This is a genomic window from Paracoccus sp. PARArs4 (assembly GCF_947311865.1).
GTDB lineage: Bacteria > Pseudomonadota > Alphaproteobacteria > Rhodobacterales > Rhodobacteraceae > Paracoccus > Paracoccus zeaxanthinifaciens.
The window spans coordinates 1-220,871 of record NZ_CAMZMW010000001.1 but is presented as its reverse complement, the minus strand read 5'-3'; the positions used below and the strand labels follow the sequence as shown (position 1 = coordinate 220,871).

The window sequence follows — 220,871 nt, the reverse complement described above, 5'->3', positions numbered from 1 at the left end:
TCAACGCCACCGTCGTCGCGCTGAACCGCAGCAAGTCCCGGTTGATCTTCGAGCTGGAGATCCGCCCGCGCAACATGAAGGCGCGGCTGATGCTGCAGACCGCCAAGCTGGGCAAGTCCGAGCTGGACAAGCGCTTCGAGCGGCGCATCCGCGAATACGTGGAACTGATGCGCGCCTGAGGGCGCGGGCGATCACTCGCCCGTCAGCTGCGCCTCTCGCAGGGGGTCGGCCGGATAGACGCCCAGGATGTCCAGCGTCGAGGTGAAGTAGCGCAGCTCGTCCAGGGCCAGCGCGACATTCGCATCCTCGGGGTGGCCCTCGATATCGGCATAGAACTGCGTCGCGGTGAAGACGCCGTCCACCATGTAGCTTTCCAGCTTGGTCATGTTCACGCCGTTCGTCGCGAATCCGCCCATCGCCTTGTAGAGCGCGGCCGGAATGTTGCGGACGCGGAAGACGAAGCTGGTCAGCATCCGGTCGGCACGCCGCGTCATGTCGGGATCGCGCGACATGATCAGGAAGCGCGTCGTGTTGTTGGACCGGTCCTCGATCTGGTCGGCCAGGCGTTCCAGCCCGTAGATGTCGCCCGCAAGGGGTGCTGCCAACGCGGCCAGCGGCGGATGCGCGCGCGAGGCGACCTCCTTGGCCGATCCGGCGGTGTCGGCGCCGGTGATCGCGCGGATGCCGTGTTCGCGCAGGAAGCCGCGGCACTGGCCCAGCAGGACCGGGTGGCTCATGGCCTCGCGGATCTCGGACAGGGGGGTGCCGGGCACGGCCAGCAGGCTGATATGGACGCGCACGAAGGCCTCGTCGACGATGTGCAGGCCCGATTCCGGCAGCAGGTGATGGATGTCGGCGACGCGGCCATAGGTCGAATTCTCGACCGGCAGCATGGCCAGGTCGGCATCGTGGTTGCGCACGGCATCGATGACATCCTCGAAGGTGCGGCAGGGCAGGGCCTCCATGTCGGGCCGGGCGGCCTTGCAGGCCTCGTGGCTGTATGCGCCCAGTTCCCCCTGGAACGCGATGCGGTTCGTGGTCATGGCTTCTGCCCCGCTGATGTCGAATATCCCCAGGCGCTGGTAACTATACCTTGATCAGCCAAAGCGAAAGCGGATAGATGTCCAACGACTTGCAGAGCTTACCAAGGCGGGGACCGCACGCGATGTTCAACACCATGACCCTGACCAAGGCAGCCGGCGCATTCATCGGCGCCCTGCTTTTCCTGATGCTGGCGAACTGGGCCGCGACAGCGATCTTCCATGTCGGACCGGCCGGCCACGCAGGCGGTCACGGCGAAGACCATGGCGAGGGCGAGATCACGCAGGCCTATTCGATCCCCGTTCCCGAAAGCGCCGCAGGGGGCGCCGAGGAAGAGGAAGAGATCGACTTTGCCTCGCTGATGGAATCGGCCGATGCCGCCGCGGGCGAGCGTGAATGGGCCAAGTGCCGTTCGTGCCACGCGCTGGACGGCACCGACGGCGTCGGTCCGCACCTGAACGGCGTCGTGGGTCGCGCGGTCGCCTCGGTCGACGGCTTCGGCTACAGCGGCGCGATGCAGGACCACGCCGCCGAGGTTCCGGCATGGGAGCCCGAGCCGCTCCAGGCGTTCCTGGAAAACCCGCGCGGTGTCGTGTCGGGCACGGCCATGAGCTTTGCCGGCCTGAAGGATCCGCAGGCACGCGCGAACCTGATCGCCTTCCTCGAACAGAATTCCTGATCTCACAGAATTCCTGATCCCGTCTGGATCGCGACGATCGAACGCCGCCCCGCCTTGGGGCGGCGTTTCGCATTCGGGGCGCGCGTCCTCACGAAATCGCGGCTTGAAGCGGTCGCCGCCGCTGGCCTAGCCTTGCGCGACCACGCACCCGGAGGATCGCCCATGCGCCGCACCGCCCTTTTCGGCCTCATCCTGATGGCAACGGCCATGCCCGGCCACGCGCAGGACTCCGAAGGGACGATACGCTCGCACGGGATCGGGACCTTCGGGGAACCGGCGCTGCCCGCCGATTTCGACCATCTGCCCTATGTGAAGCCCGATGCGCCCAAGGGCGGAGAGATCGCCGAATCGATCCCGAACTCGACGGGCTTCGACAACTACAATCCGTTCACCTTCCGGGGGCGGGCGGCGGTGCTGTCCACGGTGATGCTGGAATCCATCCTGACCGGCACCGCCGACGAGGTGGGCGCGGCCTATTGCCTGCTGTGCGAAAGCATCGAATATCCCGAAAGCCGCGACTGGGTGATCTTCCACCTGCGCCCCGAGGCGAGGTTCAGCGACGGCACGCCCCTGACCGCGAACGACGTGCTGTTCAGCTATGAGACGCTGCGCACCAAGGGGCTGTCGTCCTTCCGCGTGGTGATCGCCCAGCAGGTGGCCAGCGCCACGGTGATCGACGATCACACGATCCGCTTCGACTTCACCCCCGATTATCCGCGCCGCGACGTGATCCAGTCGGTCGGCGGGCTGCCGATCTTCAGCGCCAAGGATTTCGAGGAGAACGACCGCGACCTGGAACAGCCCATGCGGACGCCGATGATCGGGTCCGGCCCCTATGTCTTCGGCAAGGCCGATATCAACCGCAACGTGACCTGGGAACGCGACCCCGATTACTGGGGCGCCGATCTGCCGATCAATCGCGGGCGGCACAATTTCGACCGCATCCGGTTCGAGTATTTCGCCGATTACGATGCCGCCTTCGAGGCGTTCAAGGCGGGCGAATACACCTTCCGTCGCGAGGTCAGCAGCATCATCTGGGCGACCCGCTACGATTTTCCGTCCCTGCAGAAGGGCTGGGTCGTCAAGGAGGAACTGCCAGACGGCAACATCGCCTCGGGGCAGGCCTGGGTACTGAACCTGCGCCGCCCCGACTGGCAGGACATCAGCGTCAGAGAGGCGATCGGGTTGATGTTCAACTTCGAATGGTCGAACGCCTCGCTGTTCTACGGCCTCTATGACCGGGTCGAGAGCTTCTGGGACAACAGCGAGCTGGAGGCCGAGGGCCCCCCGACCGAGGCAGAGCTGGCCCTGCTCGAGCCGCTGGCCGCCGACCTGCCCGAAGGCGTGCTGACCGAGGATGCGGTCAGTCCCCCCGTCAGCGGCGAAAGGCAGGCCGATCGCGGCAACCTGCGCAAGGCGGCGGCCCTTCTGGACGAGGCGGGCTGGACCGTGGGGTCGGACGGGATGCGCCGCAATGCCGATGGCCGCGTCCTGTCGCTCGAGATCCTGAACGACAGCCAGACCTTCGACCGCGTGATCAACCCCTTCGTCCAGAACCTGCGCCGCCTTGGGATCGACGCGCGCAACACCCGCGTGGACAATGCCGAATACGAGAACCGCAAGCGCGGGCACGATTTCGACATGATCTCGGACCACCTGGGGCAGGACGCCATCCCGGGCGCGAACCTGCAGCAGTATTTCGGCTCGGCCAATGTGGACGACGTCTTCAACTCGATGGGGCTTGCGAACCCTGCGGTGGACAGCCTGATCGCGACGATCGAGGCCGCCGACACGCAAGAGGATCTGACCACCGCCGCGCATGCGCTGGACCGGACGCTGCGTGCGCTGCGCTTCTGGGTGCCGCAATGGTATAACGGCCAGCACCTGATCGCGCATTACGACATCTTCGGCCGCCCCGACACGCTGCCGCCCTTCGACCTGGGGGAACTGGACTTCTGGTGGTATGACCAGGCCAAGGCGGATGCGCTGCGCGATGCGGGCGGGCTGAGGTGACACGGCTTGCGGCTTGATTTCCGTGATGGAATTGCCGACAAGCAAGGCAAGTGAACACGGGCCGCCAAGGCCCGGAACGACCCCGAGGGCGGGCAGAAGGACAGGCTGATGGGCGCCTATATCCTGCGGCGTTTGCTGCTGATCATCCCCACCTTGATCGGCATCATGCTGGTCAATTTCACGCTGACGCAATTCGTGCCGGGCGGCCCGATCGAACAGATCGCGGCGCAGATCCAGGGCGAAGGCGACGCGCTGCGCAACATTTCCGGCGGCGGGGCCGAGGCCGGGATGGGCGCATCCCAGGAACGGTACGAGGGCGCGCGCGGCCTGCCGCCCGAATTCATCGCCCAGCTTGAACAGGAATTCGGCTTCGACAAGCCGCCGGTCGAACGCTTCTTCACCATGCTGTGGAACTATGTCCGCTTCGATTTCGGGACCAGCTGGTTCCGCTCGATCAGCGTGGTGGACCTGGTGGTGGAAAAGATGCCCGTGTCGATCACGCTGGGGCTGTGGTCCACGATCATCGCCTATCTGATCTCGATCCCGCTTGGCATCCGCAAGGCGGTCAGGGACGGGTCGCGCTTCGACACCTGGACCTCGGGCGTGATCATCATGGCCTATGCGATCCCGGCCTTCCTGTTCGCGGTCATCCTGATGGTGCTGTTCGCGGGCGGCAGCTATTGGCAGGTCTTCCCGCTGCGGGGGCTGACCTCGGACAATTTCGCGGACCTGTCTGCCTGGGGCAAGATCAAGGACTATGCCTGGCACGCGACGCTGCCGGTGATCGCGGCGACGATCAGCAGCTTCGCCACGCTGACCTTGCTGACCAAGAACAGCTTCCTGGACGAGATCAACAAGCAATACGTGATGACCGCCCGCGCCAAGGGCCTGACCGAGAGGCGGGTGCTGTACGGCCACGTCTTCCGCAACGCGATGCTGATCGTGATCGCGGGCTTTCCGGCGATGTTCCTGGGCGTGTTCTTCGGATCATCCATCCTGATCGAGACGATCTTCTCGCTGGACGGCCTTGGGCGCCTGGGCTTCGAGGCGGCGGTGCAGCGCGATTACCCGGTGATATTCGGCACGCTCTATGTCTTCGGGCTGCTGAGCCTTGTCGTCGGGATCCTGTCCGACCTGATGTATGTCTTCGTCGATCCGCGCATCGACTTTGAAAAAAGGGCCGGCTGATGGCCATGTCCGAACTGAACCGCCGCCGCTGGCGCAACTTCCGCAGCAACGGCCGCGCCTTCTGGTCGCTGGTGATCTTCTCGGTCCTGTTCGTCGTCTCGATGTTCGCCGAGATCGTGGCCAACGACAAACCGATCCTCGTCAGCTATCGCGGCGACCTGTTCGTGCCGGCCTATCGCTTCTATCCGGAAACGGCCTTCGGGGGCGATTTCGGGACCGAGGCCATCTATCGCGACGAGGCGGTGCAGTGCCTCATCGTGTCGGGCGGGCGCGAGGAATGCTGGGACGACCCCGAGGGGTATATCGAGGCCGTCCATGACGGCAGCGCGGGCGTGCCCAAGGCCGAGCAGGGCTGGATGATCTGGCCGCCCGTCCCCTATCATTTCCGCACGATCAACAACGTGGGCACGGCCCCCAGTGCGCCCGATGGCGATCACTGGCTGGGCACCGACGACACGGCGCGCGACGTGCTGGCGCGGGTGATCTACGGCTTCCGCACCTCGATCCTGTTCACGCTGATCGTGACGGTGGTGGCATCGACCATCGGCATCGCGGCGGGGGCGGTGCAGGGCTATTTCGGCGGGCGGACGGACCTGATCTTCCAGCGGGTGCTGGAGATCTGGGCCTCGACCCCCAGCCTGTACGTCATCATCATCCTGTTCGCGATCCTGGGGCGCAGCTTCTGGCTGCTGGTCTTCGTCACCATCCTGTTCGGCTGGCCCGCGCTTGTGGGCGTCGTCCGGGCCGAGTTCCTGAGGGCGCGCAACTTCGAATATGTCCGCGCCGCGCGCGCGCTTGGCGTCAGCGACCGCAAGATCATGTTCCGCCACATCCTGCCCAACGCCATGGTCGCCACGCTGACCATGCTGCCCTTCGTCGTCACCGGCACGATCAGCGGCCTGGCCGCGCTGGACTACCTCGGCTACGGCCTGCCCGCGGGGGCGGCGTCGCTTGGGGAAATGGCGCTGCAGGCGAAACAGAACCTGCAGGCGCCCTGGCTGGCCTTCACCGCCTTCTTCACCTTCGCCATCATGCTGTCGCTGCTGGTCTTCGTCTTCGAAGGCATCCGCGACGCCTTCGACCCGCGAAAGACCTTCAGATGAGCCGTCCCGATCAGAACCCGGTCGCCGAACCCGTGCTGCAGGTCAGCGACCTGACCATCGGCTTCCGGTCCGAGGGCCGCGTCGTGCCCGCCGTCAAGGGCGTCAGCTTCCATATCGGGCGGGGCGAGACGGTCGCGCTGGTGGGCGAATCCGGGTCCGGCAAATCGGTGACGGCGCTGTCCACGGTGCAGCTTCTGGCGGGGCAGGCGCAGGTCGGCGGCTCGGTCCGCTATGGCGGGCGCGAACTGGTCGGCGCCCCCGAGAAGACGCTGCGCGACATTCGCGGCAACGACATCAGCTTCATCTTCCAAGAGCCGATGACCTCGCTCAACCCGCTGCACACGCTGGAAAAGCAGCTGAGCGAGAGCATCGCCCTGCACCAGGGCCTGCAGGGCGACGCGGCGCGCGCGCGCATCGTGGAACTGCTGACCCGCGTGGGCATCCGCGAACCGGAATCGCGGCTGGGCGATTACCCGCACCAGCTGTCGGGCGGGCAGCGCCAGCGCGTCATGATCGCGATGGCGCTGGCGAACCGCCCCGAATTGCTGATCGCGGACGAGCCGACGACCGCGCTGGACGTCACCATCCAGGCGCAGATCCTGGAGCTGCTGGCCGAACTGAAGGCGGCCGAGGGGCTGTCCATGCTGTTCATCAGCCACGATCTGAACATCGTGCGCCGCATCGCCGACCGCGTTTGCGTCATGAAGGACGGAGAGATCGTCGAGGAAGGCCCGGTCGAGGCGATCTTTGCCGATCCGCAGCACCCCTATACCCGCAAGCTGCTGGGCGCGGCACCCACGGGCCTTGCCGAACCCGTCGCCCCCGACGCCCCCGAACTGGTCCGGACCGAGGATCTGAAGGTCTGGTTCCCCATCCAGCGCGGGCTGCTGCGCCGCACGGTCGGGCATGTGAAGGCCGTGAACGGCGCCTCGGTCAGCGTCCGGGCGGGCGAGACGCTTGGCATCGTGGGCGAATCCGGCAGCGGCAAGACCACGCTGGCCCTGGCCATCATGCGGCTGATCGACAGCGACGGGCCGGTCCTGTTCATGGGGCAGGACATCCGCGGCTGGAAGGGCACGCAGCTGCGCGCGCTGCGCCGCGACATGCAGATCGTGTTCCAGGACCCCTATGGCAGCCTGTCGCCCCGCATGACGGTGGAACAGATCATCGCCGAGGGGCTGGGCGTGCACGGCGTCGACAAGGGCACCGACCGCCGCCGCCTCGTGGCTGACATCATGGCCGAGGTGGGGCTGCCGCCCGAGGCGATGCACCGCTATCCCCACGAATTCAGCGGCGGGCAGCGCCAGCGCATCGCCATCGCCCGCGCGATGATCCTGCGCCCCAAGGTCGTGGTCCTGGACGAGCCGACCAGCGCGCTGGACATGACCGTCCAGGTCCAGATCGTCGAGCTGCTGCGCAACCTGCAGCGCAAGCACGGGCTGGCCTTCCTGTTCATCAGCCACGACCTGCGCGTCGTCCGCGCCATGTCGCACCATATCATGGTGATGCGCGCCGGCGAGGTGATCGAACAGGGCCCGACCGAAGCCATCTATGACCGCCCGTCGCACGAATACACGAGGACGCTGCTGCAGGCGGCGTTTGCGGGCGGCCACGGATGAAGATCCTCTTCGTGCACCAGAACTTTCCGGGGCAGTTTCCGCATCTTGCCCCGGCCCTCGCGGCACGCGGTCACGAGGTCGTGGCCCTGACCGACGAACGCAACCAGCGGCCCAGCCCCGTCCGCGTCCTGCGCTACAAGTCGCCCGAGAAGGTGCAGACCGACAGCGCGCTCGGGCGGACCTACAGCGACCATGCCGAACGCGGGCTGCTGGCGGCGCGGGGCGCGCGCGCCATGCGCGACCGGCACGGCTTCCATCCCGACGTGATCATCGGCCATCCGGGCTGGGGCGAGACGCTGTTCCTGCGCGAGATCTGGCCCGAGGCGAAGCTGCTGGTCTATGCCGAGCTGATGTACCGCACGCGCGGCCACGACGTGGGCTTCGACCCCGAGATCAGCCCCGCCCGCGACGAGACGCGCTTCCTGACCGTCGCGCGGTCGGCGCATCTGCTGCAGGGCGTTCTGCAGGCCGACGCGGCAATCGCGCCCACGCGTTACCAGGCCGACAGCTTTCCGCCGGAACTGCGCGGCAAGATCGGCGTCATGCATGACGGGATCGACACGGACCGCGTGGCCCCGAACCCCGATGCCGCCCTGACGCTGCCCGACGGGCGCGTGCTGCGCGCGGGCGACGAGGTGCTGGGCTTCGTGTCGCGGTCGCTGGAACCTTACCGCGGGTTCCACGTCTTCATGTGGGCGCTGCCGCGGGTGCTGCGCGAAAGGCCCGATGCGCAGGTCGTGCTGATCGGGTCCGAGGGCGTCAGCTATGGCGGCAAGCCCCATGACGCGGGCAGCTGGAAGGAGAAGCTGCTGGCCGAGGTCGGCGGCGATCTGGACCTCGGGCGCGTGCATTTCCTGGGGCGGGTGCCCTATGACGATTACCTGTCGCTGCTGCAGGTGGCGCGGGTGCATTGCTATCTGACCTATCCCTTCGTGCTGTCCTGGTCGCTGACCGAGGCCATGTCGGCGGGCGCCTATGTGGTGGGGTCGGATACCGAACCGGTGCGCGAACTGATCCGCGACGGAGAGAACGGGCGTCTTGTGCCGTTCTTCGACCGCGATGCGCTGGCCACGGCGCTGGTGCGCGGGCTGGCGGGCGATCCCGACGCGCCCCGCCTGCGAGAGGCCGCGCGGACCACCATCCGCAAGGGCTATGACCTGCGCAGCCTGTGCCTTCCGCGCCAGATCGACTGGGTGGAAAGCTTCGGGCCGATGCGGTAAACCCCCACGACTTCACGAAAGAGGGCCAAGATGGTTCGGATCCGCCTGACGAATACCCGCACACGCCGGAAAGAGGAGATGACGCCCATCGACGCGTCGAACGTGCGGCTGTATCTGTGTGGGCCGACCGTCTATGACCGCGCGCATCTGGGCAATGCCCGCCCCGTGCTGGTCTTCGATGTCCTGGTAAGGCTGCTGCGCCATGTTTATGGCGCTGATGCAGTGACTTACGTGCGGAACTTCACAGATGTCGATGACAAGATCAACGCCGAGGCGCAGCGCCGCAAGGCCGCCGGAAGCCCGCTGTCGCTGGAACAGCTGATCGCCGAGCGGACCGAGGAGACGGTCGGCTGGTATCACGACGACATGGACGCGATCGGGGCGGGGCGTCCCGACCACGAGCCGCGCGCGACCGCCTATGTCGGCCAGATGATCGAGATGATCTCCGACCTGATCGCCAAGGGGCACGCCTATGCCGCCGAGGGGCATGTGCTGTTCGACGTGCGGTCCTTCCCGGATTACGGCAAGCTGTCGGGGCGTTCGGTCGACGACATGATCGCGGGCGCGCGGGTCGAGGTCGCACCCTTCAAGCGCGATCCGATGGATTTCGTGCTGTGGAAGCCCTCGACCGACGATCTGCCGGGCTGGGACAGCCCCTGGGGGCGCGGGCGTCCGGGCTGGCACATCGAATGCTCGGCCATGTCGGCGGCGCTGCTGGGGCCCAGTTTCGACATCCATGGCGGCGGGATCGACCTGCAATTCCCGCACCACGAGAACGAGATCGCCCAGAGCTGCTGCGCCCATCCGCAGGCATCCTTCGCCAATATCTGGCTGCATAACGAAATGCTGCAGGTCGAGGGCAAGAAGATGTCGAAATCGCTCGGCAATTTCTTCACCGTGCGGGACCTGCTGGACAAGGGCGTGCCGGGCGAGGTGATCCGCTTCGTCATGCTGTCCACCCATTACCGCAAGCCGATGGACTGGACCGAGGCGAAGGCGCGGGAAGCTGACGCGACCTTGCGGCGGTGGCGTGGTCTCGTCGCGGGCATCGAACCCGCGACGAGCCCTGCGCCTGCCGTTCTGGAGGCGCTTGCCGACGACCTGAACACCGCAGGCGCGATTGCGGCGTTGCACGATCTGGCGGGGCAGGGCGATGCGCCCGCGCTTCTGGCCTCGGCGCGGATGCTGGGGCTGCTGCTGCCGGAGATGGGCGCCTGGACCGAGGCCGGCGACGATGCGGCGGCGCTGATCGACAGCCTGCTGACCGCCCGCGCCGAGGCCCGCAAGTCGCGCGATTTCGCCCGCGCAGACGCGATCCGTGACGGCTTTGCCGCCGTGGGCGTCGAGGTCAAGGATACGCCGCAGGGGCCGGAATGGTCGCTGTCGACGGGCTTCGACGCCGATGCGCTGGCGAAGCTGGCGGCGGATCTGGGCGCGTGACGCTGGAGGCCTGCACCGAGGCACTGCGCGAGCACGACCCCGACCGGTTCGGGGCCGTCCTTGCCGCGCAGCCGCAGGACCGTGCGGGTCTTCTGACGCTTTTCGCGCTGAACCTCGAGGTGGCGCGCGCGCCCTTCCAGTCGAACGAGCCGGGCCTGGCCGAGATCCGCCTGCAATGGTGGATCGACCGGCTGGAGGAGATGGGCTGCGGCACGCCCCCGCCGCTGCACGACGTTCTGACGCCGCTCTGGGATGCCTGGGGGCAGGGGGCGGGGGCGCTGTCCGGTCTGCCCGAAGCGCGGCGGCGCGATTGCGAGCGGCAGCCGCTGCGCGATGCGGATGCCGTCATCGCCTATGTCGACGCGACGGCAGGGCCGCTGATGGCCGCCGCCGCACGCCATTGCGGCACGCCCGAAGGCGCGATGGACATCGTGGCGCTTCAGGCGCGGGGGGCGGGACTTGCCGCATGGTTGCGCGCATTGCCCAAGCTGCAGGCAATGGGGCTGGGCCTGCCGCAGCCCGATCCCGATGCGGCGCGCGCGCTGGCGGGGACCGCGCGCGATGCGCTGCGGCTGGCCGCGCGCAGGCACCGCCGGATCAAGGGCCGCGCGGCGCCCGCGCTCTATCCCGGGCCGCGCGTGCCGCGCCTGCTGTCCGAGATCGCGTCGGGGCGCGTCGATCCCTTCGTCGAGACGCCCGGCATCTCGCCCTTCCAGCGGCGGGCCTCGCTTGCGCGGCTGGGGCTGACCGGGCGCTGGTGGCGCTGAGGCGCGCGAAAGAATCGCTTCACCTTGCACGATCCCTGTGGAAGGAATGAGAGGCGGAACAAGGACACCCCGGAAAGGATCGCGATGGCCAGAGCCAGATTCGACGCAGAGGCTCGGGCGGGCCTGACGCTGATTTCTCCGCCGTTCTTCTATGCGCTGGTGATCCTGGCCGCGCCGGTTCTGACGATCCTGACCTACAGCTTCCTGACCGACGGATACCTGGAGGTCCTGCGCGAGTTCACGCTGGACAACTACCGCGAGGTGCTGTCCGACCCGATCGTGCGGGTGGTGATGACGCGGTCGCTGGTCGTGGCGGGGATCGTGACCTTCGCGACCGTCGCGCTGGCCTTTCCCATCGCATATTATGTCAGCTTCATGGTCCGGCCCGAGCGCAAGGCGATGTGGCTGTTCCTGATCACGATCCCCTTCTGGACCAGCTACCTGATCCGGGTTTTCCTGTGGAAGGTGATCCTGGGCTATAACGGCGTGATCAACAGCAGCCTGACAGGGCTGGGCATCATCGACGAGCCGCTGACCTTCATCCTCTACAACGTCAATTCGATCGTGCTGACGCTGGCCCATGCCTATGCGCCCTTCGCGATCCTGCCGATCTTCGTCGCGCTGGAGAAGATCGACCGGTCCCTGCTGGAGGCCGGCCGCGACCTGGGCGAGAGCCGCGCGATGACCTTCTGGCGGGTGACGCTGCCCCTGACGATGCCGGGCGTGGTCGCGGCGTCGCTGATCGTCTTCATCCCGACCATCGGCGATTATGTCACCCCCGAGGTGATCGGCGGCGGCAAGATCCCGATGATCGCGAACATGATCCAGGTGCAGATGCTGGCGCTGGACAACCGACCCCTGGGGTCCGCGCTGGCGGTGACCGCGATGCTGGCGGTGGCGGTGATCAGCGTGATCTTCCTGTTCCTCAACCGCCGTTTCCTGAGGACGCGCCAATGAGCATCCATTCCAATGGCCGGGGGCTGCAGATCTATGCCGTGGCCTATCTGCTGTTCCTCTATGCGCCCATCGTGCTGCTGCCGCTGTTCGCGTTCAATTCGGGCACGATCATCGCCTTTCCGCTGCAGGGCTTCTCGTTGCAGTGGTTCGACGAGATGTGGGGCAATGCCACGCTGCGCCGCGCGCTGACGAATTCGCTGACCATCGCGGTCGCGTCATCCGTGCTGGCGACTTGCCTCGGGATCTTCGCGGCCCGCGCCTCGACCCGGTTCGAGTTTCCGATGAAGGGCGGCATCATGGGGTTGATCATGCTGCCCATGGTCCTGCCCGAGATCATCGTCGCCATGTCGCTTCTGGTCGTGCTGCTGGGCATGGGGGTGCAGTTGTCGCTGCTGACCGTGATCCTGGGCCACACGCTGATCGCCATGCCCTACGGCATCGCGATCCTGTCCACGGCCTTCTCCTCGCTGGATCGGTCACTGGAGGAGGCGGCCTATGACCTGGGCGAGACGAAGTGGAGCGCGTTCCGCCTGGTGACGCTGCCGCTGGTCATGCCGGGGATCATCAGCAGCCTGCTGATCTCCTTCACGATCAGCCTCGATGAATTCATCATCGCCTTCTTCCTTGCGGGCAACGAACCCACGCTGCCCACCTATATCTTCAGCCAGCTGCGGTTCCCGCGCGCGATTCCCGTGATCATGGCGCTTGGGACCGTGCTGGTGGTGCTGTCGATCGTCCTGCTGGCGATCGGCGAATATTTCCGCCGCCGGGGCAATGCCCGCATCGGCGGTTCCGCGACCGGAGGCCTGATGTGAACGACGCAGCCAAGACCATGATCGAATGCGATGGCGTCCAGAAATACTATGGCGACTATCACGCGCTGCGGGGCATTGACCTAAAGATCCGGGCGGGCGAGTTCTTCTCGCTGCTGGGGCCGTCGGGCTGCGGCAAGACCACGCTTCTGCGCACCATCGCGGGCTTCGAGGATATCGGCGAAGGGGCCGTGCTGATCGACGGCAAGCGGATGGAGGACGTGCCCGCGAACAAGCGGCCGACCAACATGGTCTTCCAGTCCTATGCGATCTTCCCGCATCTGACCGTGGCCGAGAACGTGGCCTTCGGTCTGCGCCGCGATCCGCGTTCCAAGGCCGAGAAGGCCGCCGCCGTTGACGAGGCGCTGGCGATGGTCGGCCTCAAGGGCTATGGCGCGCGGGCGGCCCATGCGCTGTCGGGCGGTCAGCGCCAGCGGATCGCGCTGGCCCGTGCGCTGATCCTGAAGCCCAAGGTACTGCTGCTGGACGAGCCGCTGTCGGCCCTGGACCGCAAGATGCGCGAACAGATGCAGGTGGAACTGATCAAGCTGCAGCGCCAGGTCGGCATCACCTTCGTCCTTGTGACCCACGACCAGGAAGAGGCGTTGGTCATGTCCGACCGCATCGCCGTCATGTTCGAGGGCGAGATCGCGCAGCTGGACGGTCCCGAGGCGCTCTATGCCCGGCCCGCCACGCGCCGGGTCGCGGATTTCATCGGGGTGATGAACTTCCTGCCCGCCAAGGTCCTGTCCGACATCGCGGGCAAGGTCGTGGTCGAGATCCCGGGCCTCGGGCAGGTCGAGCTGCCCGAAGCCCAGTGCAGCATGTCCAACCCCGACGATGACGGCCCGATGATTGGCTTCCGCCCCGAGACCATGACCATCGTCGCCGCGGGCCAGAGCCATACCCAACCCCGAGAGACCGAGGCCGTGATCGACGAGGTCGTCTATTACGGCGACATGACCTATTACGACCTGCGGCTGGACGGGCGGCAGCGTCCCGTGCGGATTTCGATGCGCAACGTCTTCGGTCGCGAGGTCCCCGAGGTCGGCACCCGCGTCCGCGTGGCATGGTCGCCGGGATCGCTGGTCCTGTTCCGCTAGGATCGGGGGGCCAGGTCCAGCCAGATGCCGTCGTGCGCGCGGATCGTCAGTCGCGCGACGGGTTCGGGGCGGCGTTCGGTCGTGCGCAGCCGGTGCGCCCCCGTGATCGCCGCCAGCATCACGACCCCTTCGACCATCGCCAGCGACGCGCCGGGACAGGCGCGCGGCCCGGCCGAGAATGGCAGATAGGCCTGCCTTGCGCTGGTCTTGCCCTCGGGCGTGTCCCACCGCGCGGGGTCGAATTCGTCGGGACGGTCCCACAGGCGCTGATGGCGGTGCAGATGCCAGGGCGACACGACCAGCTGCGCGCCCCTTGGCACGGCGCGGTCGCGGAAGATCTGGGGTGTCACCGCCTCTCGGGCGAACATCGCGACCGCGGGGTAAAGACGCAGCGCCTCGCGGAAGACCGCGCGCGTGGCCTTGAGGCGCGAGACGCTGGCGAAATCATCCGACAGAAGCGAGGCCTCGGCTGCGACACGGTCCTGCCATTCGGGATGCTCGGCCAGAAGCCACAGCGCCCAGGCCAGCACGGATGCGCTGGTCTCGTGCCCCGCAAGGAACAGGACGGCGACCTGGTCGACCATCTCGGGGGCGGTAAAGCGTTGGCCGGTCTGCGGGTCGGGGGTCGTCATGATCTTGGTCGCCAGATCGTCGGGCGCGGTGCCCGCGTCGAGCTCGCGCTGGCGTTCGGCCACCATTTCCGCGATCAGGCCCCGGATATGCCCCGCCGTGGCGCGCGTCCGACGCGAATGGGGGCGCGGCATCCAGCGCGGCAGGGGCAGCAGCGCGGCCAGGTTCACCAGCGGCTGGGCTTCCTGGTGGCGGCGGAACGCGTCGAAGACCTGCGCGGCGATGCCCTGTTCGACGGGCATCGAGAACAGGCTGCGAAAGATCACGTCGGCGGCTGCATGGGCGGCGTGCGGCTCGATGTCGACGCGGCCCGCGGGCAGCCGATCCGACGCCGCCCGCGCGGCCTGCAAGATGGCGGCAAAGCTTTCGCGGACGCGGCCGCCCTCGAATGCGGGGTCGATGATGCGGCGCTGGCGGGCCCAATCCTCGCCGTTGCTGATGAAGACGCCGTTGCCCAGCAGGGGGGCCAGACCTTCGCGCATGCGGTTCGATTTCGGGAAGTCTGCGGGACGGTCCTGCAGGATGATGCGCAGCAGCGCGGGATCGTTGCAGAAGAAGCTGTGGATCAGCGGGCTGCGGAACTCGGCCATCCACGCGTGATAGAGCCGTTCCGGCAATGCGCCCAGCAGGTCGCTGCGAAACCCGCGCATCAGGCGCAGCAGCGTCCCGCGACCCTCGGCCCCCCTGGGGCGGGGCGCGGTCACGGGCGCGCGCCCACGGGGCGGGTGATCAGCCCGGGCGAGGGTTTGCGCCCGGCGAAACGTTCCCCCAAGGGCAGCGGCCCCGCCGTGATCGCGAAGTAATCGTAATCCCCCGGCCTGTCGAAAGCGCAGAGATACTGGAAATGCAGCTTGAACCAGCGGTTCCGCAACCGCGCCAGCCGTTCGGGCGACAGCGTCTGCGTATAGGCCGCCGACACGACCAGCGGCCATTTCTGCCGGTCGTCGCCCATCCCGCAGACCGCCACCGGATCGCACAGCGCAAAGCAGCAGGCATCGCCCGGCGCTGTCACGTCCAGCCAGAAGATGCCGCTGGCCCGCGACAGGTATCCCAGATCGTCGCGCAGCCGGTCCGCATCGGGCAGGAAGGCCGCCATCGGGACGACATGCCCAAGCGTCATCAGCGACAGCGCCGGACGCGCGCGGGCGGGACGTTCTCGCAGCAGATCCGCCAGCAGCGATACCGCAAGATAGGCCCCCGAGCTGTGGCCGATGACCAGCACCTCGTCCAGGTCGTCGTCCAGCAGGTCCGACAGGCGCCTGCGGAACGCGGCCAGCCGATCCTCCAGCGCGGGGGGGTATGCGCCCTTCTGGACGGCGGTGAAGGCATAGTCGTGCATCAGGTAATAGGCGAACAGCCTGCCATCCAGCCGCCGCCCCAGCACCAGCACCCCCCAGAACGCGGCCAGCGCCGGGGGCAGGGCAAACCATCCGAGGGGCAGCGCCCAGGCGACCAGCCATGCCGCCAGCACCGCCACCAGCAATTGCGCCAGCAGCACCGCGAAGGGATAGAACGCCGCCAGCACCGGCCCCCGCCGCAGCCGCATCAGGCGCGGAACCGCGCCGCTGGCCATGTAGATCCAGAAGGTCCGCACCATCAGCCCGTAGGTGCCGAGGATCCCGCGCCCCATCGAGGCCTGGACGATGTCGGTCCATTGCAGCACCTCGAACGTGGCGGCGACCGGGCGGCCCTCGATTTCCGCATCGACGCTCCAGCCGAAATTCGGCCCCTGCCTTGCGCCCGACAGGTCGATCCGGTGCCCCGAGATGCGCGCCTGTTCGGCCCCCTCGCGGCGATAAAGCTCGCGGTAGCGGCGGGGCGGGATCGGGTCGAAGCCCGGCAGGTACAGGACGTGGCGGCGGAAGGGTCGGGTCATGCGGGCCTCTGATTCCATTGCCACAATAGGGGGGTGCCCGCTCAGGTTGAAGTCCAGCGGGCCTCTTGCGCCTGGATGGCCTCGATCCGCTTGGCGGCGGGCGGGTGGGACATGGCCCAGGCGGGCGGCGCGGCACGGGCACCGGTCAGGGTCTCCAGCTTGCGGAACAGCGATATCTGCGGGTCGGTCCCGATGCCCGACTTGATCAGCAGCGCCGCGGCAAAGCGGTCGGCCTCGAACTCGTCCTGCCGCGACAGGCGGGCGGCGATGGCGGTGGCCACGATATTGGCGACCCAGGCGCCAACCCCCGGCAGGACGCGCCCCAGGATCCCCGCCAGCAGCATCCGCACCGCGTTCTGCCCCGCGAAGTCGATCATCCGCCTGCGCGAATGGCCAAGGCTGACATGGCCCAGTTCATGGGCGATGACGCTGGCCAGTTCCTCGGGGGTGACCTCGCCCTGGTCCAGCTTGTCCATGAAACCGCGCGTCAGGAAGATGCGCCCGTCGGGTGCCGCAAGCCCGTTCACGGGCGCGACCTCGTGGATCAGCGCGCGGATCGGGGGCACACCCATCGCGCGGCTCATCCGGTCCATCAGCGGGGTCAGCCGCCCGTCCGACAGCGGGGTCGAGTAGCGGTTGAGCTCCTTGTGCAGACGCCACGCGGAAAAGAACCACATGGCAAGCACATAGAGCAGCATCAGGATGAGGGGCGTCAGCTTCAGCATGGCGTCAGGATGGCCCAAGCCCCGCGCGGATGGAAGCGTCTCAGCCCAAGGTGCGCATGGCCCGCGTCAATCCGTCCAGCGTCATGGGCAGCATCCGCCCTTCGAACAGCTGGCCGATCATGCCGATGGATTGGGTGTATCCCCAATGCGCCTCGGGGACGGGGTTCAGCCAGACATGGTCGGGGAAGGTCTCGGCCAGGCGGCGCAGCCAGACCTCGCCCGCCTCGGGGTTCCAATGCTCGTTCGCGCCACCCGGCACCGCGATCTCGTAGGGGGACATGGACGCGTCGCCCACCACGATGCACTTGTAGTCGCGCCCGAAGCGGTGAAGCACGTCCCAGGTCGGCATCTGTTCGTTCCAACGGCGGCGGTTGTCCGTCCACACGCCTTCATAGAGGCAGTTGTGGAAGTAGAAATGCTGCATGTGCTTGAACTCGGCCCGCGCGGCGCTGAACAGCTCGTCCACGACGCGGATATGGTCGTCCATGCTGCCGCCCACGTCCAGGAACAGCAGCACCTTGACCGCGTTGCGGCGTTCGGGCCGCGTCTGCACGTCGATATAGCCGTGATCGGCCGTGGCGCGGATCGTGGCGGGCAGGTCCAGCTCGTCCGAGGCGCCGTGGCGGGCCCATTGGCGCAACCGCTTCAGCGCGACCTTGATGTTGCGGGTGCCCAGTTCGACATTGTCGTCGAAGTCGCGGAATTCGCGCTTGTCCCAGACCTTGACGGCGCGGCGGTGGCCGCTTTCGTCCTGGCCGATCCGCACGCCCTCGGGGTTGTAGCCATAGGCCCCGAAGGGTGACGTCCCCGCCGTGCCAACCCACTTGTTGCCGCCCTGGTGGCGGCCCTGCTGTTCGGCCAGCCTCTCGCGCAGCTTGCGCATCAGCTCCTCGAAGCTGCCCGACCCCTCGATCGCGGCCTTCTCCTCGTCGCTCAGCAGCTTCTCGGCCAGCTTCTCCAGCCAGTCGCGGGGCAGGGCGCGTTCATCGACCAGCGCCTCGACGGGGATGTCCTGAAGGCCCGCGAAGGTTTCCGCGAAGGCCCGGTCGAAGCGGTCCAGATGGCGTTCGTCCTTGACCAGCGCCATCCGCGCGAAGTGATAGAAGCCGTCGACGGTCCAGCCCGCCACGCCCTTCGACATCCCCTCCAGCAGGTCCAGCCATTCCCGCAGCGATACCGGCACGCCCTGGCGGCGGAGGCTGTCGAGGAAGGGCAGGAACATCAGACCGACCTGTCGATGACGACCGTGGCAAGGACCCCCACCGCCGCCAGCGCGATGGCGTGGACGGCGGCATACTGGATCCGGTCGCGGGTGTCCCCGCCCAGCTTGCCCGCGCGGTGCCAGCCCAATGCGGCCCCGATGACGATGGCTGCGATGACGATCATGGCCTGTGCCCCCCTGCGGTCATGGATCCGTTGCAGATACCGCGCGGGCGGCATCGTCGCAACATGGCGCGCATCAGCCTGCCAGCATCGCGCGCATGGCGTGCCAGCTGGATTTCGGCGTCCGCTTCTGGGTCGCGTAATCGACATGGACCAGCCCGAAGCGCGGCCCGTATCCCCAGCCCCATTCGTAATTGTCCAGAAGCGACCAGTAGAAGAACCCGCGCAGGTTCACGCCCTGATCCATCGCAGCCTTCGCCGCGCGAAGGTGATCGCCGATGAAGGCCACGCGCGTCGGGTCCTGCGTCACGTCCGGGCCCGCGGCCTCGGCCATGCCGTTCTCGGTCACGAAGATGGGCAGATCGCCCACGTGATCGCGCTTCAGGCGGGTCAGGAACTCGGTCAGGCCCTCGGGGCGGATCTCCCAGTCCATCTGGGTCTTGGGCAGGGGGCCGGTCACGTCGCGGGCGGCGGGCCACAGCCCCGCGCCGGGGGCATGCAGCTTGCGGGTGTAATAATTCACCCCCAGCCAGTCGATCGGCTGGGCAATGGCGGACATGTCCTCTTCCCAGCCCGCAGGCATGTGGGGGCGCAGCCCCTCCAGCGCGGCCTCGGGATAGCCCTGTCCCATGACGGCGCGGATGAACCACTGGTTGTAGATGGCGTCCTGCACCTCGGCGGTGCGGGCGGCGGCGGGGGTGTCGTCGGCGGGGTGCGCGGTCTCGAAGTTCAGGACGATCCCGAGGTTCTTCGCCCCTTCCGCGCGCAGGGCGGACATGGCCTGCCCGTGGGCCAGCAGCACGTGGTGCATGGCATGACCCGCCGCGCGGATGTCGCGCAGGCCCGGCGCGTGATGGCCCAGGAAATGCGACAGCCAGGCGATGCACCACGGCTCGTTCAGGGTGGCCGCACCGGCGATCCTGTCGCCCAGCCGCGCATTCACCGCCACGCAGTAATCGGCAAAGAGGGCCGCGATGTCGCGGTTCTGCCAGCCGCCCTTGACCGCAAGAGCCGCGGGCAGTTCCCAGTGGTAATAGGTCAGATGCGGCTGCAGCCCGCGTTCCAGCATCCCGTCGACCAGCCGGTCGTAGAAATCCATCCCCTCGGGGTTCGGCGTCGCGCCGTCGGGCATCACCCGCGCCCAGCTGGTCGAGAAGCGATAGGCGCCCATTCCCGCATCGCGGATCAGGTCCAGATCCTCGGGCCAGCGGTTGTAATGGTCGCAGGCAATGCTGCCGTTGCTGTCATCCATGATGTTGCCCGGCGTGGCGGCAAAGCTGTCCCAGTGGGACGCGCCCGCATTGCCGTACGAGGACCCCTCGATCTGATAGGCCGAGGTGGCGGCGCCGAAGACGAAATCGGCGGGAAAGTCCGAGCGGGGTGGCAGCATGACGCCCTCCTTGATTGCGCCGGAATGCTGGCATGCTGCCACGCCATTTGAAAGGGGCCTCAGACGCGGATCTGACGCCAGGCGAAGGCCAGCACGAAACAGCCCGTCAGGATCACGATGATCGTGGGGGCGGGCGCGCTGTCCAGCCAGAAGCTGGCCCAGACCCCTGCCAGCGATGCGCCGACCGCGATGGCCGTGGCGACCGCCATCATCGCCTGCAGCCTGCGCGTCAGCAGGAAGGCGATGGCCCCCGGCGCGATCAGCAGCCCGATCGACAGGATGATGCCGACCGAGGACAGCATCGCCACCACCGATGCCGCGATCATCGCCAGCAGCCCGTAATGCAGCCAGCCCGTGCGCAGCCCCGACACGCGCGCCTGCACCGGATCGAAGGCCAGCAGCGCGAAGTCGCGCCATTTCAGTAGCAGGATCGCCGTCACCGCCACCGCGATGGGCACCGCCTGCGCGAAGTCCTGCGGCCCGATGCCAAGGATGTTGCCGAACAGGATGTGGTCCAGATGCACGTTGCTGGGGAACATCACGAACAGGATCAGGCCAAGCGCGAACATTCCGGCCATGACGACGCCCAGGGCCGTGTCGGACTTGATGCGGCTGTTGGCGTCCAGCCAGCCCGCGCCCGTCGCGCAGATCATCCCGGCGACGAAGGCGCCCGCCAGCAGCGGAAGCCCCAGGATATAGGCCAGCACGATGCCGGGGAACACGGCGTGGCTGATCCCGTCGCCCATCAGCGCCCAGCCCTTGAGGACGAGGAAGCAGCTGAGGATCGCCGCCGGGATCGCCACGATCACCGCGATCATGGCCGCATCGGCCATCACCGGGAAGCTGAAGGGAAGGGTCAGCCAGCTCATGTCCTGGCCCCCTCGACGGCGGCGCGGGCGCGCCTGCGCGATGCCAGCACGCCATGGGTCGGTGCGAAGGCGAAGGCCAGCAGGAACAGGATCGTCTGCAGCGCCACGATGATCCCGCCCGTCGCCCCGTCGATGAAGAAGCTGGCATAGGCCCCCACCGCCGAGGTCGTGCTGCCGATCGCGACCGAAATCGCGATCAGCCGCGGAAAGCGGTCCGTCAGCAGATAGGCCGTGGCCCCCGGCGTCACGACCAGCGCGATCACGAGGAACGCGCCCACGGTCTGCATCGCGGCCACGGTGGATGCAGCCAGCAGGGTGAAGAACAGCGCCTTCAGGCGGGTGGGGTGCAGGCCCACGGTGCGGGCGTGGCTCTCATCGAAGAAGACCACCATCAGGTCGCGCCATTTCAGCAGCAGGATCGCCAGCGAGACGCCCGAGATCAGCAGCAGCTGCACCACGTCGCCCGGCGCGATGGCCAGGATGTTGCCCATGGTGATCAGCTGCAGGTCCACCGCGACGGGGTTCAGCGACACGATGAACAGTCCGACCCCGAAGAAGCCGGTGAAGATCAGCCCGATGATGGCGTCCTGCTTCAGGCCCGTGCGGTTGTTCAGGAACAGCATGCTCAGCGCGGCCAGTCCGCCCGCAAGGAAGGCGCCGATCGCAAAGGGAAGCCCCAGCATGTAGGCGCCCGCGACGCCCGGGACGATGGAGTGGGACAGCGCGTCGCCGATCAGGCTCCAGCCCTTGAGCATCAAATAGGCCGACAGGAAGGCGCAGACCCCACCCACCAGCGCCGAGACCCAGATCGCCGTCGCCATGTAGCCGTATTCGAAGGGCGTCAGCAGCAGCTCCAGCATCACGCGCCGCCCCCGGTGCGGTGCTGGTCGTCATAGAAGATCAGCGGGCGTTCGTCATCGGTGAAGACATCCACCGCCCGGTGGTCGGGATCGTCGTGCAGGTCGCTTCCGCCCAGCATGAAGTGGCGCAGCACGCCGCCGAAGGCCTCGCGCAGGTTCTCGGGGGTGAAGGTCGTGGCGGTCGGGCCGGATGCCAGCACCGTGCCCTTCACCAGCACCACGCGGTCGCAATATTCGGGGACCGACCCCAGGTCGTGGGTCGATACCAGCATCACGCGCCCCTCGTCGCGCATCTGGCGCAGAAGGGCAATGATCGCCTGTTCGGTTTCCACGTCCACGCCGGTGAAGGGTTCGTCCAGCAGGATGACCTGCGCCTCTTGCGCCAGGGCGCGGGCCAGGAAGACGCGCTTCTTCTGGCCGCCCGACAGCTCGCCGATCTGGCGCTGGGCGAAATCGGTCATGCCGACGCGGGCCAGTGCCGATGCGACGGCCTGCCGGTCGGCCGCCCGCGCGCGGCGCAGAAAGCCCATATGCCCGTAGCGACCCATCATCACCACGTCCTGCACCAGCACCGGAAAGCTCCAGTCCACCTCCTCGGACTGCGGCACATAGGCCACGAGGTTGCGGGCCAGCGCCTGCCGCACCTCCAGCCCCATGATCGACACCCGCCCGGATGCATGGTGCAGCAGCCCCATCAGCGCCTTGAACAGGGTCGATTTCCCCGCGCCGTTCACCCCCACCAGCGCCGTCACCGATGCGCGCGGTACGGTGAAGGTCGCGTCGTGCAGCGCGCGGTGGCCGTTGCGATAGGCGACGGTAAGGCCCGCCGCCTCTATTCCGTGATCGCTCACTCGGAGATCCCTTCGATGATCGTCTCGGACGTGACGCGCAGCAGGTCCAGATATGTCGGGACCGGCCCGGACGCATCCGACAGGCTGTCGACATACAGAACGCCGCCATAGGCCGCCCCGGTTTCACGCGCGATGCGTTTTGCCGGGCGGTCGCTGACCGTGCTTTCCGAGAAGATCACCGGCGCGCCGTTCTCGCGCATGCTGTCGATCAGCGCGCGGACCTGCTGAGGCGTGCCCTGGCCATCGGAATTGATCGGCCACAGATACAGTTCGGACAGCCCGAAATCCCGCGCCAGATAGGAGAACGCCCCCTCGGACGAGACCAGCCAGCGGCGGTCCTCGGGCAGGGCGCGGGCCGCGTCGCGCAGCGGGCCGATCACCTCGGCGATCTGCGCCTTGTAGGTTTCGGCATTGGCGGCATAGGTCGCGGCGTTGTCCGGGTCCACCTCGGACAGGGCGGTCGCGATGTTGTCCACGTAGATCAGCGCGGAATCCAGCGCCATCCAGGCGTGGGGGTTCGGACGCCCGTCGTAATCGCCGCCGGTGATCGAGATGGGCTGGACCCCGTCCGACAGAACCGCGACCGGAACGTCGCCCGCGCGCGACAGGAACTGCTGCGTCCAGTCGTCCAGGTTCATGCCGTTCACGATGATCAGGTCGCTGTCGCTGATGGCGATCACGTCGCGGGGCGTGGGTTCGTATCCGTGGATCTCGGCGCCGGGGGGCGTGATCGAGTTCACCTCGGCCAGGTCGCCCGCGACGTTGCGGGCCATGTCGGCAAGGATGGTGAAGCTGGTCGCGACCTTCAGGTCGTCGGCATGGGCCGTCAGGGGCGACAGAAGAAGCAGGGCAGTCAGGGTGCGAAGCATGTCGTTGGACCTCCTGCGCCGAACCTTCTGCGAATCGTTCGCAACTGTCAACAGTTGAGAACCAGTTGCAACTGGCGCCGGTCCGGTGCATGCTGAAACCATGAGCAAGCCATTTCAGAACGATGCGCGGGCGGCCGCGCTGGAGGATGCGCTGCGGGCGGCGGGCGTGCGGGTCACGCGCCAGCGCGCGGCGCTGCTGGGGGTCATCGCCTCGGCCGAGGATCATCCCGACGCGGCCGAGCTGCATGCCCGTGCGGTCGCCGCGGGGGCGGGGGTGTCGCTGGCCACCGTCTATCGCACGCTGACGACGCTGCAGACCCAGGGCGTGATCGAGAAGCTGGAATTCCAGGGCGAACCCGCCCGGTGGGAAGCCGCCGACCAGTCCCATCACGACCACATGATCGACGTGGACAGCGGAGAGGTGATGGAGTTCCACAACGAACGCATCGAGCGTCTTCAGGCCGAGATCGCGGCCGAGATGGGATACGAGATCGTGCATCACAGGCTGGAACTCTATGTCCGGCGGCGTTGAGATGCAGGTCTTCGACAAGATCATCTCGGATCGCGGGTCGAAATACGCGGTCGCGGGCGGGCCGGTGACCGACAAGGCGGGCGTCGAGGCGCTGCTGGCCGAACTGAAGCGGACCAAGCGGTTCCAGAAGGCCACCCATCACAGCTGGGCCGCGATCCTGTCGGGCGAACCGGCCAAGGACGACGACGGCGAGGGCGGGGCGGGGATGCTGATCCTGCAGATGCTGGAACGCGCGGGCCTGACCGATCACGTCGTGATCGTCACGCGCTGGTATGGCGGCAAGCATCTGGGCGGCGACAGGTTCCGGCATGTCGCGGATGCCGTGCGCCACTACCTGGCGCAGACGGGGTTGGGCGAGGGCTGAGCGCCCCCGCCCGAAGCCTGCTTACGGCTTGAACATGATCTTGCCGTTGCGGCCCGCCGTCAGGCTGGCCTTCGCGGCCTCGCGCGGGTTCTCCAGCGCGAAATCGCCGCCCGAGGTCAGGACCAGCTTGCCGTTCAGGACCAGCCGGATCAGTTCGCCGAACATGCGCTGGCGATCCTCGGCGGGGGTCTGGGTCATGACGATGGCACCCCAGAAGCCCTTGACCGTGATGTGCTTGAAGATCAGCTGACCCGAGGACAGCGGCAGGGTCGGTTCGGCCATCGCGCCGAAGGTGACCAGCAGACCTTCGTGGCCCAGCAGTTCAACCAGATCGCCCGCGACCTGACCGCCCACGCTGTCGATCGCCGCGCGCGCGCCGTCATCGCCGACGATCGCCTTCGCCTTGGCGATCCAGTCCGGGTCGTCGGTCGAGACGACGTTCTGCAGGCCCGCCTCGGTCAGTTCCTTCACCGCGGCCTCGCGGCGGACAAGGTTCAGCAGCTTGACCCCGCGTTCGCGCGCCAGCACGTCCATGATGCGCCCGACCGCGCCGTTTGCGGCGGTCTGGACGACCCAGTCGCCTTCCTTGACGTTCAGGAATTCCAGCAGGGTGATGGTGCTGAAGGGCATGGCGATCAGCTGGGCGGCGGCCTCGTCCGACATCTCGTCGGGGACGGGGATCACGGCATCGGCGCGGCCGATCACGTATTCGGCCCATGCGCCCGGAATGCCCGCAGCGGCCACGCGGCGGCCCTTCAGGGCGGGATCGACCTCGGGGCCGACCTCCTCGACGATGCCGACGGCCTCGCTGCCGGCGGTGGCGGGCAGCTGGGGCTTCGTGCCGTAGGTGCCCCGGATCGTCCACAGGTCGTGGTTGTGGATCGGGGCCATGATGACCTTGATCAGCACTTCGCCGGCCTTGGGGGTGGGGCGGTCGATTTCGACCTGCTGCAGGACGTCCTGGGGTTCGCCGAACGTCTCGTGGCCTACGCTGCGCATGATTTGTCCTTTCGCTTCAATTGGTCCCGCCCGATGGCCGCTGCCGCCGGGCGGTGAATGAGGGAACATATGAAGGGCCGCGCCCACCCGCCAGTTCCATTCCGGTGAACACTGAATCCGCCATGCGCGGTCGATTGCCGGCGCGGCGGTCATTGACGGTCGGGCCGGGATCGGTCATGCCCGCGCCATGCTGCGCATCGATGACATCTCCTATTCCATCCAGGGCCGCCCGCTGTTCGAGCAGGCATCGGCCACCATTCCCGAAGGTCACAAGATCGGCCTCGTCGGTCCCAACGGGGCCGGCAAGACCACGCTGTTCAAGCTGATCAAGGGCGAACTGTCGCTGGACGGGGGCGAGATATCGCTGCCCTCGCGGGCCCGGATCGGGGGCGTGGCGCAGGAAAGCGCCGCGACCGGGATCTCGGTGCTGGACACGGTCCTGGCCGCCGACAAGGAACGCGCCGCCCTGATGGCCGAGGCCGAGCAGGCGACCGATCCGACCCGCATCGCCGAGGTGCAGACCCGCCTTGCCGATATCGACGCATGGTCCGCCGAGGCGCGGGCCGCGACGATCCTCGACGGGCTGGGCTTCTCGACCGCGGACCAGGCGCGGCCGACCAGCGATTTCAGCGGCGGCTGGCGGATGCGCGTCGCGCTGGCGGGGGTGCTGTTCGCCCAGCCCGACCTGCTGCTGCTGGACGAACCGACCAACTACCTGGATCTGGAAGGGGCGCTGTGGCTGGAAAGCTATCTGGCGCGGTACCCGCACACGGTCATCATCATCAGCCACGACCGCGGCCTTCTGAACCGCGCCGTCGGGCATATCCTGCATCTCGAGGCGAAGAAGCTGACGCTCTATACCGGCGGCTATGACAGCTTCACCAGGATGCGCGCCGAGAAGCGGGCCCTGCTGGCCGCCGAGGCCAAGAAGCAGGCCGACCGCCGCGCGCATCTGCAAAGCTTCGTGGACCGCTTCGGCGCGACCGCCAGCAAGGCGCGCCAGGCGCAGGCCCGCGTCAAGATGCTGGCCAAGATGGAGCCGATCACCGCCCCCGAAGAGGCCAAGTTCCACCGCTTCACCTTCCCCCAGCCCGAGGGGCTGTCCCCGCCCATCGTCGCGATGGAGGGCGTGTCCGTCGGCTATGGCGACCGCGCGGTCCTGCGCAAGCTGAACCTGCGCATCGACCAGGACGACCGCATCGCGCTGCTGGGCCGCAACGGTCAGGGCAAGTCCACGCTGTCGAAGCTGCTGGCCGAACGGCTGGGCACGATGGCGGGGCACATCACGCGTTCCACCAAGCTGCGCGTCGGCTATTTCGCCCAGCACCAGGTGGACGAGCTGCACCTGGACGAGACCCCGCTGGACCATATCCGCAGCCTGCGCCCGGACGAGGGGCAGGCCAAGCAGCGCGCGCGCCTTGCGGGCTTCGGCCTGATGGAGGCGCAGGCCGAGACCAAGGTCGGCCAGTTGTCGGGCGGCCAGAAGGCCCGCCTGTCGCTGCTGATCGCGACGATCGACGCGCCGCATCTGCTGATCCTGGACGAACCGACCAACCACCTGGACATCGAAAGCCGCGAGGCCCTGTCCGAGGCGCTGAACGACTATACCGGCGCGGTGGTGCTGGTCAGCCACGACATGCACCTGCTGGGGCTGGTGGCGGACCGGCTGTGGCTGGTCAAGGATGGCGACGTGGCCCCCTACGAGGGCGATCTGGACGATTACCGCCGCTTCCTGCTGACCGGCAGCAGCGCGCCCCCCGCCAAGGAACAGCCGAAAGCCGCGCCCAAGCGTGCCCCCCGCGACGAGCTGCTGAACCTGCGCGCCGAGGTTCGCCGCGCCGAGGAACGGGTCGGCAAGCTGACCGACATGCTGTCGAAGCTGGACGTGAAGCTGGCAGATCCGGCGCTCTACAACGACCCCTACGAGGCCGAGAAATGGGGCAAGAAGCACGCCGAGGCGCGGCAGGCCATGACCCGCGCCGAAGCCCTGTGGCTGGAGGCGCTGGAGAAGCTGGAGAAGGCCGAGGCCTGACCTGTTGCGAAAATGCGCCATGGCGCCCCTGCGGCGCCGTGGCTGTTGCCAGCGGGGCGGGGTGAAAGTTAGATGGTGCAAACCTCCTCGCACCTTCGGATTCGCCCCATGAAATACGTCCTCGCATTCGCCGTTCTTGCCGCCACGCCCGCATTCGCGCAGGATTTCGGCACGGGCGAGCGCGTCTTCTCGTTCGACCTGGGGCTGGGTGCGACCGTGGGGCCGGAATATCCCGGTTCGGACGAGGGCGAGGTGTCGCCCTGGGTCATCTGGCGCAATGCGGGCTTCGGCACTGGCACGGGCGGCACGAAGCAGGGCTTCTCGATCTCGCCGTCCTTCGGCACGGTGGGTGAACGCGACACCGCCGATTATCCCGAGCTGTCGGGCCTGAACGACATCGACCGCGCCTACGAGCTGGGCCTGCGCGTCAGCTATGGTGCGGGTCCGGTGACGGCCTATGGCAGCCTGCGTCGCGGCTTCGACGGCCACGAGGGGCTGACGGGCGAGGTCGGCGCGAAGTACCGCACCGAGCTGAGCGACCGCCTGACGCTGTGGTCGGGCGCCGAGCTGGTCTATGGCGACGACGAGTTCAACAACACCTATTTCGGCGTGACCGCAGCCGAAAGCGCCGCCAGCGGCCTGGCCGAGACCCAGCCGGGCGGTGGCCTGAACGAGGCCGCGATCAGCTTCGAGGCGAAATACGCCATGACGGAAAACACCGCCCTGCTGGGCGAGATCCGTTACGGCAAGCTGATCGGCGACGCCGCCGACAGCCCCGTCGTGCAAGAGGAATACCAGCCCTCGCTGCGCCTGGGCGTCACGCGCCGCTTCTCGTTCGGGTTCTGAGGCCGCGCCCGACCTTGCGTCGGGACTGAAGGGCGCCTCGATTTCTACGGAATGGTCGCAGCGATGCTGCGGCCATTCTTGTTTCGGATGGGGCATGTCGGTGCCCTGCCGAATTTCAGGACCGTCAGTTGTCCGAACCGCCCATCGCAGGGGCGGTCCGGCTCGATCTCAGACCTCGACCGGCGGGTTCGTGCCCTGCGGGATTGGGCAGGAATAGGGGAAGTCCGCCAGCAATTCCTGGTGCGCGGCCTTGGCACGCGCGATCAGGTCGGGGTCGGTCAGCGCCGCGCGGGCGGTCGATGCCATCACCTTGGCCGCGTGCAGCATGCCCTTGTGCGCGGCGGGCGCCTTCCCCTGCGCGGTCTGCTGCCAGCTGTGCAGCGCGGTTCCGATCGCGCAGGTCGCGACGCGTGCCTGAACCGTGGGGACGGCCCAGCTGACATCGCCCACATCGGTCGATCCCATGCCCCCCATGAAGGGGCGATCCAGCGGGGCGATGAAGTCGCACATCGTCTTGTCGTAATCGGGTTTCATCGCCAGCCGCTGGAAGGTGTCCGCGATATCGTCGCGGGTCAGCGTGCTGCGGATCCGCGAGCCGAACTCGTGGTCGGCCTCGTCGAAGGGAACGGGCCCCAAGGCCTCGAACTCGGCCTGCATGGCCTCGGATAGGGGGCGGTTTTCGGTCAGGTTCGACACGGCCGAGAAGACCTTCGAGGTGACCTTGGTGCCCGACATCAGCGCCGCACCGTCCGCGATGTTGCGGACGCGTTCGACAAGCGACTGAAGCCCGGCAAGGTCCGGGCTGCGGATCAGCTGACGCACGGTCGCCTTGGATTGAACCACGTTCGGGGCGATCCCGCCCGCATCCAGATAGGCGTAGTGAACACGCGCGGCGTCCGGCATGTGTTCGCGCATGTAATTGATGCCGATATTCATCAGCTCGACCGAATCCAACGCGGAACGACCCAGTTCGGGGGCGCCGGCGGCATGGGCCGCCTTGCCGTGGAAGGTGAAGTCGATGCGAGTATTGGCCAGCGAACGCATGTCGTCCACCGCGTTGAAGCTGGCAGGGTGCCAGGTGATCGCGATGTCCACGTCATCGAACTGACCGTCGCGCACCATGTAGGTCTTGGCGGCGCCGCCTTCCTCGGCGGGGCAGCCATAATAGCGGACGCGACCGGGCAGGCCCTCGGCCGCAAGCCAGTCCTTGACCGCCGTCGCCGCCGAGAGCGCGGCCGAGCCCAGCAGGTTATGCCCGCAGCCGTGTCCGAAACCGTGATCCGCGATCTGTTTCGGTTCAGCCAGCCCCGGTTCCTGCGACAGGCCGGGCAGCGCATCGTATTCGCCCAGGATGGCGATGACCGGGCCGCCTTCGCCCGCCTCGCCCATGACGGCGGTCGGGATGCCGGCGACATTGCGTGTCACGCGGAAACCCTGCGCCTCGAGCATCTCGGTATGGGCCGCGCAGGATTTCTTCTCGGTATAGGCCAGCTCGGGGGTGTCGAAGACCCTGTCGGCCAGCCCGGTGAACTCGGGGGCCTTTGCATCGACATGGGACCAGACGGGGTTGTCGTTACGCATTCTCTTCTCCGTTGTTTCCGGCACTTACGTCCGGTCGTTCAGGTGGCATGCCGACATGCGGCCGGGGGCGACCTGCCGCAGGGCAGGGACCTCGGACCGGCAGCGGTCATGCGCATGCGGACAGCGGGGGTGGAAATGGCACCCCTTGGGCGGGTTCAGTGGCGACGGGATCTCGCCCTTGATGGCGTGATAGGTCTTCTTGCCGGTCTCGAATGTGGGGATCTCGGAGACCAGCGCCTGGGTATAGGGGTGGTTCGGGCGGGCGATCAGATCCTCGGCCTCGCCCAGTTCGACAAGGCGGCCCAGATACATGACTGCGATCCGGTCCGAGATATGTTCGACCACGCCCAGATCGTGGCTGACAAACAGGTAGGTCAGGTCGAAATCCTGCCGCAGCTTGATGAACAGGTTCAGAACCTGCGCCTGGATCGACACGTCCAGAGCCGCCACGGATTCGTCGCAGACAAGGAACTCGGGGCGGACCGCCAGGGCGCGTGCAATCCCGATCCGCGCGCGCTGCCCGCCCGAGAACTGGTGCGGATACCGTTTGGCGGTGCTTGGATCGAGACCCACCTGACGCAGCGTGTCCTCGATGTAGCCGGCCAGTTCGCCACGCGGGACGATACCGTGAAACCGCGGCGCCTCGGACACGATGTCGCCCACGCGCATGCGCGGGTTCAGCGACGACATTGGGTCCTGGAACACCATCTGCATCCGCAGCGCGGCGTTCCGTGCATCGGCGCCTCGCAGGCCCGCGACATCCTGCCCGTGGAAGCGGATCTGGCCCGCACTGGGGTTCGTCAGGCCCGCGACCATCCGGCCGAGCGTCGACTTGCCGCAACCGGATTCGCCCACAAGGCCCAGCACCTCGCCCTTGCGGATGTCGAGGCTGACATCGTCGACGGCATGGACCGTGACCGGCGCGAGGTTGGCGCCCAGCTTGCGGGCCATCTTCTCGGCGATGTCGAGATCCTTGGTGAAGCGCTTCGACACGCCCTGAATCTGGATGATGGGTTCCTGTGTCACGGGGCATGCACCCTTTCGGCATCTTCATGGGGGTGGTGGCAGCGGATGCTGCGATCGTCGCCGGTCGGCGTCAGCGCCGGTTCTGATCGGCAGGCGGCATCGGCGCGCGGGCAGCGCGGGGCGAACTTGCAGCCCTCGGGAAGGTTCAGAAGCGACGGGGTCATGCCCTTGATCTGGCTCAGCATGCGGCCGTGCTGCTTGCCCTTCGGCACGCTGTCGATCAGTCCGCGCGTATAGGGGTGGCGCGGGCTGGCGATGACGCTGGCCGTCGGGCCTTCCTCGATGATGCGGCCCGCGTACATGACCGCCAGGCGGTCGGCCAGACCGGAGACCACGGCCAGGTCGTGCGTGATCCAGATCAGCGCCGTCCCCGACTGCGCACAGAGGCTCTGCACCTCGGACAGGATCTGCGCCTGGATGGTGACGTCCAGCGCGGTGGTTGGTTCGTCGGCGATGATCAGGTCGGGCTTGTGCAGAAGCGCGATCGCGATGGCCACGCGCTGCCGCATTCCCCCCGAGAAGTGGTGCGGATAGCTGCGCAGCCGCTCGTCGGGCGCCGAGATGCCCACTTGGACCAGCGCGGCGCGTGCACGGGCCAAGGCCACGGACCGGGGGACGCGTTCATGGGCCAGCACCGTCTCGACCATTTGGGTGTCGATGCGCAGGACCGGGTTCAGCGTCATCATCGGATCCTGAAAGATCATGGCGATCCGCTTGCCGCGCAGGCCGCGCAGCATCGGCTCGCCCCCGGCGACAAGGTCGTCGCCGTCGAAGACGATCCGGCCCCCGGCAATGCGGCCCGGCGGATCGACCAGTCCCAGGATCGAGAAGCCGGTGACCGACTTCCCCGATCCGCTTTCGCCGACGAGGCCCAGAATCTCGCCCCGGTCGAGCGAGAAGGTGACACCGTCCACGGCCTTGGCCACCCCGTCACGGGTGTGGAAATGGGTCTGAAGGTCGTTGATTTCCAGAAGCTTGCTCATTTCTGCAACCTCGGGTTCAGGACGTCGCGCAGGCGGTCGCCGACAAGGTTGATCGCGACGATGGTCACGACCAGCGCGATGCCGGGGAACAGGCTGATCCAGTAGCTGCCCGACAGGAGATAGTCGTAGCCGTTGGCGATCAGCAGCCCGAGCGACGGTTCGGTGATGGGAACGCCCACGCCGAGGAAGGACAGCGTCGCCTCCAGCGCGATGGCCTGCGCGATCTGGACGGTGGCGACCACGATCAGCGGCGGCACGCAGTTGGGCAGCAGGTGGCGGAACATGATGCGGCGGTCGGACAGCGCAAGGCAGCGCGCTGCATCGATGTAATCCTTGCGCCGCTCGACGATGGCCGAGCTGCGCACCGTCCGCGCGTAATAGGCCCATTGCACGATGACCAGCGCCAGGATCACCTTGTCCACGCCGCGCCCCAGCAGCGCCAGCAGGATCAGCGCGATCAGGATGGCGGGGAAGGACAGCTGCAGGTCGACGATCCGCATGATGAAGCTGTCGAGCCTGCCCCCGAAATAGGCGGCCGTGACGCCGACGATGGTTCCGATGGTGATTGCCAGCCCAAGCGAGACCGACGCCACCAGAAGGCTGATCCGGAGCCCGTAGAGGATGCCCGACAGCATGTCGCGGCCTTGGCGGTCCGTGCCAAGCCAATAGGTCTGACCGCTGCCGAAGCTGACCTCGCCCGGGGGAAGTGCGCTGTCCATGATGTCCAGCTGCGTCAGATCGTAGGGGTTCTGCGGCGCGATCCATGGGGCCGCGATGGCCAGTGCCGCGATCGCGACAAACAGGATCAGCCCGATGACGGCGACCGGGTCCTCCATGAACTGCTGCAGGATGCGGCGGGCGGGGCTGTCCACGCGGACCGGTGCGTTTGCAGTGGTCTGGCTCATCCCTTCATCTCCGACAGGCGGATGCGCGGATCCAGCAGCGAATAGATCACGTCGACCAGCAGGTTGATGGACACGATGATCAGCACCGTCAGCATGAGGTAGGCGACGATCACGGGCCGATCGAGCAGGTTGATGCTGTCGATCAGCAGCTTGCCCATACCGGGCCATGCGAAGACGGTCTCGGTCACGATCGCGAAGGCGACCATCGAGCCCAGCTCCAGCCCGATGATGGTGACGACGGGGATCATGATGTTCTTCAGGATATGGACCATCACCACGCGACGCCCCGAAAGGCCCTTGGCGCGGGCGAACTTGACATAGTCCTGCAGGCTGACCTCTCGCGTGTTGGCGCGGGCCAGTCGGATGATGAGCGACATCTTGAACAGCGCGAGATTGATCGCGGGCAAGATCAGATGGGTCAGCCCGTCCCAGGTCAGGAAGCTGACCTGAAGGCCCAGGAACTCGGTCGTTTCGCCGCGTCCGCCTGCGGGCAGCCAGCCCAGAAGGACCGCGAAGACCAGGATCAGCAGCATCCCCTGCCAGAAGTTCGGCAACGAGAAGCCAAGGATCGATCCGCCCATGATGGTGCGTCCGGCGACGCTGTCGGGGCGAAGCCCGGCCCAGACGCCAAGCGGGATGCCGATGGCGACCGACAGGAACAGCGCGACCAGCGCCAGCTCCATCGTCGCGGGCAGTCGTTCCATGATGATGTCCAGCGCCGGGCGGCCATAGACGAACGAGGTTCCCAGATCGCCCTGCAGGGCGTTCATAACGAAGATCCCGAACTGCTCATAGAGCGGGCGGTCGAGGCCCAGCCGCTGCATGGTCGCCGCGATCTCGGCCTGGGTGGCTTCGGGGTTGATGAGGACATCGACGGGGTTGCCGATGGCATATACGCCGGCAAAGACCAGAACTGCCATCGCCACGATGGCAAGCAGGCTCTGTCCCAGGCGGCGGACAAGATAGACGAGCATGTCGGGGGTCCTTCGGGGTCCGGTGACGGGATCCGACGCCCCGTAGCGGGGCGCCGGAAGGGTCGATCACTCGGCCTTCTTCACTTCGCGGGCCATGGTGTACTGGTCGACCCGGGGTTCGTAGGACAGGTCGGATTTCATCGCCCAGACCGTCTGCTCGTAATGCAGCGGGATGATCCCGTAATCGTCCAGAACCATCGTCTCGGCCTGTTGCAGCATCTCGTCGCGCTTGGCGTCGTCGATGGTGGACATGGCCTCGGCCAGCAGGGCGTCCATTTCGGGGTTGCTGTAGCGACCCGCATTGGTGGTGCCGGTGCCCGTCGTCTCGTCATAGGTTGCGACCAGCGATTTCAGGGGCGAGGACATGTCGCCCGAGGATGCGCCCCAGCCCGCCATGTAGATCGGGAATTCCAGCGCGTTGCGGCGGCTGAAGAACTGGCTGGCGGTCGTCGCGTCCACCGTCGTCTGGATGCCGATGCGCGCCATCATCTGCGCGACTGCCTGGGCGATCTGTTCGTCGTTGATATAGCGGTCGTTGGGTGTGCCCAGGTTCAGGGTGAACCCGTCCGGATAACCTGCCTCTGCCAGCAGTTCCTTGGCGCGTTCGGGGTCATAGGGATCGACCTCGCGGCCCGAGGTACCGAACATCGGCGGCGGCAGCAGCTCGCCCGCGGGCTGAGCATAACCGCCCATGATGCGTTCGGCGATGGCCTCGCGGTTGATCGACAGTGAAATCGCCTCGCGGACGCGGGCGTCCTGCAGTGGGTTCTTGCCATCGGTTCCACCGATGCCAGGCGCGTCGTCTGGCTGCTGCATGTGCAGGTAGATGATGCGGTTCGACAGGGCGTCTACCACGCTGAAGCCGGCCTCCTCGATGCGCGGAAGATCTTGGATCGGGGGGCTTTCGATCAGATCGACATCGCCTGCCAGCAGCGCCGCGACCCGCGGGCCGTCGCTGGTGATCGGGCGCATTACGACGCGCTCCCATTCGGGTGTGCCGCCCCAGTAGTCGTCGAAACGGGTGACGGTCAGTTCCGATCCGCGGGTATAGCTTTCAAGCTTGTAGGGGCCGGTGCCCACCGCGATGTCGGGCGAGTTGAAGGCCGGGGCCTGGGGCACTTCGCCCATGCCGGTGCATTCGCCGTCGGGTGCGAAGACGACCTCGTCCTCGGCGCCAAGCGCATTGGCCGAGATGATGGCAAGGCTCCACAGCTCGGTCGGCCAAAGGGGGTTGGTATCCTTGGTCTTGATGATCAGCGTGTGATCGTCTTCGGCCGTCATCTCGGCGATGCCGCCGGTGAAGATCGTGTAGGCCGAGGGCGAGTTCTGGACCAGCGGAACGCGGCAGAAGCTGTAGATCACGTCTCGCGCGGTAAAGTCGCTGCCGTCGTGGAACTTGACGCCCTTGCGCAGCTTGAAGCGCCAGGTGGTGTCATCCACTGCTTCCCAGCTTTCGGCCAGCCCGGGCGTCACCTTCTGCACGGCATCCTGGGTGGTCAGTGCCTCGAAGATGTTCTTGCCGACCTGGATGTTGGTCGACAGCTGGTGGAAGTGCGGGTCCATGGAGGTCGCTTCGGATTTCAGGCCGATGGACAGTTCCTGTGCGTGAGCTTGGACAAGGGATGCGACAAGGCAACCGGCCGCAAGCGGCAGGGTCAGTGTTTTCACCGTCATTTCCTTCCTGTTGTATGGGCTTGTTCTTCGTCGCCGGGGTTGGCCCCCGGTGGTGCGATGCAGCTTGGGGATCACGCTATTATGCGTTATTCAGAAGTCAACAAAGAATCTGTATGCAAATTTGGAATACTTGATGACCGAAGACGACAAGGCCGCCGAGGCAAGGGATCGCCGTTCCGGCATCACGTTGCGCGAACTGGAGGTGCTGCAGGCGCTGGTTTCCGAAGGAACGGCCATCAGTGCCGCGCGTGTTCTCGGCATCTCTCAGTCGGCGGCCAGCAGGCGTCTGTCCCAGCTCGAGGATCGTCTTGGCATGCAGCTGTTCATGCGCTCGGGCGGGCGACTGGTCCCCACCGTCGAGGCCCTGTCCATAAACGAGCAGCTGGCGCCTGTATTCGACACGCTTGCACGCATCGCGAACCACCAGGCGCAGCCGCCGCGCAGCCATTCCGGCACGCTGTCCATCGCTGCGCCTCCGACGATCGCGCATCGCTTTCTTGCGGCACGGATCGCCAGCTTCAAGAAGCGTAATCCCGACCTGCAGATCGCCTTCGAGGTGCTGGCCAGCGACGCGCTTCTGACCGGCATTGCCGAATGCCGTTTCGACATTGGGCTGACCGATACGATGGTGACGCATGAAGGCATCAGGACCGAGCCGCTGCTGGATACCCAGGCAGTCTGCATCCTTCCCGCGCAGCATTCGCTCGCCTCGCAAAGCGTGATTCGTCCGCAAGATCTGGACGGCGCCGACTTTATCGCGCTGGCCCGGCGCCACAGCAGCCGGGTCGTCCTTGATCGCGCCTTCGACAAGGAGGGCGCTAAGCCGAAGAACGTGATCGAGGCTTCGACGAATGTCTCGGCGATGGAGTTCGTGCGCGCAGGTCTGGGTGCGGCGATCCTGAACCCGTTTCCGCTGATCCACCAGATGGGCGAGGGGATCGTCATGCGCCCCTTCGAGCCCGCAGTCCGCTACACGACGAACTTTCTGCTTCCCGCCAGTAGGGCGCCATCCTCGGCGACGCTGGACTTCATCACAGCGACGACGGAGAGCGTCGATCGCGTGGCATATCCCGTACCGGGTGCAGAAATGTCATAGGAGATGGCGCACCCGAGAGGATTCGAACCTCTGGCCTCTGCCTTCGGAGGGCAGCGCTCTATCCAGCTGAGCTACGGGTGCGTGCTGGGGTCTGATTACCTGTCGTGACAGGGGCGCGCAACAGGGAAATTGCGCGCCGCCGAAGGTTCAGGACGCCGCCAGCGCCGAGACGATGGGCAGGAAATCGGCAGCCTTGAGGCTGGCGCCGCCCACCAGCGCGCCGTCCACGTTGTCGATGGCGAAGATCTCGGTCGCGTTGGCGGCCTTGACGCTGCCGCCATAGAGCAGGCTGACATCGGGCAGGGTCGCCGACAGGGCATCGCGCATCATGGCGTGAACCTCGGCGATCTGGGCGTTGTCGGGGGTGCGGCCGGTGCCGATCGCCCAGACGGGCTCGTAGGCGATGACGGTGTTCGCGGATGTCGCGCAATCGGGGATCGAGCCCTTCAGCTGCGCCGCGATCACGTCCAGCGTGGTGCCGGCGTCGCGCTCGGCCTCGGTCTCTCCGACGCAGATGATGGCGATGAGGCCCGCATCATGGGCGGCGCGGGCCTTGGCGGCGACATCGGCGTCGGTCTCGCCATGATCGGCGCGGCGTTCGGAATGGCCGAGGATGACGTGGCTTGCACCGGCATCGGCCAGCTGTGCCGCCGCGATGTCGCCGGTATGGGCGCCCGAGCCTGCGTGGTGGCAGTCCTGACCGCCCACCAGAACATCGCCTCCGCCGATGCGCGCGACCATCGGATGCAGCAGCACCGCGGGCGGGCAGATCAGCACGTCGCAGCCGGTTTCGCGGCCCGCGACGATGGCGTCGATCTGCGACAGCGCGGCCAGATCGCCGTTCATCTTCCAGTTTCCGGCGGCAAGTTTGCGTGGTGCCATGATATCCCCCAATGTTGCGCCCAAGGGATAGGCCAAAGGCCCGCCCCTGCGCAACAGCCCAAGGGGTCAGCCCTCGGCGCGGGTTCCGGGGATCGAGAAGCTGACGGATTCGCCGCAGCCGCAGGCATCGGCCACGTTCGGATTGCGGAACTTGAAGCCGCTTTCCAGCAGGCCGGTCTCGTAGTCGATCTCGGTTCCGAACAGGTACATCTGCGCCATGGGCGCGATCAGCACGCGCGCGCCGTCCTTCTCGACGACCTCCTCGGAGGGGGCGGCCTCGTCGGCCATCTCCATGGTGTATTCCATGCCCGCGCAGCCGCCCTTCTTCAGACCGATGCGCAGCCCGAACGAGTCCTTTTTGGACATCAGCGACTTGATATGGACCGCGGCAGCCTCGGTGATGCTGACGGGGGCTTGGCCGGGAATGGCGAACATGGCGGAAACCTCATCTTTCAAACCGAAAGATAGTCATTCGGGGGGCGGGCCTTCAAGGTCGACCCCGGGCGATCACATGAAGCCCAGTTCCAGCCGGGCCTCGTCGGACATCATGTCCATGCCCCATTGCGGCTGGAAGGTCATCTCGACATCGACCTGCTTGACGCCGGGGACGGCCTCGACCGCATCGGCGACCCAGCCGGGCATCTCTCCGGCGACGGGGCAGCCGGGGGCGGTCAGGGTCATGATCACGCGCACCTCGGATGCGTCGTTCACCTCGATGGTGTAGATCAGGCCCAGATCGTAGATGTTGACCGGGATCTCGGGGTCGTAGACGGTCTTGCACGCCTCGACGATGGGCTCGTAGAGGTCGTGATCGGTCGACGAGGGGGCGATCAGCGGCTCGCCTTCCATCATGGGTTCGGTCATCGGATCATCCTTCAATTCCGCCGCATCATATAGGTCAGCATGCATCCCCGGTCCAGAGCGGGCGGCAGAACGATTGCATGGTCCCGACCGAAACGCTAAGTGTCCCCGGTTCCAGCGACAGGTATTTCTCGGCCATGAGCAAGCGCTTCTCATTTTCCCTCAACGCGACCGACGGTCGGGCACGCACGGGCGTGATCGACACGCCGCGCGGCCAGATCCGCACGCCGGCCTTCATGCCGGTGGGCACCGCGGCGACCGTCAAGGCGATGCTGCCCGAAAGCGTGCGCCAGACGGGGGCCGACATCCTGCTGGGCAACACCTATCACCTGATGCTGCGCCCGGGCGCCGAACGGGTCGAGCGGCTGGGCGGGCTGCACCGGTTCATGAACTGGGACCGCCCCATCCTGACCGACAGCGGCGGCTTCCAGGTCATGAGCCTTGCGGGCCTGCGCAAGCTGACCGAGGAGGGGGTGACCTTTGCCAGCCATGTCGACGGCAGCAAGCACCACCTGACCCCCGAACGCAGCATGGAGATCCAGCGGATGCTGGGCAGCGACATCGTCATGGCCTTCGACGAATGCCCCGCGCTGCCCGCGACCGAGGAAGAGGTCGCGAAATCCATGCGCCTGTCGATGCGGTGGGCGCAGCGGTCGCGCGATGCCTTCGGCGACCGTCCGGGCCATGCGCTGTTCGGCATCATGCAGGGCGGCGTCACCCGCGACCTGCGCGAGGAATCGGCCCAGGCGCTGCAGCAGATCGGCTTCGACGGATACGCGGTCGGCGGTCTTGCCGTGGGCGAGGGGCAGGAGGCGATGTTCGGCGTGCTGGATTACGCCCCCGGTTTCCTGCCCGAGGACAAGCCGCGCTATCTGATGGGGGTGGGCAAGCCCGACGACATCGTGGGGGCCGTCCAGCGCGGGATCGACATGATGGATTGCGTGCTGCCGTCGCGGTCGGGGCGCACCGGCCAGGCCTGGACCCATCGCGGGCAGGTCAACATCAAGAACGCGCGCCATGCCGACGATCCGCGCCCCCTGGACGAGAATTGCAGCTGCCCGGCCTGCACTGGCTACAGCCGCGCCTATCTGCACCATGTCTTCCGCTCGCAGGAAATGATCTCGGGGATGCTGCTGACCTGGCACAACCTGCATTATTACCAGGAACTGATGGCGGGCCTGCGCGGGGCCATCGCCGAGGGCCAGCTGGACGCCTTCGTGGCCGATTTCCACGCCAAGCGCGCCGAGGGCGATATCGAGCGCCTTTAACGGGCTTGCGCGCGGGGAACATCCGGCTATCTTCCGGGTGTTCTCAGGGCGGGGCGGAATTCCCCACCGGCGGTCACAGCCCGCGAGCGCCCTTCGCATCGAAGGGGTCAGCAGATCCGGTGAAACTCCGGGGCCGACGGTCACAGTCCGGATGAAAGAGAATCGCGTGCCATGCCCCCCCCGGCGTGGTGCGTGGTGATTGCTCTGGGACCTGAAGCAAATTTGCGCAAAGGTTCCGCAAGATGACGAAATCCAATCCCCGTATCGCCTTCATCAGGGCCCGCTGGCACGCCGATGTCGTGGACCAGGCCCATGACGGCTTCCTGTCCGAGGCCGCATCGCTGATGCCCGGCGCAACCGTCGATGCCTTCGACGCCCCCGGCGCGTTCGAGATGCCGCTGCTGGCGCAGAAGCTGGCGCGGACCGGCCGCTATGACGCGGTGGTCGCCGCCGCGCTGGTCGTCGATGGCGGCATCTATCGCCACGATTTCGTGGCGCAGGCCGTGGTGTCGGGCCTGATGCAGGCCGGGATGGAGACGGGCGTGCCCTGTTTCTCGGTCTCGCTGACGCCGCATAATTATCAGGAGACCGAGCTGCTGACCGGCTTCTATCGCGATCATTTCGTCAAGAAGGGCCGCGAGGCCGCGCATGCGGTTCACGGCACCCTGACGACGATCGCCGCCATCGCGGCCCCGGACCGGGTGCAGGCGGCATGATCGGCGGCTTCGCATTCGCCACCGCGACCGAGATCGCATTTGGACGCGGTCAGGCCGCCAGCGCCGCCGCGCGCGCTGCCGCATACGGTCGCCGGATCGTCCTGTGTCACGGGGCGAATGCGGGGCGCGCCGATTTTCTGGCCGACGAGCTGACGGGGCAGGGCTGCGAGGTGACGCGCCTCACCGTCGCCCGCGAACCCGACCTGCCGATGCTGGAGGACGCGCTTGCCCGCATGGGCGGCGCGGATGCGGTCGTCGCCATCGGCGGTGGCGCGGTGATCGATGCGGGCAAGGCGCTGGCGGCGCTGCTGCCCGCGACGCGCCCCGTGATGGACCACCTGGAGGTCGTGGGCCAGGGGCTGCCGCTGGACGTGGCGCCGTTGCCCTTCATCGCCATTCCGACCACCGCGGGCACCGGGGCCGAGGTGACGCGCAACGCCGTCATCGGCGTGCCCGAACGCCGCCGCAAGGTCAGCCTGCGCGATCCGCGCATGCTGCCGCGCCTTGCCATCGTGGACCCCGCGCTGACGGATGGCTGCCCGCGCGGGATCACGCTGGCCTCGGGGCTGGACGCGATCACGCAGGTGATCGAGCCCTATGTCTCGACCCGCGCGAACCCGATGACGGATGCGATCTGCGCCGATGCGATCCCGCGCGGGCTGGCCGCGCTGATCCGCCTGATGCGGGCCGAGGACCCCGCTGCCCGCGACGAGATGGCCTGGACCAGCCTTGCGGGCGGCCTTGCGCTGGCGAATTCGGGGCTGGGGGCGGTGCACGGGCTGGCCGGTCCGCTTGGCGGGCTGTCGGGGGCCGCGCATGGCGCGATCTGCGGCGTGCTGCTGCCGCATGTGCTGCGCGTGAACCGGGCTGCGGTCACGGGTCGTGCGGCCGAACGGCTGGACCGGGTCGGGGCCTGGATCGGCGCGGCCTTCGGGCAGCCGGATGCGGGGCTGGACCGCGCGGCGGGGATGCTGGCCGAGTGGTCGGCGGAATGCGGGTTGCCGTCCCTGTCGGCGCTTGGCGTGGACGCGGATATGCGAAACGCCGCAGCGGTCGCTGCGGCGTCGTCGTCGTCCATGAAGGCCAATCCCGCCGACCTGTCCGCCGATCGGCTGATCGAGGCGATGCAGGCGGCGGGCTAGGGGATCAGAAGTCCCAGTCCTCGTCCTCGGTCGCGACGGCCTTGCCGATGACATAGGACGACCCCGAACCCGAGAAGAAGTCGTGGTTCTCGCTGTCGGTCGAAAGGGCCGACAGGATGGCCGGGTTGACCTCGCAGGCCGCGGGCGGGAACAGGGCCTCGAAGCCCAGGTTCTGCAGCGCCTTGTTGGCGTTGTAGTGCAGGAAGGCCTTGACCTCTTCGGTCAGGCCGATCCCGTCATACAGCTCCTCGGCGTAATGGGCCTCGATCTCGTACAGGTCGAACATCAGCGCGAAGGCGAAATCCTTCATCTCGTTGCGCTTGGCCTCGTCCAGCTTCTCCATCGCGCGCTGGAACTTGTAGCCGATGTAATATCCGTGCACGGCCTCGTCGCGGATGATCAGGCGGATCAGGTCGGCGGTGTTCGTCAGCTTGGCCCGGCTGGACCAGTGCATCGGCAGGTAGAAGCCCGAATAGAACAGGAAGCTTTCCAGGAACACGCTGGCGATCTTGCGCTTGAGCGGGTCCGAGCCGACCTCGTATTCGTCCAGGATCAGCCGCGCCTTCTGCTGAAGGTGCTGGTTCTCCTCGGACCAGCGGAAGGCCTCGTCGACCTCGCGGGTGGAACACAGCGTCGAGAAGATCGAGCTGTAGCTGCGCGCGTGCACGGCCTCCATGAAGGCGATGTTGGACAGCACGGCCTCTTCGTGCGGGGTCACGGCGTCCTTCATCAGCACGGGCGCGCCGACGGTGTTCTGGATCGTGTCCAGCAGCGTCAGGCCGGTGAAGACCCGGATCGTCAGCTCGCGTTCCTCGGGGCGCAGGGTGGCCCAGGACTGGACGTCGTTCGACAGCGGCACCTTCTCGGGCAGCCAGAAATTGACCGTCAGGCGGTTCCAGACCTCGAGGTCCTTTTCATCCTGCAGTCGGTTCCAGTTGATCGCGCGCGCGGGGGCGCCCATCACGTGATCCTTCATGCGGACCCATCCTTCTGAATTTGCGGGAACCGGGGGACGTGCCCCCGGCCGGTATCGTGTCGGTGACTTACAGCGTGCAGGACACGCAGCCCTGCACCTCGGTGCCTTCCAGCGCGGTCTGGCGCAGGCGGACGTAGTAGATGGTCTTGATGCCCTTCTTCCACGCGTAGATCTGCGAGCGGTTGATGTCGCGGGTCGTCGCCTCGGCCGGGAAGAACAGCGTCAGGGACAGGCCCTGGTCCACGTGCTCGGTCGCGGCGGCATAGGTGTCGATGATCGCGTCGGGGCCGATCTCGTAGGCGTCGCGGTAATATTCCAGGTTCTCGTTCGACATGAACGGGGCCGGATAATAGACGCGGCCGATCTTGCCTTCCTTGCGGATCTCGATCTTCGAGACGATCGGGTGGATCGAGCTGGTCGAGTTGTTGATGTAGCTGATCGAACCGGTCGGCGGGACCGCCTGCAGGTTCCGGTTATAGAGACCATGCGCCATCACGTCGGCCTTCAGCTGTTCCCAATCCGCCCGCGTCGGCAGGGTGACATCGGCGAACAGGCGTTCGACCTCGGGCAGGGTGGGCAGCCAGTCCTTCGTGACATAGCGGTCGAAGAAGCTGCCATTCGCGTAATCCGACGTGTCGAAATCCTTGAAGGTCGTGCCTTTCTCGCGCGCCAGCAGGTTCGACGCGCGGATCGCGTGGAAGGCCACCGCGGCGAAATAGACCGAGGTGAACTCGATCCCCTCGGGGCTGCCGTAATGGATGTGCTCGCGCGCCAGGTATCCGTGCAGGTTCATCTGGCCCAGGCCCACGGCATGGGCCTCGTCATTGCCCTTGCGGATCGAGGGGACCGAGTTGATCGACGACATCTCGCTGACGGCGGTCAGCGCGCGGATCGCGGTTTCCACGGTCGCGCCGAAATCCGGGCCGTCCATCGTCTTGGCGATGTTGAGCGAGCCGAGATTGCACGAGATGTCCGTGCCCATCTGCTTGTAGCCCAGATCCTCGTCGAATTCCGACGCCTGGTTCACCTGCAGGATTTCCGAGCACAGGTTCGACATGGCGATGCGGCCCGCGATCGGGTTCGCGCGGTTCACCGTGTCCTCGAACATGATGTAGGGATAGCCGCTTTCGAACTGGATCTCGGCCAGGGTCTGGAAGAAGGCGCGCGCGTTGATCTTCCTCTTGCGGATGCGCTTGTCGGCGACCATCTCGGCGTATTTCTCGGTGACCGAGATTTCCGAGAACGCCTTGCCGTAGACCTTTTCGACGTCATGGGGCGAGAAGAGGTACATGTCCTCGTTCCGCTTGGCCAGCTCGAAGGTCACGTCCGGGATCACGACGCCGAGCGACAGCGTCTTGATGCGGATCTTCTCGTCCGCGTTCTCGCGCTTGGTATCCAGGAAACGCAGGATGTCGGGGTGGTGCGCGTTCAAATAGACCGCGCCCGCGCCCTGGCGTGCGCCCAGCTGGTTGGCATAGCTGAAGCTGTCTTCCAGCAGCTTCATGATCGGAATGACGCCCGAGGACTGGTTCTCGATCCCCTTGATGGGGGCGCCGGATTCGCGGATGTTCGTCAGCATCAGGGCCACGCCGCCGCCGCGCTTGGACAGCTGCAGCGAGGAATTGATGGCCCGGCCGATCGATTCCATGTTGTCCTCGACCCGCAGCAGGAAGCAGCTGATCAGTTCGCCGCGCGACTGCTTGCCGGCGTTCAGGAAGGTGGGCGTCGCGGGCTGGAAGCGGCCCGACAGGATCTCGTGCATGAAATGCATGGCCTGCGCCTGGTCGCCGCGCGCCAGCGTCAGCGCGACCATGACCACGCGATCCTCGTAGCGTTCGAGATAGCGTTTCCCGTCGCGCGTCTTCAGCGTGTAGCTGGTGTAGTACTTGAACGCGCCCAGGAAGGTCGGGAAGCGGAACTTGGCCTTGTAGGCCGCACCCCAGATCTCGTGCAGGAACTCGCGCGGATAGGCGTCCAGCACCTGCTTCTCGTAATACCCCTCGTCCACGAGGTAATCGAGCTTCTCGTCCAGCGAATGGAAGAAGACGGTGTTCTGGTTCACGTGCTGCAGGAAATACTGCCGCGCGGCCATGCGGTCCGCGTCGAAGCGGATCTTGCCCTGATCGTCGTACAGGTTCAGCATCGCGTTCAGCGCGTGGTAATCGAGATCGGGCCTCACGGCGTCAAGCATGGCATTCCCCAGAATTGTTCGAGCCCGTCGCGGATGCGGGCGGTGTCTGTTTCGGTTCCCGCAAGCTCGAACCGGTCGAGCACGGGGATCTTGCATTTTTCGGCGATGATCCGGGCCGCCAGCCCGAAGGTGGGCCCGAAATTGCGGTTGCCCGCCCCGATGACGCCCCGGATGAGCGCCCGCCGGGCGGGGTCGTTCAGAAAGCGGATCACCTGCTTGGGGACCGCGCCCGCGCCCGTGCCGTCGGCATAGGTCGGACAGATCAGCACATAGGGCGCGTCGGGGCTGGGCATCGGATCGTCCTGCCGGATCGGGATGCGCTGGCCGGGCAGCCCGAGGCTGGCCACGAACCGCGCCGTGTTTCCCGATCCCGAGGAGAAGAAGACCAGCCCGGACATCGTCCTCAGGCCAGCTGACCGATCATGTCGGGACGGAAGCCTGCCCAGTGCAGGTCGTCATTCGCGATGACCACCGGCGCCTGGCGATAGCCGAGCGCGGTTACGCGTTCCATCGCGGCGTCGTCCTGGGTCAGGTCGATGACGTCGTAATTGATGCCGCGCGCGTCCAGCGCACGGGTGGTCGCGGTGCACTGCACGCAGGCAGGTTTCGAATAGACCGTGATCGTCATGGCCGTCGCGTTCCTTTTGTCTGGTCGGGGTCGCAAGCCGGACCGTTCCCCACGGAAACAGCCAACAGGTCGCCGGACCCGCGCCCGGTGTCGTTCATGTCGTGTCATGGCCGGCTGCCGGGCCTGCCGCGTCGCGGAAACGATCCGCGCGGGGCCGCCGATGGCAGGAAAAATGCCGGGTTTCAGGCCCGGTCTTCCGTTTCGCCCTTAGCGTGAATCACGGGCGCCATGACCACATCATCTAGGCGTTTATCCGGTCTCAGGTCAATATATCTAGTAGCTGATTTTGGGGCTTGACCGACAAGATGTCGCAGAATCCACGCCCCTTCGGAACGCGGAAGGGCGTCCGGCTAAACCCGGACGCCCCCATGTGCAAGACAGAAAATCCGCGCCGTCTCGATCAGCGGTAAAGCAGTACCGGAATGCGCACGGCACGGACCATCGCGGTGGTCGTGGACCCGATGATCAGGCTGCGGATTCGGCTGTGGCCATAGGCGCCCATGACCAGCAGATCGAAGCCGTCTTCGGTCACGACCCTGTCGATCACCTCGTCGGGTTCGCCCGCATTGATGCGGATGTCGGGGCGCAGCCCGGCACCGGCAAGGGTCATCGCGGCCTCGTCCAGCTTGTCGCGCATGGCGGGCTTATCCTCGCCCACATGCAGCAGCGTGACGGCCAGCCCCGCGAAGACCGGGCTGTCGGCCATGCGGCGAATCGCCGTCCGCGCGCTGGCGCTGCCGTCGAAGGCCACGAGCACGCGCTCGATCGGGTTGAAGGCGCGCGAGGCGACGAAGACGGGGATGCGCGTGGCGCGCACGACGCGCTCCAGGTTCGATCCCAGGTGACCGGTCGCGAAATCCGCGCCTTCGCCGCGCTTGCCGATCACGATGGCGCGCAGGTCGGGTTCCAGCTCGGTCACGGCCTCGACCAGGTCGCCCTTGCGAAGCTGGGTCGCGACGGGGCCGACATTGTCCGCGCGCAGGATACCTTCGGCGTCCTCCAGGATCGCGCGACCGCGGGCCTGGGCGATGCGGGCGCGGGTGGCATCGGCCTCGGCCAGTTCGGCCAGAAGGGCCGAGCGCGCGCCCAGCCGCAGCGATCCGGACAGGTCGCTTGCCTCGGCGCCCTCGCGGCGCCCGAGGACATGCATCAGGTCGACGCCCGTCGCCAGGCGCCCCGCGATCCATGCGCTGTGATGGCAGACGCTCTCGGAATAGGCCGAGCCGTCGACAAGGGCCAGAATGCGGTTCATCGGTTCTCCTCCCCTCAATGCGCGGTCAGCTTGTCCAGCGCGCCGGGCTTGTCATGCACGGCCAGCTTGTCGACCAGCGTTTCCGACGCCTCGTTCATGCCGGTGATCTGGACCTCGGCCCCTTCGCGGCGGAACTTCAGCACCACCATGTCCAGCGCCTGGACCGAACTGATGTCCCAGATATGCGCCCGGCTGACGTCGATCGTCACATGTTCCGGCGCTTCACGGAAGTCGAAAGCCGCGGCGAAATCCTCGGCCGAGCCGTAGAACATCTGCCCTTCGACCACGTAGGTGCGGTGACGCCCGTCCGCCGACAGGGTCGAGGACACGCGGAACAGCTGCGCGATCTTGCCGGCGAAGAAGATCCCCGACAGCAGCACGCCCGCCAGCACGCCGATGGCCAGGTTGTGCGTCCAGACGACTGTCGCGACCGTCGCCAGCATCACGATCGAGGACGACCGCGGATGCGTGCGCAGCTGCGCGATCGAGGACCAGCTGAACGTGCCGATGGACACCATGATCATGATCGCGACCAGCGCGGGCATCGGGATGCGGCCCACCAGGTCGCCCAGGCCCACGCACAGGATCAGCAGGACGGTGCCCGCCGTGAAGGCCGACAGGCGGCCCCGCCCGCCGGATTTCACGTTGATGACCGACTGGCCGATCATGGCGCAGCCCGCCATCCCGCCGATGAAGCCGGTCGCGGTGTTGGCGATGCCCTGGCCGATGCACTCCTGGTTGCGGTCCGACCGCGTGTCGGTCAGCTCGTCCACGATGTTCTGGGTCATCAGGCTTTCCAGAAGCCCCACCACGGCGATTGCCGCCGAGTAGGGCAGGACGATCAGCAGCGTCTCCAGCGTCAGCGGGATCTGCGGGATCAGGAAGACGGGCAGGCTGTCGGGCAGCTCGCCCAGGTCGCCCACCGTGCGCACGTCCCAGCCCATCAGCGTTGCCAGTACCGTCAGCACGATGATGGTGACCAAGGGCGAGGGTACGGATTTCGTGATGCGCGGGAACAGGTAGATGATCGCAAGCCCCGCCGCGACCAGCGCATAGGCCAGCACGCCCACGCCATCGCGCGAGAAGTCCAGTTCCGGCAGCTGCGCCATGAAGATCAGGATCGCCAGCGCGTTCACGAAGCCGGTCATCACCGATTTCGAGACGTAGCGCATGAAGCGGCCCAGCCTCAGCAGGCCCATGGCGATCTGGATCAGGCCCGCCAGCACGGTCGCGGCCAGCAGGTACTGCAGCCCGTGATCGCGCACCAGCGTCACCATCAGCACCGCCGTCGCCGCCGTCGCGGCCGAGATCATGCCGGGACGCCCGCCGGTGAAGGCGATGATCACCGCGATCGAGAAGCTGGCATAGAGCCCCACCTTGGGGTCAACGCCCGCGATGATCGAGAATGCGATGGCCTCGGGGATCAGGGCCAGCGCGACGACCAGCCCCGAAAGCAGGTCGCCCTTGATGTTTCCGAACCACTGGTTGCGGTATTCGGTCAGGGTCATGTTGAACGGTCCTCTGCCCTGTGTCGGATGGTCCTTCGCAAGACGTTCCGGCATCGGATCAGGGCTTTTCTCAGGATTATCCGGCGGATCAGCGGCCGGAAGAGCCACCCGGAATCTCACCGGGTCCATGCATTCGGAACCGCTGATAGCGGCGCGACCCTGCAAGATCAACCTTCGAGGGGCGAAGCAGATGCCCCCGCTGCGGCATTGCGGCAACGGGGGCACGGTTGCTTAGGGATCGGGCTCGAACTCGCTCAGCTCGGGGCGGCGGCCGATGGTGATGTGGTCGATATCCTCGGCGCCGAAGCCGCGGATCAGGGCGGGGATCATCATGAAGACCAGGATGAAGATCGGCAGCCCGACCACCGTGATGACCTGTTGCAGCGCGGTCAGCCCGGCCTCGCCCGCAAGGACGATCAGCATGGCGGCGATCAGCCCCTCGGCCAGGCCCCAGAAGACGCGCTGATGCACCGGGCCGGCCTTCTGGCTGCCCGAACACAGCATGTCCACGACCAGCGATGCCGAATCCGACGAGGTGGCGAAGAAGATCGCGACGACGATCACCGCCAGCCCCTGCATGAGGTGCGCGAAGGGCAGCTGCTCGAAGAAGGCGAACATCGCCAGCGGGATCGATTCCGACACCGCCGCGCTGATGGTCCCGGCCTGCGCGCCCATCGCCTCGCGCGCCTGAAGGCCCAGCCCGTCCATCGCCAGCGCCTGCCAGCCGAAGATCGCGAACCAGATCACGGTGAACAGCGACGGCGCCAGCAGCACGCCCGCCACGAACTCGCGCACCGTCCGCCCGCGAGAGATGCGCGCTACGAACAGCCCGATGAAGGGCGACCAGGTGACCGTCCAGGCCCAGTAGAACACCGTCCAGTCGCCCTGCCAGCCCCAGTCGCCGTTCTGCATGCTGTTTCCGTGCAGCATGTCGTTCCAGAAGGCCAGCCGCGGCAGGTTCGACAGGTACAGGCCCACCGTTTCCACCATCCCCCGCAGCAGGAACAGCGTCGCGCCGGTCAGCAGCACGAAGATCATCAGCCCGACCGCCATGCCGATATTCAGGTTCGACAGCATGCGGACCCCGCTGTCGAGGCCCGCGACGATGGATGCGGTCGCGACCAGCGTCAGCACCGTCAGGATGGCCACGCGCAGGAAAGTGCCGTTCTCCCAGCCGAACAGCTCGGACAGGCCCGCCGCCACCTGCGACGACCCGAGGCCAAGCGACACTGCCACCCCGAACAGCGTGCCGAGGATCGCGGCGACATCGATGACCTTGCCGATGGGGCCGTGGATGCGTTCGCGCAGCAGCGGATAGAAGACCGAGCTGACGCGGACGGGCAGATCATAGCGGTTGATGAAATAGGCGAAGGCCAGCCCCGGCAGCGCGAAGATCGTCCAGGTATGCAGCGCAAGGTGATAGAGCGCGATCGAGATCGCGTCCTGCGCGGCCTCGACGGTATAGGGCTCGACGCCCGGAAGGGGCGGGGACTGGAAGTGGCTGATCGGCTCGGCCACGCCCCAGAACATCAGGACCGTCCCGATGCCGCCCGCGAACAGCATCGTGAACCACGACACGTTGCTGTACTCGGGCCGGGAATTCCTGGGCCCCAGCCGGATATGCCCGTGCCGCGAGACCGCCGCCCAGACCAGGAAGCCCAGCCAGACATTGACCCCGAGGATGAAGAACCAGCCCAGGTTGGTGACGATCCACGCGCGTCCCGCCGCGAAGGCGTCCCCGATGGTCTGCGGCGCCAGAACCAGCGCCAGAACGAAGACGACGCTGAGCCCCGCCGCCGAGAAGAAGATCGTCGGATCGGCCTTGAGGCGCAGCCGGTTCGCCCATTGGTTCAGCATCTTTCCCCCGTGGTTCCTTCAGCTTCCCAAGGGGTCAAGCGATCAGCGCCGCCTTTCGTTCCGTCCTGTCCTGCACATCGTGCAGCGGGATCGCCGCCTGCGCGGCAAGGGCGCCAAGCCCGCAATCGAAGACGATGTCGCCGCCCATCGCGAAGACCCGCGTTTCCGGGCGGATCGCGTCGGACAGGCGCTGGACCGGAATGCGCGTCGTCAGCCCCTGTGGGCCGTCCCCGATGATCAGCGGCGAGACCGAGACCTGCAGCCGGTCCAGAAGCCCCGCCTCGAGGAAGCCGGTGATGGTCGTGCCGCCCCCCTCGATCAGCAGCGATCCCAGGTCCATCCGGCGCAGCCCGCGCAGGATCGAGGCCGGGTCCAGCCTGCCGCCGATGCGGGGCAGTTGCAGCACCTCGACGCCCTTCGCGCGGGGGCGGTCGATGGACTGGACGACGACCCGCCGCGCCCCGGTGTCGCGCAGCACGGGGGCATCGTCGGGCAGCCTGCCGTTCGGGTCGATGACGATGCGCGCGGGGTCGTGGCCGCTGCACAGGCGCACCGTCAGGCGGGGGGTGTCATGCAGCGCGGTGCCGACGCCGATCACCACGCCATCCACCAGCGCGCGCAGGCGGTGCAAATGCGCCAGCCCCTCGGGGCCGGACACGTCGCGCGCATCGCCCGAAGCGGTCGCCACGCGCCCGTCCAGCGACTGCCCGATCTGTGCGATGGTCATGTGGCCCAGATCGCGCCGCGCGATCGGACCATAGAGCATCAGCGCCGCACGCTCGGCTTCGGTGAAATCGCCGCAACAGGCGCAGGCGTGGCCCGCCCGGACCGCAAGGATGCGGTCCCAGACCCGTGGTGTGACTTCGACATTCTGCATGGCGTCCCCTCCCTCTGGATCGGTTCAGCCCGTGCCGGGCGGCAGGGCGAGTATATCCATATGACCCACATGGCACCTGCTTCGTTCCGCGATGCCGATGCGGTTTCGTCCCCATTCGGCCGCGTCGGCATTGCCGGTCTCCGACGCGGCATCGGCGATGCCCTCCAGCAGGGCGCGGTGCAACGGCGCCTCGGCCCCGTTCAGCGACCAGGGGCTGTCGGCGTGATGAACGCGGAAGCCCGCCTTGCGCATGATCTCGACCGCGCGGGGGCCGCTGTCGGGCCCAAGCGCCGCACCAAGGCCCTTGTCGCCGCGCTGGTGGTCGTTGAAGGCCCGCGTGATCGCCTCGTCCCCCAGCAGCTGCGGCTGCCAGCGCATCACCCCGTCATAGGACAGCGCGGCATAGAAGGGCAGTTGCGCCTCGGCCAGCCTTGCGGCCAGACCGGCGATCCATTCCGCGGGCATGAGGTCCAGAAGCGCCGATGCGGTCACCAGCGTCGCCCCGTCAAGCGGCAGCGCATCCAGATCGCCCAGGTCGATGCGATGCGTCTCGGCGCGGCCCTGCGCCTCGGCTCGGGCGCGGTCAAGCAGCGCGGGATCGTTGTCCACCAGCCGCCAGCGCGCATTCCCGGGCAGGTGAGGGGACATGACGCGCAGGGTCGAACCCGTGCCGCAGCCCAGGTCCAGGACCACGGGGTCCGGCCCCGCCGCAAGCGCTGCCCGCGCGATCAGCCCCGGATCGCGTGCGGCGCGATCGGCGGGTTCCCTCAGCGCAAGCCATTCGGCCGAGAATGCCATCAGATCTCCCCCTCGTACCAGGCGCGGGCGACGTGGCTTTCGTGCAGCGTGATGCGCAGCCGCTTCAGCCGCGCCGGATCGCCCAGCCCGCCCGTTCGCGCGACATCGGCCAGCGTGGCGAAGATGTGCTGGCACAGGAACTCGGTCGTGGTGAACTTGCCCTTGAATTCGGGCACCTCGTCCAGGTTCTTGTATTTCAGCGGCAGAAGCGTGTTCGACAGCGCTTCGGTCGCAAGGCCCATGTCCACGACCAGCCCCTCGTCGTCCAGTGCCTCGGTGAAGAAGGCCGCATCGACGGTGAAGGTCGCACCATGCATGCCCTGTGCGGGCCCGAAGGTGGGCGAGGGCAGCGAATGGGCGATCATGATATGGTCACGGACTTCGACGGCGAACATGGGTGCTCCTTATCGTTCGGTTCAGTAGCGGATGCGGTGGCACAGCGTGCCTGCATCGTTGAGGATATCGTTCCAGCGGTCGGGAAGATCCGCGAAGGCGGTCTCTCCCGAGACGAGTTCGTCCAGCCGGTCGTCGGATGCCAGAAGATCCATCGCCTTGCGCATGCGGCGGGCATAGTTCCATCGCGCGGTGCGTGTGTCGGGAATGCGCCCCACCTGGCTGCTGACGATGCGCAGCCTGCGGCTGTGGAACGCGCCGCCAAGCGGGATCTGCACCGGCGCGGGGTGCCAGCTTGCCTCGGTGATCCGGGCCTCGGTTCCGGCGATGGCGATGGCCTGCGTCAACCCGGCAGAGGTCGCGCTGGTATGGATCACGACGTCCTGTTCGTCCGGCGCGTCCTCCGGCGTCGCGAAGCGGCAGCCCAGCAGCGTCGCAAGGTCCGCGCGGGTGGCCAGAGGGTCGATTACCGTCACCTCGGCCCCCGGCAGTCGCGCGGCAAGGCTGGCGATCAGCAGGCCCACGACCCCCGCCCCGATGACGGCGATCCGGTCGCCCGCACCGGCATTGCTGTCCCACAGGACGTTCAGCGCGGTTTCCATGTTCGCCGTCAGCACGGCACGCTGGGCTGGAAGGCCCTCTGGCAGGGGCGTCAACGCGTGGTCGGGCAGGCGGAATTGCCGCTGGTGCGGGAACAGCGCGAAGACTTCGCGGCCTTCGTGTGCGCCTTCGGTCGCGCGACCCACGGCGCAATATCCGTATTTGACGGGAAACGGGAATTCCCCTTCCTGATAGGGTGCGCGCATGCGGGCATACTCAGCCTTCGGGACGTTGCCCGAGGAAACCAGCCGTTCGGTGCCTCGGCTGATGCCGGTGAACAGGGTGGTGACAAGCGACCCTTCTCCGATCGTGCCGGGTGCGATGACGGGCCGGTTCCGGTCCGTCAGCCAAAGCGCGTCAGCCTTCATGCAAGAAGATGCCCCGACTTGGCCGCCTTGGTGTCCAGATAGCGGGTGTTTTCGGGGCCGCGACCGACCATCAGGGGAACGCGATCCGCCACGGTGATGCCCTCGGTTTCAAGGCGGCGGATCTTGGCGGGGTTGTTCGTCAGCAGCTTCACCTGCGAGATTCCCATCTGGCGAAGCAGCGCCGCGCCGATGCGGAAATCTCGCTCGTCATCCTCGAAGCCCAGGCGGTGATTGGCCTCGACGGTGTCCAAGCCCTGATCCTGCATCCCATAGGCGCGCATCTTGTTCGCCAGACCGATGCCGCGTCCCTCCTGGTTCAGGTACAGAAGGACGCCGCTGCCCGCCTCGTTCATGGCGGCGATGGCGGCCTGCAGCTGGGGCCCGCAATCGCATTTCAGGCTGCCGAGAACGTCGCCGGTGAAGCAGGCGGAATGCAGCCGCACGAGGACGGGCCGATCGGGATCGGGCTCGCCCACCTGGATGGCATAGTGTTCGGGACCATGCGCGTCGGGGCGGAAGACATGCAGCCGGCCCGCCGCAGCCGCCGCCATCGGCACGCGCGCGTCAGAAACGGGCTGCGGGTTCGGCGCCTGTTCGGAATGCAGCAGCGCCTCTTCGGCGGAGAGGATCGACAGGTTGTGGCGAAGGGCGGTGGCCATCACGTCAGGGCCGGGAACGACCAGCGCGGCGGGAACCAGTTCAGCGGATTTGGCCAGCCGGATCGCCGCACGGTGCAGCGCGCCTGCCGCCGCGCGGGGGGCACGCGGCAGCGCCGCCGGACCGGCCATACTGCGCGACGGGTCGGCCATGGCCTGCAGCCATTCAAGGCCGACATCGCGGGCGACGGGGATGCGGGCGACATCGGTTGCGACGGGGTGGTGCAGCGCCTCGGCGCGGCGGGCGGTCAGGATCAGCTCCATCCCCTCGTCGCGCATGGCCTCCAGCCGTTCGGGGCGCAGCGTTTCCACGGGCACGACCATCGCGGCGCCTTCCTCGCCCGCAAGGACCACCGGCAACCCAAGTCGCAGGTCGCCCACGATCCGCGCCACGCGTTCGGCGCTGCGCATGGCCAGCGGATCCGTCGCCGCGGGAACGGGTTGCGATTGCGGGTAGGGGGTCGGGAAGATGCGCATGATACCACTGTCCGTCTGAGAAACCGTCGCAAGGATGTGAACGTGCGGGTTTCACGGGCGGTTCCGCAGGAACGTCCCGGCGCGGCCGAATGTCGCTGCGCGCTGGACGGCGGATGCGAAACCGTCCAGCCTGCGCCTGTATCATGAAAAGGGAGCGGCCATGAATTTCCGCGCGGCGCTGGGACTGATGCGGTCGATCGCGATCTACTACAACCCGGTCAGGGTCCGGCAGTTGCGCAGGCATTACGCCGGGATCATCCGCAGGGGCGATCTGGTGATCGATGTCGGCGCGCATGTGGGCAGCCGCAGCCGTGCCATGCGGGCCGCAGGCGCGCGCGTCGTCGCGGTCGAACCGCAAGAGCCCTTCGCGGGCTTCCTGGCCCGCAGCCTGCCGCGCGATGTCACGCTGATCCGCAAGGCGCTGGGCCCGGCCGAGGCCGTCGCCAGCATGGCGGTTTCCAGCCTGCATCCGACGGTGTCGTCGCTGTCGCAGGGCTTCACGCGGGACGCGGCCGATGCGCCCGGTTTCGACCATGTGCGCTGGGACCGCCGCCAACAGGTGCAGGTGACGACGCTGGACCAGGTGATCGCGCAGCACGGGCTGCCGCAATTCGTCAAGATCGACGTCGAGGGCTTCGAGGAGGACGTGCTTGCGGGCCTGAGCCAGCCGGTCCCCATGCTGTCGGTCGAATACCTTCCCGCCTTCCGCGACAGGACGCTGCGGGTCATGGCGCGGCTGGCGCAGCTGGGCGATTACCGCTTCAACGTCGTCAGGGGCGAGACGGGCGTCTTCCTGTGGGACGACTGGCGCGATGCGGGGCAGGTCGGCGATTGGCTGGCGACGCTGCCGCGCGACGGGGGATCGGGCGATCTCTATGCGCGGATGGTTCCGGCGAAATCCTGAAACAGCTCGGGGCGGGCGGCGATGACGTTGCCGCTTTCCTCGGGGCGGTCTTCGGGCGTCCAACCCTCGGTCCGGATGCCGGCTTCGGCGCAGATGACCAGCCCCGCGGCGATGTCCCAGGGGCGAAGGCTGCGTTCCCAGAACCCGTCCAGACGGCCCGCCGCGACATAGCACAGGTCCAGCGCCGCAGCGCCCAGGCGCCTGATGCCCGCGCTGCGTGGCAGGATGCGGCGCAGATCGTCGGCATGGTCGTCGATATGCGCCATCCCCCCGAAGGGCAGGCCCGTCCCCCACAGCGCGCCGCCCGCAGGCGGGCAGGGCGGCAGGCGCAGGGGCTGGCCGTTCAGGGTGGCCCCCATCCCGCGCGCGGCGGCGAAGGTTTCGGACCGCAGGGGGTCGTGGACGACGCCCAGCACGCGGCGGCCATTCTGTTCCAGCGCGACCGACACGGCCCATTGCCCGATCCCGCGCAGGAAGTTCGTCGTGCCGTCCAAGGGATCGACGATCCAGCGGCGGGGGGCGTCGATGGCCTCGGTCTCTTCGCCCAGCCAGCCGTCGCCGTACCGGATCAGCGCCTCGCGCAGCAGCATCTCGGCCCCGCGATCCGCGGCCGAGACGAAATCGCCTGGTCGCTTCTGGTCGATCACCAGCGTCTCGCGCTGCTGCCAGTGGTCCAGCAGAAGATCGCCCGCCGCCTTGGCTGCGCGGATCGCGCGGTCCAGATCGGGGGTCATGGCTGCGTCCGTTCGCTCATCAGCTTCTCGATCACGCCAAGCGATGTCGCCATATGCGCCCGCATCGCGGCGCTGGCGCGGTCGGCGTCATGGGCGATCACGGCATCGAGGATCTGCCGGTGTTCCATGCGGGAACTGTCGATGCGGTCCTGTCCCTTGTCGAACTGCGCGTCCCGCCACGGCAGGGACCGGCGGTTCAGATCGGCGGCAAGCTCGGCCATGACGGCGTTCTTGGCGCCAAGGCGCAGGGCTTCGTGGAAGCGGCGGTTGGTTTCGGCGTAATCGGCATTGGGGCGGTCGCCCTGATCCACGATCATGCCCAGTGCGGCCTGCTCCATCGGTGTCATGCGCCGGGCGGCCAGGCCCGCGCACAGGGCCTCGATCTCTCCCAGACTCTCGAACAGGTCGCGCAGGGCGTCGTGGTTCATGCGTCGCACAAGGTATGCGCGGCGCGGGCCGCGTTCGACCATGCCTTCCGCGTCCAGCCTGTGCAGCGCCTGCCGGATGGGCGTGCGCGACACGCCGAAGCGTCCGGCCAGCTGCACCTCGGCCAGGGGTGCCCCCGGAAGCAGCTTGCCGCCCACGATGTCGCGGATCAATTGGGCATGGATCTGATCGGCAGAGAATGAGGGGCTGGCCATGCCTGTTCCATTTGTATTCCGTGTCGTTTGACCTGTATACCTTTCACCAAGATCACGCAAATTCGATTCAGGCAGGCGGGGAAGGTTCATGACAGGGTTCGATTTCTTCAACGGGCGCCGGGCGGCGGGCTTCGCTTCCGGTGCGATGATAGCCACGTCCCACCCGCTTGCAACTTCGGCGGGTCTTCGGATCCTGTCGAGGGGCGGAAATGCCTATGATGCCGCAATTGCAGCCAGTGCGGTGCAGGCGGTGGTCGATCCGCTGATGACGGGCATCGGCGGCGACTGCTTCGCGCTGGTCGCGGGGGCCGACGGGCAGGTGCGCGCGCTGAACGGATCGGGGCAGGCGCCCGCCGCCGCCACGGTCGAGGCGCTGCGCGAGGCGGGCGTCGGCGATCACATCCCGCTGGACAGCGCCCATGGGGTGACGGTTCCCGGCGCGGTCTCGGCCTGGTGCCGGCTGCATGCCGACATGGGCAGCCTGCCGCTGTCGGATTTGTTCGCACCCGCCATCGAATGTGCGCGCGCGGGTTATCCGGTGACGCCGCGCGTGGCCTTTGACTGGGCGGCCGAGGCCGGGCGTATCGGCGCCGATCCGCATGCGGCCAGGGTCTTCCTGCCGGACGGCAAGGCCCCCGTCGCGGGCGACCGCCATGCCCAGCCCCTGCTGGCCGACCGGCTGGAGGAGATCGCGCAGAAGGGCCCCGAAGCCTTCTATGGCGGCGAGACGGCGCGCAGCATGGTGGCGCATCTGAACGCGCTTGGCGGCCTGCACACGGAGCAGGACTTCGCCAATGGCGCGGATGCCGCCTTCTGGACCGATCCGATCAGCGCCACCTATCGCGGGCACGAGGTGTTCGAATGCCCGCCGAACGGGCAGGGGCTTGCGGCGCTGGTGATCCTGAAGATCATCGAGGGCTTCGACATGGCCTCGCTGTCGCCTGCCGACCGCATCCATGTCCAGGCCGAGGCCACCAAGATCGCCTATCACCACCGCGACGCGCTGATCGCGGATGCGGGTGCCTGCGAGGGGCTTGTCGAAACGCTTCTGTCGGACCGCGCCATCGCTGCCATGCGCGACCGCATCGACATGACCCGCGCGGGCGAACCCGCCCTGTGGGACGAGGTCGAGCATCGCGACACCATCTATCTGTGCGTCGTGGACGGGCAGGGGAACGCGGTGTCCTTCATCAACTCCATCTTCCATCCGTTCGGCTCGACCCGGCTGGATCCGGCGACGGGCGTGCTGTTCCAGAACCGCGGCGCGTCCTTCCGCATGGACCCCGCGCATCCCAACGCCATCGCGCCGGGCAAGCGTCCCATGCACACGATCATCCCCGGCATGCTGCGCACGGATCGCGGCATGATGCCCTTCGGCGTCATGGGCGGGCATTACCAGGCGGCGGGCCACGCGGCCTTCCTGTCGGGCGTCATCGACGAGGAGATGTCCCTGCAGGACGCCATCGACCGTCCGCGCAGCTTCGCCACCGAAGGGCGGCTGGATGTCGAGCCCACGATCCCCGATGACGTGCTGGCCGATCTGGCCGCGCGGGGGCACCGGGTGAACCGCGTCAAGGGCCCCATCGGCGGCGCGCAGGCGATCCGCCCCGTGGCGGGGGGCCTCGAAGGTGGGTCCGACAGCCGCAAGGACGGCATGGCGGCGGGTATCTGAGAAGGAGGCGGGCATGTTCGCACGACTGAAACGGATCGGCATCGACACCTATATGCTGATGCTTCTGGGGGCGGTCCTGCTGGGGCTGGTCCTGCCCGCACGCGGCATCGCGGCCGAGGGGCTGGGGCGCTTCACCTATTTCGCGGTGGCGCTGCTGTTCTTCCTGTACGGCGCGAAGCTGGACCCGGCCTCGGTTCGGGCCGGGATGCTGAACTGGCGGCTGCAGGGGCTGACCTTCGCATCGACCTATGTGCTGATCCCGGTGCTGGCGATGGCCGTGGCCGCGATCTTCGGCCCGCTGCTGGGCCCCGAGGTCGCGACCGGCGTGGTGTTCCTGGGGCTGCTGCCGTCCACGGTCCAAAGCTCGATCGCGTTCGTGTCGATCGCGCAGGGCAACGTGCCCGCCGCGATCTGCGCGGCGTCGCTGTCGAACCTGGTGGGGGTCGTGCTGACGCCGCTGCTGGTCGCGCTGTTCCTGCAGGTGGGCGACGGGGGGATCGACCCCTCGGCCATCCTGCGCATCGGCACGCAGATCCTGCTGCCCTTCGTGTTGGGGCAGGTGCTGCGCCCCTGGGTGGGCGCGACGGTGCAGCGCCACCGCAACGCCACGCTGGTCGTGGACCGCGGCGCGATCCTGCTGATCGTCTACTCGGCCTTCGGGGCGGGCACGGTGTCGGGGCTGTGGGCGCAGATCCCGCCGACCGCGCTGATCGTGCTGATCCTGGTCATGCTGATCCTGCTGGCGCTGGTCTTCGCGCTGGTCGCGGGCCTGGGCCGGCTGTGCGGGCTGCCGGATGCCGACCGCTCGGTCCTGTTCTTCTGCGGCTCGACGAAAAGCCTGGCCTCGGGTCTGCCCATTGCGACGGCACTTTTCCCCGCCGCGATCGTGGGTGCGACGGTTCTGCCTGTACTTGTCTATCACATGGCGCAATTGCTGGCCTGCGCGGTGATCGCCCAGTCGGGCGCCCGCCGCGCCGCGCGGCACGGGATGCCCGCCGCCTGAGGAACCCGCTTTGCGCGGACACGTTCGACGATTACGCTGTCCGTGCCACCGACATACGAGGAAGCCATGACCGACCGCGAACGTCCCACGCCCCATTCATATGACGGTCCGGTCGGCGGCTGGGGGTCGCCCCGCGGCATCGCGCAGGTGACGCGCGCCGCCCGTCCCGTGCCCGGCATGGCCGAAACCCTGTTGCGCCAGAACAAGCAGGGCGGCACGATGTGCACCTCCTGCGCCTGGGGCAAGCCGCGCCACCCCCACAAGGTCGAGTTCTGCGAGAACGGCGCCAAGGCGACCGCATGGGACCTGACCAGCATCCGCTGCACCCCCGATTTCTTCCGCGACCATACCGTGACCGAGCTTTACGGATGGTCCGAATACGACCTGGAGATGGCGGGCCGTCTGACCCGTCCCCTGCGCTATGACGCCGAGACCGACCGCTATCTGGAAGTGGACTGGGACGAGGCCATCGCCGCCATCGCCGCCGAGATGCGCGAGCTGGACCCCAGGCGCACCTGCTTCTACGCCTCGGGCAAGGCTGCGCTGGAGCCGTCCTTCCTCTGGGCGCTGTTCGCGCGGGCCTGGGGGCATTGCAACCTGCCCGACAGTTCGAACATGTGCCACGAGACGACCTCGGTCGCGCTGAAGAAGGTGATCGGGTCGCCCGTGGGCACCTGCACGCTGGACGATTTCCAGCATTGCGACGCGATCTTCTATGTCGGGCAGAACCCCGGCACGAACAGTCCGCGCATCCTGCACCCGTTGCAGCAGGCGGCCGAACGCGGCTGCCACATCGTCGCGATCAACCCGCTGAAGGAAAAGGGCCTGATCGAATTCGCGAACCCGCAGCGGCCCTGGCAGATGACCATGGGCAGCGCGACCGAGATCGCCGACCGCTATCTTCAGGTGCGCGCGGGCGGTGACATCGCCGTGCTGACCGGCATCGCCAAGCATGTGCTGGAACTGGAGGACAGCCGGGGCGGCGTTCTGGACCACGACTTCCTGGCCGAGCATACGCATGATCTTCAGCCCTGGATGGACTGGGTGCGGGCGCAGGAATGGGACGATCTTGAACGTGTCGCCGGCATCCCGCGCGCCCAGATGGAGGATGCGGGCCGCATCTATGCCGAGGCGAAGGCCGTCATGGGCATCTATGGCATGGGGCTGACGCAGCATGTCCACGGCTCGGACGCGATCGGGACGCTGGTGAACCTGCTGCTGCTGCGCGGCAATATCGGCCGCCCCGGCGCGGGATGCAGCCCCGTCCGCGGCCATTCCAACGTGCAGGGCCAGCGCACCGTGGGCATCGCGGAAAAGCCCGAACAGGTCCCGAACGACCGCCTGCGCGAGGAATTCGGCATCGAACCCCCGATGGAGGAGGGGTGGAACACGACCGCCTTCCTCAACGCGCTTCTGGACGGAGAGGCGCAGGCTTATATCGGGCTGGGCGGCAATCTTGTCCGCGCCGTGCCCGACCAGGACCGCGTGGCCGAGGCATGGGGCCGGATGCAGCTGACCGTCCACATCGCCACGCGCCTGAACCGCACGCATCTGCTGCCGGGGCGGTCCTCGTGGATCCTGCCCTGCCTCGTCCGTCAGGAAGAGGACATCCGCGACGGCGTTAACCAGCATGTCAGCATGGAAGACAGCTTCAGCCACATCCACGCCTCGATCGGCAGGCGCAAGCCCGCCGACCCCACCCTGCGATCCGAGACCGCGATCATCACCGCCCTTGCCGATGCCGTGCTGGAGCCGAACCCGAACCTGCCCTGGCAGGATTGGGGGCGCGATTATTCGCTGATCCGCAAGGCGATCAGCCGCATCTACTCGGCGCAGTTCTACGACTACGAGGAGCGGATGCACTGGGAGGGCGGCTTCTATCGCGGCAACGATGCGGGGCAGCGCATCTGGCACACCGCCAGCGGCAAGGCCGAGTTCACCGTCCCCGTCGCGCTGGACCAGACGGGCCTGGGCGAACGCGAGGGCGTCTATCGCCTGATGACGCTGCGGTCGAACGACCAGTTCAACACCACCGTCTATGGCTACAGCGACCGCCTGCGCGGGATCGAGGGCGACCGGATGCTGATCATGATGTCGCCCGACGACATGATGGCCGAAGGGCTGGAACCCGAACAGAGGATCGCGCTGGACGGTGCGGCGGACGACAACATCCGCCGCCGGGTCGAGGGGCTGCGCGTTCTTCCCTATGATCTGCCGCGGGGCTGCATCGCGGGATATTTCCCCGAACTGAACCCGCTGTCGCCGCTGTCGCGTCACGATCTGGCCTCGGGCACGCCCGCGGCCAAGGGCATTCCGGTGCGGCTGGATATCGGCGCCTGAACGCGGCCTCTGGCGCAGGGCGGTCCGGGGCGTTATCCGGGCTGCCGCGCCGCATCTGGCGCAGACAGGAAAGGACGCATCATGACCATTGGCGTGATCGCACGCATCACCCCCCTTGCGGGCCGGGAACAGGCCGTCGAGGATCGGTTGGCGCAACTGGCGCAGGATGTCCGCGCCGAAGAGGGGAACCTCTTGTTCTACATCTATCTGGGTGACGGCCCCGACGGGCGCGGCATTACCATCGTCGAGGAATATCGCGACGAGGCGGCGTTCCGCACCCATATCGACGCGCCCCATACCGTCGCCTTCAATGCCGAACTGACCGGCATGGCCGAGGGTGGCGCATCCGACGTGAAGATGGTGCGCCCCTTCGCGAAGTGATCAGCGTTCGAGGATGAGCCTCTCGCCCTCGAAGCTGACGCGGGCAAAGCGGCGGAGATAGCTCATCCCCAGCAGCGACGCGCCCAGATCCCCGCCGACGACCGTGGCGGGGACGGCGCGATCCTCGATCCCGCCCAGGGTGAAGCGGTCCAGCCGCACCCGCGCGGTCGGCACGTCGCCATTCGCGGTCATGGCCTGCCCGTCGAAGCGAAGACTGTCGGGGTCCAGCCCCAGCCGGGCGGCATCCTCGCGCGTGAGGGCGATCCCCGTCGCGCCGGTATCGACGATGAAGCGGACGGGCTGCCCGTTCACGTCGGCGGTCAGGTGAAAATGCCCGTTCGGGCCGGCGCGGGCCTCGATCCGGCGACCGTCCTGCGTGACGGTCTGTTCCGACCCCATCCACCAGTGTGCGGCCAGCGTGCCCGCCGCGAAGATCACGGCCCAGACGGCCGCCATGCGGATGGCGCGACCGCCGCGACCGCTGAACTCGACGATGACGGCGCCGCCGATGAAGACCAGAAGCAGGCCGTAGAAGACGAGGCTGGGCCAGTCCCCCGCGCCCATCAGAACAGCCCCGAGCCCTTCAGCCCGTCGATCACGAACTGAACGGACAGCGCCGCCAGCAGCATGCCCAGAAGGCGCGTGACGACCATGACGCCGGTCCGGCCCAGGGCGCGCGCCAGGGGCGTCGCCAGCACGAACAGGACCATGCAGATGCCAAGCACGACCAGCATCACCAGGTTGACCATCAGCACATGCGCCACGCTCGGACCCTCGCCCACCAGCAGGATCATCGTGGCCAGCGCACCGGGACCGGCCAGAAGCGGCATGGCCAGCGGAAAGACCGAAGGATCCTGGCCGGGATCGTCGCTGTCGGCCTTGTCCTCGCGGCGCTCGGTCCGGCGTTCGAACAGCATGTCCAGCGCGGTCAGGAACAGCAGCAGCCCGCCCGCGATCCGGAACGCCGAGATCGAGATGCCGATGCCCGACAGGATCGCCTCTCCTGCAAGGCCGAAGACCATCAGCAGGATCGCGGCGATGAACAGCGCGCGGATGCCGATGCGGCGGCGCTGCTCGGCCGATTGGCCGGGGGTCAGCGCGATGAAGACCGGCGTCAGGCCGATCGGGTCGATGACCACGAACAGCGTGACGAAGGCGGTGATGTATGCGGCCATGTCCATGTCGCCTTATCGCGCGACCGGCTGGCCGTGCCAAGGTGGCGCGTTCACGTCAAAGGGCTTTGCAAATGCCGCCGCGACCTTTTAGACATGGCCACGCGGGCGGTCGGACCGCCCGGCGATGGAGTGTCAAATGCTGAACAATATCGGCCTTCCCGGCCTTCTTCTGATCGCGGTCGTCGTGCTTGTCCTGTTCGGACGGGGCAAGATCTCGTCGCTGATGGGCGAAGTGGGCAAGGGAATCACCGCCTTCAAGAAAGGCGTCAAGGACGGCGCGGACGAGATCGAGAACGCCTCGAAGACCGACGAGGAAGTCCCCGGCAAGACCGCGCGCGACGTGACGCCGCACACGACCGACCGCAGCTGATCCCGGAAAGGCGCGTCCCATGCTGGATATCGGCTGGAGCGAGCTGCTGCTTATCGGCATCGTCGCCCTGATCGTGGTGGGTCCCAAGGACCTGCCGCATCTGTTCCATTCGCTTGGCCGCATCATGGCGCGCGTGCGCGCGATGGGCCGCGAATTCACCTCGGCGATGGAAGACGCCGCCCGCAGCTCCGGCCTGGACGAGGCTGCGGGGTCGCTGCGCGACATGAAGTCCCTGACCAGCAAGAAGGGGCTTGGCCTCGACGCGCTGGACCGCGCCGCCGACCGGTTCGAGAAGTGGGAGCCGAAGATGCCCGCCGCCAAGGGCGGTGTGCAGGCCGACCCCGCCGCACCCGAACCCGCTGCCCCCGAAACGCCCGGGGCTGCCGATGCGGCGGTGCCGGAAACCCCCGACGCGACCCCTGACGCGACCGGCCGCAGCCTGCATCCGGTTCGCCGTTCCGATATGAAAGACGACTGACGTGGCCGACAACACGACGCGTCCCGAGGACGAGATCGACGACAGCTCGGCCCCGCTGATCGAGCATCTGGCCGAGCTTCGCACCCGCATCATCTGGTCGCTGGTGGCCTTCGTCATCGCGATGGTGCTGTGCTATACGGTCTGGAAGCCGATCTACAACATCCTGACCCAGCCGATCTGCCAGGCGCTGGCCGAACGCGACCAGAGCTGCCAGCTGCAGATCATCAAGCTGCAGGAAGGCTTCTTCACCGCGGTCAATATCAGCTTCTTCGGCGGCTTCGTCCTGGCCTTCCCGGTCATCGGCAACCAGCTGTGGCGCTTCATCGCGCCGGGTCTCTACCGGTCCGAGAAGGCGGCATTCCTGCCGTTCCTGATAGCCTCGCCGGTGATGTTCGCCATTGGTGCGACATTCGCCTATTACGTCATCCTGCCAATGGCTTACGACTTCTTCCTCGGATTCCAGCAGGCGCCTGTGGTGGCGACCGCGGACGAGGTGACGACCACGCGCGACGTGGCCGGCATCGCCTTCCAGGGCTCGATGCAGGAATATCTTGCGCTGACGATGAAGTTCCTGCTGGCCTTCGGGCTCAGCTTCCAGCTGCCGGTCGCGCTGACGCTGCTGGGCAAGGCTGGCCTCGTGTCCGCCGAGGGGCTGGGCGCCGTTCGCCGCTATGCGGTGCTGGCGATCCTGGTGCTTGCCGCGGTCGCGACCCCGCCCGACGTCATCTCGCAGGTGGTGCTGTTCACCGTGGTCTACGGCCTCTACGAGATCTCGATCCAGCTTGTCGCCCGCATCGAGAAACGCCGCGAGGCCGAGCTGCGCGCGCAGGGTCTGTGGGTCGAGGAGGACGAGTGACCGAGGATCTGACCCGCATCGCCGAAGCGCTGGAGCGGATGTCGCCGCCCCCGCGTCCGGCCCCCGATTTCGACGCCTCGACCGCCTTCGTCTGGCGCACCGACCCCGAGGGGCTGGTTCCCGTGCCCGATGTGGACCGGCAGGATCTGGACCTGCTTTTGGGCATCGACGGTGCCAAGCGCACGCTGCTGGCCAACACGCTGCAATTCGCGCGCGGCCACGCGGCGAACAACGCCCTGCTGTGGGGTGCGCGGGGGATGGGAAAATCCTCGCTGGTCAAGGCCGTCCATGCCCGCGCCGTGGCCGAAAACCTTCCCCTGGTCCTGGTCGAGATCGCACGAGAGGATCTTGCATCGGTGGGTCGGCTGCTGTCGCTGTTGGCCGCGGCCCCCGACAAGCGCTTCGTGCTGTTTTCGGACGACCTGTCCTTCAGCCATGACGACACGCAGTACAAGTCGCTCAAGGCCGTGCTGGATGGCGGGATCAGCGGGCGTCCGTCGAACGTCATCCTCTATGCGACGTCGAACCGCCGCCACCTGATGCCCCGCGACATGATCGAGAACGAGCGTTCATCCGCCATCCACCCCGCCGAGGCCGTCGAGGAGAAGGTGTCGCTGTCGGATCGCTTCGGCCTGTGGCTGGGCTTCCACCCCTGCGACCAGGACCAGTTCCTGTCGATGATCGACGGCTATTGCGCGGCATATGGCCTGCGCATCGCTGCGGACGACCTGCGCGCGCAGGCGATCGAGTGGCAGGCCACGCGCGGGTCGCGCTCGGGTCGGGTCGCGTGGCAGTTCTTCACCGATCTGGCGGGGCGGCACGGGATCGCACTGTGACGCCCGCTCGTGACAGCGGCACGGGGCCGAACGTCCTGCTGGGCACGCGCATCCGCGAACGCCGCATGGCGCAGGACCGCCGTCAAAGCGACGTGGCGCGTGCGGTCGGCATCTCGCCCGCCTATCTGAACCTGATCGAGCACAACCGCCGCCCCGTCAGCGCCGAGCTGCTGGAGAAGCTGGCGGCCGAGCTGCAGATCACCCCCGAGGAACTGTCCGAGGGCCGCGAGGAGGTCCGCATCGCCGCCCTGCGCGAAGCCGCGGCCCATCCCGTCGTCGGCGACAGCCCCCCCGAGCTGGAACAACTGGCAGAGTTCCTGGCCCGGTATCCCGGCTGGTCCGAGCTGCTGATCGCCCAGTCGCGGCGCGCGGCATCGCTGGAACGGCAGCTTGTCGACATGTCGGACCGCATGACGCAGGACCCCTATCTGCTGACGACGATGCATGAGGTGCTGTCGGCGGTCACCTCGGTCCGGTCGACCGCCGCGATCCTGGTCGAGGATGGCGAGGTCGCCCCCGAATGGCGCGACCGGTTCCACGCGAACCTGCACCAGGACAGCCAGCGCCTGTCGGTGACCGCGCAGTCGCTCGTGGCCTATCTTGACAGCTTCGAGGCCGAGGGCACCGCCGCCTCGCCGCAGGAAGAGGTCGAGGCATGGCTGGCCGACGGGGCCGATCCGGCGATCCAGCTGTCCTCGGACGCGGCGCGGCAGATGGCGGCGGGCATAGGCCAGCGTCTTGCGCGCGACCGGCAGATGCTGCCGGACCAGGCGCTGCTGGACGGGCTGCGCGCCGATCGCGACGTGGTGGCGCTTGCCGCGCGTCTGGACCTGCCCGTCGATCTGGTGATGCGCCGCATCGTCGATCTGCAACCCGAGGGGTTCGCGGGCACGGGGCTGCTGGTCTGCGATGCGTCGGGGATGCTGACGCTGCGCCGCGCCGCCAAGGGTTTTGCCCTGCCGCGCCCGGGCGACAGCTGCGCGCTGTGGCCGCTGTTCCAGGCGCTGGCCGCGCCGCAGGTCGCGCTGGCCCATCACGTCGTCACGACCGAGGGTCGCGCCTTCGCCACGATCAGCCATTCCAGCCGCCGCCAACCCCTGGGGCTGCACGGCCCCTGGCTGACCGAGGTGACGATGCTGATGATCCCGCTGGACGGGCCCGCGCCCGACGATGCGCTGCCCGTGGGGCCCGCCTGCCGCATCTGCCCGCGCAGCGATTGCGTGGCGCGGCGCGAACCCTCGATCCTGGTGCCGCAGGGGCCGCGCACGGGCCTTTGACAAGCGGGCCGCCTGCGGGACAATATCACGGGCGCGTCGTCGGAGGGGAGCCGGATGCAGCCTGACATCCTGATGATCGAGGATGAGCCCAACATCGCGGAGGCGGTCCGCTTCATCCTGTCGCGCGACGGCTGGCAGGTGGATCTGCATGTCGACGGGGCAGGCGGGGTCGAGGCGATCAGCACGCGCCGTCCCCGGCTGGTCATCCTGGACCTGATGCTGCCCAACCGCTCGGGGGCGGAAATCCTGCTGGACCTGCGGCAGGCGCCCGACGCCTCGCTTGCGGCGACGCCGGTGCTGATGCTGACCGCGCGCGGCGATACCGAGGCCGCCGAGCAGGCCGACGCGGTCCTGGCCAAGCCCTTCGACAATGACGAATTGCGCAGGCTGGTCCGAAGGCTGATCCGTGCCTGAGCGGCCCCTGTTCCTGGAACGCGCCTCGTTTCGCAGGCGCAGGCTGGGCGATGCGGCGCGCGTGCTGCCGGTCCTTGCGATGGTCCTGATGCTGGTGCCGGTCTGGTGGATGCCCGCCGCGATCAGCTTTGCCACGGGGGCCGTCTGGTTCTTCGGCCTGTGGGCCGCGCTGATCCTTGCGGTCTTCGCGCTGCACCGCGCTCTGCTGCGGGCCGAGGCCACCGCCAACCGCGCAGCCGAGGATCACCCGGATGCCGTTTGAGGCGTTGCTGGCGACCTGCCTGTGCTATGTCGCGCTGATGTTCGGCGTGGCCTATGCCGCGGATCGCGCGGCGGCTGCGGGCCATGTGCGCTGGCTGGACCACCCGCTGGTCTATACCCTGTCGCTGTCGGTCTATTGCAGCGCCTGGACCTTCTATGGCGCGGTCGGATACGCGTCGCGGTCGGGGCTGGAATTCGCGACCATCTATCTTGGCCCGACCATCGTCTTCACCGGTGCGTGGTGGGGATTGCGTCGGTTGGTGCGGGTCGCGCGGATGCATCACGTCACCTCGGTCGCGGACCTGGTCTCGGCGCGGTTCGGCAAGTCTAACCGGCTGGCGGCCATCGTGACGCTGATCGCGGTCATCGCCTCGACCCCCTATATCGCGCTGCAACTGCAATCCGTGCGCCTCTCGTTCGAGCTGTTCGCGACCAGCCGCCCGTCCGAGGGCGGGGCGCTTGGCAATACCGCGATGTGGGTGGCGGGGGGGCTGGCGCTGTTCACCATCCTGTTCGGCACGAGGAACCTTGCCGCCGACGAGCGCCACCACGGGGTCGTGACCGCCATCGCGCTCGAGGCGGTGGTGAAGCTGGCGGCGTTCATGGCGCTTGGGGTCTTCGTCGTCTGGGGGCTGGCCGACGGACCGGTGGACATGCTGCGCCGCATCGGGGACGCGGCGCAGGATCCGCGCTTTGCGGGCGGGTGGGTGCTGAAGCCCGACCGCTGGACGGCGCTGATCCTCGTCTCGGGTGCCGCGATCCTGACGCTGCCGCGCATGTTCCAGGTCATGGTGGTCGAGGCCGCCGACGAGGAGCGCCTGCATGTCGCGGGCTGGGCCTTTCCGGCATATCTGTTCGCCATGTCGCTGTTCGTGCTGCCCATCGCCGTGATGGGGGCCGAGATCCTGCCCGCGGGGGCCAATCCCGATCTTTACGTGCTGACGCTGCCTGCTGCTGCGGGGCAGGACCTTCTGGCGCTGCTGGTCTTTCTGGGCGGGTTCTCGGCGGCGACCTCGATGGTGGTGGTCTGCGCGATCGCGGTGGCGACGATGGTGTCGAACCACTGGCTGGTGCCGGGCTGGCTGGCGCTGCGGCGCATTCCCGCGGGCGAGGGGACGGACGACCTGCGCGGCTTCGTGCTGAACGCGCGGCGGCTGGCGATCCTTGCGATCATGGCGGCGGGCTGGACCTATCACCAGGCCTCGGGCGGGGCGGCGGCGCTGGCGGCGATGGGGCTGGTGGCCTTTACCGGCATGGCGCAGGTGCTGCCCGCGATGCTGGGCGGGCTGCTGTGGCGGGGCGCGAACCGCAAGGGTGCCTATGCGGGGATCTGCACAGGATTCGCGCTGTGGATGGCGCTGATCTTCCTGCCCTCGGTCGGGATGGGGGGCGATCTGCCGGTCCCTGCGGGGGTCGATCCCTGGACCGCGGCCGTCGCGCTGTCGCTGGCGCTGAACACGGCGGCCTTCATCGGCGTGTCGATCTTCGGCTTTCCCGACCCGGTCGAGCGTCTGCAGGGGCTGTCCTTCGTGTCCGCGGTCGAGCCGATCCGCCACAGCCGCATGGCGCGCGGCGACGACAGGGCTGAGCCGCTTCTGGCGATGGCCCGCCGCGTCTGGGGCGCCGATGCCGCGCTGCGCTATTTCCAGGCCGAGGCGCAGGCCCAGGGCAAGTCCGGGTTCCTGCCCGACCTGACGCCGCGCTTCCTGACCGCGCTGGAACGGCGGCTGGCAGGCTCCATCGGATCGGCGACCGCGCATGCCATGATCGACCGCGTGGCGGGGGGCGTCGCGCTGACGGTGTCGGATCTGCTGCAGGTTGCCGACGAGGCCCACCGCGCCAAGGAGGAGACGCAGCGTCTCGAGGCCGCGCGATCCGAGCTGGCCCGCACCGCCCGCCAGCTGCGGGAGGTGAACGACAAGCTGACCGCGCTGTCGGTGCAGAAGGACGCCTTTCTGGGGCAGATCAGCCACGAGCTGCGCACGCCCATGACCTCGGTCCGGGCATTCTCGGAAATACTTAAGGATTCGTCCCTAAGTGACGAGGAACGAAAGAAATTCGCGGGAATCATCCATGACGAGGCCGGTCGCCTGACACGCATCCTGGACGACCTGCTGGACCTGTCCGTCCTTGAAAGCGGGCGCGCGCAACTGTCGGTGACGGCGGCGAACCTGCACGACCTGATCGCCCGCGCGCTGGCCGCCGCATCGGCCACGCGGCCCGAACGCAGCTTCGTCATCGACCGCGATCTGCCGTCCGAGCATCTGGGCGTGATCACCGATGCGGACCGGCTGCTGCAGGTGCTGATCAACGTCATCGGCAATGCGCGGAAATATTGTGATGCCCCCTATCCGGCGCTGCGCATCCGGGTGCGCAGGCCCGATACCGGGGGTGCGGTCATCAACATCGTGGACAATGGCAGCGGCATCGACGCGGGCCGCCAGTCGCTGATCTTCGAGAAGTTCTCGAGGTTGAACGACCCGGCGAAGGCCGGCGGGGCGGGTCTGGGCCTGGCGATCTGCAAGGAGATCATGGAGACGCTTGGCGGTTCGATCAGCTATCTGCCGGGGCAGGGCGGGGCCGCGTTCCGCATCGTGCTGCCGGCGCGCCCGCCCGTTCAGCAGGCTTAACGGTTTGGAAACCGGATTAGGGTCAGGCTGAGTGCGAACGGGGCTGCGATTCGGGCGTGACATGACTGCAGGCGATACGGAACGGACGGAAACGCGCGGCACGGTGCTGCGCGGATTGCTGAAGCGGCGCGACGATCCCGTTGCGGCCGAGACGCCCGATCTGCCGCCCGCGCCCAAGGTGACGCCCGCCCGCGCTGCCGCCGCAGCCATCGGTCGCGCGGCCGAGGCGCTTTACTCGCTGCCGCTGCGTTCGCTTGCGGTGACGCCGGGTGCGCTGACCCTTGCCGAGCTGCCCGAACTGCTGCCCGACATGCCGCTGCTGGCGCTGCTTCAGGGCCCGGGCGAGCAGCTTGGCGCAATCGCCCTGTCCCCCGAGGTCGCGGCCGCGCTGATCGAGGTGCAGGCCCTCGGGCGCGTCACGGCGCGCCCCCTCGATCGCCGCAGGCCCACCCGAAGCGATGCGGCCCTGTGCGCGGATTTCATCGACCGCTTCCTGGCCGAGCTGACATCCGAGATGCGCGCGATTCCCGGCTATGCGCCCATCGCGGGCTTCCGTTTCCTGACCCATGTCGAGGATGCCCGCCCCCTTGCGCTGATGCTGGAGGATGTGGCCCATCGCAGCATCGACATGCAGGTCCGGCTGGGCGCGGGTGATGTCCGCGAGGGTCGCGTCATGCTGATCCTGCCGCAGGGGCAGGAGGTTGCGGCACCCGTGACGGCACCGGCGCGACCCGCGCCCCGACCGGCGGCCCCGCGCCCCAGCCTTGCGCCCCCGATGCAGGAGGCGGTGGTCGAATTGCAGGGCGTGTTGTGCCGCAAGACCGTATCGCTCGGGGAATTGCGCGCGATGCTGGGCGGCAGGCTTCTCTATCTTCCCAAGGCCGCACTTCAGGATGCCACGCTGGAGACGGGCGACGGCCAGGTCCTGTCGCGCGGACGCCTGGGCGAGGCCGAGGGCTGCCACGCGCTGCGCCTTTCGGACCCCGCGTCCCGTGCCGCGACCGATACCGCACAGCCCCTGCGCCCCGCCGCCCCGCCCGTCGATCTGAGCCGCCCGGACCCGTTCCGCAGCCCCCCTTCCGCCGAGGAAGGCGCCGCGAAGGGCCGCGAAACGGCGTGAGCCCGCTCTTTTTCCTTGAAATCCTCTCCGGTCGGACGCATTTACTCTGCGTTCCGAATCCTGCGGAACGATCATTATGGAGTGACCATGGCCAAGGAAGAAATGCTCGAATTTCCCGGCGTCGTGAAGGAACTCCTGCCCAATGCGACATTCCGGGTCGAGCTTGAAAACGGCCATGAGATCATTGCGCATATGGCAGGAAAGATGCGGAAGAACCGCATCCGCGTCCTTGCTGGCGACCGCGTTCAGGTCGAGATGAACACCTACGATCTGACCAAGGGCCGGATCAATTACCGCTTCAAGTAAGACCCCCGCCAACGGAGGTCCGCAGATGGCCGGCATCGCCACGAAACGGTTGATCCTCGGCTCGGCCAGCCCTCGCAGGCTGGAGCTTCTGTCCCAGATTGGTATCAGGCCGGCCGCGTTGCGACCGGCCGATATCGACGAGACCCCCCACCAGCAAGAGAACGCCCGCGACTATGTCCGCCGCATGGCCCGTCAGAAGGCCGAGGCGCTGGACGTCGCCCCGGACGAGGTCGTGCTGACCGCCGATACCACCGTCAGCGTCGGGCGCCGCATCCTGGGCAAGCCCGAGAACCGCGCCGAGGCCGCAGGCTTCATGCGGCTGATGTCGGGGCGCAGGCACCTGGTCCTGACCGCGCTTGCCGTGCGCGACGCGACCGGCATCCGCGAAAGGCTGGTGACCACCCGCGTCCGGATGCGTCCCATCGACGAGGCATCGCTGGAGCGTTACCTCGATATCGGCGACTGGGAGGGCAAGGCCGGGGGCTATGCCATCCAGGGCGCCGCCGCCGCCTTCATCCCCTGGATCGAGGGGTCGCACTCGGCCGTGGTCGGCCTGCCCCTGTCCGAAACCGCCAGCCTGCTTGCATCGGCAGGCATCTTTCCCGCCCCTGAAGGAGCAAACGCATGAAGGGACGTGAAATCGTTCTGGGCCGCATCTTCGGCCAGGAAGCCGCCGCGCTGATGCAGGACGGCCAGCTTGTCGATCTGCTGGTCGCGCCCGATGCGATCACCGATCTTGCCCCCGGCGCGATCTGCCGCGCCACGGTCGGCCGCTTCATGAAGGGGCAGGGCGGTGTGTTCCTGCGCCTGCCGAACGGGGCCAGCGGCTATCTTCGCGAACGGCGCGGCCTGACCGAGGGTGGCAGCATTCTGGTGCAGATCAGCGGCGTCGCCGAGGAGGGGAAGGCGATTCCCGTCTCGAACAAGCTGATCTTCCGCGGCGCGCTTGCGCTGGTGACGCCGGGGGCCGCGGGGATCAACGTCTCGCGCCGCATCCGCGAGACCGCCCGCCGAGAGGAGCTGGAGCAGCTGGGCCGCGACGCGATGGGCGAGCGCGCCTATGGCGCGATCCTGCGCAGCGCGGCCGAGGGTGCCGATGACGACGACATCGCCGCCGAGATCGCCGAGCTGGCAGGCCTTGCGGACCAGATCCTGGCCGATGCGGATGGCGGGCCCGAGCTGCTGCTGGACGCACCGTCCCCGCACGAACTGGCGGCGCTGGACTGGAACGACCCCCAGCCCGATTCGGTCGAGGAGGGCGATGACAGCTTCGAGCGCTGCAACGTGCTGGACGCCGTGGACGAACTGCTGTCGCCGCGCATCGCGCTGCCCGGCGGCGGTCATGCCTGGATCGAGACGACGCGGGCGCTGACCGCGATCGACGTGAATACCGGGGCCGACAGCTCGCCCGCTGCGGGGCTGAAGGCGAATATCGCGCTGGCCCGCGACCTGCCGCGCCAGCTGGCGCTGCGCGGCATCGGCGGCCAGATCGCGGTCGATTTCGCCCCCATGCCCAAGCGCGACCGCGCGACGCTGGACCAGGTGATGCAGTCGGTCTTCCGCCAGTCGGGCGCCGAGGCGACGTTGCTTGGCTGGACCGCGATGGGCCTGTTCGAGATGACGCGCAAGCGCGACCGCGTGGCGCTGTCGCTGCTGGCTTCGGGGCAGGGCTGATGGCCTGCCCCGTCTGCAGCAAGGACAGCGTGGAGCGGTACCGTCCGTTCTGCTCTAAGCGCTGCGCGGATGTCGATCTGGCCAAGTGGTTGCGGGGCCAATACGTCATCCCCGGCACCCCCCTGGAAGAGATTTCATCGGACAACGAAGAAGGGCGATAAAAAGTTGAGATTGGGTCTGGACAGTCCCGCCAACCCCTTCTAAACACCGCTCCACACCCGGCGACGAAGCAGTCGCCACAGGGGCCCGGATAGCTCAGTTGGTAGAGCAGCGGATTGAAAATCCGCGTGTCGGTGGTTCGAATCCGCCTCCGGGCACCATCCTTTCCCAAAGCGATGGAAGCCTTGCCGAAACGGTCGATCCGTTCGGTCCTCGATGCTTCGTTTCCCTTTCGATACAGCCGCCTAGTGCGGCAGCTGCATCGTGAATTCGGTCAGCCCGTCGGTCGAGGTCACCTCGATCCCGCCGCCATGCGCGGCGACGATGGATGCGGCCACGTGCAGTCCCAGACCAAGACCCTGACCGCCCGCCGAAGGCCCGCGATGGAAGGGACGGAACAGGTTGCGGCGCGTTTCCTCGGGGATGTCGCGGCCACGGTTGCGAACGGTGATGGTGATACCCGTTTCGCCGATCCGGCCCGAGACCTCGACGGGGGCGTCGGGCAGGCCGTGGGTCAGCGCATTCGACAGCAGGTTGGAAATGGCCTGACCGATCCGCTGCGCATCGCAGGCGACGGGGCGGTCCAGCGCGAGGTCCAGAAGGATCTGGCGGTCGGGGCTGGCGATCCGCAGCTCCTCGACGATCTGGGATATGGTCTGGGCCAGCGGCGCGTCATCGGTCTTGGCCACGCGGATCCCGCCGCCAAGCCGGTCGGTCGCGTGCAGCATCATATTGTTGATCAGCTCGTTCATGCGCTGGACCGACGACTGCATCAGCGGCAGCAGGATCTGCGCGGTCTCGCCCATCGGTTCGCGCCCAAGCTGGCGCAGGCCCGCCTGGAAGGCCGCGACGGGGTTGCGCAGGTCGTGGCCCAGGATCGCCACGAACTCCTCTTGCAGGCGCGCAAGGTCGCGTTCGTATTGCAGCGCAAGGTCCTGCGCCTCCAGCCGTTCCTCGGTCTCGAGGCTCTGGCCGATCAGGTCGGCGAACATCTCCATCATGGCGATGGCGCGGGGGTTCGTGACGTCGCGCGGCTGGCTGTCCAGCGCGCAGAGCGTGCCGAAGAACGACCCGTCGCTGCGATGGATCGGGATCGAGGCATAGGCGACGATCCCGAACCGTTCCGCGATGGCGTGCCCGCGATAGACCGGATCGTTCGCGGCGTCGTCGAACACGACCTTGCAGGACGACTGGCGGACCTGCTGGCAGAAGGTGGACTGCACCTCGATCTCGTCGCCCTCGGCCAGGCCCAGGCTCATCTCGTCCACGGTGCGGCAGGCGACCCACCGATCCTCGGTGACGCGGGCGACGGCGGCAAAGCGCATCTCGGTCGCCAGCATCACGGTCTCGAGGATGGTGCGGATCGTCTCGTTGGTGGCAAGACGTTCGATATCGGCCTGGAAATCATGCGCGCCCGAGCGGAAGGCGGCGTGGTCCTGCAACCGGTGGGGCGTATCGCCGGTCATCTTCATACTCTCTCGGGGCTGTCCTACGGGTCACAGATAGGCCGAGTTTTTCATAGATCAAAGTAAAATAACGGATTTTGCACGTCCTGCATCGCTCGGGTCGGGCCGGAACGCGATGGACCGGAGGGATCGGATGGCTTAATTGTCGGTGCCGAACCGGAACGCAGCGAAGGGGGATACGATGCGTCAATGGAAACAGGCCATGCTGGCCGGTGCCGTGCTGGTCGCGGCGGGTGCGGCACATGCGGAAACGCGGCTGACCTACAAGTCGGCCAAGACGGGCACGTCCTATTACCAGATGGCCGTCGAACTGGCCGAGGGCGTGCGCAGTGCCACCGACGGGCAGATCGGCATGACGGTCGAGGAAAGCCAGGGCTCGGTCCAGAACGTGATGGAGGTCCGCGCGCGCGGCGGCGATTACGTCTTCACCGCGCCGCCGTCGCTGGTGGCTGCGGCGCAGGGCGCGACCGGCCCGTTCGAGGGCAAGGGCAACCCGAATTTCGACGAGATCCGCGCCCTGTTCCCGATCCCCTCGCTGACCATGCATTTCGTCATGGGCGGGTCCGAGGGGCCGACCGACCTGTCCGCGCTGGAAGGGCAGCGCATCCTTCTGGGCAAGGGCAGCTTCGGCGCCAGCGAGGGTCAGAAATACCTGGACCTGTTCGGGCTGACCGACAAGGTGACCATCGCGGATGCCGAACTGTCGAACGCGGGCGACGCGCTGACGAACGGCCAGATCGACGGCTTCGTCACGGCGGGCAGCTTCCCTGCGCCGAACGTGATCGAGGCCGCCGCCGGTGAGGGTGTGCGCATCCTGTCCCTGACCGACGAGCAGGTCGCCCAGACGGGCCAGGCCCGCGTCGTCATCCCCGCCGATGTCTATCCGGGGCAGGCGGGCGACATCGTGACCACGGGCCTGCCGGTGGTGGCCTTCGCCTCGACCGCGATGGATGACGAGACCGCCTATCAGCTGACCCGCGCCTTCTGGACGCAGCGCGATGCCATGGCCGCGAATGCGCCCTGGTGGGATGGCGTCAGCACGGACCAAGTGTCCGAACTGGGCGCGCTGCATCCGGGCGCCGCGCGCTACTACGAAGAAGCAGGGGTGGCAGTCGGGGAATGACCGAACGGGCCGTGTCGACCATGCGGCGGGCAGCGATGCTGTCCGCCGCGTTCATTCTGACAGCCTTCCATCTGGGGCTGATCTTTTCCGGGCTGGTGCCGAACCTTGTCGCGCGGCCGCTGCATCTTGCGCTGATCCTGCACTGGATCTTCATCTTCACCGAGGATCGCCCGCGCGGCCTCGTGGGCTGCGCGGGCGTCGTACTGGCGGTGCTGGGCATCGGCGGGTCGGTCTGGATCGCGCTGAACGCGGGACGGCTTGCCGACCAGTACGGTTTCGTCGAGACAGGCTTCCAATATGCCGTCGGCGGCGTCCTGCTGCTGTCCGTGCTGGAGGCCGCGCGCCGTGCGATCGGCTGGCCACTGCCGCTGATCGCGGCGCTGGCGCTGGCCTATGCCGCGTTCGGTCAGCACATCCCGGGCGAGTTCGGCCACGCGCCGCTGCCCGCCGCCAGCCTGATGGGCACGCTGACCCTGGCCGAGGGCGGGATCTTCGGATCGCTGACCGGCGTGTCGGTGGGCGTCGTGGCGATCTTCGTCATCTTCGGTGCGGTGCTCAACGCGGGCGAGGCCGGGCAGGGCTTCATGAACCTTGCGGCCGCCGTCGCGGGTCGCCTGCGCGGCGGGGCGGGCAAGGTCTCGGTCATCGCATCGGCGCTGTTCGGGTCGATCTCGGGGTCGGCTTCGGCCAATGTCGCATCGACCGGCGCGATCACGATCCCCGCGATGATCCGGCTTGGATATCCCCGCCGCATCGCGGGCGCGGTCGAGGCCGTCGCATCCTCGGGCGGGCAGATCATGCCGCCGCTGATGGGCGCGGGCGCCTTCGTCATGGTCGAGCTGACGGGCACCCCCTATACCCAGATCATCGGCGCGGCGATCCTGCCGGCGATCCTGTATTTCGTGGTCGTCTGGGTGGGCATCGACGCCTATGCCCGCCGCTTCGGGCTGGGCGCGCTGCCTGCCGACCAGCGCCCCGGCGGGGCCGAGGTCGCGGTCACCTCGGCCTTCTTCGCGGTGCCCTTCGCGGTCCTGCTGGGCGGCATGTTCGGGCTGGGCTTCACGCCGCAATATTCGGCGGCGCTGGCGATCGTCGCGGGTGCGGTCCTGCTGATCGCGGGGTCGGACATGCGCATCGACATCCGCCGCGCCGCATCAAGGTTCGAGACTGCGCTGATCACCTCGGCGCGGCAGGTGGCGCTGATCGCGGCGATCATCCTCTGCGCCTCGATCATCGTGGGGGTGCTGGCGATCACCGGTCTCGGGGTCAAGGTGACATCGCTGATCCTGTCCACGTCGAACGGGACGATCTGGCCGTCGCTGCTGCTGACCGCGCTGGCCTGCCTGGTGCTGGGGATGGAGGTGCCGACCACGGCGGCCTATGTCATCTGCATCTCGGTCGCGGGACCGGCACTGACGCAGCTGGGGCTGGAGCCGCTGCAGGCGCATCTGTTCGTCTTCTGGTTCGCGCTTCTGTCCACCATCACGCCGCCCGTCTGCGGCGCGGTCTTCATCGCCGCCGGCATGGCGCGCGAGAACTGGCTGCGCGTCGCGATCACGGCGATGGCGCTTGGGGTCGGGCTGTACCTGATCCCGCTTGGCATGGTGGCGCATCCCGCGCTGATCCGGCTGACATCCGATCCGCTTGGCGCATTGCTGGCGCTGCTGACGGTCGGCGGGGGATGCGTCGTCATCTCCTATGCGCTGATCGGGGCGCGCAGGGTGGTGCCGACGGTCGCGGGGATCGCGGTGGGGCTGGCGATGATCTTCGCCTTCGCCACCAGCTATTGAACGGGAAAGGGGCGCGGTGACGCGCCCCTTTCGGTCAGTTCGGAAGGGCCGCGCAATGCGCCCCGCCCGATGCCTGTCCCGATCCGAACGCCAGGATCGGCGGTGCGCGGAACGGGTTCGGCGGCTCTGCGGTGGCCAGGTCGAAGGCGACCAGCCCCAGAACCAGGATCGCGGTCAGCGACACGGTCAGCCTGCGCGTCCTCATGCCTTGGCCTCCAATCCCAGCAGCGGCCGCAGGCGGATGCCGACGAAGGCCCCTGCGAAGGCGGCGGCGAACCACACCCAGCCATGCAGGCTGCCTGTCGAGATCCCCGAGAAGAACGCCCCCACATTGCACCCGAATGCCAAGCGCGAGCTGTAGCCCAGAAGGAAGCCCGCGACGATCGTCGCGATCCATGCCCGCGCCGGATAGGAGGGCAGCTTCTGCGACAGTCCGTTGCGCCACGCGGCCACGAGGAACGCGCCCCCGATGATGCCGAGGTTGGTCAGCGAGGTCACATCGGTCAGCAGCGACTGACCGACGCGCGCGATATTCGCCTCGGTCCCCCAGAAGGCCGATTGCGTCAGATCGACGCCCGTCGCCGCCGCGCCCTTGGCGACCCACAGGCCCAGCCCGTAGACGACGCCCCAAGGCTGGCCCGCGACCAGCAGGTTCAGGATGGCAAGGCCCGCCAGCACGGGGGCCGCGATCCACAGCCTGCGCGGGACGCGGCGCAGCTCGGGCGGGGCGCGCCACAGCAGGACCGCCGCGACGGCGGCCAGCGCGACCAGCGTGCCGATCAGCCCCGAGGTCCCGGAAAACGCCACCGTCGGCATCGATCCGAGCGAGGTCCACCACAGCAGGTGGAACGCCCCCGCGAAGCTGCCGATCGCGAAGAAGGGCAGCGCCATCAGGCTGATCGGGTTGCCGCTGCCCGAATTGACCAGCGTGCCGGACCCGCAGCCCATCACGACCTGCATCGCGGCCCCAAAGACGAAGGCGCCGCCGATCATCGCAAGGCCCACGGGCGCATGTGCGCCGACCATCTCGGACCCGTGGCTGGACAGCAGCGGAAACGCGGCCAGCGCCACGATGGCGATGGCGATCAGCTGGGCGATGGTGCCGCCCGGATCGCGCCTGGTGATCGTCGCGCGCCACGGGCCGGCAAAGCCGAAGCGGAACCCCTCCAGCGTGATGCCGAAGCCCAGGCCGATCATCAGCAGCAGCCCGAAGCGCGCGCCGACCATCACGGCCACAAGCCCGCAGAGGGCCAGTGCGCCCAGGATCAGCGCGCCGCGCCGGGTGATGTTGCCCGCGCGCGTAGGCGCGGGCATCGTCGTGTCGGTCATCGCCATCTCAGAAGACGTTCTTGATCTGGGTCCACAGGTGCTGGATGCGGCCCGGCGCATTCGCCATGTCGCGCCCCGCATTGGACCAGCCCACCATCGATTCGGGATAGAGCTTCACGTTCTCGATCCCGGCCAGCTCGGACATGGCGAACCAGTTCGTCGCGGCCCAGTGGCCCGTGTTGCAGAACGAGATCAGGTTCTCGGACCCGATCAGGTCGTTCTCCTGCGCCAGCTTGCGCGCGGCCTCGGCATCCACGATGGCCGGCCCGTCCGAGAACCAGCTGCTGTGCACGAAGAAGCGCGACTGGGGCAGGGTGCCCGGACGCGCGGCGGCGGGATGGGCCTGCTCCCCCTTCCAGAAGCTCTCGGGGCGGGCATCGACCAGCTGGGTGTCGGTCTCGCCGTCGATGGCGGCCTGCACGTCATCCACGCTGGCTGTCCAGGTGTCGTCCCAGGTGACGGTGATGTCCGAGGGCTGCGGCGTCACCGCGGCATCGTCCAGTTCCAGCCCCGCCTCGGTCCAGGCGTTCAACCCGCCGTTCAGGATCGCCAGGTCGTCGATCCCGGCGGATTTCATCGTCCAGTAGACACGCGCGGCCGCGCCGAAATCGGTCTCGTCGCTGCCCTGATAGGTGATGACCAGCGGGCGATCCTCGGTCAGGCCAAGATTGCGCAGGGTCTCGGTCAGCTGTTCCTCCGAGGGCAGCTGCCCGGGATTGTCCTCGGGGCCGCGGAACAGGGCATAGGGGGCGTTGACCGCGCCCTCCACATGCCCCTCGGCATAGCTGTCGCTGCCCTCGGGGGCGCGGATGTCCAGAACGGCGACATCCTCGGATTCCAGCAGGGTTGCCAGTTCCTGCGCGGAGACCAGCGGTTTGTCCAGCGTCTGCGCCTGAAGCGCGGTGGCGGAAAGAAGCGCTGCGGCCAGCGCGGCAGAGGCGATGGGGGTGTTCATGATACGCTCGCGTTGTCGTTGGGTCAGGGTCGATCCGAGAGATAGCAGCGATGCCCGCCCCGTTCGAGTTTCCGCGCATCCGGTGATGCCCGTGCGGGCGGACCATGCCTGCGGATCAAGCGCTTAGGGCGGAATATCGTTCCCGAACGGTCCGACATGCCGAAACGGCGGTGCCTTGCGGGCGCGCAGCGTGGGATCAGCGTTCTTTTTCGCCGGACGCGCGCAGGGATCGCCCCGATCATTCGGGATTCGCGTATTCTGAAGTCCCCGTTTGCCGGATTTTATCGGCTGCGCGGGTGAATATCTTCGGATCAGCACATCAAGACAGCCGGAGCATCCGATGCAGACCATGATCCTGAACGAATACGGCCCCGAGGCCAGCTTTGTCCCCGCCGAACGCGCCAAGCCGCAGGCCGTCGCCGGCCACGTCGTCGTCCGCGTCAAGGCGACCAGCGTGAACACCGTCGACACGATGATCCGCGAGATGGGCAAGGACCTGCCCCTGTCGCCCGATCTGCCGGCCAGAAGGTTCTGGTCCATGGCGGCGCGGGCGGCGTCGGCCACCTGGCCGTTCAGCTGGCCCTTCATAAGGGCGCCGAGGTATTCTCGACAGGCACGGGCGCGGCAAAGCTCGCCCGCATCGAGGGGTATGGCGCGCGCCCGATCGACTATCGCGCCCAGTCCGTCGCGGATTACGTGAACGCCCATACGGACGGCGCGGGCTTCGACATGGTCTTTGACACGGTCGGCGGGCAGAACATGGCGAACTCCTTTGCCGCCGCCGCGCTGAACGGCGATGTCGTGACGACCGTGGCGCTGCTCGAGATGGACCTCAGCACGGCGCATTTCCGCGGCCTGAGCCTGCACGTGGTCTTCATGCTGATCCCGATGCTGAACGATTTCCGCCGCGAGACGCATGGCGCGATCCTGGCCGAACTGGCCCGCCTGATCGACGCGGGCGCCGTCACCCCGCTGCTGGACGATCGCCGTTTCGGCCTGGGCGATGTCGATGCCGCCTATGCCCATCTGAAAAGCGGCAAGGCCATCGGCAAGGTCGTGATCGAGCTCTGACCGGGCGATCCGAACGCGAAGGGGCCGGGCATCCGACAGGGTGTCCGGCCTTTTTCACATGCGGATGCGTAGGCCGCGGGCCGCGAGTGCAGGATCAGGAAATCTTTGGGAAAACCTGGTGCTGTGAGAGAGGATTGAACTCTCGACCTCTCCCTTACCAAGGGAGTGCTCTACCACTGAGCTACCACAGCGCCGGTGAAGGGGCGTTTAGCCAAAGCCCTCGGGGGGTGCAAGAGGCATTTCCGCATTTTTTCGCACAGCGCTTCAGAAAATCGCCGATGACGCACCGCTGCTTTCGCGATTGCTGGACGAAGGCGCGGGCGGGCGCTAACAGGAAACACCATGAACGATCGACGCGACAGCAAACCCAAGCCCGGCAGCCGGGAAGAACGCCTTGCGCAGGCGCTCCGGGCGAACCTTGCCCGACGCAAGGCGCAGGCAAGGGCGCGCAACGCGGCCGGTCGTGATCAGGACAACGAGGATGCGCCCGAAACGGGCCAGGCGACAGGCAAGGACAACTGATGGATCAGATCATCGTCGAAGGGAACGGCCCTCTGAAGGGCGAGATTCCGATTGCGGGGGCGAAGAACGCCTGCCTGACCCTGATGCCCGCGACGCTGCTGACGGACGAGCCGCTGACGCTGACGAATGCGCCGCGCCTGTCGGACATCCACACCATGACGACCCTGCTGCAAAGCCTGGGCGCCGAAGTTGCGCCGCTGCAGGACGGGCAGGTGCTGGCCATGTCCAGCCACGACCTGACCAGCCATCGCGCCGAATACGACATCGTGCGCAAGATGCGCGCCTCGATCCTGGTGCTGGGACCGATGCTGGCGCGCGACGGCGTGGCCGAGGTCTCGCTGCCCGGCGGTTGCGGCATCGGCGCGCGTCCGGTGGACCTGCACCTGCGCGCGCTGGAGGCGATGGGCGCGCAGCTGGACCTGCGCGACGGCTATGTCTTTGCCAAGGCGCCGCAGGGTGGCCTGAAGGGCGCGACCTATGAATTCCCGCTGGTTTCCGTCGGCGCGACCGAGAACGCGCTGCTGGCCGCCGTGCTGGCTCGTGGGACCACGGTCCTGAAGAACGTCGCCCGCGAACCCGAGATCGTGGACCTTGCGCGCTGCCTGCGGGCCATGGGCGCGCAGTTGGAGGGTGAAGGCACCAGCACCATCACCATCCAGGGCGTCGAATCGCTGCACGGGGCGACCTATCCCGTCGTGACGGACCGGATCGAGCTGGGCACCTATATGCTGGCCCCCGCGATCTGCGGCGGCGAGGTCGAATGCATCGGCGGCAGGATCGAGCTTCTCTCGGCCTTCTGCGAGAAGCTGGAAGAGGCGGGCGTCACCGTCGAAGAAACCGCCCGCGGCATCAAGGTGTCCCACCACAACGGCCGCGTGAAGGCCGTGGACGTGACCACCGCGCCGTTCCCCGGCTTCCCGACCGACCTGCAGGCGCAGTTCATGGCGCTGATGTGCACCGCCGAGGGCACCAGCGTTCTGGAAGAAACCATCTTCGAGAATCGCTTCATGCACGCGCCCGAACTGACCCGCATGGGCGCCAATATCGAGGTGCATGGCGGCCATGCGACCGTGCGCGGCGTGGACAAGCTGCGCGGTGCCCCGGTCATGGCGACGGATCTGCGCGCCTCGGTCAGCCTGATCCTTGCGGGGATGGCGGCGGAGGGTCAGACCACGGTCAGCCGCGTCTATCACCTCGATCGCGGCTACGAGCATGTCGTGCGCAAGCTGCGCGGCGTGGGTGCCCATATCGAACGCGTGAAGGAGGAGTGATCCATGGCCGAAGACGCCCGTTTCACTGATGCCGATCCTCGGCCCCTTGCCATTCGGGCCGAGGATGCGACCGATCTGAACATCCTGTCCTCGCTGGTGCAGGATGCGGTGCTGACCGCGTCCGACATCAGTCATGACGCCCGCGCGCGCCGCCTTGCACTGCTGGTGACGCGCTTCCGGTGGGAGGATGCCGACGCGGCCCGTTCCGAGGGCCGCGAGTTCGAGCGTGTCCGCGCGGTCCTGGCGATCGGCGACGTGATGCGTGTCGTCTCGGACGGGATTTCTCGGGATCCCGAGACGGTGCTGGAACTGCTGGCGATCCGCTGGATCCCGGGCGAAGACGGCACCGGCCGCCTTGCGCTGGATTTCGCGGGCGACGGCACGATCATGGCCGAGGTCGAGTGCATCAATCTCGACCTGCGCGACGTGACGCGCCCGCACAAGGCGGTGTCGGGCAAGGCCCCGCACCACCCCGATTGATCGGGACATCGACCAACTGAAACCTGCGGCATCCCGTCCCCCTGCGGCGGCTTGATCCCGCAGGGCGTCCGGGGCAGTCCCGGATGCGTGAATTGCGAAACGGGGTATGCCATGCCGGTCTTTCTGAACAGCAGCGACGCGGATTTTGAAGCGGGCTTCCAGCATATGCTGTCGGCCAAGCGCGAGGACAGCGCGGACGTGAACGACACGGTCGCGGCCATCATCGCGGATGTGCGCGCGCGTGGCGACATCGCCCTGTGCGAACTGACGGCCCGGTTCGACCGGCTGGACCTGCCGCCCGAGGGGCTGCGCGTCACCGCCGCCGAGATGGACGCCGAGATCGCGAAGGTCTCGCCCGAGGATCGCGCCGCGCTGGAGCTGGCCGCCGAACGCATCCGCGCCTATCACGAACGCCAGATGCCGCAGGATCACAGCTGGACCGACGACACCGGCGCGACGCTTGGATGGCGGTGGAGCGCGGTCTCGGCGGCGGGGCTCTATGTTCCGGGCGGGCAGGCGGCCTATCCCTCGTCGGTGCTGATGAACGCGATCCCCGCACGTGTCGCGGGGGTCGAGCGGCTGGTGATCTGCGTGCCCATGCCGGGCGGCGTGGTGAACCCGCTGGTCCTGCTGGCCGCGCGCCTGTCGGGCGTGGACGAGATCTATCGCATCGGCGGCGCGCAGGCGATCGCGGCGATGGCCTATGGCACCGACACGATCGCGCCGGTGGACAAGATCACGGGACCGGGCAACGCCTATGTCGCGGCGGCCAAGCGGCAGGTCTTCGGGCGCGTCGGCATCGACATGATCGCGGGCCCGTCCGAGGTGCTGGTGATCGCGGATGGCGACCAGAACCCGGACTGGCTGGCATGGGATCTGCTGGCGCAGGCCGAACATGACGCGGACGCGCAGTCGATCCTGATCACCACCGATCCCGCCATGGCCCGCGCCACGGCCGATGCCGTCGAGCGCATCATCCCCACGCTGGACCGTGCGGCCATCGCAGGTGCAAGCTGGCGCGATTACGGCACCGTCATCACGGTCCGCGACCTGGACGAGGCTGCGGCCTTTTCGGATCGCATCGCCCCCGAGCATCTGGAACTGGTCGTGGCCGACCCCGAGGCGCTGGCCGCGAAATGCCGCCACGCGGGCGCGATCTTCCTGGGCGCGCATACCCCCGAGGCGGTCGGCGACTATGTCAGCGGGCCGAATCACGTGCTGCCGACCGCGCGTTCGGCGCGCTTCTCGTCGGGGCTGTCGGTCATGGATTTCGTCAAGCGTACGACCATGGCGCGGCTGACGCCCGGTTCCCTTGCGTCCATCGGCCCCGCCGCGGTGCGCCTTGCCGCATCCGAGGGCTTGCAGGCGCATGGCGCTTCGGTTCAGGCTAGGCTGGGGACCTTGAACGAGAGAATGCCCGAATGAGCCGCATCATCAGGATCGAGATCGACGACAGCGCCATCCCGCCTGCCACCCCCGAGATGGAGCAGGAGCGCCGCGTCGCCATCTTCGACCTGATCGAGGATAACAGCTTTGCCGTGCCTGCCCGCGAGGGGGGCGCGGAACCCGAAGGGCCGTTCGTGCTGGAGCTGTGCATCCGCGACGGGCGGCTGGTCTTCGATCTGCAAGACGAGGCCGCCGCGAAGGTGGCCGAGTTCCACCTGTCGCTCGGGCCGTTCCGGCAGGTGGTCAAGGACTACTTCCAGATCTGCCAGAGCTATTTCGATGCGGTGAAGCGGCTGCCCCCCGCCCAGATCGAGGCGATCGACATGGCGCGGCGCGGCATCCACAACGAAGGCGCCCGCACCCTGCAGGAACGGCTGGAGGGCAAGGCGCGGCTGGACATCGACACGGCCCGCCGCCTGTTCACCCTGATCTGCGCCCTGATACCGCAGGGCTGAAGGGATGGCGCAGGGCAAGATCCCATCATCGGTCCTGTTCTGCTGCGATCACAATGCCATCCGCTCGCCCATGGCCGAGGGGATGATGAAGCAGTTCTACGGCAGGCTGGCCTACGTTCAGTCGGCCGGCGTGAAAAGCGACATGGAGGTGGACGGCTTCGCCATCGCCGTCTGCGACGAGATCGGCGTGCCCCTGGCCAACCACCGCGCCCGCAGCTTCGACGAGATGCGCGACTGGGGGGACGACCTGTCGCAGTTCGACCTGATCGTCGCCCTGTCGCCCGCCAGTCAGCGCATGGCGCTGGAGATGACGCGCCACGCGCATCTGGATGTCGAATACTGGCCCGTCATGGACCCCGCCGGACTGGCCGAGGGTCGAGAGGCCAAGCTGGACGCCTATCGCCAGACGCGCGACCAGATCCGGTCGCGCATGCTGGAACGTTTCGGCGAACCCGACCGTTAGCGGCGCCAGTTCGCGGGCACGTCCCATGCGGGGCGGGCGATCTCCTGCTCGACATCCATGCGGGTCAGGCCGATATCGGCCAGCTGCTTGTCGGTCAGCCGGTCCAGCACGATGCGGCTGCGGCGGACGTCGAACATGGTCATGATACGCTCCAGCCAGTTGGGCCGCGGCAGGATGCCGTGACCGGTGACGACGCGGAGCATTGCGGCGGACTTGGCGGACATGGTTCAACCTCGATGATGAAATGTATCAATTCGCATGATGAAATGGCGTGACTTCATCTTTCAGGTTGATATGTAGGTCAGCAGAGGTCATATTTGAAACGAATGGTTTTGATGCAATCCATCAATCGACGTGAAGGATGTGAACGATGCGCAACATGGATATCGCGACGCTGCGGTCGCTGCAGGCAGTGGCCGAATATGGCGCCGTCACCCGCGCGGCCGAGGCGCTGAACATGACCCAGAGCGCGCTCTCGATGCAGATGAAGCGGCTGGAGGAGGTGTTCGGGCGGCCCATGCTGCAGAAGGCAGGCAGGGGGGTGGTGCTGACCGATTTCGCGCAGGATCTGCTGGGCGAAAGCCGCAAGATGGTCGCGCTGAACGACGCGATCCTGTCGCGCTTTACCGGTGCGCGTCCCAAGGCCAGGCTGCGCGTGGGGCTGACCAGCGACTGGCTGTTCACCAAGGTCGCGCAGACCGTGCGCGCCTTTCGCGCCGATTACCCGCAGGTCGAGCTGAACATCGAGGGCGCCCGCAGCAAGGATCTTCGCGCCCAGATGCGGCGGGGCGAACACGACATCATCCTGACGACCGAATTCGACGCGCCGCCCGGTGCGCATCACCTGGCCAAGGTGGATCTGGCGTGGTTCGGGGCGGCAGGCGGGCAGGCGTGGCGCGAAAGGCCGCTGCCGCTGTCCAACTCGCCGCATTGCGCCTATCACCCCGTTGCGCTGGACGCGCTGGAACGGGCGGGCATCGAATGGCAGCAGGTGGTGGCCGATGGCGGCAGCGAGACCTGGCTGGTCCTTGCCGCCGCCGATCTGGGCCTGACGATCCTGCCGCGCGGTCTGCACCAGCCGGGGCTGGAGCCGGTCGAGCATGGCGGCGCGTTGCCGCCGCTGCCCCCGACATGGCTGAACGTCTATGTCGCCGATGGCCCCGCACGCGACGTGGCCACCGATTTCGCGGGCTACCTTCGCCGCGTCGTCTGCGAGGTCGCCGCAGCCGCGTAAGCGGTCAGACCACGACCCCCGCACCGTCGCTCGCATCGCCTGCGACCGCGCGGAATGCCGCGAACATCTCGCGGCCCAGCCCCTGCTGGCTGTTCGACAGGTCCGCCTGAACCGGGGTGCGGCTGTCGAAATCGGGGGCGAGACACTCGATCTGGCCGGTCTCGGCATCCAGCCGGATCACGTCGCCATCCTGGACGCGGGCAAGCGGCCCGCCCGTCGCGGCCTCGGGCGAGACGTGGATCGCGGCGGGCACCTTGCCCGATGCGCCCGACATGCGCCCGTCGGTCAGCAACGCGACCTTCAGCCCGCGATCCTGCAGCACCGCCAGCACCGGCGTCAGCGAATGCAGTTCCGGCATCCCGTTGGCGCGCGGACCCTGGAAGCGGACGACGACGATCGTGTCCTCGGTGAATTCGCCCGCGCGGAAGGCGGTCTTGACCTCTTCCTGGTCGGCAAAGACGCGGGCCTTGGCCTCGATCACGCGACGTTCCGGTGCGACGGCGCTGACCTTGATCACGCCGCGGCCCAGATTGCCCGACAGCTGCTTCAGCCCGCCCGTCTTGGCGAAGGGATCGGACGCGGGGCGCAGGATCTTGTCGTTCAGGCTGTCCTTGGCGCCGGCCTCCCACCGGACGCGGCCATCCGCGACCTTGGGTTCGGCGGTGTATCCGTCCAGCCCCGTGCCGTTGATCGTCTTGACGTCGGGATGCAGCAGGCCGTTCTCCAGCAATTGCCCGATCATGTAGCCGAGGCCCCCCGCGGCGTGGAAATGGTTCACGTCCGCCAGACCGTTCGGGTAGACCCGCGCCATCAGCGGCACGTTTTCCGAGATGTCGTGGAAATCCTCGATGTCGAGGATCACGCCCGCCGCGCGCGCCATCGCGGGCAGGTGCAGCACCAGGTTGGTCGACCCGCCCGTCGCCATCAGGCCGACCATGCCGTTCACGAAGGCGCGTTCGTCCAAGACCTGGCCCGCAGGCATGTATTCGTTGCCCAGGTTGGTGATCGCCGCCGCGCGTTCGACCGCCGCCGTGGTCAGCGCCTCGCGCAGGGGGGTGTTCGGGTTGACGAAGCTGGATCCCGGCAGGTGCAGGCCCATGAACTCCATCAGCATCTGGTTGGTGTTCGCGGTGCCGTAGAAGGTGCAGGTCCCCGCCGAATGATAGGACGCCATCTCGGCCGCCATCAGCGCGTCGCGCCCGACCTCTCCGGCCGCGAATTGCTGGCGGACCTTGGATTTCTCGTCGTTGGGCAGCCCCGAGGGCATGGGACCCGCAGGCACGAAGACCGCCGGGATGTGCCCGAAGGTCGCCGCCGCGATGATCAGCCCCGGCACGATCTTGTCGCAGACGCCCAGATACATCGCCGAATCGAAGCAGTCATGCGACAGCCCGACCCCCGCCGCCAGCGCGATCACGTCGCGCGAGAACAGCGACAGCTCCATCCCTGGTCGGCCCTGGGTCACGCCATCGCACATGGCAGGCACGCCGCCCGCGACCTGCACCGTGGCGCCTGCCGCATGACCCGCGCGGCGGATGATGTCGGGGAAACGCTCGTAGGGCTGATGCGCCGACAGCATGTCGTTATAGGCGGTGACGATCCCGATATTGGGCTTGCGCGTCGTCGCCATGTCGTCCTTGTCGGCCATCGCGGCATAGGCGTGGGCCTGGTTGCCGCAGGACAGGTGCGCCCGCGCGGGTCCGTCCTGGGCCGCCTTCTCGATTTTCTGCAGATAGGCCGCGCGCGAGGCGAGAGAGCGTTCGCGGATCCGGTCGGTGACGCGTTCGATGCTGGCGTGAAGTGTCATGTGGCTTCCCTCTGGCTTCGGGCGGAGCATACGTAGTTAGCGTTAACAATTCAACCGCCCGACAACAGCGAAACGCAGTCCGCCCGCGCTGCGGTTGCGAAAATTTGCGCAGGGATCGCAGGCATCGCCGCTTGTGCGGGGGCGGGCGTCATGCCAGATCGGTCCGCGAAAGGAACCCCTGCCATGTCCGACCTGCCCGTCATCCGCCTGCGTCCGAAATCCAAGCCCCAGGCGATCCGCCACGGATTCCCCTGGGTCTTCGCGGATGAGACCGTCCTCGACCGCCGCACCAAGTCCATCGAACCCGGCGGCTTCGCCATCCTCGAGGATGCCGAGCGCAAGCCGCTGGCGCTTGTCACGGTGAACACCAATTCCAAGATCGTCGCGCGGGTCATGGATGCCGACCCCGAGGCGCGCGTCAACGCGGCATGGCTGGAACGCCGCATCGCACGCGCGCTGGCCATGCGGCAGCGGTTCTACGACCAGCCCTTCTATCGCCTGGTCCATGCCGAGGCCGACGGCCTGCCGGGGCTGGTGATCGACCGCTTCGGCGACGCGGCGGTGATGCAGCCGAACGCGGCCTGGGCCGATGCGATGGCCGACCGCATCGCCGATGCGCTGGTCGAGATCGCGGGCGTCAGCACGGTCGTCCTGAACGGGCAGGGCCGCGCACGCGGGCTGGAGGGGCTGCCCGAGCGGATGGAGGTCATCCGCGGCACCGCGCCGACCGCTCCGATCCCGGTCGCGATGAACGGCGCGACCTATCTTGCGGACCTGATGGGCGGGCAGAAGACCGGCCTGTTCTTCGACCAGCGCCCCAACCACGCCTTTGCCCAGTCGCTTGTCGACAAGGGCGAGGTGCTGGACATGTTCAGCCATGTCGGCGGCTTCGGCCTTGCCATGCTGGCCGCAGGGGCCGAACGCGCGACCTGCGTCGATGCAAGCGCCCCCGCGCTGGAGCTTGCGGTGGGCGGTGCGCGCGCCATGGGCGCCGAGGACCGGCTGGAGACCCTGCGCGGCGACGCCTTCGCCATGCTGGAGCAGCTGGCCGCCGACAATCGTCGCTTCGACGTGGTGATCTGCGATCCGCCCGCCTTCGCGCCCGCCAAGCCCGCGCTCGAGGCCGGGCTGCGCGCCTATGAACGCGTCGCGCGGCTGGCGGCGCAGCTGGTCAAGCCCGGCGGCTATCTGGGGCTGTGCAGCTGCAGCCATGCGGCCGACATGACCAGCTTCCGCAATGTCAGCGCGCGCGGCATCGGGCGCGGCGGTCGCCGGGGGCAGCTGCTGCACAGCGGCCAGGCCGGTCCCGACCATCCGACGCTGCCGCAGCTGGCCGAGACCGGATACCTCAAGTCGCTGTTCTTCCGGTTGGACTGATGCGCGCATTGCTGGATGCGAACGTCCTGTTCCCCACCATCCTGCGAGAGATCCTGACCGATCTTGCCGCAGAGGGGCTCTATGTCCCCATGTGGTCGGACCGCATCCTTGGCGAATGGTCCCGCGCGGCGCTTCGCGTGGGGCCGGTCGCCGCCCAGATCGCCGGGGCCGAGATCGCGCTGCTGCGCGAACGCTTCCCCGATGTCGTCCAGCCCGATGACGGCGACCGGGCGATCGACCTGGACTTTCCCGACCCCGCCGACCGCCACGTGGTCGAGGCCGCGCTGGCGGGGCAGGCTGACCTGATCGTCACCGCGAACCTGCGCGATTTCCCGCGCCCGCTGATGTCGCGGCTGGGGCTGCGGGCGATCCATCCCGACGCCTTCCTGCTGGACATCCACGCGCTGGACGCGGATGCCCTGCACCGCGCGGTCGCCAACGCCCGCGCCCGTGCCGAGGCTGCCGGCGGCGCGATGAGTTCTGCGGAATTGTTGAAACGCTGCCGCCTGCCGCGGCTCGCCAAGCTGATGAAGGTGTAATTCGCGTTGCTGTTACCGCTCACACACGATATTGCGGATGTCAAACACAAGGAGGACAGCATGGTCTCGCGCGTCATTCCGGTCGATGATTTCGACCTCGTGATCTTCGGCGCCACGGGCGATCTTTCGCATCGAAAGATCCTGCCGGGGCTTTTCCGCCGCTTTGTCGCGGGCCAGATCCCGCCCAAGGCGCAGATCATCGGCGCCGCCCGCACCGATCAGAGCGACGACGATTTCCGGGCCGAAGCCAAGGCCGCCATCTGCGAATTCGCAGGCGTCAAGGCGGATGACGCCACGCTGGCCGAATTCCTGGGCATGCTGGGCTATGTGCCCATCGACGCCAAGGGCGAGGGCGGCTGGAAAGAGCTGAAGTCGCGCATGCGCGATGGTGCGGTCCACGCCTTCTACTTCTCGGTCGCGCCGTCGCTGTTCGGCGACATCGCGGAACGGCTGGCGGGCCACGGCATCGCCGATGACGACAGCCGCATCGTGGTGGAAAAGCCCTTCGGCCGCGATCTGGAAACCGCCCGCGCGCTGAACGCGACGCTGGCGCAGCACTTCACCGAACAGCAGATCTACCGGATCGACCATTACCTGGGCAAGGAAACCGTCCAGAACCTGATGGCCGTCCGCTTCGCCAACGTCCTGTTCGAACCGCTGTGGAACGCGCAGTTCATCGACCACGTGCAGATCACCGTGGCCGAGACAGTGGGCGTGACCGGGCGCGGCGCCTATTACGACAAGTCCGGCGCGATCCGCGACATGGTCCAGAACCACATGATGCAGCTTCTGTGCCTGATCGCGATGGAGCCGCCCTATCACTTCGATCCCGACGCCGTGCGCGACGAGAAGCTGAAGGTCATCCGCGCGCTGGAACCGGTCGAACCGCACGAGATCGTGCGCGGCCAGTACCAGGCCGATGGCGATGCCCCCAGCTATCTCGAGGATGCCGAGGATCCCGCCAGCCGCACCGAGAGCTATGTCGCGATGAAGGTCCGCATCTCGAACTGGCGCTGGCAGGGGACGCCCTTCTACCTGCGCACGGGCAAGAAGCTGCGCGCCCGCACCTCCGAGATCGCGATCACCTTCAAGGAGCCGCCGCACTCGATCTTCGACGACAGCGGCCACCCCAAGGCCAACGAGCTGGTCATCCGCCTGCAGCCCAACGAGGGCATGAACATGCGCGTGATGATCAAGGAACCCGGACCGGGTGGCATGCGTCTGGTGCAGGTGCCGCTGGACATGTCCTTCGCGGATGCGCTTGGCCCCGAAGGGCGGGACATGCCCGATGCCTATGAACGGCTGATCATGGATGTGATCCGCGGCAACCAGACATTGTTCATGCGCGGCGACGAGGTCGAGGCGGCATGGGCGTGGACCGACCCGATCATCCAGGCCTGGGAGGACAGCAAGCGCGCCCCCGAGCCTTACGATCCCGGTTCCTCGGGCCCGGACGAGGCCCTGCGCCTGATGCACCGCGACAACCGCCGCTGGAGGGAGATCCGCTGATGGCGATGGAGTTCAAGGAATACCCCGACCGCGAGATGCTGGCCCTGTCGCTGGCCGACAGGATCGCCTCGCAGCTGGCGCAGCACCTGCGCGGCAATGACGGCGCGACGCTCTGCGTGCCGGGCGGCACCTCGCCCGCGCCGGTCTTCGAGACGCTGTCGGGGACCGAACTGGACTGGCCCCGCGTCACCGTCCTGCTGGGCGACGAGCGTTGGGTGGACGGCACGCACAAGCGGTCGAACACGCGCCTGCTGCACCGTCACCTGCTGAAGGACAAGGCCGAGGGCGCGCGCTATATCGACCTGTTCACCGGCGACGAGACGCCCGACCAGGCGACCGATGCGCTGGCCGAACGCATCGCGCCCGCGCTGCCGCTGACCGTGCTGCTGCTGGGGATGGGCAACGACATGCACACCGCCAGCCTGTTCCCCGGCGCCGATCACCTGAAGGCCGCGATGGCCGCCGACGCGCCCATGCTGATGCCGATCCGTGCCGATGGCGCCGAGGAACCTCGCATCACGCTGACGCGTCCGGTGCTGGCCGATGCGTTGAACACCCACGTGCTGATCATGGGCCCCGAAAAGCGCGAGGCGCTGGAGCGCGCGATGAAGCTCGACCCGATCGAGGCCCCGATCCGCGCCTTCCTCGACACCGCCACCGTCCACTGGGCCGAATAAGGAACGCCGCGATGACCGATCACTGGAGCCGCCTTCAGCAGTACCGCGCAGCGCAGGGCGATGCGCGGATCGACGCGTTGTTCGACGCGGACCGCGTGCAAGGCTTCACCGCCAAGGCCGACGGGATGGTCTTCGACTATTCCAAGACGATGATCGATGCGCAGGCGCGCGACATGCTTCTGGACCTTGCCCGTGACGCGCAGGTCGAGACCCGCCGCGACGCCATGTTCGCGGGTGCGAAGATCAACGAGACCGAGGGTCGCGCGGTCCTGCACACCGCGCTGCGCAACCTGGATGCCAGCGTCACGGTCGATGGCCGCGACGTCATGCCCGAGGTCCGCGAGACCCATGCCCGCATGACCGCCTTCGCGCGCGACGTGCGCTCGGGTGCGTTCACGGGGCAGGGCGGCAAGATCACGGATGTGGTCAATATCGGCATCGGCGGCTCGGACCTTGGGCCGTTCATGGCGGTGCTGGCGCTTGCGCCCTATCACGACGGGCCGCGCACGCATTTCGTCAGCAACGTGGACGGCGCGGACATCGCGGATACGCTGAAGGGCCTGAATCCCGAAACGACGCTGGTGATCGTCGCCTCCAAGACCTTCACCACGATCGAGACGATGACCAACGCCCGCACTGCGCGCGACTGGATGGCGGCATCGGTCGCCCAGCCCGCGGAGCAGTTCGCGGCGCTGTCCTCGGCCGTGGACAAGACCGCCGATTTCGGCATCGACGAATCCCGCGTCTTCGGCTTCGAGGACTGGGTCGGCGGGCGATACTCGGTCTGGGGTCCGATCGGGCTGTCGGTCATGCTGGCCGTCGGCCCCGAGGATTTCGATGCCTTCCTGGCGGGTGGCGCGGCGATGGATGCGCATTTCCGCAAGGCGCCTTTGGACGCCAACCTGCCCGTGCTGCTGGCCCTGACGGGGATCTGGCATCACCAGGTCTGCGGCTATCCCACCCGCGCCGTGCTGCCCTATGACAACCGCCTGATCCGGCTGCCCGCCTATCTGCAGCAGCTGGAAATGGAATCGAACGGCAAGCGCGTCGCGATGGACGGCAGCGACCTGCCGGTCGTGTCCGGCCCCGTCGTCTGGGGCGAACCCGGCACGAACGGCCAGCACGCCTTCTATCAGCTGATCCACCAGGGCACGATGCCCGTCCCGGCCGAGTTCATCCTGGCCGCGAACGGCCACGAGCCCGATCTGGCCCATCACCACATCCTGCTGGCCGCGAATTGCCTCGCGCAGTCCGAGGCCCTGATGCGGGGCCGCAGCCTGGACGAGGCGCGCGCCCTGATGGAGGCCAAGGGCCTGACCGGAGACGAGCTGGAACGCCAGGCGCGCCACCGCGTCTTCCCGGGCAACCGCCCCTCGACCACACTGCTGATCGACAAGCTGACGCCCTTCGCGCTTGGCCAGATCGTCGCGCTCTACGAACACCGTGTGTTCGTCGAGGGAGTGATCCTGGGCATCAATAGCTTCGACCAATGGGGGGTCGAGCTGGGCAAGGAGCTGGCCCTGAAGGTCGAGCCTCTGCTGAAGGGCGAGGACGCTCCCGGCCACGACCCCTCGACCGAGGCGCTGGCCAAGCTGATCCGGCAAATGCGCGACTGAGACGGACAAAGGGGGGCGAAAGGCCCCCCTTTTCCTTTGCGGGGCAAATCGCTAGGTCTGGCTTCGATACAAGCGGGGTTTTCACATGGCGTTCTTCTCGAAACTGCGCGAGCGGCTGACGCGCTCTTCCACGAAGATCGGAGATGGGCTGGACGGGATCGTGTCCGAGGACGCGACGCCCCCCGAAGCTGCGCCCCCTGCACCCGAAACCCCGGCACCCGCTGAACCCGCCCCCGAGGCACCCAAGCCCGCCGGCCTCGTCGGTCGTCTGTTCGGGGGCGCCAAGGCCGATGAACCGCGCCGCGCGCTGGATGACGACATGCTCGAGGATCTCGAGGACATGCTGGTCCAGGCCGATCTGGGCGTCGAGACCGCGCTGCGCGTCACCGCCAACATCGCCGAAGGCCGCATGGGTCGCCGCGTATCCGCGACCGAGCTGAAGCAGCTGCTGGCGACCGAGGTTGCGCGCATCATGGCTCCCGTCGCCCGTCCGCTGCCGCTCTATGCCAAGAAGCCGCAGGTCGTGCTGGTGGTCGGCGTGAACGGCGCGGGCAAGACCACGACCATCGGCAAGCTGGCCAGCCAGTTCCGCGCGGCGGGCAAGTCGGTCGTGATCGCGGCGGGCGACACCTTCCGCGCGGCGGCGGTCGAACAGCTGCAGGTCTGGGGCGACCGCGCGGGCGTGCCGGTGATGGTCGCGCCCCATGGCAGCGATCCCGCCAGCCTGGCCTGGGACGCGATGACCAAGGCCGAGGCCGACGGCGCGGACCTTCTGATGATCGACACCGCAGGACGTCTTCAGAACCGCCAGGACCTGATGGAGGAACTGGCCAAGATCGTCCGCGTCATCCGCAAGAAGGACCCCGAGGCCCCGCACAACACCCTGCTGGTGCTGGATGCGACCACCGGCCAGAACGCGCTGAACCAGGTCGAGACGTTCCAGAAGCTGGCCGATGTGTCGGGCCTCGTGATGACCAAGCTGGACGGCACGGCGCGGGGCGGCGTGCTGGTGTCGCTGGCCGACCGCTTCGGCCTGCCGATCCACGCCATCGGGGTGGGCGAACAGATCGACGATCTGGACGCCTTCGACGCCGATGAATTCGCGCGGGCGCTCGTCGGGCTCTAATCCGCGCAGACCAGCGCCCGTTCGTGGCGCTGGTGGCGGCGCAGCAGGCCGCGCGCCTGCTGGCCCGACAGGATCGGACGCGCGGGCGTGAACTCCCGCCCGCCAGTCAGCGTGGTCACCGTAACCCTGTCTGCGGGTGCGAGGCTGCGCATCGCCTGTGGTCCGGGCAGCAGGCTTTCGGCCAGCGCACCCTCGGCCTCGAGCAGGTGGTGCGCATCCAGCAGAATATGGCAATAGCCGACGCCCTTCGCATCGCGCATCACCTCGATCCCCGGTTGCCCGACCAGATGCCGGATCGCGACCAGCACCTCGGGGCTGCCGGTCATGCGTTCTGCGATCCGCGACCGGATCAGCACGCGATGTTGCGGCGACAGGATCAGATCGCGGCGGGGCAGGCCCCCGCCAAGCGCCCCCGCCGCGACCCGGATGGGACGGCGCTGCGGCGCAAGGTCCAGATCGCGCGGCCCCAGCCGCTGCATCCCCGCCCAGGCGATGCTCTGCAGCCCCGCATCCGCCGTCCAGACCGCATCCCCGGCACGCAGATCCTGCACCTGCCGCAGCCCCTCGGCGGTGCGGATCGCCGTTCCTTCGGCAAAGCACAGCGTCGGCGTCGCAAGGCCATAGACCAGCGAGGAATTGTTCGCCGGTGTCAGCCCGCGCAGACCGCCATAGCGATAGGCGATCGCCGTATCGAAGACGGGCAGGCTGCCATCGGCCCGGGCGACCGGAAGTATCATCACGGTATGCCGCTCGCCGACCTCGTGGATGATCGAGGTTCCGACGACCCGGTTCAGGAACATCACGACGAACTGGCCGCCATCCGCACCGACGATATAACCGCCGACCATGCTTTGCAGGCCGGTGCCCGCGGGAAGGACCGTGCTGCCGGTGCCGTGGCGCAGCGTCAGGTCCTGCGCCAGCGTCTGCTGGGTCTCGGAGGGGCTGTAATATCGGTGCTCGAACCGGTCGTCGTCGTCCACGATGCCCACGACTTGGGTGACCGCGCCGGTGAAATCGATCGGTCCGCTGACGTTGCTCCAGGGCGAGTATTGCGTGCTGGATGCGTTCGGAATGCGTCCGGGCATCGTCAGCAGAGTGATCTTGTGTTCCATTCCGCGCGCCCTGCCTGCCACATGCCGTGACCCCACGTCTCGGCGGGGATCACACTATGGTAAGAAAGGTTAACGGGCCGTTAAGCGGGCTGCGTCGCCGGGGCCGAGGTGCCCCGTTCGCGATAGGGCGTGCTGCCATATTGCGCCCGGTAGCATTTCGAGAAATGCGACGGGCTGGAGAAGCCCGATGCCAGCGCGATCTCGATGATCGACAGCTCGGTCTGCATCAGCAGGTTGCGCGCGCGGGCTAGGCGGGTCTCCATGTAGTACCGCTTGGGGCTGCGGTTCAGGTACCGGCGGAACAGCCGTTCCAGCTGGCGCGTGGACATGCCCGCATCGGTCGCCAGCTGCGCGGGGCTGATCGGTTCTTCCAGGTTGGCCTCCATCCGCGCGATGACGGCGGCAAGGCGGGGATGGCGCACGCCGATGCGCGTGGGGATCGACAGGCGCTGGCGGTCCTGGTCGGTGCGGATGGCGGTGTGCAGCATCTGGTCGGCCACGTCGGCGGCAAGCGCGTCGCCATGCGCCTCGGCGATCAGGTGCAGCATCAGGTCGATCGCGGATGTCCCGCCCGCCGCCGTCAGGCGGTTGCCGTCATGGACGAAGACGCTGCGGAACAGGTCCACCTGCGGATAGGCCTCGGCAAAGCCGTCGTGGTTTTCCCAGTGGATCGTGGCCTTGCGCCCGTCCAGAAGGCCCGCCTCGGCCAGCACCCAGGATCCGGTGCACAGCGCGCCGATCTGCGCGCCGCCCCGCGCCATGCGGCGCAGCCACGCCATCACGGGCCGCGTTGCCTCGCGGGCGATCTCGGTGCCGCCGCAGACCAGCACGACCTCGTCGCGGGAGGGGGGCGGGCCGTCCATCGCAAGACCGCCATCCAGCGCCAGCGCGGTGCCGTTGGAACAGACCGCGCGGTCCCCCGCGGGGCCCACCAGCCGCCAGGTATAAAGCTGTTGCCCCGCCTGCCGGTTTGCCAGCCGCAGGGGCTCGATCGCGGCGGTGAAGGGCAGCATCGTGAACCGGTCGAGCAGCAGGAAAGTGAAGCGGCGTGGGTTCGTCATCGGCTGGGCGCATCCTGGCAAGTCATCTGCCCGGCACCCAACCAGCGAACGATCCGCTTCGCAAGAATTTCCGTCACCCCTGCCTCCGCCGCCAAAAGGATGCACGGGGGTTCAGCAAACCCTTTCCCTGAGGGCCATTCACGTCTATATCGTCCCGACCATTTTTTCCAAGGAGCGTATCGAGATGACGCAGGATACCCGCAAACCCGTCGCCACCCAAACCTGGGACAAGGCCGGCTGGCGCGCCTATCCGCGCATCCAGATGCCCGATTATACGGACGCCGACGCGCTGTCGGCGGTCGAATCGCAGCTGCGGCGCCTGCCGCCCCTGGTCTTCGCGGGCGAGGCACGCCGCCTCAAGGCACAGCTGGCCGAAGTGGGCGCCGGCCGCGGCTTCCTGCTGCAGGGCGGCGATTGCGCCGAGAGCTTCCAGGAATTCAGCGCCGACAACATCCGCGACACCTTCAAGGTGATCCTGCAGATGGCGGTCGTTCTGACCTGGGGCGCGCAGATGCCCGTCGTCAAGGTCGGCCGCATGGCGGGCCAGTTCGCCAAGCCGCGCAGCTCGGCCATGGAAACCGTGAACGGCGTCGAGCTGCCCAGCTATCGCGGCGACATCATCAACGGCTTCGACTTCACCCCCGAGGCCCGCATCCCCGATCCGCAGCGCATGCTGTCGGCCTATACCCAGGCGGCCGCGTCGCTCAATCTGCTGCGCGCCTTCTCGACCGGCGGGTTCGCGGACATGCACCGCGTCCAGAGCTGGATCGCAGATTTCGTGGGCGGCCCCGAGGCTGCAAAGTACCGCGACATCGCGGGCCGCATCGGTGACGCGATGGCCTTCATGCAGGCCGCCGGCGTGAACTCGGACACGGCGCACCAGCTGTCCAAGGTCGATTTCTACACCAGCCACGAGGCGCTGCTTCTGGAATACGAAGAGGCGCTGGCCCGCATCGACACCACCACCGGCCTGCCGGTCGCGGGGTCGGGTCACATGATCTGGATCGGCGACCGCACCCGTCAGCCCGATGGCGCGCATGTCGAATTCGCCCGCGGCGTCCAGAACCCCATCGGCCTGAAATGCGGCCCCTCGACCTCGGCCGAGGATCTGAAGGTGCTGATGGCCAAGCTGAACCCCGAAAACGAGGCCGGTCGCCTGACGCTGATCGCGCGCTTCGGTGCGGGGCAGGTCGGCGATCACCTGCCGCGCCTGATCAAGGCCGTGCAGGAAGAGGGTGCGAACGTCGTCTGGTCCTGCGACCCGATGCACGGCAACGTCATCAAGTCCTCGACCGGGTACAAGACCCGCGCCTTCGACTCGATCCTGCGCGAGGTCCGCGAGTTCTTCGGCGTCCACGCGGCCGAAGGCACGATCCCGGGCGGCGTCCATTTCGAGATGACCGGCCAGGACGTGACCGAATGCACGGGCGGCGTCCGCGCCGTCACCGACGAGAACCTTTCGGACCGCTATCACACCGCCTGCGACCCGCGCCTGAACGCCAGCCAGTCGCTGGAACTGGCCTTCCTGGTTGCCGAGGAGCTGCGCGCCCGCCGCGAAGCTGCTGGTGCGGCCGAGGTCGCCCAAGCCGTCTGAACGCGGTCGCCATGAACGCAAAAGGCCCGGACGGATCGTCCGGGCCTTTTCATTTGCGGGCCTTTCGATTCGCAGGGCAGGGTCACTTCCAGCGGCGGTGGACCCAGAACCATTGCCCCATATGGCGGCGCACCAGCTGTTCCAGGTCGTCGTTCAGCGCCTGCATCATGTCCTTGGCATCGCCATGCGGCACCGGATCGCCCACATGGACGCGAAAGCCCAACCCGTCCTCCTTGCGGATCGCGTGCACCGGCAGCAGCAGCGCGTCATAGCGCACGGCAAGCTCGGCCGGGGTCAGCACGGTCTTGGACGGCAGGTCGAAGAAGCGCAGCTCGGGCGAGTGGCGGTCGTGCTGATCGAAGCCGAGCGCAAGCCAGCCCCCGCCACGCAGGAAGCGCAGCATCGCCGACAGCCCCGCACGTCCGCGCGGGAACAGCGGCTCGGAAATGGCCGTGATGGCGGGGATATAGTGGCGGTTGAACGCCTCGTTGTTCATCGGACGGTACAGCGCCCCGACGGGATAGCCCCGTCCCGACAATGCCCCGCGCATCGCGTCGTAATTGCCGAAATGGGCGCAGGCGATGATGACCGGACGCCCGGATTCGAACGCCTCCTCCAGCATCGGCAGGCCCGGACCCTCGAGCGGGTCGTCAGCGTGGATGCGCGACGTGAACTCGTCGCCCGAGTAGATCTCGGCGATGGCGCGGCCCGCATTGTCGGGAACGGCGCGGACGATCTGCTCGACCTCGGTCTCGGACAGGTCGGGGCGGGCCAGCGCAAGGTTGTCGCGGATCCGCCTGCGCCATCCGGCCAGCGGCGCGATCACCCGAGAGAAGATCCACCCCGTCATCGGAATGCGGCGTTCATAGGGCAGCAGGCGCGTCGCGCCCACCACCAGCAGGAATGCCCGGTTCGCCAGCCTGTCGATCAGCGTCGTTCCGTCTTCGCGCATCAGCCCTTCCTTGCCGCGCGCGCCTCGCGCGACCAAACGTAAAGCCCCGCGACCACGATAATCGTGGCCCCCGTCACGGTCCAGCGATCGGGGATCTGGCCGAAGAAGATCCAGCCCCACAGCCCCGCCCAGACCAGCCCGGTATAGCCGAAGGGCGCAAGGGCCCCGGCCTCGGCGGTGCTGAAGGCGCGCACCAGCAGGTACTGGCTGGCCGTCCCGAAGATCGCAAGCAGTCCGAAGGCCCAGAAATCCGCAAGCGCGATGGGTTCCCAGACGAAGGGCAGGATTGCGCTGAACAGGATCGTGCCGATCACGGCGGACCACATGACCGAGGTGGTCGGCGTGTCGGTCCGCGTCATGCGCGTCAGCAGCGCGCCCGCCGCGAAGGTGAAGGCCCCGACCAGCGGAAGCAGGGCCGCGGGCTGGAACACGCCCGCGCCGGGACGGATGATGATCATCGCGCCGACAAGCGCGGCCACGATCCCCGCGATGCGACGGGGGCCGACCTTCTCGCCCAGGAACAGCGCGGCCCCAAGCGTGATCAGGACCGGGTTCAGGTCCATGATCGCCGTGGCCTCGGCCAGGCCGATATACTGGATGGCGGTGAAGAACAGGCCGACCGATCCCATCTGGGTCAGGGCACGGCAGAATTGCAGGCCGGGATGCTTGCTGCGCATCGCGGGCAGCACGCCCCCGCGAAAGATCGCAAGCAGGATCAGCAGGTTGCCGGTGAAGCGCCACCAGATCACCTGCATCGGGTGATAGGTCTGGGTCAGGTATTTCGCCGTCGCATCCATCAGCGTGAAGCCGAGGATCGCGGCGATGACCAGCACGATTCCCATCGCCTGGTCGGAAGAGGGCCGGAACCGGCCCCCGTCATGGCCCATCAGGGCGAAACCGCGTGCCAGCGCCCTCATGCCGGCACCGGAACGCCGGGGTGCGATGACCACGGCGTCCTGCCCGAAATGGGGCGTGTCACAGAAGCGCCTTGGCGCGTTCGACCGTGGCTTCGGTGGTGATGCCGAAATGCTTGTAGAGCGCGGGCGCCGGACCCGAAGCGCCGAAGCCCTCCATGCCGATGAAGGCGGATTTCGCCTCGGTGCCACGCTCGCCCAGCAGCATCCAGTCCCAGGGCTGGCGAACGGCGGCCTCGATCGCGATGCGGACGGTGCCCGCGGGCAGGACCTCTTCGCGATAGGCGGCGGGTTGCGCGCGGAACAGCTCCATCGAGGGGACCGAGACCACGCGGGTCGGGATGCCGTCGGCCTCGAGCGCGTCGCGCGCCTCGACCGCGATCTCGACCTCGGAACCCGAGGCCATCAGCACGACCTTGGGGGTGTCGCTGGCCTCGCGCAGGACATAGGCGCCCTTGGCGGTCAGGTTCTGGTCGATGTCCTGGCGCAGCAGCGGCAGGTTCTGACGCGACAGCGCCAGGACCGAGGGCGCGCTGTCATGCGACAGGGCGATCTGCCATGCCTCGGCGGTCTCGATCTGGTCGGCGGGGCGGAAGGTCAGCGTGTTCGGCGTCGCGCGGCAGATCGCCAGATGCTCGACCGGCTGGTGGGTCGGACCGTCCTCGCCCAGGCCGATGCTGTCATGGGTCATGACATAGACGACCGGCAGGCCCATCAGCGCCGACAGGCGCATCGAGCCGCGCGCATAGTCGGTGAAGGTCAGGAAGGTGCCGCCATAGGGGCGGAAGCCGCCATGCAGCCAGATGCCGTTCATCGCGGCGGCCATGCCGTGTTCGCGGATGCCGTAATGCATGTAGCGGCCCATGCGGTCTTCGGCGCTGAAGACGCCCATGTCGCCGGTCTTGGTGTTGTTCGACCCGGTCAGGTCGGCCGAGCCGCCGAAATTCTCGGGCATGTTCGGGTTCAGCGCGGCCAGCACGTTCTCGGACGCCTTGCGGGTCGCGACCTTCGGCTTCTCGTCGCGGGTCGTCGCCTTGAAGGCGGCGATGGCCTCGTCCAGCTTGGGGTTCACGCCATTGGTGATGCGGCGGCTGAACTCGTCGCGGTGCTCGGTCGACAGCGCATCGACGCGGGCGCGCCATTCGTCATGGGCAGCCGCGCCGCGGGTGCCGATCTCGCGCCATGCCGACATGATCTCGGCGGGGATGTCGAAGGGCTCGGCGGTCCAGCCATAGGCCTCGCGCGTGGCCGCGATCTCGTCCTTGCCCAGGGGCGAGCCGTGGGCCTTGTTGGTGTCGGCCTTGTTCGGCGCGCCGAAGCCGATGATGGTCTTGCAGTCCACCAGCGTCGGGCGGCCGTCGCCATTCGCGGCCTCGGTCAGGGCGCGGTCGATATCGGCGGGGTCGTGGCCGTCGCAGGACAGCACGCGCCAGCCCGCGGCGGCAAAGCGCGCATGCTGGTCGGTCTTGTCCGACAGGCTGACGCGGCCGTCGATGGTGATGTCGTTGTTGTCCCACAGCACGATCAGGCGGCCCAGCTGCTGGGCGCCGGCCATGGCGATGGCCTCGTGGCTGATGCCCTCCATCAGGCAGCCGTCACCGGCGATGACCCAGGTGCGGTGGTCGCACAGACCCTCGCCGTATTCGGCGCGCATGGCTTCTTCCGCGATGGCAAAACCGACCGAGGTGGCGATGCCCTGGCCAAGCGGACCGGTCGTCGTCTCGACGCCCTCGACATGGCCGTATTCGGGGTGACCGGCGGTGATCGCGTCGATCTGGCGGAAGTTGCGGATCTGGTCCAGCGTCATCTGCTCGTAGCCGGTCAGGTGCAGCAGCGCATAGATCAGCATCGAGCCGTGGCCCGCCGACAGGATGAAGCGGTCGCGGTCGAACCAGTTCGGGGCCTTGGCATCGAACTTGAGGTGGTTGCGGAACAGGACGGTCGCGACATCGGCCATGCCCATCGGCATGCCGGGGTGGCCGGAATTGGCGGCCTCGACGGCGTCCATCGACAGCACGCGGATCGCGCTGGCCAGTTTCCAGTGGTCGGGGTTGGCAGAGCGGCGGGCAGCGATATCCATTGGCGGTCCTTGCAGCAGGTATGTGGTTGCGGATTTGTTAGGCGTCACGGCGCGCCGTTGCAAGCGGCGCGCCGAATAACTTGTCACTCGTCGGGTGCGGGGACGGGGGCCAGCGGGCGCACGCGCAGCCGGGTGATGCGGTTCTCGCGCCGCGTCACCACCTCGAAGCGATAGCCGTGGAAGCTGAACACCTGGCCCTGTTCGGGGATGGACTGCGCCATGTGGATGACAAGGCCCGCGACTGTGTTCGCCTCGTCGTCGGGCAGGGTCCAGTCCAGCTGCCGGTTCAGGTCGCGGATCGTCATGCCGCCATCGACAAGATAGTCGCCCTGCGCGTTCGGCTTCAGCGTCTGGTCGGCCTCGGTGTCGTGTTCATCGGCGATCTCGCCCACGATCTCCTCGAGGATGTCCTCGAGGGTGATCAGCCCGCGCAGCGAGCCGTATTCGTCCACCACCAGCGCGAAATGCGTCCGCCGCTTGAGGAACTCGCGCATCTGTTCGTCCAGCACGCTGGTCTCGGGGACGAAATAGGGCGGCATGGCGACCGACATGATGTCGAAGCGCTGCGCCGCCGTGCTGTCGCCGGCCTCGCGCATGGCACGGTTCACGGCCCGCAGCAGGTCCTTGGCATGGACCACGCCCACGACGTTCTCGCGTTCCTCGCGGAAGACGGGCAGGCGGGTATGGGGGCTGGCAAGAACGGTGTCCAGGATCTTCTCGGGGGGCATCTCGGCGTCGATCATCTGGATCTCGCTGCGATGGCGCATGATCTCCTCGACGGTGCGGTTGCCCAGGTCCAGCGCGCCCAGCAGGCGGTCGCGATCCTCCTTGTGGACGGCGCCCTGCGCATGGCCGATGGACAGTGCGCCCGCGATCTCCTCCTCGATCGAGAACATGTGCGTGCCGGGATCGGTGTGCAGCCCGAACAGGCGCAGGATGCCCCGCACGATCGCGCGCACGACCGCCACGATCGGCGCCAGCACGATGGTCAGGATGCGGATCGGCCGCGCGACCAGGCTTGCGACCTTTTCCGGGGCCGAGATCGCATAGGTCTTGGGCATCACCTCGGAGAAGATCAGCACCAGGATCGTCATCACCAGCGTCGCGATGGCGACGCCGCTGCTGCCCAGAAGGCGGGTGAACAGCGCCGTCGCAAGGCTGGCAGACAGGATGTTGACGACGTTGTTGCCAAGAAGGATCGCCCCGATCAGCCTTTCGCTGTCCTCGGTGACGCGAAGGGCCGCAGAAGCGCCGCCGTCGCCCTTGTCGGAGCGTGCCCGCAGCTTGGCCCGGCTGGCGGCGGTCAGCGCCGTTTCCGAGCCGGAGAAGAAGGCAGACATGCTCAGAAGGATCACGATGGCAGCGCCGGTGATCCAGAGCGCGGCGTCGAAACTACTCGAAGGGTCGTCCATGGGTTCCGTTGTTCGATTGTTGGGTTGTTCGTCGGGTATCAGGCCCGCCAACGCGGGCCAGCGGGTGGTGGTTCAGCACAAGGTCCTTCATGCGCTCGTCCATCACATGGGTATAGATCTCGGTCGTTCCCAGATCGGCATGCCCCAGAAGCATCTGGATGCTGCGCAGATCCGCCCCGCCTTCCAGCAGATGCGTGGCGAAGGCATGGCGCAGCACATGCGGCGTGACGCGGGTCGGGTCGATGCCCGCCGCGACCGCGATCTGGTTCAGCATGCGGCCGAAGCTCTGGCGGGGCATGTGCCCCTCGGCGCCCGGTGCGGGGAACAGCCAGCGGCCTTCGGGGCCGGCGACCAGCCGCCCCAGCGGGCTCTTGTCGGGGGCGGCGTCGCGGTGGCGCAGCCACTCGGCCAGCGCGATGCGCGCCGGACCGCCAAGCGGCAGCATCCGGTCCTTGCTGCCCTTGCCGCGGATCACCAGCACCTCGGGGTTGCCGCGGCAGCCCTGCACCGGCAGGCCGACCAGCTCGCTGACGCGCATGCCCGTGGAATAGAGCAGTTCCAGCAGGCAGGTGTTCCGCGCGGCATCGGCCGCGTTGCGCGCGATGGTCGGCGCGGCGGTCAGCAGGGCCGCGATCTCGTCCTTGGACAGGGTCTTGGGCAGACTGCGCGCCCGCCGCGGCCCCGAGATGCGGATGGCGGGGTCGTCCTCGCGCCAGCCCTCCTCCAGCGCGAAGCGGGTGAACTGCCGGATCGAGGACAGCCGCCGCGCGCGCGTCGCCCGCGACAGGCCCTGCGCGTCGCAATGGGTCAGGTAATCCTCGATCAGGTCGCGGGTGATGGCCGACAGCGCCTGGCCGCGCGCGTTCAGCCATTCGGCAAAGTCGCGCAGGTCGCGGCCATAGGCCAGCAGCGTGTTGCGCGCGGCCCCGGCCTCGGCCGCCTGCGCGTCCAGAAACGAGGATATGGACGCATGATCGCGCGACATCAGCGTTCCGCCCCGATCCGGTCCAGCAGGATGATCTGCCGTCTTGCGCGCGACGCGTCCTCGGGCAGGCCAAGCGCGATCAGCATGGCGATCCCCTTGGCGGCACGGGCCATGTCGCCTTCGATGGCGGCGTCGATATCGGCCATGGCGGTCAGCAGCGCCTCGCCCTTGCGGGCGGCGGGCGCGGGGGGGATCTGTGCCGTCAGGTCGGCGGGCGGCGCGGGCAGGGGGGCATCGGACAGTCCTTGCCACTGCCGCAGCAGCCGCGCGGTTTCGGCGGCATCGCCCATATCCTCGGGCGCGGGTTCGGGAAGATCGGCGGCGATCATGGAGGCAAGGATATCCGCCATGTCGGCCTGCCGGAAGACCTGGAAGCAGCGAAGCAGCGCGGCGTCGTGATCGCCCGCCGCGATCGCGGCGTCCAGTTCGGCCAGCGCGGCGGCACGGTCCCAGACCCCGCCCGAAGCCGCGGGCGGCTGTTCGCCATAGATCCGCCGCAGTCGTCCGGGCGACAGGGCGCCTGCGCGGGCCAGCCTCTCGGCCGCTTCCAGACGGGCCTTGAAGCCGCTGTTCAGGCGCAGGTCCGATTGCGCGAAGGCCACGGGCAGGGGCGTGGTGGGCAGGGGCTGGCCGATGGCCTCGGAGATGCGGAACTCCAGCGGCGACAGATTCTCGGGCGGGGCCAGGGCCTCGCCGTGATCGACATAGGCGTCGTCGAGGAAATAGGTCAGCAGCTGCGCTTCGCGATCATGGACAAGGTCCAGCATCTCGGCGCCGTGCAGGCTGATGGCGGCGGCGGACCAGTCGCCGGTCTGCGCAAGGCAGAAGATCCGCGCGGCAAAGCTGGGGGCGATGCCGGGGGTGCCGTCCATGATGGCGCAGGCGCGGCTCTCGTCGCCCTCCAGCAGGGCGATGTCGAACAGGCGGCGGAAGATCTCGGGCTCTCCGGGGCCGGCGGCCAGCAGCAGGCCCTGCGCCTGATCGACCGCACCCATGTCCAGAAGCCGGTCGGCGCGGGCAAGGAACAGCTGACCCCGCGCGCCGTCGGACGGGCCATCCGCGACGGCCAACTGCGCGGTCAGGATGCGCGTCAGCAGCCCCTGCATCGATTGCAGCCGCGCGGGCGTTTCCAGCACCATCCCCGCGACCGTGGCAGGATCGCTGCCCGCCCACAGATCCACCGGCAGGCCCGCGCGGCGCGGGCTGAGGATGCCCGTCGCGTCGGGATTGCCGTGATCCAGCCGCGTGACGGATACCGCGCCGACCTCGCCGCTGGTGGCGACGGGGCTGGGACGGGGCGTCTTGCGGACGGGGGGGCGCGTGTCGCCGGGCCGCCAGGCCGAGCTTTCGCGGACCGGGCCGCGCACGCTGCCCGAAAGCCAGTCGCTGGCCGACAGGGGCTGGTCCTGCGCGATGGCAGGCAAGGGCGTCAGGGCCAGCAGCATCGCTGCGGCCAGACCTCTTGCGGCCCTGGGTCGCCGATCACTCACCCTGCGACTTGTCCCCGTCCAATGCCAGCGGCATGCGCACTTCCTTGCGGGCGGGTGCCATGTCGCCGAAATAGGCATATCCGGCAAGGCCCGCCAGAGCAGCCAGAATCAGCACCACCAGAACTTTCAGTTTCCGCATCGAAATCGCCTTTGCTCGCGCCAAGAATCGTGTTGTCGAAGACCGGTCTCGTGCCGGTTCGGGGCGAATATATATGGCAATTTCCGAAAGATCACGTCATTCAGTGGCCCGATTGGGAAAGGCTTGGGCGATGAAGCGACTTCAGCGGCATATCGTGCTGATCGGAATGATGGGGGCGGGCAAGACCGCCATCGGGACCGAGCTGTCCCGACGCCTGCGCGTGCCCTTCACCGATTCCGATGCCGAGATCGAGGCCGCCGCCGCCATGTCGATCACCGAGATCTTCGCCCGCGACGGTGAGGATTTCTTCCGCGCCCGAGAGACCGAGGTGCTGGGCCGCCTGATGACGGGCGCGCCGGGGATCGTCTCGACTGGGGGCGGGGCGTGGCTGCGCCCCGAGAACCGCGCGATCATTGCCCGCAGCGGCTTTTCGGTATGGTTGGATTGCGACGCCGAGGTGCTGTGGAACCGCGTGCGTCAGCGCCCGACGCGCCCGCTGCTGCAGACCGCCGATCCCAAGGGCACGCTGCTGCGCCTGCTGGACGAACGCAGGCCGATCTATGCGCAGGCCGACCTGCGCTTCCATTCGCAGGGGGGCGACAGCATCGACGCGACCGCCACCCGCCTGTTGGCCGCCCTGCGCACGGCCGACGCCACCCCGTTCGAGGATTGACCATGCCCCAGCCCGTGACCGTCCATGTTCCCCTTGGCGACCGCGCCTATGATGTCGTCATCGGCGAGGGGCTGATCGCGGATGCCGCCGCCCGCATCGCGCCGCTGCTGCGGCGTCCGCGCGTGGCCATCGTCACCGACGAGACGGTCGCGCCCCTGCATCTGGGCCGCCTGACCGCCGCGCTGGACGCCGCGGGCATCGACAGCGTGTCGTTGGCCCTTCCCGCGGGCGAGGGCACGAAAAGCTGGCCGCACCTGACGCATTGCGTGGACTGGCTGCTGGAACAGAAAGTGGAACGCCGCGACGTGGTGATCGCCCTTGGCGGCGGCGTCATCGGTGACCTCGTGGGCTTTGCCGCGTCGATCCTGCGGCGCGGGGTCCGCTTCGTGCAGATCCCGACCACGCTTCTGGCGCAGGTGGACAGCAGCGTCGGCGGCAAGACGGGGATCAATTCGACGCATGGCAAGAACCTGATCGGCGCGTTCCACCAGCCCTCGCTGGTCCTGGCCGATATCGGGGTGCTGGACACGCTTCGGCCCCGCGACTTCCTGGCCGGTTACGGCGAGGTCGCGAAATACGGGCTGCTGGGCGATGCCGATTTCTTCGAGTGGCTGGAGATCAACGCCCCGCTGCTGCAGGATGACCTGACCGCACGCCAGCACGCCATCGCCCATTCCGTCGCCATGAAGGCCGGCATCGTCACCCGCGACGAGACCGAGCAGGGCGAGCGTGCGCTGCTGAACCTGGGCCATACCTTCGGTCACGCGCTGGAAAAGGCCACCGGCTATTCCGACCGGCTGCTGCATGGCGAGGGGGTGGCCATCGGCTGCGCGCTGGCCTTCGATCTGTCCGCGCGGATGGGGCTGTGCTCGCAAGAGGCGCCCAGCCGCGTGCTGGAGCATCTGCACCGCATGGGCATGCCCGCGCGCCTGTCGGACATTCCGGGCGACCTGCCGGGCGATGACGAGCTGATCGCGCTGATGGGGCAGGACAAGAAGGTCGTGGACGGCCAGCTGCGCTTCGTCCTTGCCCGCGACATCGGAGAGGCGTTCGTCTGCGACGACGCCGTCCCCGACCTGCTGCGCGCGGTGCTGGCCGACGCGCGCTAGGCGCGCAGCATGGCCTCGACCATCTGATCGGCGATGCGCGTGGTGGGCTGCCCCTCGGCGCGGGCGCGGGCCAGCATCTCGTTCACGCGGCCCGCGATGGCGGTCAGGCGCTCAAGGCGCCAACCGTCGGGCTTGCCGTGGATCTCGGACGCGACGCTGATGATGCCGCCCGCGTTCACGACGTAATCCGGCAGATAGGTGATGCCGCGCTCGACCAGCAGATCGGCCACCTCGTCGGTCGCCAGCTGGTTGTTCGCGGCCCCGCAGACCAGCCGCGCCTGCAGGCGCCCGACGCTGTTCGCATCCAGCACGCCGCCAAGGGCGCAGGGCGCGAAGATGTCCACCGCCTGCTCGAAGACCTGATCGGGGGCGATGACGGTTGCGCCGAAGCGGGCCTCGGCCTCGGCCAGGGCATCGGCATGGATGTCGGTCACGATCAGCTTGGCGCCCGCCCCGTGCAGCTTGTCGGCCAGCGACATGCCCACATGGCCAAGCCCCTGCACCAGCACGCGGCGACCCGACAGGTCGTCCTGGCCGAACACATGCGCGGCACCGACCTTCAGGCAGCGGAACACGCCCTCGGCTGTCCAGGGCGACGGATCGCCCGACGCGCCCGACAGGCCCACGGCAAAGCGCGTCTCCTCGGCCGCGTGGGCCATGTCCTCGGTCGAGATGCCGACATCCTCGGCGGTCCAGTAGCGCCCGCCAAGCGATTGCACCGCGCGACCGAAGGCGCGCATCATCGCGGGCGTCTTGTCGCGGCGCGCGTCGCCGATGATGACCGACTTGCCGCCGCCAAGGTCCAGACCCGCCATCGCGTTCTTGTAGGTCATGCCGCGCGCCAGCCGCGTCACGTCGTGGATCGCATCCGCATCCGAGCCATAGGCCCACATGCGGCAGCCGCCCGCAGCCGGGCCCAGCACCGTGGAATGCAGGCAGATCAGGGCGCGCAGGCCCGCATCGGCATCCTCGGCCAGAACGAGGCGTTCGAAGCCTTCGGGGCGTTCGAGTTCGGTCAGGGAAAGCGCCATGGGATCATCCTGTCTGCGGCCTGGTTTCGGGGCAGAAAGCGCCGCCGCAGGCTTGCGTCAAGCGCAGGATCATTCGCAAAGGGCAGGGGGCGGGCGTGAAATTTTCGACAAGCCGCCCGCGCGGGCGGGGCAACATCGCGACGGGCCGCGGCCAACGCAAAGAGGCGGCCCGATGCCGGACCGCCCCTTCGATTCGGTGACGAGGACCTTAGAACGGGATCTCGTCGTCGTATTCGGCACGGCCACCGCCGCCCCCCTGCGATCCGCCGGACGAAGACGGCCCCGAGTTGTAGTCGTCATATCCGCCGCCATAGCCGCCGCCCTGGTTGCCGCCGCCGAAGCCGCCGCCACCACCGCCGCTGCCGCCTTCGCCGCGGCCGTCCAGCATGGTCAGCGTGCCGTTCAGGCCGCGCAGCACGATCTCGGTGCTGTAGCGGTCCTGGCCCGACTGGTCCTGCCACTTGCGCGTTTCCAGCGAGCCTTCAACATAGACCTTGCTGCCCTTGCGCAGGAACCGCTCGACCACGTTCACCAGCCCCTCCGAGAAGATGGCGACGGTGTGCCATTCGGTCTTCTCGCGGCGCTCGCCGGTGTTGCGGTCCTTCCACTGCTCCGAGGTGGCGATGCGCAGGTTCGCGACCTTGCCGCCGTTCTGGAAGCTGCGGATTTCCGGGTCGCGGCCCAGATTGCCGATCAGGATGACCTTGTTGACGCTGCCTGCCATGGCTGAATTCCTCGGGTGATGCGTTTGACAGACCGTCTAACGCAGGGCCGCCCGTGGCTGCAAGCGAAAGGCCGCGCGCGCCTTCGGCAGCAGGCTGGTCTGACGCGCCCGATCGTGTATAGTGTTGCCCAGATCCGGCAACGGACGAAGTCGAGAGAACGAGGGCGAGATGATCGATATCGGCCATTCCGTGAAAGCGGCGATGTGCGTGATTGTCATGGCGGCTTCCCCCGTCGCGGCCGAAGGGCTGCGGCTTTCGGGCAGTTCATCCAAGTCGCGGGCAGAGCAGTTCGCCCGCCAGACGCGGCTGATGGATACCCGCCTTGCAACGCAGTACCAGGGGTCGCGGCGCCTGCAGCCGAACGCCGCCGACGAGGCGGTCGCTGCGGCGCTGACCCCCAGCATTCCACGCTATACCGGCAGGCGGACCGAATACCTGCCGCATGCCCGCGCGGCCGCGCAGCGAAACGGCATCCCCGAGGATCTGTTCCTGCGCCTGGTCCAGCAGGAATCGGGCTGGAACCCCAATGCGCGGTCCCACAAGGGCGCGATGGGCCTTGCGCAGCTGATGCCGGGCACCGCCGCCAAGCTGGGTGTGAACCCGACCGATCCGGTCCAGAACCTGAACGGCGGCGCGCGTTACCTGCGCATGATGTACAACCAGTTCGGCAGCTGGAACCTGGCCCTTGCGGCCTATAACGCGGGGCCGGGCGCGGTGCAGAAATACGGCGGCATCCCGCCCTATCGCGAGACGCGCAACTATGTCCGGATCATTGCGGGCGGTTGATGGCAAAAGGGGCCCTGCGGGGCCCCTCGGTCATTTCAGGCCCGTCTTCTTCAGCAGGCCCTTGCGCTTGGCTTCGTAATAGTAGCCCTGCGAATACCACCGGATCGTCTGATCCGGATCGCCTTCCGCGACCAGCCACGCGCCGCGCAGGTATTTCACCCCGTATCGAAGGTTCGTGTCCGCATCCAGCAGGCCCGATGCCGGCCCGCGATAGCCCATGGTCCGCGCCGTCTGCGGGTGGATCTGCATCAGCCCGTAATAGGGGCCGTTGCGGACGCCCGGCTGATGCCGCGATTCCCGGATCACGACGCGCTGCACGATGGATGACGGAATGCCGTAATGCCGCGCCCAGAAATTGATGCGCTGGCGAAGCTGGGGCGTCTCGTTGGGATAGAGCCCGTTGCCCCGAAGGGCGGCCGGATCGCGTTCGGGCGATCCCCCGCAGGCGGCCAGCGCCAATGCGGACAGGATCAGGCCCCGGCGGCCCAGCCTGGTGGTGACGGGGGACAGTGCCCCCCATCCGCGCAAGGCGCGATCACGCATGGATCGCGCCGCTGCCGCATGCCAGCGCGGCCTCGCGCACGGCTTCCGACACGGTCGGGTGCGCGTGGCAGGTCAGAGCGATATCCTCGGCCGAGGCGCCGAACTCCATCGCCACGCAGACCTCGTGGATCAGGTCGCCCGCCGACGGGCCGACGATGTGGCAGCCCAGCACGCGGTCGGTCTCGGCGTCGGTGATCATCTTCACGAAGCCTTCGCCCAGGAACTGGGCCTTGGCGCGGGCATTGCCCATGAAGGGGAACTTGCCGACCTTGACCTTGCGACCGCCGGCCTTGGCGGCTTCCTCGGTCAGGCCGACCGAGGCGACCTCGGGGGTGGTGTAGATCACGCTCGGGATGACGTCGTAATTAACGTGACCGTGCTTGCCCGCGATGACCTCGGCGACGGCCATGCCCTCGTCCTCGGCCTTGTGGGCCAGCATCGGGCCGGGAACCGCGTCACCGATGGCATAGATGCCCTTGACGTTGGTCGCCCAGTGGCCGTCCACCTTGATGAAGCCGCGATCCGTCGTCTCGATGCCAAGCGCGTCCAGGCCCAGCCCGTCGGCATAGGGGCGGCGACCGGTGGCGACCAGGACGACCTCGGCCTCGAACTGCTGCTCGGACCCGTCCTTCTTCAGCTGATAGCTGACGGTCGCGCCGGCATCCGTCGCGGTCGCGCCCTGAACGGCGGCGCCCAGCACGAATTTCAGGCCCTGCTTGGTCAGCATCTTCTGGAACTGCTTCTGCACCTCGGCATCCATGCCCGGGGTGATGACGTCCAGGTATTCCACGACCGTCACCTCGGCGCCGAGGCGGCGATAGACCGAGCCGAGCTCCAGGCCGATGACGCCAGCACCGATGACGACCATCGATTTCGGGATCTTCGGCAGGGCTAGCGCGCCGGTCGAATCGACGATCACGCCCTTGTCGTTGTCGATCTCGACGCCCTTCAGCGCGGTCGGGACCGAGCCGGAGGCCAGAACGATGTTCTTCGCCTCGTGGACGGTGTCGCCGACCTTGACCTTGCCCGGGGCCTCGATGCTGGCCCAGCCCTTGATCCAGTCGACCTTGTTCTTCTTGAACAGGAACTCGATCCCGCCGGTGTTGCCCTTGACGGTCTCGGACTTGTAGTCCTGCATCTTGGCCCAGTCGACTTCGACATGCGCGCCCATCAGGCCCATCTTCTCGAAGTTCTCGTGCGTCTCGTGCAGCATGTGGCTGGCGTGAAGCAGCGCCTTGGACGGAATGCAGCCCACGTTCAGGCAGGTGCCGCCAAGCGTCTCGCGGCCCTCGACGCAGGCCACCTTCAGGCCCAGCTGGGCCGCGCGGATGGCGCAGACATAGCCGCCGGGACCGGCGCCGATCACGATCAGATCATACATGAGAATTCCTTTCCTTCGGGTCCGCGTGGCACCGCCCGCGGGCATATTTCAATGGCAGGTCAGAACAGCGCGGCAAGGATCATCAGAACCGTCGCCCCCATTCCCACCGACCAGATGAGCGAACGTCCGGGCACCCAGCCCAGGACATAGGCGGGCACATAGAGGATGCGCGCGCCAAGATAGATCCACGCCATCAGCGCGGTGAAGAAGCTGCCCTGCTGGCCCATCGTCACGACGACCACGGCAAGGGTGAACATGATGAGCCCCTCGAAATGGTTGTTCAGCGCGCGCTGCAGGCGGCCTGCGCGACCGGGCAGGGGCTTGCCCGCCACGTCGTCGCGCGGGCCCATCGCGACGCGACGGCCCACGGTCTTCTGCGCCTCGACGGAATAGGCGACGAATTGGCCGAACTGCAGCAGTCCGGCCAGTGCGAGAACGGTCAGTTCGGGCGTCATGTCAGGCGGTCTCCAGGAAATGCGCGTCGGTCGCGGTGACCCCGGCCTGCGAGGCGAAGACCGCCGCCGCGCCGTCCAGCCATTCGCGCGCCGACTTGGCGTCGTTGACCTGGAACAGCGCCCAGACATGGCCCGCGCCTTCGGTCCACAATTGCAGAAGGGTCAGACCGGCATTGCCGCGATCCTCGGCATCCGCATCGAAGGCGGTCCGGAAACGGGTCGGGTCCTGAATGCCGTAACGGATGATGAGCTGCATGGCACTGCCTCGCATGTGGCGACCCGGATGTCGGGGCCGACAGGGTTGGAACCGGGCGCGAACGCCCCGTTCCTTTGGCTGGGTCATCGCCGCGCCCGTGTCAAGCGCGGCGCGGACGGATCACAGATCCATCAGCAGGCGACGGGGATCTTCCAGCGCTTCCTTGACGCGCACCAGGAAGGTCACGGCGCCCTTGCCGTCGACGATGCGGTGGTCATAGGACAGCGCCAGGTACATCATCGGACGGATGACGATCTGACCGCCGACGACCATCGGACGTTCCTGGATCTTGTGCATGCCCAGGATGCCCGACTGCGGGGGGTTCAGGATCGGCGACGACATCAGCGAGCCGTAGACGCCACCGTTCGAGATGGTGAAGGTGCCGCCCTGCATCTCGGCCATCGACAGCTTGCCGTCGCGACCCTTCTTGCCCAGCTCGGCGATCTCCTTCTCGATCGCGGCAAAGCCCTTCTGCTCGGCATCGCGCAGGACCGGAACGACCAGGCCCGAAGGCGTGCCGACGGCGACGCCCATGTTGACATAGTTCTTGTAGACCACGTCGGTGCCGTCGATCTCGGCATTGACCTCGGGGACTTCCTTCAGCGCGTGGCAGCAGGCCTTCACGAAGAAGGACATGAAGCCCAGCTTGACGCCGTGCTTCTTCTCGAAGGCGTCCTTGTACTCGCTGCGCAGGCCCATGATGCCCGACATGTCGACCTCGTTATAGGTCGTCAGCATCGCCGCGGTGTTCTGCGCGTCCTTCAGACGGCGGGCGATGGTCTGGCGCAGGCGCGTCATCTTCACGCGCTCTTCGCGGGCGCTGTCGTCGACGGCCTTCGGTGCGGCGGGTGCCTTGGGCGCGCTGCCGGCCTTGGCGACGTCTTCCTTCATGACGCGACCGTCACGGCCCGAGCCCTGCACCTGGTCGCGGTCGATGCCCTTCTCGGCCATCGCCTTCTTGGCCGAAGGTGCGTCCTCGACGTCGCGCAGCTTCGTCTCTTCGGGGCCTGCGTTTTCCAGCACGGTTTCCTGCGCGTCCGACTGCTTGGCCGGGGCCGCGCCGCTGCCGCCTTCGGTGATGATGGCCAGCTTGGCCTTGGCATCGACGGTCGCGCCTTCCTCGGCGACGATCTCGGCCAGGACGCCTGCCGCGGGGCTGGGCACCTCGACCGAGACCTTGTCGGTCTCCAGCTCGCACAGCATCTCATCGACCTCGACGCGATCGCCGGGCTTCTTGAACCAGGTGGCCACGGTGGCCTCGCTCACGCTTTCGCCGAGCGAGGGCACCATCACGTCAACGGATTTGCCGCTCATCTTCTGTTCTTCCTCGGGTTTGGTATCGGCCTTGGGCTCGGCCGGCTTGTCCTTGGCGGCGGGGCTTGCGCCCGCGCCGGTTTCATCGATCTGCGCCAGCAGCGCGTCGGGGCCAACCGTCTCGCCTTCGGCGGCGACGATCTCGGCCAGGGTGCCGGCTGCGGGGCTGGGCACCTCGACGGTGACCTTGTCGGTCTCCAGCTCGCACAGCATCTCGTCGACCTCGACGCGGTCGCCCGGCTTCTTGAACCAGGTGGCGATGGTGGCCTCGGTGACGGACTCGCCCAGGGCGGGCACGCGGACTTCGGTGGTCATCGTTTATCCTTCCAGATTCAGCGCTTCGGCGACCAGCGCCTCTTGTTCAGCCTTGTGGCGCGAGGCCAGGCCCGTCGCGACCGACGCGGCGGCGTTGCGACCGGCATAGCGGGCGCGACCGTGCTTGGCACCCAGACGTTCCAGCACCCATTCCAGGTAGGGCTCGACGAAGGTCCAGCCGCCCTGGTTCTTGGGTTCTTCCTGGCACCAGACGACCTCGGCCTGCTTGAAGCGGCCAAGTTCCTTGACCATCGCCTGTGCGGGGAAGGGATAGAACTGTTCCAGGCGCAGCAGGTAGACGTCGGTGATCCCGGCCTCGTCGCGGGCCTTGAGAAGGTCGTAATAGACCTTGCCCGAGCAGACGACGACGCGCTTGATCTTCTCGTCCTCGACCAGCTTGGTGGGCGAGCTGCCGCGTTCGGCATCGTCCCACAGCACCCGGTGGAAGGTGCTGCCCGTCTGGAACTCCTCGGCGCGGCTGACGGCCATCGGATGGCGCAGCAGCGATTTCGGCGTCATCAGGACCAGCGGCTTGCGGAACCCGCGATGGATCTGGCGGCGCAGGATGTGGAAGTAGTTCGCCGGCGTGGTGCAGTTCGCGACGATCCAGTTGTCCTCGGCGCAGCCCTGCAGGAAGCGTTCCAGGCGGGCCGAGCTGTGCTCGGGGCCCTGGCCCTCGAAGCCGTGGGGCAGCAGCATGACCAGGCCGGACATGCGCAGCCACTTCTTCTCGCCCGAGGAGATGAACTGGTCGAACATGATCTGCGCGCCGTTGGCGAAATCGCCGAACTGCGCTTCCCACAGCACCAGGCTGTTGGGCTCGGCCAGCGAATAGCCGTATTCGAAGCCCAGCACCGCGTATTCCGACAGCATCGAGTCGATGACCTCGTAGCGGGCCTGACCGTCCTCGATGTTGTTCAGCGGATAGTAGCGCTCTTCGGTCTTCTGGTCGGTGAAGGCCGAGTGACGCTGGCTGAACGTGCCGCGCGTGCTGTCCTGACCTGCCAGGCGGACGCCGTGACCTTCGGTCAGCAGCGAACCGAACGCCAGGGCTTCGCCGGTGGCCCAGTCGAAGCCCTCGCCGGTCTCGAACATCTTCTTCTTGGCTTCCAGAAGGCGCGAGACGGTCTTGTGCATGTTATGCGTCTCGGGTGCGGTCGTCAGCGCGGTGCCGACGCGCGACATCAGCTCGGGCGCGATGCCGGTCTCGCCCGGAACGTATTCCGTGCCTTCGCGGGCCATGCCCGACCACTTGCCGTCCAGCCAGTCGGCCTTGTTCGGCTTGAAGGTCTTGCCGGCCTCGAACTCGTCGTTGAGGTGGTTCTGGAACGACGCCTTCATGTCGTCGATCTCGCCTTCCGGGATCAGGCCGTCCTTGACCAGACGCTCGGTGTACAGCTGCAGCGTGGTCTTGTGGCCCTTGATGCTGTGATACATCGCCGGGTTGGTGAACATCGGCTCGTCGCCTTCGTTGTGACCGAAGCGGCGATAGCAGAAGATGTCGATGACCACGTCCTTGCGGAACTTCTGGCGGAACTCGGTCGCGACCTTCGCGGCGTGGACCACGGCTTCGGGATCGTCGCCGTTCACGTGGAAGATCGGCGCCTCGACCATCAGCGCGATGTCGGTCGGATAGGGCGAGGTGCGGCTGAAATGCGGCGCGGTGGTGAAGCCGATCTGGTTGTTCACCACGATGTGGATCGTGCCGCCGGTGCGGTGACCGCGGATGCCCGACAGCTGCAGGCATTCGGCCACGACGCCCTGACCCGCGAAGGCCGCGTCGCCATGCAGCAGGATCGGCAGGACCGAGGTGCGGTCCTTGCGGTCGCCCAGCTGGTCGCTTTTCGCGCGGGCCTTGCCCAGCACGACCGGGTTCACGGCCTCGAGGTGGCTGGGGTTCGCGGTCAGCGACAGGTGCACCGTGTTGCCGTCGAACTCGCGGTCCGAGCTGGCGCCGAGGTGGTATTTCACGTCGCCCGAACCGTCCACGTCCTCGGGCTTGAAGCTGCCGCCCTGGAATTCGTTGAAGATCGCGCGATAGGGCTTGGACAGCACGTTGGCCAGCACCGACAGGCGACCGCGGTGCGGCATGCCGAACACGATCTCCTTCACGCCAAGCGCGCCGCCGCGCTTGATGATCTGTTCCATCGCGGGGATCAGCGCCTCGCCGCCGTCAAGGCCGAAGCGCTTGGTGCCCATGTACTTGACGTGCAGGAACTTCTCGAAGCCCTCGGCCTCGACCAGCTTGTTCAGGATGGCGCGGCGACCGTTGCGGGTGAACTGGATCTCCTTGCCGTAACCCTCGATCCGCTCCTTCAGCCAGGCGGCTTCCTCGGGGTTCGAGATGTGCATGTATTGCAGCGCGAAGGTGCCGCAATAGGTGCGCTGCATCAGCTCGTTGATCTGGCGGATCGACGCGACCTCGAGGCCCAGAACGTTGTCGATGAAGATCGGGCGGTCCATGTCGCCGGGGCCGAAGCCGTAGGTCTCGGGCTTCAGCTCTCCGTGATCGGGGATCTGGCGCAGCCCGAGCGGGTCGAGATTGGCGTGCAGGTGGCCGCGGATGCGGTAGGCGCGGATCAGCATCAGCGCGCGGATGCTGTCCAGCACGGCCTGACGGACCTGGGCCTCGGACAGGCTGACGCCCTTTTCCTGCGCCTTGTCGGCGATTTTCTTGGCAGCGGCGCCGGCTTCCGCCTTGGCGGCCGCGGGCCATTCGCCGGTCAGGGCCGAGGTCAGTTCGTCCATCGGCATGGGCGGCCAGTCGGGGCGGGCCCAGCTTGCGCCTTCGGCCTCGCGCTGCGCATCGGACTGCGCGTCGCCCAAGTCGCGGAAGAATGCATCCCACGCCTGATCGACCGCCGCCGGGTCCTTGGCCCACTGGCCGTAAAGCTGTTCCACATAGGCGGCATTGGCGCCCTGCAGGAACGAGGAGTCATGGAATTCGGAGTTCTTTGGCTGATCGGTCATGGGTTGGTCCCCGTGTCAGGGCATAAAAAAGGGTCAGGCGCAGTAGATGTCGAAAATACGTGCGCCGGGATCGGCGGTCGGGTCCAGTCGCGGTTGCTGCTGGATGCGCAGCGGCCTGCGACGTTCAAGCCCGCAGAGCGCGACGGCGGCGCGGCTTTCCGCGTTCGCGGGCGCTGCCGAGGGCTGGTAGATCACCCGCCAGCCGTAATCGCGACGCGAGACGGTCCGGACCGATTCAGCGGGAAGTCCGCTGGCCTGGTGCAGGTCGGTCCGCGCGGGAATGCCGCCGGGCAGGATGTCGGTGGTCATGCGCTCGCCGCAGGCGGCAAGCGTCAGCATTGCAAGCAGGGGCCAGGGCGCGGCAAGACCGGGCAGGGCACGGGCCCTGTCTGGCTGCGGCATTGCCGACTGGTGTTCCTGTGGTTGCACGATGCGTCCTTTGGGAAGTGACCCGTCCCCCCAACTTAGTCCGGGGGGACGGGCTGTCAAATCATCAGCCCTTGATGGCCTTCAGAACGGCTTCGCCCAGACCTGCGGGGCTATCGGCAACGACGACACCGGCCTTCTTCATGGCCTCGATCTTCGATTCCGCGTCGCCCTTGCCGCCCGAGACGATGGCGCCGGCATGGCCCATGCGGCGACCCGGAGGTGCCGTGCGGCCCGCGATGAAGCCTGCGGTCGGCTTCCAGTTGCCCTTGCGCTTCTGCTCGGCCAGGAACTCGGCGGCCTCTTCCTCGGCCGAACCGCCGATCTCGCCGATCATGATGATCGACTCGGTCTCGGGGTCGTCCAGGAACATCTGCAGCACGTCGATATGCTCCATGCCCTTGATCGGGTCGCCGCCGATGCCGACCGCGCTGGACTGGCCCAGACCCACGTCGGTCGTCTGCTTGACGGCCTCGTAGGTCAGGGTGCCCGAACGCGACACGACGCCGACGCTGCCGCGCTTGAAGATCGAGCCCGGCATGATGCCGATCTTGCATTCGTCGGGCGTCATGATGCCCGGGCAGTTCGGGCCGATCAGGCGCGACTTCGAATTGATCAGCGCACGCTTGACGCGCATCATGTCCAGAACCGGGATGCCTTCGGTGATGCAGACGATCAGCGGGATCTCGGCGTCGATGGCTTCCAGGATCGAATCCGCCGCGAAGGGGGGCGGGACATAGATCGCGGATGCGTTGGCACCGGTCTTCTCGACGGCCTCGTGGACCGAGTTGAAGACGGGCAGGTTCAGGTGCTCGGACCCGCCCTTGCCCGGCGTGACGCCGCCGACCATCTGCGTGCCGTAGGCGATCGCCTGTTCGGTGTGGAAAGTACCCTGCGAGCCGGTCAGGCCCTGGCAGATGACTTTGGTATTCTTGTCAACGAGAACGGCCATCATGGCCTCCTTGCGTGAGGTGCGCCGACGCGCACCGATGTTCCAGAGGAAGCTGCGCCGCCGGGGCGCAGCCTGCTGCTCAGCCCTTCACGGCCTTGACGATCTTCTGCGCCGCATCCGACAGGTCGTCGGCAGCGATCACGTTCAGGCCGCTGTTCGCGATGATCTCTTTGCCCAGCTCGACATTGGTGCCTTCCAGGCGGACGACCAGCGGGACCTGCAGGCCGACTTCCTTCACGGCGGCGATGATGCCTTCCGCGATGATGTCGCAGCGCATGATGCCGCCGAAGATGTTGACCAGGATGCCTTTGACGTTCTGGTCGCTGGTGATGATCTTGAAGGCCTCGGTGACCTTCTCCTTGGTCGCGCCGCCGCCGACATCGAGGAAGTTGGCCGGCTCGGCGCCGAACAGCTTGATGATGTCCATGGTGGCCATGGCCAGGCCCGCGCCGTTGACCATGCAGCCGATCTCGCCGTCCAGCGCGATGTAGTTCAGGTCGAACTTCGAGGCGGCCAGTTCCTTGGGATCTTCCTCGGTCTCGTCGCGCAGGGCCATGATGTCGGCCTGGCGATAGAGCGCGTTGTTGTCGAAGCCCATCTTCGCGTCGAGGCACTTGAGGTTGCCCTCGGTGGTGACGATCAGCGGGTTGATCTCCAGCATCTCCATGTCCTTCTCGATGAACATGCGATACAGGTTCTTGACCAGGGCGACGCACTGCTTGACCTGCGGGCCCTTCAGGCCCAGGGCGAAGGCGACGCGGCGGCCGTGGAAGTCCGACAGGCCCGAGGCCGGATCGACGCTGAAGCTGACGATCTTCTCGGGGGTCGAGGCTGCGACTTCCTCAATGTCCATGCCGCCCTCGGTCGAGGCGACGAAGCTGACGCGGCTGGTGACGCGGTCGACCAGCAGGGCCAGGTACAGTTCGGTCTCGATGTCCGAACCATCCTCGATATAGATGCGGTTGACCTGCTTGCCCGCGGGACCGGTCTGGTGCGTGACCAGCGTGCGGCCCAGCATCTGACGGGTCAGTTCCTCGGCTTCTTCCACCGACTTGGCCAGGCGGACGCCGCCTTTTTCACCGGCTTCGGCTTCCTTGAAGCTGCCCTTGCCGCGGCCACCTGCGTGGATCTGCGCCTTGACCACCCAAAGCGGGCCGTCCATTTCGCCCGCGGCGGTCTTCGCCTCGTCGGCCTTCATGACGATGCGGCCATCGCTGACCGGCGCGCCGTACTGACGCAGCAGCGCCTTGGCCTGATATTCGTGGATGTTCATCTCGACCCCCTCGTTCGGTTCGACAGATTTGGGGCCTTGTCGCATATCGTGACGGGCAGATGAAACGAATTCCCCTGAAAATCGGTAAAACCGGCGGCATCTCGCCCAATGTGATCACACGAGGAAATACTGTGATCACGAACGCCCGTTCCGATAGCGAAAACATCGCGACTCGTATTGGCGGAACGCGAAGCGGCGCGTCCGGGGACGCGCCGCCAGGCATGTTCAGGTCAGCTAGGGATCAGGCGAGCGAGCCGTCGATGCCCTTGCAGGCCTCGACCAGGCCCTTCACGGCGTCGACCGACTTGTCGAACATCGCCTGCTCTTCCTTGTCCAGCTTGATGTCCACGACACGTTCGATGCCGTTCGCGCCGATCACGGTCGGAACGCCGACATACATGTCCTTCAGGCCATAGGCGCCGTCCACGTTCGCCGCGCAGGGCAGGACGCGCTTCTGGTCCTTCAGATAGGCCTCGGCCATCTCGATCGCGCTGGTGGCGGGGGCATAGAAGGCCGAACCGGTCTTCAGCAGGCCGACGATCTCGGCGCCGCCGTCACGGGTGCGCTGCACGATGGCGTCCAGCTTCTCCTGCGTGGTCCAACCCATCTTGACCAGGTCCGGCAGCGGGATGCCGGCGACGGTCGAGTAGCGGGTCAGCGGGACCATCGTGTCGCCGTGGCCGCCCAGCACGAAGGCGGTGACGTCCTTCATGGACACGCCGAATTCCAGCGACAGGAAGTGGCGGAAGCGCGCCGAATCCAGCACGCCGGCCATGCCGCAGACCTTGTTCGCGGGCAGGCCCGAGAACTTCTGCAGCGCCCAGACCATGGCGTCCAGCGGGTTGGTGATGCAGATCACGAATGCGTTCGGGGCGTGTGCCGCGATGCCTTCGCCGACCGATTTCATGACCTTCAGGTTGATGCCCAGCAGGTCGTCGCGGCTCATGCCCGGCTTGCGCGGGACACCGGCGGTGACGATGCAGACGTCCGCGCCCGCGATGTCGGCATAGTCGTTGGTGCCCTTCAGCGTGGCGTCGAACCCTTCGGAGGGGCCGGATTCCGCGATGTCGAGAGCCTTGCCCTGCGGGGTGCCTTCGGCGATGTCGAACAGGACGACGTCGCCCAGTTCCTTCATCGCGGCCAGATGCGCCAGCGTGCCGCCGATCTGCCCCGCACCGATGAGTGCGATCTTGGGTCGGGCCATGTGTAACCTCCGATACATGGGTCGTTGTCGCAGTCGGGTTAAGCCGTTGCCGTGGGAATCGCAAGTGTCGGGACACGGCGCTTGCCTTCGCGGCCCCCTCGCGCCATCCATTGCAGCATCTGCAAGGGGGGATTGCATGCTTCTGGACCTGGGAACCGGGGGATGGGCGCTGGCCCTGATCGCCGCATCGGCCATCGGGCTGGCCAAGGGCGGGCTGGCGATGGCGGGAATCATCTCGGTTCCGCTGCTGTCGCTGGTGCTGTCCCCGGTGCAGGCGGCGGGCGTGCTGCTGCCGGTCTATGTCGTCTCGGACGTAGGCGGGCTGCTGGCATTCCGGCGCAATTTCGACACCGAGGTCCTGAGGAAATCGCTGCCGGGGGCCATCGGCGGCATCGCGCTTGGCTGGGCGACGGCCAGCATCGTGCCGGTCTGGGGTGTCACGCTGATCGTCGGGCTGATCGGCTTCGCCTTCGCGCTGAACGCGCTGCTGCGCCCGAAGATCGGCGGCCTTCCGCAGCGCCCGCGCTGGTCGCAGGGCAGCCTGTGGGGCGGGCTTGCGGGCTATACGAGCTTCGTCAGCCATTCGGGTGCGCCGCTGTGGCAGGTCTATGCCCAGCCGCTGCGCATGACCCCGCTGATCTTCGCGGGCACGACGACCTGGTTCTTCGCGATCGGCAACTGGATCAAGCTGCTGCCCTATGCGCTGCTGGGACAGTTGTCCGCGCCGAACCTCGTGACCTCGGCGGTGCTGATGCCCGTTTCGCTGGTGGCCGTCTGGGTCGGGCTGCGGCTGGTGCGCATCATACCGCAGGCGCTGTTCTACAAGCTGCTGACCTGGGGCCTGCTGATCGTGTCGCTGCGGCTGATCTGGCAGGCGCTGGCCTGATATTCTGCGATGCGGCAATTTCGGTCTTGCCATATCTGGCGTGAATATGCACCTTGGCGCAACATTGTTGCGAGGAGGAATTCATGGCGCGTCCCTACCGGTCGGTTCTCTATATACCTGCGGCGAATGCGCGGGCGATGGACAAGGCGCGCGGATTGCCTGCCGATGCGATCATCTTCGACCTCGAGGATGCGGTCGCGCCCGACCAGAAGGTGGCGGCGCGCGATGCGCTGCGGCAGGCGCTTGCGCAGGATTACGGCCCGCGTGCGCGCATCGTTCGGATCAATGCGCTTGCGACGGAATGGGGCAGGGCCGATGCCGTGGCCTGCGCCGACCTGCCCGTCGATGGCGTGCTGATCCCCAAGGTGGACGGCCCCGAGGATCTGGACGCCGTGGCCGAGCTGCTGCCCGACGCCCCGCTCTGGGCGATGATGGAGACGCCCCTGGGCATGCTGAACGCAGGCGCCATCGCGGCGCATCCGCGGCTGTCGGGCATGGTCATGGGGACGAACGACCTGGCGAAAGAGATCGGCAGCCGCTTCCGCGCCGACCGTCTGCCCATGATGGCGGGTCTGGGCCTGTGCCTGCTGGCCGCGCGGGCGCATGGCCGGGTCATCGTCGATGGCGTCTTCAATGCCTTCAAGGACGAGGACGGGCTGCGCGCCGAATGCGAACAGGGGCGCGACATGGGCTTCGACGGCAAGACGCTGATCCACCCGGCCCAGCTGGCGGTGGCCAATGCGGCCTTTGCCCCGACCGAACCCGAGATCGACCTGGCCCGCCGCCAGATCGAGGCGTTCGAGCAGGCTCAGGCCGCGGGGCGGGGCGTCGCCGTCGTGGATGGCCGCATCGTCGAGAACCTTCATGTCGAGACCGCGCGCCGCACCATCGACCGGGCCGAGGCGATTGCGGCCATGGCGGAATAGGGGCAGTCTGCGACCGAAGACGCATTCAGCGAAAGGAAGCCAGATGCTGATCCTGATCCTCGGCGTGGCCCTGTGGTGGGCGGCGCATCTGTTCAAGCGGGCGGCCCCCGAGACGCGCGCCAAGCTGGGCGATCCGGGCAAGGGCGCGGTGGCCGTCGCGCTGGCGCTGTCGATCGTGCTGATGACGGTCGGCTACAAATCCGCGGTCGGCACCTTCCTGTGGGGGCCTTCGCCCGCGACGGTCGGCATCAACAACCTGCTGGTCCTGATCGCGTTCTACCTGTTCGCCGCATCGGGGATGAAGACCCGCGTGACGGCGCTGACGCGGCATCCGATGCTGTGGGGCTTTGCCGTCTGGGCCTTCGCGCATCTGCTGGTCAATGGCGACACGCCCTCGATCATCCTGTTCGGCGGGCTGCTGGCATGGGCGCTGGTCGAGATGCAGGTGATCAACCGCGTGTCGGACCATGTTCCGCCGACCGGTCCCTTCCCCGTCAGGAAAGAGATTATGGCAGTCGCCGGCGCCGTCATCGTCATGCTGGTCGCAGCCACCATCCACGGCCTTGTCGGCCCCTCGCCATTCGGAGTTTCGTAAGATGCCCAAGATCTATCGCCTGCTGACCGAGGACGATACCGCCGCCTTCTGCCACAAGGTCAGCGATGCGCTGGCCAAGGGCTGGGTTCTGGAGGGCAGCCCCAGCATGGCCTTCGATGCCGCGCGCGGCGTGATGCGCTGCGCACAGGCCGTCACAAAGGAGATCGAGACCGAATACCACCCCGACATGAAGCTGGGCCAGCAATGACCAAGACCAATCCGGGCCGCTTCTTCGAGGATTACGCGATCGGGCAGGTGATCCGCCATGCCGTGCCGCGCACCCTGGCCGAGGGGGAAAGGGCGCTCTATCACGCGCTCTATCCGGCGCGGCATGCGCTCTATTCCTCGGACGAGTTCGCGATTTCCTGCGGGCTGGACGGCAGCCCGATGGACGACCTGCTGGCTTTTCACACCGTGTTCGGCAAGACGGTCCCGGATGTCAGCCTGAACGCCGTCGCGAATCTGGGCTATGCCGAGGGGCGCTGGCTGCTGCCGGTCTGGCCCGGCGACACGCTGCGCGCCGAATCCGAGGTGATCGGCCTCAAGCAGAACTCGAACGGGAAATCGGGCGTGGTCTGGGTACGCACGCGCGGGCTGAACCAGCAGGACGAGGTTGTGCTGGAATATGTGCGGTGGGTCATGGTCCGCCGCCGCGAAGAAGGCGGCGATGCGCCCGAACCCGTGCTGCCGACGCTGTCGGGCACCGTCGCGCCCCAGGACATCGTGGTTCCAGAGGGCCTGAACTTCGACGCCTACAATACTGATCTTGCGGGGGAAACGCACCGTCTTGGCGATTACACCGTCGGAGAGCTGATCGACCATGTCGATGGCGTCACCATCGAAGAGGCCGAGCACATGCTGGCCACTCGGCTGTGGCAGAACACGGCCAAGGTGCATTTCGACGCCACCAATCGCGATGACGGCCGGCGGCTGATCTATGGCGGTCATGTCATCAGCATGGCGCGGGCGTTGTCCTTCAACGGGCTGGCGAATGCGCAGATGATCGTCGCGTTGAACGCGGGTGCCCATGCCAATCCGTGCTTCGCGGGCGATACGGTCCGTGCCTGGTCCGAGGTGCTGGACAAGGCCCCCACCGCCGTTCCGGGCGTCGGCGCGATCCGGCTGCGGCTGGTCGCGACCAAGGGCAGGGTGGACGGGTTCGCCCTGAAGGACGCGGCGGGCCGTTACCTGCCCGAGATCCTGCTGGATCTGGATTACTGGGCGCTGATGCCGGAATGAACCGGTGCCTGCGCCAGCCCCGCGACGGCGCGGCGGGAAACTGTGATCACGCGACGGTTTTGCGTGATCACAAAACATGTTTTCCGCGTCATTTCGGCGCGTGGGCTGGAAACTTCCGATGACAGATGGAATAACTTCCACATAGATACACGGCAAATGCCAGCCCGCCCGGCCAGCCCTGCCTTCTGGGACGACCTTGGCGGGACCTGCTGAACCGACAAAGGAGGGCCGCCATGGCCGACGTGAACCGGGGTAACCGGCCGCTTTCCCCCCACCTTCAGGTCTACAAGCTGCCGCTGGCGGCGATCACCTCGATCATGACGCGGATCACCGGCCATGCGCTGGTCGCAGGCGTCGTGCTGCTGGCATGGTGGCTGGTCGCCGCCGTCAGCGGGCCGGGCGCCTTCGCCGCCGCCGACTGGGTCGTGCGGTCCTGGCTGGGCTTCCTGATCCTCACCGCCTCGACCTGGGCGCTGTGGTTCCACGCGCTGGCGGGCATCCGCCACCTGTTCTACGATGCGGGCATGGGCCTCGAGATCCACGAGGCCGAGAAGGCGTCCTGGGCCATCATCATCGGTTCGGTCGCGCTGACGCTGCTGAGCCTCATCATCTTCTTCATCAGCTGAGGCGAGGGTTTCATGCGCTACATCACCCCCCGCAAGGCGGCCCAAGGGCTTGGCTCGGCGCGTTCGGGCACGCATCACCACTGGCAGATGACGGTCAGCAGCTATGCGCTGATCATCCTGACGCCGCTGTTCCTGATCGCGGTCGGCGCGGGCATCGGCCTGCCGCGAGAGGAGCTGATGGCCCATTTCGGCCGTCCGTTCCCCGGCGTCATCACGGCGCTCTTCATCATCGTCGGCATGGTGCACTTCATCAAGGGCACGCGGATCATGCTGGACGACTATCTCTACGGCAACGTGAACAAGCTTGCGATCGTTGCCTCGAACATCTTCGGGTGGGGCGTCATCGCCGCCGCCGTCTTCGCGCTGGCGAAGATGGCCTTCACCACCCCCGCGATCTGAGGACGACATGGCTTCCTACGAAACGCATACGCATGATTACGATGTCGTCGTGGTGGGCGCCGGCGGCGCGGGCCTTCGCGCCACGCTCGGCATGGCCGAACAGGGCCTGCGCACGGCCTGCGTGAGCAAGGTCTTCCCGACCCGCAGCCACACCGTGGCAGCCCAGGGCGGCATCGCCGCATCGCTGTCGAACATGGGCCCCGACCACTGGCAGTGGCACATGTACGACACCGTGAAGGGGTCGGACTGGCTGGGCGATACCGACGCCATGGAATACCTGGCGCGCGAGGCCCCCAAGGCCGTCTACGAGCTGGAACATTACGGCGTTCCCTTCAGCCGCACCGAGGATGGCCGCATCTACCAGCGTCCCTTCGGCGGCCACACGACCGAATTCGGCGAAGGCCCCCCGGTGCAGCGCACCTGCGCCGCCGCAGACCGGACCGGCCACGCCATCCTGCACACGCTGTACGGTCAGTCGCTGAAGCATAACGCGGAATTCTTCATCGAGTATTTCGCGCTGGACCTGATCATCACCGATGGCCGCTGCACCGGCGTCGTCTGCTGGAAGCTGGATGACGGCACGATGCACGTCTTCAACGCCAAGATGGTGGTGCTGGCGACCGGCGGCTATGGCCGTGCCTATTTCAGCGCGACCAGCGCCCATACCTGCACCGGCGACGGTGGCGGCATGGTCGCCCGCGCGGGCCTGCCTCTGCAGGACATGGAGTTCGTGCAGTTCCACCCGACCGGCATCTACGGCTCGGGCTGCCTGATCACCGAGGGCGCGCGCGGCGAGGGCGGTTACCTGACCAACAGCGAGGGCGAGCGCTTCATGGAGCGTTACGCACCGACCTACAAGGACCTGGCCAGCCGCGACGTCGTCAGCCGCTGCATGACCATGGAGATCCGCGAAGGTCGCGGCGTGGGTGCCGACAAGGACCACATCTTCCTGAACCTGATGCACCTGCCGCCGGAAACCCTGCACGAGCGTCTGCCGGGCATCTCGGAATCGGCCAAGATCTTCGCGGGCGTCGATGTCACGCGCGAACCGATCCCGGTGCTGCCGACCGTGCACTACAACATGGGCGGTATTCCGACGAACTACTGGGGCGAGGTGCTGGCACCGACCGCCGACACGCCCGACGCGGTGTTCCCCGGCCTGATGGCCGTGGGCGAGGCCGGCTGCGCATCGGTCCATGGCGCGAACCGCCTCGGCTCGAACAGCCTGATCGACCTTGTCGTCTTCGGTCGCGCCGCCGCCATCCGCGCGGGCCAGGTCATCGACCGCGAAAGCGCCATCCCCTCGACCAACCAGGCCGAGGTCGACCGTGCGCTGGACCGCTTCGACACGCTGCGCAACGCCACGGGCGGCACCTCGACCGCGGAACTGCGCGACAAGATGCAGCGCACGATGCAGGCCGACGCGGCGGTGTTCCGCACCGACAAGACCCTGGCGGAAGGCGTCGACAAGATGACCGAGATCGCGGGCATGATGAATGACCTGAAGGTCACCGATCGCGGGCTGATCTGGAACACCGACCTGATGGAGACGCTGGAGCTGACGAACCTGATGCCGAACGCGATGGCGACCATCGTCGCCGCCGAGGCACGCAAGGAAAGCCGCGGCGCCCACGCCCACGAGGACTGGCCCGAGCGGGATGATGCCACCTGGCGCAAGCACTCGCTTGCATGGGTCGACGGGAACAAGGTTAAACTCGACTATCGGCCTGTCCACATGGATCCGCTGACCACTCAGCAAGAGGGCGGGATCGACCTGCAAAAGATCGCTCCGAAGAAAAGGGTTTACTGATGCGCACGAAGATCTACGCGGCACTGGCCGTTTCCGCAGTCACGCTGGCGGGCTGTGTGGCCCCGGTGCAGACGACCGCACCGGCCGTCCCCTCCGCCCCGGCTGCCGCACCCACGGCACCGACCCAGCTGGACGAGGCATCGCGCCAGCTGGCCCGCAACGCCGTGAACACGGAAATGCAGTCGCGCCTGGCCGGTTCGGACACCACGCCCTACACGAACTGCGTGATGCAGAACGCGACCACCGCCGAACTGATCGACATCGCCCAGATGTCCGCAGCCGGCAGCAGCACCGCCGACAGCGTCGCCGCGATCGTCTCGCGTCCGGCGACCACGCAGTGCATCGCCTCCGTGGCGCGCTCGGCCTGACATGATGCGCGCGCGGCACACGCTCTGGCTTGCACCGCTTGCGGTGCTGGCCGCATGCGGTCCGATCCCGGTGGATCAGGCCGAGCGCGTGTGCCTGCGCGATGCCGAACTTGCCCAACGGCCGCGTGGAAGCGTGGCCGTCGGTGCGGCCTCCGGATCGGGTGGCGGGATCGACGGCTTCGGCCGGGTCGAGCTGGAGATCGGAAGCGACTACATCATGGGGCGCGACCCCTCGGCCGTGTTCGACCGCTGCGTGCGCCGTCGCTCCGGCGAATTGCCGACGCGGCCACTCTATGACCAGCCGGGATGGCGGGGCTAGGGCATGGCGCAGCGTCCGCTCATCTTCCATATCGGGGTCCAGAAGACCGGCACGACATCGGTGCAGCGCTTCCTGGAACAGGCAGCGCCGCAGATCGCCGATCGCGTGATCCTGCGCACCCCCGCCGAAGGGACGCCCATGCGCCCCCTGGGGCGTGCCGCCGTGGCCTTCAGCCTGGCGCCGGGCAAGGACCGCCGTGAGGCGCTTGTCGCCGCGCTGGACGAGGTTCTGGACACCATCCCGCAGGGCGACCAGCCCGTCCTGATCAGCCACGAGAACCTGTCGGGCGCGATGCCCGGCAATGGCGGCGAGACCGGTCTCTATCCCGTGCTGCCGCGGCTTCTGAAGCAGCTGGACCGTGCCGCGCAGGACCGGGGCTTCGACCCCCGCTATGTCATCTGCACGCGCGAGATGGAGGACTGGCTGCCCTCGGTCTGGGCGCAGGCGGTCCGTACCGACGGCTATGCCGGCAGCTGGGCCGATTTCCGCGCGGCGACGGCCGATCTGCCGGATTGGCCGAACCTGGTGCGGCGCATCGAGAATGCCGTGGGCGAGGGGCGCGTGACCCATCTGCACGGTCCCGAGGACACGGCCCGCCACCTGCTGCGCCTGGCCGGGCTGCCAGGTGACCGCATCGACGCACTGCCCCCGCTGCCCGATCGCGCGATGGAGCGGCTGAACGACAATGCCACCGAATTCCTGCGCCAGCTGAACCGGCTGGAGCTGAACCCCCATGCCCGCGACCGGGTCGCAGAACTCGTCGCGCGCTCGCAACATCTATTCACGGCCCAAGCGCCGTCCGAAGGCACTCTCTGAAAGGAGCACCCAATGGTCCAGTTCACTTTGCCCAAGAACAGCCAGATCACGGTCGGCAAGACCTGGCCCAAGCCCGAGGGCGCGACCAATGTGCGCAAGTTCAAGATCTATCGTTGGGATCCCGATACCGGCGAGAACCCGCGCCTCGACACCTATTTCGTGGATGTCGACAAGTGCGGCCCGATGATGCTGGACGCGCTGATCAAGATCAAGAACGAGATCGACCCGACCCTGTCCTTCCGCCGGTCGTGCCGCGAGGGGATCTGCGGGTCCTGCGCGATGAATATCGGCGGCGGCAACAAGCTGGCCTGCATCTTCGGCATCGACGAGGTGAAGGGCGACATCTCGATCTATCCGCTGCCGCACATGCCGGTGGTCAAGGACCTGGTGCCGGACCTGACGCATTTCTATGCGCAGCACGCCTCGGTGAACCCCTATCTGCAGACGAAATCGCCGACGCCCGCGAAAGAGTGGAAGCAGTCGATCGAGGACCGCAAGAAGCTGGACGGCCTGTACGAGTGCATCATGTGCGCGTCCTGCTCGACCGCGTGCCCGTCCTACTGGTGGAACGGCGACCGTTACCTCGGGCCGGCCGCGCTGCTGCATGCCTATCGCTGGATCATCGACAGCCGTGACGAAGCCACGGGCGAGCGTCTGGACGAGCTGGAGGATCCCTTCAAGCTGTATCGCTGCCACACGATCATGAACTGCACCAACACTTGCCCGAAGGGTCTGAACCCCGCGAAGGCGATCGCTTCGATCAAGCACATGATGGTGGAACGTTCGGCCTGATTGCGTCCCGCGACGGCCGGGGGGCGAACCCCCCGGACCCCCGTGGGCGGTCGCGTCAGAAACCGATCGCTGAAACGAAGAAGGGGCCGGAGATTTCTCCGGCCCCTTTCGCTTGGGTGCGGGGGGGGGGGGCTGTTTCTTAGCCCTCGATCCGGGTGAAGTCGGCGATTTGCCGTCCGGCGTCGCGGATGCGCGACAGCAGGTTCAGGCGGTTGCGACGCAGGATCTGGTTGTCGGTATTGACCTGCACGGCCTCGAAGAAGGCGTCGATCGGGGCACGGAGGCCCGCGATGGCCTGCATGGCGGCGGGGAAGTCCTCGGAGGCCATGGCCTTGCGGATCGCGGGATCGGCGGTGTCGAGCGCGGCGAACAGGGCGTGTTCTGCGTCGGTATCGGCGAATTTCGGGTCGGCACCGAAGCTGTATTCGACGCCGTCCTTTTCTTCGGCCTGGGCCAGAATGTTGCCCGCACGCTTGAGGCCCTGGGTCAGGTTCTGCCCGTTCTCGGTCGCCATCATGTCGTTCAGCGCGGTGGCACGGTTCACGACCTGCAGCAGGTCGTCATTGCCGTCCTGCGCCAGCACGGCGTCGATGATGTCGTGACGGATGCCCTGCTCGCGCAGGTAGACCTTGAGGCGGTCGTGGAAGAACGAGAGCAGCGTCTGAGCGTCGGAAGTCTTCGCTTCCTGCCGTTCGATCATCTTCACGGCAAACTCGCGCGATCTGGCGTCGCGTTCTTCCTGAGACACGGCGGCATCGCGAATTTCGGATGCCATGGCTTGCAACTTGGCGACATCGACGCCGAGCCAACTGGCCGCTGCTTCGGCTTCCGCGGCATCGTCTTCAAGCAAGCCGCGCAGTTCCTGCGAGTAGTGCGCGATCGTTGCGTTGCCTATGAGGCTCGTCACCGGGACGCGAACACGGTTCTCCAGCACCAGCCGGATCACCCCCAGTGCCGCCCTCCGCAGCGCGAAGGGGTCCTTGGAACCCGTGGGCTTCTCGTCGATGGCCCAGAAGCCGGTCAGCGTGTCCAGCTTGTCCGCCAGCGCCACGGCGACCGAGACGGGTGCGGTGGGCACCGCATCGGACGGCCCGAGGGGCGAGTAGTGGTCGCGCGCCGCATCGGCGACGGCGGCATCATGGCCCGCCTGCAGCGCATAGTAGCGGCCCATCGTGCCCTGAAGCTCGGGGAATTCGCCCACCATGGCCGAGCGCAGGTCCAGCTTGGCAAGGCTGGCGGCAAGCTCGGCTTGGTCGGGGTCGGCGCCCACAAGCGGCGCGATCTCGCGCGACAGGGCTGCGATGCGGGCGACACGGTCGGCTTGGCTGCCAAGCTTGCTCTGGAAGGTCACGGATTTCAGGCCCTCGGCCCAGGTCTCCATGCCGGATTTCGCCTCTCGCAGGTCGTTTTCCCAGAAGAAGGCGGCATCGGACAGGCGGGCGGCCAGAACGCGCTGGTTGCCCGCAAGGATCGTCGCGCCGTCATCGGGCGTCACGATGTTGGCGACCGTCACGAAGCCCTCGATCCGGCCCGTCTTGGGGTTGCGGGCCGAGAAGAACTTCTGGTGCTCCTTCATCGAGGTCTGCAGCACCTCGGGCGGCAGGTCGAGGAAGCGGTCCTCGATCACGCCCATCAGCGGCACGGGCCATTCGACAAGGCCCGCGACCTCGGCCAGAAGCCCCTCGTCGGCGACGATTTCCCAGCCGCGCGCAAAGGCCAGGTTGTCGGCCTGCTGGCGGATCTCGGACGCGCGTTCATCGGTGTCCAGCATGACGAAGGCGCGGCGCAGCCTGGCGGCGTAATCCTCGAAGCCGGTGACGGTGAAGGCGTCGGGGGCCATGAAGCGGTGGCCGCGCGTCGTGTCGCCGGCCTTGATGCCATCCACGTCCAGATCGACGACCGAGGTGCCGGCCTCGTCCGAAAGGATGCACAGGATCGAATGCAGCGGGCGCACCCAACGCAGCGATCCTGCGCCCCAACGCATGGATTTCGGCCAGGGGAAGTTGCGGATCGCGGCTTCCAGCACCTCGGCCACGATATCCGCGGCGGGGCGGCCTTCATGGGTGATGGTGGCGAACCAGACCTGGCCCTTCTTGTCGTCGCGGGCCTCCAGCTGGTCGCGGGTCAGCCCGGTCGAGCGCAGGAAGCCTTCCAGCGCCTTTTCGGGGGCGTCGGTGCGGGGGCCCTTGCGTTCCTCGCGCGTGGTGGGGCTGTGGGCGGTCAGGCCCTCGATGGTCAGGACCAGGCGGCGCGGCGTGCTGAAGGCACCCGCGCTGGCATAGGTCAGGCCCGCCTCGACCAACCCGTCGGTCACGAGACGCTTGAGGTCCTCGCGCGCGCGGGTCTGCATCCGTGCGGGGATTTCTTCCGAGAAAAGCTCGATCAGCAGGTCGGGCATCAGTCCATCACTCCGCGTTCCGGGGTCTTGTCGTTGTATTGGTGCCAGCCGAACACGCGCCCGTCGGGATAGACGGCCAGCACGCGGTCCACGTCGGTGTGGATCTCGGACCTGGCAAGGATGGCGCGCGCGGCGCCGCGTTCAAGGTCGCGCCCGATTTCGCGGGCGTCGAAGCAGTCGAACCAGCGCGGCCCGATCAGGGGCGTCGCGTCGGGATAGGGGACGGCATCGGCGGGCAGGTTCTCGGCCCGCGCGCAGGCACGCCAGCGCAAGGGAGAGCTGTCGGCGTCGATCCCCTCGAACCCGATCAGGTCCAGGTCGACGGTGCCTGCGGGGGTGTCCACCGCGATGGCGCCGTCGGCCGGGTCGATCCGGTCGTAATATCCGTATTCCTGCGCATACCACATGCCGCCGCCCGCAAGGACGGTCGCCAGCACGAGGGTTGCGACAACGGTCTTGCCGTTCATGCGGCCCCCGCGGCCTCGGTGGTCAGGAACAGGTCGGCGCAGCCCTTGGACAGCGCGCGCACCCGCCCGATATAGGCCTGGCGTTCCGTGACCGAGATCACGCCGCGCGCGTCCAGCAGGTTGAACAGGTGGCTGGCCTTGATCGCCTGGTCATAGGCGGGATGCGCCATCGGGATGCGGCGACCCGCGCCGTCCGTCTCGGCGGCCTCGAGGATGCGGGCGCATTCGGCCTCGGCGTCCTTGAAGTGCTGAAGCAGCATCTCGGTATCGGCCTGGTCGAAGTTCCAGCGCGAATATTCCTGTTCGGTCTGGCGGAAGATGTCGCCATAGGTCAGCGCGATGGGGCTGTCGGGGTCGTTGAAGGGCATGTCCATCACATGTTCGACGCCCAGGACATACATGGCCAGACGCTCCAGGCCATAGGTCAGCTCTCCCGAGACCGGCTTGCAGTCATGCCCGCCGACCTGCTGGAAATAGGTGAACTGGCTGACCTCCATCCCGTCGCACCAGACCTCCCATCCAAGGCCCCATGCGCCAAGGGTGGGCGATTCCCAGTCGTCTTCCACGAAGCGGACATCGTGGACCATCGGGTCCAGCCCGATCGCGCGCAGGCTGCCCAGATACAGCTCCTGCAGGTTCGGCGGGCTGGGCTTGATGATGACCTGGTACTGGTAATAGTGCTGCAGCCGGTTCGGGTTTTCCCCGTAGCGCCCGTCGGTCGGACGGCGCGAGGGCTGGACATAGGCCGCAGCCCAGGGGCGGCTGCCCAGGGCGCGCAGCGTGGTCGCGGGGTGGAACGTGCCCGCGCCGACCTCCATGTCGTAGGGCTGCAGGACGGCGCAGCCCTGTCCCGCCCAGTAATTCTGCAAGCGCAGGATGATCTCCTGAAAACTGCGGGGTCGGTTGGGGCTGGTCATCGGGCCATCCTTTTGCGTAGATCGGCAGTGCTTGGCGCCTTCTAGGCGCGTGGCGGAACAGGGTCAATAAAGGCCCGGCAACGACCGCGCAGACGCGGCAGCGAAGGAGGCGGCAGATGCGGCAGATCGCAACGTTATTCATGGCGGCCATGATCCCGGTCCCGGCGATGGCCGAGGATGCCGTGATCCGGATCGAGGCCAAGCGCGGCGCCGAGGAGGCGAGCGTGGCCGCCGGTGCATGGGCCGAGACGCTGGAGGGCGTCGTCACGCTGGACCTTGGCAACGGCTGGACCGGCATCGCGATCGGGCCGCTTGATCGCGCCGACGCGGATGCGCGGCTGGCGCAGCTGAAGGCCGCGGGCGCGGTTCCCGACGACAGCTTCGTCAGCGTGCCCGCGCCGGGAATGGTCCTTGTGCCCGTGGGCGACGCGGCCCCGACCGAGATCGCGCCGCCGCCCGATGTCTTCCTGGCGCTGTCGCGCGCGCAGGACGAAGCCGCCGCCCGTCAGGCCCTTGGCGATATCCGCGAGGAGTTTCCCGATGCGGGGCTGCACGCGCTGGTCGATGGCGGCTTTGCCGTGACGCTTGGACCGCTAGCGCCTGCCGCCGCGCAGGCCTGGCTGCCGGTCCTGACCGATGCGGGCGCGATGCCCGCGGGCGCGACCGTGATCGAGGCCGCGGTCCTTGGCGATGCGCTGCAGCCGGGGCAGGCACCCGATCTGCCCGCGCCGGATGCGCGCCGCCCCATGCCGCCCCTGGCCGAGGTGCAGGCGATGCTGGCATGGGCCGGGCACTATGACGGCGCGATCGACGGGCAGGACGGCCCGCGCACGCAGGCCGCCATCCGCGCCGAGATCGCGCAGAACCGCGCCTCGACCGATCCGGGCACCGCGATGGAGGCGCTGAAGCGGCGCCAGCAGGAATGGCGCGACGAACTGGGGCTGTCGGAACTGCGCGACGAGGTGACGGGGCTTTCGGTCATCGCGCCGCGCTCGGCGCTGGAATTCGACCGTGCCGAACGCGCGCTGTCGATCTGGGGTCCGAAGGACGGGTCCGGCGCGGCGCTGATCCTGTTCAGCCAGAAGGGCGGCCAGCAAGAGCTTCTGGACCTTGCGGGCCTCGTGACCGCGCTTGGCTGGGTGCCGAACCCCACGCGAGAGATCGCGAACGGCTCGGTCAGGCTGAAGGGTGCCAACGACGCGCATATCGGCGTCGCGCAGGGGCGCGTGCAGGACGGGCGCGCGGAAGGCTGGGTGCTGATCTGGCCCGCATCGGATGCGCAGAACCAGGCCCGGATCGAGGCCGAGATGGCCGGCAGCCTGACGCGGCACGCACCGGCGCGGAACGACGCGCCCGGCGCAACGCTGCCCTGATCAGGGCCGCCAGAAGCGCGGCAGCAGCAGGACCAGGACCGAGACCAGCTCCAACCGGCCCAGATACATGCCGGTGATCATCATCCATTTCGCCGCCGTCGGGAATTCCACGATGGACCCGTTGGCGGTGATTTCCGGGCCCCATGCGGGGCCGACATTTGCGATGGCCGTCCAGGCGGCGGTCAGCGCGGTGCGCGGATGCAGGCCCGTCAGCGCAAGCCCCACGATCAGCAGGCCGAAGGTCAGCATGAACAGCGTGAAGAAGGCCATCACCGAATCGACGACGCCCTTGTCCAGCGGATGCCCGGCATAGCGCAGCGGATACAGCCTGTGCGGCGAATGCATCCGCCGGATCTGGGCGCGCACGGCCTGGAACAGCACCTCGTAGCGGAAGACCTTGACCGAGCAGCCCGTCGATCCGGTGCAGCCCCCGATCAGCCCCACGATGATCAGCAGCGCGAAGGGCAGGTGCCCCCATTGCGTCATGTCGGTCGATGCGAACCCCGTCCCCGAGAAGGTCGAGATGGTGTTGAACACCGTTTCCCGCACCGCCTCGGAGAAGGAGACATCCTGTTCCAGCCAGATCAGGCGATAGATGATGATGATCCCGCAGACGGCGAAGATCAGCTTCAGATAGGTATGCACCTGCCGGTCGTGGATCAGCGGCCCGCCATTCCCGCGCATCGCCTGCACCAGCCGGATGAACGGCACAGAGGCCAGCACCATGAAGACCGAGGCCGCCCATTCCGGCGCCCCCAGATAGGCCCCGAAGCTGGCGTCGTAGTTCGAGAAGCCGCCGGTCGAGCATGTCGTCAGCGCATGGACCACCGCGTCGAAGCCGCTCATCCCCAGCACCATGTAGGTGACCGCGCAGGCGGCGGTCATCGCGACATAGATGATGGTCATCTCGGCCGCGATCTCTCCGGCCCGGGGCAGGATCTTGCCCAGGGTGTCGAAGCCCTCGGAGCGGAAGAACTGCATGCCGCCGACCTTCATGACGGGCAGGAAGACCATCGCCACCACCACGATCCCCAGACCGCCCATCCACTGCAGAAGCGCGCGCCACAGATGGGTGCCCTTCGGCAGGCCGTCCAGTTCGGGGAATGCCGTGGTGCCGGTGGTCGTGACGCCCGACATCGCCTCGAAGAAGGCGTCGGTGACGGATGCGTTCGGCGCGCCCAGGATGAAGGGCAGGGCGCCGAAGACCGGCAGCGCGATCCACAGGCCGGATGTCAGCAAAAACGCCTGCTGGATCGTCAGGGCGCGCTTGCGCTCGGCCCGGTTGGCGACGACCAGCAGCAGCCCTGTCACGATCGTGATCGAGGCGCATTCCAGGAAGACCATCCAGTGGGGGTCGTCATGCCACAGGTCCACCGCCATCGGGGCCAGCATGAATGCGCCCAGGGCAAAGACGATCTTTCCAATCGGGTGGGCAACCGGGCGCATGTCGATCATTGCCCCTGATTGCCGCGCGCGCCAGTGGGCGTCAAGCAGCCCCGGCCATGTCGCCCGCGACCTGCGGCATCGCTGCCGCCCCTTGAACGTCGCGTCAGGCGCGACTAGTCTGGGGATAACTTGTCATCGGAGGGCGTGTGTCATGGCGCCCAAGCGTCCTGCGGGTGCGGACGCGATCCCGAGAAAATCGGTCGAGCCGTCGGGCACCCGACAACCCGAGACGGGGGGGCTTTATGCTGCCCTGGATCTGGGAACAAATTCGTGCCGGATGCTGATCGCCCGTCCTACGGGCAGTCAGTTCCAGGTCATCGACAGCTTCTCCAAGCCGGTTCAGCTTGGGCAGGGGCTGGAAGCTTCGGGGCGCCTGTCCCGCAGCTCGATGGCGCGCACGGTCCACGCATTGCAGGTCTGCCGGCGCAAGCTGGATCAGCACCGCGTGCGCAGCATGAGGCTGGTCGCGACAGAAGCCTGTCGGCGCGCGAAGAACAGCCGCGACTTCCTTCGGACCATCCGCAGGGAAACCGGCCTGCCGATCGAGGTGATCGGCGCCGAGGAAGAGGCGCGCCTTGCCGTCATCTCCTGCGCGCCGCTGGTCAGCCACAAGACCGAGACGCTGATGGTCGTCGATATCGGCGGCGGGTCCACGGAACTGGTCTGGATCGACCTCGAGGATGTCGAGCCGAAGGAACGGCCGCGCGCGATCATGCGCCTGTCCGAGGGGTTCGGCAATCCGCAGCCGGGCGGGGCGCGCGTCGTCGACTGGATCAGCGTGCCCCTGGGGGTCGCGACCCTGCGCGACCAGTTCGCCGATGTCGAGGACGACCAGGGCCGCTTCGCCCTCATGAGCTGGTTCTTCGAGGAGGCGCTGGCCAATTTCGCGCCCTATGCCGACGGTGCGCCGGACGAGGGGTTCCAGATCATCGGCACCTCGGGGACGGTGACGACGGTGGCGGCCAGCTTCCTCGGGCTGCGCCGCTATGACCGGACCAAGGTCGACGGGCTGGAGATGACGAGCGACCAGATCGACCGGGTGATCCACAGCTATCTCGTGCTGGGGCCTGACGGGCGGCGCACGGACCCGCGCATTGGGCGCGAACGCCATGCGCTGATCATGTCGGGCGCCGCGATCCTTCAGACGCTGATGCGGGTCTGGCCCACGAATCGGCTGTCCGTGGCCGATCGCGGCCTCCGAGAGGGGTTGCTTTATGCCCAGATGGTGCGCGATGGGGTTCTGAGGCCCGAAGGACTGAACGGAGTGGCATGATGACGAAGGCACCTGGCAGCCGGGAAGGCAAGACCAGCGGACGCGGGCAGCGCGACCTGCGCGTGCGGGTGAAGACCGCCAAGGGGCGCAAGCTGTCCAGCAAGCTGTGGCTGGAACGGCAGCTGAACGACCCCTATGTGCAGCGCGCCAAGCGTGAAGGCTATCGCGGACGCGCGGCCTACAAGATCCTGGAACTGGACGAGAAGTATCGCTTCCTCGTGCCCGGCGCGCGCGTCGTCGATCTGGGCTGCGCCCCCGGCGGCTGGTGCCAGGTCGCCGTGGCCCGCACGAATGCCCTGGGCGAGAAGTCGGGCAAGAAGATCGGCCGCGTCCTCGGGTTGGACCTGCAAGAGGTCGATCCGATCGCGGGGGCCGAGATCCATCAGCTGGACTTCCTGTCCGATGGGGCCGACGACCTGGTCAAGGAATGGCTGGGCGGACCTGCAGATGTCGTCATGTCGGACATGGCTGCCGCATCCTCGGGGCACAAGGGCACCGACCACCTGCGCATCGTTGCGCTGGTCGAGGCTGCGGCGCAGCTGGCCTTCGACGTGCTCGAGCCGGGCGGCACCTTCGTCGCCAAGGTCCTGGCAGGCGGCGCCGAGACCGAGATGCAGGCCCTTCTGAAGCGCAACTTCGAGAAGGTCGCCAACGTGAAGCCTCCCGCAAGCCGCAGCGATTCATCCGAGAAATTCGTGGTCGCCCTTGGCTTCAAGGGCCGCCCCGAGGAAACCCCCGAAGATTAACGCATCTGCGTGCGATAGGTCTCGGGGGTGCGCCCCGTGGCCGCCACGAAGGCGCGGGTCATGTGGGTCTGGGTGGCATAGCCCAGATCCGTCGCGATCCGCGCAGGCGCGCGATCCGTGTGGCGCAGCATCTCGGCCGCGCGTTCCAGCCGCAATTCGTTGATCAGGTCGATGGCACGGCGGCCGCGCGCCTCCTGGCAGGCGCGATCCAGCTGCGTCAGCGTGCTGCCCAGATCCTGCGCGATCTCGGCCAGCGTGCGGCAGGCCCCCAGATCGGCGGCGGCGACGGACAGGAAGCGGTCGACCAGCGGGCGGTCCGCCGCGACCGGCGCGACCGTATCGGGCCGCGTCCGCGTGGTGTCCATGCGCGACAGCCGCACGGCCAGCAGGTTCAGGTGACAGGTCAGCGTCTTGCGGTCGGGGCTGCCCTGCGCATCCTCGGCCATGTCCTGCAGCGCGACGCCCAAGGCCTCGGCCCCGTGATCCAGCCAGCCCGACAGGGTCCGGTCGGGGAAGGCCGGGTCCATCTCGGCGCACATCTCCGGCGACACCAGCAGCGCCCGGCCGTCGGCATCCCGGCGCGGTCGCGCGGCAAAGGCGGTGCCTGCGGGAATGAAGCACAGGCCGCCCGGCTCCAGGATCAGGTGATCCCTGGGAAAGTCGATCCGCATCGCGCCAGCCGTCACGCTGAGAAGCACATGCTCGGGCCGGGTCCGCGGGTGGGCGGGCGTCTCGCGGCTTCCCCATGCGAACGCCCCGAGCGGCACCAGACGAAGCCCTGCGCGGCGCGGGGCGAAGCGGCGCGCCGCGGGCGTCGCGCGGATCGCCAGCGCCTCGGGGATAGCGATCGCGCCGGGGCGGCGTGCGGATTCCCAAGGCTGCGGGCTGCGATCCTGCGGTGCGCCGTCATCGAGGATGGCGGGTTCCGTGACCTGCGACAGCCCGCTGCCCTGCGATCTCAGTCGCGAGGGCGAGAACGGGAAACCTCCCTGCCATTCCGTGCGATCCCAGACAGACATGCGTCGCTTCCACCAAGACTTGCGTTTCGAAAGGACATAGGCGGATTATCGCCCATCCCCGACGAAACTCAACAATCATGGCTTCGGTTTCCGACGAATCACGCCCTGTGCAGACCGCCGTGGCCTGCCTGCCACATATCCCAGTCCTTCATGCGCCCCCGGAACCAGGCGCGCTGACCCTTGGCATATTGGCGGGACGCGACAATCGCGGATTGTACCGCATCCGAAAGGCTGGCGTGCCCCTGCAGGTGATCGACCAGTTCGGGCGCGCCGATGGCCTTGGCCCATTGGGCGGCGGGGTCCCAGATGGGCAGATTCGCGCGAACCTCGTCCAGCGCGCCCTGCTCCAGCATCAGGTGGAAGCGGGCCGCGATGCGGTCGGCCAGCCAGTCGCGATCCGACACGATCTGGATGCGCTGGCAGTCCTGCGGGGCGATCAGCGGGGGCGGCGTGGCGTCCTGCCAGTCGCGGATGCTGCGCCCGGTCGTGGTCAGCACCTCCCATGCGCGCTGGACGCGGACGGGGTTCTTCAGGTCGATCGCGGCGCGGGTGGGGGCGTCCAGCTCGGCGATCATGGCGGGCAGCTCGCCCGCGGCGATCCGCGCATCGGCCTGCCGCCGCACATGGTCCGGGGTCGCGGGAATTTCCGCCAGCCCCCGCGTCAGCGCCGTCAGGTACAGCCCCGTGCCGCCCACGACGATCAGCCGCTGCCCCAGCAGATCGCCCACCTCTCGCAGCCAGTCGCCCACCGAATAGGACCGCCCCGGCGTGACGTGCCCGTAAAGGGCGTGCGGCGCGAGCGCCTCGTCCATTGCCGAGGGGCGGGCCGTCAGCACGCGCCAGCAGGACCAGACCTGCAACGCGTCGGCATTCACCACCAGTCCCCCCTGTGCCTGCGCGACCGCCAGCGCCAGTGCGGATTTGCCGCTGGCGGTCGGTCCCGCAATCAGCAGGTGGCGCGAGGCGTCGATATGTGTCAGGTCAGGGATGCGCATGGGCCTTCCGGACAGTTGATCCTGCGGGCCTTTTGCGACATTTAACGCCGCGATGAAAGCGACCGGCATCAGGCCGGCCTCAAGGAGCCCCAGATGACCAGCGAGACCCCCAAGCAATATGGCCGCGTGATGCTCAAGATTTCGGGCGAGGCGCTGATGGGCGACCAGGGCTTCGGCCTGAACCCGCCCACCGTCGCGCGAATCGCGAACGAGGTCGACAGCGTCGCCAAGATGGGCGTCGAGGTCTGCATGGTGATCGGCGGCGGCAACATCTTCCGCGGCCTGCAGGGCAGCGCCCAGGGGATGGAGCGGACGACCGCGGACTACATGGGGATGCTGGCGACGGTGATGAACGCGCTGGCGATGCAATCCGCGCTCGAGGCGCTCGGGCACCATTGCCGCGTCATCAGCGCGATCCGCATGGACGAGGTCTGCGAGCCCTATATCCGCCGCCGCGCCATCCGCCACCTGGAGAAGAAGCGCATCGTCATCTTCGCGGCAGGCACGGGCAACCCGTATTTCACCACCGACACCGCGGCGACCCTGCGCGCGTCGGAAATGAACTGCGAGGCGATCTTCAAGGGCACCAAGGTCGATGGCGTCTATGACAAGGACCCGGTCAAGCATGCCGATGCCAAGCGTTACGGCGATGTCAGCTATGACGAGGTGCTGCAGAAGCACCTGGGCGTGATGGATGCATCGGCGATCGCGCTGGCACGCGACAACAAGCTGCCGATCATCGTCTTCTCGCTGGATGCGCCGGGCGGCTTCCGCTCGATCCTGGCGGGCAGCGGCACCTATACCCGCGTCCACGTCTGAGGTCGCGATGAGCCTGCGCGCGCGCCTCGACGCCCTTGTCCACGGGCGTCGGGCCCAGGGGGTGATCACCGGGGTCATCCTGTTCAACGCCGTCCTGCTGGGGCTCGAGACCTCGGGCCGCGTCATGGCGGTCGCGGGTCCGCTGATCCTGCTGCTGGACGCGGCCTGCCTTGCCGTCTTCGTGGCCGAGATCGCGGCCAAGCTGATCGCGCGCGGCCCGCGCTTCTTCCGCGACGGCTGGAACGTCTTCGATTTCAGCGTCGTGGCCATCGCGCTGATGCCGGCGGGGCAGGGCCTGTCGGTGCTGCGCGCGCTGCGCATCCTGCGGCTTCTGCGGCTGGTGTCGGTCACCCCGCGCCTGCGCCGCGTGGTCGAGGGGCTGTTCGCCGCGATGCCGGGCATGGCCTCGGTCTTCCTGCTGATGGGCGTGATCTTCTACATCTTCTCGGTCATGGCGACGAAGCTGTTCGGGGCGGGCTTCCCGGATTGGTTCGGCTCGCTTGGCAAGTCGGCCTATTCGCTGTTCCAGGTGATGACGCTGGAAAGCTGGTCGATGGGGATCGTGCGCCCCGTCATGCAGGAATATCCGCTGGCATGGCTGTTCTTCGTGCCCTTCATCCTGATCACGACATTCGCGGTGATGAACCTCGTCGTCGGTCTGATCGTGAACTCGATGCAGGATGCCCACCAGGCCGAGGAAAGCGCCGCCACCGACGCCTATCGCGACGAGGTGCTGATGCGCCTGCGCGCGATCGAGAAGCAGCTGGACGAAAGCGGCGGCAGGGGGCGGGTCTGAACCCGCCCATACCGCCCGGATTTCGGGCAAAGGCTTTGCCAAGCCTGCCCAATACGGTTACAAGCAAACGAAATTAAAACAGAGGCAGTCCAAATGGCTGAGGACATCGAAATCGATCTGGACGATCTGGAACGGCGCATGAAGGGCGCCATGGACAGCCTGCGGGCCGAGTTCGCGTCGCTGCGGACGGGCCGCGCGTCGGCATCCATGGTCGAACCCGTCCAGGTCGAGGCTTACGGCCAGATGACCCCGATCAACCAGGTCGGCACCGTGAACGTGCCCGAACCGCGCATGGTCACGATCAACGTCTGGGACAAGGGCATGGTCGGCAAGGTCGAGAAGGCCATCCGCGAAAGCGGGCTGGGCATCAACCCGCAGACCAACGGCACCATCATCATGCTGCCCATCCCCGAGCTGAACGAGGAACGCCGCCGCGAGCTGACCAAGGTCGCCGCGCAATACGCGGAACATGCCCGCGTCGCGATCCGCAACGTCCGCCGCGACGGGATGGACCAGATCAAGAAGGGCAAGGCCAACGGCATGCCCGAGGACGACCAGAAGTTCTGGGAAACCGCCGTGCAGGAGCTGACCGACAAGTCGATCGGCAACGTGGATCAGGCGCTCGAGGCCAAGCAGGCCGAAATCATGCAGGTGTGATGCGATCATGATCCCTGGCTTCTCGGCAGCGACCGCGATTTCGGATGGGGGTGCAGCGCGCCCCCGTCATGTCGCCATCATCATGGACGGCAACGGCCGTTGGGCGACCGAACGCGGCTGGCCGCGCCTGGTCGGCCATCGTCGCGGCGCCGAGCGCGTGAAGCAGATCGTCCGCGCCTGCCCCGAGTTGGGCGTGGACTGGCTCACGATCTATGCCTTCTCGACCGAGAACTGGAAGCGCTCGACCGAAGAGGTCCTGGGCCTGATGAAGATCTTCCGCCGCTATATCGAGCGCGAGGCCGTCGGCATGGCCTCCGAGGGCGTGCGCATGCGCTTCATCGGCGGGCGCGAGCGGCTGGACCGCAAGCTGCAGGACCTGATGGCCTCGATCGAGGCGCGGACGGCGGGCAACACGCGCCTGAACCTGACGGTCGCGATCAACTATGGCGGCCGGGACGAGCTGACGCGCGCCTCGACCCGCCTTGCGCGCAAGATCGCCGCCGGAGAGATCGAGACCCCGACCGAGGCCGATCTGGCCGATTGCATGGATACCGCCGGACATCCCGATCCGGACCTGGTGATCCGCACCTCGGGCGAGACGCGGACCTCGAACTTCCTGCCCTGGCAGGCCGCCTATTCGGAATATGAATTCACGCCGACCCTGTGGCCCGATTTCACGCCGCAGCACCTGTCCGACATCCTCGGGAATTACGGAATGCGCGACCGCCGCTTCGGGGGCGCATGACGCCGGCGAAGGGGACGCGGATGCCCGGCGGCAAATGGGCCGACCTGTCCCGGCGCATCGCCTCGACGCTGGTTCTTCTGGGGATCGGCGTCATGCTGGCGGTGTCCACGGGCCTGTGGCTGCGGCTGGGCATGGCCGTCATCTCGGCCATCACCTTCTGGGAACTGGCGGCGATGACCGGCTGGCGCCATCCGGCCCGGCACGTCACGCTGTTCGGGCGCAGCCGCCCCGTCGCGCTGGCCGCCATCGCGGGCGTGTCGCAGGCGGTCGCGCTGACCTCGTTCCATCCGCTGGCCTGGATGGCGCTGGCCGTGCCGATCCTGATCGGCCTGCCCGGGGCGGCGCGGCGCGACCGGGGCACCTATGCCATCTTCGGCGTCGCGATCCTGCTGGTGGCCTATGGCCTTGTCGGTTTCCGCGAGAGCTTCGGCCTGAACTTCGTGCTGTGGCTGATGGGCGTCATCATCATCTCGGACACTGCGGGGTATTTCGTGGGCCGCGTCATCGGCGGGCCGAAATTCTGGCCCAGCCTCAGCCCCAAGAAGACCTGGTCCGGGACCGTCGCGGGCTGGGTCGGGTCCTGCATCTTCGGCGCGCTGCTGTGGCTGGCCGGACAGGGCGATGCGACGCTGATCTGGGTGTCGCCCATCGTCTGCTTCGCGGGCCAGATGGGTGACATCGCCGAAAGCTGGCTGAAGCGCCGCGCGGGGGTCAAGGACAGTTCCAACCTGATCCCCGGCCATGGCGGCTTCATGGATCGTTTCGACGCAGTGACAGGCGCGGTCATCGCGACCATGCTGATCGGGTTCATGACCAGCCTGCCCGTGGTGAACTGATCGATGCCATCCGCGCCCGCGACCGAAGCCCGACAATACGAACACAACGTCCTGCAATGGGACCGCCCCGCAAGGCAGGAGGCCCGCGCATGATCGCCCCGATCCTGGAAACCGTCTGGACCCTCGCCGCCTTCGTGACAGCATTGGCGGTCATCGTCACCGTGCACGAATACGGCCATTACATCGTCGGACGCTGGTCCGGCATCCGCGCCGAGGTGTTCTCGGTCGGGTTCGGGCCGCGGCTGATCTCTCGGCGCGACAGGCGGGGGACGGTCTGGCAGGTGGCGGCGCTGCCGCTTGGCGGATATGTGCGGTTCCTTGGCGATGCGAACGCGGCCAGCGCGGGCACGGGACAGGCGGTCGATCCGGCCGTGCGGCGGCGCACGCTGCATGGCGCACCGCTTTGGGCGCGCTTTGCGACGCTGCTGGCCGGGCCGGTCTTCAACTTCATCCTGTCGATCCTGATCTTCGGTGGCTTCGCCATCGTGCAGGGCCTGCCGCAACCCGAGCCACGCGTGGGCACCATCGCCGCCGCACCGCCCTCGGTCGTGAACGATCTGCAACCGGGCGACCGCATCCTGGCCGTCGGCGACATCCCGGTCGAGAGCTGGGGCGATCTGGGCCGCGCGTCCGACGCGCTGCCGCTGGCCGCGACGCAGGACTGGACGGTCGAACGCGACGGCAGCCGCATCACCGTCGCGGGGCCGGACCCGATGCCCGCCCGCATCACCGGCGTGGCCCCGCGCAGCGCCGCCGCCGATGCCGGGTTGCGGGGCGGCGATGTCGTCACCGCCATCGCGGGCGAACCCGTGACCCGCTTCGACCAGCTGCGCCAGGCGGTCGAGGGTGCGCAGGGCGGATCGGTCGATCTGACCGTCTGGCGCGAGGGGCAGGGCGGACTGGACCTGACCCTGACGCCGCGCCTGTCCGACCTGCCCGCCGAGGGCGGCGGCTTCGAGCAGCGCTGGCTGATCGGCGTGACCGGCGGCGAGAGCTTCTTCACCGCCGAGACCCGCCGCGCCGGTCCGTTCGAGGCGCTGCGCATCGGCGCGGTGCAGACCTGGGGGATCATCACCTCGTCGCTGCTGGGGATGTGGGCGATGGTCACCGGCCAGATCGGCACCTGCAACCTGGGCGGGGCGATCAGCATCGCCGAGAGCACGGGTCAGGCCGCCAGCGCGGGCGGCGCGAACTTCCTGTGGTGGATCGCGGTCCTGTCGGCGGCCATCGGCTTCCTTAACCTGCTGCCTATCCCCGTCCTGGATGGGGGGCACCTGATGTTCTATGCCTACGAGGCCGTGGCCGGTCGTCCGCCCTCGGATCGCATCCTGAACGTGCTGACCGCCGCGGGCATGGCGATCGTGCTGACGCTGATGGTTTTCGGGCTCACCAACGATCTTTTGTGCCCCTGACGGCGATGCGCTTTTGACAGGCGCACCCGCTTGGGGATACAGAAATGGGCAAAAGAACAGGCCCCGCAGGGGCCGATGCAGGCTGAAGCGAAGAGGGGCTGGGATGGAACGGAAACTGGGCAAGGGCGCGGTCGCGCTGATGGCGGCCCTGGCGATGACTGTGCCTGCGGGGCTGATGCCCACGCCGGCCCGCGCTGTCGTCTTCAACGATATCCGCGTCGAGGGGAACAACCAGATCGAGACCGGCGCCGTCCTGTCCTATCTGGATCTGCCGCGCGGCCGTGACGTGGGGGCGGGCGACATCAACGCGGGCCTTCAGCGGCTGCAGAATTCCGGCCTGTTCGAGACCGTCGAACTGGTCCCGCAGGGCGGCACGCTGGTCGTGCGCGTCAGCGAATACCCCATCGTCAACCGCATCAACTTCGAGGGCAACCGCCGCATCAACGACGAGCGTCTGGCCGAGATCGTCAAAAGCCAGTCGCGCCGCGTCTACCAGCCCAGCCAGGCCATCGCGGATGCACGCACCATCGCCGAGGTCTATGCCTCGGAGGGGCGCCTGTCGGCCCGCGTCGATCCCAAGATCATCCGCCGCGGCAACAACAATGTCGACCTGGTCTTCGAGATCAAGGAAGGCGACGTCACCGAGATCGAGCGACTCAGCTTCACCGGCAACCGCGCATTCTCGGACCGTCGCCTGCGCAACGTGCTGGAAACCAAGCAGGCGGGCCTGCTGCGGACCTTCATCCGCCGCGACACGTTCGCGCCCGAACGCATCCAGCTGGACGAACAGCTGCTGACCGATTTCTACCGCTCTCGCGGCTATGCCGATTTCAAGGTGCAGGGCGTGGCATCCGAGATCGCGCGCGAACGCGACGCCTTCTTCATCACCTTCAATATCCAGGAGGGTCCGCGTTACCGCTTCGGCAACGTGACGACCATCTCGGAAATTCCGGGCGTGGACGCCTCGGCCTTCGCCGAGCAGAGCCGCGTGAAGCGCGGCGAGGTCTACAACCCCTCGGTCATCGACGTGTCGATCCGCCGGATGGAGACCATCGCCATCCAGCAGCAGATGAATTTCGTCAATATCGAGCCGCGCATCAGCCGCAACCCGCAGACGGGCCTCCTGGACCTGACCTTCGCCCTGACCCGCGGCCAGCGCGTCTTCGTCGAGCGTATCGACATCGAGGGCAACACGACGACGCTGGACGAGGTGATCCGTCGCCAGTTCACCACCGTCGAGGGCGATCCCTTCAACGCCCGCGAGATCCGCAACTCGGCCGAGCGCATCCGCGCCTTGGGCTATTTCGCGGATGCGCAGGTGAACACGCGCGAGGGGTCGGACCCCAGCCAGGTCATCGTCGGCGTCAATGTCGAGGAACAGCCGACCGGCTCGCTGTCCTTCGGCGCGTCCTATGGTGTCAGCAGCGGCGTCGGCCTGACGGCATCGCTGTCGGAACAGAACTTCCTCGGGCGCGGGCAGACGGTCGGGCTGACCATCTCGACCGACTCGGACGACCGCGAGGGGAACTTCACCTTCATCGAGCCCTTCTTCCTGGGGCGCGACCTGAAGGCGGGGATCAACCTGAACTATACCGCCTCGGACGATGACGACAGCGACTACAACACGCGCAGCGTCTCGATCAAACCGTCGCTGGAATTCCCCGTCTCGGACAATGGGCGCCTGGAAGTGCGCTACCGCATCGCCGAGAACAAGCTGGACGACGTGGACGGCGCCAACTCGCTCGTCCTGCAAGAGGAGGAGGGCACGCGCCTCAGCTCGGCCCTCGGCTATACCTACAGCTGGGATTCGCGCCGCACGGGCCTCGATCCGCTGAACGCCTGGCGCCTGCGCTTCTCGCAGGATGTCGCGGGGCTGGGCGGCGACACCAAGACGGTCGAGACATCGGTGCTGGCGGGCGTGGAATCGACCGCATGGCGCGACGACGTGACCCTGCGCGCCGAGGTCGAGGCCGGGGCCGTCATCGGCTATGACGATTACGACACCTGGGTCATCGACCGCTTCGGCACCAGCGGCCGCGTGCGCGGCTTCGAATCCGGCGGCTACGGCCCGCGCGACCTAACCTCGGAAGACCAGGATTCGCTTGGCGGCAACTACTTCTGGGCCGCCCGCGCCGAGGCGCAGTTCCCCATCGGCCTGCCCGAGGAATACGGCATCAAGGGCGGCCTGTTCGCCGATGTCGGCTCTCTCTGGGGTCTGGACAACACCTATGGCGTCGAGATCGACGACGACATGTATGTCCGCGCCGCGGTCGGTGCCTCGATCTTCTGGACCACGCCCATCGGGCCGCTGCGATTCAACTTCTCGCACGCCGTGCGCAAGGAAGACTATGACGAGGTTCAGAACTTCGACCTGACGATCCAGACCAACTTCTGATGAAGGGATTGCTTCGGGCAGGGATGGCGGCGTGGCTGGGCATCGTCCCGGCCACGGCGATGGCGCAGCAGGCCGAACCGCTTGGCCAGCAGATCCCGGGGGTTGAGGCCCTGCGCCAGGACCAGCCCGAAGCCACGCTGCCCAACAGCACCATCGCGGCGGATGACGGATCGGTGCCGATCATGGCGCCCATCCTGACGCTGGATCAGGACAGCCTGTATCTGCAATCGGAATGGGGACGCCGCACGCAACGCGTCCTCGAGGTCGAGGGCGACAAGATCGCCGCCGAGAACGAGCGCCTGACCGAGCAGCTGTCGACCGAGGAATCCGACCTGACGCAGCGCCGCGTCGAGCTTCCCCCGGCCGAGTTTCGCCGCCTGGCCGAGAATTTCGACATCCGCGCGACCGAGATCCGCCGCGCCCGGGCGCAGGTCGTCCAGGACCTGAACAGCTGGGCCGAAGAGGACCGCGTGGCCTTCTTCCGCGCGGCGCTGCCCGCGATGGGGCAGGCGATGCAGGACCGGGGCGCGGTCGCGGTGTTGGACCGCCGGACGGTCTTCGTGTCGCTGGATGCGATCGACGTCACCGAGGACCTGATCGAGGTCCTGGACGAGCAGCTGGGCGATGGCGAAGGCACCGTCCCGCTGCCCGATCTGGACCGCTCAGGGCAGGCGACCGAGCCGCTCGGTCAGCAGGGCGAATAGCCCGTCGCGATCCACATCCTTCAGGAACAGCGCATTGGCGGGCCGGTCGGTCACGCCCCACCAGTCGGCCACGGTCATGCCCGTGGTCAGGCGACCCTCGGTCTCGATTTCCACATTGATGCGGCGGCCCTGGAACAGGTCGGGCTGCAGCAGCCAGGCGATGGTGCAGGGGTCGTGCAGGGGCGCGCCGCTGCTTCCGTATTTCTCGGTGTCGAAGCGTTCGAAGAAATCCGTCCAGCCGGCGACGGCGGGCCCCGTGCGGTTCGGCATCGCGCGCAGGCCCGCGATCCAGTCCGCGCTGGTCAGCGCCTTGTGTGTCACGTCCAGCGGCAGCACGACCAGCGGCATGCCCGAGGCAAATACCTCGGCCGCGGCCTCGGGATCGACGAAGATGTTGAACTCGGCGGCGGGGGTGATGTTGCCCACCTCGAAATAGGCGCCGCCCATCAGCACGATCTGCTGGACGCGGGCGACGATGTCGGGGGCGCGGCGGAACGCCTCGGCGATATTGGTCAGCGGCCCCACGGGAACCAGAGTGACGCTGCCCGCATCATGATCGCGCAGCGTGCGGATGATGAAATCGACCGCGTGCCCGTCCTGCAGGGGGACCGAAGGCTCGGGCAGGTCGGTCCCGTCGAGGCCGGTCTTGCCGTGCACATGTTCCGCCGTGACCAGGGGGCGGGCCAGCGGCCTGTCGCATCCCGCGTAGACGGGGACATCCACGCCCGACAGCTCGACCACCTTGCGGGCGTTCACCTGCGTCAGCGCCAGGGGCACGTTGCCCGCGACGGCGGTGATGCCCAGCACCTGCAATTCGGGCGAGGCGAGGGCCGTCAGGATGGCCACGGCGTCGTCCTGTCCCGGATCGGTGTCGATGATGATCTTCTGTGGCATGCCGCCCCCCGTTGTTCTTCGGGGCGAAGTCTTGCGCGGCATGAAAAGGGGGCGCAAGCCCTTGCGGCCGCGCCCCCCGATTTCGTCCGTCAGGCCCGGATCAGCCGTCGAAGTTCACTTCCTCGATCAGGTCCAGCGCCTTGGGACGCAGGTCCGAGATCTCGGCCAGGGGCAGCTCGTCGGCGGTGAACTCGCCCCAGCTTGCGACCAGCTCGGACGCCGGGACGCCCTCGACCACCGGGAACTCGTTGTTGGTCTCGGCATAGATCGACTGGGCCTCGTCGCCGACCAGGAAGTCCATCAGCTTCTGCGCGGCCTCGCGGTTGGGCGATGCCTTGGTCATCGCCACGCCCGACACGTTCACATGCGTGCCGCCATCCTCGAAGGTGGGGAAGACGATGCGCACGCTGTCGGCCCATTCCTTCTGCTCGTCATCCTTCAGCATCGCACCCATGTAGTAGGTGTTGCCCAGGCTGATGTCGCACTGGCCGGCCCAGATCGCCTTGACCTGGTCGCGGTCGCCGCCTTCGGGCGGACGGGCCAGGTTGGCCTTGATGCCGTTCAGCCATTCGCGGGTCTCGGCCTCTCCGTGATGGGCCAGGAAGGCGGCGGTCAGCGCGACGTTGTAGTCGTGGGTGAAGGTGCGCGTGCAGATGCGGCCCTTCCATTTCGGATCGGCCAGGTCCTCGTAGGTGGTCACGTCGCCATCGGCCACGCGGTCCTTGCTGGCATAGACGATGCGCGCGCGGGTGGTCAGGGCGAACCACTGGTTCTCGTCGTCGCTGAGCGTCGCGGGAACGGCGTCCAGGGCCTCGTCCTCGACGGTCTGCAGGACGCCTGCATCCTTCAGCTCGCCCAGGCGGGCCACGTCCACGGTCAGGACCAGGTCGGCGGGCGAACGGTCGCCCTCGGCCTGCAGGCGCTCGACCATGCCCTTGTCGACATAGGCCAGGTTCACGTCGATGCCGGTCTCGGCGGTGAAGGCGTCGATCAGCGGCTGGATCAGCTCGGGCTGACGGTGGCTGTAGACGTTCACTTCCTCGGCCATGGCGGGCAGCGCGACGCTGCCGGCGATCAGTGCAAGTGCGGTCAGACGCATGGGTTCCTCCTGATGCATTCGGGCAGGGGCATCGCAATCCCGACCGATCTTGTCAATATCGACCGCGCGCGCACGCGACAGATTGACCCGCGCCGCGACAGGGGCTAGGGCGCGATCATGGCACGCGCACCCCTTCTGCAATTGAACGACATATCGCTGACCTTCGGCGGCAACCCCGTGTTCGACGGGCTTTCGCTGACGGTCCAGCCCGGCGACCGGGTGGCCCTGGTGGGCCGCAACGGGTCGGGGAAATCCACGCTGATGAAGGTCATGGGCGGCCTTGTCGAACCCGACAAGGGCGAGGTGGTGCTGTCTGCCGGCGTTTCGACCGGCTACATGGAGCAGGACCCCGACCTGTCGGGCTTCGAGACGCTTGGCGAATTCGCCCGCGCCGACCTGCCCGAGGCGGAATCCTATCGCGTGGACATGGCCGCCGAGGGGCTGAAGTTCGACCCGAACCGTCCCATCGATACCGCGTCGGGGGGCGAACGCCGCCGCGCCGCGCTGGCCCGTCTGCTGGCGCAGGCGCCCGAGCTGATGCTGCTGGACGAGCCGACGAACCACCTGGACATCGAGGCCATCGGCTGGCTGGAGGATCACCTGTCGCAGACCCGCGCGGGCTATGTCCTGATCAGCCACGACCGCGCCTTCCTGCGCCGCCTGACGCGCGCAACGCTGTGGATCGACCGCGGAGAGGTCCGCCGCCAGGAACGCGGGTTCGAGCATTTCGAGGATTGGCGCGAGGCCACCTGGTCGGCCGAGGACGACGCCCGCCACAAGCTGGACCGCAAGATCAAGGCCGAGGCCCGTTGGGCGGTCGAAGGCATCAGCGCGCGCCGCAAGCGCAACCAGGGCCGCGTCCGCGCCCTTGCCGCGCTGCGTGCCGAACGCAGTTCCCAGATCCGCCGACAGGGTGCCGCCGCGATGGCGCTGGAAAGCGGTCCGACCTCGGGCAAGAAGGTCATCGACGTGCGCGGCATCGCCAAGACCTTCGGCGACCGGGTGATCCTGCGCCCCTTCGACCTGCTGGTGAACCGCGGCGACCGCATCGCCTTCGTGGGCCCGAACGGCGCGGGCAAGACCACGTTGATCAAGATGCTGACGGGCGAGGTCGCGCCGGACGAGGGCTCGGTCACGCTCGGGACCAATCTCGAGGTCGCGATCTTCGACCAGACCCGTTCGGCGCTGAACCCCGACCAGACGCTGTGGGACGCGCTGACGGGCGACCCGGAGATGCGCGTCTCGGGGCGGTCCGACCAGGTGATGGTGCGGGGCGTGCCGAAGCATGTCGTGGCCTATCTCAAGGATTTCCTGTTCGACGAGGCGCAGGCCCGCGCCCCCGTCCGCAGCCTGTCGGGCGGCGAGAAGGCGCGCCTGCTGCTGGCCCGCCTGATGGCGCGTCCCTCGAACCTGCTGGTGATGGACGAACCGACGAACGACCTGGACGTCGAGACGCTGGACCTGCTGCAGGACCTGCTGGGCGAATATGACGGCACGGTGCTGCTGGTCAGCCACGACCGCGATTTCATCGACCGCGTGGCGGACACGACCGTCGCGATGGAGGGCGATGGCCGCGCCACCGTCTATGCCGGCGGCTGGAGCGATTACCGCGCCCAACGCCCCGAGGCCGAGCCCGCCGTCCAGCCCGCCGACAAGCCCGCGAAACCGGCCGCCACCCCCGAGAAGCCCAAGGCGGCCAAGCCGCAGGCGGGGCTCAGCTTCTCCGAGAAGCACCGGCTGGAGGCGCTGCCCGCGATCATCGAGCGGCTGGAGGCCGAGATGGCCAAGCTGTCCGAGTTCCTGGCCGACCCCGAGCTGTTCCAGAAGGCCCCCGCCAAGTTCCAGAAGGCGACCGAGGCCCTGGCCGAACGTCAGCAGGCCCTGTCGGACGCCGAGGAGGAATGGCTGACGCTGGAGGAAAAGGCCGCGGGCTGACCCGCGATTGCTTGACTTTCGCAGTCGAATGCGCGATACGCGCCGGACCGGCCGGGCTTCTGCCTTGGCCGGTCTAATGTTTTCAATGACATCCCGAAGGGGATGCGCTGTCCAAAGGCGGGGAATCCCCACTCAATGCCGGTTCGCCGGGGCCGAAGGACGCGGTTGACGAAGGAAGAAGCGATGTTCGCGGTTCTGAAGACTGGCGGCAAGCAATACAAGGTGCAGGCGGGTGACGTCCTGCGCGTTGAGAAGCTGAACGCCACGGCTGGTGAGAAAATCCAGTTCAACGAGATTCTGATGGTCGGCTCGACCCTGGGCGCACCGCTGGTCGAGGGCGCTTGCGTCCAGGCCGAAGTGATCGACCAGATCAAGGCCGATAAGGTCATCACCTACGTCAAGCGTCGCCGCAAGCACAGCTCGCAGCGCACGCGTGGTCACCGCCAGCAGCTGACGCTGGTGCGCGTGACGGACGTGCTGGAAAACGGCGCCGACAAGACCGGCGTCAAGGCCGCAACCGGTGGCCGCACCCAGGCCGTCGAAGCCTAAGGAGGACTACCCATGGCACATAAGAAAGCAGGCGGTTCCTCGCGCAACGGTCGCGACTCTGCCGGTCGCCGTCTTGGCGTGAAACTGTTCGGTGGCCAGGCCGCCATCGCGGGCAACATCATCGTGCGTCAGCGCGGCACCAAGTGGTGGGCGGGCGAGAACGTCGGTATGGGCAAGGACCACACCCTGTTCGCACTGACCGACGGCCACGTGTCCTTCCGCAAGGGCCTGAAGGGTCGCACCTATATTTCGGTCATGCCTGCCGCGCAGGAAGCTGCCGAGTAACCCGGGCGTAACATTTCGATGTTAGAGGGGGGATCGGCGAAAGCCGGTCCCCCCAGCCGTTTTCGTAACAAGGTATTGCCCGGAGATGATCCGGCGCCAGTTTCCGGGGGAGGAAACATGGTAATGTCTGCACCCATGAGGGAGGGTTCGCGGTTGGATGACCTGAAGCCCGTCGATGCCGCTGCCCTGACGCAGCCGGTGATCCCTACCGATCGCTTCGTGCTGCGCCCGCTGCGCCCGTCCGATGCCGGCCTGATCGCGCATTACACCGGCGATCGCCGCGTGGCCGAAGGGACGCGCGCCATTCCGCATCCGTTGCCGCCCGGCAGCGCCGACAGCTTCGTCGCGCGCGCCCTGTCGACCGACCGCGACGAGGATGTCTGGGCCATCGACGGTTCCGCCAACAACCTGGCCGAGGTGCTGGGCGTCGTCTCGCTGACCCGGATGGAGGGCGAGCAGTCCGAGCTTGGCTTCTGGATCGGTGCGGGCTTCTGGAACACGGGCTTTGCGACCGAGGCCGTCGCGGCCATCGTCGCGGCCAACCCCCACAAGGCGCGGACCCTGTTCGCCGAGGCGTTCCAGGACAATCCCGGTTCGGCCCGGGTGCTGACCAATTGCGGGTTCGCCTATCTGGGCGATGCCGAAAGCTGGTCGGTCGCACGCAATGCGCGCGTGCCGACATGGACCTATCTGCGCAAGATGGGCTGAGGGAAAGGGGCGCCGGGCGCCCCTTTTTCACATCCGCGACCGGCCCCTTCTTGCAGAGTCCGCAATTCCGCCTAGATAGCGTGGATGACGCAGCACATCCCATATTCGCTTCTCGATCTTGCGCCGGTCCCCGAAGGGTCCGAGGCGCGGGACGCGATCGCGAACAGCCTCGATCTCGCGCGGCACGCCGAAGGTTGGGGCTATCACCGTTACTGGCTGGCCGAGCATCACAACATGGAGGGGATCGCCAGCGCCGCGACCGCCGTGCTGATCGGCCTGATCGCGCAGCAGACGTCGCGGATCCGCGTCGGTGCGGGCGGCATCATGCTGCCGAACCACGCGCCCCTGACCGTGGCCGAGGCGTTCGGCACGCTGGCCACGGCCTTTCCCGACCGGATCGATCTTGGGCTGGGCCGCGCGCCGGGGGGCGATCAGTCCGTGATCCGCGCCCTGCGCCGCGATCCGATGGCGGACAGCTTCCCGCAGGACGTGGTCGAACTGATCGACTATCTGGGGCCGAAGCAGCCGGGCGCCGCCGTGCGCGCGCTGCCGGGCGAGGGGACCGAGGTGCCGGTCTGGATCCTGGGCAGCAGCCTTTTCGGGGCGCAGCTCGCCGCGCATCTGGGGCTGCCCTATGCCTTCGCCAGCCATTTCGCGCCCGACGCGCTGGAGCAGGCGCTGCATGTCTATCGCAGCCATTTCCGCCCCTCGGCCCGTTGGCAGAAGCCCCATGCGATGGTCGCGGTCAACGTCTTCGCCGCCGATACCGCGACCGAGGCCGCCCGCCTGCGCACCAGCATGCAGCAGGCCTTCGCGCGGCTGCGCACGGGTCAGACGGGCAAGTTCCCGGTTCCGGTGGACGATATCGACGCGGCGATCGGCGCGCCCATGCGTCGAGCCGTGGACCAGTCGCTGCGCGTGACCGCCTGCGGCACCGCCGACGACATCCGCGACCAGCTGGGCCGCATCATCGCGGAATACCGGCCGGACGAGCTGATCCTGACCGGTCAGATCCACGACCACCAGGCGCGGCTCCACAGCTTCCGCATCGCGTCCGAGGTGCTGTCGGACATGCCTGCAAGCAAGGCGGCATGACGAAAAAAGGCCCCGGCGCGATGCCGGGGCCTTCGTCGTTTCAGCGGGTCGTCGCGATCACTCGCGGTTGCCCATGAACTGCAGCAGGAACATGAACAGGTTCAGGAAGTCGAGATACAGGCGCAGCGCACCCATGATCGCGGTCTTGCCGATGAAGTCGCTGTCCGAACCGGCCATCTGCAGATAGGTGTTCTTGATGTTCTGCGTGTCATAGGCGGTCAGGCCCGCGAAGATCAGCACGCCGATCACCGAGATCGCGAACTGCATCGCGCTGGACTGCAGGAAGATATTCACGATCGACGCGACGATCAGGCCGATCAGGCCCATCATCAGGAACGTGCCCAGACCCGACAGGTCCTTCTTGGTCGTATAGCCATAGATCGACAGGCCGCCGAAGGCGATCGCGGTCACGAGGAAGGTCTGCACGATCGACACCGAGGTGTAGACCAGGAAGATCGAGCTGATCGACAGGCCCATCAGGGCCGCGAAGGCATAGAACAGGCCGGTGGCCGCGCCGACCGACAGGCGGTTGATCGCGGCGCCGAAGGCGAAGACCATCAGCAGCGGCGCGAACATGATGACCCATTTCAGCGGCGAGCTGTAGATCGCATAGCCCAGCTGGGTCAGCTGACCGTCGTTCACGGCTGCGGTGGCGATGCCATAGGCCGCGACGGCGGTCACACCCATGCCCACTGCCATCAGCCCATAAACCTTGTTCATGTAGGCCCGCAGGCCTTCGTCGACCGCCGCCTGGCGGGCGCCGACGCCCTGCGCGGAGCGGTAGGTGTTGTAGTCTGCCATCGAAGTCTCCCTAAGCATGAATGGCGCGGGTGCGCCTTGTGCTTGAATATCGTGCGGAACGCGGCGCTTTTCAACTGACAGAGGCGTCAGGTCGCGCTTTTCAGAAGGTGATGACCAGTTTCCCGACACTGCGCCTCTCTCTCAGCATGGCAAAGCCCTCGGCGATGCGGTCGAGGGGCAGCGTCTCGCCGGTGACGGGGCTGAGATTGCCGGCGCGATACATCGCGAACAGGGCCTCCATGCTGTCGGACATGGCGTCGGGGTCCAGATCGCGATATCCGCCCCAGTAGAAGCCGTGGACCGCGATGTTCTTGACCAGCGCGTGGTTCAGCGGAAGCTCGGGCGGGCGACCCGCCGCGAAGCCGATCAGCAGGAACCGCCCCCCGCGCCGCAGGGCCCGGAACGCGGCCTCGCCCGGTTCGGCCCCCACGGCGTCATAGACGACATCGACGCCGCCCATGTCGCGCAGCGCGGCGCGCAGGTCCGTGCATTCGGCGCTGTCGATGACCTCGTGCGCGCCTGCGGCCTTGACCACGGCCAGCCGGTGCGCCCCGCGGGCCACGCCGATCACCCGCGCGCCCATCGCGCGACCGATCTCGACCGCGGTCAGGCCGACCCCTCCGGCGGCCCCGAGGACGACGAGCGTCTCGCCCGATTCAAGTCGCGCGCGACCTGACAGTGCCATGTGACTTGTCCCATAAGCCACATGGAAACCGGCAGCCTCGGCAAAGCCCATCTCGTCGGGGATGCGCTGGACCGCGGTTTCGGGAACCGCGACCTCTTCGGCCATGGTGCCGGGGGCCGCGACGATCACCCTGTCGCCCGGCGCGACCGATGCACCCTCGGGGGCGTCGACGACGACGCCCGCACCTTCCAGGCCCGGCACGAAGGGAAGCTCCTCACGCTCTTGATACTTGCCCTGCGCCTTCAGCAGATCGGCGAAATTCAGGGCCGACGCGACCATGCGGACATGCACCCTGCCATCCCCCGCGGCGGGGCGCGGGACCTGCCGCAGCACCGGATCGCTGCCCGCTGTTTCGATGACGGCTGTCCGAATCATGACGCGTTCCTCCCTTTGCGGATATCTGACCGGGAACGAGGCAGCCTGTCGAGATGCTGTACGAAAGGTCACCTTCGGGCTGTCCGGACCTGTCTTTTTGGTCAGAATGGGACGCCTTAACCAACATGACACTCGCTAATTGAGCCTCGTCGGGTTACCGCCTCTTTAGATTGAAAGGGCTGGACGATGAAGCACAGTGTAGATGTTCATGTTGGTAAACGTATTCGCCATCGCCGCTGGATGATCGGTATGACGCAGCAGCAGCTTGCCGATAAGGTCGGGATCAAGTTTCAGCAGATCCAGAAGTACGAGACGGGGATGAACCGCGTCTCGGCTTCGCGTCTGTGGGATATCGCCCAGGCGGTCGATGTCCCGGTCAGCTTCTTCTTCGAAGGGCTGATGGAGGGCGAGATCCCGGATATCGTCGAAGGCGATATCTTTGCCGACAAGGAGGCGCTGCAGCTTGTGCGCGCCTATTACACCATGCCGGCCGCGCAGCGCCGCCAGATCTTCGAACTGGCAAGGGTGCTGTCGGACGCAGCGTGATCTGACCGGGGCCCGCGCATCGTCGCGGGCCCCGTCACATCCGCAAGATGAAGCCACGGCGACAGTCGCGCCGGATGGCTGGTCCCCGCAGCCGGGACGGGTTACACCGATCCGAACGGCAGCGAAGGGGGCCCTATGCACAGCATGACCGACAGCATCGAGGGGCATGACAGCGCCCTGCTGATCCGCACCGCCCATCGCATGGCCGATGCCGCCCGCGCGGCGATCCTGCCCTTCTTCCGCAGCGATGATCTTGCCGCCGACAACAAGCGCCCCGCCGATTTCGACCCCGTGACCGAGGCCGACCGCGCCGCCGAACGCGCCATGCGCGAGGTGCTGGCGACCGACCGCCCCGATGACGGCATCCTGGGCGAGGAATACGGCGCGCTTGCCGGCACCAGCGGCCTGACCTGGATCCTGGACCCGATCGACGGCACGCGCGCCTTCATCAGCGGCGCGGCCAGCTGGGGCGTCCTGATCGGGCTGTCGGACGGGCAGGGGGTCCGCTATGGCCTGATCGACCAGCCCTATACCGCCGAACGGTTCGAGGGCGGGCTGGGCCAGGCGCGGATGACCGGCCCGATGGGCGAGCGCCGCCTTGCGGTCCGTCACGGCGTGGACCTGTCGCGGGCCACGCTGCTGTCCACCTTCCCCGAGATCGGCACCCCGCCCGAGGCCGCCGCGTTCCGCCGCGTGGCCGACCGGGTGCGGCTGACGCGCTACGGTCTGGACTGCTATGCCTATGGTCTGCTGGCCATCGGACAGATCGACCTTGTGATCGAGGCCGGTCTGCAATCCTATGACATCGCGGGGCCGCTGGCCGTCGTGCAGGCGGCGGGCGGGATCGTCACCGACTGGCAGGGCGGTCCGGCGCATGAAGGGGGGCAGGTCATCGCCGCCGCCAGCCCCGAACTGCACCGTGCCGCGCTTGAACTTCTGCGCGGCTGATCTGTTGGGCCGGTAACGCAAGACAAGAGGGACATCATGGCCGAAGAACAGATCCTGGACCGTCAGGACGACCGCGACGAAGGCGATTTCGGCCCGGGCCCCGAATGGCTGGCCCGCGTCGACGAGGCGCTGGAGGCGGGCGACGCCCAGACGCTGAACGCGGCGTTGGAGCCGATGCACGCCGCCGACATCGCCGACCTGATCGAGCGGCTGACCCCGAGCGGTCGCAAGGATTTCATCGACCTCTATGGCGGCGAGATCGACGGCGAGATCCTGTCCGAGATCGACGAATCCATCCGCGAGGAATTCGTCGAGATGCTGCCCCGGCACGTCCTTGCCGAGGCCGTCCGAGAGATGGACAGCGACGATGTCGTCGACCTGATCGAGGATCTGGACGAACCCGACCGCGCCGAGATCCTTGCGGCCCTGGACGAAAGCGACCGCGCCGCCGTCCAGCAGTCGCTGGCCTACCCCGAATATTCCGCGGGCCGCCTCATGCAGTCCGAGGTCGTCACCGCGCCCGAACACTGGACCGTGGGCGAGACGATCGACTTCCTGCGCGCCGAGGAATGGCTGCCCGAGCAGTTCTATCACATCATCCTGGTCGATCCGCGCCGCCATCCCATCGGCTATGTCACGCTTGGGCGCCTGCTGGCGACGCGGCGCGACGTGGCGCTGCGCGACCTGGCCGAGGACAGCTTCCGCACCATCAGCGCCTATGCCGAAGAGGGCGATGTCGCCTATGCCTTCAACCAGTACCACCTGATCTCGGCCCCGGTGGTCGATGCATCGGAGCGGCTGGTCGGCGTCATCACCATCGACGACGCCATGACCGTCCTGGACGAGGAACACGAGGAAGATATCCTGCGCCTTGCGGGCGTGGGCGAGGAATCGGCCATCACCGACAGCGTGGCCGAGACGCTGCGCCAGCGCCTGCCCTGGCTGATCGTGAACCTGGCGACCGCCATTGCCGCATCGCTGGTCATCGCCGTCTTCGAGGCGACGATCCAGCAGGTCGTGGCCCTGGCCGTGCTGATGCCCATCGTCGCCTCGATGGGCGGGAACGCGGGCACGCAGACGCTGACCGTCGCCGTGCGCGCCCTCGCCACCAAGAGCCTGAGCGGAAGCAATGTCTGGCGCGTCGTCAGACGAGAGGCGATCGTGGGCCTGCTGAACGGCCTGGCCTTCGCGGTCGTCATGGGGATCGTGGCCTTCATCTGGTTCGACGGCGTGTCGCTGGCCGCGGTCATCGCCGTCGCGATGATCGTGAACCTCGCCATCGCGGCGCTTGCGGGCATCCTCGTGCCCCTGGGGCTGGAGAAGGTGGGCGCCGACCCTGCGCTTGCCTCGGGGACCTTCGTGACGACGGTGACCGACGTGGTGGGCTTCTTTGCCTTCCTCGGGCTGGCCTCGGCGGTGCTGCTGTGACCACGAAGGCCACGCTGCGCGCCCAGGCGCTGGCGGCTCGCGCGGCAGGCGGCGACGCGGATGCGCTGACGCGGCACCTTGCGAATGCGCTGCTGCCCTTCCGGCGCGGCGTCGTCGCGGCCTATTGGCCCATCCGCGACGAGGCCGACCCCCGGCCCGCGCTGCAGGACCATCAGGGCGTGCTGGTCCTGCCGGTGGTGACGGGCCGCGACCGGCCGCTGGTCTTTCGCGAATGGCAGCCCGATGCGCCGCTGGTGCGCGGCGATTTCGGCGTCTCTCATCCCGGTCCGGATGCGCCCGAGATGCGCCCCGACGTGGTGATCGTCCCGCTGGCGGGGTTCGACGGGCAGGGGAACCGGCTGGGCTATGGCGGCGGCTTCTACGACCGGACGCTGGAACGGCTGCGCGCGCAGGGTCCGGTGCTGGCGATGGGCCTGGCATTCGCCTGTCAGCGCGTCGAGGCGATTCCCGTCGAGCCCTTCGATCAGCCGCTGGACCTGATCGTCACCGATGCCGGTGCGGTCTTTCCCGAGGCTGCTGGCTAAGCCCTGCAAAAACCTGCCGATTGTGACGTTTTTGCATCGGCTGTGAGCAAGCTGTGGGCGGTTTTCGCGCAACCCTGTGGATAAGCTGAGGGCGGGTTTCGGCACCCCCTTGGTTTTGCGCGGAAATCGCCGCTTGCCCCCTGTTTTCCCATCCGTGATCGCCTTGTCCTGTGGGCGAATCCCCCTTCGTCCCTGTCAATGGCGGGGCGCGCGATACGGGGCAAATAAAGCGGTTGAAAGGCCTTAATGCGCGCGCCACCTTGGGTCAAACAGCCCAACCGGCACAAGATGTGGTGGCGATTCGAGCCGCAGCCACATGCGAATTCGATAGGACCGAAACGGATGGCCATGCCCTCCGATCCCCGCGTCATGCGCGCGGGCCGGTCTGTCGCGCGGGCGCGATGCAGGAAGGATGGCGCAAACCATGCAGATCGAACGTCGCTTCTCGAACGACCTCGCGGGGCCATGGGCCGATATCGCGCTGGTCGCGCATCTGTCCGACAAGGGCGACGTGCTTGCCCCATCCCACTGGTCCGCGATCCAGGTCGATGCCCTTGCCGGCTTGCTGGCGCGCGGCGTCGTGCCATCCGAAATGCAGCGCATCCCCGAGGATGGCGTTCCCGAATTCCTCTGGCCCTCGCGTTCCGCGCCTGGGGCGACGTTCGGTGATGAGGGCGGTCTGCCCGAGCTGATCGAGCGCATTGCAGGGGCACTGACCCATCGCGCATGGAAGGCCGGAACGCTGGCGTCGGAATCCTTCGCGCGCGCCTTTCTGGACGACATGACGCGCATGATGGCGCAGGGGATGGCCGCGCCTGTGGCGGGTCTCTGGGACGGGTTCGGCCTTGCCTGGGCCTATGGCGCCGATGAACCCGCGCGCCCGGACACCGACACCACGCTGCGCTTTGCCGATGACGCGCCCCTGATGGCCCCGCTGCAAGAGGCCGACCGTGCGCGCGCCGCCCTGATGCGCGGTGCGGCGATCCGCAGGCCGGGCATCCACGCAGTCTGCGACGTGACCCACCCCGAGGCCCGCCGCTTCATCGACTGGAAGCTTGACGAGGAACGCAAGCTCTCGGCGCTGATCGCGGGGTCGCGGATGCAGCGCGACCGCCTTGGCGCCCTGGCCGAGGCTGCCCGCACCGGTACCGAACCCGCGCTGAGCCAGGCCCTGCGCGATGCCCGCCGCGCGATGATCCCCGAAACGCAGGTTCAGCGCGTGCTGGATCATGCGCGCCAAGGCTTCGCCTCGACCGAGCTGCCGGTCTTCGACGACGACTGGGACGGCGAGGGCTGGGCCAGCGTCACCGGCCAGCAGACCGAGTGCACCCTGCGGTTGGGCGACGGCTTCCTGCGCGCCATGCAGGACGGCGAAGATGCGGGCCTGTGGGACCGCATCGGCGATGCCGCATGGGCGACGGGCGATCCCGCGCTGGAATTCACGGACAATATGCCCCCCTTTGCGGGGCGGGCCGATCTGTCCGCGCATCTGTACCTGCCGGCCTTCTGTCAGGGCGGCCAGTTCGACCACCAGGGGCTGGCCCATGCCACCCGCCTGACCGCGATCGCGCAGCACGCCGCGGACCCGCAGGCCGATCACCTGGCGATCGGCCCCGTGGGGCTTGGTGCCGTGCTGATGTCGATGGGTCTTGCCTATGGATCGGACGAGGCGCGCACGCTTGCGACCGAACTGAGCGCGGTCGTCGCGGGTGCGGCGTGGGAGACCTCGGCCCGCATCGCGGCCCGCACGGCCGAGGGGACCGCGTTCGGCACCCACCGGCGGGCGATGCTGCGCATGCTGTCGGATCGCGCCGATCAGCGCGGCCCGGCGCAGGCCGTCTTCCGCAATGCGCTGGCCCTGGCCCAGGCATCGGGCCTGCGTCACGGACAGGTCTGCGCCGTCCGCCCCTCGGGCGATCTGCGGCTGCTTCTGGGCTGGGAGGCCGACGGCATCGAGCCGCTTCAGGCGCTGGTCCATCATGTGCCCGACGCGGATGGCGCGCATCGCCGCGTCATCGCGCCCGCGGTTGCCGCAGGGCTGGGCGCCCTGGGCTATCCGACCGATGCGATCGCGCGGATCGCGACCCATGCGACGGGTCACGGCACCCTGCTGGGCAGCCCCGAGATCGGCCACGCGGCCCTTGCGGGCCACGGCTTCGGCCATGACCAGATCGACCGGATCGAGGCCGCGCTGCCGGACGCCTTCGACATCCGCTTCGTCTTCAACCAGTGGACGCTCGGGCAGGAATTCTGCCGCGACATCCTGGGCATTCCGCAGGACCGGCTGGACGATCCCGGCTTCGACATGCTGGCGCATCTGGGCTTCTCGGCCCGCCAGATCCAGGCGGCGAACGCCCATGTCTGCGGCGCGATGACGGTCGAGGGTGCCCCCGACCTGGACCCTGCCGACCTGGCGGTCTTCGACTGCGCGCAGGCCGTCGGGCGCAACAGCATCCGCCGCATCCACCCGGAGGCGTCGATCCGCCAGACCGCCGCCGTCCAGCACGCGCTGTCGGGCGACGTGCAGCGCCGGACCGTCGTGCCGCATGCGACCGGCATCGCCCAGATCCAGTCCCTGTTCGAGCTGGCGCATGACCTGGGCCTCTGGCAGTGCCGCATCCAGCGCGAGGGGTCGCGCCTTTCCGCCCATGTCGCCGAGGTCGAGGACGATATCCTGCCCGACGCCCCCGCACCCGTCCGCGCGGGCGCGCTGGCCGAACGCATGGCCGAGCGGATCGTCGTCAAGGAGGCCGCCCGCAGCGATCGCCGCAAGCTGCCGCAGCGCCGCAAGGGATATACCCAGAAGGCCAGCGTCGGCGGGCACAAGGTCTATCTTCGGACCGGCGAATACGATGACGGCTCGGTCGGAGAGATCTTCATCGACATGCACAAGGAGGGCGCGGCCTTCCGGGCGATGATGAACAACTTCGCCATCGCCGTGTCGGTCGCGCTGCAATACGGCGTCCCGCTGGAGGAATTCGTCGATGCCTTCACCTTCACCCGCTTCGAGCCTGCCGGCCCGGTCGAGGGGAACGACAGCATCAAGACGGCGACCTCGGTCCTGGATTACGTCTTCCGCGAACTGGCGGTCAGCTATCTCGACCGGACGGACCTGGCGCATGTGAAGCCCGAGGGGGCGCGCTTCGACGACCTGGGCGGCGGCCGCGCCGAGGGGCGGCGCACGCCCGAACGCCCCGAGCCGAAATCGCTGACGATGCTCAAGCAGATCAGCAGCGCCGGCTACCTGCGCAAGCGTCTGCCGCAGGAGCTGATGGTGCTGCAGGGCCGCGCAAGCCTGCGCCACCACGCCTGCAGCATCTGCGGCGAGGCGACCTCGGTCGGGTCGGACGGCGCGCCGCATTGCCCGATCTGCGACCGCGAACACTGAGCGTCCGGCCCATTCCGTTCGAAACATTGCGATAAAAGGTGACGGATTGCCTTTTGTCCGCGCATGGTTCGGGGCTATCCTGCGCGGGTGGCCCCTGCGGGGGCCGCGCATGTAAGCGTTGTTGACGCGCGGGCCGCGCAAAGAGGTTTGTCATGAGTACGATCACCCCGGTTCTGATGGCTGGAGGTTCCGGCACGCGGCTTTGGCCCGTTTCCAGAAAGAGCTTTCCCAAGCAATTCGCCCAGCTGATCGGGGATGAGACGCTGTTCCAGGCCTCGGCCCTGCGCCTGTCGGGTGCGGGCTTCGCCGCGCCGGTCGTGATGACCAATTCCGATTTCCGCTTCATCGTGGCCGAGCAGCTGGAACAGGCCGGGATCGAACCCGGGCGCATCGTGATCGAGCCTTCGGGCCGCAACACCGCGCCCGCGATCCTTGCCGCCGCCCTGCTGCAGGCGCAGACCGACCCCGAAGGGCTGCTGCTGGTCGCGCCCTCGGACCACGTGATCCCCGATGCGGACGCATTCCGCGAAGCGGTCGAGACGGGCGCCGTCGCCGCCCGCCAGGGCCGGATCGTCACCTTCGGCATCACGCCCGATCGCCCCGAGACCGGCTATGGCTATCTCGAACTGGGCGGCAACGGCCCCGAAGCGGTCCAGCCGCTGACCCGCTTCGTCGAGAAGCCGGACGCCGCGCGCGCCGAGCAGATGCTGCAGGCGGGCAATTTCCTGTGGAACGCAGGGATCTTCCTGTTCAGCGCGCGCGTCATGATCGAGGCGTTCAAGGCCCATGCCCCCGAGTTCATCAAGCCAGTCACCCGCGCCATCGATGAATCGCATGTCGACCTGGGCTTCCTGCGCCTTGCGCGCGCAGGCTGGGACAGCGCCCGCGACGACAGCATCGACTTTGCCGTGATGGAAAAGGCAGGCAACCTCAGCGTCGTGCGCTTCTCGGGGCGCTGGTCGGATTTGGGCGGTTGGGACGCGGTCTGGCGCGAACAGCTGGACGGGCAGGCGGGGGGCAACGTCGCCTGCCGGAACTCGACCGCGATCGATTGCGACGACGTGCTGCTGCGCTCCGAGGATTCCGATCTGCAGGTCGTGGGGATCGGGCTGAAGGACCTGATGGTCGTCGCCACCTCGGATGCGGTGCTGGTGGCCGACAAGTCGCGTGCGCAGGATGTGCGCAAGGCCGTCACCGCGCTGAGGGAGAAGGGCCACAAGCAGGCCGAATCCTTCCCGCGCGACCATCGCCCCTGGGGCTGGTTCGAGACGCTGGCCCTTGCCGACCGCTTCCAGGTGAAGCGCATCGTCGTCAAGCCGGGCGCCGCGCTGTCGCTGCAAAGCCATGTCCACCGGTCCGAGCACTGGATCGTGGTCAATGGCACCGCCCGCGTCACCGTGGACGATCAGGTCACCCTCGTGACCGAGAACCAGTCCATCTATGTCCCCCTGGGTGCCGTCCACCGGATGGAGAATCCGGGCAAGGTCCCGATGGTCCTGATCGAGGTCCAGACCGGCAGCTATCTGGGCGAGGATGACATCATCCGCTACGAGGACGTCTATTCCCGCTCGAGCGAGGATTGAGGCGCTGCCACGGGGACGATCCGGGGCAGGTTCCTACCGATCCGTCCGACAGGCCGCAACACGGGTTGCGGGCTGTCGGACGTTTTGACCATGATCGGAACATCCCGACGTGACGCATGATCCGTCGGTCGAGTCCCAGCTGATCGCCCGGGCTGTCAGGCGGTTTTCTTCACAGGATGGTCCTTGAGATGAGGGTGCCAATTGGCCTCATCTAGCAGCAGGCAGTTGAAGGGACCTGACCTGATCACCAGGCCCGGCCCGGGTCGTCATCGACTGGTTAAGGGCGCGCTAACCGGACGAAGGGGCAGGGCATGCCCGCCCCTTCGTCCGTCAGGGATCACATCGTCTCGCGGATCTGTTCGACCGTCGAGGCGATGCCTGCGCGCGGAACGCCGCGCAGCAGCTGATCGCCGATGACGAAGCTGGGCGTCCCCTGGATGCCCATCTTCTGCGCCAGCTCGTAATTCTTGCGCAGGATCTCGGTCACGGCGTCGTCCTGCATGCCCGCGATGGCCTTGTCGGCATCCACGCCGATCTCGTCCGCGATCCCGCGAAGCGCGTCGTCCGAGGCGCTGCTGCGCAGGGTGATCAGCGCGTCATGGGCGGCCTTGTAGGCATCGTCCCCCGCAAGCGCCTTGACCGACAGCGCGAAGCGGCTGGAGCGTTCGCTATCCTCGCCGAGGATTGGAAATTCCTTCACGATCAATCGGATATTTCCATCATCCTCGACGGCGTCGAAGACCGATTCATTGTATTGGCGGCAGACGCCGCAGCGATAATCCATGAACTCGACCATGGTCAGATCGCCGTCCGGATTGCCGCCGACCCAGCTGTGATCGTCCTGGAAGATCGCCTCGCTGTTCTGGGTGATCAGCTGCTGGTCGTCCATCGCGGCGGTCTGGGCCTGGCGTTCCTCCAGCGCGGTGATCGCCTCGACCAGGGTTTCGGGATTGGCCACGAGGTATTCGCGAACGGCCTCGCCGAAGGCTGCCTTTTCTTCGTCGGACATGGACTGGATGTCGAAGGACAGGGCGGGGCCTGCCAGTGCGGTGCCCATGACAAGGGCGGCGATCATGCGCTTCATCTGCGAACCTCTGGTCGTTTCGCGACAAACAGTGGACCGACCTGTCCGGCGGCGCAAGCAGCCTGCGAACACGGCGGCGTGACCGATGCCGCAGGAAGGTGCTTGGCCCCGCGGGTCCTGTCGCGCTATCAGGGCAGCCAAAAGAACCGAGGTCCGAGCATGCGCAAATCCGATCGGGGTCAGGTGGACCCCTTCATCGTCATGGACGTCATGGCCGATGCCGCCCGCGCCGAAGCGGCGGGCCGCCACATCATCCACATGGAGGTCGGCCAGCCCGGCACCCCCGCGCCCGAAGGTGCCCGTCGCGCGCTGGCCGACGCGCTGGACGCGCCGCTTGGATACACGGTCGCGCTTGGGCTGCCCGAATTGCGGCAGGGGATCGCGGACCTTTATCGCCGCTGGTACGGGATCGATCTGGACCCCGCGCGGGTGGTCGTGACCGCGGGCAGCAGCGGCGCCTTCGTGCTGGCGTTCTCGGCCCTGTTCGAGGCGGGCGACAAGGTGGCGATGGGGTTCCCCGGCTATCCCAGCTATCGCCAGATCCTGCGGGCCATGTCGCTGGACCCGGTCGGCATCCCGACCCGCCCCGAGGACCGCTTCCAGCCGCGACCGGAGGATCTGCCCGATGCGCAGGGCCTGATCGTCGCGTCGCCCGGCAACCCGTCCGGCACGGTGCTGACCGTTCCGGAACTGCAGGCGCTGTCGGATGCCACGAAGGCGCGCGGCATGACGCTGATCTCGGACGAGATCTATCACGGGCTGTCCTATGGCGATCGCTGCCATTCCGCGCTGGAAGTGACGGATGACGTGATCGTCATCAACAGCTTCAGCAAGTATTTCTCGATGACGGGCTGGCGCGTGGGCTGGATGGTGGTGCCGCCCGACATGGTCCGCACATTCGAGCGTCTGGCCCAGAACATGTTCATCTGCCCGCCCCATGCCAGCCAGATCGCGGCCCTTGCCGCGCTTGACTGCATCCCCGAGGCCGAGGCCAACCTTGCCGTCTATGCCCGCAACCGAAGCCTGATGCTGGATGGGTTGCCCAAGGCGGGCTTCGACCGCATCGCCCCGCCCGAGGGCGCGTTCTACGTCTATGCCGACGTGTCGCACCTGACCGACAATTCGCTGGACCTGGCCCGAGAGATCCTGGACGGCGCGGGTGTCGCGGTGACGCCGGGGCTGGACTTCGATCCCGACCGCGGAGGGCAGTGGCTGCGCTTCAGCTATGCCCGCGCGACCGAGGACATCGCCGAGGGTCTGCGCCGCCTGACGGACTTCATGGCCGCAAGATGAAGGCGCTTGCCGCGATCCTTGCGCTGGCCATGGCGGTCCCTGCCATGGCCGAGGATGCCCGCCTGCTGACGGGGGCGTCATCCATCACGCAGGCACCCGACGGCTGGTGGCAGCGCGTCTTCGGCCCCCAGCCGCTGGAGTTCCGGCTGGTGCTGGACCGCCCCGTTCCGTGGCGCGTCTTCCTGGTGGGCGATCCGGCGCGCCTGGTCGTCGATGTCAAGGGTATAGACTTTCGCGGAAGCAGCCCGAAGGGATTGTTCGGGAACGATCTTCTTCCTGCGATACGATGGGGCGCCTTCCGTCGCGGCTGGTCGCGCATGGTGTTCGAACTGCCTGGCCCCTTCCGCGTGACCGAGGCCGGAATGGATGTGGGCGGCGCCGAGGCGGGCCTGCGCATCCTGCTGGATCCTGTCTCGGACGAGGCCTTCGCGCCGCGCCCCTCGGCCGCTGCCGCGCTGCGCAATCTGCCCGACCCCGCCGAGATCGTTCCCTTCGAACGCGCCGACGGTCTGATCGTGACGCTGGATCCCGGTCACGGCGGCTTCGACCCCGGCGCCCAGGCCGGAGGAGAGACCGAGGCCGTCCTGGTGCTGACCTTCGCGCAGGAACTGCGTGACGCGTTGCAGGCGCGCGGCGTGACGGTGAACATGACGCGCGATCGCGACGTCTATGTCGGGCTGGAATCGCGCATGACCACGGCACGAGAGGCGGGCTCTCACCTGATGCTGTCGCTGCATGCCGACGCGTTGCCGCGGGGGCAGGCGGCGGGGGCGACGGTCTATGTCTGGGACACCAAGGCCAATGCCCGCGCGGCACGGCAACTGGGGATGCGCCACGACCGCGCCGACCTGCTGACGGGCATGGACCTTGCGGGCGAGGATGACGCGTTGGCCCATGTCCTGATGGATTTCGCGCGCACCGACACGCAGCCCCGATCGGACGCCTTCGCGCGGCTGTTGGCGTCGCGCATGGCGCTGAAGGGCATCGGGCTGCATGGCAGGCCCATCCAGGGGGCCGCGTTCTCGGTGCTGAAATCGCCCGACATCGCCTCGGCGCTGCTGGAGCTGGGCTTCATCAGCGACCCGAACGACCGGCAGAACCTGACCGATCCGGCATGGCGCGCCCGCATGGTCGAGGCGGTGGCCGACGCCACGCTCGGATGGTGGCGGGACGAGGGTGCGCGGACGCAGCTTCTTCGACGCTGACGTGCTTTGACCGTCCGGGCGAAGGGCGGTATAGAGACCTCACCTGCGTTCACAAGGCGGTTATTGCGTGCTGCGTCCCATCCTGTCCTTCTTCGGTGCGATCTTTTCCTGGGTCGTGACCGGTCTGTTCTTCGCCGCGCTGACCGTGGGCGGGATCTTCTGGATCTACAGCCGCGATCTGCCCAGCCACGAGACGCTGGCCCAGTATGCGCCGAAGACGATCAGCCGCGTCTATTCCGGCGAAGGTCAGCTGATCGACGAATTCGCCGAGGAGCGCCGCATCTTCGTCCCGGTCGAGGAGATCCCCGACCTGGTCAAGCAGGCCTTCATCAGCGCCGAGGACAAGAACTTCTACAGCCATCCGGGCTATGACCTGCGGGGCATCGTGGGGGCCGCGTGGCAGGCCGTCGCCAGCCGCGGCAACAGCGTGCGCGGCGCGTCCACGATCACCCAGCAGGTGATGAAGAACTTCCTTCTGTCCAGCGACCGCAGCGTCGAACGCAAGGTCAAGGAACTGATCCTGGCCGCGCGGCTGGAACGCACGCTGACCAAGGACGAGATCCTGGAACTGTACCTGAACGAGATCTTCCTCGGGCAGAACAGCTTCGGCGTGGCCGCGGCCTCGCAGGTCTATTTCAACAAGGCGCTGGCCGAGCTGGCCCCGCACGAGGCCGCGATGCTGGCCGCGATGCCGCAGGCGCCGGGGCGGTACCACCCCGTCCGCGCCAAAGAGCGCGTGACCGAGCGGCGCAACTATGTCCTGCGCGAGATGTGGCAGAACGGCTTCATCGACGAGGCGATCTATCAGTCCGAGGCGCGTCTGCCGCTGCGCTCGGTCCAGAACGGCGATTTCCCCTCGGCCGGCAGCCAGATGCCGCCGCGCGACTACTTCACCGACGAGATCCGCCGCCAGCTGAGCCGCGAGTTCGGCGAGGAGGAGTTCTTCGGCGGCGGCCTGACCATCCGCGCCACGGTCGAGCCGAACCTGCAGGACCAGGCCGCATCGGCGCTGCAGCGCGCGCTGGAGGATTACGACCGCGGTCGCGGCGTCTGGCGCGGCACGGGCGAGGTGATCGCCGCCGACCTGCTGGACAATGAGGCCGAATGGCGCGGCGCCCTGTGGGACCTGCGCTTGCCGCGCGACATTCCCGGCTGGCACCCCGCCGTCGTGCTGGAACTGGGCGCAAGCGACGCCCGCATCGGCATCGAGGGGATCGAGGAGGACGCCGACGGCCACTGGATCCCGGCGCGCGACGTGCAATGGGCACGCAGGCTGGATCGCGACAGCGGGCAGCTGGGCCCGCGCGCGCAGGTCGCGTCCGACCTTCTGGAACTGGGCGACGTGGTGCTGGTGCGCGCGATGACCAGCGACAGCGATGGCAGCTTCATCCGCTGGACGCTGCGGCAGGTGCCGCAGGTGCAGGGCGGCTTCATGGCGATGGACGTGAACACGGGGCGCGTGCTGGCGATGCAGGGCGGGTTCTCGTACCAGTCCTCGGTCTTCAACCGCGCGACGCAGGCGCAGCGCCAGCCGGGTTCGGCCTTCAAGCCCTTCGTCTATGCCGCCGCGCTGGACAACAACTATACCCCCGCGACGATCGTGGTGGACGAACCCATCCGCATCAACACGCCGCAGGGCCTGTGGGAGCCCAAGAACAGCTCGGGCCGCCATTACGGCCCGACGCCCCTGCGCACCGGGATCGAACAGTCGCGCAACCTGATGACCATCCGCATCGCCGACGATATCGGCATGGAGAACGTCGCCCGCTATGCCGAGAGCTTCGGCGTCTATGTCAAGCTGCGGCCCTTCCTTGCCAACTCGCTTGGCGCGCAGGAGACGACGCTGTTCAAGATGGTCGCGGCCTATGCGATGTTCGCCAATGGCGGCGAGCGGGTCGAGCCGACGCTGGTGGACCGCGTGCAGGACCGTCGCGGGCGCACCGTCTATCGCCACGACAAGCGCGTCTGCGAGACCTGCGGCATGCAGGCGCTGCCCTTCGGCCAGGGGCCGGTCATCGACAACAACCGCGAACGGGTGATGGACGCGGTCACGGCCTATCAGCTGACCTCGATGATGGAGGGCGTGGTCAAGCGTGGCTCGGGCAAGGGCGTGAACCTGCCGGTGCCGATCGCGGGCAAGACGGGCACCACGAACGACGCCAAGGACGTGTGGTTCATCGGCTATTCCAGCAATATCGTGGCGGGCTGCTATCTGGGGTACGACCAGCCGCGCTCGCTCGGGTCCAGCGCCTATGGCGGGACGCTGTGCGTTCCCGTCTTCAACGCCTTCATGCGCGAGGCCGTGCGCGAGTTCGGCGGGACCGAGTTCAAGGTCCCGCCGGGCGGCTACTGGGTCAAGATCGACCGCGTGACGGGCCAGCGCCTGCCGGACGATGCGACGGGGCCGAACGTCATCAGCGAATATTTCCGCGACGGGACCGATCCGGACTGGCTGTCGCCCTATGTCGTGTCGGGCTTCGGGGACGCCACCGTCATCCTGCCGTGGGAGGCCGGGGCCTCGGGCCGGACGGGGCAGTCGATCACCACCTCGACCGGCCAGAAGCGGGTCATCCCCAAGCGGCCCGATTTCGGGACGATGTCCTCGGGCGGGCTGTACTAACCGTTCAGCAGATCCGCGTGGCCCAGCAGGTCGACGCGGTTCTCCTCGACCCAGGCGAAGCAGTCGCCGATCCGGGCCAGCTCGGGCAGCGGCTCGAACCCGTGGGCGTGCCATACGCTGTCGGGGTCGGCCTGCAGGATGCGGATAAGCGTGGTCGCCACGATCCGTCCGCCCACGCCGGTCAGGCGACCCTGGCCGCCGGCATCGGCCTCTTGCAGGGCATAGAACCACATCGGCGTACGCGTGATCCCCGCATCGGCCAGAACCTCGGGCGCGGGCAGGGCGGGCAGGTCCAGCGCCGCCGCGGCCTGCTGGCCGCTTGCGATCTCCAGCGCGTAGCGGTCGCGCAGGATGTTGCGCAGCGGCAGCTTGCGCGCCAGTTCGACCGGGACTTCGGTGCCGTTGGGCAGGTGCAGGCCGTCATGGATGAAGGGCAGCTCGAACAGGCCCTCGGCCACGCCCAGCCCGACGGGGCGGGCCTTCTGCGCGGGCTGGTGGCTCGACTGGAAGAACAGCCCCATGTCCATCTGGTGTTCCGCCGTCCGCTTGCCGCGATGCCCGAAGATCGAGATCTCGGATCCCGGCGACAGCTGATAGCGGTTCCTGACGGTCGCATGGCCGAAGCGGAAGCAGGCGCCCGAGAACTCGACCGGCATCAGCGGCGCATCGCTGAGATAACCCGCGCCTTCCTTCGCGTCGTAAAGCGCATTCTGCGCCACGAAACCCGGAAGAAAATCGTCCATGACATGCGTCTGATAATGCAATTGGACGAAACGCCGGGCGATTTGATAATCATTTACCGGTATTCTCGCATTTCCCGACCACAGGTCGTTCGAGGTGCCGGCCATCGAGCGGTCGCGGATGTCCGAGGCCATCGGCCCGTTGGTGTGAAGCTGCCGCAGGATCAGGTTGTGCAGGCAGATATAGGCGCCCTGGATCTGGCTGACGAAGATGTTCTCGTCGTTGCGCGGGTCGCCGATCAGCGCCGTGCCCTTGGCGTTGCGCGCCAGGTCCAGGTGATAGTCCGACCGCCCGAACAGCAGGTAGCCCTCGTGGCCCTCCAGCTCGGTATAGAGATGCGGGCTGGCTTCGGGGCCGTCGCCATAGACGCAATCCATGTCCATGTTGGGCGTGCGGATGTTGCGGATGCGACGGGGGTCGATGGTGCGGCCGATGACGCTGGTCACGTCGAAGGTCACGTCGTGGTCGATGAACTGCCCGAAGAAGGTCAGCCCCGCATCGGCAGGCCCGCTCTCGTCATCCAGCCGCAGCGTGTCGATCAGGCTGCCGAAGACGGACAGAAGCACCTGTTCGTCGCCGTGCCAGACAAGCGGGTTGTGGTTCAGAAGGCGACCGAAGACCTGCGGCAGGACATGATCGGTGCTGTTCAGCGCCTCGCCGTGAAGGCAGGCTTCGACGAAGCGGTCGAAACCGCTCATTCCGTGACTCTGATGGGACATGATAACCTCGGAGACATTTAAAAGATCACGGGCCAAAATATAAACGAAATAATAATTGAATCAATTTAAATGTAATTTGATTATCCATAATGGATTAATCCTTTCGGCGCGGCGGCTTCGCCCGGTCTTGCCGCCGGATGCGGGGCAAGCTATGTCTGCCCCTCGCACCAGAAGGGGAATTCCATGCGCGCCGAGACGCAGTCCACAATCGAATCCATCCGTCGCTCGTTGACGCTGCTGGGTCAGCGCATGGACTGGCAGACCGCGCCCCATCGCCTGGAAGAAATGAACGCCATGATCGAGGATGGCGACCTGTGGTCCGACCCGGCCCGCGCGCAGAAGCTGATGCGCGAACGCCAGGCGCTGGCCGACGCGATCGAGACCTATCGCCGGATCGATGCCGACCTGACCGCCAATGCCGAGATGGTCGAACTGGCCGAGGAAGAGGGCGATGCGGACCTGGTCTCCGAGGCCGAGGCGAACCTGAAATCGCTGGCCGAGCTGGCCGCGCAGAAGGAACTGGAGGCCCTGCTGAACGGCGAGGCCGACGGCAACGACACCTTCCTGGAAATCAACGCGGGCGCGGGCGGCACCGAAAGCTGCGACTGGGCGTCGATGCTGGCGCGGATGTATGTCCGTTGGGCCGAGAAGAAGGGCTACGAGGTCGAGCTTCTGTCCGAGACCGGCGGCGACGAGGCGGGCATCCGCAGCGCGGCCTACAAGATCAGCGGGCACAACGCCTATGGCTGGCTGAAGTCGGAATCGGGCGTGCATCGCCTTGTCCGCATCAGCCCCTATGACAGCGCCGCGCGTCGCCACACCAGCTTCAGCAGCGTCTGGGTCTATCCGGTCGTCGACGAGAATATCGAGATCACGGTCCCCGACAACGAGATCCGCATCGACACCTACCGCTCGTCCGGTGCGGGCGGTCAGCACGTCAACACGACCGACTCGGCAGTGCGGATCACGCACATCCCGACCGGCATCGTTGTGACCAGTTCCGAGAAGTCGCAGCACCAGAACCGCGCCAACGCGATGGCCGCGCTGAAGGCGCGCCTGTACCAGATGGAGCTGGACCGCCGCAACGCCGAGATCAACGCCCAGCACGCCGCCAAGGGCGAGGCCGGCTGGGGCAACCAGATCCGGTCCTACGTCCTGCACCCCTACCAGATGGTCAAGGACCTGCGCACCTCCGAGGAAACCAGCGACACGCAGGGCGTGCTGGACGGCGACCTGGATGCCTTCATGGCGGCCACGCTGGCGCTGGATGTTGCCGGGAAAAGCCGCGCCGAGGCCAACGCCGAGGACTGATCCCCCGGCAGCTTGCGTCATCGGCCCCGCCTTCCTATCCTTTCTGCGACTGCGAAAGGAATGCGGGGCTGGATGGAACGCAAATCGGTCAACCTGGCCCTGCAGGGCGGCGGGGCGCATGGCGCCTTCACCTGGGGCGTCCTGGACCGTCTTCTCGATGAACATTGGCTGGAGATCGCCGCCGTCAGCGGCACCTCGGCCGGGGCGCTGAACGGCGCGGCGCTGAAGGCGGGCCTGGGCGCGCATGGCGGGCGCGCGGGGCGCATGGCCGCCAAGGAGAACCTGGACCGCCTGTGGTCCGAGGTCGGCCTGATGAGCGACAACCGCATCGTGCGCTGGACGCAGTCGCTGATGCCGATGAACCGCACGATGCAGCGCTGGACCGAGATGTTCCAGCCCTCGGCCTGGCTCGAGAACCTGACCCGGATCTTCAGCCCCTACGATTACGGCCCGCTTTATACCAACCCGCTCGGGCCGCTGATGCAGGGGCTTCCCTATGCCGATTACGCCTGCGCGGGCGGCCCCGAGCTGTTCGTGGCGGCGACCAATGTGCGGACGGGGCGGCTGCGGGTGTTCACGGGGGCGGATGCGACGGTCGATGCGATCATGGCCTCGGCCTGCCTGCCGACGATGTTCCAGGCGGTCGAGATCCCGTGCCCCGCATCCGGCATGACCGAGGCCTATTGGGACGGGGGCTTTACCGGCAACCCGGCGCTGTTTCCGCTGTACGAGGGGCGGTTCCCGCGCGACATCCTGATCGTGGCGATCAATCCGCTGGTCCGCGACGTGGTCCCGCGCAGCCCGGTCGAGATCGCGGATCGCGTGAACGAGGTCAGCTTCAACAGCTCGCTTCTGTCGCAGCTGCGGGCGATCAATTTCGTCAAGAAACTGTTCGACGAGGGGCGGATGAACAACCGCGCCATGAAGAACGTGCTGGTGCACCTGATCGACGACGACAAGCTGATGAACGACCTGAACGCGCGGTCCAAGCTGCTGCCGCGGCCCGGGATGCTGGAGGACATGAAATCCGCGGGGCAGGCGGCGGCCGATGCATTCCTGGACCGGCACGCCGACAAGTTGAACAGGGCCGACAGCTTCGATCTGCGGACCCTGTTCGACAATCCCGTCGCCTGATCAGAAGGCGGCGGCGATCTTCGCGGCCAGGCGGGCGTTGTTCAGCACCAGCTCGATATTCGAGGCCAGCGAGCGGCCCTCGGTCAGTTCGAAGATGCGGCCCAGCAGGAAGGGCGTGACGGCCTTGGCCGCGATGCCCTGCGCCTCGGCCTCGGCCAGGGCCTGTTCGATCACGGGCATGATCTCGTCGCGCGCGATCTCGGCATCGGCCGGGATCGGGTTCGCGACCAGCTGGCCGCCCTTGAGGCCCAGGCGCGCGCGCATCTTCGCGGCCCCGGCGATCTCCGCCGGATCGTCCATGCGCAGCGGCGCCTTGATGCCGCTCTCGCGCGACCAGAAGGCGGGCAGCTCGTCTTGACCGAAGGCGATGACGGGAACGCCGAGCGTCTCCAGAACCTCCCAGGTCTTGGGCAGGTCGAGGATCGCCTTCGCGCCCGCCGCGACGACGGTGACGGGGGTCTGGCCCAGCTCCTGCAGGTCGGCCGAGATATCGAAGCTGGTTTCCGCGCCGCGATGCACGCCGCCGATGCCGCCGGTGGCAAAGACGTGGATGCCCGCCAGTTCGGCGCAGATCATCGTGGCCGCGACCGTCGTGGCGCCGGTGCGACCGTTCGCGATGCAGACGGCCAGGTCGGCGCGGCTCAGCTTCATCGCCTGGTCGGGCGGGGTCTGGGCCAGCGCGGTCAGTTCGTCGGTGGTCAGGCCGACATGGATGCGGCCGCCCATCACGGCGATGGTCGCGGGCACGGCACCGCCTTCGCGGATGACATCCTCGACCTTCTGGGCCATTTCCAGGTTCTGCGGCCAGGGCATCCCGTGGGTGATGATCGTGGATTCCAGCGCGACGACCGGGCGGCCCTGCTTCAACGCGTCGGCGACTTCGGGCGAGAAGCTGAGGGGGGCATCTTTCATCAGGGGACGTCCTTTCCGGAGACATGCGCGGCAGAGGCTTCGACCGCCTGCCGCAGGGCCGCATCGCGCGGCTGGTTCTTCAATTCGGCCGCAAGATGCGCGGCAAGGAAGCAATCGCCCGCGCCGGTGACGCGCGCGACCGTGACGGGGGGCGGGCGATGGGTCAGGGTCGGCCCGTTGGCCATCGCATCCGCCGCCGCATGGGGACCGTCCGTGACCAGCACGCGGGCCGCGCCGCGCGCGACCACGGCCTCGGCGGCGCTGGCGGCATCCGCGCAGGCGCGCCCGGCCAGGATCTCGGCCTCGAGACGGTTGAGATAGAAGCAGCCGCGCCGAGCGGCGATCAGGGGCTCCAGCCGCTCGGCCTTGCCGGGGCTTGCGGGCACCACGCGCAGATCGGCATGGGACAGGCGCGGATCGCGGGCGATCACGGCCAGCAGATCCTCGGTCAGGTTGCCGTCCAGCACGACGGGGCGCGACCAGGCGGCCAGCGCGTCGTCCAGGGGCGACAGGATCGCGTCGCCCGCCTCCTCCAGCGAATGGGCGTCGGCGATGGCCGCGATCAGCCCCTCGCTGTCCTCGATGCCCATGTAGCAGTCGGTGGGCAGGCCGCCGTCGCGGAACAGGTGCCCGGTCAGCACGCCCAGACGCTCGGCCTCGGCGATCAGGGCCTCGCCCTCGGGGTCGCGGCCCACGGCGGACAGCACGGCGGGCGAGACGCCCCAACGGGCCAGCGCGACCGCGACATTCAGCGCGACGCCCCCCGGAATGTGGCGGATCCGTCCCGGCACGTCCGCACCGGGCGCCATGCGGCGCGGCGCGCGGCCGATCACGTCCCACAGCATCGCCCCGATGCACAGGACCTCAGGCGTCGTCGTCATCCATTTCCCTCAGTTCGGCTTCCAGGAAGCGTTCGAAATCGTCCAGGTCCACCGGATCGAATTGTCCGAAGCCCTGCATCCAGACCGAGGCCATGCGCATTCCCGAAGGGTCCAGCATGCACCAGGTGATCCGGCCCCGCCGTTCCTGACGGATCAGGCCCGCGGCTGCAAGCACCGAGAGGTGCTTGGACACGGCCGCAAGGCTCATCTCGAAGGGCTGGGCGACGTCGCTGACGGCCATGTCGTCTTCCAGCAGCATGGACATCACGCGCCTGCGCGTGGGATCGGCAAGGGCCGCGAAGATCAGGTCCAGCCGGTCGGGGCCGGATGGTGGAACGGGGGCAGGGGGCATATGGGGATCGGGCCTTGGTCAACCAGCGGGTTGAATAATGTCCTGCCGCGCCGCGGAATGCAATGCGCGCGGCGAATTGCGAATATTGCGCCTTTTCATGGGCTTGCAACGGGGAACCCCGTGCTTGACTTGGGGGGCTGTTCTTTCTAGACAGCCTCCAACGAACACGGGGGCGTGAAGCATGGCCGGTGAACCCCGGGACGACGCGGAAAAGGGATGGGATGCCGACCGTCTCCGCGCGCTCGAGGAGAAGCTGGCCGCGAAGGCACCCGGTCCGCGGACCCCAGGTCCGATGGGCAAGTACGAACAGGCCAACCTGGCCTGGCGGATGGTGATCGAGCTTGTGACCGGGCTGGGGCTTGGCGGGGCGATCGGTTACGGTCTGGACTATCTTCTGGGGACGATGCCCCTGATGATGGTCATCTTCATTTTTCTCGGCCTCGCGGCCGGCATCAAGACGATGATGCGCACCGCGGGCGAGATCGACAAGGATACCGGCCCGAGGCCGGGCAGTGACGAGAGGGATTGATCGTGGCGACGGAAGCGACTGGCGGCGGCCTTGAATTCCACCCGATGGACCAGTTCGTGGTCAAGCCGCTCTTCGGCGGGGCCGAGGTCCACTGGTGGACGCCCACCAACGTCACGCTGTGGCTGGCGCTGACCGCGCTTGCGTCCATCGCGCTGCTGGTGCTGGGCACCCGTGGCCGCGCCGTGGTCCCGAACCGCGCGCAGTCGGTCGCCGAGATGGCATACGGCCTCGTTCACAAGATGATCGAGGACATCGCCGGCAAGGACGGCCTGCAGTACTTCCCCTATGTCCTGACGCTGTTCATGTTCATCTGCTTCGGCAACATGCTTGGCCTGGTTCCGACCGCATTCACCGTCACCTCGCATATTGCGGTGACCGGCGTGCTGGCCATGGCCGTGTTCATCGGCGTGACCGTCATCGGCTTCGTCAAGAACGGCAGCCACTTCCTCGAACTGTTCTGGATCAAGTCCGCGCCGCTGGCCGTGCGTCCGATCCTGGCCGTGATCGAGGTCATCAGCTACTTCGTGCGTCCGCTCAGCCTGTCCATCCGTCTGGCAGGCAACATGATCGCGGGCCACGCCGTCATCAAGGTCTTCGCAGGCTTCGCGGCAATCGCCGCGGTCGCACCCGTCGCCATCGTGGCCGTCGTCGGCATGTATGCCTTCGAAGTGCTGGTGGCCTTCGTGCAGGCTTACGTCTTCACGATCCTGACCTGCGTCTACCTCAAGGATGCGCTGCACCCGTCGCACTGAGGCGACGACGCGCAGCGACAGCGACCCCTGCCGGGGTCGCCCAACCAAGATCGCCAATCTTCCAACCGCAAGGAGAGATACCATGGAAGGCAATATCGCAGAACTGGGCCAGTACATCGGCGTCGGCCTGACCGCGTTCGGCATGGGCTTCGCAGCCCTCGGCGTGGGCAACGTCGCCGGCAACTTCCTGGCCGGTGCCCTGCGCAACCCGTCGGCTGCTGCCGGTCAGACCGCCACGCTGTTCATCGGCATGGCCTTTGCGGAAGCACTGGGGATCTTCTCGTTCCTCGTCGCGCTTCTGCTGATGTTCGCGGTCTGATCCCACGCCATCCTTGCGGCGGGGTGGGGGTTCGCCCCCGCCCCATCGTGATCTTCAAGGCCATGGGGTAGGAAATGTTCAGCCTGTTGCAAGAGGCCGCCACCCACGCGGTCGAACACTCTGAGGGCGAAGTCGTCGGTCACGACGCAGCCCACGGCACCGATGCCGCGGCCCACGGGGCCGATGCAGCGGGCCATGCCGAAGCCGCGGGACTTCCGCAGCTGGATCTGACCACGTTCGGCAACCAGATCTTCTGGCTGGTCGTGACGCTGGTGGTCCTCTATCTGGTCCTGTCGCGCGTCGCGCTGCCCCGTATCGCCGCCGTCCTGTCGGACCGTCAGGGCGCGATCACCGGCGATCTGATGGCCGCCGAGGAATTCAAGCAGAAGGCCCGTGCGGCCGAAGCTGCCTATGACAAGGCCCTGGCCGACGCCCGGTCCGAAGCTCAGGCGATCGTGGCGCAGAACCGCGCCGAGATCCAGGCCGAGCTGGACGCGGCAATCGCCAAGGCAGATGCCGAAATCGCGGCCCGCACCGCCGAATCCGAGGCACGCCTGCGCGAGATCCGCGCATCGTCGGATGCCGGCGCGCGCGAAGTCGCCCGTGATGTCGCCGCCGAACTGGTCGCGTCCTTCGGTGGCAACGCCGATGCCGCCAGCATCGACGCCGCCATCGACGCCCGGATGAAAGGAGCGGTGCAATGAAGCGTCTTCTCGCAACCGCAGCCGCCAGCGCGATGATCGCCGGTCCGGCAGCCGCCGCGTCGGGTCCGTTCTTCTCGCTGCGCAACACCGATTTCATCGTGCTGCTGGCGTTCATCGTCTTCATCGGCGTGCTGGTCTACTTCAAGGTTCCGGCCCTTCTGGGCGGCCTGCTGGACAAGCGTGCCGAGGGCATCCGCGCCGATCTGGACGAGGCACGCCGCCTTCGCGAGGAAGCTCAGGAGATCTATGCCAGCTACGAGCGCCGCCAGCGCGAGGTGAAGGGCCAGGCCGAGGAAATCGTCGCCAATGCCCGTCGCGACGCCGAGGCTCAGGCCGCGCGCGCGCAGGACGATCTGGCACGTTCGATCGACCGTCGCCTGCAGGCGGCCGAGGATCAGATCGCCAGCGCCGAGAACGACGCCGTGCGCGCCGTCCGTGACAAGGCCGTCGCCGCTGCCGTGTCCGCCGCCTCCGAGCTGCTGGCAAAGCAGGTCCAGGCGGGCAACCGCTCGGCCGGGATCGACGATGCGATCGAGGATGTGGCGCGCCGCCTGAACTGAGCGCCGCCCCGTCCCTGGAATGAAGAAACCCCCGGTGCCGCATGGCAGCCGGGGGTTTCTCGTTTTCGGTGGGTTGGGGCCGGGGTGAACCGGCCCGCCATTGTTACTGCGTCGGGCGGATGATGATCTCGACCCGGCGGTTCTGCGCACGACCCGATGCGGTGTCGTTCGACGCGACGGGCTGCGTCAGGCCGCGGCCGACGGCGACCATGCGGTTCTGGCTGACGCCTGCCGCCGACAGGATGCCCAGAACCGACTGCGCGCGGCGCTGCGACAGGTCCTGGTTGTAGGACGCGCTGCCGGTATTGTCGGTATGGCCGATGACCTCGACGCGGCTGTTCGGATACTGGTTCAGGTTCCGCGCCACGGCATAGAGGTCGCTCTGGGCGGGGCCGGAAACCGCTGCGCTGTCGGTCGCGAACAGGATGCCCTCGGGCATGACGACCTGAAGGTAGGACCCGTGGTTCACGATCTGGACATTCGGGTTCTGGATCGACTGTTCCAGCGCCGCCGCCTGGCGGTCCAGGATGTTGCCCGCGATCGCGCCGGCAGCCGCGCCGAGGATCGCGCCACGCGCAGCATCGCGGCCTTCGTTGTTGTTGTCGTCGTCGCGCGTCGCGCCATAGAGCGCGCCGACGGCGGCCCCTGCCAGCGCGCCCTGCTGGGTGCGGCTGAGACCGGTGCCGGTCCCCGTGCCCGTGGCGTTCGGATCGGCGCAGGCGCCAAGGACCATGAGGCCGGAAACGGCCAGGATTGCGGTGCTGCGGAGTTTCATCGGAGCTCCCTTTCGATGTTCCGGTGGCGGGGCATGTGCCGCGCCGTCTTGTTCTTGTCGGCCCGCTGTCGGGCCGGTTTCAACGCGTGGCACGCTGTCGCAGTTCCGGGCAAATGGAAAGCCAAGTTTCGGTGAACTGCACGGTCCGGTGCGGAATTCCGCGCGGCGCTTGCATTGGCGCGCGGGCGCGGTCAAAAGCGGGGGATCATGTCGAAACGCCTTCCCCCAGCCTTGCCCTTCGGCACGCAGGTCGCGATCTTCTCGCGGCTGCAGGACGCCAACCCCGCACCCGAGACCGAGCTGAACTTCGTGAACCCCTTCACGCTGGTCGTGGCCGTCGCGCTGTCGGCGCAGGCGACCGATGTCGGGGTGAACAAGGCCACGCGCGGGCTGTTCGCGCAGGCCGACACGCCGCAGAAGATGCTGGATCTGGGCCTCGAAGGCGTGACCGAGCACATCAAGACCATCGGCCTGTTCCGCCAGAAGGCCAAGAACGTCATCGCCCTGTCCCGCATCCTGGTCGAGGATTACGGCGGCGAGGTTCCCGACAGCCGCGCGGCGCTGATGTCGCTGCCGGGGGTGGGGCGCAAGACCGCGAACGTGGTCCTGTCCTGCGCCTTCGGCCATCCCGCGCAGGCCGTCGATACCCATATCTTCCGCGTCGGCAACCGGACCCGCATCGCCCCGGGCCGCGACGTGGACGAGGTCGAGCGCGCGATCGAGGATCACGTCCCCGCGCGGTTCCAGACCCATGCCCATCACTGGCTGATCCTGCACGGACGCTATGTCTGCCAGGCGCGGCGGCCCCGCTGCGCCATCTGCCCCATCGAAGAATTCTGCGCATTCGAGGAGAAGACCGAATGAACGAGCCCTATGTCATCGGCATCGGCAATGCCGTCATGGACATCATCGCCCCCACCGAGGAAGAGCGCCTGGCACAGCTGGGGATCGAGAAGGGGATCATGCAGCTGGTCGACCGCGAACGCTCGGAATACCTGATGGCGGCGCAGGCGGACGACCATTCCGAACGCCATTCCGGCTCTCGCATGGCAGCGGGCGGCAGCGTGGCGAACACGCTTGCGGGCATCGGCAAGCTGGGCCTGCGCACCGCCTTCATCGGCTGCGTCGCCGATGACGAGATCGGCCGCAGCTATGTCGCCCAGACCGAGGGTGCGGGCACGCGCTTCGTCAACGCGCCGGTTCCGGGCGGCAACCTGCCCAGTTCGCGCACCATCATCTTCGTGACCCCCGACGGAGAACGGTCGATGAACACCTATCTCGGCATCTCGGCCGAGCTGGGGCCGGAGGATGTCGATCCGGCGGTCTTCGACGGGGCGGGCTGGCTGTTCCTGGAGGGGTATCTGTTCGACAAGCCCAAGGGCAAGGACGCCTTCATGAAGGCTGCCGACCAGATCCACCGCGCGGGCGGGCAGGCGGGCATCGCGCTGTCGGATCCGTTCTGCGTGGACCGGCATCGCGACGATTTCCGCGAACTGGTCGCGGGGCGCATGGATTACGTCATCGGCAATGTCCACGAATGGCAGTCGCTCTATCAGGTCGAGGACCTGGAAGAGGCGCTGCGCCTTGCGACCGCCGATTGCGGTACGGTCGTCTGCACGCGATCGGGCGACGATGCGATCTTGATCCGCAACGAGGAACGTGTGACCGCGCCGGTCCATCGTGTGGTGCCGGTGGATGCGACGGGTGCGGGGGACCAGTTCGCCGCCGGGTTGATCTATGGCCTCGCCTCGGGGCGGCCGCTGGAGGTCGCGGGCCGCATGGGCTGCATCGCCGCCGCCGAGGTGATCGGCCATGTCGGCGCCCGCCCCGAGCGCGACCTGCTGGCGGATTTCCGCGCTGCGGGGCTGTAACAGGGACCGACTGCCGCCTCGATGCACATCGCACGGCGGAAATTGAACATCTTCGTCGAGGGCGGGTGGACATGTCCGCTCGCCCTCGGGCTGTATTGATGCAGCGAAGCAACTCGGCTTCGTGTTTGACGACTGACGGACAAGGCGCAGTGCACTGTGCCTGCAAAATTGGTCTTGAAAACTCCGTCAGCCAAGCAGATGGCTTCGGTGGGAACTCCATGCCGCTCGTTGGCGTCGGCACCAATGCGCCGAACATGTGGCCCGTCCGCATCCGCGCGGGTGCCCCGCGACAGAGGCTGCCTGTTGCGGATCTGCTGGTCTCGCAGAAGTATCGCACCCCGTCCGTCCGCTGGTGAAGGGCGTCCACGGGCGGAAACTGGCCGAGCGTCACCTGTCGAACGACAAGTCCGTCCTGGAATTCCACTGACCCCTCAGTGGCTTCACGTCTGCCTGTTCCACGCGACGGGCAGGCGTTGTTGCGTTGCGTGCCGGGGTTCCTGCGTGTATCACCGCGCAAACTAAGGCAGGCAAGGGTTTCCAAGATGCGCAGGGTTGTCGTTACGGGATTGGGTATGGTCACGCCTCTGGCCTCTGGGGTCGAGGAAACCTGGTCGCGGCTTCTGGAAGGGCAATCGGGCGCGGGCCCGATCACCCGCTTCGACGCGAAGGACGTGGTGACGAAATACGCCTGCGAGATTCCCTTCGGCGACGGCACGGACGGCACCTTCAACCCCGACGACTGGATGGCGCCCAAGGACCGGCGCAAGGTCGACGACTTCATCCTGTACGGCATGGCGGCGGCGCATCAGGCGGTGACCGATGCGGGCTGGACCCCCGAGGACGAAGAGGACCTGCTGCGCACCGGCGTGATGATCGGCTCGGGCATCGGCGGGTTGACCTCGATCGCCGAGACGGCGGTCCTGATCAAGGAACGCGGCCCCAAGCGCGTCAGCCCCTTCTTCATCCCCGGCGCGCTGATCAACCTGATCTCGGGCCAGGTGTCGATCCGCTATGGCTTCAAGGGTCCGAACCACGCGCCGGTGACGGCATGTTCGACCGGCGCCCATGCCATCGGCGACGCGGCCCGCATGATCGCCTTCGGCGACGCGGACGTGATGGTCGCGGGCGGCGCCGAAAGCCCCATCAGCGAGATCGGGATCGCGGGCTTCAACGCCTGCAAGGCCCTGTCCACCAAGCGCGAGGACGATCCGAAATCGGCCAGCCGCCCCTATGACGACGACCGCGACGGCTTCGTCATGGGCGAGGGCGCGGGCGTCGTCGTCCTCGAGGAATACGAGCACGCGGTCGCGCGTGGCGCCAAGATCTATGCCGAGGTGCTGGGCTACGGGATGTCGGGCGACGCCTATCACATCACCGCCCCTGCCGAGGATGGCGATGGCGGCTTCCGCGCGATGAAGGCGGCGCTGGCCTCGGCCCGGATCGAGCCGTCGCAGATCGACTATATCAACGCGCATGGCACCAGCACCATGGCCGACACGATCGAACTGGGCGCGGTCGAACGCCTGCTGGGCGATCACGCGAAGAACGCGGTCATGTCGTCCACCAAGTCCAGCATCGGCCACCTTCTGGGCGCCGCAGGCGCGGTCGAGGCGATCTTCAGTATCCTCGCGATCCGCGACCAGATCTGCCCGCCGACGATCAACCTGGACAATCCCGCGGTCGAGCCGCAGCTGGATCTGGCCGCCAATGCCGCCGTCCGCCGCAAGGTCGATGTCGCGCTGTCCAACAGCTTCGGCTTCGGGGGCACCAATGCCTGCCTGATCATCGGGAAGGTCCGGTAATGATCTGGCGCAACATCGCGTCGAACTTTCTGACGCTGCTGATCGTGCTGATGGTGGCGATCGCCGCCGCCATCGCATGGGCCAAGCGCGAATTCAGCGGTCCGGGTCCAAGCGAGGTTGCGCAATGCGTCCAGATCTCGCCGGGGGCCAGCCTGAACGCGGTCAGCAACCAGCTGGCCTCGCAGGGGGCGATCAGCCACGCCTATATCTTCCGCGCGGGCGCGGATTACATGGGCAAGGCGCGTGACCTGAAATTCGGCAGCTTCCTCGTGCCGCCGGGCGCCAGCATGGAACAGATTGTCGATACGGTCACGGCGGGCGGGCCGTCCACCTGCGGGACCGAGGTGCTGGTGCGCGTGGGCGTCCGCGAGAACAGCGTCCTGCTGCGCGACATGAATCCCGAGACAGGCGCCTACGAGGAGATGGCCCGCTTCAACCCTGCCACCGAGGAACGCCCCGAAGAGATCGCGCAGGCCGAGGCCAAGGCCGATGTACGCCTGTCGCTGGTCATGGCCGAGGGCGTCACCAGCTGGCAGGTTGTCGAGGCCCTGCGCGCGGCCGAGTTCCTGACCGGCGAGGTGACCGAGATCCCCGCCGAGGGCAGCCTCGCGCCCGACAGCTATCAGCTGCAGAAGGGCGCCGACCGCAACGCGATCCTGGCCGACATGGCCCGCCGCCAGGAAGCGATCCTGGCCCAGGCATGGGAGGATCGCCCCTTCGGTCTGCCCTATGACAGCCCCGAAGAGGCGCTGATCATGGCCTCGATCGTCGAGAAGGAAACCGGCGTCGCGGATGAACGCCCGCAGGTCGCCAGCGTCTTCGTGAACCGCCTGCGCCAGGGCATGCGCCTGCAGACGGACCCGACGGTCATTTACGGCATCACCAACGGGCAGGGCATCCTGGACCGCGGCATCCGCCGGTCGGAACTGAACGCGCGGACGGAATACAACACCTACCAGATCGACGGCCTGCCGCCGACGCCCATCGCCAATCCGGGCCGTGCCGCGATCCGCGCCGCGCTGAACCCAGACGAGACGGAGTACCTGTTCTTCGTCGCCGACGGCACGGGCGGTCACGCCTTCTCGCGCACGCTCGAGGAACACAACGCCGCCGTCGCCCGCTGGCGCGAGATCGAGGCCAATCGCGGTCTGCCGACCGACAGCCCCGTCCAGACCGACCAGTAACGCGCATCGCATTTGACAAGCAGAGGCCCCCGGATGCAGCCTGCAACCGGGGGCCTTTCGCATTCCGCCCCGCCACCAGGAGGATTCTGCGATGATGAAGATGTCCGACATGCTGAACGCGCTGGCCGACAATGCCCGCACCTTCGAGGAACGCATGGGCGAATGGCAGGATGCCATGTCGAAGAACAGCGAGGAGGCCATGACCCAGGCCCGCAAGTGGCAGGAACAGGCGATGGCCCAGCAGGAAGAGGTCAACCGCCAGATGCAGGCGCATCTGTCCCAGGCCAGCGATACCGTGCGCAACCAGTGGCAGCAGATGCAGGGCACGCTGGAAACCCAGTACGAGACCATGCGCAAGCAGGGCGAGGAGATGCGCGCCTCGGCGATGAAGATGACGGGCGGCGACGGCAAGGGCTTTGCCGACTGGGCCGAGGCCTATGCCGCGCAGATGGTGGGCTTCGCGCAGAAGATGCAGGGCGAGGCCGCCGATGCCATCGCCAAGGCGACCGAGGCGCGGGCCAAGTCGAAGAAAACCTGATGTGATGCGCGCGGAGGGCCTGTAAGCCGGATCCTGTCCACCGCTTGCGCGGCTGGATGACCATTCATCTGCCCCGACCGTTGCCGGCCGGATCTAGCTGCCTACCCGGATCTGCTGGGGCAAGGTGGCCCTGCGGGGTTGCCCCCGCGCGCGATCCCTATTCGGCATTGCTCCCGGTGGGGCTTGCCATGCGGGTCCTGTTGCCAGTCCCCCGGTGGGCTCTTACCCCACCGTTTCACCCTTACCCGTGCGGACACGGGCGGTCTGTTCTCTGTGGCGCTTTCCCTGGGGTTGCCCCCGCCGGGCGTTACCCGGCACCGTTACCTCATGGAGTCCGGACTTTCCTCGACGGTCTGCACCGCCACGGTCATCCGGCCCTCCGCGCAGCTGCGGATATGGACGAGGGGCCTCAGGCCGTCAAGTCGCGAAGCGCGGCGGCGACGGCCCGGTCGGCGCCGGTCTCGGGGCCGCGCGCCCAGGGGCGATGGCGCAGGCGAAAGGCCGCCAGCCGCGCATCGGCGTCGCCTTCGGGATATCCTATGGCCGTCAGCGATTGCGCAAGCGGCGCGTCGGCGGCGGTCCTGCGGGTGAACACGGCCAGTCCTTCGCGGGCCAGACCTTCCCAGTCGAAGCGGGGGCCGGGATCGTCCTTGCGCCCCGGTGCAAGGTCGGAATGCGCGATCACCGCATCGGGGCCGATCTGCCAGCGAGCCATGATGCCGCGCAGCAGGTCGCGCAGCGCGGCCATCTGCGGCGCGGCAAAGGGGCGGTCGCCGGGATTTGCCAGCTCGATCCCGATGGAGCGGCTGTTCACGTCGTCCTGCCCGCGCCAGCTGCCCGCGCCCGCATGCCACGCGCGACGATCCTCGGGGACCAGCGCGTCGATGCTGCCGTCCTCGTCGATCAGCCAATGGGCGCTGACCTCGGCCGCGGGGTCGCACAGCCTTGCACGGGCAGAGGCCGCGTCGATCATCTTGGTGAAGTGAAGCACGATCAGCGACGGGCGCTGGCCGCGCCTGTCGCCATGATTCGGGCTGGGATGCGTCATGGGGCCTGTTCGGCCCGCATCTGCGGGGCGATGTCGACCGGCGCGTCCGCCTGCGCGGCGGGCCTGACGATCCGCAGCTTGCGCACGCCCATGGTGGCCGGGGCGGGGACCGGGTCCTTGCCCGCGATATCGGCAGCCTTCGGCGCATAGAAGGGACGCGCGACAGGGATCTCCTGCACGGGGCCGCTGTTCGATACCAGCGCCGCCTCGCGGGCGGCGCGATATTCGCCATAGGGGTTGTTCTCGAACTGATAGTTCGGGTTCCAACCCTGGTTGACGCCACAGCCGGCCAGCGCCAGCACAAAGATCACCTTCCAGCCGCGCATCACGCCTCCGTTCGCTTGCCCGCCGACGTTACCACCAGCGGTCGGGCTTGGCCACAAAACCTGCGGCCCGTTCCAGCACCGACGCCTGGTTCAGCAGATCGCCTTCCTCGAAGGGACGACCGAACATCTGCAGGCCAAGCGGCAGCCCCTGCGCGTCCTGCCCGACCGGCACCGCGACGCCCGGCAGACCCGCCAGGTTCAGCGTGACCGTGAACACGTCGTTCAGGTACATCTGCACCGGATCGCCCTTGTCGACCGATCCCAGGGCGAAGGCCGCCGAGGGGGTGGTCGGCGCCAGGATCGAATCGATCCCGTCGGCGAAGGCGTTCTCGAAGTCGCGCTTGATCAGCGCGCGGACCTTGCGGGCGCGGTTGTAATAGGCGTCGTAGAAGCCCGCCGATAGCACATAGGTGCCGATCATCACGCGGCGCTGCACCTCGGGGCCGAAGCCCTCGGCGCGGGTCTTCTCGTACATCTCGACGATGCCGTCGCCCTGCGCCAGCTTGGCGCGATGCCCGTAGCGCACCCCGTCATAGCGCGCGAGGTTCGAGGACGCCTCGGCGGGGGCGATCACGTAATAGGCCGGCAGCGCGTATTTCGCGTGGGGCAGGCTTATATCCACGATCTCGGCGCCTGCATCGCGCAGCATCTCGGCGCCCTGCTTCCACAGTGCGTCGATGGCGTCGGGCATGCCCTCCATGCGGTATTCGCGCGGAATGCCGATGCGCTTGCCGCGGATGTCGCCGGTCAGCGCGGCCTCGAAATCGGGGACGGGCAGGTCGGCGCAGGTGCTGTCCATCGGATCGGCCGATGCCATCGCGCCCAGCATGATCGCGGCGTCGCGGACCGTCTTGGTCATCGGACCCGCCTGATCCAGGCTGGAGGCATAGGCGATCGTGCCCCAACGGCTGACGCGGCCATAGGTGGGCTTCAGTCCGACCGTGCCGGTGAAGGCCGCGGGCTGGCGGATCGAGCCGCCGGTATCGGTGCCGGTCGCGGCGATCACCAGGTCGGCAGCCACGGCGGCGGCGGACCCGCCCGAGGAGCCGCCCGGCGTCAGCTGCTGACCGTCCGGCCCACGCCACGGGTTCACCGCGGGGCCGTAGCAGCTCGATTCGTTGGTCGAGCCCATGGCGAACTCGTCCTGGTTCAGCTTGCCCAGCATGACCGCGCCCGCATCCCACAGGTTGCGCGTGACGGTCGATTCATATTCCGGCACGAAACCCTTGAGGATGTTGCTGCCCGCTTGGGTCGGCACGCCCTTGACGGCGAACACGTCCTTCACGCCCACGGGGATGCCCGTCATGGCGGTCGCATTGCCCGCCGCAATGCGCTTGTCGGCCTCGGCGGCCATCTGGCGGGCCATGTCCGCAGTCCTGTGGACAAACGCGTTCAGCGCGCCTTGGCCCTCGGCCGCGGCGATGCAGGCTTCGGTCAGTTCGACCGAGGTGGTCTCGCCCTTGGCCAGCGCGTCGCGGGCCCCGGCGATGGTCATGCGGTTCAGTTCGGTCATTCCACCACCTTCGGCACGGCAAAGAAGCCCTCGCGCGCGTCGGGGGCATTCGACAGGATCTTCTCGGGCATGCCGCCCGTGGTGACGCCATCCTCGCGGCGCTTGAGGCGCATGGGCGTGACGCCGGTCATCGGCTCGACGCCTTCGACATCGACCTCGTTCAGCTGTTCCATGAAATGCAGAATGCCGCTGAGTTCGCGCGCCAGAGCCGGCAGTTGGGCGTCATCGACCGCGATGCGCGCCAGATGCGCGACCTTGCGGGCCTCGTCTTCGGTGATCGACATGACATTTCCTTTCGTTCGGGCGCGGGTCTACCTTGCCCGCGATGATCCCGCAAGATTTCGCGCCACCATATGCGCGCGCGGATGAAGGGGGCAGGGGGGAAGGCCCGTCTTTTCAGGGGTTTGACCCGTCCGGGCGAAAAAAACGGGACGGCTGCATTTTTCCTCTTGCGGGGCGGAACGGCTTTGCCTAAACACCGCCTCACGCCGCAGGGAAGACCTGCAGCGTCACAAGTGGCCCGTTCGTCTATCGGTTAGGACGCCAGGTTTTCAACCTGGAAAGAGGGGTTCGATTCCCCTACGGGCTGCCACTTCCTTCCATCGCGGAACGGACCCCGACCACCAGGTCGGACCCTTCGCATGGGATGCGCCTTGATCCGGCGCGGGTGAGAAACTTGCCGAAAGGCTGTTGACACCATCGCAAGGATCGCTAAAAGGCGGCTTCCACGGGCGGCAGATGTCGTCGGTGAAACCAAGTGGCCCGTTCGTCTATCGGTTAGGACGCCAGGTTTTCAACCTGGAAAGAGGGGTTCGATTCCCCTACGGGCTGCCACTTCCTTCCATCGCGGAACGGACCCCGACCACCAGGTCGGACCCTTCGCATGGGATGCGCCTTGATCCGGCGCGGGTGAGAAACTTGCCGAAAGGCTGTTGACACCATCGCAAGGATCGCTAAAAGGCGGCTTCCACGGGCGGCAGATGTCGTCGGTGAAACCAAGTGGCCCGTTCGTCTATCGGTTAGGACGCCAGGTTTTCAACCTGGAAAGAGGGGTTCGATTCCCCTACGGGCTGCCACTTCCTTACCTTCGGAATACGCCTTGCAACCCCGTCCGGGGCTGTTGGCATGTCTGTGGAAAACCTTGTGAAAAAACCCGCCGAAAGCGGTTGACTTCGCAGCACGGACAGCTAAAAGGCGGCTTCCATACGAATTCCACGGGGTTTGCGGCGCGCGATTGCCCCGAAGCAGGAGCGACAATCATGGCGAAGCCGACCACCATCAAGATCCGGCTGAACTCGACCGCCGGCACCGGGCACTTCTACGTCACCAAGAAGAACGCCCGCACGATGACTGAAAAGATGACCGTTCGTAAGTACGATCCGGTCGTTCGTCAGCACGTCGAGTACAAGGAAGGCAAGATCAAGTAAGATCTTGACCGTCCGGTCGATGAAAAAAGGGTCGCGTTCCAGATCGGAACGCGGCCCTTTTCCTTTGCCTGCGCGGGAACGAAGCCTGGACGTGAACGGAAAACCCCCGCCCTGGTGGGGGCGGGGGTCCGGTTCGTCAGCCCAGCACCTCGGCGATGCTGTCGCGGGTGACCTCGACGATCCTGTCGGCCTCGGCCTCGGTCAGGCACAGGGGCGGGGCGAAGCCCAGGATGTCGCCCTGCGGCATGGCGCGGGCGATGACGCCGCGCTTCAGCATGGCGGCCACGACCTTGGCGCCCTTGCCCTCGGAGGGGTCGAAGAAGCGGCGACCGTCGCGCTCGGCGACCAGTTCCACGGCGCAGAGCATGCCCTCGCCGCGCACTTCGCCCACATTGGCATGGTTGCCCACGGCGGCGGTCATCTGCGCGTTCAGATAGGCGCCGACCTTGCCCGCGTTCCCGACCAGGCCCAGCTCGTCGATCAGCTTCAGGTTGGCGATCCCCGCGGCCGCGCCGATGGGATGCGCGCTGTAGGTCCAGCCGTGGCCCAGCACGCCGTTCTCGTCGGTGCCGCGCGACAGGACCTCCCACATGCGCTGGCCGACGATGGTCGCGGACAGCGGCGCATAGGCGCTGGTCAGGCCCTTGGCGCTGGTGATCAGGTCGGGCTTCATGCCGTAATGGTCGCTGCCGAACATGCTGCCCAGACGCCCGAAGCCGGTCACGACCTCATCCGCGATCAGCAGGATGTCGTGCTTGTCCAGCACCTTCTGGATGGCCTCCCAATAGCCGGCGGGGGGCGGGACGATGCCGCCGGTGCCCAGCACGGGCTCGCCGATGAAGGCCGCGATGGTGTCGGCGCCCTCGGCCTCGATCAGCTCCTCCAGCTTCTGCGCGCAATGGGCGGTGAAGTCGGCCTCGGACATGTTCAGATCGGGGCGGCGGAAGTAGTAGGGCGCCTCGGTATGGATCACCTGCGAAAGGGGCAGGTCGAACTTCTTGTGGAACAGCTCCAGCCCCGTCAGCGACCCGGTCACCAGGCCCGACCCGTGATAGCCGCGCCAGCGGCTGATGATCTTCTTCTTCTGCGGGCGGCCCAGGATGTTGTTGTAGTACCAGACCAGCTTCACGTTGGTCTCGTTCGCGTCCGACCCGCCAAGGCCGAAATAGACGCGGGCCATGCCCTCGGGGGCGCGGTCCATCACCATCTTGGCCAGCGTGATCGAGGCCTCGGACCCGTGCCCGGCATAGGAATGGTAATAGGCCAGCTCGTGCGCCTGCTTGGCGATGGCATCCGCGATCTGCGTGCGGCCATAGCCCACGTTCACGCAATACAGCCCCGCGAAACCGTCCAGCAGGCGGTTGCCGTCACGGTCGGTGATGTGGACGCCTTCGCCGCCCGTCACGATCCGCTGCGGGGCCTCGCCGCGTTCGAACTGACCGAGATGGGTCGAGGGATGGAAAAAGCTCTCGCGGTCCCATTTCGCAAGTTCGTCATTCGTCAGCATGATTGCTCCTTTCAGGCCCAGTTGCGGCAGATATACTTGATTTCGGTGAATGCCTCGAGGCCCTGGCGGGCGCCTTCGCGGCCCAGCCCCGATTGCTTCATGCCCCCGAAGGGGATCGGTGCGCCCGTGACCTTGGTGCGGTTCACGGCGACCATGCCGTATTGCAGCGCCCGCGTCATGCGATAGATCTGGCGCGGGTCCATGCTGTGGACATAGGCGACCAGCCCGTATTCGCTGGCATTTGCGCGTGCGGTGACTTCCTCTTCGGTGGTGAAGCGGCTGATGGCCGCGACGGGGCCGAAGGTTTCCTCGGACATGATGGCGGCGTCGTCGGGCACGTCGGCCAGTACCGTGGGCCGGAAGAACAGCGGGCCAAGCTCGGCATCGATGCCGCCGCCCGTCAGCAGGCGCGCGCCGCGTTCCAGCGCGTCGTCCACATGGGCCTGCGATTTCGCCACCTGCCGATCGTGGATCAGCGGGCCGATATCGGGGTCCTGCATGCCTGCGCCGAGGCTCAGCGCCTCGGTCGCGCGGGCGAAGCGGGCGCAGAACTCGTCATAGATCGCGTCCTGGACATAGAAGCGGTTGGCGCCCAGGCAGTCCTGGCCGCTGGTGGCGAACTTGGCCTTGATGCCCTCGGCCACGGCGCGATCCAGGTCGGCGCCCTCGAAGACGATGAAGGGCGCGTGGCCGCCCAGCTCCATCACCAGCCGCTTCACCGTGTCGGCCGATTGACGATAGAGCAGCCGCCCCACCTCGGTCGAGCCGGTGAAGGACAGCGCGCGCACGCGCGTGTCGGCGGTCCATTCGCCCACGATGGTTGCGGCATCGCCGATCACCGTGTTGACCACGCCGTCCGGGAAGCCCGCGCGCCGCGCCAGTTCGGCCAGCGCCAGCGCCGACAGCGGCGTTTCGGCCGAGGGGTGGATGACCACGGTGCAGCCCGCCGCCAGCGCGGCCGCGGCCTTGCGGGTGATCATCGCGCAGGGGAAGTTCCAGGGCGTGACCAGTGCCGCGACGCCCACGGGTTCGCGCCACAGCTCCATCTCGGCATCGGGCAGGTGGCTGGTGACGCCCTCGATGTTCGGGCGCAGGGCCTCCTCGGCATAGAACTGCACGAAGCTTGCGGCATAGTCGATCTCTCCGCGGGCTTCCGAAATGGGCTTGCCCTGTTCGGCGACCATGATGCGGGCCAGATCCTCCTTGGCCTCGGTCAGCAGCGCGTGCCAGCGGTGCAGGATCGCGGCGCGGTTCTGGGGCAGGGTCGTGGACCAGTCCCCGAAGGCCGCCTGCGCGGCATCGACGGCGGCACGTGCGCCGTTCTCGTCGCTGATCGCGACCTGCGCGACAAGCGCGCCGTTTGCGGGATCGCGGACGGCCAGCCGTCCTGCGGCGGGGAAATCGCCCGCGCCGGGCAGCAGGCCCGGATCGGCCAGCCGATCTTCCAGCGGGCTGCGATGATCGTCGAACATGGGCCACCTCCTGACTGATTGCGCGGTCAGGATGCGCCGTGGCGCGGGGTGGTTTTCACTGAATGCAAGTTCTTCCGCAGAGGAATCCGCTGCCGCAGGCCCCGCGAACCCGAGAATTACCCTTGCGGCAGCAGCGCCGTCACCGGCGGCAGGTCCTTGACCGGCTTCGTCACGATATAGCTGAAATAGCGCCGCACGCCCGCGCGGCTTTCCAGCAGGCCGTCCATCATGTCCTGGAATTCCGCGATGTCGCGGCAGATCACCGACATGAGGTAATCGAAGCCCCCGCCGATGGCCCAGCAGCCGGTGACGGCATCCATCCGCGCCATGATGCGTTCGAAGGTCTGGAAGCTTTCGGCGCGGTGGCTGTCCAGCTCGACCGTGACGAAGACATGGACGTGCGGGCCCATGCGGGTCAGGTCGATCTCGGCCCGGTAGCCGCGGATGAGGCCCGCCTTCTCCAGCCGCTTCATGCGGTCCCAGCAGGGGGTGGGCGACAGGTTCACCCGCGCGGCAAGCTCGGTCTTGGCGATCCGCCCCTCGCGGGTCAGGGTCGCAAGGATCGCGATGTCGCGGTCGTCCAGTTTCGGGGCGTTGGGCGGGGTCATGTCGGGGTTGTTCCCCTGAGCCGCACGAATGTCAATCTGGACAATGGCTTCGCCTCCGGCGATCTTGCGGCCATGTCGCATTGGCCACTCCGCCGCGAGGATATCACCCGCCCCGCCTATCGCAGCCTTGCGCAGGGCATTGCCGCCGCCATCGACGCGGGCAGCCTGCGTCCGGGCCAGCGCCTGCCGCCGCATCGCGACCTGGCATGGCAGCTGGGCGTGTCGGTCCAGACCGTCAGCCGCGCCTACGAGGAACTGATCCGCGCCGACCTGATCTCGGGGCAGGTGGGTCGGGGCAGCTTTGTCAGGTCCGGCCCCCGCGAATCGATCGAGGTGCCTTGGTTCCGCGCGCCCACCGACCGCCCGCCGGTGGACCTGTCGATGATGACGCCCGTCCACCTGCCGCGCATCGCGGATGCCTGGGCCGACAGCATGACGCGCCTTGCGCACCGCTTGCCGCAATCCGCGATGCTGTCCTTTCGCCCGCGCCAGACCATGTCGCTCTATGGCGGGATGGCGGCGGCATGGCTGTCGCGCTGCGGGATCACCGTGCCCGCGCAGCGCATCCTGATCACCAACGGCACGACGCCCGCGATGTTCGTGGCGCTGCTGACGGTGGCCCAGCCGGGGGACTGGATCGCGACGGAAGCGGTCACCTGCCACACGATCAAGCCCGCGGCCCAGCATCTGCACCTGCGGCTGAGGGGCGTGGAATGCGACGACCGCGGCATGATCCCCGAGGCCCTGATCGAGGCCGCCGCCCGTTCGGGCGGGCGGATGCGTGCGGTGTTCCTGCTGCCCTCGGGCGGGGGGCCGCAGGCGCGGATCGTGGACCGCGACCGCCGCGAGGCGCTGGCCGAGGCCGCCGCGACCGCCGGGCTGATGATACTCGAAAGCGATCCGACCGGACCGATGCCGCCGCGCCGTCCGCCCGCCATCTCGGGCTTTGCGCCGGAACGCAGCTTCTATTTCACCGGGCTGTCGAAATGCCTGTCGCCGGGGCTGCGACTGGGTTTTCTCGCGCTGCCCGAAAAATTGGCAGAGGCCGCGCTGAACCGGCATCTGTCCATGGCCTGGATGGCGACGCCCCTGATGGCCGAGATCGCGCAGGACTGGATATCCGGTGGCACCGCCGATGCCCTGCTCGAGGCCCAGAGGGCCGAGCTGGCCGCCCGCAACCGCATGGCCCTGCGATACCTCGGCACGGGCTCGCAGGGGTTCCTGCACGGCCTGCACCGCTGGCTGCCGCTGCCCGAGGGCGCGGACGAGCCCGCCACCGTCGCCGCCGCGCTGGACAGGCAGGTCGCCATCGCGCCCGGCGCGGGCTTTGCCGTGCTGCCCTCGGGGCCTGCGATCAGGGTCTCGATCGGGGGGGCGGGCATGGGCGAACTGGAACAGGCGCTGCGCAACCTTTCGGCAGTATTGCACCGCTGAGATTACTTCCAAAGCAGGACATTCCGGGGGGCGATTTGACACCCATCGGTATAATTGTCATGGTTTAATATAGAAATTGACTTGGAATCCGCATGGGCAGAACTCTCGGCCCAAGCGCCATCGGGATGCCGGACGGTATCCCGCAACCCCGAGGGCCGGACGCGCAACGCGATAGAGACGACCCCCCAAAGGAGGTAACATGACCATCAAGACCCTGACCGCCGCCAGTATCGCAGCACTGATGCTGGGATCGGGCGCAGCCACCGCCGACACCTGGCGCTATGCCTTCGAGGAGGCGCTGGACGAGGTGCAGGGCGTCTTCGCCCAGAAGTTCAAGGAAGAGGTCGAGGCCAATTCCGACCACGAGGTCCAGCTGTTCCCCTATGGCACGTTGGGCGAAAGCGACAACATCCTGGAACAGACCCAGTCGGGCATCCTGCAATTCGTGAACCAGTCGCCCGGCTTCACCGGCGCGGTCATCCCCGAGGCGCAGGTCTTCTTCGTGCCCTACCTGCTGCCCGAGGATCAGGAGCAGCTGGTCAGCTTCTTCCGCAACTCGGAAGCCATCAACTCGATCTTCCCGGAACTCTATGCCGAGCAGGGGCTGGAACTGCTGAGCATGTATCCCGAGGGCGAGGTCATGCTGACCACCAAGGAGCCGGTATCGGGGCCTGACGACCTGAGCGACGTGAAGGTCCGGGTGATGACCAACCCGCTGCTGGTCGAAAGCTACAAGGCCTTCGGCGCGACGCCGACGCCGCTGCCCTGGGGCGAGGTCTATGGCGGTCTGCAGACCGGCATCATCGACGGTCAGGAAAACCCTGCCTTCTACATCGAATCCACCCGCATGTACGAAGTCACGGACCACATCACGCGCCTGGGCCACAACAACTTCACCACCGCGCTGATGGCCAACCAGGAGTTCTACGAGGGCCTGTCCGACGAGGACAAGACCGTCGTGCAGGACGCCGTTTCGGCCGCCTTCGACCATATCGTCGAATATCAGCAGGGCCTGACCGCCAAGTCGCTGGAGATGATCATGGAGGCCAAGCCCGACATGACCGTGACCGAGCTGTCCGAGGAAGAGCGCGCGCCCTTCCGCGACACCGCATCGGATGTCGAAGCGACCTTCCTCGAAATCGGCGGTCCGCGTGCGCAGGAAGTGCTGGACCAGATGAAGGCCGACCTCGAGGCCGCGGGCAGCGAAGGCTGATCCCCTGACATCGCGGGCCGCGGATCGCGCGGCCCGCCCACCGGTCGGACCGGCCCGGGTCCGACATTCTCCGAATCTCTCCCCATCGGACCCCAGCCATGACATCGCACCCCGAACCCGACCGCCGACCTGCCGTCGACCCGGACATCATCGCCGCCGCCGAGGCCGTCTCGCTGGCCGATGACGATATCGACGACAGCTCCTATTCCTCGGGGCTGCCCGGGATCCTGGGGGTCGTCGATACCGTGATCGCCCGGATCGAGGCGGTGCTGTTGGCATCGGGCGTCCTGCTGATGGCGCTGAACACCATGGCCAATGTCGTGGGCCGCTTCGGCTTCGGACGCTCTCTCTATTTCTCCGAGGAGGTGAACACGGCGCTGATCGTGCTGATCACCTTCGCGGGCATCAGCTATGCCGCGCGGCACGGTCGGCACATCCGCATGTCGGCCTTCTTCGACGCGCTGCCCTTCCGCCCGCGCAAGGTGGCGATGTTCGTCATCTCGGCGGTGACCGCGACGGTGATGCTGGGGCTGGCCTGGTACGCCTTCGATTACGTCATGACGCAGGCGCAGCGGGGCCGCGTGATGCCCGCGCTGCAGATCCCGAACTGGTGGATCCTGGTCTGGGCGCCGCTCGGGTTCTTCCTGACCGGCCTGCAATACGCGCTGACGGCGATCAAGAACCTGATCGACCCGGCCATCTGGCTCTCGACCTCGACGCTCGAAGGCTATGACAACAATGACGAAGAAGAGGTCTGAGCGATGACCACGGCCATTCTGGGGACGATGATCGTCCTGCTTCTGCTGGGCTTTCCGATGATGGTGCCGCTGATCATCGGCGCGACCGTCGGCTTCGTCGGCATCTTCGGGGGCATCGGCCAGCTGGACACGCTGGTCCAGCAGGTGATCGCGGGCATCCAGCCCGCCAGCCTGATCGCGGTGCCCATGTTCATCTTCGCCGCCGACATCATGACGCGCGGCCAGTCGGCCGAACGGCTGATCGACCTGGTGATGGCCTTCCTGGGCCATGTGAAGGGCGGGCTGGCGATTTCGACCGCGGGCGCCTGCACGATGTTCGGCGCGGTGTCGGGTTCGACGCAGGCCACCGTGGTCGCCATCGGCGGCCCGCTGCGCCCGCGCCTGCTGAAGGCGGGCTACAGCGACAAGTTCAGCCTGGCGCTGATCATCAACGCATCCGACATCGCCTTCCTGATCCCGCCGTCCATCGGGATGATCATCTATGGCGTGGTGTCGGGCACCTCGATTTCCGAACTGTTCATCGCGGGCATCGGGCCGGGGGTGCTGATCCTCGTGCTGTTCTCGATCTATGCCTATATCTATGCGGTGCGCCACGACGTGCCGACCGAGCCGCCCGCGACCTGGGGCGAACGCGCCCGCGCCATCCGCCGCGCGATCTGGCCGCTTGGCTTCCCGGTCATCATCATCGGCGGCATCTACGGGGGCGTCTTCTCGCCGACCGAGGCTGCGGCGGCCTGCGTCCTCTATGCGCTGATCCTGGAGATGATCGTCTTCCGCGAACTGACGGTGAAGCAGCTCTATGCGACCGCGAAATCGACGGGGCTGATCACGGCGGTCGTGTTCATCCTGGTCGGTGCTGGCGCGGCCTTCAGCTATATCATCAGCTTCGCGCAGATCCCGCAGGCGATCCTGGGCGGCATCGGCATCGACGACATGGGCCCCTATGGCGTGCTGTTCACCATCTCGATCGCGTTCTTCGTGGGCTGCATGTTCGTGGACCCGATCGTCGTGATCCTGATCCTGGTGCCGATCTTCTCGCCCGTGGTGGCGTCGGTCGGGCTGGACCCGGTGCTGGTCGGCACGATCATCACCCTGCAGGTGGCCATCGGCAGCGCCACGCCGCCCTTCGGCTGCGACATCTTCACGGCCATCGCGGTCTTCAAGCGCCCCTATGCCGAGGTGATCGCAGGCACGCCGCCCTTCATCGTGATCCTGCTGTCGGTCGCGGTGGGGCTGATCTTCTTCCCCGACATCGCGCTGTTCCTGCGCGACCTGGCCTTTGCGGAGTGATCCATGTTCCAACGCATCCTCGTCGCCTATGACGGATCGAACGGGGCCGAAAGGTCGCTGGAAAAGGCGGCCGAGATGGCCAGGCTGTGCGATGCGCAGCTGATCATCCTGACCGTCTATCGCCACCACTCGATGCTGGAGGCGTCGCTGTCGATGACGCGCGGCGCGCGCGATCAGGGCGGCAGCCTGGACGACGCCATGCGCAGCCACGCCCGCGACGCGGCCGATTACGCGAAAAGCCTGGCGCGGGATGCGGGCGTCGAACGCGTCAGCGCCTTCATCCGCGCGGGGCAGCCCGCCCGCACCATCGTCGCCGTCGCCCGCGAAAAGGAGTGCGACCTGATCGTCATCGGTTCGCGCGGGCTGGGCGCGACCGAGAATTACCTGCTGGGTTCCGTCAGCCACAAGGTGACCGGGCTTGCGCCCTGTCCCGTGCTGACCGTCTGAGGTGGCCGCCATGTGGAAGGACGACATCCGCCGCTTCGGGCTGATCGCGCTGGCGACCGACATGACGATCGAGGGGGATGCCCGCCTGGTCATGCCCGAGGGCACGCGCCTGCACGTGACCCGCATCGAATTCGACAACCCCACCACCGAAGAGAACCTGCGCAATACCGGCCCGCGCCTGCGGGCGGCGGTGGACCTGATCGTGCCGGGGGTGCATCTGGACGGGATCGGCTTCGGCTGCACCTCGGCCTCGGCGGTGCTGGGGGACCAGATGGACGCGCTGGCCGGGGGGCGGGCCCATGTGACCACGCCCGCAGGTGCCGCGCTGCGCGGCTTCGCGGCGCTTGGCGCGGAACGGGTCGCGCTGATGACGCCCTATCTGGAGGCCACGACCAATCTGGTCGGCGACCATTTCGAGGCGCATGGCATCGACGTGGTCCGCCGCGTCTCCATGAACTTCCCCGACGACCGCGACATGGCGGTCCTGCCGGCCGAGCGGATCGTGGAAATGGCCGTCGGCAGCGATCATCCCGACGCGCAGGCGCTGTTCATCAGCTGCACCGCGCTGCCGGTGATGCCCCTGATCCCGCGGATCGAGGAGGCGTTGGGCAAGCCCGTCCTCAGCGCGAACCAGGCGTTGTTCTGGGCGATGCTGGACCAGGCGCAGATCCCCGCGACCGGTCCGGGCGCTCTGTTCGGCAAACGGACGTGGTAGGGCTGGACGACATCCTTGCCGCCCGCGACCGCATCGCGGGGCAGGTGCTGGAAACGCCGGTCGCGCCCTCGGCGGCGCTTGGGGCGCTGGTTGGCGCCCCCGTCTGGCTGAAGCTGGAACATCGCCAGACGACCGGGGCGTTCAAGCTGCGCGGGGCCACGAACGCGGTGATGCGGATGGGCCGGGTGGCGGGCGTCACCACGGCCTCGACCGGGAACCACGGGCGGGCGCTGGCCCATGCCGCGCGTCAGGCGGGGGCGCGGGCGGTGATCTGCATGTCCTCGCTGGTGCCGGGCAACAAGCTGGAGGCCATCCGCGATCTGGGCGCCGAGGCCCGCGTGATCGGCGACAGCCAGGACGAGGCGTTTCACGAGGCCCGCCGCCTGAAGCGCGACGAGGGGTTCGCCCTGATCCCGCCGTTCGACCATCCCGACGTGATCGCGGGGCAGGGCACGCTTGGGCTGGAACTGCTGGAGCAGGTGCCCGATGCCGCGACCGTCGCGATCCCGCTGTCGGGCGGCGGCCTGCTGGCGGGCGTCGCTGCGGCGATGAAGGCCCGCCGCCCCGACATCCGCATCGTCGGCATCAGCATGAAGCGCGGCGCGGCGATGGCCGCCAGCCTTCGGGCGGGCCACCCCGTCGAGGTGCAGGAACTGCCGACCCTTGCCGACAGCCTTGGCGGCGGGATCGGGCTGCGCAACCGCCTGACCTTCGACATGGTCCGCGCCCTGATGGACGACCTGATCCTGCTGGACGAGGACGCGATCGCCGCAGGCATCCGCCACCTTGCATCCGAGGGCCACGTGGTCGAGGGGGCGGCAGCCGTCGGCGCGGGCGCGGTCCTGTCGGGGCAGCTGACCTCTCGCGGGCCGCTGGTCCTGATCCTGTCGGGCGGAAATATCGACCCTGCGGCCCATGCCGCCATCCTGCGCGAGGGGCCATGACCGCCGTTCTGACCGAGGCGCAGCTGCGCGACAGACTGCATCTGGACCACGCCGCCATCGACGTGATCGAGGACGCGTTCCGCAGGCTGGCCACGGGCGGTGTCGTCATGCCGCCGGTCATGTCCATGCACCTGCCCGAGGTGAACGGAGAGGTGGACGTCAAGACCGCCTGGGTTCCGGGCTTCGACGGCTTCGCGGTCAAGATCTCGCCGGGGTTCTTCGACAATCCGGCGCGGGGGCTGCCGTCCACCTCGGGGCTGATGGTGGTGCTGGATGCGGTGACGGGGCGCGTGCGGACGGTGCTTCTGGACAACGGATACCTGACCGACCTGCGGACGGCGGCGGCGGGGGGCGTCGCGGCGCGGCACCTGTCGCGGGGCGATGCCAGCACGGCCGCGATCATGGGGGCGGGGCTGCAGGCGCGGATGCAGCTGCAGGCGCTGCGGCTGGTCAGGCCGATCACGCGCGCGGCCATCTGGGCGCGCGACCCGGACCGCGCGCAGGCGCTGGCCCGCGAACTGGACGGACCCGACCTACGCATCCGCGCGACCGCCGACCCGGCCGAGGCCGTGGGCATGGCCGATATCGTCGTCACGACCACCCCCGCCACGCAGCCGATCCTGCGGGCCGAATGGCTGCGCCCCGGTCAGCACGTGACCGCCATGGGCAGCGACCAGCCCGGCAAGAACGAGCTGGACCCCGAATGCATTTCCCGCGCCGATCTCTATGTGGCGGATCGCGCGGACCAGGTGCGGCTGATGGGCGAATTGCGTGCCGCCATCGCCGCGGGTGCCCATGACGGCACCGACATCCCCGAACTGGGGCAGATCATTGCCGGGCAGCGCCCCGGCAGAACCCATCCCGATCAGATCACCATCTGCGACCTGACGGGTACCGGCGTGCAGGACACCGCCATTGCCACCCACGCGCTTGCCGCGTTTTCGAAAGACACGTGAATGCCCGAACTGCAAAGGACCCCCGAGCGTTTCTCGACCGAGGAATACGAGGAACGGTTGAAGAAGACCCGCGCCAGCATGGAAAAGCTGGGCCTCGATCTGCTGATCGTCAGCGACCCGTCCAACATGGCCTGGCTGACCGGCTATGACGGCTGGTCCTTCTATGTCCATCAATGCGTCATCGTGGGGCCGGAGGGGCCGCCCATCTGGTACGGTCGCGGCATCGACGCGCCGGGTGCGCTGCGCACCGTCTGGATGCCCGAAGAGTGCATCGTCGGCTATCCCGATTACTACGTCATGTCGGTCGAGCGGCACCCGATGGATTACCTGTGGGCGCAGCTGGCCGACCGGGGCTGGCATACCGGCTTCATCGGCGTCGAGATGGACAATTACTGGTATTCCGCCAAGGCGCATGAACGGCTGGTCCATGGTCTGCCGGACGCGCAGATCCTGGATGCGACGGGGCTGGTCAACTGGCAGCGGGCGGTCAAAACGCCCAAGGAACTGGCCTATATGCGCAAGGCCGCCCGCATCGTCGAACGCATGCACCGCCGCATCGCCGACAAGATCGAGGTGGGGATGCGCAAATGCGATCTGGTGGCCGAGATCTATGACGCGGGGCTGCGTTACGACGAATGGTCCCAGCATGGCGGCGATTACCCGGCCATCGTGCCGATGCTGCCTTCGGGTCCGGACGCGGCGGCGGCGCATCTGACCTGGGACGACCTGCCGCTGAAGAAGGACGAGGGCACCTTCTTCGAGATCGCCGGCTGCTATCAGCGATACCACGTGCCGCTGTCGCGCACGATCTTCCTGGGCACGCCGCCGCAGGAAATGCTGGACGCCGAGAAGGCGGTGCTGGAGGGCATGGATGCGGGCCTCGAGGCCGCGCGCGCGGGCAATACCTGCGAGGATATCGCCAACGCCTTCTTCACGGTCCTCGACCGCTATGGCATCGTCAAGGACAACCGCACCGGCTATCCGATCGGGCTGTCCTATCCGCCCGACTGGGGCGAGCGCACCATGTCCCTGCGCCGCGGCGACCAGACCGAGCTGAAGCCGGGCATGACCTTCCACTTCATGACCGGTCTCTGGATGGAGGGCTGGGGCTATGAGACGACGGAATCCATCGTCATCACCGAACGGGAACCCGAGCTGTTCTGCAACATCCCTCGTCGAATGCTGGTGAAGGCATGAACCCGATCAGTCCCACCATTCCGCTGGACGGGCCCGGCAAGCATCACGGCTTCCTTCGGCTGCCCCATTCGCGCAACGACAGCGCCTGGGGCAGCGTGATGATCCCGATCACCGTCATCGCCAATGGCGAAGGGCCGACGGCCCTTCTGACCGGCGGCAATCACGGCGATGAATACGAAGGCCCCATCGCGCTGCAGCAGCTCGCATGGGAGCTGGAGCCGCAGGACATCACCGGGCGCGTCATCATCGTGCCCTATCTGAACATGCCCGCCTTCGCGGCGGGCACGCGGGTCAGCCCGATCGACCAGGTGAACATGAACCGCTGCTTTCCGGGCAGGCCCGACGGGACGGTGACCCAGAAGATCGCGCATTACTTCGACAGCGTGCTGGTGCCGATGGCGGATATCGTGCTGGATTACCATTCGGGGGGCAAGACGCTGGACTTCCTGCCCTATGCGGCCGCGCATTACCTGGACGATGCGGACCAGCAGGCCGCCTGCGTCGCGGCGATGCGGGCCTTCGGCGCGCCGTATTCGATGATGATGCGGGAAATCGACGCGGTCGGCATGTTCGACACTGCCGTCGAGGAGAAGGGCAAGGTCTTCGTCACGACCGAGCTGGGCGGTGGTGGCACCGCGACCGCGGCATCGGCGCGGATCGCCATTCGCGGGGCGCGAAACGTGCTGGCCCATGCGGGGATCCTGTCGGATGCGGTCGCGCAGGCAGACAGCGTGATGCTGGACATGCCGGGCGACGACTGCTTCCACTTTGCCGAACGTGCGGGGCTGCTGCACCCGCTGGTCGATCTGGGCGAGAGCGTGGCCGAAGGTCAGCCCATCGCCCGGATCTGGGCGGGCGACCGCACGGGCGCCCAGCCGGTCGAGCTGCGGGCGAACCGTGCGGGCGTGATCGCCGCGCGCCATTTCCCCGGCCTCGTGCAGCTGGGCGATTGCGTTGCGGTGATCGCCGTGCCGGAAACGGGCGCCTAGTCCAGCGCCAGCTCCTCGAGCAGGGCCGCGTATTGTGCCCCGTGCATGTCGCGATCCGCTGCCGCGCCCTGGATGACGGGGCGCGGCAGGCTGAACTTGACCACCCGCAGATCCGCGATGTCGAAGCGTTTCAGCAGCTGCGGCTCGACCGCGAACAGCCGCGCGACGCGATCGGTCGCAAGCCCTTCGGTCACGCGCGTGAACGCGTCCTCGGTGCCACAGAAGATGTCGATGGTCACCCAGAACGGTCCGGCATTCTTGGACCGCACCTTGGTCACGATCTGGCCAAGCGTCGGATTGCGGGTCATGCCGTCACCTCGTCGAATTGCAGCCGGAAGGCCGACATCGGATCGTCCAGCGCCATGACGTGGTTCAGCGCGAATTCGTACAGCGCCCCGCGATCCGTCGTGGCCGGCGAATAGGGGAAGGCGAAGGTCGGCAGTTCCTCGTCGTCGGTCAGCGGATAGTGCAGGACGAAGGGGTTGATCAGCTTGCCGATCTCGGATGCCTCGGCCTGGGTGGCGGCGGTGATGATGCCCAGCACGCCGACCTCGACCGGGTCGCCCTTGCGGTTCTCGATGGGGCCAAGCGCGCCGTTCACGCCGATCAGCCGGAAATCCAGCGAATAGGCATCGGGGGTCAGCCCCATGCGTCGCTCGATCTCGGGGGCGAGGAAGCCGTTCAGCCGGTCCACCCATGCCTGCGCGTTCGCGACGTAATGGGCGTTGCGCAGGATCGCCATGATCGTCGTCTGGAAGCCCGCGATGCGCGCGCCCTCCAGCTTGACGGTATAGGGGCCGGGCACCCATTCCGACCCCTCGACCCGGACGCGGCGATCGTCCAGCGCGGCATAGCGCGCAGCCGTCACGTCCAGGTATCCGCCCGGTTCGTACAGCCGGAACGGGTCCGAATTCTCGTAGAGCATATGCGCCGAGACCGAATGCGGCGTGCAGCGGGCATCGGGGTGCGGCGCCTCGACGGTGAAGCCTTCGCGGTCGAAATCGACCATGATCACCCCCGAGGTCGGATGCGTCGAACAGAGCGCGCCGCATTCCGCGATCTTGGCGCCGTGCCAGCACGCGCCCGCGGCCTCGCCCCGCATCAGGGGCAGGGCGGCGATGGTCGCGGTGTCGGTCGTACGGCCCGCGATCACGATGTCGGCGCCGCCTTCCAGCGCGGCCTGGATATGTTCGGCCCCCGCAAGCGCCACGATATTGGCAAGCCCCTCGGGATCGCATTCGGGCGCGGGCGTTAGCGGCGTGATCGCGCCTTCGCGCAGGGCCGCGGCGATGCGGTCCTGCGGCTGGCTGCTGTAGATGCGGGCGATGCGCAGGCTCTGGCCCAGTTCGGCGGCCAGCTCGGTCGTGATGTCGTACATCCAGTCGACCGTGCTGTCGGTCCCCGAGGTGCCGGCGGTGCCGATGACCAGCGGCACGCCCGCACGGGCGCGCGCCTGCATCAGCACGCGCCATTCCGCCCGCGTCGCCGCGCGCGAATATTTCGACACCCCGGCCCCAAGCGAGAACGGCCCGCTGTCGGTCGATCCGCCGTCGATGCAGATGATGTCGGGTGCCATGTCCACCCCCCGGGCAAGCGCGTCGGCATCGAAGCCGAGGCCCAGCACGCCCGAGGGAACAAGTACGCGGGTTGCCATGTCAGTCCTCGTTCAGGGTCGGGTCGGTCGCGGGCAGCGGCGGCTTCTTCAGGAAGCGGCGCAGGAAGATCGGGGCGATGAAGCCCATGATCGCGGCGATCCACAGCCCCAATGCGATGGGCGAGGAGAAGAGATAGGTCCAATCCCCGTCCGACAGCACCATGGCGCGGCGCAGGTTGTCCTCCATCGAGTTGCCCAGCAGGATGCCCAGGATCACCGGCACGGTCGGGATGTCCAGCTTGCGCATGACATAACCCAGCACCCCGAAACCGACCATCATCAGCATGTCGAAGCTGGACCCGGTCAACGAGTAGATGCCCACGAAGGCGATCATCGTCACACCCGGCAGCAGCACCCATGCGGGGACCGACAGGATCTTCACGAAGACCTTGACCATCGGCACGTTCATCAGCAGCAGCACGACGTTGGCGACCAGCAGCGACGCGATCAGCGACCAGACGACCTCGGGACGTTCCGTGAACAGCAGCGGGCCGGGGGTGATGTTCAGCGTCAGCAGCAGCGCCAGCAGCACGGCGGTCGTGCCCGAGCCCGGAACGCCAAGCGTCAGCATCGGGACCAGCGCACCGCCGGCGGCCGCGTTGTTGCCGGCCTCGGGGGCGGCGACGCCGCGCGGGTTGCCGCGACCGAAGCTGTCCTTGTCCGAGGCTGCGGACTTCTCGCCCATATAGGCCAGGAACGACCCGAGCGAGGCGCCCGCACCGGGCAGCACGCCCGCGATGAAGCCGATGCCCGACCCGCGCAGCATCGCGCCCGAGGTCTGGCGCAGCATCTTCCACGGCACCAGGATCTTGCCCAGCTTGACGCCGATGGCGCTGTCGCGACCATGGCTCTCGATGAAGTGGAAGATCTCGGCCACGGCGAAAAGGCCGACGATCGCCACGAGAAAGTCCACGCCGTCCATCAGGTGCAGTTCACCGAAGGTGAAGCGCGGCATGCCGGTGGTCTTGTCCAGCCCGATCATCGCGATGGCAAGGCCGATCGCGGCGGCCAGCGCGGCCTTGGCCTGGTTCGACGACCCGATGCCGCCAAGCGTGCAGAAGGCCAGCATGTACAGCGCGAAATACTCGGCCGGGCCGAACTGGTAGGCCACGCGCGCCAGGTAGGGGGCGAAGACCATCAGGCCGACGGTCGCAAGGAAGGCGCCCACGAAGGATGCGACGCCCGAAACGACCAGCGCCTCGCCGGCCATGCCCTGCCGGGCCATCGGGTATCCGTCCAGCGTCGTCATCATCGCGGGCTCGTCCCCCGGGATGTTCAGCAGGATCGAACTGATGCGCCCGCCATACATCGCCCCGTAATAGACCGATGTCAGCAGCACCAGCGCCGAGATCGCATCCAGCCCGAGCGAGAACGAGATCGGGATCAGCAGCGCCACGCCGTTCGACGGGCCAAGGCCCGGAAGCGCGCCGATGATCGTGCCCACGAAGCAGCCGACGATCGCCAGCACCAGCGTGTAGGGAGAGAGCGCGATGGACAGACCCATCGCAAGATTGGAAAGAATGTCCATCGGATCAGAACCCCATGCCCGAGGGAAGGCCGCGCAGGCCCAGGCCCAGAATGACGCGGAACAGGACGAACAGGCCCACCGACAGCCCGATCCCCGCGATCGCGGCGCGCACGGGGCGGCCTCCGATCTGCCAGGACAGGACGCCCGCCGCGATGGCGGTCGGGATCAGGAACCCGAGCGGCGAGATCGCCTTGGCATAGCCCGCAAGCACCGCCAGCGCGATGGCCAGCTGACCCAGCATCGGCCCGGTCGGCCATTCCTGGTCCGGATCGGGGCGCAGGATCATCACGACCGAGGTCAGGATCACCACGCCCGCCACCATGTAGGGGAAGGCGCGCGGACCGACCGGGTCCGACATGAAGCTGGTCTGGATGCCGCTGGCGCTGAGGATGTACCCCAACGCCAGGACGATCATGCAGACGCCGAAGATGCGGTCGCCTCGGATCATTTCAGCAGCCCGATCTCTCGCGAGAGTTCCTGGATCTCGGCGATGTTCTCGTCGACAAAGCTCTGGAACTCGGCTCCGGTGACCAGGTACGGCTCCAGCCCGTTCTCGGCCATGACGGTCTGCCACTGTTCGGACTGGCCGACGGCGGTCAGGTGATCGACCCAACGCTGGTAATCCTCGTCGCTGATGTCCTTGGGGACATAGATCCCGCGCCAGTTCATCGCCACGGTATCGACGCCCTGTTCCTTCGCGGTCGGCACGTCGTCGAAGCCCGCGACGCGTTCCTCGGACAGGACCGCGATCGGACGCACGTCGCCCGAACGGATGAAGCCCGTGATCTCGGACATGTCGCCGGTCATGGCCTGCGCGAAGCCGCCCACGGTCTGCGTGATCGCGTCCGCGCCGCCGTCCATGCCGATATACTTGATCTTGCGCATGTCCTCGACACCCGCATCGCCCAGCAGCATCAGCACCTTGAGGTGGTCGAAGCCGCCCACGGCCGACCCGCCCGCGAAGGCCACGCTGCCCGGATCGGCCTTCACGGCCTCGACCAGGTCGTTCAGGTTCTGGATCGGGCTGTCCTTGGCCACCACGATGACGCCGGGATCGCCGCCGATCGAGCCGACCCAACGCACCTGGTCCGCCGTCGCGCCCGCGAAGGCGTCCTGCGCAAGGCGCGTCGTCGTGGCCGAGGATGCGGCGACGAACAGTTCGGGGTCGTCGCTGCGCTTCGAGACGACCTGCGCATAGGCGACGCCGCCGCCCGCACCGGCAAGGTTCGTGACCTGCACCATGTTCGGAACCAGTTCCAGTTCGGTCATGATGCGGCCGATCTGGCGGCAGGTGAAGTCCCAGCCGCCGCCCGGGTTGGCGGGCGCGATGCATTCGGCGGCCGATGCCGGCAGCGCAACCGAGGTCAGAAGGGCCAGGGCGGCCCCGCGAACGATGATTTTCATGCTTGTCCTCCCAGACGTGCCTGAGGGTTGGTCCCGGCAGGCTTGCGGGATTCATGTTTTGGTGGAAAGCTGACACGAACCTGTCACGGATGCCGAAAGTTTGGGCGAATGCGATTTCTTCTGGTCGAGGACAGCCGCGAGCTTGCGGATGCGGTCGCCTCTCGTCTGGCGATGGAGGGGCATGCCGTCGATCACGCGGCCACGCTTGGCGACGCTCGGGAATTTCTGGATTCCGCGCCTTACGATCTGATCCTGCTGGATATTTCACTGCCAGATGGCGACGGTCGCGACTTTCTTGCACGAGAGAGATCGGCGCGGCGCGACACGGCGGTGATCATGATGACGGCCTCGGCCTCGGTCGGCGACCGGGTGCTGACACTGGATCAGGGTGCCGACGATTACATCACCAAGCCCTTCGACTTTGCCGAGTTGCAGGCCCGTTGCCGCGCCGTCCTGCGCCGTCGCGACGGCGCGGCCGACAGCCGCCGCCATTTCGCGGGCTTCACCTTCGACGCGCTGGCCGCCAGCATCGCCATCGGCCCCGAGATCCGGGAACTGCGCGCCCGCGAGCTGCGCCTGCTGGAGATCCTGCTGTCGCGGCCCGGGCAGGCATTCTCGAAGTCGCACCTGATCGACCGGCTGTTTTCGTTCGACGAGGAGGTCAGCGACAACGCGATCGAGGTCTATGTCGGACGCCTGCGCCGCAAGCTGGAAGGGTCGGGCGCGCGGTTGGAGACGCTGCGCGGCGTTGGCTATCGGCTGTTTCCCGAATGATCCGAACGGGCGGCGGGGTCTCGCTGCGGCGCAGGCTGGTCTGGCAGTTCATCCTGCTGTCGGCGGTGCTGGTGGCGGGGCTGGCCTTCACCGTGGGCTGGGTGGCGGATCGCGCGTCGCGGGCGTCGCAGGACGCGGTTCTGGGGGCGGCGGTCACGGCGGTCGCGGACGGCATCCGCAGCGTCGATGACGGGCTGGAGCTGGAGCTGCCCTACGGCACCTTCTCGATGCTGGGGGCGATGGGCGAGGAACGCATCTTCTATGCCGTGCGCGTCGATGGCGATCCGGCGACCGGGTATGACGACCTTCCCATGCCGCCCATGCCCCCCGACGGGCTGGTGCCCGTCTTCTGGTCCACCGATTTCCGCGATGCGCGGCTGCGGCTTGCCTCGGTCAGCCGCAGCCTGCTGATCGAGGATCGTGCGCGGCAGGTGGTGGTGACACTGGGCCAGACGCGCCACGGGCAGGCCGCGATCGCCCGCGATACGGCCCGCAGCGCGGCATGGGCGGCGGCGGCGTTCATGGCGCTGGCGCTGCCGGTCGCGCTGCTGGCGGCGGGCGCGGTGCTGGGGCCGATCCGGCGGCTGGCGCAGGTCGTGGCCGCGCGCGGTCCGCGCGATCTTCGCCCCGTGCGCCACCAGACCCCGCGCGAGTTGCAGCCGCTGCTGCGCTCGATCAACGGTCTGATCGCGCGCCTGCGCGCCGCGCTGGAAATGACCGAGACCTTCATCTTCGAGGCCGCGCACCGCATCCGCACCCCTTTGTCGCTGGTCCGCACCGAGGCCGAGCTGGCCCTGTCGGAGACCGACGACCCCGCCACCGCCGCAAGGCTGCGCCGCATCGTGCGCGCGGTTGGCGAGAGCAGCCGTTCGGCGAACCAGATCCTGGATCATGCGATGGTGCTCTATCGCAGCGACCAGTTCGCGGCGGGGCCGCTGGACATCGCCGCCATCGTCCAGGAGGTCGTGCGCGCGACCGCCCCCATCGCCGAGATGCGCGAGATCGAGGTGACGACCGAAGGGCTGGCGCTGCCCGTCCAGATGCATGGCGACGCCCGCATGTTCGAGATCGCGCTGCGCAACCTGATGGACAACGCGTTGAAATACACCCCGTCCGAGGGGCATGTGCATGTCGCCATCCGCCCCTTGCGCGCGGAGCTTCGGATCGAGGTGCTGGATGACGGGCGCGGGATCGAGGGGGACCCGGCTGCGCTGGTCGCCCGCTTCCGGCGCGGGGGGAATGTCGGGGATACCGGCGGATCGGGGCTGGGGCTGACCATCGTGTCCGAGGTCGCTGCCGCACATGGCGGGCGGCTGATCCTCGCGCCGCGCGAAACGGGGGGGACATGCGCCGCATTATCATTTCCCTGGGCCTGACGGCCTGGTTGTCCGCAGGTCCGGCCCATGCATTCGAGATCGAGGCCGAACAGGATTTCGGCCTGTCGCCGGGCGCTCCGATCGAGGTGCTGTCGAATGCCGATATCGAGGCGATGGCCGCCGTGCTGACCGATTTCGCCGCCCGTCATCCGACGCGGCGCGTGCATTACGTCCAGGCGTCCTCGGCCGAGATCCAGCGCGCGATCCGCGACGAGGGGGCGCGGTTCGACCTGGTGATCTCGTCCGCGATGGACCTGCAGATGAAGCTGGCGAATGACGGCTTCGCGGCCTCGGTCGAACTGGATGTGCCGGGCCTGCCGGACTGGGCACGCTGGCGCGATCAGCTGTGGGGCATGGCGCTGGAACCGGTCGTGACGCTGGCCTCGCGCAGGGGGTTCGGGGATCTGCCATTGCCGCGCAGCAGGCGGGAACTGATCGCGACCCTGCGCGAAAATCCGGACCGTTTCGCGGGGCGCATCGCATCCTACGACCCCGAGGTGTCGGGCGTGGGTTACTTCCTCGTGTCGCAGGACGATCAGGGCTCGGACGGGTTCTGGCGCCTGGCCGAGGTGATGGGCCGCCTGGATGCGCGGCTGTTCTGCTGTTCCGGAGACATGATCGAGGAACTGCGCGCGGGGCGCGTGGCGCTGGCCTATAACGTCGTCGCAAGCTATGCCGCGCGGTTTCGGCCCGACGACCCCGACCTGGTGCAGCTGGAACTGGACGATTACGTGCTGGCGATCCTGCGGTCGGCCTTCGTCCCCGTGGCCGCCCCCGACCCCGAAGGAGGAGAGCTGCTGCTGGCGCATCTGCTGTCGCCCTGGTCGCAGGGCATCATCGCCGACAGCGCAGGCGTCGCGCTGATCCCCGGGACGGGGCCCGCGCCGGGGCCGTCGCTGCGCCCGATCCGGCTGGATGCGGGGCTGCTGGTCTATGACGACCGGCTGCGGCGGGCCTCGCTTCTGTCGGAATGGCGGGCGGCGCTGATACAGGATATGCCTGCGGGCGAAACCCCGACGACCCCCGAGGCACCATGAGCCAGCATCCCTTTGCCCGACATGCCGCGACCCGCCACCCCGGCGCCAGCCCGATCCTGCGGTCGCTGCCCGAGGAGACGCCGATCGCCATGGTCTATCACGGATCGACCCATGCGGTGATGATGGCCAGCCCGCAGGACATCGAGGATTTCGCGACCGGCTTCACCCTGACCGAGGGCGTGATCGAGGATGCGTCCCAGATCGAGGATCTGCGCATCGTCGCCCATGAGGCGGGCATCGAGGCGCAGATGTGGCTGGCGGGCGACCGCGGAGAGCGGTTGGCCGCCCGCCGTCGCAGCATGGCAGGTCCTGTCGGCTGCGGGCTGTGCGGGATCGAGAGCCTGTCCGCCGCCATCCGCGATCTGCCGCAGGTCGGCGGCGTCGGCATCCCCGAACCCGAGATCGCCGCCGCGACCGATGCCCTGCGCGCGATGCAGCCCCTGCACGACGAGACGCGTGCCGTCCACGCTGCGGGCTTTCTGCTGCCGGGGCAGGGGATCGTTCTGGCCCGCGAGGATGTGGGCCGCCACAACGCGCTGGACAAGCTGATCGGCGCGATGGCGCGACAGGGGATGGATGCGTCAAAGGGGGCGATCGTGCTGACCAGCCGTGTCTCGGTCGAGATGGTGCAGAAGACCGCGATGGCGGGTGCGGGGGTGCTGGTCGCCGTGTCCGCGCCCACCGCCCATGCGCTGCGGCTGGCCGAAGGGGCGGGCCTGACCCTTGCCGCGCTGGCCCGTGGCGGCGGGTTCGAGCTGTTCTGCCATCCGGGGCGCATCGTGACCGCATGAAACCCTGCGCCGCGTCGCGGTGTTGGTCCGCTGCCGATTTGCGCGACACGGGGACAGGTGATCATGGACAAGGCGGAATTGCGGTTCGATCTGGGCACGGCCCGGGTCTGCGCGGTGATGAATTCGGGCTCGGGGCGGCGCAGGCACCACGAGACCGCCGCCCTGCTGAACAAGCGCCTTGCCCCGCATTGCGGCCGGTTCGAGATGCGCGTGGCCGAACATGGCCGCGATCTGCCGCAGCTTGCGCGCGATGTGGCGTCCGAAGGGTTCGACCTGGTGATCGCGGTGGGCGGCGACGGCACGCAATCGGCGGTGGCGGGCGCGCTTGCGGGGACGGGGATCCCGATGGGTGTCCTGCCGGGCGGGACCTTCAACTATTTCGCGCGTGACCTTGGCGTGGGCGAGACGATCGAGGAGGGGATCGACACCATCCTCGACGCGCGCCAGTCGCTGACCGATCTGGGCGAGGTGAACGGTCTGATCTTCCTCAACAACATCAGCCTCGGGGCCTATCCGCAGATCCTGAAGACCCGCGAGGGGATCTATCGCCGCTGGGGGCGGTCGCGGCTGGCGGCCTATTGGTCGGTCGCGGTGGCGCTGCGGCGGCTGCGCAATCCGATGCGCCTGACGGCGCGCGTGGATGGAGAGGAGCAGCACTTCACCAGCGCGTTGGTCTTCGTGGCCCGCAGTGCCTATCAGCTGGAAACCTTCGGGCTGGAGGGCGCGGACGCGATCCGTGACGGCCGCATGGTGGTGCTGGTCGCCAAGGCCAGCCGCGCGATGCCCCTGTTCCGGTCCGCGCTGCGCCTTGCCTTCGGTCACAGCGCGCGGGACGAGGATTTCGACATGATCGTCACCGACCGGATGGAGATAGAGACCCCCGCCAAGGCGCAGCTGGTGGCCCATGACGGCGAGAAGACGCGGCTTGCCAGCCCGTTTCGCATGTCGGTCCGGCGCGACGCGCTGCGCGTCCTGCTGCCGGCGGACGGACGGGACAAGACGCGCGCATGACCCGGATCGTTCACCTGTCGGACCTTCACTTCGGCTTCCACCGGCAGGAACTGGTCGAGCCGCTTCTGGTGCTGATCGCCAAGGCGCGTGCGGATATCGTGGTCGTGACGGGCGATCTGACGCATCGCGCGCTGGTCCCGCAGATGGAGGAGGCGCGGCGTTTCCTGGACCGGATCGAGGCCCGCACTCTGATCGTGCCGGGCAATCACGACATTCCGCTGCTGAACCCCCTGGCGCGTCTGCTTGCGCCGTTCCGGGGGTTCCGGCAGCATTTCGGCGCGAACCTGTCGCCGGTGGCGCAGGCGGGCGATGCGCGGGTGCTGGGCGTGAACAGCGCCGATCCCTTTGCCTGGCAGCGCGGCCTGTTCCGCGAGGGAGAGATCGGCCGCCTTGTCGGCAGCGCCGATCCCCATGCCGTGAACATCGTCGCGCTGCATCATCCGCTGGAACAGCTTCCCTCGGTCGAGAAGCGGACCGCACGCCGCGCCCCCGAGGCCGCGCGTCGGTTGCAGGATGCGGGCGTGCGGATCGCGCTGTCGGGGCATCTGCACATCTTCGCGCTGGATGAGCTGCTGGCGACGGGGCGGCATCCGGGCCTGTTGCAGTTGCAGGGCGGCACGGCGCTGTGCGCGCGCCCAAGCGACGCCCAGAACGAGATCGCGGTCCTGGACGTGGAACGCGACGCGGTCCGGTTGGAACGCCATGTCGCGCCGATGGACCGCGACAGCTTCGGTCCGCCCGAAATCCGCGAATATGCCCTGCGCGGCGGGCGCTGGGCACGCGTTTAGGCGTTGAGTTTTCCCGCGATCGGCGTTATGTGGACGCCAGTCACACGGGCGACATGGTCAGAACAGACCGCTTGCACATGGGTCGGGCGTATTCGCCGGACCCTTTGTCGTTGCCACGGGGGGCGCTACAGACCGGCGGAGCCAACCGTCAGGCCAGTCAAACGGACGTAAAGGAAACTGTAAACGCATGTGCGCTAAAGCGACCATGGAGGAATTCGAGGCCCTCCTGAATGAAAGCCTCGAAATCGACACTCCGGACGAAGGTTCGGTTGTCAAGGGCCGTGTCATCGCCATCGAGGCGGGCCAGGCCATCATCGACGTCGGCTACAAGATGGAAGGCCGCGTCGATCTGAAAGAATTCGCAAATCCCGGCGAAGAAGCCAACCTGAGCGTCGGCGACGAAGTCGAGGTCTATCTGGACCGCGTCGAGAACGCCCGTGGCGAAGCTTCGATCAGCCGCGAGAAGGCACGCCGCGAGGAAGCCTGGGACCGTCTGGAAAAGGCATATGCCGACGAGCAGCGCGTCGAAGGCGCGATCTTCGGCCGCGTCAAGGGTGGCTTCACCGTCGATCTGGGTGGCGCTGTCGCGTTCCTGCCCGGTTCGCAGGTTGACGTCCGTCCCGTGCGCGACGCCGGCCCGCTGATGGGTCTGAAGCAGCCGTTCCAGATCCTGAAGATGGACCGCCGCCGGGGCAACATCGTCGTCTCGCGCCGTGCGATCCTGGAAGAGAGCCGCGCCGAGCAGCGCGCCGAGGTCATCGCCAACCTGTCGGAAGGCCAGACCGTCAAGGGCGTTGTCAAGAACATCACCGAATACGGCGCCTTCGTCGATCTGGGCGGTGTTGACGGCCTGCTGCACGTCACCGACATGGCGTGGCGCCGCGTGAACCACCCGTCCGAGATCCTGTCGATCGGCGAGACGGTCGAGGTTCAGGTCATCAAGATCAACAAGGAAAGCCACCGCATCAGCCTGGGCATGAAGCAGCTCCAGGCCGATCCGTGGGATACCGTCGCATCGAAGTTCCCGATCGGTTCGGTCCACCAGGGCCGCGTCACGAACATCACCGACTACGGTGCGTTCGTCGAGCTGGAAGCCGGTGTCGAAGGCCTGGTCCACGTCTCGGAGATGAGCTGGACCAAGAAGAACGTCCACCCGGGCAAGATCGTCTCGACCTCGCAGGAAGTCGACGTCATGGTCCTGGAGATCGACGAAGCCAAGCGCCGCGTCTCGCTGGGTCTGAAGCAGACCATGCGCAACCCGTGGGAAGTCTTCTCGGAGACCCATCCGTCGGGCACCGTCATCGAAGGGGAAGTCAAGAACATCACCGAGTTCGGTCTGTTCGTCGGCCTCGAAGGCGATATCGACGGCATGGTTCACCTGTCGGACATCAGCTGGGACACCCGCGGCGAAGACGCGATCCAGGACTTCCGCAAGGGCGACGTCGTCAAGGCAGTCGTTCAGGATGTCGACGTCGAGAAGGAGCGCATCTCGCTCTCGATCAAGTCGCTGGAAAACGAAGGCATGGCCGAAGCCGTTGACGGCGTGAAGCGTGGCACCATCGTGACCGTCGAAGTCACCGCCATCGAAGACGGCGGCGTCGAGGTGGAATACAACGGCGTCAAGTCGTTCATCCGCCGTTCGGATCTGGCACGCGACCGTCAGGACCAGCGCCCCGAGCGCTTCCAGGTCGGCGACAAGGTCGATGCGCGCGTCACCAACATCGACACCAAGACCCGTCGTCTGGGCCTGTCGATCAAGGCACGCGAGATCGCCGAGGAAAAGGACGCCATCGAACAGTACGGCAGCTCGGATTCGGGCGCTTCGCTGGGCGACATCCTGGGCGCCGCGCTGAACCGCGGCAACTGATCCCTTCGGGTTCAGCACCTGCACATTGCCCGCCCCGCATCACGCGGGGCGGGCTTTTTCTTGCCGAATCGAAGGGTTGTGCGTCAAGCGCCTTGCGCGGTGGGGGTAAAGCTGGCAACGCTGTGAACCACCGATTTGCATCGCGCGTTGATTGCCACGTGGTCCATTGGAGGGAAGCATGATCCGGTCCGAACTGATCCAGATGATCGCAGACGAGAACCCGCATCTGTTCCGCCGAGACGTCGAGCGGATCGTCAACACGGTCTTCGAGGAGATCATCGACGCCATGTCGCGCGGCGACCGGGTCGAGCTGCGCGGCTTCGGCGCGTTCTCGGTCAAGAAGCGGGATGCCCGCCTGGGGCGCAATCCGCGCACCGGCGAATCCGTCGATGTCGACGAGAAGCACGTTCCCTTCTTCAAGACCGGCAAGCTGCTGCGGGATCGGTTGAACGACGAGGCGTGATCGTCGTAGAACGTTTCCGGGCCGATCCGGCCCCAAGGCTGTGAAGGGAAGGGCCATATGCGTTTCATCCGACTGATCTTTGTCGCCGCGCTGGCGCTGGTGCTTGTGGCCGTCGCCCTGGCGAACCGGCAGGCCGTGGTTCTCAAGGCCTTTCCGGCCGATATGGGTCGTTTTCTTGGCGGGACGTGGTCGCTGGAACTGCCGCTGTTCCTGATCATCTTCGTCGCGTTCGCGCTTGGGATGCTGGCGGGCCTGGTCTGGGAGTGGCTGCGCGAGGCGCATTTCCGCCGTGCGGCCAAGCGCGGCAATGCACAGGTCAACCGCCTGGAATCCGAGATGGACCACCTGCGCGAGCGTCACAAGGCGCCCAAGGACGACGTGGTCGCCATCCTCGATGCGCCCTCGGCGCCGAAATCGCGCGCCAGCCTGCCTGCACGCTGATCCCATGGCCGATGTGAAGATCTGCGGGCTGCGCGACATGGCGCAGCTTGCTGCCGCGATCGAGGCGGGCGCGCGTTACGTGGGCTTCGTCTTCTTTCCGAAATCCCCGAGAGCGGTAACGCCCGACGAGGCTGCGCAGCTGGTCACCGAGGTTCCGGTGGGCGTGGCCCGCGTGGGGCTGTTCGTGAACCCCGACGATGCGCTGCTGACCGAGGTGCTGGACAAGGCCCCCCTGGACATCATCCAGCTGCATGGCAAGGAGAGCCCCGAACGGGTGTCCGAAGTGCGCGCCCTGACGGGGCTGCCGGTCATGAAGGCCATCGGCGTTTCCGGTCCCGACGATCTGGGCCAATTGACCGAATACGGGCTGGTGGCCGACATGCTGCTGGTCGATGCGAAGGCCCCGAGGGATGCCGTGCTGCCGGGTGGCAACGGTCTGGCCTTCGACTGGCGCCTGCTCGTGGGGCGGCGCTGGCTGCGCCCTTGGATGCTTGCGGGCGGCCTGACGCCGGACAACGTTGCCGAGGCCGTGCGCCTGACCGGTGCGCCGGTCGTCGATGTCAGCTCGGGCGTGGAATCTGCGCCGGGGGTGAAGGATCCCGACCGGATTCGTGCCTTCATCGACGCTGCGCGGGGCTGAAGCGTCCCGCGTTGCGCGATCCGTGCAACGGGTGTTGCGCGGTCAAGTCGTTGAAATAGCTTAATATGTTCGCCTGTTGCGCACAACCAATGCGATAGTAATTGACTTTGCGAACGACCTTGGGTAGAAGGTTTGCATGCTGGGAGAAGTGGGCAAGCGGCCAAGGGGGTGACACCTCGGGCCGCTTTTTCGTTTCTCTGCTCGTGCGGACAGGACACGAGGCGGGGCAGTTTCAGATGAATGACATGGAATGGGGCGGGTCGGCCTCACGCCGCGAGCACATTCCAGCGGCCGGAAGGAAAAGCTCGGACGGATATCCAAAGCCGGTAGTCGATACCTGCGCAGGCTACTCTACCTCGGCACCATGGCCCAGATCAGCGCGCGGCGAGGGTGTCGAGAGGGTTTGTCAGGACAGACATCTGATTGGCTCGACCGAATGCTTGTCCGCAAGCCGGTGAAAGTGGTCGCCGTAGCGCTAGCCAACCGCATGGCCCGAACAATCTGGGCGCTGATTGCCCGTGGCGGCAGTTACCGAGCCACCCCAGCCTGAAATGTAAGAGACAAGCCGCGCCGGTATCGGACCGGCAAGGCTTTGAGATGGTGAGGAGCGAGTCGTGAGGTGATGGCAAAGCGACGGTAACACAGCGGAATTGGACACCCAGTTCGGACCGGAGCGCCTCCGAGCGCGCGCCATTGATAGGGACCCGACCGCCGGCTGACTTCATCAGGGCGCGCAGCTGTAAACTCGCTGCATCTTAGGCTCCAGACTCGTTAATTTTCAAAGCCAGAAGATGACAGTTGCGGCGAGAGCGACGGCGGACAGAAAGACCCTC

The 220,871-nt window shown here is 67.5% G+C and carries 220 protein-coding genes, 6 tRNA genes, 1 other RNA gene, 2 pseudogenes, 1 riboswitch and 1 other annotated feature (1 of these 231 running past the window's edge); of the genes and pseudogenes, 134 read left to right on the top strand and 95 right to left on the bottom strand.

Features of this window, described 5'->3' with window-relative positions; all coding sequences use genetic code 11:
• Nucleotides 1–179, top strand: partial view of an SRPBCC family protein gene (locus QMZ16_RS01145; RefSeq protein WP_022707512.1) — the 3' end only. Its footprint begins 271 nt before the window's first position; the window shows 179 of its 450 coding nt (coding positions 272–450); its start codon lies off the left edge, out of view; the stop codon is at nt 177–179.
• A gap of 12 nt (nt 180–191) precedes the next feature.
• Here the strand turns inward: QMZ16_RS01145 and QMZ16_RS01140 are convergent, their stop codons facing one another.
• Nucleotides 192–1,043 (bottom strand): prephenate dehydratase, encoded by an 852-nt coding sequence (locus tag QMZ16_RS01140; RefSeq protein WP_282601782.1) that lies wholly within the window; start codon nt 1,041–1,043, stop codon nt 192–194.
• Between the two features lie 122 nt (nt 1,044–1,165).
• Between QMZ16_RS01140 and QMZ16_RS01135 the strand changes: the two genes are divergently transcribed.
• From QMZ16_RS01135 to QMZ16_RS01085, 11 genes are all read left to right on the top strand, one after another.
• Entirely contained in the window at nt 1,166–1,720 is a 555-nt protein-coding gene (locus QMZ16_RS01135; protein WP_282601781.1) for a cytochrome c family protein, read from the top strand.
• 162 nt (nt 1,721–1,882) lie between these two features.
• A complete protein-coding gene (locus QMZ16_RS01130) occupies nt 1,883–3,733 on the top strand; it encodes an extracellular solute-binding protein (protein WP_282601780.1) in 1,851 nt (616 codons plus the stop codon).
• A 108-nt stretch (nt 3,734–3,841) separates the two neighbouring features.
• Nucleotides 3,842–4,921 carry a microcin C ABC transporter permease YejB gene (locus tag QMZ16_RS01125; RefSeq protein ID WP_022707508.1) on the top strand — a complete coding sequence of 360 codons (1,080 nt, stop codon included), beginning with the start codon at nt 3,842–3,844 and terminating at the stop codon, nt 4,919–4,921.
• A complete protein-coding gene (locus QMZ16_RS01120) occupies nt 4,921–6,024 on the top strand; it encodes an ABC transporter permease (protein ID WP_282601779.1) in 1,104 nt (367 codons plus the stop codon). Before QMZ16_RS01125 ends, QMZ16_RS01120 begins: the two co-directional genes overlap by 1 nt.
• Nucleotides 6,021–7,643 (top strand): ABC transporter ATP-binding protein, encoded by a 1,623-nt coding sequence (locus tag QMZ16_RS01115; protein ID WP_282601778.1) that lies wholly within the window; start codon nt 6,021–6,023, stop codon nt 7,641–7,643. The genes QMZ16_RS01120 and QMZ16_RS01115 overlap by 4 nt, the downstream gene beginning before the upstream one ends.
• A complete protein-coding gene (locus QMZ16_RS01110) occupies nt 7,640–8,863 on the top strand; it encodes a glycosyltransferase (RefSeq protein ID WP_282601777.1) in 1,224 nt (407 codons plus the stop codon). The genes QMZ16_RS01115 and QMZ16_RS01110 overlap by 4 nt, the downstream gene beginning before the upstream one ends.
• A gap of 30 nt (nt 8,864–8,893) precedes the next feature.
• The gene (gene cysS, locus QMZ16_RS01105; RefSeq protein WP_282601776.1) at nt 8,894–10,303 is read left to right on the top strand and encodes a cysteine--tRNA ligase; all 1,410 of its coding nucleotides are present in this window, start codon (nt 8,894–8,896) and stop codon (nt 10,301–10,303) included.
• Nucleotides 10,300–11,070: a squalene/phytoene synthase family protein gene (locus QMZ16_RS01100; protein ID WP_282601775.1), complete on the top strand. Its 771-nt coding sequence runs from the start codon at nt 10,300–10,302 to the stop codon at nt 11,068–11,070. Before cysS ends, QMZ16_RS01100 begins: the two co-directional genes overlap by 4 nt.
• Before the next feature lie 84 nt (nt 11,071–11,154).
• Nucleotides 11,155–12,027: an ABC transporter permease gene (locus tag QMZ16_RS01095; RefSeq protein WP_022707502.1), complete on the top strand. Its 873-nt coding sequence runs from the start codon at nt 11,155–11,157 to the stop codon at nt 12,025–12,027.
• Nucleotides 12,024–12,842, top strand: a complete 819-nt coding sequence (locus QMZ16_RS01090; protein ID WP_022707501.1) for an ABC transporter permease — start codon at nt 12,024–12,026, stop codon at nt 12,840–12,842. Before QMZ16_RS01095 ends, QMZ16_RS01090 begins: the two co-directional genes overlap by 4 nt.
• The gene (locus QMZ16_RS01085; protein WP_282601774.1) at nt 12,839–13,942 is read left to right on the top strand and encodes an ABC transporter ATP-binding protein; all 1,104 of its coding nucleotides are present in this window, start codon (nt 12,839–12,841) and stop codon (nt 13,940–13,942) included. Before QMZ16_RS01090 ends, QMZ16_RS01085 begins: the two co-directional genes overlap by 4 nt.
• On the opposite strand, the gene QMZ16_RS01080 is transcribed toward QMZ16_RS01085, so the two are convergent.
• From QMZ16_RS01080 to QMZ16_RS01035, 10 genes are all read right to left on the bottom strand, one after another.
• A complete protein-coding gene (locus QMZ16_RS01080; RefSeq protein WP_282601773.1) occupies nt 13,939–15,276 on the bottom strand; it encodes a cytochrome P450 in 1,338 nt (445 codons plus the stop codon). The two genes, QMZ16_RS01085 and QMZ16_RS01080, sit on opposite strands and share 4 nt — an antisense overlap.
• Nucleotides 15,273–16,448: a hypothetical protein gene (locus QMZ16_RS01075; RefSeq protein ID WP_282601772.1), complete on the bottom strand. Its 1,176-nt coding sequence runs from the start codon at nt 16,446–16,448 to the stop codon at nt 15,273–15,275. Before QMZ16_RS01075 ends, QMZ16_RS01080 begins: the two co-directional genes overlap by 4 nt.
• Nucleotides 16,449–16,489: 41 nt before the next feature.
• A complete protein-coding gene (locus tag QMZ16_RS01070; RefSeq protein ID WP_282601771.1) occupies nt 16,490–17,173 on the bottom strand; it encodes a M48 family metallopeptidase in 684 nt (227 codons plus the stop codon).
• A gap of 40 nt (nt 17,174–17,213) precedes the next feature.
• Nucleotides 17,214–18,395, bottom strand: a complete 1,182-nt coding sequence (locus tag QMZ16_RS01065; protein ID WP_282601770.1) for a VWA domain-containing protein — start codon at nt 18,393–18,395, stop codon at nt 17,214–17,216.
• Complete coding sequence (locus QMZ16_RS01060; protein WP_282601769.1) at nt 18,395–18,559, bottom strand: hypothetical protein; 165 nt, start codon at nt 18,557–18,559, stop codon at nt 18,395–18,397. The genes QMZ16_RS01065 and QMZ16_RS01060 overlap by 1 nt, the downstream gene beginning before the upstream one ends.
• A 73-nt stretch (nt 18,560–18,632) precedes the next feature.
• Nucleotides 18,633–19,946, bottom strand: coding sequence for a GH1 family beta-glucosidase (locus QMZ16_RS01055; protein ID WP_282601768.1), 1,314 nt, complete (start codon nt 19,944–19,946; stop codon nt 18,633–18,635).
• A gap of 59 nt (nt 19,947–20,005) precedes the next feature.
• A complete protein-coding gene (locus QMZ16_RS01050; protein ID WP_282601767.1) occupies nt 20,006–20,815 on the bottom strand; it encodes a metal ABC transporter permease in 810 nt (269 codons plus the stop codon).
• Nucleotides 20,812–21,675 (bottom strand): metal ABC transporter permease, encoded by an 864-nt coding sequence (locus QMZ16_RS01045; protein ID WP_282601766.1) that lies wholly within the window; start codon nt 21,673–21,675, stop codon nt 20,812–20,814. The genes QMZ16_RS01050 and QMZ16_RS01045 overlap by 4 nt, the downstream gene beginning before the upstream one ends.
• Entirely contained in the window at nt 21,675–22,526 is an 852-nt protein-coding gene (locus QMZ16_RS01040; protein ID WP_282601765.1) for a manganese/iron ABC transporter ATP-binding protein, read from the bottom strand. Before QMZ16_RS01040 ends, QMZ16_RS01045 begins: the two co-directional genes overlap by 1 nt.
• Complete coding sequence (locus QMZ16_RS01035; RefSeq protein WP_282601764.1) at nt 22,523–23,395, bottom strand: metal ABC transporter substrate-binding protein; 873 nt, start codon at nt 23,393–23,395, stop codon at nt 22,523–22,525. The genes QMZ16_RS01040 and QMZ16_RS01035 overlap by 4 nt, the downstream gene beginning before the upstream one ends.
• Nucleotides 23,396–23,495: 100 nt before the next feature.
• Here QMZ16_RS01035 and QMZ16_RS01030 point away from each other — a divergent pair, with 100 nt between their 5' ends.
• A complete protein-coding gene (locus QMZ16_RS01030; RefSeq protein WP_022707489.1) occupies nt 23,496–23,927 on the top strand; it encodes a Fur family transcriptional regulator in 432 nt (143 codons plus the stop codon).
• Between the two features lies 1 nt (nt 23,928).
• Entirely contained in the window at nt 23,929–24,291 is a 363-nt protein-coding gene (locus QMZ16_RS01025; RefSeq protein ID WP_028725824.1) for a YigZ family protein, read from the top strand.
• Between the two features lie 21 nt (nt 24,292–24,312).
• Here the strand turns inward: QMZ16_RS01025 and QMZ16_RS01020 are convergent, their stop codons facing one another.
• Nucleotides 24,313–25,290, bottom strand: coding sequence for a zinc-binding dehydrogenase (locus QMZ16_RS01020; RefSeq protein WP_282601762.1), 978 nt, complete (start codon nt 25,288–25,290; stop codon nt 24,313–24,315).
• A gap of 187 nt (nt 25,291–25,477) precedes the next feature.
• Here QMZ16_RS01020 and QMZ16_RS01015 point away from each other — a divergent pair, with 187 nt between their 5' ends.
• Complete coding sequence (locus tag QMZ16_RS01015) at nt 25,478–27,322, top strand: ABC-F family ATP-binding cassette domain-containing protein (protein WP_282601761.1); 1,845 nt, start codon at nt 25,478–25,480, stop codon at nt 27,320–27,322.
• A 108-nt stretch (nt 27,323–27,430) separates the two neighbouring features.
• A complete protein-coding gene (locus tag QMZ16_RS01010; RefSeq protein ID WP_282601760.1) occupies nt 27,431–28,168 on the top strand; it encodes a MipA/OmpV family protein in 738 nt (245 codons plus the stop codon).
• Nucleotides 28,169–28,336: 168 nt separating this feature from the next.
• Here the strand turns inward: QMZ16_RS01010 and QMZ16_RS01005 are convergent, their stop codons facing one another.
• The 6 genes from QMZ16_RS01005 to QMZ16_RS00980 all read right to left on the bottom strand — a co-directional run bounded on the left by QMZ16_RS01005 (nt 28,337) and on the right by QMZ16_RS00980 (nt 35,305).
• Complete coding sequence (locus tag QMZ16_RS01005; protein WP_282601759.1) at nt 28,337–29,749, bottom strand: M20 family metallopeptidase; 1,413 nt, start codon at nt 29,747–29,749, stop codon at nt 28,337–28,339.
• A 24-nt stretch (nt 29,750–29,773) separates the two neighbouring features.
• Nucleotides 29,774–30,775 carry an oligopeptide/dipeptide ABC transporter ATP-binding protein gene (locus QMZ16_RS01000; RefSeq protein ID WP_282601758.1) on the bottom strand — a complete coding sequence of 334 codons (1,002 nt, stop codon included), beginning with the start codon at nt 30,773–30,775 and terminating at the stop codon, nt 29,774–29,776.
• Complete coding sequence (locus tag QMZ16_RS00995) at nt 30,772–31,758, bottom strand: ABC transporter ATP-binding protein (RefSeq protein ID WP_282601757.1); 987 nt, start codon at nt 31,756–31,758, stop codon at nt 30,772–30,774. Before QMZ16_RS00995 ends, QMZ16_RS01000 begins: the two co-directional genes overlap by 4 nt.
• Entirely contained in the window at nt 31,755–32,663 is a 909-nt protein-coding gene (locus tag QMZ16_RS00990) for an ABC transporter permease (protein WP_282601756.1), read from the bottom strand. The genes QMZ16_RS00995 and QMZ16_RS00990 overlap by 4 nt, the downstream gene beginning before the upstream one ends.
• Nucleotides 32,660–33,637 (bottom strand): ABC transporter permease, encoded by a 978-nt coding sequence (locus QMZ16_RS00985; protein WP_282601755.1) that lies wholly within the window; start codon nt 33,635–33,637, stop codon nt 32,660–32,662. The genes QMZ16_RS00990 and QMZ16_RS00985 overlap by 4 nt, the downstream gene beginning before the upstream one ends.
• A 66-nt stretch (nt 33,638–33,703) precedes the next feature.
• Nucleotides 33,704–35,305, bottom strand: a complete 1,602-nt coding sequence (locus QMZ16_RS00980) for an ABC transporter substrate-binding protein (RefSeq protein WP_282601754.1) — start codon at nt 35,303–35,305, stop codon at nt 33,704–33,706.
• 139 nt (nt 35,306–35,444) lie between these two features.
• Between QMZ16_RS00980 and QMZ16_RS00975 the strand changes: the two genes are divergently transcribed.
• Nucleotides 35,445–36,407 carry a LysR substrate-binding domain-containing protein gene (locus QMZ16_RS00975; RefSeq protein WP_282601753.1) on the top strand — a complete coding sequence of 321 codons (963 nt, stop codon included), beginning with the start codon at nt 35,445–35,447 and terminating at the stop codon, nt 36,405–36,407.
• 4 nt (nt 36,408–36,411) lie between these two features.
• Here the strand turns inward: QMZ16_RS00975 and QMZ16_RS00970 are convergent.
• The 4 genes from QMZ16_RS00970 to QMZ16_RS00955 all read right to left on the bottom strand — a co-directional run bounded on the left by QMZ16_RS00970 (nt 36,412) and on the right by QMZ16_RS00955 (nt 38,153).
• Nucleotides 36,412–36,488 (bottom strand) — tRNA-Arg (locus QMZ16_RS00970).
• A gap of 66 nt (nt 36,489–36,554) precedes the next feature.
• The gene (gene tpiA, locus QMZ16_RS00965) at nt 36,555–37,289 is read right to left on the bottom strand and encodes a triose-phosphate isomerase (RefSeq protein ID WP_282601752.1); all 735 of its coding nucleotides are present in this window, start codon (nt 37,287–37,289) and stop codon (nt 36,555–36,557) included.
• A gap of 66 nt (nt 37,290–37,355) precedes the next feature.
• Nucleotides 37,356–37,724 (bottom strand): iron-sulfur cluster assembly accessory protein, encoded by a 369-nt coding sequence (locus QMZ16_RS00960; RefSeq protein WP_022707476.1) that lies wholly within the window; start codon nt 37,722–37,724, stop codon nt 37,356–37,358.
• A 72-nt stretch (nt 37,725–37,796) separates the two neighbouring features.
• A complete protein-coding gene (locus tag QMZ16_RS00955) occupies nt 37,797–38,153 on the bottom strand; it encodes an SUF system Fe-S cluster assembly protein (protein WP_022707475.1) in 357 nt (118 codons plus the stop codon).
• 134 nt (nt 38,154–38,287) lie between these two features.
• Between QMZ16_RS00955 and tgt the strand changes: the two genes are divergently transcribed.
• The 3 genes from tgt (at nt 38,288) to QMZ16_RS00940 (ending at nt 41,276) form a co-directional block, all read left to right on the top strand.
• The gene (gene tgt / locus QMZ16_RS00950; protein ID WP_282601751.1) at nt 38,288–39,418 is read left to right on the top strand and encodes a tRNA guanosine(34) transglycosylase Tgt; all 1,131 of its coding nucleotides are present in this window, start codon (nt 38,288–38,290) and stop codon (nt 39,416–39,418) included.
• A 35-nt stretch (nt 39,419–39,453) separates the two neighbouring features.
• Nucleotides 39,454–39,585: riboswitch (FMN riboswitch) on the top strand.
• Nucleotides 39,586–39,660: 75 nt separating this feature from the next.
• Entirely contained in the window at nt 39,661–40,134 is a 474-nt protein-coding gene (locus tag QMZ16_RS00945; RefSeq protein ID WP_022707473.1) for a 6,7-dimethyl-8-ribityllumazine synthase, read from the top strand.
• On the top strand, nt 40,131–41,276 hold the full coding sequence (locus QMZ16_RS00940; protein ID WP_282601750.1) for an iron-containing alcohol dehydrogenase: 1,146 nt from the start codon (nt 40,131–40,133) through the stop codon (nt 41,274–41,276). The genes QMZ16_RS00945 and QMZ16_RS00940 overlap by 4 nt, the downstream gene beginning before the upstream one ends.
• Before the next feature lie 4 nt (nt 41,277–41,280).
• Here QMZ16_RS00940 and nrdF read toward each other — a convergent pair whose 3' ends face one another.
• The 12 genes from nrdF to ribA all read right to left on the bottom strand — a co-directional run bounded on the left by nrdF (nt 41,281) and on the right by ribA (nt 53,791).
• Nucleotides 41,281–42,252, bottom strand: coding sequence for a class 1b ribonucleoside-diphosphate reductase subunit beta (gene nrdF, locus QMZ16_RS00935; protein WP_022707471.1), 972 nt, complete (start codon nt 42,250–42,252; stop codon nt 41,281–41,283).
• Between the two features lie 67 nt (nt 42,253–42,319).
• Entirely contained in the window at nt 42,320–44,443 is a 2,124-nt protein-coding gene (gene nrdE, locus QMZ16_RS00930; protein ID WP_282601749.1) for a class 1b ribonucleoside-diphosphate reductase subunit alpha, read from the bottom strand.
• Nucleotides 44,428–44,841: a class Ib ribonucleoside-diphosphate reductase assembly flavoprotein NrdI gene (gene nrdI / locus QMZ16_RS00925; RefSeq protein WP_282601748.1), complete on the bottom strand. Its 414-nt coding sequence runs from the start codon at nt 44,839–44,841 to the stop codon at nt 44,428–44,430. The genes nrdE and nrdI overlap by 16 nt, the downstream gene beginning before the upstream one ends.
• A 5-nt stretch (nt 44,842–44,846) precedes the next feature.
• Nucleotides 44,847–45,071 carry a glutaredoxin-like protein NrdH gene (gene nrdH, locus QMZ16_RS00920; RefSeq protein ID WP_022707468.1) on the bottom strand — a complete coding sequence of 75 codons (225 nt, stop codon included), beginning with the start codon at nt 45,069–45,071 and terminating at the stop codon, nt 44,847–44,849.
• A gap of 400 nt (nt 45,072–45,471) precedes the next feature.
• Nucleotides 45,472–46,323, bottom strand: a complete 852-nt coding sequence (locus tag QMZ16_RS00915; RefSeq protein WP_282601747.1) for a universal stress protein — start codon at nt 46,321–46,323, stop codon at nt 45,472–45,474.
• Nucleotides 46,324–46,337: 14 nt separating this feature from the next.
• Nucleotides 46,338–47,831: a SulP family inorganic anion transporter gene (locus QMZ16_RS00910; RefSeq protein WP_282601746.1), complete on the bottom strand. Its 1,494-nt coding sequence runs from the start codon at nt 47,829–47,831 to the stop codon at nt 46,338–46,340.
• Nucleotides 47,832–47,905: 74 nt separating this feature from the next.
• Nucleotides 47,906–47,961, bottom strand: a sequence feature (sul1 is cis-regulatory element that is thought to sense ions involved in sulfur or methionine metabolism; They are found in Alphaproteobacteria).
• A 101-nt stretch (nt 47,962–48,062) separates the two neighbouring features.
• Nucleotides 48,063–49,688 carry a BCCT family transporter gene (locus QMZ16_RS00905; RefSeq protein ID WP_282601745.1) on the bottom strand — a complete coding sequence of 542 codons (1,626 nt, stop codon included), beginning with the start codon at nt 49,686–49,688 and terminating at the stop codon, nt 48,063–48,065.
• 34 nt (nt 49,689–49,722) lie between these two features.
• Nucleotides 49,723–50,565 (bottom strand): RibD family protein, encoded by an 843-nt coding sequence (locus QMZ16_RS00900; RefSeq protein WP_282601744.1) that lies wholly within the window; start codon nt 50,563–50,565, stop codon nt 49,723–49,725.
• Between the two features lie 24 nt (nt 50,566–50,589).
• Complete coding sequence (locus QMZ16_RS00895; protein WP_282601743.1) at nt 50,590–51,363, bottom strand: class I SAM-dependent methyltransferase; 774 nt, start codon at nt 51,361–51,363, stop codon at nt 50,590–50,592.
• Nucleotides 51,363–51,758, bottom strand: coding sequence for a 6-carboxytetrahydropterin synthase (locus tag QMZ16_RS00890; protein WP_282601742.1), 396 nt, complete (start codon nt 51,756–51,758; stop codon nt 51,363–51,365). The genes QMZ16_RS00895 and QMZ16_RS00890 overlap by 1 nt, the downstream gene beginning before the upstream one ends.
• A 21-nt stretch (nt 51,759–51,779) precedes the next feature.
• A complete protein-coding gene (locus QMZ16_RS00885; RefSeq protein ID WP_282601741.1) occupies nt 51,780–52,724 on the bottom strand; it encodes a zinc-binding alcohol dehydrogenase in 945 nt (314 codons plus the stop codon).
• The gene (ribA, locus tag QMZ16_RS00880) at nt 52,721–53,791 is read right to left on the bottom strand and encodes a GTP cyclohydrolase II (protein WP_282601834.1); all 1,071 of its coding nucleotides are present in this window, start codon (nt 53,789–53,791) and stop codon (nt 52,721–52,723) included. The genes QMZ16_RS00885 and ribA overlap by 4 nt, the downstream gene beginning before the upstream one ends.
• Nucleotides 53,792–54,017: 226 nt before the next feature.
• On the opposite strand from ribA, the gene QMZ16_RS00875 reads away from it, so the two are divergent.
• Nucleotides 54,018–54,761, top strand: coding sequence for an FkbM family methyltransferase (locus QMZ16_RS00875; RefSeq protein WP_282601740.1), 744 nt, complete (start codon nt 54,018–54,020; stop codon nt 54,759–54,761).
• Here the strand turns inward: QMZ16_RS00875 and QMZ16_RS00870 are convergent.
• On the bottom strand, nt 54,731–55,495 hold the full coding sequence (locus QMZ16_RS00870; RefSeq protein WP_282601739.1) for an inositol monophosphatase family protein: 765 nt from the start codon (nt 55,493–55,495) through the stop codon (nt 54,731–54,733). The two genes, QMZ16_RS00875 and QMZ16_RS00870, sit on opposite strands and share 31 nt — an antisense overlap.
• Nucleotides 55,492–56,136, bottom strand: coding sequence for a GntR family transcriptional regulator (locus QMZ16_RS00865; RefSeq protein WP_282601738.1), 645 nt, complete (start codon nt 56,134–56,136; stop codon nt 55,492–55,494). Before QMZ16_RS00865 ends, QMZ16_RS00870 begins: the two co-directional genes overlap by 4 nt.
• Before the next feature lie 88 nt (nt 56,137–56,224).
• Here QMZ16_RS00865 and QMZ16_RS00860 point away from each other — a divergent pair, with 88 nt between their 5' ends.
• The 4 genes from QMZ16_RS00860 to QMZ16_RS00845 all read left to right on the top strand — a co-directional run bounded on the left by QMZ16_RS00860 (nt 56,225) and on the right by QMZ16_RS00845 (nt 61,532).
• Nucleotides 56,225–57,808: a gamma-glutamyltransferase family protein gene (locus QMZ16_RS00860; protein ID WP_282601737.1), complete on the top strand. Its 1,584-nt coding sequence runs from the start codon at nt 56,225–56,227 to the stop codon at nt 57,806–57,808.
• 13 nt (nt 57,809–57,821) lie between these two features.
• On the top strand, nt 57,822–58,811 hold the full coding sequence (locus QMZ16_RS00855; protein WP_282601736.1) for a bile acid:sodium symporter family protein: 990 nt from the start codon (nt 57,822–57,824) through the stop codon (nt 58,809–58,811).
• 66 nt (nt 58,812–58,877) lie between these two features.
• On the top strand, nt 58,878–61,151 hold the full coding sequence (locus QMZ16_RS00850; RefSeq protein ID WP_282601735.1) for an FdhF/YdeP family oxidoreductase: 2,274 nt from the start codon (nt 58,878–58,880) through the stop codon (nt 61,149–61,151).
• An 81-nt stretch (nt 61,152–61,232) separates the two neighbouring features.
• A complete protein-coding gene (locus tag QMZ16_RS00845; RefSeq protein WP_282601734.1) occupies nt 61,233–61,532 on the top strand; it encodes a putative quinol monooxygenase in 300 nt (99 codons plus the stop codon).
• On the opposite strand, the gene QMZ16_RS00840 is transcribed toward QMZ16_RS00845, so the two are convergent.
• Nucleotides 61,533–62,096 (bottom strand): TIGR02281 family clan AA aspartic protease, encoded by a 564-nt coding sequence (locus tag QMZ16_RS00840; RefSeq protein ID WP_282601733.1) that lies wholly within the window; start codon nt 62,094–62,096, stop codon nt 61,533–61,535. It lies immediately after the preceding gene.
• A complete protein-coding gene (locus QMZ16_RS00835) occupies nt 62,096–62,713 on the bottom strand; it encodes a MarC family protein (RefSeq protein ID WP_282601731.1) in 618 nt (205 codons plus the stop codon). Before QMZ16_RS00835 ends, QMZ16_RS00840 begins: the two co-directional genes overlap by 1 nt.
• 130 nt (nt 62,714–62,843) lie before the next feature.
• On the opposite strand from QMZ16_RS00835, the gene QMZ16_RS00830 reads away from it, so the two are divergent.
• The 14 genes from QMZ16_RS00830 (at nt 62,844) to QMZ16_RS00765 (ending at nt 73,249) form a co-directional block, all read left to right on the top strand.
• The gene (locus QMZ16_RS00830) at nt 62,844–63,077 is read left to right on the top strand and encodes a twin-arginine translocase TatA/TatE family subunit (RefSeq protein WP_022707450.1); all 234 of its coding nucleotides are present in this window, start codon (nt 62,844–62,846) and stop codon (nt 63,075–63,077) included.
• 19 nt (nt 63,078–63,096) lie between these two features.
• Nucleotides 63,097–63,555: a Sec-independent protein translocase protein TatB gene (gene tatB, locus QMZ16_RS00825; protein WP_282601730.1), complete on the top strand. Its 459-nt coding sequence runs from the start codon at nt 63,097–63,099 to the stop codon at nt 63,553–63,555.
• A gap of 1 nt (nt 63,556) precedes the next feature.
• Complete coding sequence (gene tatC, locus QMZ16_RS00820; protein ID WP_022707448.1) at nt 63,557–64,411, top strand: twin-arginine translocase subunit TatC; 855 nt, start codon at nt 63,557–63,559, stop codon at nt 64,409–64,411.
• Complete coding sequence (locus tag QMZ16_RS00815) at nt 64,408–65,247, top strand: ATP-binding protein (protein WP_282601729.1); 840 nt, start codon at nt 64,408–64,410, stop codon at nt 65,245–65,247. The genes tatC and QMZ16_RS00815 overlap by 4 nt, the downstream gene beginning before the upstream one ends.
• Nucleotides 65,244–66,524 carry a helix-turn-helix transcriptional regulator gene (locus QMZ16_RS00810; RefSeq protein ID WP_282601728.1) on the top strand — a complete coding sequence of 427 codons (1,281 nt, stop codon included), beginning with the start codon at nt 65,244–65,246 and terminating at the stop codon, nt 66,522–66,524. Before QMZ16_RS00815 ends, QMZ16_RS00810 begins: the two co-directional genes overlap by 4 nt.
• A 54-nt stretch (nt 66,525–66,578) precedes the next feature.
• Nucleotides 66,579–66,938 carry a response regulator gene (locus tag QMZ16_RS00805; protein WP_022707445.1) on the top strand — a complete coding sequence of 120 codons (360 nt, stop codon included), beginning with the start codon at nt 66,579–66,581 and terminating at the stop codon, nt 66,936–66,938.
• A complete protein-coding gene (locus QMZ16_RS00800) occupies nt 66,931–67,200 on the top strand; it encodes a hypothetical protein (protein WP_022707444.1) in 270 nt (89 codons plus the stop codon). The genes QMZ16_RS00805 and QMZ16_RS00800 overlap by 8 nt, the downstream gene beginning before the upstream one ends.
• Complete coding sequence (locus tag QMZ16_RS00795; protein ID WP_282601727.1) at nt 67,190–69,829, top strand: sensor histidine kinase; 2,640 nt, start codon at nt 67,190–67,192, stop codon at nt 69,827–69,829. Before QMZ16_RS00800 ends, QMZ16_RS00795 begins: the two co-directional genes overlap by 11 nt.
• A 61-nt stretch (nt 69,830–69,890) precedes the next feature.
• The gene (locus QMZ16_RS00790; RefSeq protein ID WP_282601726.1) at nt 69,891–70,949 is read left to right on the top strand and encodes a hypothetical protein; all 1,059 of its coding nucleotides are present in this window, start codon (nt 69,891–69,893) and stop codon (nt 70,947–70,949) included.
• 87 nt (nt 70,950–71,036) lie between these two features.
• The gene (gene infA / locus QMZ16_RS00785) at nt 71,037–71,255 is read left to right on the top strand and encodes a translation initiation factor IF-1 (RefSeq protein WP_022707441.1); all 219 of its coding nucleotides are present in this window, start codon (nt 71,037–71,039) and stop codon (nt 71,253–71,255) included.
• A gap of 25 nt (nt 71,256–71,280) precedes the next feature.
• Nucleotides 71,281–71,883 (top strand): Maf family protein, encoded by a 603-nt coding sequence (locus QMZ16_RS00780; protein ID WP_282601725.1) that lies wholly within the window; start codon nt 71,281–71,283, stop codon nt 71,881–71,883.
• Nucleotides 71,880–72,929 (top strand): ribonuclease E/G, encoded by a 1,050-nt coding sequence (locus QMZ16_RS00775; protein WP_282601724.1) that lies wholly within the window; start codon nt 71,880–71,882, stop codon nt 72,927–72,929. The genes QMZ16_RS00780 and QMZ16_RS00775 overlap by 4 nt, the downstream gene beginning before the upstream one ends.
• Nucleotides 72,929–73,090: a DNA gyrase inhibitor YacG gene (gene yacG / locus QMZ16_RS00770; RefSeq protein ID WP_282601723.1), complete on the top strand. Its 162-nt coding sequence runs from the start codon at nt 72,929–72,931 to the stop codon at nt 73,088–73,090. The genes QMZ16_RS00775 and yacG overlap by 1 nt, the downstream gene beginning before the upstream one ends.
• Nucleotides 73,091–73,173: 83 nt before the next feature.
• Nucleotides 73,174–73,249, top strand: a tRNA-Phe gene (locus tag QMZ16_RS00765).
• Between the two features lie 84 nt (nt 73,250–73,333).
• Here the strand turns inward: QMZ16_RS00765 and QMZ16_RS00760 are convergent.
• A complete protein-coding gene (locus QMZ16_RS00760; RefSeq protein WP_282601722.1) occupies nt 73,334–74,554 on the bottom strand; it encodes a GAF domain-containing sensor histidine kinase in 1,221 nt (406 codons plus the stop codon).
• A gap of 181 nt (nt 74,555–74,735) precedes the next feature.
• On the opposite strand from QMZ16_RS00760, the gene QMZ16_RS00755 reads away from it, so the two are divergent.
• Together QMZ16_RS00755 and QMZ16_RS00750 are read left to right on the top strand one after the other, a co-directional pair.
• Complete coding sequence (locus tag QMZ16_RS00755) at nt 74,736–75,677, top strand: TAXI family TRAP transporter solute-binding subunit (protein WP_282601721.1); 942 nt, start codon at nt 74,736–74,738, stop codon at nt 75,675–75,677.
• Nucleotides 75,674–77,467, top strand: coding sequence for a TRAP transporter fused permease subunit (locus QMZ16_RS00750; RefSeq protein WP_348984643.1), 1,794 nt, complete (start codon nt 75,674–75,676; stop codon nt 77,465–77,467). The genes QMZ16_RS00755 and QMZ16_RS00750 overlap by 4 nt, the downstream gene beginning before the upstream one ends.
• A 34-nt stretch (nt 77,468–77,501) precedes the next feature.
• Here the strand turns inward: QMZ16_RS00750 and QMZ16_RS00745 are convergent, their stop codons facing one another.
• From QMZ16_RS00745 to QMZ16_RS00735, 3 genes are read right to left on the bottom strand one after another with little or no spacing between them, the layout of a single operon-like run.
• A complete protein-coding gene (locus tag QMZ16_RS00745) occupies nt 77,502–77,672 on the bottom strand; it encodes a hypothetical protein (RefSeq protein ID WP_282601720.1) in 171 nt (56 codons plus the stop codon).
• The gene (locus tag QMZ16_RS00740) at nt 77,669–78,796 is read right to left on the bottom strand and encodes a YeeE/YedE family protein (protein WP_282601719.1); all 1,128 of its coding nucleotides are present in this window, start codon (nt 78,794–78,796) and stop codon (nt 77,669–77,671) included. The genes QMZ16_RS00745 and QMZ16_RS00740 overlap by 4 nt, the downstream gene beginning before the upstream one ends.
• 7 nt (nt 78,797–78,803) lie before the next feature.
• On the bottom strand, nt 78,804–79,754 hold the full coding sequence (locus QMZ16_RS00735; RefSeq protein ID WP_282601832.1) for a rhodanese-like domain-containing protein: 951 nt from the start codon (nt 79,752–79,754) through the stop codon (nt 78,804–78,806).
• Nucleotides 79,755–80,051: 297 nt separating this feature from the next.
• On the opposite strand from QMZ16_RS00735, the gene QMZ16_RS16265 reads away from it, so the two are divergent.
• Complete coding sequence (locus QMZ16_RS16265; RefSeq protein ID WP_348984646.1) at nt 80,052–80,822, top strand: zinc-binding dehydrogenase; 771 nt, start codon at nt 80,052–80,054, stop codon at nt 80,820–80,822.
• A gap of 116 nt (nt 80,823–80,938) precedes the next feature.
• Here QMZ16_RS16265 and QMZ16_RS00725 read toward each other — a convergent pair.
• Nucleotides 80,939–81,013 (bottom strand) — tRNA-Thr (locus QMZ16_RS00725).
• A gap of 151 nt (nt 81,014–81,164) precedes the next feature.
• On the opposite strand from QMZ16_RS00725, the gene QMZ16_RS00720 reads away from it, so the two are divergent.
• From QMZ16_RS00720 to QMZ16_RS00695, 6 genes are all read left to right on the top strand, one after another.
• Nucleotides 81,165–81,344: a hypothetical protein gene (locus QMZ16_RS00720; protein WP_282601718.1), complete on the top strand. Its 180-nt coding sequence runs from the start codon at nt 81,165–81,167 to the stop codon at nt 81,342–81,344.
• Nucleotides 81,344–82,615, top strand: coding sequence for a UDP-N-acetylglucosamine 1-carboxyvinyltransferase (gene murA / locus QMZ16_RS00715; RefSeq protein ID WP_282601717.1), 1,272 nt, complete (start codon nt 81,344–81,346; stop codon nt 82,613–82,615). Before QMZ16_RS00720 ends, murA begins: the two co-directional genes overlap by 1 nt.
• Before the next feature lie 3 nt (nt 82,616–82,618).
• The gene (locus QMZ16_RS00710; RefSeq protein ID WP_282601716.1) at nt 82,619–83,095 is read left to right on the top strand and encodes a DUF2948 family protein; all 477 of its coding nucleotides are present in this window, start codon (nt 82,619–82,621) and stop codon (nt 83,093–83,095) included.
• 111 nt (nt 83,096–83,206) lie between these two features.
• On the top strand, nt 83,207–84,520 hold the full coding sequence (hisD, locus tag QMZ16_RS00705; RefSeq protein ID WP_282601715.1) for a histidinol dehydrogenase: 1,314 nt from the start codon (nt 83,207–83,209) through the stop codon (nt 84,518–84,520).
• Nucleotides 84,517–84,996, top strand: coding sequence for a UPF0262 family protein (locus QMZ16_RS00700; RefSeq protein ID WP_282601714.1), 480 nt, complete (start codon nt 84,517–84,519; stop codon nt 84,994–84,996). Before hisD ends, QMZ16_RS00700 begins: the two co-directional genes overlap by 4 nt.
• 4 nt (nt 84,997–85,000) lie before the next feature.
• Nucleotides 85,001–85,459, top strand: coding sequence for an ArsC family transcriptional regulator (locus tag QMZ16_RS00695; RefSeq protein ID WP_022708374.1), 459 nt, complete (start codon nt 85,001–85,003; stop codon nt 85,457–85,459).
• On the opposite strand, the gene QMZ16_RS00690 is transcribed toward QMZ16_RS00695, so the two are convergent.
• On the bottom strand, nt 85,456–85,683 hold the full coding sequence (locus QMZ16_RS00690; protein WP_282601713.1) for a DUF1127 domain-containing protein: 228 nt from the start codon (nt 85,681–85,683) through the stop codon (nt 85,456–85,458). The genes QMZ16_RS00695 and QMZ16_RS00690 overlap by 4 nt on opposite strands.
• A 146-nt stretch (nt 85,684–85,829) precedes the next feature.
• Here QMZ16_RS00690 and QMZ16_RS00685 point away from each other — a divergent pair, with 146 nt between their 5' ends.
• Nucleotides 85,830–86,693, top strand: coding sequence for a LysR family transcriptional regulator (locus tag QMZ16_RS00685; protein WP_282601712.1), 864 nt, complete (start codon nt 85,830–85,832; stop codon nt 86,691–86,693).
• A gap of 4 nt (nt 86,694–86,697) precedes the next feature.
• On the opposite strand, the gene edd is transcribed toward QMZ16_RS00685, so the two are convergent.
• The gene (edd, locus tag QMZ16_RS00680) at nt 86,698–88,500 is read right to left on the bottom strand and encodes a phosphogluconate dehydratase (RefSeq protein ID WP_282601711.1); all 1,803 of its coding nucleotides are present in this window, start codon (nt 88,498–88,500) and stop codon (nt 86,698–86,700) included.
• A 183-nt stretch (nt 88,501–88,683) separates the two neighbouring features.
• On the opposite strand from edd, the gene QMZ16_RS00675 reads away from it, so the two are divergent.
• The 6 genes from QMZ16_RS00675 (at nt 88,684) to ftsY (ending at nt 95,344) form a co-directional block, all read left to right on the top strand.
• The gene (locus tag QMZ16_RS00675) at nt 88,684–89,877 is read left to right on the top strand and encodes a class I SAM-dependent rRNA methyltransferase (protein WP_282601710.1); all 1,194 of its coding nucleotides are present in this window, start codon (nt 88,684–88,686) and stop codon (nt 89,875–89,877) included.
• Nucleotides 89,877–90,416, top strand: a complete 540-nt coding sequence (locus tag QMZ16_RS00670) for a PIN domain-containing protein (protein WP_282601709.1) — start codon at nt 89,877–89,879, stop codon at nt 90,414–90,416. Before QMZ16_RS00675 ends, QMZ16_RS00670 begins: the two co-directional genes overlap by 1 nt.
• A 60-nt stretch (nt 90,417–90,476) precedes the next feature.
• Complete coding sequence (gene zwf / locus QMZ16_RS00665) at nt 90,477–91,925, top strand: glucose-6-phosphate dehydrogenase (RefSeq protein ID WP_282601708.1); 1,449 nt, start codon at nt 90,477–90,479, stop codon at nt 91,923–91,925.
• 5 nt (nt 91,926–91,930) lie between these two features.
• Entirely contained in the window at nt 91,931–92,602 is a 672-nt protein-coding gene (gene pgl, locus QMZ16_RS00660; RefSeq protein ID WP_282601830.1) for a 6-phosphogluconolactonase, read from the top strand.
• 11 nt (nt 92,603–92,613) lie between these two features.
• The gene (gene pgi, locus QMZ16_RS00655; protein WP_282601707.1) at nt 92,614–94,218 is read left to right on the top strand and encodes a glucose-6-phosphate isomerase; all 1,605 of its coding nucleotides are present in this window, start codon (nt 92,614–92,616) and stop codon (nt 94,216–94,218) included.
• A gap of 85 nt (nt 94,219–94,303) precedes the next feature.
• Nucleotides 94,304–95,344 carry a signal recognition particle-docking protein FtsY gene (gene ftsY / locus QMZ16_RS00650; RefSeq protein WP_282601706.1) on the top strand — a complete coding sequence of 347 codons (1,041 nt, stop codon included), beginning with the start codon at nt 94,304–94,306 and terminating at the stop codon, nt 95,342–95,344.
• Here ftsY and QMZ16_RS00645 read toward each other — a convergent pair.
• Nucleotides 95,341–96,456, bottom strand: a complete 1,116-nt coding sequence (locus QMZ16_RS00645; protein WP_282601705.1) for a Hint domain-containing protein — start codon at nt 96,454–96,456, stop codon at nt 95,341–95,343. The genes ftsY and QMZ16_RS00645 overlap by 4 nt on opposite strands.
• A gap of 80 nt (nt 96,457–96,536) precedes the next feature.
• Nucleotides 96,537–97,517: a GlxA family transcriptional regulator gene (locus tag QMZ16_RS00640; protein WP_282601704.1), complete on the bottom strand. Its 981-nt coding sequence runs from the start codon at nt 97,515–97,517 to the stop codon at nt 96,537–96,539.
• 184 nt (nt 97,518–97,701) lie between these two features.
• On the opposite strand from QMZ16_RS00640, the gene QMZ16_RS00635 reads away from it, so the two are divergent.
• A complete protein-coding gene (locus QMZ16_RS00635; protein WP_282601703.1) occupies nt 97,702–99,111 on the top strand; it encodes a 3-deoxy-7-phosphoheptulonate synthase class II in 1,410 nt (469 codons plus the stop codon).
• Nucleotides 99,112–99,193: 82 nt separating this feature from the next.
• On the opposite strand, the gene QMZ16_RS00630 is transcribed toward QMZ16_RS00635, so the two are convergent.
• The 7 genes from QMZ16_RS00630 to QMZ16_RS00600 all read right to left on the bottom strand — a co-directional run bounded on the left by QMZ16_RS00630 (nt 99,194) and on the right by QMZ16_RS00600 (nt 107,083).
• The gene (locus QMZ16_RS00630; RefSeq protein WP_282601702.1) at nt 99,194–100,063 is read right to left on the bottom strand and encodes a lauroyl acyltransferase; all 870 of its coding nucleotides are present in this window, start codon (nt 100,061–100,063) and stop codon (nt 99,194–99,196) included.
• Nucleotides 100,063–101,013 (bottom strand): DMT family transporter, encoded by a 951-nt coding sequence (locus QMZ16_RS00625; protein ID WP_282601701.1) that lies wholly within the window; start codon nt 101,011–101,013, stop codon nt 100,063–100,065. Before QMZ16_RS00625 ends, QMZ16_RS00630 begins: the two co-directional genes overlap by 1 nt.
• A gap of 25 nt (nt 101,014–101,038) precedes the next feature.
• Nucleotides 101,039–103,057 carry a transketolase gene (tkt, locus tag QMZ16_RS00620; protein WP_282601700.1) on the bottom strand — a complete coding sequence of 673 codons (2,019 nt, stop codon included), beginning with the start codon at nt 103,055–103,057 and terminating at the stop codon, nt 101,039–101,041.
• An 83-nt stretch (nt 103,058–103,140) separates the two neighbouring features.
• A complete protein-coding gene (locus QMZ16_RS00615; RefSeq protein WP_282601699.1) occupies nt 103,141–104,469 on the bottom strand; it encodes an HlyC/CorC family transporter in 1,329 nt (442 codons plus the stop codon).
• A complete protein-coding gene (locus QMZ16_RS00610) occupies nt 104,450–105,454 on the bottom strand; it encodes a site-specific tyrosine recombinase XerD (RefSeq protein ID WP_282601698.1) in 1,005 nt (334 codons plus the stop codon). The genes QMZ16_RS00615 and QMZ16_RS00610 overlap by 20 nt, the downstream gene beginning before the upstream one ends.
• Nucleotides 105,454–106,899, bottom strand: coding sequence for a hypothetical protein (locus tag QMZ16_RS00605; protein ID WP_282601697.1), 1,446 nt, complete (start codon nt 106,897–106,899; stop codon nt 105,454–105,456). The genes QMZ16_RS00610 and QMZ16_RS00605 overlap by 1 nt, the downstream gene beginning before the upstream one ends.
• Nucleotides 106,900–106,936: 37 nt before the next feature.
• Nucleotides 106,937–107,083, bottom strand: coding sequence for a hypothetical protein (locus QMZ16_RS00600; RefSeq protein WP_022708393.1), 147 nt, complete (start codon nt 107,081–107,083; stop codon nt 106,937–106,939).
• A gap of 73 nt (nt 107,084–107,156) precedes the next feature.
• Between QMZ16_RS00600 and QMZ16_RS00595 the strand changes: the two genes are divergently transcribed.
• Together QMZ16_RS00595 and aroB are read left to right on the top strand one after the other, a co-directional pair.
• Complete coding sequence (locus tag QMZ16_RS00595; protein ID WP_084686668.1) at nt 107,157–107,756, top strand: shikimate kinase; 600 nt, start codon at nt 107,157–107,159, stop codon at nt 107,754–107,756.
• A 2-nt stretch (nt 107,757–107,758) separates the two neighbouring features.
• Nucleotides 107,759–108,865, top strand: a complete 1,107-nt coding sequence (gene aroB / locus QMZ16_RS00590) for a 3-dehydroquinate synthase (RefSeq protein WP_282601696.1) — start codon at nt 107,759–107,761, stop codon at nt 108,863–108,865.
• Here the strand turns inward: aroB and QMZ16_RS00585 are convergent.
• Nucleotides 108,862–109,896 carry a Glu/Leu/Phe/Val dehydrogenase dimerization domain-containing protein gene (locus tag QMZ16_RS00585; protein ID WP_282601695.1) on the bottom strand — a complete coding sequence of 345 codons (1,035 nt, stop codon included), beginning with the start codon at nt 109,894–109,896 and terminating at the stop codon, nt 108,862–108,864. The genes aroB and QMZ16_RS00585 overlap by 4 nt on opposite strands.
• A 208-nt stretch (nt 109,897–110,104) precedes the next feature.
• Nucleotides 110,105–110,620 (bottom strand): single-stranded DNA-binding protein, encoded by a 516-nt coding sequence (gene ssb / locus QMZ16_RS00580; RefSeq protein ID WP_282601694.1) that lies wholly within the window; start codon nt 110,618–110,620, stop codon nt 110,105–110,107.
• Between the two features lie 169 nt (nt 110,621–110,789).
• Here ssb and QMZ16_RS00575 point away from each other — a divergent pair, with 169 nt between their 5' ends.
• On the top strand, nt 110,790–111,407 hold the full coding sequence (locus QMZ16_RS00575; protein WP_282601693.1) for a lytic transglycosylase domain-containing protein: 618 nt from the start codon (nt 110,790–110,792) through the stop codon (nt 111,405–111,407).
• A gap of 30 nt (nt 111,408–111,437) precedes the next feature.
• Here QMZ16_RS00575 and QMZ16_RS00570 read toward each other — a convergent pair whose 3' ends face one another.
• The 10 genes from QMZ16_RS00570 to mdh all read right to left on the bottom strand — a co-directional run bounded on the left by QMZ16_RS00570 (nt 111,438) and on the right by mdh (nt 122,496).
• Nucleotides 111,438–111,950, bottom strand: a complete 513-nt coding sequence (locus tag QMZ16_RS00570; RefSeq protein ID WP_282601692.1) for a lytic transglycosylase domain-containing protein — start codon at nt 111,948–111,950, stop codon at nt 111,438–111,440.
• Nucleotides 111,943–113,337, bottom strand: a complete 1,395-nt coding sequence (gene lpdA, locus QMZ16_RS00565) for a dihydrolipoyl dehydrogenase (RefSeq protein ID WP_282601829.1) — start codon at nt 113,335–113,337, stop codon at nt 111,943–111,945. The genes QMZ16_RS00570 and lpdA overlap by 8 nt, the downstream gene beginning before the upstream one ends.
• Before the next feature lie 53 nt (nt 113,338–113,390).
• Nucleotides 113,391–113,786, bottom strand: coding sequence for an MAPEG family protein (locus tag QMZ16_RS00560; protein ID WP_282601691.1), 396 nt, complete (start codon nt 113,784–113,786; stop codon nt 113,391–113,393).
• Between the two features lies 1 nt (nt 113,787).
• Nucleotides 113,788–114,042, bottom strand: coding sequence for a hypothetical protein (locus QMZ16_RS00555; protein WP_282601690.1), 255 nt, complete (start codon nt 114,040–114,042; stop codon nt 113,788–113,790).
• 120 nt (nt 114,043–114,162) lie between these two features.
• Complete coding sequence (gene odhB / locus QMZ16_RS00550) at nt 114,163–115,671, bottom strand: 2-oxoglutarate dehydrogenase complex dihydrolipoyllysine-residue succinyltransferase (RefSeq protein ID WP_282601689.1); 1,509 nt, start codon at nt 115,669–115,671, stop codon at nt 114,163–114,165.
• Nucleotides 115,672–115,674: 3 nt separating this feature from the next.
• Entirely contained in the window at nt 115,675–118,641 is a 2,967-nt protein-coding gene (locus QMZ16_RS00545; protein ID WP_022708404.1) for a 2-oxoglutarate dehydrogenase E1 component, read from the bottom strand.
• Between the two features lie 33 nt (nt 118,642–118,674).
• Nucleotides 118,675–119,070: a hypothetical protein gene (locus QMZ16_RS00540; RefSeq protein ID WP_156845256.1), complete on the bottom strand. Its 396-nt coding sequence runs from the start codon at nt 119,068–119,070 to the stop codon at nt 118,675–118,677.
• A 64-nt stretch (nt 119,071–119,134) separates the two neighbouring features.
• Nucleotides 119,135–120,019, bottom strand: a complete 885-nt coding sequence (gene sucD / locus QMZ16_RS00535) for a succinate--CoA ligase subunit alpha (protein WP_022708406.1) — start codon at nt 120,017–120,019, stop codon at nt 119,135–119,137.
• A gap of 79 nt (nt 120,020–120,098) precedes the next feature.
• A complete protein-coding gene (gene sucC / locus QMZ16_RS00530) occupies nt 120,099–121,292 on the bottom strand; it encodes an ADP-forming succinate--CoA ligase subunit beta (protein ID WP_022708407.1) in 1,194 nt (397 codons plus the stop codon).
• A 241-nt stretch (nt 121,293–121,533) separates the two neighbouring features.
• The gene (gene mdh, locus QMZ16_RS00525; RefSeq protein ID WP_022708408.1) at nt 121,534–122,496 is read right to left on the bottom strand and encodes a malate dehydrogenase; all 963 of its coding nucleotides are present in this window, start codon (nt 122,494–122,496) and stop codon (nt 121,534–121,536) included.
• A gap of 136 nt (nt 122,497–122,632) precedes the next feature.
• On the opposite strand from mdh, the gene QMZ16_RS00520 reads away from it, so the two are divergent.
• The 12 genes from QMZ16_RS00520 (at nt 122,633) to QMZ16_RS00465 (ending at nt 131,272) form a co-directional block, all read left to right on the top strand.
• On the top strand, nt 122,633–123,382 hold the full coding sequence (locus QMZ16_RS00520; protein WP_348984642.1) for a sulfite exporter TauE/SafE family protein: 750 nt from the start codon (nt 122,633–122,635) through the stop codon (nt 123,380–123,382).
• 83 nt (nt 123,383–123,465) lie between these two features.
• Nucleotides 123,466–124,308, top strand: coding sequence for a CoA ester lyase (locus tag QMZ16_RS00515; protein ID WP_282601688.1), 843 nt, complete (start codon nt 123,466–123,468; stop codon nt 124,306–124,308).
• A gap of 43 nt (nt 124,309–124,351) precedes the next feature.
• Nucleotides 124,352–124,903 carry an NnrU family protein gene (locus QMZ16_RS00510; RefSeq protein ID WP_282601687.1) on the top strand — a complete coding sequence of 184 codons (552 nt, stop codon included), beginning with the start codon at nt 124,352–124,354 and terminating at the stop codon, nt 124,901–124,903.
• Between the two features lies 1 nt (nt 124,904).
• A complete protein-coding gene (locus tag QMZ16_RS00505; RefSeq protein WP_022708412.1) occupies nt 124,905–125,111 on the top strand; it encodes a DUF1737 domain-containing protein in 207 nt (68 codons plus the stop codon).
• Nucleotides 125,108–126,142 (top strand): MaoC family dehydratase, encoded by a 1,035-nt coding sequence (locus QMZ16_RS00500; RefSeq protein ID WP_282601686.1) that lies wholly within the window; start codon nt 125,108–125,110, stop codon nt 126,140–126,142. The genes QMZ16_RS00505 and QMZ16_RS00500 overlap by 4 nt, the downstream gene beginning before the upstream one ends.
• A gap of 233 nt (nt 126,143–126,375) precedes the next feature.
• Entirely contained in the window at nt 126,376–126,768 is a 393-nt protein-coding gene (gene sdhC, locus QMZ16_RS00495) for a succinate dehydrogenase, cytochrome b556 subunit (protein WP_022708414.1), read from the top strand.
• Between the two features lie 12 nt (nt 126,769–126,780).
• Nucleotides 126,781–127,167, top strand: a complete 387-nt coding sequence (locus QMZ16_RS00490; protein WP_282601685.1) for a succinate dehydrogenase, hydrophobic membrane anchor protein — start codon at nt 126,781–126,783, stop codon at nt 127,165–127,167.
• Between the two features lie 7 nt (nt 127,168–127,174).
• Nucleotides 127,175–128,977 carry a succinate dehydrogenase flavoprotein subunit gene (sdhA, locus tag QMZ16_RS00485; RefSeq protein WP_282601684.1) on the top strand — a complete coding sequence of 601 codons (1,803 nt, stop codon included), beginning with the start codon at nt 127,175–127,177 and terminating at the stop codon, nt 128,975–128,977.
• Nucleotides 128,977–129,345 (top strand): hypothetical protein, encoded by a 369-nt coding sequence (locus QMZ16_RS00480; protein ID WP_282601683.1) that lies wholly within the window; start codon nt 128,977–128,979, stop codon nt 129,343–129,345. The genes sdhA and QMZ16_RS00480 overlap by 1 nt, the downstream gene beginning before the upstream one ends.
• A gap of 4 nt (nt 129,346–129,349) precedes the next feature.
• Entirely contained in the window at nt 129,350–129,664 is a 315-nt protein-coding gene (locus tag QMZ16_RS00475; protein ID WP_282601682.1) for a hypothetical protein, read from the top strand.
• Between the two features lie 3 nt (nt 129,665–129,667).
• Nucleotides 129,668–130,480, top strand: a complete 813-nt coding sequence (locus tag QMZ16_RS00470; protein ID WP_282601681.1) for a hypothetical protein — start codon at nt 129,668–129,670, stop codon at nt 130,478–130,480.
• Between the two features lie 12 nt (nt 130,481–130,492).
• Nucleotides 130,493–131,272, top strand: a complete 780-nt coding sequence (locus QMZ16_RS00465; RefSeq protein WP_282601680.1) for a succinate dehydrogenase iron-sulfur subunit — start codon at nt 130,493–130,495, stop codon at nt 131,270–131,272.
• Between the two features lie 139 nt (nt 131,273–131,411).
• On the opposite strand, the gene glyS is transcribed toward QMZ16_RS00465, so the two are convergent.
• Genes glyS through QMZ16_RS00450 form a run of 3 tightly spaced genes read right to left on the bottom strand, consistent with a single transcriptional unit; the run spans nt 131,412 to nt 135,054 of the window.
• Entirely contained in the window at nt 131,412–133,670 is a 2,259-nt protein-coding gene (gene glyS, locus QMZ16_RS00460) for a glycine--tRNA ligase subunit beta (protein ID WP_282601679.1), read from the bottom strand.
• Complete coding sequence (locus QMZ16_RS00455) at nt 133,670–134,137, bottom strand: DUF6446 family protein (protein WP_282601678.1); 468 nt, start codon at nt 134,135–134,137, stop codon at nt 133,670–133,672. Before QMZ16_RS00455 ends, glyS begins: the two co-directional genes overlap by 1 nt.
• The gene (locus QMZ16_RS00450; protein ID WP_282601677.1) at nt 134,134–135,054 is read right to left on the bottom strand and encodes a glycine--tRNA ligase subunit alpha; all 921 of its coding nucleotides are present in this window, start codon (nt 135,052–135,054) and stop codon (nt 134,134–134,136) included. The genes QMZ16_RS00455 and QMZ16_RS00450 overlap by 4 nt, the downstream gene beginning before the upstream one ends.
• 116 nt (nt 135,055–135,170) lie before the next feature.
• Between QMZ16_RS00450 and QMZ16_RS00445 the strand changes: the two genes are divergently transcribed.
• Nucleotides 135,171–136,427 (top strand): peptidoglycan-binding domain-containing protein, encoded by a 1,257-nt coding sequence (locus tag QMZ16_RS00445; protein WP_282601676.1) that lies wholly within the window; start codon nt 135,171–135,173, stop codon nt 136,425–136,427.
• Here the strand turns inward: QMZ16_RS00445 and QMZ16_RS00440 are convergent, their stop codons facing one another.
• On the bottom strand, nt 136,428–137,882 hold the full coding sequence (locus tag QMZ16_RS00440) for a TrkH family potassium uptake protein (protein WP_282601675.1): 1,455 nt from the start codon (nt 137,880–137,882) through the stop codon (nt 136,428–136,430).
• 142 nt (nt 137,883–138,024) lie between these two features.
• Between QMZ16_RS00440 and QMZ16_RS00435 the strand changes: the two genes are divergently transcribed.
• Nucleotides 138,025–139,146, top strand: a complete 1,122-nt coding sequence (locus tag QMZ16_RS00435) for a Ppx/GppA phosphatase family protein (RefSeq protein ID WP_022707429.1) — start codon at nt 138,025–138,027, stop codon at nt 139,144–139,146.
• The gene (locus tag QMZ16_RS00430) at nt 139,146–139,892 is read left to right on the top strand and encodes an RlmE family RNA methyltransferase (protein WP_282601674.1); all 747 of its coding nucleotides are present in this window, start codon (nt 139,146–139,148) and stop codon (nt 139,890–139,892) included. Before QMZ16_RS00435 ends, QMZ16_RS00430 begins: the two co-directional genes overlap by 1 nt.
• Here the strand turns inward: QMZ16_RS00430 and QMZ16_RS00425 are convergent.
• Together QMZ16_RS00425 and miaA are read right to left on the bottom strand one after the other, a co-directional pair.
• Entirely contained in the window at nt 139,889–140,911 is a 1,023-nt protein-coding gene (locus QMZ16_RS00425) for an AraC family transcriptional regulator (RefSeq protein ID WP_282601673.1), read from the bottom strand. The two genes, QMZ16_RS00430 and QMZ16_RS00425, sit on opposite strands and share 4 nt — an antisense overlap.
• Before the next feature lie 98 nt (nt 140,912–141,009).
• Nucleotides 141,010–141,906 (bottom strand): tRNA (adenosine(37)-N6)-dimethylallyltransferase MiaA, encoded by an 897-nt coding sequence (miaA, locus tag QMZ16_RS00420; protein ID WP_282601672.1) that lies wholly within the window; start codon nt 141,904–141,906, stop codon nt 141,010–141,012.
• Nucleotides 141,907–141,999: 93 nt separating this feature from the next.
• On the opposite strand from miaA, the gene pyrH reads away from it, so the two are divergent.
• The 8 genes from pyrH to QMZ16_RS00380 all read left to right on the top strand — a co-directional run bounded on the left by pyrH (nt 142,000) and on the right by QMZ16_RS00380 (nt 150,270).
• Entirely contained in the window at nt 142,000–142,725 is a 726-nt protein-coding gene (gene pyrH / locus QMZ16_RS00415; protein ID WP_022707425.1) for a UMP kinase, read from the top strand.
• A 7-nt stretch (nt 142,726–142,732) separates the two neighbouring features.
• A complete protein-coding gene (locus tag QMZ16_RS00410; RefSeq protein ID WP_022707424.1) occupies nt 142,733–143,521 on the top strand; it encodes an ion transporter in 789 nt (262 codons plus the stop codon).
• 93 nt (nt 143,522–143,614) lie between these two features.
• The gene (gene frr / locus QMZ16_RS00405) at nt 143,615–144,178 is read left to right on the top strand and encodes a ribosome recycling factor (protein ID WP_022707423.1); all 564 of its coding nucleotides are present in this window, start codon (nt 143,615–143,617) and stop codon (nt 144,176–144,178) included.
• A 7-nt stretch (nt 144,179–144,185) separates the two neighbouring features.
• Complete coding sequence (gene uppS / locus QMZ16_RS00400) at nt 144,186–144,923, top strand: polyprenyl diphosphate synthase (RefSeq protein WP_022707422.1); 738 nt, start codon at nt 144,186–144,188, stop codon at nt 144,921–144,923.
• 20 nt (nt 144,924–144,943) lie between these two features.
• Entirely contained in the window at nt 144,944–145,759 is an 816-nt protein-coding gene (locus QMZ16_RS00395) for a phosphatidate cytidylyltransferase (RefSeq protein WP_282601671.1), read from the top strand.
• Between the two features lie 89 nt (nt 145,760–145,848).
• Complete coding sequence (gene rseP, locus QMZ16_RS00390) at nt 145,849–147,171, top strand: RIP metalloprotease RseP (RefSeq protein ID WP_282601670.1); 1,323 nt, start codon at nt 145,849–145,851, stop codon at nt 147,169–147,171.
• Nucleotides 147,172–147,274: 103 nt separating this feature from the next.
• A complete protein-coding gene (gene bamA, locus QMZ16_RS00385; protein ID WP_282601669.1) occupies nt 147,275–149,566 on the top strand; it encodes an outer membrane protein assembly factor BamA in 2,292 nt (763 codons plus the stop codon).
• Nucleotides 149,566–150,270, top strand: a complete 705-nt coding sequence (locus QMZ16_RS00380) for an OmpH family outer membrane protein (protein WP_282601668.1) — start codon at nt 149,566–149,568, stop codon at nt 150,268–150,270. The genes bamA and QMZ16_RS00380 overlap by 1 nt, the downstream gene beginning before the upstream one ends.
• Here QMZ16_RS00380 and QMZ16_RS00375 read toward each other — a convergent pair.
• Both QMZ16_RS00375 and QMZ16_RS00370 read right to left on the bottom strand, forming a co-directional pair.
• Nucleotides 150,229–151,164, bottom strand: coding sequence for a nucleoside hydrolase (locus QMZ16_RS00375; protein WP_282601667.1), 936 nt, complete (start codon nt 151,162–151,164; stop codon nt 150,229–150,231). The two genes, QMZ16_RS00380 and QMZ16_RS00375, sit on opposite strands and share 42 nt — an antisense overlap.
• Nucleotides 151,165–151,264: 100 nt before the next feature.
• Nucleotides 151,265–152,263 carry a Fe(3+) ABC transporter substrate-binding protein gene (locus QMZ16_RS00370; protein WP_282601666.1) on the bottom strand — a complete coding sequence of 333 codons (999 nt, stop codon included), beginning with the start codon at nt 152,261–152,263 and terminating at the stop codon, nt 151,265–151,267.
• 117 nt (nt 152,264–152,380) lie between these two features.
• On the opposite strand from QMZ16_RS00370, the gene QMZ16_RS00365 reads away from it, so the two are divergent.
• From QMZ16_RS00365 to QMZ16_RS00345, 5 genes and pseudogenes are all read left to right on the top strand, one after another.
• Complete coding sequence (locus tag QMZ16_RS00365; protein ID WP_282601665.1) at nt 152,381–154,198, top strand: ATP-binding cassette domain-containing protein; 1,818 nt, start codon at nt 152,381–152,383, stop codon at nt 154,196–154,198.
• Between the two features lie 183 nt (nt 154,199–154,381).
• A pseudogene (rplU, locus tag QMZ16_RS00360) lies at nt 154,382–154,714 on the top strand (50S ribosomal protein L21); the annotation flags it as partial.
• A gap of 45 nt (nt 154,715–154,759) precedes the next feature.
• On the top strand, nt 154,760–155,032 hold the full coding sequence (gene rpmA, locus QMZ16_RS00355; RefSeq protein ID WP_282601664.1) for a 50S ribosomal protein L27: 273 nt from the start codon (nt 154,760–154,762) through the stop codon (nt 155,030–155,032).
• Nucleotides 155,033–155,185: 153 nt separating this feature from the next.
• The gene (locus tag QMZ16_RS00350; protein ID WP_022707411.1) at nt 155,186–155,740 is read left to right on the top strand and encodes a GNAT family N-acetyltransferase; all 555 of its coding nucleotides are present in this window, start codon (nt 155,186–155,188) and stop codon (nt 155,738–155,740) included.
• A 96-nt stretch (nt 155,741–155,836) separates the two neighbouring features.
• On the top strand, nt 155,837–156,835 hold the full coding sequence (locus tag QMZ16_RS00345; protein ID WP_282601827.1) for an LLM class flavin-dependent oxidoreductase: 999 nt from the start codon (nt 155,837–155,839) through the stop codon (nt 156,833–156,835).
• Nucleotides 156,836–156,892: 57 nt separating this feature from the next.
• Here the strand turns inward: QMZ16_RS00345 and QMZ16_RS00340 are convergent, their stop codons facing one another.
• A complete protein-coding gene (locus QMZ16_RS00340) occupies nt 156,893–157,636 on the bottom strand; it encodes a Bax inhibitor-1/YccA family protein (RefSeq protein ID WP_282601663.1) in 744 nt (247 codons plus the stop codon).
• 100 nt (nt 157,637–157,736) lie between these two features.
• A complete protein-coding gene (locus QMZ16_RS00335) occupies nt 157,737–158,696 on the bottom strand; it encodes an NADPH:quinone oxidoreductase family protein (protein ID WP_282601662.1) in 960 nt (319 codons plus the stop codon).
• A gap of 186 nt (nt 158,697–158,882) precedes the next feature.
• Between QMZ16_RS00335 and QMZ16_RS00330 the strand changes: the two genes are divergently transcribed.
• The 6 genes from QMZ16_RS00330 to QMZ16_RS00305 all read left to right on the top strand — a co-directional run bounded on the left by QMZ16_RS00330 (nt 158,883) and on the right by QMZ16_RS00305 (nt 167,134).
• On the top strand, nt 158,883–159,242 hold the full coding sequence (locus QMZ16_RS00330; protein ID WP_028725808.1) for a helix-turn-helix transcriptional regulator: 360 nt from the start codon (nt 158,883–158,885) through the stop codon (nt 159,240–159,242).
• 135 nt (nt 159,243–159,377) lie between these two features.
• Nucleotides 159,378–160,190: an inositol monophosphatase family protein gene (locus tag QMZ16_RS00325; protein ID WP_282601661.1), complete on the top strand. Its 813-nt coding sequence runs from the start codon at nt 159,378–159,380 to the stop codon at nt 160,188–160,190.
• A 36-nt stretch (nt 160,191–160,226) separates the two neighbouring features.
• On the top strand, nt 160,227–161,618 hold the full coding sequence (mgtE, locus tag QMZ16_RS00320) for a magnesium transporter (RefSeq protein ID WP_282601660.1): 1,392 nt from the start codon (nt 160,227–160,229) through the stop codon (nt 161,616–161,618).
• Nucleotides 161,615–162,163, top strand: coding sequence for a 5-formyltetrahydrofolate cyclo-ligase (locus QMZ16_RS00315; RefSeq protein ID WP_282601659.1), 549 nt, complete (start codon nt 161,615–161,617; stop codon nt 162,161–162,163). Before mgtE ends, QMZ16_RS00315 begins: the two co-directional genes overlap by 4 nt.
• 424 nt (nt 162,164–162,587) lie before the next feature.
• Entirely contained in the window at nt 162,588–165,551 is a 2,964-nt protein-coding gene (locus QMZ16_RS00310; RefSeq protein ID WP_282601658.1) for a hypothetical protein, read from the top strand.
• 152 nt (nt 165,552–165,703) lie between these two features.
• Nucleotides 165,704–167,134, top strand: a complete 1,431-nt coding sequence (locus tag QMZ16_RS00305) for a mannose-1-phosphate guanylyltransferase/mannose-6-phosphate isomerase (RefSeq protein WP_282601657.1) — start codon at nt 165,704–165,706, stop codon at nt 167,132–167,134.
• 337 nt (nt 167,135–167,471) lie between these two features.
• On the opposite strand, the gene QMZ16_RS00300 is transcribed toward QMZ16_RS00305, so the two are convergent.
• Nucleotides 167,472–168,218: a DsbA family protein gene (locus tag QMZ16_RS00300; RefSeq protein WP_022707402.1), complete on the bottom strand. Its 747-nt coding sequence runs from the start codon at nt 168,216–168,218 to the stop codon at nt 167,472–167,474.
• Between the two features lie 159 nt (nt 168,219–168,377).
• Between QMZ16_RS00300 and QMZ16_RS00295 the strand changes: the two genes are divergently transcribed.
• The 3 genes from QMZ16_RS00295 (at nt 168,378) to QMZ16_RS00285 (ending at nt 173,336) form a co-directional block, all read left to right on the top strand.
• Entirely contained in the window at nt 168,378–169,511 is a 1,134-nt protein-coding gene (locus tag QMZ16_RS00295; protein WP_282601656.1) for an aminotransferase class I/II-fold pyridoxal phosphate-dependent enzyme, read from the top strand.
• Nucleotides 169,508–170,716, top strand: coding sequence for an N-acetylmuramoyl-L-alanine amidase (locus tag QMZ16_RS00290; RefSeq protein ID WP_282601655.1), 1,209 nt, complete (start codon nt 169,508–169,510; stop codon nt 170,714–170,716). The genes QMZ16_RS00295 and QMZ16_RS00290 overlap by 4 nt, the downstream gene beginning before the upstream one ends.
• A gap of 67 nt (nt 170,717–170,783) precedes the next feature.
• Complete coding sequence (locus QMZ16_RS00285) at nt 170,784–173,336, top strand: PBP1A family penicillin-binding protein (protein WP_282601654.1); 2,553 nt, start codon at nt 170,784–170,786, stop codon at nt 173,334–173,336.
• Here QMZ16_RS00285 and QMZ16_RS00280 read toward each other — a convergent pair.
• Nucleotides 173,333–174,796, bottom strand: a complete 1,464-nt coding sequence (locus QMZ16_RS00280) for a peroxidase family protein (protein ID WP_282601653.1) — start codon at nt 174,794–174,796, stop codon at nt 173,333–173,335. The two genes, QMZ16_RS00285 and QMZ16_RS00280, sit on opposite strands and share 4 nt — an antisense overlap.
• Before the next feature lie 183 nt (nt 174,797–174,979).
• On the opposite strand from QMZ16_RS00280, the gene prfB reads away from it, so the two are divergent.
• Both prfB and QMZ16_RS00270 read left to right on the top strand, forming a co-directional pair.
• Nucleotides 174,980–176,107, top strand: coding sequence for a peptide chain release factor 2 (gene prfB, locus QMZ16_RS00275; protein ID WP_282601652.1), 1,128 nt, complete (start codon nt 174,980–174,982; stop codon nt 176,105–176,107).
• 72 nt (nt 176,108–176,179) lie between these two features.
• Nucleotides 176,180–177,241, top strand: a complete 1,062-nt coding sequence (locus QMZ16_RS00270) for a patatin-like phospholipase family protein (RefSeq protein WP_282601651.1) — start codon at nt 176,180–176,182, stop codon at nt 177,239–177,241.
• Here the strand turns inward: QMZ16_RS00270 and QMZ16_RS00265 are convergent, their stop codons facing one another.
• Genes QMZ16_RS00265 through QMZ16_RS00255 form a run of 3 tightly spaced genes read right to left on the bottom strand, consistent with a single transcriptional unit; the run spans nt 177,242 to nt 179,386 of the window.
• Complete coding sequence (locus tag QMZ16_RS00265) at nt 177,242–178,153, bottom strand: pseudouridine-5'-phosphate glycosidase (protein ID WP_282601650.1); 912 nt, start codon at nt 178,151–178,153, stop codon at nt 177,242–177,244.
• The gene (locus tag QMZ16_RS00260) at nt 178,153–179,034 is read right to left on the bottom strand and encodes a PfkB family carbohydrate kinase (protein ID WP_022707394.1); all 882 of its coding nucleotides are present in this window, start codon (nt 179,032–179,034) and stop codon (nt 178,153–178,155) included. The genes QMZ16_RS00265 and QMZ16_RS00260 overlap by 1 nt, the downstream gene beginning before the upstream one ends.
• Entirely contained in the window at nt 179,018–179,386 is a 369-nt protein-coding gene (locus tag QMZ16_RS00255) for a metalloregulator ArsR/SmtB family transcription factor (RefSeq protein ID WP_282601649.1), read from the bottom strand. Before QMZ16_RS00255 ends, QMZ16_RS00260 begins: the two co-directional genes overlap by 17 nt.
• Before the next feature lie 181 nt (nt 179,387–179,567).
• On the opposite strand from QMZ16_RS00255, the gene QMZ16_RS00250 reads away from it, so the two are divergent.
• The 5 genes from QMZ16_RS00250 to QMZ16_RS00230 all read left to right on the top strand — a co-directional run bounded on the left by QMZ16_RS00250 (nt 179,568) and on the right by QMZ16_RS00230 (nt 182,250).
• A complete protein-coding gene (locus QMZ16_RS00250) occupies nt 179,568–179,915 on the top strand; it encodes an AtpZ/AtpI family protein (RefSeq protein ID WP_282601648.1) in 348 nt (115 codons plus the stop codon).
• Nucleotides 179,916–179,917: 2 nt separating this feature from the next.
• A complete protein-coding gene (locus QMZ16_RS00245; protein WP_028725805.1) occupies nt 179,918–180,667 on the top strand; it encodes a F0F1 ATP synthase subunit A in 750 nt (249 codons plus the stop codon).
• Nucleotides 180,668–180,749: 82 nt separating this feature from the next.
• Nucleotides 180,750–180,986 (top strand): F0F1 ATP synthase subunit C, encoded by a 237-nt coding sequence (locus QMZ16_RS00240; protein WP_022707390.1) that lies wholly within the window; start codon nt 180,750–180,752, stop codon nt 180,984–180,986.
• 74 nt (nt 180,987–181,060) lie between these two features.
• Nucleotides 181,061–181,690: a F0F1 ATP synthase subunit B' gene (locus QMZ16_RS00235; RefSeq protein WP_022707389.1), complete on the top strand. Its 630-nt coding sequence runs from the start codon at nt 181,061–181,063 to the stop codon at nt 181,688–181,690.
• Complete coding sequence (locus tag QMZ16_RS00230) at nt 181,687–182,250, top strand: F0F1 ATP synthase subunit B (protein WP_282601647.1); 564 nt, start codon at nt 181,687–181,689, stop codon at nt 182,248–182,250. Before QMZ16_RS00235 ends, QMZ16_RS00230 begins: the two co-directional genes overlap by 4 nt.
• A 103-nt stretch (nt 182,251–182,353) precedes the next feature.
• On the opposite strand, the gene QMZ16_RS00225 is transcribed toward QMZ16_RS00230, so the two are convergent.
• On the bottom strand, nt 182,354–183,025 hold the full coding sequence (locus QMZ16_RS00225) for an OmpA family protein (RefSeq protein ID WP_282601646.1): 672 nt from the start codon (nt 183,023–183,025) through the stop codon (nt 182,354–182,356).
• A gap of 207 nt (nt 183,026–183,232) precedes the next feature.
• Between QMZ16_RS00225 and nth the strand changes: the two genes are divergently transcribed.
• The 6 genes from nth (at nt 183,233) to QMZ16_RS00195 (ending at nt 188,420) form a co-directional block, all read left to right on the top strand.
• Nucleotides 183,233–183,889 (top strand): endonuclease III, encoded by a 657-nt coding sequence (nth, locus tag QMZ16_RS00220; RefSeq protein ID WP_282601645.1) that lies wholly within the window; start codon nt 183,233–183,235, stop codon nt 183,887–183,889.
• Nucleotides 183,886–184,896, top strand: coding sequence for an adenosine kinase (locus QMZ16_RS00215; RefSeq protein ID WP_282601644.1), 1,011 nt, complete (start codon nt 183,886–183,888; stop codon nt 184,894–184,896). Before nth ends, QMZ16_RS00215 begins: the two co-directional genes overlap by 4 nt.
• Before the next feature lie 218 nt (nt 184,897–185,114).
• The gene (locus tag QMZ16_RS00210) at nt 185,115–185,252 is read left to right on the top strand and encodes a hypothetical protein (protein WP_282601643.1); all 138 of its coding nucleotides are present in this window, start codon (nt 185,115–185,117) and stop codon (nt 185,250–185,252) included.
• A 186-nt stretch (nt 185,253–185,438) separates the two neighbouring features.
• Entirely contained in the window at nt 185,439–186,698 is a 1,260-nt protein-coding gene (gene fabF / locus QMZ16_RS00205; protein ID WP_028725803.1) for a beta-ketoacyl-ACP synthase II, read from the top strand.
• A gap of 2 nt (nt 186,699–186,700) precedes the next feature.
• Nucleotides 186,701–187,882, top strand: a complete 1,182-nt coding sequence (gene mltG, locus QMZ16_RS00200; RefSeq protein ID WP_282601826.1) for an endolytic transglycosylase MltG — start codon at nt 186,701–186,703, stop codon at nt 187,880–187,882.
• A gap of 91 nt (nt 187,883–187,973) precedes the next feature.
• On the top strand, nt 187,974–188,420 hold the full coding sequence (locus QMZ16_RS00195) for a hypothetical protein (RefSeq protein WP_022707381.1): 447 nt from the start codon (nt 187,974–187,976) through the stop codon (nt 188,418–188,420).
• A 6-nt stretch (nt 188,421–188,426) separates the two neighbouring features.
• On the opposite strand, the gene rnpB is transcribed toward QMZ16_RS00195, so the two are convergent.
• The 5 genes from rnpB to gatC form a co-directional block, all read right to left on the bottom strand.
• Nucleotides 188,427–188,803: RNase P RNA component class A (gene rnpB / locus QMZ16_RS00190), an RNA gene on the bottom strand.
• Between the two features lie 26 nt (nt 188,804–188,829).
• Nucleotides 188,830–189,468, bottom strand: a complete 639-nt coding sequence (locus QMZ16_RS00185) for an N-acetylmuramoyl-L-alanine amidase (protein WP_282601642.1) — start codon at nt 189,466–189,468, stop codon at nt 188,830–188,832.
• Nucleotides 189,465–189,794, bottom strand: coding sequence for a hypothetical protein (locus tag QMZ16_RS00180; protein WP_282601641.1), 330 nt, complete (start codon nt 189,792–189,794; stop codon nt 189,465–189,467). The genes QMZ16_RS00185 and QMZ16_RS00180 overlap by 4 nt, the downstream gene beginning before the upstream one ends.
• Before the next feature lie 28 nt (nt 189,795–189,822).
• Nucleotides 189,823–191,307 (bottom strand): Asp-tRNA(Asn)/Glu-tRNA(Gln) amidotransferase subunit GatA, encoded by a 1,485-nt coding sequence (gatA, locus tag QMZ16_RS00175; protein WP_282601640.1) that lies wholly within the window; start codon nt 191,305–191,307, stop codon nt 189,823–189,825.
• Nucleotides 191,304–191,591, bottom strand: coding sequence for an Asp-tRNA(Asn)/Glu-tRNA(Gln) amidotransferase subunit GatC (gene gatC, locus QMZ16_RS00170; protein WP_022707378.1), 288 nt, complete (start codon nt 191,589–191,591; stop codon nt 191,304–191,306). The genes gatA and gatC overlap by 4 nt, the downstream gene beginning before the upstream one ends.
• A gap of 233 nt (nt 191,592–191,824) precedes the next feature.
• Between gatC and QMZ16_RS00165 the strand changes: the two genes are divergently transcribed.
• From QMZ16_RS00165 to rpmG, 4 genes are all read left to right on the top strand, one after another.
• Nucleotides 191,825–191,899 (top strand) — tRNA-Glu (locus tag QMZ16_RS00165).
• Between the two features lie 167 nt (nt 191,900–192,066).
• Nucleotides 192,067–192,141, top strand: a tRNA-Glu gene (locus QMZ16_RS00160).
• A gap of 167 nt (nt 192,142–192,308) precedes the next feature.
• A tRNA-Glu gene (locus tag QMZ16_RS00155) sits at nt 192,309–192,383 on the top strand.
• Nucleotides 192,384–192,566: 183 nt separating this feature from the next.
• The gene (rpmG, locus tag QMZ16_RS00150) at nt 192,567–192,734 is read left to right on the top strand and encodes a 50S ribosomal protein L33 (RefSeq protein WP_022707377.1); all 168 of its coding nucleotides are present in this window, start codon (nt 192,567–192,569) and stop codon (nt 192,732–192,734) included.
• A 136-nt stretch (nt 192,735–192,870) separates the two neighbouring features.
• On the opposite strand, the gene QMZ16_RS00145 is transcribed toward rpmG, so the two are convergent.
• From QMZ16_RS00145 to QMZ16_RS00135, 3 genes are all read right to left on the bottom strand, one after another.
• Nucleotides 192,871–194,241 carry an aspartate aminotransferase family protein gene (locus QMZ16_RS00145; protein ID WP_282601639.1) on the bottom strand — a complete coding sequence of 457 codons (1,371 nt, stop codon included), beginning with the start codon at nt 194,239–194,241 and terminating at the stop codon, nt 192,871–192,873.
• A gap of 11 nt (nt 194,242–194,252) precedes the next feature.
• On the bottom strand, nt 194,253–195,713 hold the full coding sequence (locus tag QMZ16_RS00140) for an NAD-dependent succinate-semialdehyde dehydrogenase (protein WP_282601638.1): 1,461 nt from the start codon (nt 195,711–195,713) through the stop codon (nt 194,253–194,255).
• Between the two features lie 116 nt (nt 195,714–195,829).
• Nucleotides 195,830–196,321 (bottom strand): Lrp/AsnC family transcriptional regulator, encoded by a 492-nt coding sequence (locus QMZ16_RS00135; RefSeq protein WP_022707374.1) that lies wholly within the window; start codon nt 196,319–196,321, stop codon nt 195,830–195,832.
• A 72-nt stretch (nt 196,322–196,393) separates the two neighbouring features.
• On the opposite strand from QMZ16_RS00135, the gene QMZ16_RS00130 reads away from it, so the two are divergent.
• The 10 genes from QMZ16_RS00130 (at nt 196,394) to doeB (ending at nt 206,264) form a co-directional block, all read left to right on the top strand.
• A complete protein-coding gene (locus QMZ16_RS00130) occupies nt 196,394–197,755 on the top strand; it encodes a PLP-dependent aminotransferase family protein (RefSeq protein WP_282601637.1) in 1,362 nt (453 codons plus the stop codon).
• Nucleotides 197,756–197,954: 199 nt separating this feature from the next.
• Nucleotides 197,955–198,968: a TRAP transporter substrate-binding protein DctP gene (gene dctP / locus QMZ16_RS00125; protein ID WP_022707372.1), complete on the top strand. Its 1,014-nt coding sequence runs from the start codon at nt 197,955–197,957 to the stop codon at nt 198,966–198,968.
• A 98-nt stretch (nt 198,969–199,066) separates the two neighbouring features.
• On the top strand, nt 199,067–199,726 hold the full coding sequence (locus QMZ16_RS00120; RefSeq protein WP_282601636.1) for a TRAP transporter small permease: 660 nt from the start codon (nt 199,067–199,069) through the stop codon (nt 199,724–199,726).
• Nucleotides 199,727–199,729: 3 nt separating this feature from the next.
• Nucleotides 199,730–201,016 (top strand): TRAP transporter large permease, encoded by a 1,287-nt coding sequence (locus QMZ16_RS00115; protein ID WP_022707370.1) that lies wholly within the window; start codon nt 199,730–199,732, stop codon nt 201,014–201,016.
• 3 nt (nt 201,017–201,019) lie between these two features.
• Nucleotides 201,020–201,463 carry a universal stress protein gene (locus QMZ16_RS00110; RefSeq protein ID WP_022707369.1) on the top strand — a complete coding sequence of 148 codons (444 nt, stop codon included), beginning with the start codon at nt 201,020–201,022 and terminating at the stop codon, nt 201,461–201,463.
• A 10-nt stretch (nt 201,464–201,473) separates the two neighbouring features.
• Nucleotides 201,474–202,178: an ectoine utilization protein EutA gene (locus QMZ16_RS00105; RefSeq protein ID WP_282601635.1), complete on the top strand. Its 705-nt coding sequence runs from the start codon at nt 201,474–201,476 to the stop codon at nt 202,176–202,178.
• Complete coding sequence (eutB, locus tag QMZ16_RS00100; protein WP_282601634.1) at nt 202,172–203,122, top strand: hydroxyectoine utilization dehydratase EutB; 951 nt, start codon at nt 202,172–202,174, stop codon at nt 203,120–203,122. Before QMZ16_RS00105 ends, eutB begins: the two co-directional genes overlap by 7 nt.
• Nucleotides 203,119–204,078: a cyclodeaminase gene (locus QMZ16_RS00095; protein ID WP_282601633.1), complete on the top strand. Its 960-nt coding sequence runs from the start codon at nt 203,119–203,121 to the stop codon at nt 204,076–204,078. The genes eutB and QMZ16_RS00095 overlap by 4 nt, the downstream gene beginning before the upstream one ends.
• Nucleotides 204,079–205,275, top strand: a complete 1,197-nt coding sequence (gene doeA / locus QMZ16_RS00090; RefSeq protein ID WP_282601632.1) for an ectoine hydrolase DoeA — start codon at nt 204,079–204,081, stop codon at nt 205,273–205,275. It begins immediately after the preceding gene.
• Nucleotides 205,272–206,264, top strand: coding sequence for a N(2)-acetyl-L-2,4-diaminobutanoate deacetylase DoeB (gene doeB / locus QMZ16_RS00085; RefSeq protein ID WP_282601631.1), 993 nt, complete (start codon nt 205,272–205,274; stop codon nt 206,262–206,264). The genes doeA and doeB overlap by 4 nt, the downstream gene beginning before the upstream one ends.
• Here doeB and QMZ16_RS00080 read toward each other — a convergent pair.
• Genes QMZ16_RS00080 through QMZ16_RS00060 form a run of 5 tightly spaced genes read right to left on the bottom strand, consistent with a single transcriptional unit; the run spans nt 206,261 to nt 210,850 of the window.
• Entirely contained in the window at nt 206,261–206,572 is a 312-nt protein-coding gene (locus tag QMZ16_RS00080; protein WP_022707363.1) for a DUF4387 family protein, read from the bottom strand. The genes doeB and QMZ16_RS00080 overlap by 4 nt on opposite strands.
• The gene (locus QMZ16_RS00075) at nt 206,569–207,918 is read right to left on the bottom strand and encodes an acyclic terpene utilization AtuA family protein (protein WP_282601630.1); all 1,350 of its coding nucleotides are present in this window, start codon (nt 207,916–207,918) and stop codon (nt 206,569–206,571) included. The genes QMZ16_RS00080 and QMZ16_RS00075 overlap by 4 nt, the downstream gene beginning before the upstream one ends.
• Nucleotide 207,919: 1 nt before the next feature.
• On the bottom strand, nt 207,920–209,446 hold the full coding sequence (locus tag QMZ16_RS00070; RefSeq protein WP_282601629.1) for a tripartite tricarboxylate transporter permease: 1,527 nt from the start codon (nt 209,444–209,446) through the stop codon (nt 207,920–207,922).
• 4 nt (nt 209,447–209,450) lie between these two features.
• Nucleotides 209,451–209,894: a tripartite tricarboxylate transporter TctB family protein gene (locus QMZ16_RS00065; RefSeq protein ID WP_282601628.1), complete on the bottom strand. Its 444-nt coding sequence runs from the start codon at nt 209,892–209,894 to the stop codon at nt 209,451–209,453.
• A complete protein-coding gene (locus QMZ16_RS00060; RefSeq protein WP_282601627.1) occupies nt 209,891–210,850 on the bottom strand; it encodes a tripartite tricarboxylate transporter substrate-binding protein in 960 nt (319 codons plus the stop codon). Before QMZ16_RS00060 ends, QMZ16_RS00065 begins: the two co-directional genes overlap by 4 nt.
• 108 nt (nt 210,851–210,958) lie before the next feature.
• On the opposite strand from QMZ16_RS00060, the gene QMZ16_RS00055 reads away from it, so the two are divergent.
• The 11 genes and pseudogenes from QMZ16_RS00055 to QMZ16_RS00005 form a co-directional block, all read left to right on the top strand.
• A complete protein-coding gene (locus QMZ16_RS00055) occupies nt 210,959–211,624 on the top strand; it encodes a response regulator transcription factor (protein WP_282601626.1) in 666 nt (221 codons plus the stop codon).
• Nucleotides 211,621–213,000, top strand: a complete 1,380-nt coding sequence (locus QMZ16_RS00050; protein WP_282601625.1) for a sensor histidine kinase — start codon at nt 211,621–211,623, stop codon at nt 212,998–213,000. The genes QMZ16_RS00055 and QMZ16_RS00050 overlap by 4 nt, the downstream gene beginning before the upstream one ends.
• A complete protein-coding gene (locus QMZ16_RS00045; RefSeq protein ID WP_282601624.1) occupies nt 212,970–214,037 on the top strand; it encodes a substrate-binding domain-containing protein in 1,068 nt (355 codons plus the stop codon). The genes QMZ16_RS00050 and QMZ16_RS00045 overlap by 31 nt, the downstream gene beginning before the upstream one ends.
• Complete coding sequence (fdhD, locus tag QMZ16_RS00040) at nt 214,034–214,828, top strand: formate dehydrogenase accessory sulfurtransferase FdhD (RefSeq protein WP_282601623.1); 795 nt, start codon at nt 214,034–214,036, stop codon at nt 214,826–214,828. The genes QMZ16_RS00045 and fdhD overlap by 4 nt, the downstream gene beginning before the upstream one ends.
• Before the next feature lie 63 nt (nt 214,829–214,891).
• Complete coding sequence (locus QMZ16_RS00035; protein WP_282601622.1) at nt 214,892–215,839, top strand: diacylglycerol kinase family protein; 948 nt, start codon at nt 214,892–214,894, stop codon at nt 215,837–215,839.
• A complete protein-coding gene (locus tag QMZ16_RS00030; RefSeq protein ID WP_282601621.1) occupies nt 215,836–216,627 on the top strand; it encodes a metallophosphoesterase in 792 nt (263 codons plus the stop codon). The genes QMZ16_RS00035 and QMZ16_RS00030 overlap by 4 nt, the downstream gene beginning before the upstream one ends.
• Nucleotides 216,628–216,814: 187 nt before the next feature.
• Nucleotides 216,815–218,494, top strand: coding sequence for a 30S ribosomal protein S1 (gene rpsA / locus QMZ16_RS00025; protein ID WP_022707352.1), 1,680 nt, complete (start codon nt 216,815–216,817; stop codon nt 218,492–218,494).
• Between the two features lie 178 nt (nt 218,495–218,672).
• Nucleotides 218,673–218,957, top strand: coding sequence for an integration host factor subunit beta (ihfB, locus tag QMZ16_RS00020; RefSeq protein WP_022707351.1), 285 nt, complete (start codon nt 218,673–218,675; stop codon nt 218,955–218,957).
• A 57-nt stretch (nt 218,958–219,014) separates the two neighbouring features.
• Nucleotides 219,015–219,398, top strand: coding sequence for a LapA family protein (locus tag QMZ16_RS00015; RefSeq protein WP_282601620.1), 384 nt, complete (start codon nt 219,015–219,017; stop codon nt 219,396–219,398).
• Nucleotides 219,399–219,402: 4 nt separating this feature from the next.
• On the top strand, nt 219,403–220,038 hold the full coding sequence (locus tag QMZ16_RS00010; RefSeq protein WP_282601619.1) for a phosphoribosylanthranilate isomerase: 636 nt from the start codon (nt 219,403–219,405) through the stop codon (nt 220,036–220,038).
• 259 nt (nt 220,039–220,297) lie between these two features.
• Nucleotides 220,298–220,588 (top strand): annotated as a pseudogene (locus QMZ16_RS00005) (transposase); the annotation flags it as partial.
• Nucleotides 220,589–220,871 lie beyond the last annotated feature (283 nt).

What these genes read in the sequence shown, in the direction of transcription:
- QMZ16_RS01140 (WP_282601782.1), bottom strand. Translation starts at nt 1,043, where the DNA reads ATGACCACGAACCGCATCGCGTTCCAGGGGGAACTGGGCGCATACAGC.
- QMZ16_RS01135 (WP_282601781.1), top strand. Translation starts at nt 1,166, where the DNA reads ATGTTCAACACCATGACCCTGACCAAGGCAGCCGGCGCATTCATCGGC.
- QMZ16_RS01130 (WP_282601780.1), top strand. Translation starts at nt 1,883, where the DNA reads ATGCGCCGCACCGCCCTTTTCGGCCTCATCCTGATGGCAACGGCCATG.
- QMZ16_RS01125 (WP_022707508.1), top strand. Translation starts at nt 3,842, where the DNA reads ATGGGCGCCTATATCCTGCGGCGTTTGCTGCTGATCATCCCCACCTTG.
- QMZ16_RS01120 (WP_282601779.1), top strand. Translation starts at nt 4,921, where the DNA reads ATGGCCATGTCCGAACTGAACCGCCGCCGCTGGCGCAACTTCCGCAGC.
- QMZ16_RS01115 (WP_282601778.1), top strand. Translation starts at nt 6,021, where the DNA reads ATGAGCCGTCCCGATCAGAACCCGGTCGCCGAACCCGTGCTGCAGGTC.
- QMZ16_RS01110 (WP_282601777.1), top strand. Translation starts at nt 7,640, where the DNA reads ATGAAGATCCTCTTCGTGCACCAGAACTTTCCGGGGCAGTTTCCGCAT.
- cysS (WP_282601776.1), top strand. Translation starts at nt 8,894, where the DNA reads ATGGTTCGGATCCGCCTGACGAATACCCGCACACGCCGGAAAGAGGAG.
- QMZ16_RS01095 (WP_022707502.1), top strand. Translation starts at nt 11,155, where the DNA reads ATGGCCAGAGCCAGATTCGACGCAGAGGCTCGGGCGGGCCTGACGCTG.
- QMZ16_RS01090 (WP_022707501.1), top strand. Translation starts at nt 12,024, where the DNA reads ATGAGCATCCATTCCAATGGCCGGGGGCTGCAGATCTATGCCGTGGCC.
- QMZ16_RS01075 (WP_282601772.1), bottom strand. Translation starts at nt 16,448, where the DNA reads ATGACCCGACCCTTCCGCCGCCACGTCCTGTACCTGCCGGGCTTCGAC.
- QMZ16_RS01070 (WP_282601771.1), bottom strand. Translation starts at nt 17,173, where the DNA reads ATGCTGAAGCTGACGCCCCTCATCCTGATGCTGCTCTATGTGCTTGCC.
- QMZ16_RS01065 (WP_282601770.1), bottom strand. Translation starts at nt 18,395, where the DNA reads ATGTTCCTGCCCTTCCTCGACAGCCTCCGCCGCCAGGGCGTGCCGGTA.
- QMZ16_RS01060 (WP_282601769.1), bottom strand. Translation starts at nt 18,559, where the DNA reads ATGATCGTCATCGCAGCCATCGTCATCGGGGCCGCATTGGGCTGGCAC.
- QMZ16_RS01055 (WP_282601768.1), bottom strand. Translation starts at nt 19,946, where the DNA reads ATGCTGCCACCCCGCTCGGACTTTCCCGCCGATTTCGTCTTCGGCGCC.
- QMZ16_RS01050 (WP_282601767.1), bottom strand. Translation starts at nt 20,815, where the DNA reads ATGAGCTGGCTGACCCTTCCCTTCAGCTTCCCGGTGATGGCCGATGCG.
- QMZ16_RS01045 (WP_282601766.1), bottom strand. Translation starts at nt 21,675, where the DNA reads ATGCTGGAGCTGCTGCTGACGCCCTTCGAATACGGCTACATGGCGACG.
- QMZ16_RS01035 (WP_282601764.1), bottom strand. Translation starts at nt 23,395, where the DNA reads ATGCTTCGCACCCTGACTGCCCTGCTTCTTCTGTCGCCCCTGACGGCC.
- QMZ16_RS01030 (WP_022707489.1), top strand. Translation starts at nt 23,496, where the DNA reads ATGAGCAAGCCATTTCAGAACGATGCGCGGGCGGCCGCGCTGGAGGAT.
- QMZ16_RS01025 (WP_028725824.1), top strand. Translation starts at nt 23,929, where the DNA reads ATGCAGGTCTTCGACAAGATCATCTCGGATCGCGGGTCGAAATACGCG.
- QMZ16_RS01020 (WP_282601762.1), bottom strand. Translation starts at nt 25,290, where the DNA reads ATGCGCAGCGTAGGCCACGAGACGTTCGGCGAACCCCAGGACGTCCTG.
- QMZ16_RS01015 (WP_282601761.1), top strand. Translation starts at nt 25,478, where the DNA reads ATGCTGCGCATCGATGACATCTCCTATTCCATCCAGGGCCGCCCGCTG.
- QMZ16_RS01010 (WP_282601760.1), top strand. Translation starts at nt 27,431, where the DNA reads ATGAAATACGTCCTCGCATTCGCCGTTCTTGCCGCCACGCCCGCATTC.
- QMZ16_RS01005 (WP_282601759.1), bottom strand. Translation starts at nt 29,749, where the DNA reads ATGCGTAACGACAACCCCGTCTGGTCCCATGTCGATGCAAAGGCCCCC.
- QMZ16_RS00995 (WP_282601757.1), bottom strand. Translation starts at nt 31,758, where the DNA reads ATGAGCAAGCTTCTGGAAATCAACGACCTTCAGACCCATTTCCACACC.
- QMZ16_RS00990 (WP_282601756.1), bottom strand. Translation starts at nt 32,663, where the DNA reads ATGAGCCAGACCACTGCAAACGCACCGGTCCGCGTGGACAGCCCCGCC.
- QMZ16_RS00985 (WP_282601755.1), bottom strand. Translation starts at nt 33,637, where the DNA reads ATGCTCGTCTATCTTGTCCGCCGCCTGGGACAGAGCCTGCTTGCCATC.
- QMZ16_RS00975 (WP_282601753.1), top strand. Translation starts at nt 35,445, where the DNA reads ATGACCGAAGACGACAAGGCCGCCGAGGCAAGGGATCGCCGTTCCGGC.
- tpiA (WP_282601752.1), bottom strand. Translation starts at nt 37,289, where the DNA reads ATGGCACCACGCAAACTTGCCGCCGGAAACTGGAAGATGAACGGCGAT.
- QMZ16_RS00960 (WP_022707476.1), bottom strand. Translation starts at nt 37,724, where the DNA reads ATGTTCGCCATTCCCGGCCAAGCCCCCGTCAGCATCACCGAGGCTGCC.
- QMZ16_RS00955 (WP_022707475.1), bottom strand. Translation starts at nt 38,153, where the DNA reads ATGACCGAACCCATGATGGAAGGCGAGCCGCTGATCGCCCCCTCGTCG.
- tgt (WP_282601751.1), top strand. Translation starts at nt 38,288, where the DNA reads ATGAGCAAGCGCTTCTCATTTTCCCTCAACGCGACCGACGGTCGGGCA.
- QMZ16_RS00945 (WP_022707473.1), top strand. Translation starts at nt 39,661, where the DNA reads ATGACGAAATCCAATCCCCGTATCGCCTTCATCAGGGCCCGCTGGCAC.
- QMZ16_RS00940 (WP_282601750.1), top strand. Translation starts at nt 40,131, where the DNA reads ATGATCGGCGGCTTCGCATTCGCCACCGCGACCGAGATCGCATTTGGA.
- nrdF (WP_022707471.1), bottom strand. Translation starts at nt 42,252, where the DNA reads ATGAAGGATCACGTGATGGGCGCCCCCGCGCGCGCGATCAACTGGAAC.
- nrdE (WP_282601749.1), bottom strand. Translation starts at nt 44,443, where the DNA reads ATGCTTGACGCCGTGAGGCCCGATCTCGATTACCACGCGCTGAACGCG.
- nrdI (WP_282601748.1), bottom strand. Translation starts at nt 44,841, where the DNA reads ATGTCCGGGCTGGTCTTCTTCTCCTCGGGATCGGGAAACACGGCGCGG.
- nrdH (WP_022707468.1), bottom strand. Translation starts at nt 45,071, where the DNA reads ATGACGATCACGGTCTATTCGAAACCTGCCTGCGTGCAGTGCACCGCG.
- QMZ16_RS00915 (WP_282601747.1), bottom strand. Translation starts at nt 46,323, where the DNA reads ATGAACCGCATTCTGGCCCTTGTCGACGGCTCGGCCTATTCCGAGAGC.
- QMZ16_RS00910 (WP_282601746.1), bottom strand. Translation starts at nt 47,831, where the DNA reads ATGACCCTGACCGAATACCGCAACCAGTGGTTCGGAAACATCAAGGGC.
- QMZ16_RS00905 (WP_282601745.1), bottom strand. Translation starts at nt 49,688, where the DNA reads ATGCTGAACCAATGGGCGAACCGGCTGCGCCTCAAGGCCGATCCGACG.
- QMZ16_RS00900 (WP_282601744.1), bottom strand. Translation starts at nt 50,565, where the DNA reads ATGCAGAATGTCGAAGTCACACCACGGGTCTGGGACCGCATCCTTGCG.
- QMZ16_RS00895 (WP_282601743.1), bottom strand. Translation starts at nt 51,363, where the DNA reads ATGGCATTCTCGGCCGAATGGCTTGCGCTGAGGGAACCCGCCGATCGC.
- QMZ16_RS00890 (WP_282601742.1), bottom strand. Translation starts at nt 51,758, where the DNA reads ATGTTCGCCGTCGAAGTCCGTGACCATATCATGATCGCCCATTCGCTG.
- QMZ16_RS00885 (WP_282601741.1), bottom strand. Translation starts at nt 52,724, where the DNA reads ATGAAGGCTGACGCGCTTTGGCTGACGGACCGGAACCGGCCCGTCATC.
- ribA (WP_282601834.1), bottom strand. Translation starts at nt 53,791, where the DNA reads ATGCGCAGCGCCGAACGCGTGGCGCGGATCGTGGGCGACCTGCGACTT.
- QMZ16_RS00875 (WP_282601740.1), top strand. Translation starts at nt 54,018, where the DNA reads ATGAATTTCCGCGCGGCGCTGGGACTGATGCGGTCGATCGCGATCTAC.
- QMZ16_RS00870 (WP_282601739.1), bottom strand. Translation starts at nt 55,495, where the DNA reads ATGACCCCCGATCTGGACCGCGCGATCCGCGCAGCCAAGGCGGCGGGC.
- QMZ16_RS00865 (WP_282601738.1), bottom strand. Translation starts at nt 56,136, where the DNA reads ATGGCCAGCCCCTCATTCTCTGCCGATCAGATCCATGCCCAATTGATC.
- QMZ16_RS00860 (WP_282601737.1), top strand. Translation starts at nt 56,225, where the DNA reads ATGACAGGGTTCGATTTCTTCAACGGGCGCCGGGCGGCGGGCTTCGCT.
- QMZ16_RS00855 (WP_282601736.1), top strand. Translation starts at nt 57,822, where the DNA reads ATGTTCGCACGACTGAAACGGATCGGCATCGACACCTATATGCTGATG.
- QMZ16_RS00850 (WP_282601735.1), top strand. Translation starts at nt 58,878, where the DNA reads ATGACCGACCGCGAACGTCCCACGCCCCATTCATATGACGGTCCGGTC.
- QMZ16_RS00845 (WP_282601734.1), top strand. Translation starts at nt 61,233, where the DNA reads ATGACCATTGGCGTGATCGCACGCATCACCCCCCTTGCGGGCCGGGAA.
- QMZ16_RS00840 (WP_282601733.1), bottom strand. Translation starts at nt 62,096, where the DNA reads ATGGGCGCGGGGGACTGGCCCAGCCTCGTCTTCTACGGCCTGCTTCTG.
- QMZ16_RS00835 (WP_282601731.1), bottom strand. Translation starts at nt 62,713, where the DNA reads ATGGACATGGCCGCATACATCACCGCCTTCGTCACGCTGTTCGTGGTC.
- QMZ16_RS00830 (WP_022707450.1), top strand. Translation starts at nt 62,844, where the DNA reads ATGCTGAACAATATCGGCCTTCCCGGCCTTCTTCTGATCGCGGTCGTC.
- tatB (WP_282601730.1), top strand. Translation starts at nt 63,097, where the DNA reads ATGCTGGATATCGGCTGGAGCGAGCTGCTGCTTATCGGCATCGTCGCC.
- QMZ16_RS00805 (WP_022707445.1), top strand. Translation starts at nt 66,579, where the DNA reads ATGCAGCCTGACATCCTGATGATCGAGGATGAGCCCAACATCGCGGAG.
- QMZ16_RS00795 (WP_282601727.1), top strand. Translation starts at nt 67,190, where the DNA reads ATGCCGTTTGAGGCGTTGCTGGCGACCTGCCTGTGCTATGTCGCGCTG.
- QMZ16_RS00790 (WP_282601726.1), top strand. Translation starts at nt 69,891, where the DNA reads ATGACTGCAGGCGATACGGAACGGACGGAAACGCGCGGCACGGTGCTG.
- infA (WP_022707441.1), top strand. Translation starts at nt 71,037, where the DNA reads ATGGCCAAGGAAGAAATGCTCGAATTTCCCGGCGTCGTGAAGGAACTC.
- QMZ16_RS00780 (WP_282601725.1), top strand. Translation starts at nt 71,281, where the DNA reads ATGGCCGGCATCGCCACGAAACGGTTGATCCTCGGCTCGGCCAGCCCT.
- QMZ16_RS00775 (WP_282601724.1), top strand. Translation starts at nt 71,880, where the DNA reads ATGAAGGGACGTGAAATCGTTCTGGGCCGCATCTTCGGCCAGGAAGCC.
- yacG (WP_282601723.1), top strand. Translation starts at nt 72,929, where the DNA reads ATGGCCTGCCCCGTCTGCAGCAAGGACAGCGTGGAGCGGTACCGTCCG.
- QMZ16_RS00760 (WP_282601722.1), bottom strand. Translation starts at nt 74,554, where the DNA reads ATGACCGGCGATACGCCCCACCGGTTGCAGGACCACGCCGCCTTCCGC.
- QMZ16_RS00755 (WP_282601721.1), top strand. Translation starts at nt 74,736, where the DNA reads ATGCGTCAATGGAAACAGGCCATGCTGGCCGGTGCCGTGCTGGTCGCG.
- QMZ16_RS00750 (WP_348984643.1), top strand. Translation starts at nt 75,674, where the DNA reads ATGACCGAACGGGCCGTGTCGACCATGCGGCGGGCAGCGATGCTGTCC.
- QMZ16_RS00745 (WP_282601720.1), bottom strand. Translation starts at nt 77,672, where the DNA reads ATGAGGACGCGCAGGCTGACCGTGTCGCTGACCGCGATCCTGGTTCTG.
- QMZ16_RS00740 (WP_282601719.1), bottom strand. Translation starts at nt 78,796, where the DNA reads ATGACCGACACGACGATGCCCGCGCCTACGCGCGCGGGCAACATCACC.
- QMZ16_RS00720 (WP_282601718.1), top strand. Translation starts at nt 81,165, where the DNA reads ATGAACGATCGACGCGACAGCAAACCCAAGCCCGGCAGCCGGGAAGAA.
- murA (WP_282601717.1), top strand. Translation starts at nt 81,344, where the DNA reads ATGGATCAGATCATCGTCGAAGGGAACGGCCCTCTGAAGGGCGAGATT.
- QMZ16_RS00710 (WP_282601716.1), top strand. Translation starts at nt 82,619, where the DNA reads ATGGCCGAAGACGCCCGTTTCACTGATGCCGATCCTCGGCCCCTTGCC.
- hisD (WP_282601715.1), top strand. Translation starts at nt 83,207, where the DNA reads ATGCCGGTCTTTCTGAACAGCAGCGACGCGGATTTTGAAGCGGGCTTC.
- QMZ16_RS00700 (WP_282601714.1), top strand. Translation starts at nt 84,517, where the DNA reads ATGAGCCGCATCATCAGGATCGAGATCGACGACAGCGCCATCCCGCCT.
- QMZ16_RS00695 (WP_022708374.1), top strand. Translation starts at nt 85,001, where the DNA reads ATGGCGCAGGGCAAGATCCCATCATCGGTCCTGTTCTGCTGCGATCAC.
- QMZ16_RS00690 (WP_282601713.1), bottom strand. Translation starts at nt 85,683, where the DNA reads ATGTCCGCCAAGTCCGCCGCAATGCTCCGCGTCGTCACCGGTCACGGC.
- QMZ16_RS00685 (WP_282601712.1), top strand. Translation starts at nt 85,830, where the DNA reads ATGCGCAACATGGATATCGCGACGCTGCGGTCGCTGCAGGCAGTGGCC.
- edd (WP_282601711.1), bottom strand. Translation starts at nt 88,500, where the DNA reads ATGACACTTCACGCCAGCATCGAACGCGTCACCGACCGGATCCGCGAA.
- QMZ16_RS00675 (WP_282601710.1), top strand. Translation starts at nt 88,684, where the DNA reads ATGTCCGACCTGCCCGTCATCCGCCTGCGTCCGAAATCCAAGCCCCAG.
- QMZ16_RS00670 (WP_282601709.1), top strand. Translation starts at nt 89,877, where the DNA reads ATGCGCGCATTGCTGGATGCGAACGTCCTGTTCCCCACCATCCTGCGA.
- zwf (WP_282601708.1), top strand. Translation starts at nt 90,477, where the DNA reads ATGGTCTCGCGCGTCATTCCGGTCGATGATTTCGACCTCGTGATCTTC.
- pgl (WP_282601830.1), top strand. Translation starts at nt 91,931, where the DNA reads ATGGAGTTCAAGGAATACCCCGACCGCGAGATGCTGGCCCTGTCGCTG.
- pgi (WP_282601707.1), top strand. Translation starts at nt 92,614, where the DNA reads ATGACCGATCACTGGAGCCGCCTTCAGCAGTACCGCGCAGCGCAGGGC.
- ftsY (WP_282601706.1), top strand. Translation starts at nt 94,304, where the DNA reads ATGGCGTTCTTCTCGAAACTGCGCGAGCGGCTGACGCGCTCTTCCACG.
- QMZ16_RS00645 (WP_282601705.1), bottom strand. Translation starts at nt 96,456, where the DNA reads ATGGAACACAAGATCACTCTGCTGACGATGCCCGGACGCATTCCGAAC.
- QMZ16_RS00640 (WP_282601704.1), bottom strand. Translation starts at nt 97,517, where the DNA reads ATGACGAACCCACGCCGCTTCACTTTCCTGCTGCTCGACCGGTTCACG.
- QMZ16_RS00635 (WP_282601703.1), top strand. Translation starts at nt 97,702, where the DNA reads ATGACGCAGGATACCCGCAAACCCGTCGCCACCCAAACCTGGGACAAG.
- QMZ16_RS00630 (WP_282601702.1), bottom strand. Translation starts at nt 100,063, where the DNA reads ATGCGCGAAGACGGAACGACGCTGATCGACAGGCTGGCGAACCGGGCA.
- tkt (WP_282601700.1), bottom strand. Translation starts at nt 103,057, where the DNA reads ATGGATATCGCTGCCCGCCGCTCTGCCAACCCCGACCACTGGAAACTG.
- QMZ16_RS00615 (WP_282601699.1), bottom strand. Translation starts at nt 104,469, where the DNA reads ATGGACGACCCTTCGAGTAGTTTCGACGCCGCGCTCTGGATCACCGGC.
- QMZ16_RS00610 (WP_282601698.1), bottom strand. Translation starts at nt 105,454, where the DNA reads ATGTCGCGCGATCATGCGTCCATATCCTCGTTTCTGGACGCGCAGGCG.
- QMZ16_RS00605 (WP_282601697.1), bottom strand. Translation starts at nt 106,899, where the DNA reads ATGCTGCTGGCCCTGACGCCCTTGCCTGCCATCGCGCAGGACCAGCCC.
- QMZ16_RS00600 (WP_022708393.1), bottom strand. Translation starts at nt 107,083, where the DNA reads ATGCGGAAACTGAAAGTTCTGGTGGTGCTGATTCTGGCTGCTCTGGCG.
- QMZ16_RS00595 (WP_084686668.1), top strand. Translation starts at nt 107,157, where the DNA reads ATGGCAATTTCCGAAAGATCACGTCATTCAGTGGCCCGATTGGGAAAG.
- aroB (WP_282601696.1), top strand. Translation starts at nt 107,759, where the DNA reads ATGCCCCAGCCCGTGACCGTCCATGTTCCCCTTGGCGACCGCGCCTAT.
- QMZ16_RS00585 (WP_282601695.1), bottom strand. Translation starts at nt 109,896, where the DNA reads ATGGCGCTTTCCCTGACCGAACTCGAACGCCCCGAAGGCTTCGAACGC.
- ssb (WP_282601694.1), bottom strand. Translation starts at nt 110,620, where the DNA reads ATGGCAGGCAGCGTCAACAAGGTCATCCTGATCGGCAATCTGGGCCGC.
- QMZ16_RS00575 (WP_282601693.1), top strand. Translation starts at nt 110,790, where the DNA reads ATGATCGATATCGGCCATTCCGTGAAAGCGGCGATGTGCGTGATTGTC.
- QMZ16_RS00570 (WP_282601692.1), bottom strand. Translation starts at nt 111,950, where the DNA reads ATGCGTGATCGCGCCTTGCGCGGATGGGGGGCACTGTCCCCCGTCACC.
- QMZ16_RS00560 (WP_282601691.1), bottom strand. Translation starts at nt 113,786, where the DNA reads ATGACGCCCGAACTGACCGTTCTCGCACTGGCCGGACTGCTGCAGTTC.
- QMZ16_RS00555 (WP_282601690.1), bottom strand. Translation starts at nt 114,042, where the DNA reads ATGCAGCTCATCATCCGTTACGGCATTCAGGACCCGACCCGTTTCCGG.
- odhB (WP_282601689.1), bottom strand. Translation starts at nt 115,671, where the DNA reads ATGACCACCGAAGTCCGCGTGCCCGCCCTGGGCGAGTCCGTCACCGAG.
- QMZ16_RS00545 (WP_022708404.1), bottom strand. Translation starts at nt 118,641, where the DNA reads ATGACCGATCAGCCAAAGAACTCCGAATTCCATGACTCCTCGTTCCTG.
- sucD (WP_022708406.1), bottom strand. Translation starts at nt 120,019, where the DNA reads ATGGCCGTTCTCGTTGACAAGAATACCAAAGTCATCTGCCAGGGCCTG.
- sucC (WP_022708407.1), bottom strand. Translation starts at nt 121,292, where the DNA reads ATGAACATCCACGAATATCAGGCCAAGGCGCTGCTGCGTCAGTACGGC.
- mdh (WP_022708408.1), bottom strand. Translation starts at nt 122,496, where the DNA reads ATGGCCCGACCCAAGATCGCACTCATCGGTGCGGGGCAGATCGGCGGC.
- QMZ16_RS00520 (WP_348984642.1), top strand. Translation starts at nt 122,633, where the DNA reads ATGCTTCTGGACCTGGGAACCGGGGGATGGGCGCTGGCCCTGATCGCC.
- QMZ16_RS00515 (WP_282601688.1), top strand. Translation starts at nt 123,466, where the DNA reads ATGGCGCGTCCCTACCGGTCGGTTCTCTATATACCTGCGGCGAATGCG.
- QMZ16_RS00510 (WP_282601687.1), top strand. Translation starts at nt 124,352, where the DNA reads ATGCTGATCCTGATCCTCGGCGTGGCCCTGTGGTGGGCGGCGCATCTG.
- QMZ16_RS00505 (WP_022708412.1), top strand. Translation starts at nt 124,905, where the DNA reads ATGCCCAAGATCTATCGCCTGCTGACCGAGGACGATACCGCCGCCTTC.
- QMZ16_RS00500 (WP_282601686.1), top strand. Translation starts at nt 125,108, where the DNA reads ATGACCAAGACCAATCCGGGCCGCTTCTTCGAGGATTACGCGATCGGG.
- sdhC (WP_022708414.1), top strand. Translation starts at nt 126,376, where the DNA reads ATGGCCGACGTGAACCGGGGTAACCGGCCGCTTTCCCCCCACCTTCAG.
- QMZ16_RS00490 (WP_282601685.1), top strand. Translation starts at nt 126,781, where the DNA reads ATGCGCTACATCACCCCCCGCAAGGCGGCCCAAGGGCTTGGCTCGGCG.
- sdhA (WP_282601684.1), top strand. Translation starts at nt 127,175, where the DNA reads ATGGCTTCCTACGAAACGCATACGCATGATTACGATGTCGTCGTGGTG.
- QMZ16_RS00480 (WP_282601683.1), top strand. Translation starts at nt 128,977, where the DNA reads ATGCGCACGAAGATCTACGCGGCACTGGCCGTTTCCGCAGTCACGCTG.
- QMZ16_RS00475 (WP_282601682.1), top strand. Translation starts at nt 129,350, where the DNA reads ATGCGCGCGCGGCACACGCTCTGGCTTGCACCGCTTGCGGTGCTGGCC.
- QMZ16_RS00470 (WP_282601681.1), top strand. Translation starts at nt 129,668, where the DNA reads ATGGCGCAGCGTCCGCTCATCTTCCATATCGGGGTCCAGAAGACCGGC.
- QMZ16_RS00465 (WP_282601680.1), top strand. Translation starts at nt 130,493, where the DNA reads ATGGTCCAGTTCACTTTGCCCAAGAACAGCCAGATCACGGTCGGCAAG.
- glyS (WP_282601679.1), bottom strand. Translation starts at nt 133,670, where the DNA reads ATGCCCGACCTGCTGATCGAGCTTTTCTCGGAAGAAATCCCCGCACGG.
- QMZ16_RS00455 (WP_282601678.1), bottom strand. Translation starts at nt 134,137, where the DNA reads ATGAACGGCAAGACCGTTGTCGCAACCCTCGTGCTGGCGACCGTCCTT.
- QMZ16_RS00450 (WP_282601677.1), bottom strand. Translation starts at nt 135,054, where the DNA reads ATGACCAGCCCCAACCGACCCCGCAGTTTTCAGGAGATCATCCTGCGC.
- QMZ16_RS00445 (WP_282601676.1), top strand. Translation starts at nt 135,171, where the DNA reads ATGCGGCAGATCGCAACGTTATTCATGGCGGCCATGATCCCGGTCCCG.
- QMZ16_RS00440 (WP_282601675.1), bottom strand. Translation starts at nt 137,882, where the DNA reads ATGATCGACATGCGCCCGGTTGCCCACCCGATTGGAAAGATCGTCTTT.
- QMZ16_RS00435 (WP_022707429.1), top strand. Translation starts at nt 138,025, where the DNA reads ATGGCGCCCAAGCGTCCTGCGGGTGCGGACGCGATCCCGAGAAAATCG.
- QMZ16_RS00430 (WP_282601674.1), top strand. Translation starts at nt 139,146, where the DNA reads ATGACGAAGGCACCTGGCAGCCGGGAAGGCAAGACCAGCGGACGCGGG.
- QMZ16_RS00425 (WP_282601673.1), bottom strand. Translation starts at nt 140,911, where the DNA reads ATGTCTGTCTGGGATCGCACGGAATGGCAGGGAGGTTTCCCGTTCTCG.
- miaA (WP_282601672.1), bottom strand. Translation starts at nt 141,906, where the DNA reads ATGCGCATCCCTGACCTGACACATATCGACGCCTCGCGCCACCTGCTG.
- pyrH (WP_022707425.1), top strand. Translation starts at nt 142,000, where the DNA reads ATGACCAGCGAGACCCCCAAGCAATATGGCCGCGTGATGCTCAAGATT.
- QMZ16_RS00410 (WP_022707424.1), top strand. Translation starts at nt 142,733, where the DNA reads ATGAGCCTGCGCGCGCGCCTCGACGCCCTTGTCCACGGGCGTCGGGCC.
- frr (WP_022707423.1), top strand. Translation starts at nt 143,615, where the DNA reads ATGGCTGAGGACATCGAAATCGATCTGGACGATCTGGAACGGCGCATG.
- uppS (WP_022707422.1), top strand. Translation starts at nt 144,186, where the DNA reads ATGATCCCTGGCTTCTCGGCAGCGACCGCGATTTCGGATGGGGGTGCA.
- QMZ16_RS00395 (WP_282601671.1), top strand. Translation starts at nt 144,944, where the DNA reads ATGCCCGGCGGCAAATGGGCCGACCTGTCCCGGCGCATCGCCTCGACG.
- rseP (WP_282601670.1), top strand. Translation starts at nt 145,849, where the DNA reads ATGATCGCCCCGATCCTGGAAACCGTCTGGACCCTCGCCGCCTTCGTG.
- bamA (WP_282601669.1), top strand. Translation starts at nt 147,275, where the DNA reads ATGGAACGGAAACTGGGCAAGGGCGCGGTCGCGCTGATGGCGGCCCTG.
- QMZ16_RS00380 (WP_282601668.1), top strand. Translation starts at nt 149,566, where the DNA reads ATGAAGGGATTGCTTCGGGCAGGGATGGCGGCGTGGCTGGGCATCGTC.
- QMZ16_RS00375 (WP_282601667.1), bottom strand. Translation starts at nt 151,164, where the DNA reads ATGCCACAGAAGATCATCATCGACACCGATCCGGGACAGGACGACGCC.
- QMZ16_RS00370 (WP_282601666.1), bottom strand. Translation starts at nt 152,263, where the DNA reads ATGCGTCTGACCGCACTTGCACTGATCGCCGGCAGCGTCGCGCTGCCC.
- QMZ16_RS00365 (WP_282601665.1), top strand. Translation starts at nt 152,381, where the DNA reads ATGGCACGCGCACCCCTTCTGCAATTGAACGACATATCGCTGACCTTC.
- rpmA (WP_282601664.1), top strand. Translation starts at nt 154,760, where the DNA reads ATGGCACATAAGAAAGCAGGCGGTTCCTCGCGCAACGGTCGCGACTCT.
- QMZ16_RS00340 (WP_282601663.1), bottom strand. Translation starts at nt 157,636, where the DNA reads ATGGCAGACTACAACACCTACCGCTCCGCGCAGGGCGTCGGCGCCCGC.
- QMZ16_RS00335 (WP_282601662.1), bottom strand. Translation starts at nt 158,696, where the DNA reads ATGATTCGGACAGCCGTCATCGAAACAGCGGGCAGCGATCCGGTGCTG.
- QMZ16_RS00330 (WP_028725808.1), top strand. Translation starts at nt 158,883, where the DNA reads ATGAAGCACAGTGTAGATGTTCATGTTGGTAAACGTATTCGCCATCGC.
- QMZ16_RS00325 (WP_282601661.1), top strand. Translation starts at nt 159,378, where the DNA reads ATGCACAGCATGACCGACAGCATCGAGGGGCATGACAGCGCCCTGCTG.
- mgtE (WP_282601660.1), top strand. Translation starts at nt 160,227, where the DNA reads ATGGCCGAAGAACAGATCCTGGACCGTCAGGACGACCGCGACGAAGGC.
- QMZ16_RS00310 (WP_282601658.1), top strand. Translation starts at nt 162,588, where the DNA reads ATGCAGATCGAACGTCGCTTCTCGAACGACCTCGCGGGGCCATGGGCC.
- QMZ16_RS00305 (WP_282601657.1), top strand. Translation starts at nt 165,704, where the DNA reads ATGAGTACGATCACCCCGGTTCTGATGGCTGGAGGTTCCGGCACGCGG.
- QMZ16_RS00300 (WP_022707402.1), bottom strand. Translation starts at nt 168,218, where the DNA reads ATGAAGCGCATGATCGCCGCCCTTGTCATGGGCACCGCACTGGCAGGC.
- QMZ16_RS00295 (WP_282601656.1), top strand. Translation starts at nt 168,378, where the DNA reads ATGCGCAAATCCGATCGGGGTCAGGTGGACCCCTTCATCGTCATGGAC.
- QMZ16_RS00290 (WP_282601655.1), top strand. Translation starts at nt 169,508, where the DNA reads ATGAAGGCGCTTGCCGCGATCCTTGCGCTGGCCATGGCGGTCCCTGCC.
- QMZ16_RS00280 (WP_282601653.1), bottom strand. Translation starts at nt 174,796, where the DNA reads ATGTCCCATCAGAGTCACGGAATGAGCGGTTTCGACCGCTTCGTCGAA.
- prfB (WP_282601652.1), top strand. Translation starts at nt 174,980, where the DNA reads ATGCGCGCCGAGACGCAGTCCACAATCGAATCCATCCGTCGCTCGTTG.
- QMZ16_RS00270 (WP_282601651.1), top strand. Translation starts at nt 176,180, where the DNA reads ATGGAACGCAAATCGGTCAACCTGGCCCTGCAGGGCGGCGGGGCGCAT.
- QMZ16_RS00265 (WP_282601650.1), bottom strand. Translation starts at nt 178,153, where the DNA reads ATGAAAGATGCCCCCCTCAGCTTCTCGCCCGAAGTCGCCGACGCGTTG.
- QMZ16_RS00260 (WP_022707394.1), bottom strand. Translation starts at nt 179,034, where the DNA reads ATGACGACGACGCCTGAGGTCCTGTGCATCGGGGCGATGCTGTGGGAC.
- QMZ16_RS00255 (WP_282601649.1), bottom strand. Translation starts at nt 179,386, where the DNA reads ATGCCCCCTGCCCCCGTTCCACCATCCGGCCCCGACCGGCTGGACCTG.
- QMZ16_RS00250 (WP_282601648.1), top strand. Translation starts at nt 179,568, where the DNA reads ATGGCCGGTGAACCCCGGGACGACGCGGAAAAGGGATGGGATGCCGAC.
- QMZ16_RS00240 (WP_022707390.1), top strand. Translation starts at nt 180,750, where the DNA reads ATGGAAGGCAATATCGCAGAACTGGGCCAGTACATCGGCGTCGGCCTG.
- QMZ16_RS00235 (WP_022707389.1), top strand. Translation starts at nt 181,061, where the DNA reads ATGTTCAGCCTGTTGCAAGAGGCCGCCACCCACGCGGTCGAACACTCT.
- QMZ16_RS00230 (WP_282601647.1), top strand. Translation starts at nt 181,687, where the DNA reads ATGAAGCGTCTTCTCGCAACCGCAGCCGCCAGCGCGATGATCGCCGGT.
- QMZ16_RS00225 (WP_282601646.1), bottom strand. Translation starts at nt 183,025, where the DNA reads ATGAAACTCCGCAGCACCGCAATCCTGGCCGTTTCCGGCCTCATGGTC.
- nth (WP_282601645.1), top strand. Translation starts at nt 183,233, where the DNA reads ATGTCGAAACGCCTTCCCCCAGCCTTGCCCTTCGGCACGCAGGTCGCG.
- QMZ16_RS00215 (WP_282601644.1), top strand. Translation starts at nt 183,886, where the DNA reads ATGAACGAGCCCTATGTCATCGGCATCGGCAATGCCGTCATGGACATC.
- QMZ16_RS00210 (WP_282601643.1), top strand. Translation starts at nt 185,115, where the DNA reads ATGCCGCTCGTTGGCGTCGGCACCAATGCGCCGAACATGTGGCCCGTC.
- fabF (WP_028725803.1), top strand. Translation starts at nt 185,439, where the DNA reads ATGCGCAGGGTTGTCGTTACGGGATTGGGTATGGTCACGCCTCTGGCC.
- QMZ16_RS00195 (WP_022707381.1), top strand. Translation starts at nt 187,974, where the DNA reads ATGATGAAGATGTCCGACATGCTGAACGCGCTGGCCGACAATGCCCGC.
- QMZ16_RS00185 (WP_282601642.1), bottom strand. Translation starts at nt 189,468, where the DNA reads ATGACGCATCCCAGCCCGAATCATGGCGACAGGCGCGGCCAGCGCCCG.
- QMZ16_RS00180 (WP_282601641.1), bottom strand. Translation starts at nt 189,794, where the DNA reads ATGCGCGGCTGGAAGGTGATCTTTGTGCTGGCGCTGGCCGGCTGTGGC.
- gatA (WP_282601640.1), bottom strand. Translation starts at nt 191,307, where the DNA reads ATGACCGAACTGAACCGCATGACCATCGCCGGGGCCCGCGACGCGCTG.
- gatC (WP_022707378.1), bottom strand. Translation starts at nt 191,591, where the DNA reads ATGTCGATCACCGAAGACGAGGCCCGCAAGGTCGCGCATCTGGCGCGC.
- rpmG (WP_022707377.1), top strand. Translation starts at nt 192,567, where the DNA reads ATGGCGAAGCCGACCACCATCAAGATCCGGCTGAACTCGACCGCCGGC.
- QMZ16_RS00145 (WP_282601639.1), bottom strand. Translation starts at nt 194,241, where the DNA reads ATGCTGACGAATGACGAACTTGCGAAATGGGACCGCGAGAGCTTTTTC.
- QMZ16_RS00140 (WP_282601638.1), bottom strand. Translation starts at nt 195,713, where the DNA reads ATGTTCGACGATCATCGCAGCCCGCTGGAAGATCGGCTGGCCGATCCG.
- QMZ16_RS00135 (WP_022707374.1), bottom strand. Translation starts at nt 196,321, where the DNA reads ATGACCCCGCCCAACGCCCCGAAACTGGACGACCGCGACATCGCGATC.
- QMZ16_RS00130 (WP_282601637.1), top strand. Translation starts at nt 196,394, where the DNA reads ATGTCGCATTGGCCACTCCGCCGCGAGGATATCACCCGCCCCGCCTAT.
- dctP (WP_022707372.1), top strand. Translation starts at nt 197,955, where the DNA reads ATGACCATCAAGACCCTGACCGCCGCCAGTATCGCAGCACTGATGCTG.
- QMZ16_RS00120 (WP_282601636.1), top strand. Translation starts at nt 199,067, where the DNA reads ATGACATCGCACCCCGAACCCGACCGCCGACCTGCCGTCGACCCGGAC.
- QMZ16_RS00115 (WP_022707370.1), top strand. Translation starts at nt 199,730, where the DNA reads ATGACCACGGCCATTCTGGGGACGATGATCGTCCTGCTTCTGCTGGGC.
- QMZ16_RS00110 (WP_022707369.1), top strand. Translation starts at nt 201,020, where the DNA reads ATGTTCCAACGCATCCTCGTCGCCTATGACGGATCGAACGGGGCCGAA.
- QMZ16_RS00105 (WP_282601635.1), top strand. Translation starts at nt 201,474, where the DNA reads ATGTGGAAGGACGACATCCGCCGCTTCGGGCTGATCGCGCTGGCGACC.
- QMZ16_RS00095 (WP_282601633.1), top strand. Translation starts at nt 203,119, where the DNA reads ATGACCGCCGTTCTGACCGAGGCGCAGCTGCGCGACAGACTGCATCTG.
- doeA (WP_282601632.1), top strand. Translation starts at nt 204,079, where the DNA reads ATGCCCGAACTGCAAAGGACCCCCGAGCGTTTCTCGACCGAGGAATAC.
- doeB (WP_282601631.1), top strand. Translation starts at nt 205,272, where the DNA reads ATGAACCCGATCAGTCCCACCATTCCGCTGGACGGGCCCGGCAAGCAT.
- QMZ16_RS00080 (WP_022707363.1), bottom strand. Translation starts at nt 206,572, where the DNA reads ATGACCCGCAATCCGACGCTTGGCCAGATCGTGACCAAGGTGCGGTCC.
- QMZ16_RS00075 (WP_282601630.1), bottom strand. Translation starts at nt 207,918, where the DNA reads ATGGCAACCCGCGTACTTGTTCCCTCGGGCGTGCTGGGCCTCGGCTTC.
- QMZ16_RS00070 (WP_282601629.1), bottom strand. Translation starts at nt 209,446, where the DNA reads ATGGACATTCTTTCCAATCTTGCGATGGGTCTGTCCATCGCGCTCTCT.
- QMZ16_RS00065 (WP_282601628.1), bottom strand. Translation starts at nt 209,894, where the DNA reads ATGATCCGAGGCGACCGCATCTTCGGCGTCTGCATGATCGTCCTGGCG.
- QMZ16_RS00060 (WP_282601627.1), bottom strand. Translation starts at nt 210,850, where the DNA reads ATGAAAATCATCGTTCGCGGGGCCGCCCTGGCCCTTCTGACCTCGGTT.
- QMZ16_RS00055 (WP_282601626.1), top strand. Translation starts at nt 210,959, where the DNA reads ATGCGATTTCTTCTGGTCGAGGACAGCCGCGAGCTTGCGGATGCGGTC.
- QMZ16_RS00050 (WP_282601625.1), top strand. Translation starts at nt 211,621, where the DNA reads ATGATCCGAACGGGCGGCGGGGTCTCGCTGCGGCGCAGGCTGGTCTGG.
- QMZ16_RS00045 (WP_282601624.1), top strand. Translation starts at nt 212,970, where the DNA reads ATGCGCCGCATTATCATTTCCCTGGGCCTGACGGCCTGGTTGTCCGCA.
- fdhD (WP_282601623.1), top strand. Translation starts at nt 214,034, where the DNA reads ATGAGCCAGCATCCCTTTGCCCGACATGCCGCGACCCGCCACCCCGGC.
- QMZ16_RS00035 (WP_282601622.1), top strand. Translation starts at nt 214,892, where the DNA reads ATGGACAAGGCGGAATTGCGGTTCGATCTGGGCACGGCCCGGGTCTGC.
- QMZ16_RS00030 (WP_282601621.1), top strand. Translation starts at nt 215,836, where the DNA reads ATGACCCGGATCGTTCACCTGTCGGACCTTCACTTCGGCTTCCACCGG.
- rpsA (WP_022707352.1), top strand. Translation starts at nt 216,815, where the DNA reads ATGTGCGCTAAAGCGACCATGGAGGAATTCGAGGCCCTCCTGAATGAA.
- ihfB (WP_022707351.1), top strand. Translation starts at nt 218,673, where the DNA reads ATGATCCGGTCCGAACTGATCCAGATGATCGCAGACGAGAACCCGCAT.
- QMZ16_RS00015 (WP_282601620.1), top strand. Translation starts at nt 219,015, where the DNA reads ATGCGTTTCATCCGACTGATCTTTGTCGCCGCGCTGGCGCTGGTGCTT.
- QMZ16_RS00010 (WP_282601619.1), top strand. Translation starts at nt 219,403, where the DNA reads ATGGCCGATGTGAAGATCTGCGGGCTGCGCGACATGGCGCAGCTTGCT.